224 protein-coding genes, 3 tRNA genes and 1 pseudogene (2 of these 228 only partly in view) are annotated in these 225,463 nt (G+C 69.4%); 120 read left to right on the plus strand and 108 right to left on the minus strand.

Annotated features, from left to right (window positions below):
- The 16 genes from IEY69_RS04735 to IEY69_RS04810 form a co-directional block, all read left to right on the plus strand.
- On the plus strand, positions 1–621 hold the end of the coding sequence (locus IEY69_RS04735; protein ID WP_189071947.1) for a phage tail tape measure protein. 4,383 nt of this gene lie to the left of the window's left edge; only the last 621 of its 5,004 coding nucleotides appear in the window; the start codon falls outside the window, past its left edge; its stop codon occupies positions 619–621.
- A gap of 10 nt (positions 622–631) precedes the next feature.
- On the plus strand, positions 632–994 hold the full coding sequence (locus IEY69_RS04740; RefSeq protein WP_189071948.1) for a hypothetical protein: 363 nt from the start codon (positions 632–634) through the stop codon (positions 992–994).
- Between the two features lie 10 nt (positions 995–1,004).
- A complete protein-coding gene (locus tag IEY69_RS04745; protein ID WP_189071949.1) occupies positions 1,005–1,340 on the plus strand; it encodes a hypothetical protein in 336 nt (111 codons plus the stop codon).
- A gap of 12 nt (positions 1,341–1,352) precedes the next feature.
- Positions 1,353–4,403, plus strand: coding sequence for a fibronectin type III domain-containing protein (locus IEY69_RS04750; RefSeq protein WP_189071950.1), 3,051 nt, complete (start codon positions 1,353–1,355; stop codon positions 4,401–4,403).
- A 254-nt stretch (positions 4,404–4,657) separates the two neighbouring features.
- Entirely contained in the window at positions 4,658–4,990 is a 333-nt protein-coding gene (locus IEY69_RS04755) for a hypothetical protein (RefSeq protein WP_189071951.1), read from the plus strand.
- Positions 4,987–5,439: a hypothetical protein gene (locus tag IEY69_RS04760; protein WP_189071952.1), complete on the plus strand. Its 453-nt coding sequence runs from the start codon at positions 4,987–4,989 to the stop codon at positions 5,437–5,439. Before IEY69_RS04755 ends, IEY69_RS04760 begins: the two co-directional genes overlap by 4 nt.
- Positions 5,440–5,544: 105 nt before the next feature.
- Positions 5,545–6,429, plus strand: a complete 885-nt coding sequence (locus tag IEY69_RS04765) for a hypothetical protein (protein WP_189071953.1) — start codon at positions 5,545–5,547, stop codon at positions 6,427–6,429.
- A 313-nt stretch (positions 6,430–6,742) separates the two neighbouring features.
- Positions 6,743–7,120 carry a hypothetical protein gene (locus IEY69_RS04770; protein WP_189071954.1) on the plus strand — a complete coding sequence of 126 codons (378 nt, stop codon included), beginning with the start codon at positions 6,743–6,745 and terminating at the stop codon, positions 7,118–7,120.
- A gap of 494 nt (positions 7,121–7,614) precedes the next feature.
- A complete protein-coding gene (locus IEY69_RS04775; RefSeq protein WP_189071955.1) occupies positions 7,615–7,764 on the plus strand; it encodes a hypothetical protein in 150 nt (49 codons plus the stop codon).
- Positions 7,765–8,078: 314 nt separating this feature from the next.
- On the plus strand, positions 8,079–9,695 hold the full coding sequence (locus IEY69_RS04780) for a hypothetical protein (RefSeq protein ID WP_189071956.1): 1,617 nt from the start codon (positions 8,079–8,081) through the stop codon (positions 9,693–9,695).
- Positions 9,696–9,697: 2 nt separating this feature from the next.
- Positions 9,698–11,263 carry a hypothetical protein gene (locus IEY69_RS04785; RefSeq protein ID WP_189071957.1) on the plus strand — a complete coding sequence of 522 codons (1,566 nt, stop codon included), beginning with the start codon at positions 9,698–9,700 and terminating at the stop codon, positions 11,261–11,263.
- Positions 11,264–11,290: 27 nt separating this feature from the next.
- On the plus strand, positions 11,291–11,671 hold the full coding sequence (locus IEY69_RS04790) for a hypothetical protein (RefSeq protein ID WP_189071958.1): 381 nt from the start codon (positions 11,291–11,293) through the stop codon (positions 11,669–11,671).
- Positions 11,668–12,009, plus strand: a complete 342-nt coding sequence (locus IEY69_RS04795; protein WP_189071959.1) for a hypothetical protein — start codon at positions 11,668–11,670, stop codon at positions 12,007–12,009. The genes IEY69_RS04790 and IEY69_RS04795 overlap by 4 nt, the downstream gene beginning before the upstream one ends.
- Positions 12,010–12,126: 117 nt before the next feature.
- Positions 12,127–12,690 carry an N-acetylmuramoyl-L-alanine amidase gene (locus tag IEY69_RS04800; protein WP_189071960.1) on the plus strand — a complete coding sequence of 188 codons (564 nt, stop codon included), beginning with the start codon at positions 12,127–12,129 and terminating at the stop codon, positions 12,688–12,690.
- Positions 12,687–13,157 (plus strand): hypothetical protein, encoded by a 471-nt coding sequence (locus tag IEY69_RS04805; protein WP_189071961.1) that lies wholly within the window; start codon positions 12,687–12,689, stop codon positions 13,155–13,157. Before IEY69_RS04800 ends, IEY69_RS04805 begins: the two co-directional genes overlap by 4 nt.
- Positions 13,157–13,327 carry a hypothetical protein gene (locus tag IEY69_RS04810; RefSeq protein WP_189071962.1) on the plus strand — a complete coding sequence of 57 codons (171 nt, stop codon included), beginning with the start codon at positions 13,157–13,159 and terminating at the stop codon, positions 13,325–13,327. The genes IEY69_RS04805 and IEY69_RS04810 overlap by 1 nt, the downstream gene beginning before the upstream one ends.
- Positions 13,328–13,390: 63 nt before the next feature.
- On the opposite strand, the gene IEY69_RS04815 is transcribed toward IEY69_RS04810, so the two are convergent.
- The 13 genes from IEY69_RS04815 to IEY69_RS04875 form a co-directional block, all read right to left on the minus strand.
- Positions 13,391–14,326, minus strand: coding sequence for a PulJ/GspJ family protein (locus IEY69_RS04815; RefSeq protein WP_189071963.1), 936 nt, complete (start codon positions 14,324–14,326; stop codon positions 13,391–13,393).
- 97 nt (positions 14,327–14,423) lie between these two features.
- Complete coding sequence (locus IEY69_RS04820) at positions 14,424–15,002, minus strand: hypothetical protein (protein ID WP_189071964.1); 579 nt, start codon at positions 15,000–15,002, stop codon at positions 14,424–14,426.
- Positions 14,999–15,469: a hypothetical protein gene (locus tag IEY69_RS04825; RefSeq protein WP_189071965.1), complete on the minus strand. Its 471-nt coding sequence runs from the start codon at positions 15,467–15,469 to the stop codon at positions 14,999–15,001. Before IEY69_RS04825 ends, IEY69_RS04820 begins: the two co-directional genes overlap by 4 nt.
- Before the next feature lie 93 nt (positions 15,470–15,562).
- Complete coding sequence (locus IEY69_RS04830; protein WP_189071966.1) at positions 15,563–15,784, minus strand: hypothetical protein; 222 nt, start codon at positions 15,782–15,784, stop codon at positions 15,563–15,565.
- Between the two features lie 66 nt (positions 15,785–15,850).
- Complete coding sequence (locus IEY69_RS04835; protein WP_189071967.1) at positions 15,851–16,174, minus strand: hypothetical protein; 324 nt, start codon at positions 16,172–16,174, stop codon at positions 15,851–15,853.
- Positions 16,171–16,476 carry a hypothetical protein gene (locus IEY69_RS04840; protein WP_189071968.1) on the minus strand — a complete coding sequence of 102 codons (306 nt, stop codon included), beginning with the start codon at positions 16,474–16,476 and terminating at the stop codon, positions 16,171–16,173. The genes IEY69_RS04835 and IEY69_RS04840 overlap by 4 nt, the downstream gene beginning before the upstream one ends.
- A complete protein-coding gene (locus tag IEY69_RS04845; RefSeq protein ID WP_189071969.1) occupies positions 16,473–17,378 on the minus strand; it encodes a tyrosine-type recombinase/integrase in 906 nt (301 codons plus the stop codon). The genes IEY69_RS04840 and IEY69_RS04845 overlap by 4 nt, the downstream gene beginning before the upstream one ends.
- Positions 17,379–17,506: 128 nt before the next feature.
- Positions 17,507–17,588 (minus strand) — tRNA-Leu (locus IEY69_RS04850).
- 38 nt (positions 17,589–17,626) lie between these two features.
- On the minus strand, positions 17,627–18,880 hold the full coding sequence (purD, locus tag IEY69_RS04855; RefSeq protein WP_189071970.1) for a phosphoribosylamine--glycine ligase: 1,254 nt from the start codon (positions 18,878–18,880) through the stop codon (positions 17,627–17,629).
- Positions 18,880–19,782: an MBL fold metallo-hydrolase gene (locus tag IEY69_RS04860; protein ID WP_189071971.1), complete on the minus strand. Its 903-nt coding sequence runs from the start codon at positions 19,780–19,782 to the stop codon at positions 18,880–18,882. The genes purD and IEY69_RS04860 overlap by 1 nt, the downstream gene beginning before the upstream one ends.
- A complete protein-coding gene (locus tag IEY69_RS04865; RefSeq protein WP_168927148.1) occupies positions 19,779–19,952 on the minus strand; it encodes a hypothetical protein in 174 nt (57 codons plus the stop codon). Before IEY69_RS04865 ends, IEY69_RS04860 begins: the two co-directional genes overlap by 4 nt.
- 31 nt (positions 19,953–19,983) lie before the next feature.
- A complete protein-coding gene (locus IEY69_RS04870) occupies positions 19,984–20,328 on the minus strand; it encodes an RNHCP domain-containing protein (RefSeq protein ID WP_189071972.1) in 345 nt (114 codons plus the stop codon).
- Complete coding sequence (locus tag IEY69_RS04875) at positions 20,325–20,762, minus strand: hypothetical protein (RefSeq protein WP_189071973.1); 438 nt, start codon at positions 20,760–20,762, stop codon at positions 20,325–20,327. The genes IEY69_RS04870 and IEY69_RS04875 overlap by 4 nt, the downstream gene beginning before the upstream one ends.
- 67 nt (positions 20,763–20,829) lie before the next feature.
- Between IEY69_RS04875 and IEY69_RS04880 the strand changes: the two genes are divergently transcribed.
- On the plus strand, positions 20,830–21,495 hold the full coding sequence (locus IEY69_RS04880) for an MOSC domain-containing protein (RefSeq protein ID WP_189071974.1): 666 nt from the start codon (positions 20,830–20,832) through the stop codon (positions 21,493–21,495).
- A 193-nt stretch (positions 21,496–21,688) separates the two neighbouring features.
- On the opposite strand, the gene nadA is transcribed toward IEY69_RS04880, so the two are convergent.
- The 3 genes from nadA to nadB are packed head-to-tail and all read right to left on the minus strand — an operon-like array spanning position 21,689 to position 25,123.
- Complete coding sequence (gene nadA, locus IEY69_RS04885; protein ID WP_189071975.1) at positions 21,689–22,699, minus strand: quinolinate synthase NadA; 1,011 nt, start codon at positions 22,697–22,699, stop codon at positions 21,689–21,691.
- Positions 22,696–23,544 carry a carboxylating nicotinate-nucleotide diphosphorylase gene (gene nadC / locus IEY69_RS04890; RefSeq protein ID WP_189071976.1) on the minus strand — a complete coding sequence of 283 codons (849 nt, stop codon included), beginning with the start codon at positions 23,542–23,544 and terminating at the stop codon, positions 22,696–22,698. Before nadC ends, nadA begins: the two co-directional genes overlap by 4 nt.
- Before the next feature lie 31 nt (positions 23,545–23,575).
- The gene (gene nadB / locus IEY69_RS04895) at positions 23,576–25,123 is read right to left on the minus strand and encodes an L-aspartate oxidase (protein WP_229783692.1); all 1,548 of its coding nucleotides are present in this window, start codon (positions 25,121–25,123) and stop codon (positions 23,576–23,578) included.
- Positions 25,124–25,207: 84 nt separating this feature from the next.
- On the opposite strand from nadB, the gene IEY69_RS21670 reads away from it, so the two are divergent.
- Together IEY69_RS21670 and IEY69_RS04905 are read left to right on the plus strand one after the other, a co-directional pair.
- Positions 25,208–25,615 (plus strand): hypothetical protein, encoded by a 408-nt coding sequence (locus tag IEY69_RS21670; protein ID WP_229783630.1) that lies wholly within the window; start codon positions 25,208–25,210, stop codon positions 25,613–25,615.
- 28 nt (positions 25,616–25,643) lie between these two features.
- On the plus strand, positions 25,644–26,411 hold the full coding sequence (locus tag IEY69_RS04905) for a class I SAM-dependent methyltransferase (RefSeq protein WP_189071978.1): 768 nt from the start codon (positions 25,644–25,646) through the stop codon (positions 26,409–26,411).
- Between the two features lie 85 nt (positions 26,412–26,496).
- Here IEY69_RS04905 and IEY69_RS04910 read toward each other — a convergent pair whose 3' ends face one another.
- The gene (locus IEY69_RS04910; protein ID WP_189071979.1) at positions 26,497–26,904 is read right to left on the minus strand and encodes a response regulator; all 408 of its coding nucleotides are present in this window, start codon (positions 26,902–26,904) and stop codon (positions 26,497–26,499) included.
- A 274-nt stretch (positions 26,905–27,178) separates the two neighbouring features.
- On the opposite strand from IEY69_RS04910, the gene IEY69_RS04915 reads away from it, so the two are divergent.
- On the plus strand, positions 27,179–27,733 hold the full coding sequence (locus IEY69_RS04915; protein WP_189071980.1) for a TetR/AcrR family transcriptional regulator: 555 nt from the start codon (positions 27,179–27,181) through the stop codon (positions 27,731–27,733).
- A 64-nt stretch (positions 27,734–27,797) separates the two neighbouring features.
- Positions 27,798–28,229 (plus strand): response regulator, encoded by a 432-nt coding sequence (locus tag IEY69_RS04920; protein ID WP_189071981.1) that lies wholly within the window; start codon positions 27,798–27,800, stop codon positions 28,227–28,229.
- A gap of 326 nt (positions 28,230–28,555) precedes the next feature.
- On the opposite strand, the gene IEY69_RS04925 is transcribed toward IEY69_RS04920, so the two are convergent.
- Both IEY69_RS04925 and IEY69_RS04930 read right to left on the minus strand, forming a co-directional pair.
- The gene (locus IEY69_RS04925; RefSeq protein WP_189071982.1) at positions 28,556–30,718 is read right to left on the minus strand and encodes a TRAP transporter permease; all 2,163 of its coding nucleotides are present in this window, start codon (positions 30,716–30,718) and stop codon (positions 28,556–28,558) included.
- A 73-nt stretch (positions 30,719–30,791) separates the two neighbouring features.
- Positions 30,792–31,760 (minus strand): TAXI family TRAP transporter solute-binding subunit, encoded by a 969-nt coding sequence (locus IEY69_RS04930; RefSeq protein ID WP_189071983.1) that lies wholly within the window; start codon positions 31,758–31,760, stop codon positions 30,792–30,794.
- A gap of 180 nt (positions 31,761–31,940) precedes the next feature.
- Here IEY69_RS04930 and IEY69_RS04935 point away from each other — a divergent pair, with 180 nt between their 5' ends.
- Positions 31,941–32,723: an amino acid ABC transporter ATP-binding protein gene (locus tag IEY69_RS04935; RefSeq protein ID WP_308425443.1), complete on the plus strand. Its 783-nt coding sequence runs from the start codon at positions 31,941–31,943 to the stop codon at positions 32,721–32,723.
- 190 nt (positions 32,724–32,913) lie between these two features.
- On the opposite strand, the gene IEY69_RS04940 is transcribed toward IEY69_RS04935, so the two are convergent.
- Together IEY69_RS04940 and IEY69_RS04945 are read right to left on the minus strand one after the other, a co-directional pair.
- Complete coding sequence (locus IEY69_RS04940) at positions 32,914–34,140, minus strand: MFS transporter (RefSeq protein WP_229783631.1); 1,227 nt, start codon at positions 34,138–34,140, stop codon at positions 32,914–32,916.
- Between the two features lie 70 nt (positions 34,141–34,210).
- Positions 34,211–35,122 (minus strand): histone deacetylase family protein, encoded by a 912-nt coding sequence (locus IEY69_RS04945; RefSeq protein ID WP_189071985.1) that lies wholly within the window; start codon positions 35,120–35,122, stop codon positions 34,211–34,213.
- 240 nt (positions 35,123–35,362) lie between these two features.
- Between IEY69_RS04945 and IEY69_RS04950 the strand changes: the two genes are divergently transcribed.
- The 3 genes from IEY69_RS04950 to IEY69_RS04960 all read left to right on the plus strand — a co-directional run bounded on the left by IEY69_RS04950 (position 35,363) and on the right by IEY69_RS04960 (position 38,941).
- Positions 35,363–35,989, plus strand: coding sequence for a Crp/Fnr family transcriptional regulator (locus IEY69_RS04950; RefSeq protein ID WP_174366301.1), 627 nt, complete (start codon positions 35,363–35,365; stop codon positions 35,987–35,989).
- A 94-nt stretch (positions 35,990–36,083) separates the two neighbouring features.
- Positions 36,084–37,124, plus strand: coding sequence for a DNA double-strand break repair nuclease NurA (locus IEY69_RS04955; RefSeq protein WP_189071986.1), 1,041 nt, complete (start codon positions 36,084–36,086; stop codon positions 37,122–37,124).
- Positions 37,121–38,941 carry an ATP-binding protein gene (locus IEY69_RS04960; RefSeq protein ID WP_229783632.1) on the plus strand — a complete coding sequence of 607 codons (1,821 nt, stop codon included), beginning with the start codon at positions 37,121–37,123 and terminating at the stop codon, positions 38,939–38,941. The genes IEY69_RS04955 and IEY69_RS04960 overlap by 4 nt, the downstream gene beginning before the upstream one ends.
- Positions 38,942–39,004: 63 nt before the next feature.
- Here the strand turns inward: IEY69_RS04960 and IEY69_RS04965 are convergent, their stop codons facing one another.
- The 3 genes from IEY69_RS04965 to tatA form a co-directional block, all read right to left on the minus strand.
- The gene (locus IEY69_RS04965; protein ID WP_229783633.1) at positions 39,005–39,715 is read right to left on the minus strand and encodes an anti-sigma factor; all 711 of its coding nucleotides are present in this window, start codon (positions 39,713–39,715) and stop codon (positions 39,005–39,007) included.
- A gap of 37 nt (positions 39,716–39,752) precedes the next feature.
- Positions 39,753–40,289 (minus strand): RNA polymerase sigma factor, encoded by a 537-nt coding sequence (locus IEY69_RS04970; RefSeq protein WP_229783634.1) that lies wholly within the window; start codon positions 40,287–40,289, stop codon positions 39,753–39,755.
- Positions 40,290–40,422: 133 nt separating this feature from the next.
- Positions 40,423–40,680 (minus strand): twin-arginine translocase TatA/TatE family subunit, encoded by a 258-nt coding sequence (gene tatA, locus IEY69_RS04975; protein WP_189071987.1) that lies wholly within the window; start codon positions 40,678–40,680, stop codon positions 40,423–40,425.
- 267 nt (positions 40,681–40,947) lie between these two features.
- On the opposite strand from tatA, the gene IEY69_RS04980 reads away from it, so the two are divergent.
- Positions 40,948–41,877 carry an RluA family pseudouridine synthase gene (locus IEY69_RS04980; RefSeq protein WP_189072374.1) on the plus strand — a complete coding sequence of 310 codons (930 nt, stop codon included), beginning with the start codon at positions 40,948–40,950 and terminating at the stop codon, positions 41,875–41,877.
- A 204-nt stretch (positions 41,878–42,081) separates the two neighbouring features.
- A complete protein-coding gene (locus IEY69_RS04985; RefSeq protein ID WP_189071988.1) occupies positions 42,082–43,899 on the plus strand; it encodes a DEAD/DEAH box RNA helicase in 1,818 nt (605 codons plus the stop codon).
- 56 nt (positions 43,900–43,955) lie between these two features.
- Here the strand turns inward: IEY69_RS04985 and IEY69_RS04990 are convergent, their stop codons facing one another.
- The 8 genes from IEY69_RS04990 to IEY69_RS05025 all read right to left on the minus strand — a co-directional run bounded on the left by IEY69_RS04990 (position 43,956) and on the right by IEY69_RS05025 (position 48,774).
- Positions 43,956–44,681: a metallophosphoesterase family protein gene (locus tag IEY69_RS04990; protein WP_189071989.1), complete on the minus strand. Its 726-nt coding sequence runs from the start codon at positions 44,679–44,681 to the stop codon at positions 43,956–43,958.
- Complete coding sequence (locus tag IEY69_RS04995) at positions 44,681–45,046, minus strand: hypothetical protein (RefSeq protein ID WP_189071990.1); 366 nt, start codon at positions 45,044–45,046, stop codon at positions 44,681–44,683. The genes IEY69_RS04990 and IEY69_RS04995 overlap by 1 nt, the downstream gene beginning before the upstream one ends.
- Before the next feature lie 83 nt (positions 45,047–45,129).
- Entirely contained in the window at positions 45,130–46,131 is a 1,002-nt protein-coding gene (locus tag IEY69_RS05000) for an aldo/keto reductase (RefSeq protein ID WP_189071991.1), read from the minus strand.
- Positions 46,128–46,586: a putative antibiotic biosynthesis monooxygenase gene (locus IEY69_RS05005; RefSeq protein ID WP_189071992.1), complete on the minus strand. Its 459-nt coding sequence runs from the start codon at positions 46,584–46,586 to the stop codon at positions 46,128–46,130. Before IEY69_RS05005 ends, IEY69_RS05000 begins: the two co-directional genes overlap by 4 nt.
- Positions 46,583–47,017: a MerR family transcriptional regulator gene (locus IEY69_RS05010; protein ID WP_189071993.1), complete on the minus strand. Its 435-nt coding sequence runs from the start codon at positions 47,015–47,017 to the stop codon at positions 46,583–46,585. Before IEY69_RS05010 ends, IEY69_RS05005 begins: the two co-directional genes overlap by 4 nt.
- Positions 47,018–47,101: 84 nt before the next feature.
- Positions 47,102–47,806, minus strand: a complete 705-nt coding sequence (locus IEY69_RS05015; RefSeq protein ID WP_189071994.1) for a metallophosphoesterase — start codon at positions 47,804–47,806, stop codon at positions 47,102–47,104.
- Positions 47,807–47,883: 77 nt separating this feature from the next.
- Positions 47,884–47,960: transfer RNA gene (locus IEY69_RS05020), tRNA-Pro, on the minus strand.
- A gap of 118 nt (positions 47,961–48,078) precedes the next feature.
- The gene (locus IEY69_RS05025; protein WP_189071995.1) at positions 48,079–48,774 is read right to left on the minus strand and encodes a tetratricopeptide repeat protein; all 696 of its coding nucleotides are present in this window, start codon (positions 48,772–48,774) and stop codon (positions 48,079–48,081) included.
- A 159-nt stretch (positions 48,775–48,933) separates the two neighbouring features.
- Between IEY69_RS05025 and IEY69_RS05030 the strand changes: the two genes are divergently transcribed.
- From IEY69_RS05030 to IEY69_RS05045, 4 genes are all read left to right on the plus strand, one after another.
- Positions 48,934–51,801, plus strand: coding sequence for a P-loop NTPase family protein (locus IEY69_RS05030; protein WP_189071996.1), 2,868 nt, complete (start codon positions 48,934–48,936; stop codon positions 51,799–51,801).
- A 149-nt stretch (positions 51,802–51,950) separates the two neighbouring features.
- Complete coding sequence (locus IEY69_RS05035) at positions 51,951–52,352, plus strand: DUF3208 domain-containing protein (protein WP_189071997.1); 402 nt, start codon at positions 51,951–51,953, stop codon at positions 52,350–52,352.
- On the plus strand, positions 52,342–52,551 hold the full coding sequence (locus IEY69_RS05040; RefSeq protein WP_308425444.1) for a hypothetical protein: 210 nt from the start codon (positions 52,342–52,344) through the stop codon (positions 52,549–52,551). The genes IEY69_RS05035 and IEY69_RS05040 overlap by 11 nt, the downstream gene beginning before the upstream one ends.
- Complete coding sequence (locus tag IEY69_RS05045; protein WP_189071998.1) at positions 52,548–53,150, plus strand: type 1 glutamine amidotransferase family protein; 603 nt, start codon at positions 52,548–52,550, stop codon at positions 53,148–53,150. The genes IEY69_RS05040 and IEY69_RS05045 overlap by 4 nt, the downstream gene beginning before the upstream one ends.
- On the opposite strand, the gene IEY69_RS05050 is transcribed toward IEY69_RS05045, so the two are convergent.
- From IEY69_RS05050 to IEY69_RS05070, 5 genes are all read right to left on the minus strand, one after another.
- A complete protein-coding gene (locus IEY69_RS05050; protein WP_189071999.1) occupies positions 53,147–54,520 on the minus strand; it encodes an FAD-dependent oxidoreductase in 1,374 nt (457 codons plus the stop codon). The genes IEY69_RS05045 and IEY69_RS05050 overlap by 4 nt on opposite strands.
- A complete protein-coding gene (locus IEY69_RS05055; RefSeq protein ID WP_189072000.1) occupies positions 54,517–55,020 on the minus strand; it encodes an NUDIX domain-containing protein in 504 nt (167 codons plus the stop codon). The genes IEY69_RS05050 and IEY69_RS05055 overlap by 4 nt, the downstream gene beginning before the upstream one ends.
- Positions 55,020–55,952: a carbohydrate ABC transporter permease gene (locus tag IEY69_RS05060; protein WP_189072001.1), complete on the minus strand. Its 933-nt coding sequence runs from the start codon at positions 55,950–55,952 to the stop codon at positions 55,020–55,022. Before IEY69_RS05060 ends, IEY69_RS05055 begins: the two co-directional genes overlap by 1 nt.
- Positions 55,945–56,886: a carbohydrate ABC transporter permease gene (locus IEY69_RS05065; RefSeq protein ID WP_189072002.1), complete on the minus strand. Its 942-nt coding sequence runs from the start codon at positions 56,884–56,886 to the stop codon at positions 55,945–55,947. The genes IEY69_RS05060 and IEY69_RS05065 overlap by 8 nt, the downstream gene beginning before the upstream one ends.
- 90 nt (positions 56,887–56,976) lie before the next feature.
- Positions 56,977–57,210 carry a hypothetical protein gene (locus IEY69_RS05070; RefSeq protein WP_189072003.1) on the minus strand — a complete coding sequence of 78 codons (234 nt, stop codon included), beginning with the start codon at positions 57,208–57,210 and terminating at the stop codon, positions 56,977–56,979.
- Between the two features lie 224 nt (positions 57,211–57,434).
- Between IEY69_RS05070 and icd the strand changes: the two genes are divergently transcribed.
- On the plus strand, positions 57,435–58,691 hold the full coding sequence (icd, locus tag IEY69_RS05075) for an NADP-dependent isocitrate dehydrogenase (RefSeq protein ID WP_189072004.1): 1,257 nt from the start codon (positions 57,435–57,437) through the stop codon (positions 58,689–58,691).
- A gap of 63 nt (positions 58,692–58,754) precedes the next feature.
- On the opposite strand, the gene msrA is transcribed toward icd, so the two are convergent.
- From msrA to IEY69_RS05090, 3 genes are all read right to left on the minus strand, one after another.
- Positions 58,755–59,306: a peptide-methionine (S)-S-oxide reductase MsrA gene (msrA, locus tag IEY69_RS05080; protein WP_189072005.1), complete on the minus strand. Its 552-nt coding sequence runs from the start codon at positions 59,304–59,306 to the stop codon at positions 58,755–58,757.
- A 109-nt stretch (positions 59,307–59,415) separates the two neighbouring features.
- The gene (locus IEY69_RS05085; RefSeq protein ID WP_189072006.1) at positions 59,416–60,594 is read right to left on the minus strand and encodes a BAR domain-containing protein; all 1,179 of its coding nucleotides are present in this window, start codon (positions 60,592–60,594) and stop codon (positions 59,416–59,418) included.
- The gene (locus IEY69_RS05090) at positions 60,591–61,394 is read right to left on the minus strand and encodes a TrmH family RNA methyltransferase (RefSeq protein WP_189072007.1); all 804 of its coding nucleotides are present in this window, start codon (positions 61,392–61,394) and stop codon (positions 60,591–60,593) included. Before IEY69_RS05090 ends, IEY69_RS05085 begins: the two co-directional genes overlap by 4 nt.
- Positions 61,395–61,472: 78 nt before the next feature.
- Here IEY69_RS05090 and IEY69_RS22065 point away from each other — a divergent pair.
- The 8 genes and pseudogenes from IEY69_RS22065 to IEY69_RS05125 all read left to right on the plus strand — a co-directional run.
- Positions 61,473–61,547 (plus strand): annotated as a pseudogene (locus IEY69_RS22065) (SEC-C metal-binding domain-containing protein); the annotation flags it as partial.
- Complete coding sequence (locus IEY69_RS05095) at positions 61,548–61,856, plus strand: YchJ family protein (RefSeq protein WP_308425447.1); 309 nt, start codon at positions 61,548–61,550, stop codon at positions 61,854–61,856.
- Between the two features lie 76 nt (positions 61,857–61,932).
- Positions 61,933–62,859: a prohibitin family protein gene (locus tag IEY69_RS05100; protein WP_189072009.1), complete on the plus strand. Its 927-nt coding sequence runs from the start codon at positions 61,933–61,935 to the stop codon at positions 62,857–62,859.
- A complete protein-coding gene (locus tag IEY69_RS05105; protein WP_229783635.1) occupies positions 62,856–63,335 on the plus strand; it encodes a hypothetical protein in 480 nt (159 codons plus the stop codon). Before IEY69_RS05100 ends, IEY69_RS05105 begins: the two co-directional genes overlap by 4 nt.
- A 240-nt stretch (positions 63,336–63,575) precedes the next feature.
- A complete protein-coding gene (locus tag IEY69_RS05110; protein ID WP_189072010.1) occupies positions 63,576–64,832 on the plus strand; it encodes a DUF4388 domain-containing protein in 1,257 nt (418 codons plus the stop codon).
- A gap of 169 nt (positions 64,833–65,001) precedes the next feature.
- On the plus strand, positions 65,002–66,120 hold the full coding sequence (bshA, locus tag IEY69_RS05115) for an N-acetyl-alpha-D-glucosaminyl L-malate synthase BshA (protein WP_189072011.1): 1,119 nt from the start codon (positions 65,002–65,004) through the stop codon (positions 66,118–66,120).
- Between the two features lie 169 nt (positions 66,121–66,289).
- Positions 66,290–68,113, plus strand: coding sequence for an alpha-amylase family glycosyl hydrolase (locus IEY69_RS05120; RefSeq protein WP_189072012.1), 1,824 nt, complete (start codon positions 66,290–66,292; stop codon positions 68,111–68,113).
- Positions 68,114–68,149: 36 nt separating this feature from the next.
- On the plus strand, positions 68,150–68,536 hold the full coding sequence (locus tag IEY69_RS05125) for an NADH-quinone oxidoreductase subunit 15 (RefSeq protein WP_189072013.1): 387 nt from the start codon (positions 68,150–68,152) through the stop codon (positions 68,534–68,536).
- A 132-nt stretch (positions 68,537–68,668) separates the two neighbouring features.
- On the opposite strand, the gene IEY69_RS05130 is transcribed toward IEY69_RS05125, so the two are convergent.
- Positions 68,669–69,508, minus strand: a complete 840-nt coding sequence (locus IEY69_RS05130; RefSeq protein WP_229783636.1) for a hypothetical protein — start codon at positions 69,506–69,508, stop codon at positions 68,669–68,671.
- 21 nt (positions 69,509–69,529) lie between these two features.
- Complete coding sequence (locus IEY69_RS05135; RefSeq protein ID WP_189072014.1) at positions 69,530–70,078, minus strand: gamma carbonic anhydrase family protein; 549 nt, start codon at positions 70,076–70,078, stop codon at positions 69,530–69,532.
- Positions 70,079–70,353: 275 nt separating this feature from the next.
- Here IEY69_RS05135 and IEY69_RS05140 point away from each other — a divergent pair, with 275 nt between their 5' ends.
- The 5 genes from IEY69_RS05140 to IEY69_RS05160 all read left to right on the plus strand — a co-directional run bounded on the left by IEY69_RS05140 (position 70,354) and on the right by IEY69_RS05160 (position 75,913).
- Positions 70,354–70,608, plus strand: a complete 255-nt coding sequence (locus IEY69_RS05140) for a cold-shock protein (RefSeq protein ID WP_189072015.1) — start codon at positions 70,354–70,356, stop codon at positions 70,606–70,608.
- Positions 70,609–70,733: 125 nt separating this feature from the next.
- On the plus strand, positions 70,734–71,933 hold the full coding sequence (locus IEY69_RS05145) for a YjgN family protein (protein WP_189072016.1): 1,200 nt from the start codon (positions 70,734–70,736) through the stop codon (positions 71,931–71,933).
- On the plus strand, positions 71,933–73,000 hold the full coding sequence (locus IEY69_RS05150; RefSeq protein ID WP_189072017.1) for a M48 family metallopeptidase: 1,068 nt from the start codon (positions 71,933–71,935) through the stop codon (positions 72,998–73,000). Before IEY69_RS05145 ends, IEY69_RS05150 begins: the two co-directional genes overlap by 1 nt.
- A gap of 33 nt (positions 73,001–73,033) precedes the next feature.
- A complete protein-coding gene (locus tag IEY69_RS05155; protein WP_268243846.1) occupies positions 73,034–73,954 on the plus strand; it encodes an ROK family protein in 921 nt (306 codons plus the stop codon).
- A 381-nt stretch (positions 73,955–74,335) separates the two neighbouring features.
- Complete coding sequence (locus IEY69_RS05160) at positions 74,336–75,913, plus strand: L-glutamate gamma-semialdehyde dehydrogenase (RefSeq protein ID WP_189072018.1); 1,578 nt, start codon at positions 74,336–74,338, stop codon at positions 75,911–75,913.
- A 17-nt stretch (positions 75,914–75,930) separates the two neighbouring features.
- Here IEY69_RS05160 and IEY69_RS05165 read toward each other — a convergent pair whose 3' ends face one another.
- Positions 75,931–76,278, minus strand: coding sequence for a DUF4180 domain-containing protein (locus IEY69_RS05165; protein ID WP_189072019.1), 348 nt, complete (start codon positions 76,276–76,278; stop codon positions 75,931–75,933).
- A gap of 43 nt (positions 76,279–76,321) precedes the next feature.
- Between IEY69_RS05165 and IEY69_RS05170 the strand changes: the two genes are divergently transcribed.
- From IEY69_RS05170 to IEY69_RS05180, 3 genes are read left to right on the plus strand one after another with little or no spacing between them, the layout of a single operon-like run.
- Positions 76,322–76,822, plus strand: coding sequence for a DinB family protein (locus tag IEY69_RS05170; RefSeq protein ID WP_189072020.1), 501 nt, complete (start codon positions 76,322–76,324; stop codon positions 76,820–76,822).
- Positions 76,816–77,274, plus strand: a complete 459-nt coding sequence (locus IEY69_RS05175) for a DinB family protein (protein ID WP_189072021.1) — start codon at positions 76,816–76,818, stop codon at positions 77,272–77,274. The genes IEY69_RS05170 and IEY69_RS05175 overlap by 7 nt, the downstream gene beginning before the upstream one ends.
- A gap of 18 nt (positions 77,275–77,292) precedes the next feature.
- A complete protein-coding gene (locus tag IEY69_RS05180; RefSeq protein ID WP_189072022.1) occupies positions 77,293–78,591 on the plus strand; it encodes an aminotransferase family protein in 1,299 nt (432 codons plus the stop codon).
- Between the two features lie 128 nt (positions 78,592–78,719).
- Here the strand turns inward: IEY69_RS05180 and IEY69_RS05185 are convergent, their stop codons facing one another.
- Genes IEY69_RS05185 through aroE form a run of 4 tightly spaced genes read right to left on the minus strand, consistent with a single transcriptional unit; the run spans position 78,720 to position 84,583 of the window.
- A complete protein-coding gene (locus tag IEY69_RS05185; protein WP_189072023.1) occupies positions 78,720–79,118 on the minus strand; it encodes an OsmC family protein in 399 nt (132 codons plus the stop codon).
- Between the two features lie 4 nt (positions 79,119–79,122).
- Positions 79,123–80,391 (minus strand): sensor histidine kinase, encoded by a 1,269-nt coding sequence (locus IEY69_RS05190; RefSeq protein WP_189072024.1) that lies wholly within the window; start codon positions 80,389–80,391, stop codon positions 79,123–79,125.
- Positions 80,388–83,705 carry a CHASE domain-containing protein gene (locus IEY69_RS05195; RefSeq protein WP_229783637.1) on the minus strand — a complete coding sequence of 1,106 codons (3,318 nt, stop codon included), beginning with the start codon at positions 83,703–83,705 and terminating at the stop codon, positions 80,388–80,390. The genes IEY69_RS05190 and IEY69_RS05195 overlap by 4 nt, the downstream gene beginning before the upstream one ends.
- Positions 83,702–84,583, minus strand: coding sequence for a shikimate dehydrogenase (aroE, locus tag IEY69_RS05200; RefSeq protein ID WP_268243847.1), 882 nt, complete (start codon positions 84,581–84,583; stop codon positions 83,702–83,704). The genes IEY69_RS05195 and aroE overlap by 4 nt, the downstream gene beginning before the upstream one ends.
- Before the next feature lie 230 nt (positions 84,584–84,813).
- Between aroE and IEY69_RS05205 the strand changes: the two genes are divergently transcribed.
- The 5 genes from IEY69_RS05205 (at position 84,814) to IEY69_RS05225 (ending at position 88,050) form a co-directional block, all read left to right on the plus strand.
- On the plus strand, positions 84,814–85,881 hold the full coding sequence (locus tag IEY69_RS05205) for a PhoH family protein (protein ID WP_229783638.1): 1,068 nt from the start codon (positions 84,814–84,816) through the stop codon (positions 85,879–85,881).
- 86 nt (positions 85,882–85,967) lie between these two features.
- Positions 85,968–86,435, plus strand: coding sequence for an rRNA maturation RNase YbeY (gene ybeY / locus IEY69_RS05210; RefSeq protein WP_189072027.1), 468 nt, complete (start codon positions 85,968–85,970; stop codon positions 86,433–86,435).
- A gap of 11 nt (positions 86,436–86,446) precedes the next feature.
- A complete protein-coding gene (locus IEY69_RS05215) occupies positions 86,447–86,830 on the plus strand; it encodes a diacylglycerol kinase (RefSeq protein WP_189072028.1) in 384 nt (127 codons plus the stop codon).
- A gap of 46 nt (positions 86,831–86,876) precedes the next feature.
- Entirely contained in the window at positions 86,877–87,443 is a 567-nt protein-coding gene (locus IEY69_RS05220) for a GNAT family N-acetyltransferase (RefSeq protein WP_229783640.1), read from the plus strand.
- A gap of 1 nt (position 87,444) precedes the next feature.
- The gene (locus IEY69_RS05225) at positions 87,445–88,050 is read left to right on the plus strand and encodes a hypothetical protein (protein ID WP_189072030.1); all 606 of its coding nucleotides are present in this window, start codon (positions 87,445–87,447) and stop codon (positions 88,048–88,050) included.
- 78 nt (positions 88,051–88,128) lie between these two features.
- On the opposite strand, the gene IEY69_RS05230 is transcribed toward IEY69_RS05225, so the two are convergent.
- On the minus strand, positions 88,129–89,193 hold the full coding sequence (locus tag IEY69_RS05230; protein WP_189072031.1) for a lipid II:glycine glycyltransferase FemX: 1,065 nt from the start codon (positions 89,191–89,193) through the stop codon (positions 88,129–88,131).
- An 80-nt stretch (positions 89,194–89,273) separates the two neighbouring features.
- Between IEY69_RS05230 and IEY69_RS05235 the strand changes: the two genes are divergently transcribed.
- On the plus strand, positions 89,274–90,272 hold the full coding sequence (locus IEY69_RS05235) for a peptidylprolyl isomerase (protein WP_189072032.1): 999 nt from the start codon (positions 89,274–89,276) through the stop codon (positions 90,270–90,272).
- 333 nt (positions 90,273–90,605) lie between these two features.
- Here IEY69_RS05235 and wecB read toward each other — a convergent pair whose 3' ends face one another.
- The 5 genes from wecB to miaA all read right to left on the minus strand — a co-directional run bounded on the left by wecB (position 90,606) and on the right by miaA (position 97,044).
- The gene (gene wecB / locus IEY69_RS05240; protein ID WP_189072033.1) at positions 90,606–91,736 is read right to left on the minus strand and encodes a non-hydrolyzing UDP-N-acetylglucosamine 2-epimerase; all 1,131 of its coding nucleotides are present in this window, start codon (positions 91,734–91,736) and stop codon (positions 90,606–90,608) included.
- Positions 91,733–92,875: an MraY family glycosyltransferase gene (locus IEY69_RS05245; RefSeq protein WP_189072034.1), complete on the minus strand. Its 1,143-nt coding sequence runs from the start codon at positions 92,873–92,875 to the stop codon at positions 91,733–91,735. The genes wecB and IEY69_RS05245 overlap by 4 nt, the downstream gene beginning before the upstream one ends.
- 73 nt (positions 92,876–92,948) lie before the next feature.
- Positions 92,949–94,685, minus strand: coding sequence for a WD40 repeat domain-containing protein (locus tag IEY69_RS05250; protein WP_189072035.1), 1,737 nt, complete (start codon positions 94,683–94,685; stop codon positions 92,949–92,951).
- 64 nt (positions 94,686–94,749) lie between these two features.
- Positions 94,750–95,991 (minus strand): glucose-1-phosphate adenylyltransferase, encoded by a 1,242-nt coding sequence (gene glgC / locus IEY69_RS05255; protein ID WP_189072036.1) that lies wholly within the window; start codon positions 95,989–95,991, stop codon positions 94,750–94,752.
- 135 nt (positions 95,992–96,126) lie between these two features.
- Positions 96,127–97,044: a tRNA (adenosine(37)-N6)-dimethylallyltransferase MiaA gene (gene miaA / locus IEY69_RS05260; protein WP_229783642.1), complete on the minus strand. Its 918-nt coding sequence runs from the start codon at positions 97,042–97,044 to the stop codon at positions 96,127–96,129.
- Positions 97,045–97,144: 100 nt separating this feature from the next.
- Here miaA and IEY69_RS05265 point away from each other — a divergent pair, with 100 nt between their 5' ends.
- From IEY69_RS05265 to IEY69_RS05295, 7 genes are all read left to right on the plus strand, one after another.
- Positions 97,145–97,534 carry an Hsp20/alpha crystallin family protein gene (locus tag IEY69_RS05265; RefSeq protein ID WP_189072038.1) on the plus strand — a complete coding sequence of 130 codons (390 nt, stop codon included), beginning with the start codon at positions 97,145–97,147 and terminating at the stop codon, positions 97,532–97,534.
- 78 nt (positions 97,535–97,612) lie between these two features.
- Entirely contained in the window at positions 97,613–97,978 is a 366-nt protein-coding gene (locus IEY69_RS05270; protein ID WP_189072039.1) for a phage holin family protein, read from the plus strand.
- Complete coding sequence (gene panC / locus IEY69_RS05275) at positions 97,975–98,841, plus strand: pantoate--beta-alanine ligase (RefSeq protein ID WP_373290987.1); 867 nt, start codon at positions 97,975–97,977, stop codon at positions 98,839–98,841. The genes IEY69_RS05270 and panC overlap by 4 nt, the downstream gene beginning before the upstream one ends.
- Positions 98,838–99,914 (plus strand): type IV pilus twitching motility protein PilT, encoded by a 1,077-nt coding sequence (locus tag IEY69_RS05280; protein WP_189072041.1) that lies wholly within the window; start codon positions 98,838–98,840, stop codon positions 99,912–99,914. Before panC ends, IEY69_RS05280 begins: the two co-directional genes overlap by 4 nt.
- 208 nt (positions 99,915–100,122) lie before the next feature.
- Positions 100,123–101,295 carry an ABC transporter ATP-binding protein gene (locus IEY69_RS05285; RefSeq protein ID WP_189072042.1) on the plus strand — a complete coding sequence of 391 codons (1,173 nt, stop codon included), beginning with the start codon at positions 100,123–100,125 and terminating at the stop codon, positions 101,293–101,295.
- 300 nt (positions 101,296–101,595) lie between these two features.
- Positions 101,596–102,348, plus strand: a complete 753-nt coding sequence (locus tag IEY69_RS05290; protein WP_189072043.1) for an ABC transporter substrate-binding protein — start codon at positions 101,596–101,598, stop codon at positions 102,346–102,348.
- Between the two features lie 170 nt (positions 102,349–102,518).
- Positions 102,519–103,316 (plus strand): amino acid ABC transporter permease, encoded by a 798-nt coding sequence (locus IEY69_RS05295; protein ID WP_189072044.1) that lies wholly within the window; start codon positions 102,519–102,521, stop codon positions 103,314–103,316.
- A 120-nt stretch (positions 103,317–103,436) separates the two neighbouring features.
- Here the strand turns inward: IEY69_RS05295 and ilvC are convergent, their stop codons facing one another.
- The 10 genes from ilvC to IEY69_RS05345 form a co-directional block, all read right to left on the minus strand.
- The gene (ilvC, locus tag IEY69_RS05300; protein WP_189072045.1) at positions 103,437–104,447 is read right to left on the minus strand and encodes a ketol-acid reductoisomerase; all 1,011 of its coding nucleotides are present in this window, start codon (positions 104,445–104,447) and stop codon (positions 103,437–103,439) included.
- 126 nt (positions 104,448–104,573) lie between these two features.
- A complete protein-coding gene (gene ilvN, locus IEY69_RS05305; protein WP_189072046.1) occupies positions 104,574–105,173 on the minus strand; it encodes an acetolactate synthase small subunit in 600 nt (199 codons plus the stop codon).
- Positions 105,170–106,918 carry a biosynthetic-type acetolactate synthase large subunit gene (ilvB, locus tag IEY69_RS05310; RefSeq protein WP_373290988.1) on the minus strand — a complete coding sequence of 583 codons (1,749 nt, stop codon included), beginning with the start codon at positions 106,916–106,918 and terminating at the stop codon, positions 105,170–105,172. Before ilvB ends, ilvN begins: the two co-directional genes overlap by 4 nt.
- Positions 106,919–107,209: 291 nt before the next feature.
- Positions 107,210–108,913: a VanW family protein gene (locus IEY69_RS05315; RefSeq protein ID WP_189072047.1), complete on the minus strand. Its 1,704-nt coding sequence runs from the start codon at positions 108,911–108,913 to the stop codon at positions 107,210–107,212.
- A 225-nt stretch (positions 108,914–109,138) separates the two neighbouring features.
- The gene (locus IEY69_RS05320) at positions 109,139–110,389 is read right to left on the minus strand and encodes an acetylornithine/succinylornithine family transaminase (protein ID WP_189072048.1); all 1,251 of its coding nucleotides are present in this window, start codon (positions 110,387–110,389) and stop codon (positions 109,139–109,141) included.
- A gap of 226 nt (positions 110,390–110,615) precedes the next feature.
- Entirely contained in the window at positions 110,616–111,506 is an 891-nt protein-coding gene (locus IEY69_RS05325) for a DMT family transporter (RefSeq protein WP_189072049.1), read from the minus strand.
- The gene (locus tag IEY69_RS05330; protein ID WP_189072050.1) at positions 111,503–111,970 is read right to left on the minus strand and encodes a hypothetical protein; all 468 of its coding nucleotides are present in this window, start codon (positions 111,968–111,970) and stop codon (positions 111,503–111,505) included. The genes IEY69_RS05325 and IEY69_RS05330 overlap by 4 nt, the downstream gene beginning before the upstream one ends.
- Positions 111,963–112,595, minus strand: a complete 633-nt coding sequence (locus tag IEY69_RS05335; protein ID WP_189072051.1) for a pyridoxamine 5'-phosphate oxidase family protein — start codon at positions 112,593–112,595, stop codon at positions 111,963–111,965. Before IEY69_RS05335 ends, IEY69_RS05330 begins: the two co-directional genes overlap by 8 nt.
- On the minus strand, positions 112,592–113,212 hold the full coding sequence (locus IEY69_RS05340) for a DJ-1/PfpI family protein (protein WP_189072052.1): 621 nt from the start codon (positions 113,210–113,212) through the stop codon (positions 112,592–112,594). Before IEY69_RS05340 ends, IEY69_RS05335 begins: the two co-directional genes overlap by 4 nt.
- On the minus strand, positions 113,209–113,676 hold the full coding sequence (locus IEY69_RS05345) for a GNAT family N-acetyltransferase (RefSeq protein WP_189072053.1): 468 nt from the start codon (positions 113,674–113,676) through the stop codon (positions 113,209–113,211). Before IEY69_RS05345 ends, IEY69_RS05340 begins: the two co-directional genes overlap by 4 nt.
- Positions 113,677–113,694: 18 nt before the next feature.
- Between IEY69_RS05345 and pdxR the strand changes: the two genes are divergently transcribed.
- From pdxR to IEY69_RS05370, 5 genes are read left to right on the plus strand one after another with little or no spacing between them, the layout of a single operon-like run.
- A complete protein-coding gene (gene pdxR / locus IEY69_RS05350) occupies positions 113,695–115,212 on the plus strand; it encodes a MocR-like pyridoxine biosynthesis transcription factor PdxR (protein ID WP_189072054.1) in 1,518 nt (505 codons plus the stop codon).
- An 8-nt stretch (positions 115,213–115,220) separates the two neighbouring features.
- Complete coding sequence (locus tag IEY69_RS05355; protein WP_189072055.1) at positions 115,221–115,589, plus strand: hypothetical protein; 369 nt, start codon at positions 115,221–115,223, stop codon at positions 115,587–115,589.
- Between the two features lie 59 nt (positions 115,590–115,648).
- On the plus strand, positions 115,649–116,086 hold the full coding sequence (locus IEY69_RS05360; protein ID WP_189072056.1) for a hypothetical protein: 438 nt from the start codon (positions 115,649–115,651) through the stop codon (positions 116,084–116,086).
- Positions 116,083–117,246 carry a glutathionylspermidine synthase family protein gene (locus tag IEY69_RS05365; protein ID WP_189072057.1) on the plus strand — a complete coding sequence of 388 codons (1,164 nt, stop codon included), beginning with the start codon at positions 116,083–116,085 and terminating at the stop codon, positions 117,244–117,246. The genes IEY69_RS05360 and IEY69_RS05365 overlap by 4 nt, the downstream gene beginning before the upstream one ends.
- On the plus strand, positions 117,243–118,052 hold the full coding sequence (locus tag IEY69_RS05370; RefSeq protein WP_189072058.1) for an ion transporter: 810 nt from the start codon (positions 117,243–117,245) through the stop codon (positions 118,050–118,052). Before IEY69_RS05365 ends, IEY69_RS05370 begins: the two co-directional genes overlap by 4 nt.
- A gap of 57 nt (positions 118,053–118,109) precedes the next feature.
- Here the strand turns inward: IEY69_RS05370 and IEY69_RS05375 are convergent, their stop codons facing one another.
- From IEY69_RS05375 to IEY69_RS05390, 4 genes are all read right to left on the minus strand, one after another.
- Complete coding sequence (locus IEY69_RS05375; protein WP_189072059.1) at positions 118,110–118,667, minus strand: cob(I)yrinic acid a,c-diamide adenosyltransferase; 558 nt, start codon at positions 118,665–118,667, stop codon at positions 118,110–118,112.
- Positions 118,668–118,759: 92 nt separating this feature from the next.
- Positions 118,760–120,262: a 4-alpha-glucanotransferase gene (gene malQ, locus IEY69_RS05380; RefSeq protein ID WP_189072060.1), complete on the minus strand. Its 1,503-nt coding sequence runs from the start codon at positions 120,260–120,262 to the stop codon at positions 118,760–118,762.
- Positions 120,263–120,498: 236 nt separating this feature from the next.
- On the minus strand, positions 120,499–121,803 hold the full coding sequence (locus tag IEY69_RS05385) for a S1C family serine protease (RefSeq protein WP_189072061.1): 1,305 nt from the start codon (positions 121,801–121,803) through the stop codon (positions 120,499–120,501).
- Positions 121,804–121,925: 122 nt separating this feature from the next.
- Complete coding sequence (locus tag IEY69_RS05390) at positions 121,926–123,245, minus strand: S41 family peptidase (protein WP_373290989.1); 1,320 nt, start codon at positions 123,243–123,245, stop codon at positions 121,926–121,928.
- Between the two features lie 170 nt (positions 123,246–123,415).
- On the opposite strand from IEY69_RS05390, the gene ftsE reads away from it, so the two are divergent.
- From ftsE to rpsP, 4 genes are all read left to right on the plus strand, one after another.
- The gene (ftsE, locus tag IEY69_RS05395) at positions 123,416–124,099 is read left to right on the plus strand and encodes a cell division ATP-binding protein FtsE (protein ID WP_058976591.1); all 684 of its coding nucleotides are present in this window, start codon (positions 123,416–123,418) and stop codon (positions 124,097–124,099) included.
- A gap of 133 nt (positions 124,100–124,232) precedes the next feature.
- On the plus strand, positions 124,233–125,096 hold the full coding sequence (locus IEY69_RS05400; RefSeq protein ID WP_189072062.1) for a cell division protein FtsX: 864 nt from the start codon (positions 124,233–124,235) through the stop codon (positions 125,094–125,096).
- Positions 125,093–126,526, plus strand: a complete 1,434-nt coding sequence (locus tag IEY69_RS21920; RefSeq protein ID WP_189072063.1) for a murein hydrolase activator EnvC family protein — start codon at positions 125,093–125,095, stop codon at positions 126,524–126,526. The genes IEY69_RS05400 and IEY69_RS21920 overlap by 4 nt, the downstream gene beginning before the upstream one ends.
- A gap of 218 nt (positions 126,527–126,744) precedes the next feature.
- Positions 126,745–126,993 carry a 30S ribosomal protein S16 gene (gene rpsP, locus IEY69_RS05410; protein WP_110830192.1) on the plus strand — a complete coding sequence of 83 codons (249 nt, stop codon included), beginning with the start codon at positions 126,745–126,747 and terminating at the stop codon, positions 126,991–126,993.
- Between the two features lie 106 nt (positions 126,994–127,099).
- Here the strand turns inward: rpsP and IEY69_RS05415 are convergent, their stop codons facing one another.
- From IEY69_RS05415 to ligA, 5 genes are all read right to left on the minus strand, one after another.
- Positions 127,100–127,555, minus strand: coding sequence for a divergent PAP2 family protein (locus tag IEY69_RS05415; protein ID WP_189072064.1), 456 nt, complete (start codon positions 127,553–127,555; stop codon positions 127,100–127,102).
- Positions 127,539–128,438 (minus strand): bifunctional methylenetetrahydrofolate dehydrogenase/methenyltetrahydrofolate cyclohydrolase FolD, encoded by a 900-nt coding sequence (gene folD, locus IEY69_RS05420; RefSeq protein ID WP_189072065.1) that lies wholly within the window; start codon positions 128,436–128,438, stop codon positions 127,539–127,541. Before folD ends, IEY69_RS05415 begins: the two co-directional genes overlap by 17 nt.
- Positions 128,435–128,935 (minus strand): transcription antitermination factor NusB, encoded by a 501-nt coding sequence (gene nusB, locus IEY69_RS05425; RefSeq protein ID WP_189072066.1) that lies wholly within the window; start codon positions 128,933–128,935, stop codon positions 128,435–128,437. The genes folD and nusB overlap by 4 nt, the downstream gene beginning before the upstream one ends.
- Positions 128,932–129,282, minus strand: coding sequence for an Asp23/Gls24 family envelope stress response protein (locus IEY69_RS05430; RefSeq protein ID WP_189072067.1), 351 nt, complete (start codon positions 129,280–129,282; stop codon positions 128,932–128,934). The genes nusB and IEY69_RS05430 overlap by 4 nt, the downstream gene beginning before the upstream one ends.
- A gap of 86 nt (positions 129,283–129,368) precedes the next feature.
- Positions 129,369–131,393 (minus strand): NAD-dependent DNA ligase LigA, encoded by a 2,025-nt coding sequence (gene ligA / locus IEY69_RS05435; RefSeq protein WP_189072068.1) that lies wholly within the window; start codon positions 131,391–131,393, stop codon positions 129,369–129,371.
- A gap of 236 nt (positions 131,394–131,629) precedes the next feature.
- Here ligA and IEY69_RS05440 point away from each other — a divergent pair, with 236 nt between their 5' ends.
- Positions 131,630–132,727 carry a BMP family lipoprotein gene (locus IEY69_RS05440; protein ID WP_189072069.1) on the plus strand — a complete coding sequence of 366 codons (1,098 nt, stop codon included), beginning with the start codon at positions 131,630–131,632 and terminating at the stop codon, positions 132,725–132,727.
- Between the two features lie 563 nt (positions 132,728–133,290).
- Here IEY69_RS05440 and IEY69_RS05445 read toward each other — a convergent pair.
- Together IEY69_RS05445 and IEY69_RS05450 are read right to left on the minus strand one after the other, a co-directional pair.
- A complete protein-coding gene (locus IEY69_RS05445; protein ID WP_189072070.1) occupies positions 133,291–134,367 on the minus strand; it encodes a protease complex subunit PrcB family protein in 1,077 nt (358 codons plus the stop codon).
- Between the two features lie 97 nt (positions 134,368–134,464).
- Positions 134,465–136,096 (minus strand): DNA repair protein RecN, encoded by a 1,632-nt coding sequence (locus IEY69_RS05450; protein WP_189072071.1) that lies wholly within the window; start codon positions 136,094–136,096, stop codon positions 134,465–134,467.
- A gap of 188 nt (positions 136,097–136,284) precedes the next feature.
- Here IEY69_RS05450 and IEY69_RS05455 point away from each other — a divergent pair, with 188 nt between their 5' ends.
- Positions 136,285–137,457 carry an alginate biosynthesis protein AlgP gene (locus tag IEY69_RS05455; protein WP_189072072.1) on the plus strand — a complete coding sequence of 391 codons (1,173 nt, stop codon included), beginning with the start codon at positions 136,285–136,287 and terminating at the stop codon, positions 137,455–137,457.
- A 362-nt stretch (positions 137,458–137,819) separates the two neighbouring features.
- Positions 137,820–139,409: a phosphoenolpyruvate carboxykinase (ATP) gene (gene pckA, locus IEY69_RS05460; RefSeq protein ID WP_189072073.1), complete on the plus strand. Its 1,590-nt coding sequence runs from the start codon at positions 137,820–137,822 to the stop codon at positions 139,407–139,409.
- A gap of 221 nt (positions 139,410–139,630) precedes the next feature.
- Here pckA and IEY69_RS05465 read toward each other — a convergent pair whose 3' ends face one another.
- Both IEY69_RS05465 and lepB read right to left on the minus strand, forming a co-directional pair.
- On the minus strand, positions 139,631–140,143 hold the full coding sequence (locus IEY69_RS05465; protein ID WP_189072074.1) for a hypothetical protein: 513 nt from the start codon (positions 140,141–140,143) through the stop codon (positions 139,631–139,633).
- A 67-nt stretch (positions 140,144–140,210) separates the two neighbouring features.
- Positions 140,211–140,783, minus strand: coding sequence for a signal peptidase I (gene lepB, locus IEY69_RS05470; RefSeq protein ID WP_189072075.1), 573 nt, complete (start codon positions 140,781–140,783; stop codon positions 140,211–140,213).
- A 227-nt stretch (positions 140,784–141,010) separates the two neighbouring features.
- Between lepB and IEY69_RS05475 the strand changes: the two genes are divergently transcribed.
- From IEY69_RS05475 to IEY69_RS05510, 8 genes are all read left to right on the plus strand, one after another.
- Positions 141,011–141,352: an FKBP-type peptidyl-prolyl cis-trans isomerase gene (locus IEY69_RS05475; protein ID WP_189072076.1), complete on the plus strand. Its 342-nt coding sequence runs from the start codon at positions 141,011–141,013 to the stop codon at positions 141,350–141,352.
- Between the two features lie 160 nt (positions 141,353–141,512).
- Complete coding sequence (locus IEY69_RS05480; RefSeq protein ID WP_229783644.1) at positions 141,513–142,271, plus strand: DeoR/GlpR family DNA-binding transcription regulator; 759 nt, start codon at positions 141,513–141,515, stop codon at positions 142,269–142,271.
- 64 nt (positions 142,272–142,335) lie between these two features.
- Positions 142,336–144,372 (plus strand): beta-galactosidase, encoded by a 2,037-nt coding sequence (locus tag IEY69_RS05485; RefSeq protein WP_189072077.1) that lies wholly within the window; start codon positions 142,336–142,338, stop codon positions 144,370–144,372.
- The gene (locus IEY69_RS05490) at positions 144,365–145,861 is read left to right on the plus strand and encodes a glycoside hydrolase family 36 protein (RefSeq protein ID WP_189072078.1); all 1,497 of its coding nucleotides are present in this window, start codon (positions 144,365–144,367) and stop codon (positions 145,859–145,861) included. Before IEY69_RS05485 ends, IEY69_RS05490 begins: the two co-directional genes overlap by 8 nt.
- Entirely contained in the window at positions 145,858–146,988 is a 1,131-nt protein-coding gene (gene galT / locus IEY69_RS05495; RefSeq protein ID WP_189072079.1) for a galactose-1-phosphate uridylyltransferase, read from the plus strand. Before IEY69_RS05490 ends, galT begins: the two co-directional genes overlap by 4 nt.
- On the plus strand, positions 146,985–148,028 hold the full coding sequence (galK, locus tag IEY69_RS05500; RefSeq protein ID WP_189072080.1) for a galactokinase: 1,044 nt from the start codon (positions 146,985–146,987) through the stop codon (positions 148,026–148,028). The genes galT and galK overlap by 4 nt, the downstream gene beginning before the upstream one ends.
- A 59-nt stretch (positions 148,029–148,087) precedes the next feature.
- A complete protein-coding gene (locus IEY69_RS05505) occupies positions 148,088–148,510 on the plus strand; it encodes a GNAT family N-acetyltransferase (protein ID WP_229783646.1) in 423 nt (140 codons plus the stop codon).
- Positions 148,511–148,543: 33 nt separating this feature from the next.
- On the plus strand, positions 148,544–149,047 hold the full coding sequence (locus tag IEY69_RS05510; protein WP_189072082.1) for a hypothetical protein: 504 nt from the start codon (positions 148,544–148,546) through the stop codon (positions 149,045–149,047).
- Between the two features lie 3 nt (positions 149,048–149,050).
- On the opposite strand, the gene IEY69_RS05515 is transcribed toward IEY69_RS05510, so the two are convergent.
- From IEY69_RS05515 to IEY69_RS05530, 4 genes are read right to left on the minus strand one after another with little or no spacing between them, the layout of a single operon-like run.
- Entirely contained in the window at positions 149,051–149,500 is a 450-nt protein-coding gene (locus IEY69_RS05515; protein ID WP_189072083.1) for a hypothetical protein, read from the minus strand.
- A 30-nt stretch (positions 149,501–149,530) separates the two neighbouring features.
- Positions 149,531–149,932: a DUF4259 domain-containing protein gene (locus tag IEY69_RS05520; protein WP_189072084.1), complete on the minus strand. Its 402-nt coding sequence runs from the start codon at positions 149,930–149,932 to the stop codon at positions 149,531–149,533.
- Positions 149,929–151,152: a flavodoxin-dependent (E)-4-hydroxy-3-methylbut-2-enyl-diphosphate synthase gene (ispG, locus tag IEY69_RS05525; RefSeq protein WP_189072085.1), complete on the minus strand. Its 1,224-nt coding sequence runs from the start codon at positions 151,150–151,152 to the stop codon at positions 149,929–149,931. Before ispG ends, IEY69_RS05520 begins: the two co-directional genes overlap by 4 nt.
- A 46-nt stretch (positions 151,153–151,198) precedes the next feature.
- Positions 151,199–151,768: a TetR/AcrR family transcriptional regulator gene (locus IEY69_RS05530; RefSeq protein WP_229783648.1), complete on the minus strand. Its 570-nt coding sequence runs from the start codon at positions 151,766–151,768 to the stop codon at positions 151,199–151,201.
- Between the two features lie 128 nt (positions 151,769–151,896).
- Between IEY69_RS05530 and IEY69_RS05535 the strand changes: the two genes are divergently transcribed.
- Positions 151,897–152,640 (plus strand): MBL fold metallo-hydrolase, encoded by a 744-nt coding sequence (locus IEY69_RS05535; RefSeq protein WP_229783651.1) that lies wholly within the window; start codon positions 151,897–151,899, stop codon positions 152,638–152,640.
- 56 nt (positions 152,641–152,696) lie between these two features.
- On the opposite strand, the gene IEY69_RS05540 is transcribed toward IEY69_RS05535, so the two are convergent.
- Positions 152,697–152,771, minus strand: a tRNA-Val gene (locus tag IEY69_RS05540).
- A 202-nt stretch (positions 152,772–152,973) separates the two neighbouring features.
- Between IEY69_RS05540 and rimP the strand changes: the two genes are divergently transcribed.
- Genes rimP through infB form a run of 4 tightly spaced genes read left to right on the plus strand, consistent with a single transcriptional unit; the run spans position 152,974 to position 156,781 of the window.
- Positions 152,974–153,432 carry a ribosome maturation factor RimP gene (gene rimP, locus IEY69_RS05545; protein WP_189072086.1) on the plus strand — a complete coding sequence of 153 codons (459 nt, stop codon included), beginning with the start codon at positions 152,974–152,976 and terminating at the stop codon, positions 153,430–153,432.
- 54 nt (positions 153,433–153,486) lie between these two features.
- Positions 153,487–154,671, plus strand: a complete 1,185-nt coding sequence (gene nusA, locus IEY69_RS05550) for a transcription termination factor NusA (protein WP_189072087.1) — start codon at positions 153,487–153,489, stop codon at positions 154,669–154,671.
- Between the two features lie 3 nt (positions 154,672–154,674).
- On the plus strand, positions 154,675–154,953 hold the full coding sequence (locus IEY69_RS05555; protein WP_189072088.1) for a YlxR family protein: 279 nt from the start codon (positions 154,675–154,677) through the stop codon (positions 154,951–154,953).
- A 25-nt stretch (positions 154,954–154,978) separates the two neighbouring features.
- Positions 154,979–156,781: a translation initiation factor IF-2 gene (gene infB, locus IEY69_RS05560; RefSeq protein ID WP_189072089.1), complete on the plus strand. Its 1,803-nt coding sequence runs from the start codon at positions 154,979–154,981 to the stop codon at positions 156,779–156,781.
- A gap of 112 nt (positions 156,782–156,893) precedes the next feature.
- On the opposite strand, the gene IEY69_RS05565 is transcribed toward infB, so the two are convergent.
- On the minus strand, positions 156,894–157,484 hold the full coding sequence (locus IEY69_RS05565; RefSeq protein ID WP_189072090.1) for a hypothetical protein: 591 nt from the start codon (positions 157,482–157,484) through the stop codon (positions 156,894–156,896).
- Positions 157,485–157,649: 165 nt separating this feature from the next.
- Between IEY69_RS05565 and IEY69_RS05570 the strand changes: the two genes are divergently transcribed.
- The 3 genes from IEY69_RS05570 (at position 157,650) to argC (ending at position 161,502) form a co-directional block, all read left to right on the plus strand.
- Positions 157,650–157,991 carry a hypothetical protein gene (locus IEY69_RS05570; protein WP_189072091.1) on the plus strand — a complete coding sequence of 114 codons (342 nt, stop codon included), beginning with the start codon at positions 157,650–157,652 and terminating at the stop codon, positions 157,989–157,991.
- Between the two features lie 52 nt (positions 157,992–158,043).
- Positions 158,044–160,332: a protein translocase subunit SecD gene (gene secD, locus IEY69_RS05575; protein WP_189072092.1), complete on the plus strand. Its 2,289-nt coding sequence runs from the start codon at positions 158,044–158,046 to the stop codon at positions 160,330–160,332.
- 126 nt (positions 160,333–160,458) lie between these two features.
- Positions 160,459–161,502, plus strand: a complete 1,044-nt coding sequence (argC, locus tag IEY69_RS05580; RefSeq protein WP_373291000.1) for an N-acetyl-gamma-glutamyl-phosphate reductase — start codon at positions 160,459–160,461, stop codon at positions 161,500–161,502.
- Positions 161,503–161,625: 123 nt separating this feature from the next.
- Here the strand turns inward: argC and IEY69_RS05585 are convergent, their stop codons facing one another.
- The 8 genes from IEY69_RS05585 to IEY69_RS05620 form a co-directional block, all read right to left on the minus strand.
- Positions 161,626–162,468 (minus strand): DegV family protein, encoded by an 843-nt coding sequence (locus IEY69_RS05585; protein ID WP_189072094.1) that lies wholly within the window; start codon positions 162,466–162,468, stop codon positions 161,626–161,628.
- Positions 162,469–162,549: 81 nt separating this feature from the next.
- Positions 162,550–164,775, minus strand: a complete 2,226-nt coding sequence (gene recQ, locus IEY69_RS05590; protein ID WP_189072095.1) for a DNA helicase RecQ — start codon at positions 164,773–164,775, stop codon at positions 162,550–162,552.
- A 64-nt stretch (positions 164,776–164,839) separates the two neighbouring features.
- Positions 164,840–165,733: a hypothetical protein gene (locus IEY69_RS05595; protein ID WP_189072096.1), complete on the minus strand. Its 894-nt coding sequence runs from the start codon at positions 165,731–165,733 to the stop codon at positions 164,840–164,842.
- A 73-nt stretch (positions 165,734–165,806) separates the two neighbouring features.
- Positions 165,807–166,316 carry a GNAT family N-acetyltransferase gene (locus tag IEY69_RS05600; RefSeq protein WP_189072097.1) on the minus strand — a complete coding sequence of 170 codons (510 nt, stop codon included), beginning with the start codon at positions 166,314–166,316 and terminating at the stop codon, positions 165,807–165,809.
- A gap of 83 nt (positions 166,317–166,399) precedes the next feature.
- Entirely contained in the window at positions 166,400–167,500 is a 1,101-nt protein-coding gene (locus IEY69_RS05605; protein ID WP_189072098.1) for a polyamine ABC transporter substrate-binding protein, read from the minus strand.
- Positions 167,497–168,306 (minus strand): ABC transporter permease, encoded by an 810-nt coding sequence (locus IEY69_RS05610; RefSeq protein ID WP_189072099.1) that lies wholly within the window; start codon positions 168,304–168,306, stop codon positions 167,497–167,499. Before IEY69_RS05610 ends, IEY69_RS05605 begins: the two co-directional genes overlap by 4 nt.
- Before the next feature lie 88 nt (positions 168,307–168,394).
- Positions 168,395–169,222 (minus strand): ABC transporter permease, encoded by an 828-nt coding sequence (locus IEY69_RS05615; RefSeq protein ID WP_160976480.1) that lies wholly within the window; start codon positions 169,220–169,222, stop codon positions 168,395–168,397.
- An 88-nt stretch (positions 169,223–169,310) separates the two neighbouring features.
- Entirely contained in the window at positions 169,311–170,468 is a 1,158-nt protein-coding gene (locus tag IEY69_RS05620; protein WP_229783653.1) for an ABC transporter ATP-binding protein, read from the minus strand.
- A gap of 123 nt (positions 170,469–170,591) precedes the next feature.
- On the opposite strand from IEY69_RS05620, the gene IEY69_RS05625 reads away from it, so the two are divergent.
- The 3 genes from IEY69_RS05625 to IEY69_RS05635 all read left to right on the plus strand — a co-directional run bounded on the left by IEY69_RS05625 (position 170,592) and on the right by IEY69_RS05635 (position 173,672).
- On the plus strand, positions 170,592–171,149 hold the full coding sequence (locus tag IEY69_RS05625; RefSeq protein WP_189072100.1) for a hypothetical protein: 558 nt from the start codon (positions 170,592–170,594) through the stop codon (positions 171,147–171,149).
- A gap of 203 nt (positions 171,150–171,352) precedes the next feature.
- A complete protein-coding gene (locus IEY69_RS05630) occupies positions 171,353–172,339 on the plus strand; it encodes a peptidoglycan-binding domain-containing protein (RefSeq protein ID WP_189072101.1) in 987 nt (328 codons plus the stop codon).
- 259 nt (positions 172,340–172,598) lie between these two features.
- On the plus strand, positions 172,599–173,672 hold the full coding sequence (locus tag IEY69_RS05635; RefSeq protein WP_189072102.1) for a peptidoglycan recognition protein family protein: 1,074 nt from the start codon (positions 172,599–172,601) through the stop codon (positions 173,670–173,672).
- A gap of 21 nt (positions 173,673–173,693) precedes the next feature.
- Here IEY69_RS05635 and IEY69_RS05640 read toward each other — a convergent pair whose 3' ends face one another.
- Together IEY69_RS05640 and map are read right to left on the minus strand one after the other, a co-directional pair.
- Positions 173,694–174,356 carry a pentapeptide repeat-containing protein gene (locus IEY69_RS05640; RefSeq protein WP_189072103.1) on the minus strand — a complete coding sequence of 221 codons (663 nt, stop codon included), beginning with the start codon at positions 174,354–174,356 and terminating at the stop codon, positions 173,694–173,696.
- Positions 174,353–175,114, minus strand: a complete 762-nt coding sequence (gene map / locus IEY69_RS05645; RefSeq protein WP_189072104.1) for a type I methionyl aminopeptidase — start codon at positions 175,112–175,114, stop codon at positions 174,353–174,355. The genes IEY69_RS05640 and map overlap by 4 nt, the downstream gene beginning before the upstream one ends.
- 91 nt (positions 175,115–175,205) lie before the next feature.
- Here map and IEY69_RS05650 point away from each other — a divergent pair, with 91 nt between their 5' ends.
- From IEY69_RS05650 to IEY69_RS05660, 3 genes are all read left to right on the plus strand, one after another.
- A complete protein-coding gene (locus tag IEY69_RS05650) occupies positions 175,206–176,066 on the plus strand; it encodes a M55 family metallopeptidase (RefSeq protein ID WP_189072105.1) in 861 nt (286 codons plus the stop codon).
- Positions 176,067–176,143: 77 nt separating this feature from the next.
- Positions 176,144–176,653, plus strand: coding sequence for a DUF3592 domain-containing protein (locus tag IEY69_RS05655; protein ID WP_189072106.1), 510 nt, complete (start codon positions 176,144–176,146; stop codon positions 176,651–176,653).
- A gap of 59 nt (positions 176,654–176,712) precedes the next feature.
- The gene (locus tag IEY69_RS05660) at positions 176,713–177,156 is read left to right on the plus strand and encodes a hypothetical protein (RefSeq protein ID WP_189072107.1); all 444 of its coding nucleotides are present in this window, start codon (positions 176,713–176,715) and stop codon (positions 177,154–177,156) included.
- Between the two features lie 58 nt (positions 177,157–177,214).
- Here the strand turns inward: IEY69_RS05660 and IEY69_RS05665 are convergent, their stop codons facing one another.
- Positions 177,215–177,421, minus strand: coding sequence for a hypothetical protein (locus tag IEY69_RS05665; protein ID WP_189072108.1), 207 nt, complete (start codon positions 177,419–177,421; stop codon positions 177,215–177,217).
- 218 nt (positions 177,422–177,639) lie between these two features.
- Here IEY69_RS05665 and pulA point away from each other — a divergent pair, with 218 nt between their 5' ends.
- From pulA to IEY69_RS05680, 3 genes are all read left to right on the plus strand, one after another.
- A complete protein-coding gene (gene pulA, locus IEY69_RS05670) occupies positions 177,640–181,335 on the plus strand; it encodes a pullulanase-type alpha-1,6-glucosidase (protein ID WP_189072109.1) in 3,696 nt (1,231 codons plus the stop codon).
- 217 nt (positions 181,336–181,552) lie between these two features.
- Positions 181,553–181,843 (plus strand): hypothetical protein, encoded by a 291-nt coding sequence (locus tag IEY69_RS05675; RefSeq protein WP_189072110.1) that lies wholly within the window; start codon positions 181,553–181,555, stop codon positions 181,841–181,843.
- A gap of 57 nt (positions 181,844–181,900) precedes the next feature.
- Positions 181,901–182,863: a nucleoside hydrolase gene (locus tag IEY69_RS05680; RefSeq protein ID WP_189072111.1), complete on the plus strand. Its 963-nt coding sequence runs from the start codon at positions 181,901–181,903 to the stop codon at positions 182,861–182,863.
- On the opposite strand, the gene IEY69_RS05685 is transcribed toward IEY69_RS05680, so the two are convergent.
- Together IEY69_RS05685 and IEY69_RS05690 are read right to left on the minus strand one after the other, a co-directional pair.
- On the minus strand, positions 182,864–183,337 hold the full coding sequence (locus IEY69_RS05685) for a P-loop nucleotide/nucleoside kinase family protein (protein ID WP_189072112.1): 474 nt from the start codon (positions 183,335–183,337) through the stop codon (positions 182,864–182,866).
- Positions 183,334–183,753, minus strand: coding sequence for a M67 family metallopeptidase (locus IEY69_RS05690; protein ID WP_189072113.1), 420 nt, complete (start codon positions 183,751–183,753; stop codon positions 183,334–183,336). Before IEY69_RS05690 ends, IEY69_RS05685 begins: the two co-directional genes overlap by 4 nt.
- Positions 183,754–183,839: 86 nt before the next feature.
- Here IEY69_RS05690 and IEY69_RS05695 point away from each other — a divergent pair, with 86 nt between their 5' ends.
- Both IEY69_RS05695 and IEY69_RS05700 read left to right on the plus strand, forming a co-directional pair.
- The gene (locus tag IEY69_RS05695; protein ID WP_189072114.1) at positions 183,840–187,232 is read left to right on the plus strand and encodes a DNA translocase FtsK; all 3,393 of its coding nucleotides are present in this window, start codon (positions 183,840–183,842) and stop codon (positions 187,230–187,232) included.
- Positions 187,233–187,413: 181 nt separating this feature from the next.
- Positions 187,414–189,042, plus strand: a complete 1,629-nt coding sequence (locus IEY69_RS05700; protein ID WP_189072115.1) for a fasciclin domain-containing protein — start codon at positions 187,414–187,416, stop codon at positions 189,040–189,042.
- 50 nt (positions 189,043–189,092) lie between these two features.
- On the opposite strand, the gene IEY69_RS05705 is transcribed toward IEY69_RS05700, so the two are convergent.
- The 3 genes from IEY69_RS05705 to IEY69_RS05715 all read right to left on the minus strand — a co-directional run bounded on the left by IEY69_RS05705 (position 189,093) and on the right by IEY69_RS05715 (position 192,347).
- The gene (locus IEY69_RS05705; RefSeq protein WP_189072116.1) at positions 189,093–189,941 is read right to left on the minus strand and encodes a metallophosphoesterase family protein; all 849 of its coding nucleotides are present in this window, start codon (positions 189,939–189,941) and stop codon (positions 189,093–189,095) included.
- A gap of 398 nt (positions 189,942–190,339) precedes the next feature.
- The gene (locus IEY69_RS05710; protein WP_229783654.1) at positions 190,340–191,623 is read right to left on the minus strand and encodes an ABC transporter permease subunit; all 1,284 of its coding nucleotides are present in this window, start codon (positions 191,621–191,623) and stop codon (positions 190,340–190,342) included.
- Positions 191,613–192,347 carry an ABC transporter ATP-binding protein gene (locus tag IEY69_RS05715; RefSeq protein WP_189072117.1) on the minus strand — a complete coding sequence of 245 codons (735 nt, stop codon included), beginning with the start codon at positions 192,345–192,347 and terminating at the stop codon, positions 191,613–191,615. The genes IEY69_RS05710 and IEY69_RS05715 overlap by 11 nt, the downstream gene beginning before the upstream one ends.
- 446 nt (positions 192,348–192,793) lie before the next feature.
- Here IEY69_RS05715 and IEY69_RS05720 point away from each other — a divergent pair, with 446 nt between their 5' ends.
- The 11 genes from IEY69_RS05720 to IEY69_RS05770 all read left to right on the plus strand — a co-directional run bounded on the left by IEY69_RS05720 (position 192,794) and on the right by IEY69_RS05770 (position 202,797).
- Positions 192,794–193,303, plus strand: coding sequence for a transcription initiation factor IIE subunit alpha family protein (locus tag IEY69_RS05720; protein ID WP_189072118.1), 510 nt, complete (start codon positions 192,794–192,796; stop codon positions 193,301–193,303).
- Positions 193,304–193,413: 110 nt separating this feature from the next.
- Entirely contained in the window at positions 193,414–193,743 is a 330-nt protein-coding gene (locus IEY69_RS05725) for a cyclic-di-AMP receptor (protein ID WP_189072119.1), read from the plus strand.
- A gap of 53 nt (positions 193,744–193,796) precedes the next feature.
- Positions 193,797–194,210, plus strand: a complete 414-nt coding sequence (locus tag IEY69_RS05730; protein ID WP_189072120.1) for a hypothetical protein — start codon at positions 193,797–193,799, stop codon at positions 194,208–194,210.
- A 239-nt stretch (positions 194,211–194,449) separates the two neighbouring features.
- Positions 194,450–195,526, plus strand: coding sequence for a uroporphyrinogen decarboxylase (gene hemE, locus IEY69_RS05735; RefSeq protein WP_229783656.1), 1,077 nt, complete (start codon positions 194,450–194,452; stop codon positions 195,524–195,526).
- A gap of 158 nt (positions 195,527–195,684) precedes the next feature.
- A complete protein-coding gene (gene hemH / locus IEY69_RS05740; RefSeq protein WP_058976806.1) occupies positions 195,685–196,641 on the plus strand; it encodes a ferrochelatase in 957 nt (318 codons plus the stop codon).
- A complete protein-coding gene (hemG, locus tag IEY69_RS05745; RefSeq protein ID WP_189072121.1) occupies positions 196,638–198,005 on the plus strand; it encodes a protoporphyrinogen oxidase in 1,368 nt (455 codons plus the stop codon). The genes hemH and hemG overlap by 4 nt, the downstream gene beginning before the upstream one ends.
- 457 nt (positions 198,006–198,462) lie before the next feature.
- Entirely contained in the window at positions 198,463–198,891 is a 429-nt protein-coding gene (locus IEY69_RS05750) for an acyl-CoA thioesterase (RefSeq protein ID WP_046844698.1), read from the plus strand.
- Positions 198,888–199,331 (plus strand): class Ib ribonucleoside-diphosphate reductase assembly flavoprotein NrdI, encoded by a 444-nt coding sequence (gene nrdI, locus IEY69_RS05755; protein WP_189072122.1) that lies wholly within the window; start codon positions 198,888–198,890, stop codon positions 199,329–199,331. Before IEY69_RS05750 ends, nrdI begins: the two co-directional genes overlap by 4 nt.
- Positions 199,310–201,397: a class 1b ribonucleoside-diphosphate reductase subunit alpha gene (gene nrdE / locus IEY69_RS05760; protein ID WP_189072123.1), complete on the plus strand. Its 2,088-nt coding sequence runs from the start codon at positions 199,310–199,312 to the stop codon at positions 201,395–201,397. Before nrdI ends, nrdE begins: the two co-directional genes overlap by 22 nt.
- A 145-nt stretch (positions 201,398–201,542) precedes the next feature.
- Positions 201,543–202,538, plus strand: coding sequence for a ribonucleotide-diphosphate reductase subunit beta (locus tag IEY69_RS05765; RefSeq protein ID WP_189072124.1), 996 nt, complete (start codon positions 201,543–201,545; stop codon positions 202,536–202,538).
- Entirely contained in the window at positions 202,531–202,797 is a 267-nt protein-coding gene (locus IEY69_RS05770; protein ID WP_189072125.1) for a thioredoxin, read from the plus strand. The genes IEY69_RS05765 and IEY69_RS05770 overlap by 8 nt, the downstream gene beginning before the upstream one ends.
- 18 nt (positions 202,798–202,815) lie before the next feature.
- Here the strand turns inward: IEY69_RS05770 and IEY69_RS05775 are convergent, their stop codons facing one another.
- The 4 genes from IEY69_RS05775 to IEY69_RS05790 form a co-directional block, all read right to left on the minus strand.
- The gene (locus IEY69_RS05775) at positions 202,816–203,415 is read right to left on the minus strand and encodes an HAD family hydrolase (protein ID WP_189072126.1); all 600 of its coding nucleotides are present in this window, start codon (positions 203,413–203,415) and stop codon (positions 202,816–202,818) included.
- A gap of 4 nt (positions 203,416–203,419) precedes the next feature.
- Complete coding sequence (locus tag IEY69_RS05780; RefSeq protein WP_189072127.1) at positions 203,420–203,824, minus strand: hypothetical protein; 405 nt, start codon at positions 203,822–203,824, stop codon at positions 203,420–203,422.
- 9 nt (positions 203,825–203,833) lie between these two features.
- On the minus strand, positions 203,834–206,614 hold the full coding sequence (polA, locus tag IEY69_RS05785; protein ID WP_189072128.1) for a DNA polymerase I: 2,781 nt from the start codon (positions 206,612–206,614) through the stop codon (positions 203,834–203,836).
- Between the two features lie 109 nt (positions 206,615–206,723).
- On the minus strand, positions 206,724–206,861 hold the full coding sequence (locus IEY69_RS05790) for a hypothetical protein (protein ID WP_189072129.1): 138 nt from the start codon (positions 206,859–206,861) through the stop codon (positions 206,724–206,726).
- 358 nt (positions 206,862–207,219) lie between these two features.
- Here IEY69_RS05790 and pyrF point away from each other — a divergent pair, with 358 nt between their 5' ends.
- Positions 207,220–208,020, plus strand: a complete 801-nt coding sequence (gene pyrF, locus IEY69_RS05795) for an orotidine-5'-phosphate decarboxylase (RefSeq protein ID WP_189072130.1) — start codon at positions 207,220–207,222, stop codon at positions 208,018–208,020.
- Positions 208,021–208,078: 58 nt separating this feature from the next.
- Here the strand turns inward: pyrF and IEY69_RS05800 are convergent, their stop codons facing one another.
- Positions 208,079–209,284, minus strand: a complete 1,206-nt coding sequence (locus IEY69_RS05800) for a cysteine desulfurase-like protein (RefSeq protein WP_189072131.1) — start codon at positions 209,282–209,284, stop codon at positions 208,079–208,081.
- A 279-nt stretch (positions 209,285–209,563) separates the two neighbouring features.
- Between IEY69_RS05800 and IEY69_RS05805 the strand changes: the two genes are divergently transcribed.
- The 5 genes from IEY69_RS05805 (at position 209,564) to IEY69_RS05825 (ending at position 216,021) form a co-directional block, all read left to right on the plus strand.
- Entirely contained in the window at positions 209,564–209,836 is a 273-nt protein-coding gene (locus tag IEY69_RS05805) for a hypothetical protein (protein WP_189072132.1), read from the plus strand.
- Positions 209,837–211,963 carry a transglycosylase domain-containing protein gene (locus tag IEY69_RS05810; RefSeq protein ID WP_229783658.1) on the plus strand — a complete coding sequence of 709 codons (2,127 nt, stop codon included), beginning with the start codon at positions 209,837–209,839 and terminating at the stop codon, positions 211,961–211,963.
- Positions 211,964–212,001: 38 nt separating this feature from the next.
- Complete coding sequence (locus tag IEY69_RS05815; protein WP_229783698.1) at positions 212,002–212,700, plus strand: VWA domain-containing protein; 699 nt, start codon at positions 212,002–212,004, stop codon at positions 212,698–212,700.
- The gene (locus IEY69_RS05820) at positions 212,697–214,247 is read left to right on the plus strand and encodes a hypothetical protein (protein ID WP_229783660.1); all 1,551 of its coding nucleotides are present in this window, start codon (positions 212,697–212,699) and stop codon (positions 214,245–214,247) included. The genes IEY69_RS05815 and IEY69_RS05820 overlap by 4 nt, the downstream gene beginning before the upstream one ends.
- Before the next feature lie 100 nt (positions 214,248–214,347).
- Positions 214,348–216,021: a VOC family protein gene (locus tag IEY69_RS05825; RefSeq protein WP_189072133.1), complete on the plus strand. Its 1,674-nt coding sequence runs from the start codon at positions 214,348–214,350 to the stop codon at positions 216,019–216,021.
- An 88-nt stretch (positions 216,022–216,109) separates the two neighbouring features.
- Here the strand turns inward: IEY69_RS05825 and IEY69_RS05830 are convergent, their stop codons facing one another.
- The 4 genes from IEY69_RS05830 to IEY69_RS05845 all read right to left on the minus strand — a co-directional run bounded on the left by IEY69_RS05830 (position 216,110) and on the right by IEY69_RS05845 (position 221,069).
- Positions 216,110–216,802 (minus strand): DUF2259 domain-containing protein, encoded by a 693-nt coding sequence (locus IEY69_RS05830; protein ID WP_189072134.1) that lies wholly within the window; start codon positions 216,800–216,802, stop codon positions 216,110–216,112.
- A gap of 41 nt (positions 216,803–216,843) precedes the next feature.
- Positions 216,844–218,214, minus strand: coding sequence for a sugar ABC transporter permease (locus tag IEY69_RS05835; RefSeq protein ID WP_189072135.1), 1,371 nt, complete (start codon positions 218,212–218,214; stop codon positions 216,844–216,846).
- Entirely contained in the window at positions 218,211–219,608 is a 1,398-nt protein-coding gene (locus tag IEY69_RS05840; RefSeq protein WP_189072136.1) for an ABC transporter permease subunit, read from the minus strand. Before IEY69_RS05840 ends, IEY69_RS05835 begins: the two co-directional genes overlap by 4 nt.
- 279 nt (positions 219,609–219,887) lie before the next feature.
- Positions 219,888–221,069, minus strand: coding sequence for a sugar ABC transporter substrate-binding protein (locus tag IEY69_RS05845; RefSeq protein WP_046842334.1), 1,182 nt, complete (start codon positions 221,067–221,069; stop codon positions 219,888–219,890).
- Between the two features lie 576 nt (positions 221,070–221,645).
- Here IEY69_RS05845 and IEY69_RS05850 point away from each other — a divergent pair.
- The 3 genes from IEY69_RS05850 to IEY69_RS05860 all read left to right on the plus strand — a co-directional run bounded on the left by IEY69_RS05850 (position 221,646) and on the right by IEY69_RS05860 (position 224,983).
- On the plus strand, positions 221,646–222,887 hold the full coding sequence (locus IEY69_RS05850) for an MFS transporter (RefSeq protein ID WP_189072137.1): 1,242 nt from the start codon (positions 221,646–221,648) through the stop codon (positions 222,885–222,887).
- An 87-nt stretch (positions 222,888–222,974) separates the two neighbouring features.
- Positions 222,975–224,270, plus strand: coding sequence for an RsmB/NOP family class I SAM-dependent RNA methyltransferase (locus IEY69_RS05855; protein ID WP_189072138.1), 1,296 nt, complete (start codon positions 222,975–222,977; stop codon positions 224,268–224,270).
- A gap of 41 nt (positions 224,271–224,311) precedes the next feature.
- A complete protein-coding gene (locus IEY69_RS05860; RefSeq protein ID WP_189072139.1) occupies positions 224,312–224,983 on the plus strand; it encodes a hypothetical protein in 672 nt (223 codons plus the stop codon).
- Between the two features lies 1 nt (position 224,984).
- On the opposite strand, the gene IEY69_RS05865 is transcribed toward IEY69_RS05860, so the two are convergent.
- Positions 224,985–225,463: the 3' portion of a hypothetical protein gene (locus tag IEY69_RS05865; RefSeq protein WP_189072140.1), read on the minus strand. 154 nt of this gene lie beyond the right edge of the window; 479 of the gene's 633 nt are visible here — the last part of the coding sequence; its start codon lies off the right edge, out of view — the gene reads right to left on this strand; its stop codon occupies positions 224,985–224,987.

Below are 225,463 nucleotides of genomic sequence, written 5' to 3' on the forward strand. Positions count from 1 at the left end.
CGAACCGCGTTCGCTGAGGCGCGTCAGGAATTCCAGGAGCTACTGGCTCAGGGCGCCAAGGCCGACCCGGCGAAGGTCCAGGCGGGCCTGGCGGAACTCCAGCGCCTGCAACAGGAAGCGGCCAGGCTCGATGGGGAGCGCCTGAAGCTGTTCCAGGTCTCGGGCGATGAACTCGACGCCCTGGTGCGGGCGGACACCTCGGACCTGACGGCCGGGCTGAACCAGGCCGCCCGCAGTGCACTGGAACTGGCGCCGGCCTTCGACGCGGGCACGGCGGCACTCAAGGCACAGAGCGAAGAAGCGAAGCGGGCCGCAGACACCCTCTCCGACACCGTGGGCAAGCAGCTACGGGCGAGCTTCAGCGAGCTCCCAGCGGTGGCCACAGATGCGATGGGCGCGGCGATCGACGCGATGCAGGCACGCCTGCTGCGGGCCGAGTTCAAGGTGGCCCCACAGATCGAACTGAAGAGGTCTGTGGAGTCGGCCGGGAACGTGACCAACAACATCAGCATCTCGATCAACGGCAACAAGGTGACCGGCGGTAACTCCGGCTTCACCGAGGCTGACGCCCGCGAACTGTGCCGGATCACCGAGAACATCCGGCGGCGCAACGGGAACTAAGGAGGATCACATGTACATGATCAACATCGGGGGGGTGCAGCTCAGCCTGCTGCCCCCAGAGGAGGCCGTGACCCTCTCCGGAGGTGAGCGGCCCATCACTGAACGCCGGACCCTGAGCGGCGCCGTGATCGCCACCCGACCCGCGCGCGCCGGGGCCCGGCGCCTCACCATCGAGGCGCCGGATACCTTCGTCATCTCCCAGGCCGACGCCGACGCCATTCAAGCCCTGCCGGATACCTGGACCCTGAGCATCACGGGGTTCAAGCTCAGCGGCACCTTCACCGGCTGCACCTTCGAAGTGCCCCCACAGTTCCCGTCCAGCGGCGACGGGCTGTGTGGGTACTCGCTCTCGATCTACATTCCACAGCAGTAAAGGAGCTCACATGACCTACCGCATTGAATGGCGCCTGACCGACGGCACGCCGGCACCGGCGCCCGAACTCGGCGTGATCCAGCCCGGCGAGACGAAATCCATCACGCGCGTGCTGGTGAACACCGGGGAAGAAAGCTTCAGGGGCGTGCAGTTCACGCTCATGGACGACCTGGACGGCACCCTCACCGTGACTGTGAACGGCGACCGCCTGACCCCGGAGCAGACCTACACCACCGGCAGCGTGGGACCGGGCGAGTCCGTGACCGTGGTCTACACCCGGTTCATGCCCACCACCTCGGCGGGCGGCGCGTTCCGCGCGTACATCGACATCTCGGCCCTGAAGTAAAGGAGGTGAGCTATGCCATTCATCCTGTCATCTGACCCCGCCACGACGCGGGAAATCGCGCTCCAGACCGGTGTGTTCGTCTCGGGTACCTGCGGCGACTTCATCGACGTATCCCAGATGGTCCTCGGGTACGCAGAGGACGGGCCCATGGTGCTCAGCCAGTGGATCACCGGCTCCGGCGCCGCGCCCGAGGTGGACGCCGGTGGGGTGATCTCGCTGGTGATGAACGCCGGTGGATTCCCGGTTGAATCCCTCAACTGGCGCCAGACCCGAGAGGAGGGCATCAGTTCGGACCTCACCCTCATCGGGGACGCCCGCGACGCCGCGCCCACCCAGGTGACCGTGACCGCTGAACAGTTCAGCGGCATCTACCCGATCGGGCGCCTGATGGACGAACACAGCTACTCGCGCACCGAGCAGGGCGTGACCACCGGCTTGCTGGGCTCAGACCGTGGACTCGCAGCCACCAGCCCGCTCCCGGAACTGATCGTCTGGGAACGCGAACGGCAGGAACTCACTCCGGCAAAGCAGACTGAGCTGGCCCGTCAGATTCAGACCCTGCCGCCTGCCCACCGTCCGCAGGCCCGCAGTCTCGGGCGCCGGATCCCGGTGGACAGCGTGGTGTACGCGGCCCTGGCGACGGTGCCGCACCGACTGTTGGCGCCGGCCCCATTCCACTCCTTCGATTTCATTGAGGGCGACGTGACGTACTCCACGCTGGGCAAGACCGCCCGCCAGATCGTCTCGGACATCTGGGGCCGCGTCGGCTACCAGACCGCGCTGGAAGGGGACGTGCTGGTGATCCGCCAGGGCGGGCCCAGTGGGGACCTGATCCTGGGTGACCCACTGAGCATGAGCTACGAGAAGATCTCGCTGGACGCCCCGGTGGTCAACGTCCAGGGCGGCACCCGTGACCCACAGGAACCCGACGAACCGCGCGAACTTCCCGTGAGCCCACAGCCGACGGTGACGCCATCCGCGACCGGCGCCGAGGTGCGCTGGGAAGCCGTCAAGGGCGCGAGCTCCTACCGGGTGGAGCGCAGCAAGGGCCGCGCGACGCCCTACGCGGGTGGTTGGGTGACCTTCGCGCAGACCCCGGCCACGCGTGCTGGGGACTCGGGCCTGACGCCGGACACCGACTACCAGTACCGGGTGACGGCGACCGTGAATGGCCGGGCGCTCGAACCCGGCGCGCCCACCGCGACCCGGACCACCGCGCAGCCGAGCCGGCGCCCGAACCCGATCCAGAACCTGCAAGCCAGTGACCGGCGCAGCAACTCGGTGACCCTGCGCTGGGATCCACCCGAGAATACTGACGGGAAGGCCAGTGCGACCAACTACCTGATCCGGGTGGACGGGATCGGCGTGGCACAGACTTCGCAGACCTGGGTTCACCTCGATGCCCTCACCACTGGCGCGCTGATCACCGTCGCCGTCCTGGCCGACAGCCCAGCCGGAACCTCGGACCCGGTGACGGCGACGATCCAGCTGGATAACCTGCCGCCCGCGATTCCATCGGTCTCCGCAGAACTGGCGGGCAGTCCATATAGCAACCGCATCAGCATCAGCGTGCCCAGACCGGACGGGGCCGACACCGTGCAGGTCCGGGTGCGGCTTCAGGTCAATGGTCTGCCCGGGCCAGCGCAGGGAGAGCAGACCTTCAGTGTGCCCACCGAACCCATCGAGGGCGCCGGCGGAGATGAACCCATCACCTGGGAGTTCATCGGCCAATTCTCCGCGACCTACAGCGTCGAGGCCAGGGCGGAGAACGGCAACGGTGTGAGTGACTGGAGCAGCGGCACCACCGTGACCACCGACGGCGAGAAGCCCAAAGCCACCACGGATCCGGTGCTGCTGGCGTTCGAACGGGAAGGCGGCGTGCTGGAACTCAGCAGCAGCTCCCTGGAGAGCTCCAGCCGCACCCGCATCTGGAAGTCCAAGGGCCGGGTCAAGAAGACCGAGGTCATGCGATGGCAGAACACCGTGATCAGCGGCAAGCTCCAGAACAGGAAGACCAGTGGCTTCCCGCTTCAACCCCCCCGTGAACAGCACCTGGTGAGCACCGAAGTGACCCAGTTCACCTACGGCCTGGGCGGGTACCCGGACGTGATCACCGCGCGCGAGAGCGAGACCACCCGCTACTCCACGCAGTTCAAGCGCGAGGGGAGCGCCGACCCACAGGTCCTGGGGCGAGACCGGACCCGCGAGGAGTTCACCTACTCGCCGCAGGGGCACCTGGAGCGCATCGTAACGGTCTACTCCATCGGGACCAGCGTGCTGGAGACCCGCAAGGCCGATGACCGTAAGGCCGTGGAAGGCGTCAAGATGATCATGGAAGAAGGGCGCCGTGAGGAGTCCTGGGTGCCGGCCGGACGCGGGCTCTGGCTGCACACCATCGACGACGTGAGCACCCGCCTGATCCCGCACTACGTCGTGAAATCCGGTTCGACCACCGGCGACTGGGACACCATGCGCACCGAGCCCTGGGTGAAAGAGCAGCTGCGCGAGGTGACCGAGACCGGCCCATCCACCGTGAGCGCACCGACCGCGGATGATCTCAATCCACCAGACCTGGAACGCACCTCCACTGAATCTGGCCGTGGCCTGGGCGACGCGGGGGCCTGGTTCAAGCTGTCCAGCAACCCGAGTTCCACGCCGGCGACTGGCGCTGATCCGAAGCTGCGGAACGACATCACCGACCCGGACGCGGCCGAGCAGGTGGACACCGGTGGCGCTGGGATGGACGGCAAGCCCGGCGAGGACCTGCCCACACCGGCGACGCGGGATGGCTACGTGGTGAGCCACCGCACGCCGGGGGTGAGGTACTCCGTCAACCCGGACGAAATCAGCGTCAAGCTGCCGTGGGTTCGCCAGCCGGAAGCACTCAGGCGCTACGCCCGGATGATCGGCGCCGGCGCCGGTCCGCGGTACCGGGTGACTCGGGTGTACGGCGTGCCGTACAACCCGCCGACCCTGGATCTCGCACTGGAGACCAGCATCCGCGCGACGTTCGATTCGTTCGAGATGACCGTGGTCACCGAGAGCCGCACGCGTCCTGACTAAGTGTCAGAAGCGCACTGGGCGTGGCTAAATCGCCAAAGTGTACGTGGCTTTGGCGCGGTGATGTCAAAGGCTCTCCCTGTACTCACAGTTACTCCTTCTCTCCCTTCTCTTTAACTTCTCCGACCCTACACCCAGCGCTGGAAAATCTCGAAAGTGTACGTGGGTTCTGCGCAGCGTGGCCGTCTCCTTCACCGGGGGCGGCCGCCTTTTTTTGTTCTCATCTACCGACTTGAGATATCAGCGACGATCGAAGCATGCAACTGAGAATCGAATTCGAGATGCTCCAGCGCCTCCAGCGCGCCGGCCGGATCTCCCCAACCCTCGACCGCGACGACCTGATGACCATCGCCAGACTGCGCCTGTGCATGCCCACCAACCGTGGCGACATCCGGCGCCTGGTGCAGCGCCACCTGAGGGGCTGCGTGTCGAAAGTCGCGCAGTACCGCCACCAGCCCGTCCTGCGCACCACCAGTGACATCACCGGCGCGAGTGTGACCCTCTACCGTGACCTGCTGCCGAACGGGACGTCCGCCTACTACCGCGCCTGCTGCGGCGGCGACTACTGGCAGAAGGAGCTGTGGGCATGAGTAGCGCGGAATTCCACCTGCTGTCCCTCGCGGGGGAAATGGACCCACGGATGACCGAAGAAGCGTACCTGACCCTGTGCGCCATCAAGAAGGGCGAGGCGAACATCCCAGTGGAACGCGCGGTTGACCTGCTGCGGATGGTCTGCCCAGTGGAGGACGACGGGCACTGTGAGACCGTCGGGGAGATCCCGTTCGGCGGGCACAACATCATCATTGGGTTGGAGTACACAGCCAAGAACGCGATCATCCGAGTGGTAGCGTGGCCCCCCTTTCCGGAGATGTTGGCCAATCCGCTGCCCACTGGATCCGCATACAGCGCCGAGGCCTACATGACCGCAGCCGAATACCGCTCCCTGGCACCCGACCTGCACGCAGGGCAGGCCTGGTACTGGAACCTACGTGAGCCGGGGGTCCGCCTCGACGATTCCCACCCAGAGGCCATCTGGTAACACCTACGAACGTTCTCATAATATAGATTGACAGATCATCATGGGACGGCTACCGTGAATCCAGAAGACGGGCGCGGCAGACAGTCGCGCCCCACAGGAGCCCCCATGCAGACGCAACCCACCCGCACGCCCACGATCGCCAGCGCCGCCGCTCAGTACCTCAGCAGCGCCGCCCTGTCGCGCATTCCCGACTGCGCCCACTACGCCGCAGGGATTGACCGGGCAGTCCTGCGCCCGGTCGAATCGGCGCGCACCCCGGCCGCGATGCTGGAACAGCTCGCCGGCGCCGAACTGACCAGCGAGGCGCTCTGGGCCCTGGCGCCCATCAACAGCGAGGAGGGACTGCGCGGCTGGTGTGAGCGTTACGCCCACCAACTGCGTGCGGGTATCCATCAGGGCGGCCTGTGCACCCATGACGCCGATCACGGCCGCGTGCTGCTGTCCTTCTGTCCTCGCGGACAGGGGGCCTCAATGGATGGTCCTCTCCCCACCGCCTATTGGGTTCTGATTGCCACGCCGGAGCAGACCGCCCGGGCCCGGGCGGAGATTGAGCAGCAGGCCGCGCTGAGCCCGGCCGAACGGTACGCCCAGGACCTCGCCACTGGGGGCATCCCGGCTGGACTGAGTCTGCGTGGCTACCTCGCCCTGGACCGTGAGGAGCGGACGTTCCGTTCCGGCGGTACGCCGGGTGGACTGAGCGCGGATGAGGCACTGGACCTCATCGCCTCCTACTGCACCGGCGAGGTGATGATGTGCGAGCCAATGGACGGGTGGACCATGACTGCCCTCCACGGCGAGGCGAGCTGGCGCGGGTGCCCACTGTCGCTCGGTGCCGTCCATTCGAGTGGCGACACAGCCGCCGCTATGGTCAACACCAACGAGATCGATCTCTCCGTGACCTGCATGTTCATCCACGCTCCCGTTCGCGTCCCCGTGACCCAGGCCGCCGTGCTGGCCCCTGAGCTCATGGCCCGACTGATGAGCGCCTGAGTCCGCAATCCATAGGCGGCCCCTGACCGGCCCACGTGCAGCCGCCCGCCTAACGGTTCGCACCTATCCGCCACCCACCCTCCAGCGCCCGCCGGTGAGCGGCGCGGGTCTTTCCCAGAGTGGCTGCCAGTCGGGCCAGATCGCCGGAGCAGGACCGACACCCTAAATATGCCCGGGTAAAATTCATATGATCGCCAGCGCAGGGGTATAAGCGTTCTCAGAATACTAATTGACATACCTGCAACGTGCAGCGAAGATCACGTCAAGAAGACGCGCCGGCAGACAGCCGACGCCAAGCAGCAAGAGGAGACACATGAAATACCAAATGATGGAACTCGCAGGACAGCTCACCCCGGGCCACACCGACGCGCTGTGGGCCGCAATCGACAACATCCTGACCAGCGGGAAGGCGAGTGGTGAGGATATCGTCATCATCGCCCGCGAGCACCCGCGCGCCTGGGTCCACAACCGAGGGAGCCACCCCGCCAAGCCCTTCGAGCTCCAGTTCGGCAACAAGACCGTGAGTGGCGTCCTGACCTCCGAGGGCACCAAGGTCACGCACATCTTCTTCGTCCAGCAAGACGGCCAGCGTTCGGCCGTGAGTGGCGAGCACTACTACGAGACCGCCCGCATCGTCGCGGAGATGGTCAAAGCCGGCCAGTTCGCGGCGATAGCCAAAGTCGGCCAGTAAGCCCAGTCCATCGAGCGCCCCCGCCAAGACCAGCGGGGGCTTCTTCATTCCATCAGCCGGCGCCGGTGCCATTCATAGACCCAGTGCGGCCTGAGCTCGAAAGTGTACGTGGGTTCTGCGCCCAGACCCGGGACAGACCCGGGGCCGGCGCCGGTGGGTGATACCAGCGCCCAGTGTGGGTAAAAGTCGAAAGTGTACGTGGGTTCTGCGTGCGAGATGTCAAAGGCTATCCCTGGATTCACAGTTAGTGTTGTTATCCCTGTCCCTTACCTTCTCCCGGCCCAGGACCCTATCTACACTAAGTCGCCTACCCGCTCAGCCTGGACCCACACCCACTGTGAGTCTTGATCGCCCTGGCCCGGGCTTGCGCGAACACTAAAGCCGCTGGTATATCAGCTGGGGTATCAGCCAGGCCAAGCGAGTGTGGTAAAATCATCTATAGATGGGCGCTCTCTGCCGCGAGGTGGAGGGCGCTTCTTCATTGGAGGTGAACAATGCGAAGAATGCTCGTGAAGCGCGTGCAGCCGGGCAGTCTAATCTGCGAGCTGGACGGGGCGGAGGTGGTGGTCATCGGTACTGGTCCACGGCCTGATCAGTACATCTATGCCTTCCAGCTGGACGGCGTCTGGCGGCTGGGATCGTGAGCTGCAAGTGTTGCGGCAAAGACAAAGCAGAGGCGCCGGCGCCGGCTGCTGGACGGGCACAGAGACCGCAGCAGACCCGGCGCCGGACGTCCACCGACCTGCCCAGTGGATTCGCACCTGCACCGCCAGAGCTCGACGCGTGGCAGAGACCGGTGGGGATCGGGTCACAGTGCCTGGGTGTGCCGACCGCGCAGGGTCCAGTCCTGCTAGGAGAGCGTGATCAGCCCCTGGACGCGGGGCCAGGCAGGGGAACACTGAGCTACGTCCGGCAGGCCTACGTCTACCCCCCAGAGTTCCTGGAGCCCAGTCTGACGGTGAGCCCCGGCGCCGGCGTCTGGCAGGTGACGCCTACCTCGCTGCTGCCGACGTCCAGCAACCCGGGGCTGGTGACGGAGAGCTTCAGCGACTTCCGCGCCGTGGCCGCGTTGAGCGAGCTGCCGGACCGGTATCAGGCCGACGCGACCCGCTTCAACGACAACGGCGCAGACTGGCGCCCGATCCGGTTCCGACTCACAGGCCAGGGCGTGACGGCCAGTGGGACGGCGAGCGCTGAATACTTTGAAGCGCCCCTCAGCAACCCCGGGCAGACTGCTGGGACGGGCCAGTTCTACACCCGCCCGCACAGCCAGAGCGTGCCGGGCGTCGAAGTGGAAAGCCCGGGCTACGGCATATCAGCCCTGTACATGGAATGGTACGTGCCGGAGCGGATCCCACAGGAGTGGATCAACCGAATGGCCCAGACCCCGCCTGACCCGCCTGGCCTACCTGTGCGGCTCGTGGCCGACCTGAGCAACGGTGATCAGGCGAGGTGGGAGCCACAGCGCCAATTCAGCAACCGCGGGGCCTGGACTGCCGAGTACGGCGGGGAGTCCTTCAGCGGCACGGGCGACTCCGGCGGTGAGGGCAGACCACGGATCACGTGGGAGGGCCACCTACCCCCGGGTGGGGCGCCCGTCTGGGATGGCATCACGCGCACCGGGGTGCGGGCCCGGGACCGCATGGTGACCCGGCTGCCGGTGACTCAGCTGTACACCGTCCTGTTGGGCGGCAACTACCAGTCCAGCGACCTGCTGGGTCCACCGCGCGAGACCTTGACCGTAGAAGCTGACCTGCCTGGGCTGGGGCGATTCGAAGTACACGCCCCCGACGACAGCGTGACCAGCGGGGGGCACAGGGATCTGCTGGTGGGCGGCGCGAGTATGACCCTGGCCGGCAACCCGCTGTCCGGCAACAGCTGGGCCATCCTGCGGCGCCGAGGTGGGGAGCTGAATCTACTGACCCTCGGCGCCGGCGCCTTGACCGTCCATCGTCCTACCGGGGCGTTCTCCCTGCCTGTGGGTGGGACGTGGCTGGAGTCTGACCTGACTCAGGGGCAACATCCGGACCACGTGCGACTGATCGGAGAGCGCGCCTTCATCCTCACGGGCTTCGACGCCTTCAGGGATCTGGAGCCCGGTGAGCGGCCCCGGCGCCTGGAGGGGCTGGAGGAGGCTGACCGACTCGAAGGCGCAGAGCCTGCTGGGATCAGCATCGTGGCTGAGGTGCCGCTACCCACACTGACCACCGCCGGGCTACCGCGCTACGGCCGTGAGCCGCGGGTGTTGTTCCATTCAGACCCTGAAGTGATCTGGCCCTGGTCCACGCCCAGACTTCAGGACGCAGAGGACGAACGCGGATTAGGGACTGAAGTGACTCAGCCGGCGCCGGTGCTGTTCCCAGGGGCTGGCCCGGTGGTGATTGTCGGGCGGGCGCGCGGTGGGGAGCCAGAGGACGGCGGCAACTGGACCTGGAGCAGCGAATACGACGGCTCGCACAGCTGGCGGCCGTTCACGCAACTGTGGCCGGACGGGGCGCCGGGCACATTCGAAATCGACGCCGAGGTTGAACATCTCGCGGCCTACGCGCCATTCAGGGAAATTATCGAGGGGTAAAAATGCATACAATCATCGAGACTGTCGGTGCAGCCGAGGTGCTGATCACCGAGAACAGCTATGCCGGCGCCGTCATTCACGGCGTCGAAGGCACACCGGCGGATGTCGAACTGCGCTACGCCGGACAGACGGGCTTCACCACGCCGACTTACCCGTATCAGCTGCAAGCGGGCGACCTGCTCAGGATCACGCCCACGCAGGCGGGTACGCAGACTGTGCGCCTGTACGGTCTTCTGGGCGCGAACGCGAGCGTGGCGCCGGTCATCGCAGACGAACCGCAGACGCTCCAGCCGGGGCAATTCCAACTGGTGACGCCTGACGGACAGGCCGCCTACCTGCGCTTCCAGACTGTGGGCGGACCAATCGACCTGACCGCCGGCGCCGGCGCCGCTGGACCGGCTGGGCGTGGCGTGCAGTCTGTGACCCAGAGCGGCAACCAGTTGACCTTCACGCTGACCGACGGGACCACCCAGGGGCCGTTCATCCTTCCGGCCGGACCTGCCGGCGTCGACGGCAGAGACGGCATCGACGGCGCACCGGGCGCAGCTGGGCGCGGCATTCAGTCTGTGAGTCAGTCTGGCAGTGAGTTGACCTTCACGCTGACGGATGGAACGACCGCCGGGCCGTTCACCCTCGGCGCCGGCGGTGGCGGCGGGGGCGGTGGAGTGAGCGCGGTCTACCTCAGCACACCCGACCAGACCCGCAGCGAGCTGGTCCCGGCCACCACCCAGGACATCGGCGGGTCAGAGAACTTCTACGGCGAGCAGCTGCTGATCACCACCACCTTCACCGCGAACCGCCTGACCCTGCGCCAGTTCATCCCCGGCGGCGCGGGCCTGCGCGGGGTGATCGCGGACGTGACGGGCGGGACGGTGCAGTCCTTCAGTCTCAGCACGAACACGCACCCTGGGACGGCCGGAGACGTGGCGCTGGACTTTGGCAACTTCACCTTCACCTCGGGCCGGAACTACCTGATTGGGCTGGAGGGGGATGGGACGAACGCGGGGCCCAACCTGCTCGGAACCACAGGGGGCTTCACTGCGCCCGCGAACGTGACCCCCGCCGGCTGGACGCGCAGCTCAGGGCGCGCGGTGGGCGCCGGCGTCTCGGTCATCCTGGGCGTGGCGCACTTCGCGTACAAGCTCGAACTGGTGGACCCGACCGCACAGAAAAATGTTCAGGGCCCACTGGACGTCATCGACCTGCCGGGCTACACCGGCGCCGGCACCGGGACCGCCCTTCACCGCACGGTCGGTGGTGTGGTCTGGCGCCTGACCGACGCGGCGCCCGGAACGCCCGTGAATATCAGCGCCAGCGCGGGCCTGAGCGTTCCATATACCCGTGCGGACGCCAGTGGTGGATCCCTGACGCTGACCCTGCCGACTGCTGCAACGGCGATCTTCCCGGTCTACTGGATCAAGCGCGTGGACGCGGTGGGGGCCAACTCGGTGACGCTCCAGGCTTCCGGCTCGGACACCATCGACGGTGACGCCACCTACGTGCTGGGCGGCGCGGGCCGTCCAGGGGTGATCCTGCTGGCCCGACCCGGCGGCTGGGACGTGATGTGAGATGACGCAAGGAAAAGGACATATGACATGAGACCTGAAGAACTCGACGCCTGGCTCCGGCTGGGCTTCATCGCACTGACCGCGGCGCTCGCACACATCCTGTTGATCGTGAGTCGCGGAACGAAGATCACGAAATCGACCCTCGCCCGGCACCTCAGCCGGGCGCTGCTCACGGGCTTTCTCGCTGCGGGCATGCACAGCCTGATCACCCAGTTCTGGCACGTGAGCCCCACGTTCGGCGTATTCATCGCGTCTGCAACGGCGATGGTTGGGGTGGACGCGCTCCAGGGGCTGATCAGCGACATTCTCCCGAAGATCATCGAGAAGTGGTTGAACGTGAAGCTCCCCGAGAAGGAAGAGAAGGATAAGGACAAGGAAGACAAGGAAGAAGGAGGTGATGAAGCGTGAACCTCGATCAACTCGCCGCCTTCGTCGGCATCCAACTGCCCTCGGAGCTGATGATCCCCTTGCGCGTCCTGATCGTCCTGGGCTGCGTAATCGTCATCCACGCCCAGCTGCGCGGCTGGAGACAGCTCAACTTCTGCCGGCGCCTGACGGTGGCCAGCTACATCGTCATGGCGCTCGGCTTCCTGCTGAGCGCGGTCCTCACGGGCCGCACCGGCACCAACACCCCCGCGTATCAGCTGCTGATTCAACTCGGCGTGCTGATGCGCCTGACCGCAGACGCTGTGAACGCTGGGCACCGTCGACATATCAGGCGAATCCGGGAAGGCCGGACCCGCTGAGCCCAACAAGGGCGTCTGGGAGTGGTACAATGGAGACAGCCGCACCGCCACCCGCACAATCCGCGTTCTCATAACCCCTGCTGAGTTATCAGCGGGGGTTCTTCTTTGGAGGTCTGTATGATCATCGTCCTCGACCCCGGCCATGGGGATACCCCCGGCGCACCGGGCTACGACTCAGGCGCCTGTGACGGCAACCGGCATGAAGCCGTCGCTGCCCTCGAAGCCGCCCTCACCCTCAAGCACATCCTCACGGGCATGGGCTTCACCGTGCACCTCACGCGCGACGGGACCGCTGGAGGCAAGCCAGACCTGAACCAGCGCCTGACCCGGGCCCGCCAACTCGGCGCCCGCGCCTTCATCTCTGTGCACTACGACAGCAAGTTCGAGAAGCCGCGCCATCGCAGAGGCTGCTACTACGCCCCCGGGACCGCCAGTCGACTGATGGCCGATGCACTGCGACGGCGCATGGGACGGGACTTCTGGATTGCCCCGAGTAGCTCTTCGCGATTCAACGGCTTGTATATCGATGCGTTCCCCGACGCACTCCCGTCCGTGATGCTCGAACTCGACTCGATCCAGTACGCGCCCGCCACCCGTGACCGCAGCGGGCGCCTGGCCCTGCTCACCCCCTACGCCAAGACCATCGCCGCGTTCCTGAACGCGAAAGGAAGTGTCAAATGATCGACCCACGTATCCAAGCCGCCCTGAACGAAGCCCGCGAGCGCGCCACCCGCGTCGTGACCGCCAATGGGGGCATCAGCGTTCAGATCCCGACCAGCACCCAGACCATCGCGAAGCCCATCACCGAAGCTGAAGTCTTCGCCCTGATCACCAGCCTGCTCCCCCGCGTGCTGGACGGCATCGCGCAGGCCCGCGCGGCCCTGGGTGACCGGAAGCTGTCGCTGGCCGAGGCCCTGCAACTCGGTACGACCATCGCCACCCTGGTGAGCGCGGCCGTCAAGGACGGCGCCCCGCTCGTGAAGGGCGCCGACGCCCGCTTGCTCGCCAGCGCCCTGCTTGGCGCCTTGTACGACGTCTTCATCCCCGAGCGCCTCCCGACCTGGGCGCGCCCCTTCAACGGCGCCATCAAGTCGGCCGTGCTCGGCGGCCTGGAGCTGGTCTATCAGGCCCTGGTGAAGAAGAAGTAATGACACAGGAAGCGTGGCAGGAAGCGGCAGGGTGCGTCAGGAGACTGCACGGCGCGCTGATGTCCCTGGAGCCCGAGTTCGAACGGCTGCGCACGCTGGATACACCCGATGCGACCTGGGAGCAGGTAGAGCAAGAACTACTCGACCTGCTGGATCGGATCAACGCCTGACCTGAAGCTCCATAAGAAGCTGCCCCCTGCCATTCGTGGACAGGGGGCGCCTTTTTCGTTGTATCAGCACATCTTCTGCTCTGGGCTGATGGTGACCGTGGTCTTCACCCCGTTGCTGTAGCTGCTGCTGGTCCGCGAGCCCTTGTAGTCCTGAACGCACACCGGTTCCAAGCTGTCCGCCCGCGACTGTGCGCGCTCGTTCAGATCGCCCTCGCCGCCAGGGCACTGCTTGATGCTGACCCGCCCACCGGAGCTCGATCCCCAGCCCGAGGAGCACTTCCCGCCGCCGGGGGTGGGCTCGCCGCTCGGGGGCGTGGGCGGCACGGGCGCGACGGGCGGCACCAGGGACGGGGGGCGGACGGTGGACATCACGCTGCCTCCGGGAACCGGGACCACCGGCTCGCCCGGAGCGCCCGCTTCGCTGGGCTGGTAGGTCTGAACCACTGGGCACGCGGCCTGACCGATCGGCTTGATGTGCAGCACGCCCGACATGGTCTCGCCCGACCGGGCGCCTTTCAGGGCCACGCGGATGCGGCTCTGGTCCGGTTCGGGGATCACGCGGAGGGCGGCGATGTCGTAGTTCGACGGGCGCCCGCTGATGCTGATGGTTCCGCCTTCAAAGCCGAGTCGCAGCGCCTTCCCATCGAACTGCGCTTTGGTGCAGGCCTGCTGTGGGACGCTGATCCGGGCGCCGTCGACCGTGGCCCACCCGTTCTCTATGGTGAAGGGGCCGCCGTCCACCGCCACGGTGGTGTCCGCGTACAGCAGGGCCATGCTGGTGGCGCCGCTGTCGTCATACCCAACCAGCGGCAGGGTCTGATGCTGGAGCGTCTCCAGTAGGCGGGACATCGAGGCGCGCTCGGACAGGGCAATGTTCTGCTGAATCTGCCCCTGGACCGCGGTGTTCAGCGCCAGGCCGACGCCGCCGATGACCACGCTGGCGATGGAGAGGGCGATGATGCTTTCAACGAGGGTAAAGCCGTGGGTGAGGTTCTTCATGCCCTGGTTGTCGCTCAGCCCAGGCCCGCGCGCAACTGCAATTCTCATAGAAGAACGCCCGGTAAAACCGGGCGTTGGATGGGGTTGGGACAGGGGGTCAGGCCCTGGCCAGCTCCAAAAGGGCGAACGCGTGTGGCGCCACATCCAGGGCGCGGCGGATCAGTGGCGCCGTCAGGTGCGCGAGCTCCTCGAATGCCGGCTCGCCGGCTTCGACGTCCAGGTGGTATTCGTCAGCAACGAACACCAGACCGCGCGTCTCCGGACGCGCGACCGTGCCGCACGGTCCGACCCTGACTAGCAGGCGCCGGCAGTCACCCACGGTCGGGATGCTGAGCTCGAAGTGGAATTCGTCGCGACCGTCGTACTCGAAGACCGTGGTGCTCACGCGCGTTCGCTCGCTGGTGAATCGCTGAACATCACCCTGGCTGTACACGATGTCACACAGGTGGCCCAGCTGGTTGGGCATCGTCCAGTACGGACAATCACGGGATTCGGAGGCCTCATCCTCGGGGTGCAGCCGGTCCACCGCGTCCTGAATCTGACGGCCAGTCATTCCAACGCTCATCCCGTACCGCACCCAGAGCTCGCGGGCTCCAGGGCTCAGCGGCACCGGCTCACCCGCGAGTTCCCGCAGCACCAAGGCCACGTCCACCTGCTCAGTGGTCAGGGCGCTCACTGTGCCAGCTCCAGCAGCGCCCGGGCCTCGGCGCGCGAGATCAGGTGGGAGTCGGTGAACACGAACACGGCGGTGCGGCTGGCGTTATCGAAGCACAGGATGCGAATGGCGCCCATGCCCAGGACGTCCGACAGCAGGCGGTCATCCTCGCGGCTAGACTCGTAGGTGGTGACGGACCGGTCGACAATCACCAGGAGGGCGCGTGTCATGAATCTGACCTGGCGGGCGCAGGTGGTCGCTCCGGCGGTCCCCTCGGTGGTAGCCAGGGTCATCAGCTCGCGGGCCAGACTCAGGGCCTCGCTGGTGGTGCTGCGCGGGCGCTTCAGGTTCTGGTGGGAGACAGAGCCGGTGTGGGTCCGGGTAGGCTCGCTCGCCGGGATGGAGAGCCAGCGGTCAATCATGCGGCAGGATTCCTCGGACAGGCCGGCGGTGATGTCCCCGGCGAGTTGATGTAGTTGATACGTCATGTGATACGTTGTCGCACGCCTGGTGGGTGGAATGGTGAGCCCAATGAGAGGCGCCGGCCCCGGGAGCGGGAACCGGCGCCGGCCAGCGGGTCTTCAGTAACCGCGTGCGGCCAGGAACGCGTCCAGGCGCCGGCGAACCCAGCCGAACACCCAGACGCAGGCGTCCTGGAGCGCGATGAAGGCCCAGTAGCCCAGGATCGCCGTTGGAACCAGCAGCAGCAGGGCGAACGCGAACAGCTCGGGGCTCATGGGAGTGCCGGTCAGCAGGCTGTGGATGATCAGACGGACGATGTCGAAGAAGAGGTCGAAGTTCATACCCAAAGGCTCGCTCATCTCTGGCGTGCACATGTGTTACTCCCGACGCTCAGACTCTCATGCAACTCAGATCAGGAGCAAGATGTCGACGAACCAGCCCGGTAGCGGCTCCATCCGCCGGTAGATGCGGACATAGTGGACCGCCCAATCCGCCCACTCGACGCCGGCGCCGGCCTGCCACAGCACGTCCCCGGCGCCGCACCCGCAGATCGCCCCAGCGCCGCAGACGCTGCGCCAACGCTGTGGGCCCTCGGTCTGGATGACCTCCAACACCCGCGCGGCCGCCTCCGGGTCATCACGCCACAGGTCGGTGAGAAGCCGCGCGCAGCCGTCGCAGCAGTCGACAGCGCCCGCGAGGACCATCAGGCCCAGCTGCGGCCACTCGTTCACCGGTCCCCCAGGCGACAGGCGCGCCGGACCCAGCCCACGGTGAGTCGGTCGATCTCCGGCTGAATGGGGCTGTACAGGTACGCATCCGGGTCACGGATGCCGACACCCACGGCGAACTCACCCAGCATGGTGACCCAGTTGTTCGGGTCCACGGAGTTGCGGATCAGCGGCTCGAACGCGTCCAGCACGTCATCCGGCAGCTCGCTCAGCAGGTCGTAGCGCTCCTCGGACAGACTGCCGCCGATGAAGAGCATCGCCAGCAGGAGCCGTGATCCGCTCATCTCGGGGTGATTGCCGCTCACAGCCGGTCTACCGGGGACGCGCGCATGTGCTCGCGCTGGAGGTCGTCGGGGAGGTAGCGGACGTAGCGCCGGGTCATCTCCAGGGTGGTGTGCCCGAGGATCTGCTGGAGCGAGAACAGATCGCCCCCCTGTCTCAGGTACTGCACCGCCATCCCGCGGCGCCACGCATGTGGGGCCGTATGGTCGCGGGGGAGACCGGCCTGAGCGCCGATCGTCAGCAGCAGGTGCGCCAGGCCGCCGGGGGTCATGGGCTCCCCGGAGCGGTTGAGGAACAGGCGGTCAATCACCGGGAGGGAAGGGTGGCGCTCCACGCGCAGGTACCGGGACAGCGCCTTCCCAGTCCGGATCCCGAACGGCACCACCCTGCGCTTCCGGCTCTTGGACGTTGCCGCGTTCACCGTGATCATGCCGGTGTTGAAATCCACGCTGTCCACTGTCAGGGCCAGCAGCTCCCCCTGTCGGATGCCCGTGTCGTACAGCGTGAGCATCAGGGCCCGGCTGCGAGCCGGGCGCGCGAGGGTGGCGGCGACTTTCAGGCAGGCATTCACCTCCTCCGGCTGAACGGCGGGAGGCGGCTCGTGCCGAATGTTCGGCATGGACAGACGTAGGGTGGGGTTACGGTCAAGCAGCTCCTCCGCCACTGCCCACCGGAACACCGCGCGAACACCCCTCAGGACCGCGTGTTCACCGCCAGGCCCCATGCCCCGCGAGTCCCGCAGCCACAGCTGGAACTCGGCCAGCAGGTGCCGGTCAATCTCACTGATCTCCCCAGTGTGGCCCCGCTCCAGCAGGAACTTGTGGAGTGGTTCGAGGGCGTACCCGTAGTAGGTCACCGTGGAAGGCGAGCGCCTGGCCGCCTGGAGCGACCGCGTATGCATCAGGCACAGCTGTGTCAACAACATAGAAATCCTCCTGTGTTGACGCATCTGCCGCCCCCTGAGCAGCACTAGATTCGATCTCTCATTCGCCCAGGCAGCGGCGAACTGCAAAAGCAAAATACCCCCGCTGGGAGCGAGGGCATCTGCCTTACTGGTGCCGGTGAGGGGACTCGAACCCCTACGGTTTCCCGCTCGATTTTGAGTCGAGTGCGTCTACCATTCCGCCACACCGGCCGGTGCGTGGGGAATGGTAGCGCCTGCGCGCGGGCTGGTCAAACGGGCGTGGGGTCAGGGGCCGCGCCGATGCGGGCGCCGATGTCGCGCCGCAGCTGCGCGCCGGGAAAGTCCACGCGATCCGCAAGGGCGTACGCGCGGCCCAGCGCGCCGTTCAGGGTGTCCGCGACGGCGGTGACGGCCAGCACGCGGCCGCCGCTGCTGATCAGCCCGGCGGCGCTGGCAGCGGTGCCCGCGTGGTAGATGACCTCGTCCTGGCCGGGTTCGGGGAGGGTCAGGGGAATCCCTTTCTGCGGTTCGCCGGGGTAGCCGGGCGCGGCGAGGATGATGGTGGCGCTCGCGGCGTCGCCGAAGCGCACGTCCTCGGGTCGGAGCTGACTGCGGGCGGCGTCCAGGGCATGCTGCGCGAGGTCGCTCTGTAGCAGGGGCAACACGGCCTCCGCTTCGGGGTCGCCGAAGCGGGCGTTGAATTCCACGACTTTCGGGCCGTTCGGGGTGAGCATCAGTCCGGCGTACAGCACGCCCCGGAACGGGTGCCCGCCTTCGCGCATGCCCGCCAGGGTGGGTTCGATGATGTCGCGCCGTACGACTTCCAGCACCTCCGGGCTGATGGGGAAGGGACAGATGACGCCCATCCCGCCGGTCATGGGGCCGGTGTCGCCCTCGTGGATGGTCTTGTGGTCCTGGCTGGGGGGCGTCAGGGCGTACGCGCTGCCGTCGGTCAGGGCGAGCACCGTGACCTCCTGCCCGGTCATGAAGTCCTCGATGACCGCCTGCGCGCCGGGCTGCGTGAAGATGTCCCGCAGCGCCGCCCGCGCCTCGTCGGTGCTGTGGGCGATGGTGACGCCCTTCCCGGCCTTCAGGCCCGCGTCCTTCACCACGATGGGCGGCGTCAGGGTCCCCACGTGCGCCGCGGCCGCGCCCAGGTCGCTGAAGGTGTGGTGCGCGGCGGTCGGGATGCCGTGGCGGTGCATGAACGCCTTGCTCCAGGCCTTGTCGCCCTCCAGTCGGCTCGCGGCGCGCGACGGGCCGAACGCCGGGATGCCCAGCGCCTCGCACTCGTCCACGACGCCCGCCGCGAGGTACGCTTCGGGCCCCACGATCACCACGTCGGTCGCCTCCGCGCGGGCCAGCTGCGCGAGGCTCGCGGCGTCCTGCGCGCTGCCGATCACGCGGGCCATGTGCGCGATGCCAGGGTTGCCGGGCGTGCACAGCACCTCGTGCCCCGCGCGGACGCAGGCGTGCACGATCGCGTGCTCGCGTCCGCCGCCGCCGATCACCAGGACGCGCATCAGCCCTGCCCCCGCGCGGCCTGCCGCGCCCAGTAGCGCAGCAGCCCCTGCACGCTCATCCACGGCGGGCACGCGAAGTCGTATCGGGCGGGCAGGGTCGGGTCTTCCATCTTGAGTTCGTGCATCAGGTCCTCGGTGAAGGCGGTCGTGATGGCCTGCGGGTCCAGTCCGGCCGTCAGGCCCGCGCGGACGCGCTCGGCGTCGGCGGTCATGGTGGCGCGCAGTCCGGCCCAGTGGTCGGGCGTGTTCGGGTACGCCCCGAAGTGCGCGAGGTGCAGCGTCCGGGCGTCCAGCGTCTCCAGTACGGAGAGGCTGCCTTGCCACGCCTCCAGATTGATGTCCGGCGGCGGGGTGGGCGCGCGGGGTGTCTGGGCAACGTCCAGCCGGATGCCCCCCACGTCCCCCAGGAACAGGTCGTCCCCGGCGTGGTACGACACGTGATGCACGGCGTGCCCCGGCGTGTAGTGCACCTGCACCGGGTGGTCGCCCAGCGTCAGCGTCTCGCCGCCCTTCAGGACGGTCAGGCGTTCGGGATCGATGGGCCGCATGGTGCCCCACAGCGCGTCCATGTGCTCGCCGTAGATCTGCGTGGCGCTCGCCAGCAGCCGCTCCGGGCGCGACAGGTGCGCCGCGCCCCGCTCGTGCACGTACGCGCGGGCCTGCGGCACCCGGTCCAGCACGGTGCCTGCCGCGCCCGCGTGATCGAAGTGAATGTGCGTCAGCAGCACGTGCCGAACGTCCGCCAGCGACGCGCCCACCCCGGCCAGTCCGGCCTCCAGCGCGCCCAGGGTGCTGCCCGGCCCGGTATCCACGACCGCCAGCCCGTCCCCGGTGTCGAACACGCTGGAGGCGATCACGCCCGGCGTGTTCTGGAAGTTCAGGTCAAGCGTGTGGACCGTCATGCCTTCCCGGTCAGGCGCGCGCCCAGCAGCAGCAGCGCCGCCGCGTACTGCACGTACGCGATCATCCGGATGACCCGCACGTTCGCCGCCGCGCGCAGCGGGCCGAACGTCATCGCCAGGATCAGGGTCGCGCTGAGGAGGATGAAACCGAACACAAGCCAGAGTGCCATGACGCGCAGGATACCCCGCCCCCCAGCCTGATCAGTCGCGCCTGCGGCTGCTGACGGCGATCAGGGCGTCCCAGCTGTCCGGCTGGTCCGGGTCGTCCAGCGCCGTGCGGTTGCGCCCCGTGAACCCGCATTTGCGGCAGCGGTGCACGATCACCCAGCCTTTCTTCCCGCTCTGGTCCACGTCCACCGGTTCCATGACGCCGTGACAGTCGCAGGCGCGGTCGCCGGGCAGGACGTCCACGTGCAGGCTGTGCAGGCACGCGGGGCAGTGGTTGCGCACCGACCCGTTCCGCAGCGGCTGCACCAGCGCGCCGCAGTTCGCGCAGGTGAACGCATTGTTCGTGCCCTGCACCGTGAAGCGCCGCTCGCCGCTCACGCCCGCCGCCCGGACCGCTGCGCCCAGCGGGAATCGAGGAACGCACGGATGCTGGGCGTGCCCACCAGCGCCGTGCACAGCAGCAGGTACCCCAGACCCGCCAGGCTGACGATCCAGCCGCGCCAGGACGCGCTGCCCGCCAGCATGCCCACGATGAACACCAGGAAACCCGCCAGCATCCCGAAGCTGATCGTCAGGCGCCACGCCCACACGCTGCCACGCCAGACCATGTGCAGCAGGAACGCGGTGGCGGCGGCATAGAGCACCTCGCGGAGCACGCCGGCCGTCTGCCCCTGCAACAGGCCTGCCAGGAACGGCAGGACCGTCAGGCCGAACAGGGTCACGAGCACGGCCAGGGTCGGGACGCGCCCCGCCTCGGCCAGGGCGGGATCATGCGGGGAGGGGGTGGGGGCGGCGGAACTCACGCCCCGCATTCCAGCACACGCCCGCCCGCCTGACGAGGACAGCGGTCACGGGCGCGGCCCTGCTACGCTGGCGGGCATGACCCCCACCCTCAAGCTGGACGCCGTGTGCGTCGGGCAGCCGACCGCCCTGCGCGTCGGGAAACGCGACGACATCAGCGGCATCGACAAGCACCCGGTGCCGGGCCGCGTGGCGGTCGGCACGGAACGCTTGGACGGCGACCACATCGACAGCAAGAAACACCACGGCGGCCCGGATCAGGCGGCGTACCTGTACACCGCGCCGGACTACGACCACTGGACCGGGGTGCTGGGCGAGGCGTTGCGGCCCGGCACGCTGGGCGAGAACCTCGTCCTGAGCGGGCTGGAATCCGCCGCGCTGCGGGTCGGGGACCGCCTGACCGTCCACGCCCCCGAGGGGGACGTGGTGTTCGAGGTCACCGCGCCCCGCATTCCCTGCGCGACCCTCTCGGCGCACATGGGCGACGGCACCTTCGCGAAGAAGTTCGCCAGGGCGCGGCGGCCCGGCGCGTACCTGCGCGTCCTGCAGCCCGGCACGGTCGGCGCGGGCGACCCGGTGACCTTCACGCCCGCCGCCGAGGGTGCCCCGACCATCGGTGAACTGTTCGACCTGTGGTTCGGCGCCAAGCCGGGCCCCGCCACGCTGGAAGGGTACCTGCGCTGGCCGCTGGCCGTCCGTCTGCGAAAGGACGTTCAGAAGTACCTGGGTGCCGCGCAGGGCTGAACGGAAGGGGGAGGGGGCGCGGACGTTCGATCAGTCCGCGCCCCCTCTGCCCCGTCCTTCTACGGATTCCGTCTGTTTCGTTTACAACCCGGAACATCACCGGGTTGTCAACTCCACGCCCGGAACCCGTTTTGCTCCCACTCGCATCCGCTCGGGTTGAAAGGTTTTGCAGACCTTTCAACCGGAGTCCTTATTACCCGATGGCGAGCATCCGCTCGATGGGTTTCAGGGCCAGCGCGCGGATGTCCGCCGGGACGGTCACGCGCGGTTCCAGGTTCACCAGGGCATCGCGGATGTTCTCCAGGGTGATCATCTTCATGTACTCGCAGCAAGCGGTGCGGCTGACGGGAATGAAGGTCTTGTCGGGCACGTCGTGTTCCAGGCGGGTGACCATGCCGGTCTCGGTGACGACGATGAATTCCTGCGCGGGGCTGGCCTTGGCGCGGTGGATCATGCCCTCGGTGGAGTACAGCTGCAAGTCGGGGATCTCGCCGAGGATCCTAGTGGAGCAGCCGCACTCGGGGTGGATGAGGAGTTCCGCGTCCGGGTACGCCGCCTGCTGGCCCTGCACGTCCTCGGGGCGGATCGCCTCGTGCACGTGGCACGCGCCGTCCCAGACGTCCATGGCGCGGCCCGTCTCGCGGATCACGTGCGCCGCCAGGAAGCGGTCCGGCGCGAACAGGACCGGCACGCCTTCGGGGAGGCTCTGGACGACCTGCACGGCGTTGCCGCTGGTGACGCAGTAGTCGCTCTCGGCCTTCACGTCGGCGGTGGTGTTCACGTAGGTCACGACCAGCCCGCCGGGGTTCTGCGCCTTCCAGTCGCGGATGCCCTGCGCGGTCACGGTGTCCGCCAGGGAGCACCCGGCGCGCAGGTCGGGCAGCAGCACGGTCTTTTCCGGGTTGAGGATCGCGGCGGTTTCCGCCATGAAGTGCACCCCGGCGAACACGATGACGTCCGCGTCGGTCTTCGCCGCCTGCCGGGAGAGGCCCAGCGAGTCCCCGACGAAGTCTGCGATCCCCTGCACCTCGGGACGCTGGTAGTTGTGCGCGATGATCACCGCGTTGCGCTCCTTGCGCAGGCGCTCGATGTCCGCGCGGATCTGTGCCTCGTCGGGCAGGACTTCCAGTTGCAGCAGGTCGCGGTGCGGGGTCTGGGGGCGGGGAACGACGGGATTCACGGCTTCAGGGGCAGAGTCGGTCATTTGGAGTCCTCGGGCAGGGGAATGAAGTTCAGGCTGATGTCCAGCGCGGGCGCGGAGTGGGTCAGGCCCCCGGCGCTCACGAAATCCACGCCGCTGACCGCCACGGCCGGGAGGCGCGCGGGCGTCATGTTCCCGCTGGCCTCCAGCGTGACGTGCGGCGCGAGGCGGTCCCGCACGGCGACCGCCTGCACGAGCAGGTCGTCACTCATGTTGTCCAGCAGCACGCGGTCCGCCCCGGCGTGCAGGGCTTCCTCCAGCCCGGCGAGGTTCGGCACTTCGCACTCGACTTTCAGCAGGTACGCGTGGTCCCGCGCGCGGCGGATCGCCTCGGTGATGCTCCCGGCGGCCGCGACGTGGTTGTCCTTGATCAGGATGCCGTCGTCCAGGCCCGCGCGGTGGTTGAAGCCACCCCCGTGCCGCACCGCCTGTTTTTCCAGGTCGCGCCACAGCGGCGTGGTCTTGCGCGTGTCGAGCAGCCGCGTGCGCGACTCGCCCAGGGCGTCCACGTGACGGCGCGTCTGGGTCGCCACGCCCGACAGGCGCTGCATCAGGTTCAGCGCCAGCCGCTCGCCGGTCAGGAGGCTGCGGGCCGCGCCCTGCACCGTCCCGACCGGGCCGCGGGTGCGGGCCTCGCCGTCCTGTGCGGTCCAGGTGACGGTCACGGTCGGGTCCACCAGCGCGAACACGCGCGTGGCGACCTCCAGGCCACTCAGGACCCCGGCCTCCTTCAGGAGGAACTCCGCGCGGGCCTGCTGCGCGGCGGGAATGGTGGCGAGGGTCGTGGCGTCACCGCGGCCGATGTCCTCGGCCAGGGCGGCGCGCAGGCGCTCATCCAGACTCAGCACGGGGCGGCCCCCACAGGTGTTGTGCGGATTTTCACGCGGATGACCCTAGCACAGCCGCGCGCGCCTCGGGCACGCCTACCGGCACGCGGGCCACCGCGTCCCCCAGCGCCCGCGACTGCACCGAGTGCACGGCCGACGCCGCCTCGCGCGGGAAGTCCGTGCGGTGATGCCCGCCGCGCGACTCCTCGCGGGCCAGGGCTGCGCGCAGCAGCCGCTCGCCGATCAGGGCGAGGTGACCCGCCTCCAGACTCTCGCGGGACTCGGCGGTCGTGCCCGGCCACTGCCAGCCGTCCAGCGCCACGCGCAGGCCCTCGGCATTCCGGCGCAGGCCCGCCGCGCCCGCCACCACCGCGCGCAGGTCGGGCAGGCAGGCTGGATCCACCAGCGGCGCGTGCAGGCCCTCCGAGCGGGCGGGCACGGCCTTCAGGGCGGCCAGGGCCGCGCGGGCCGCCCGCGCGCCGAACACCAGCCCCTCCGACAGGCTGTTGCTCGCCAGCCGGTTCGCGCCGTGCAGGCCACTAGACGCGACCTCGCCCGCCGCGTACAGGCCGGGCACGGTCAAGCGGCCCTGCACGTCCGTCTGCACGCCGCCCATCGTGTAGTGCACGGCGGGCTGCACCGGGATCAGGTCCGCGCCCAGGTCCAGGCCCAGCGGGGCCAGGGATGCCGTCACGGTCGGGAAGCGTGAGCGCACGAACGCCGCGCCCAGGTGCCGCAGGTCCAGAGCCACGCGGCCCGTCGCGGCGATCTCCGCAGCGATCGCGCGGGCCACCACGTCCCGCGGCGCGAGTTCCAGCGCCGGGTCGTACCGCTCCATGAAACGCTCGCCGCGCGCGTTCAGCAGGCGACCGCCCTCGCCGCGCGCGGCCTCGGTGACCAGATGCGCCGCGCCGCTGCGAACCACGGCGGTCGGGTGGAACTGCACGAACTCCAGGTCGCGCAGCGCCGCGCCCGCCTGCCACGCCAGCCCCAGCCCGTCCCCGGTGCCCTCCGGCGGCGCGGTCGTCACCGGGTACAGCCGCCCGAAGCCCCCGGTGGCGAGCAGCACCGCCCCCGCCCGCACCCGCACCGGGCCGTCCGGCGTGAGCAGGTCCGCGCCCACCACCGCGCCGCCCGACACGCGCAGGTTCCGCACGAACGCGTGCTCCAGCACCCGCAGCGCCGGACTGCGGCCCGCCTGCAGCGCCTCGGCCAGGGCCACGCTGATCGCGTGCCCGGTCGCGTCCCCCTGATGCCGGATGCGCGCCCGGCTGTGCCCGCCCTCCAGCGTCGCGTGCGGACTGAACGTCACGCCCAGGTCCCGCAGCGTCTCCACGTGCGAGCGGGCGTCGCGGACGAACGCCTGCACCGCCTCCGGTTCACACAGACCCCGCCCGGCCTTCACGGTGTCCTGCGCGTGCGCGTCCTCGTCGCCCTCCGCCAGGGGCGCGGCGATGCCGCCCTGCGCCCAGCGGGTCGAACCGCCCACCAGCGGCGTCTTGCAGGCCAGGATGACGTCCGCGCCGTAACTGCGCGCCGTGAGGGTCGCGTACGCCCCGGCCACCCCGCCGCCCACCACGAGCAGCTCCGTTTCCAGCATCTTCACGCCGGACAGGGTACGTCAGGTCGCAGGGGGGACGCGGTGCCCATCTGGGGGACACGCCCCTTGCTACACTGCGCCCTGATGACACGTCTTTTGCTGGCCCTGGCGGGCGTGGTGCTCCTGGCGGTCACAGCCCTGGCCGCCGTGTGGCTGCTCGGGCAGCTCCTGACCGGCCTGGGCCTGTTCATCGTCGGCGCGGCCGGGGTGCTGGGCCGCCTGATGTGGTTCCTGCTGATCACCGGCATCCTGGCGGGCGTGGTGTACTTCGTGTCCAGCGCGTGGCGACCCAGCGTCCGCACCCCGCTGCGGCCCGTGACCCCGCCCCGCCCGGCCGCCCGCCGCGCCGCCCGTGGCCGGGCCGGGAAGCAGGCGACACCCACACCGGTCCCCCCGGCGCCCGCCCGCGCAACGCCCATCGACGCCGAGCCCGTTCAGGCGCCAGCGGCGACTGAGCCGGACACCACCGGGCCGGTCAGGTCTGGCGGCTGACCTTGACCCCAGCCCGTATCCTGCGGGCATGACCGACACGCAAGTGGTAAATCCCGCGCGGTTCCTGGGCCGCGCCGACGCGTACGCCGCGGCCCGCCCCGGCTACCCCCCCGCGCTGGGCGCATGGCTTCAGGAGGCCGGGCTGCTGTCGGGCGGCGTGGCGGACATCGGGGCGGGCACCGGACGCTTCACGGCGCTGCTGCTGCGGGCCGGGGCGCGCGTGGCGGCGGTGGAACCCAACCCGGAGATGCGCGGTCACCTTGAAGCCGACCTGGACGGGGCAGTGCGGGCCGGGCAGCTGAGCGTCCACGCGGGAACGTCCGAGGCGACCGGGCTGCCGGGCGCCAGCGTGGACCTGATCACGGCGGCGCAGGCCGCTCACTGGTTCGACCCGGCCCGCACCGTGCCGGAGTTCCGGCGGGTGCTGCGTCCGGGCGGGCAGGTGCTGCTGGTGTGGAACGACTGGCGCGCCGAGGATGCACCATTCAACCGCGCGTACGGCGAGGTCGTCCGGGCGTTCACCGGGGACAACCCACTGCGCACGCGGGTGCTGGAGGACGAGCTGCCGGATCACCTGCCCGGCGGATTCGAGCGGCACACCTTCAGGCACGAGCACCCCCTGACGCGGGACGGCCTGCGCGCACTGGCGACCAGCGTCAGCTACCTGCCGAACCAGGGCGACGAAGCCTACCCGGCGCTGGAGCGCGCGCTGGACGCCGCCTTCGACCGGCACGCGCAGGAGGACCGGGTCACCCTGGCGTACCAGACGCAGGCGTTCCTGGGTCGCCTGGACTGACGCAGGTCACTGAGGGGAGACATCGGGACGAGGTCTTCGTGACGCTTGCAGTCTCCGGGGGATCCGGCAGGACGCCCCCGCTCCGCTAGGACGTCGCGGAATCGAGCCGGGAGGAGGTCCCGTTCGGGTCGGTGACCTGCCGGATCAGGGTGTACAGCAGGTGCCGGTACGCCCCGGGATCAACGGGTTTGAGGTGGAAGCCGTCCGCGCCGGCCTGCCGGGCCGCCCGGCGGTCGCGGGCATCGTCGTGCGAGGCGAGCATCACGACGTGCAGCGAGGTGGGGGCGCAGGCGCGCAGCTGCCGCAGGACGTCCACTCCCATTTGGCCCGGCATGTGGACATCGAGCAGCAGCAGGCGCGGATGGGATGCGGGAGCGCGCAGGAGCGGCAGGAGGGGTGCGAGGTGCGGGCTGCCCCGGAAGGACCAGTCCGGGTGCTCGTCCAGCAGAAGGGCGTGAGCCAGTGCGAGTTCTGTCAGATCGTCGTCGATCATGTACAGGACACCCGCCGGAAGGGGCGAATGATCGGTAGGGTGAGGGTCCATCAAGTGCATGTGAAAGCCATGAGTTGAATGTGTATTTGCCCAGGGTCTGTCTGGACAGTCCGGGTGCCCGACAACGTCTGCCGCCAGTGTAGGTTTCATGCTCTACGGAGGCCAGATCAGGTCGGCGTGAAAGTTCAGGAATGGACAGCTGAAAACGCATTGTCCAGCAGACGGTCATTTCAGTCAGGCCGCAGAGATGAATCAAACTTAAAATTGGGGGGTAATGGTGCCCCGTAACCGCAGCGTCAGGCGAACCAAGGCGGCGCTTCAGTCCGCACTGGTCGACCTGTTGCTCGAACAGAAGAACATCCAGGCGGTGACGGTCCAGGCCATCTGCGACCGCGCCGACATCAGCCGCTCGACTTTCTACCTGCACTTCGAGAACAAGGACGAAGTACTCAGCAGCTACCTCCTTCAGATGATCGGCCGCGTTCACGACGCCCTGCGCGCCTGGACCGGCTCGGACGACTCCCGCTGGACCGTGTACTTCGCGCACATCGCGCACATCGCCCCCATTCTCAGTTCACTCACGTCCGACGGCGGCCCACACGCCATCCTCTCCCGCTACGAACGCCAGTTCGCGGTCGTGATGCAGGACCTCGTCCTGCCCGGCCGCATCTCGAATCTGGATCACACCGTCTCCTATCAGGCGCATTACTTCAGTGGCGGCCTGCTGTCCCTCACCTGGTGGTGGGTGGAACAGGACCAGTGCGCCACGCCCGCGCAGGAGATGTCACGCCGATACCACGCGCTATGCAGTGGGCACCTGTGCCCCTGACGTGCGGGGTCGGCGGCCCGTCCAGCCGCCCGACTATGACCAGCGCGTATGAGATAATGCCCCTATGAACGCCCCGCTCCGGGTCCTGCTGGCCGACGACAACCTCGGGGACCGGCTGCTGGCCGAGGAAGCCTTCTCGGCTCTCGATGCAGACGTGGACCTGCACTTCTGCGAGAACGGCCGTCAGGCTCTGGACCGCCTGCGCGGCCCGGATCAGTGGCAACCGGACGTCGTGGTGCTGGACATCAACATGCCGGTCATGGACGGCTTCGAGGCCCTGCGCCAGATCCGTACGGACCCGGACCTGCGGCAGTACCCGGTCGTCATGCTGTCATCGTCCCGCAACCCGGACGACATCACGACCGCGTACGACCTGCTGGCCGCGTCGTACCTGGTGAAGGAGCAGGACTTCCTGACCTTCGTGACCCAGATGGAGTCGTTCGTGGCGTACTGGTCCCACTGCACGTTCTGCACGACCCACCCGCCAGCCGTCTGACGGCAGATTTCACAGTGGAGTTCAGGTCCGGAGAGGAGCGAAGAACACGCCCTCAACTTGACCTCCCATCCCTGTTCGTCGCCGCGCAGCTCTGAGAGTCCGCTCGATTCAGCAGGGTGAGGAACAGACTCGAGACCTCTGATTTCTGATGACCGCGGTACCAAGAATTTTTTTCGGCACCGCTGAAACGAGTCAGGTCGCTGCGCGGCACGCCCAGTTGCTGGAACAGCGGAGCGCCGGAAATGCAGGAGACACCGCTGATGCAGAACGCGGTACGTGAAGAACGGGAGCGTGGTGCCCTGGCCCACGCTCCCGTCTTCTGGCGGTCAGGCCAGTGCAGCGGGCGGCTCTGCGGGCGGTGAGGCGCGGCCGCCGGCCTTCTGCCAGAAGTACACCAAGGCAATCAGCCCGAGGGCCCCGAGGTTCCAGAGGATGTGGGTGGGGATGATCAGGATCAGGGAGGCGACGAGCAGCAGGATGGCCTGCACGGGGTTGGTGCGGCGGTGCAGGAAGCGCAGCGTGGCGGCGCTGAACGCGACGAGGCCGATGAAGGCAAAGAGGATCATGGGAATCGCCTCGGCCCAGGTGACGCCGCCCAGGCGGCCGTTGGCGATGAGCAGCAGCTGCGGGTTGAAGAACATCATGTACGCCAGCAGAGCGGTGCGCAGCTCGTATTGGAAAGCCTGCACGCCGGTCGCGACGGGGTTCCCGCCACTGATGGCGGCGGCGGCGAACGCGGCGAGGGCGACGGGCGGGGTGCTGTCGGCCATGATGCCGAAGTAGAAGACGAACATGTGCACGGGGAGCATCTGCGCGGGGTTGGTGGGGTCCAGGCCCGCGATCTTGGCGATGATGGGGACGATCAGGGCGCTCATCAGGATGTAGTTGGCGGTGGTGGGGAGGCCCATGCCGAGGATCAGTGCGATGAGCTGCGCCATGAGCAGGACCACCACGATGGACGCGAAGGTGGCGACCTGCGGGCCGGCGAACGCGAAGGCGTTCCGGATGCCGTCGCTGGCGAGCTGCACGATGTCCGCCAGGCCGAAGCCTAGGCCGGTGATGGTCACGATGCCGACGATGATCCCGGCGGCGGCGGTGGCGATGGCGATGCCGATCATGGAGCGGGCGCCGCCCTCGAACGCCTCGATGATCTTCTTCCCGCCGTCAAGGAGGCCGCGGCCGACGCCGCGTCCGTCGCGGTTGGCCAGGAAGGCCTCCTGCACGAACATCATGATCAGCATGACGAAGATGGTGTTCAGCGCGACCCGTTCGGGGTTCGCCTCGGGGTTGATGCTCAGGGTGCCGATCAGGTAGCCCAGCGGCAGCATGTAGTACCAGCCGCTCAGCAGCGTGCGGCGCACCGGGGGCAGCTCGTTCTTCGGCAGGCCTTTCAGGCCCAGTTTGAGGGCCTCGATGTGCGCCACGACGAGCAGCGCGCCGTAGCAGAGGAACGCGGGGATGGCGGCGGCGAGGATCAGGCTGCGGTACTCGATGTTCAGGTTCTGCGCCATGATGAACGCGGCGGCACCCATGACGGGCGGCATGAGCTGGCCGTTGCTGGAACTGGCGACCTCGATGGCGCCAGCCTTCTCGCGGCTGTACCCGGTGCGGATCATGGTCCCGATGGTGATGTTCCCGCCGGTCACGACGTTGCTGACCGCTGAGCCGGAGATCACGCCGTTCAGGGCGCTGGACAGGATGCTGGCCTTGGCCGCCCCGCCCCGGAAGCCGCCCAGGATGCCCTGCGCGACGCGCATGAACCATTCGCCCGCGCCGAGCTTGTCGAAGATCGCGCCGAACAGCACGAACAGGAACACGATCTGCGCCGAGACGCCGATAGCGGTCCCGAAGATGCCTTCCGTATTGGCGAACAGCTGGCCCACGACCTGCGGCCAAGTCTGACCGGCGTGCAGCTGAAGTTGGGGGCCCAGGTCGCCGCGGATCAGGCCCTTGGGGCCGGTCAGGGCGTACAGCATGAACACGCCGGCCACGATGGGCATCGCGATGCCGATGGTGCGCCACGCGGCGAGCAGCAGCAGGATGACCATGGCGCTGCCCACCCACACGTCGGTGCTGGTCAGTAGCCCACCCTGCTGATTGGCGATGCTGGGGTACTGCGCGATCAGGTACGCGGCGGTGCCGGTCGCGCCGATGCCCAGGATCCAGTCGTACCAAGGCACGCGGGTCTGCGGCTGCCCCGGCGTCTTGCGGTGCGGGAACACGAGGTACGCCAGGAAGAACGCGAAGCCCAGGTGCGTGGCGCGCAGGGTGAGGGTGTCGATGTTGCCGACCTGCGCGGCGTACATCTGGTACAGGCACCACGCGACGGCGACCAGGGTGACGAGGCCGCGCTGCCAGCCGAAGAGTTTGCGTCCGCCGGTCTCGGCGGCCTCGACCATCTCGATGGCGCGGCGTTCGCCCTCGGTCATCTCCTGGCCGGGCGGGGTGAGTGTCGGGTCGCTGCTGATGGGGCGGGTGGGGTCGCTCATGGGTTCCTCATGGGGTGAATGGACGTGGGGGCCAGCCCGAGAGTGTCCCCGGCTGGCCCCCAGGTGCGGGCCGTTACTTGACGTTCAGGCCTTTTTCCTTGAAGAACTTGACCGCCCCGGCGTGCAGCGGCGCGGGAATGCCCTTGACGGCCTTGGCGTAGCTGAAGTTAGTCGCGAGGCTGGGGTGGATGGCCTTCAGCGCGGCCTCGTCGTCGAACATGGCTTTCATGGCCTTGTACACGGCGTCGTCGCTGACGGCGGTGCTGGTGACCAGGGTGGCCTGCACGGCCACGCTGGGGACGGTGGCGCCCACGCCCTTGTAGCTCTTGGCGGGGATGTTGTAGCGGACGTAGAAGGGGTACTTCTTGATCAGGCTGCTGGCCTGGTTGCCGCCCACGGGGACCATGGCGACGTCCACGGTCTGCGCGATCTGGCTGATGGCGCTGGCGCCCACGCCGACGGTGTAGAACAGCGCGTCGGCGCGTTTGTCCTGCATCAGGGTGATGCCCTGCGCGGGGGACACACGCAGCGCCTGACCTAGGTCGTCGAAGCCCAGCCCGTACGATTCGAGGACCTGCTTGGCGGTGAGTTCCGTGCCGGAGCCCAGGTCGCCGATCACGACGCGTTTGCCCTTCAGGTCGGCAATCGAGCGGATGCCGCTGTCCTTGCGCGCCACGACGTGCAGCACTTCGGGGTACAGGACGGCCATGGTGCGCAGCTTGGCGTTCGCCTTGCCCTGGAAGGCCTGCAGGCCGGTGCCCTTGTACGCGTAGTACACGACGTCGTTCTGCGCGATGGCGGCGTCGAGTTCGCCGGTGGCGATGGCGTTGACGTTGAAGACGCTGCCGCCGGTGGAGCGGGCGTTGGCGCGCACGCCGGCCCCGGCGTCGTTGACCATCTTGGCCATGCCGGTCGCGACGGGGAAGTACACGCCGGTGGTGCTGCCCGAACCGATGGTCAGGAAGGTGGTGCCCTGCGCGAGGGCGATGGCGGCGGTGCCGAGAATGAGCAGGGCACCGAGTTGTTTCGTGGTCTTCTTCATGAGGCCTCCTTGGGATGGGCGGGCAGATGGAAAGTGTCGGCCCGGGGTGTGAAGAGTAGGCGGATGGTACCACAGGGGGGTTTGCAACCGAATGACAGATGGTCACGAGTCCATGGGCGTGCAGGGCCTCATACCCAGCAGGTCGGCGCGGCGGGAGCACGCGGCGGTACCATACAGGGCATGACGCAGTCCTCCCCCACCGCCATGGGCCGCCAGATCCGCCGGGACGTCCCCCCGATCATCGACGTGCGCGACATTCACAAACACTTCGGTACGTTCCACGCGCTGCGCGGCGTGAACCTGACCGTGCAGCCCGGCGAGGTCGTCGTCGTGATCGGCCCGTCCGGCAGCGGCAAGAGCACCTTCATCCGCACCATCAACGCCCTGGACCCGCACGACGGGGGGAAGATCACCGTGGACGGCATTCCGCTGGACGGCAAGGGCAACCTGGACGCCATCCGCCGCGAGGTCGGCATGGTGTTCCAGTCGTTCAACCTCTTCCCGCACCTGACCGTACTGGAGAACATCACGCTGGCCCCCACCCGCGTGCGCCGCCTCAGCAAGGCCGACGCGGACAAACGCGGCCTGGACCTGCTGCGCCGCGTGGGCATCGAGGAGCAGGCGCACAAGTACCCCGCGCAGCTGAGCGGCGGGCAGCAGCAGCGCGTGGCGATCGCGCGCGCCCTGGCGATGGAACCGAAGGTGATGCTGTTCGACGAACCCACCAGCGCCCTGGACCCCGAGATGATCAAGGAGGTGCTGGACGTCATGAAGGAACTGGCCCGCACCGGCATGACCATGCTGGTCGTCACGCACGAGATGGGCTTCGCGCGTGAGGTCGCCGACCGCATCCTGTTCTTCGATCAGGGCAACATCGTCGAGGACACCACCCCCGAAGCCTTCTACCAGAACCCGCAACACGAGCGCGCCAGGGCGTTCCTCAGCAAGATCCTGGGCCACTGAGCGGCAGGACGTGGAGGGCGCCCCCGGCGGACGCTGGTGGACACCCCTCTGCTGTTCATACGGATTCCGTTTGTTGCGTTGACAGATCGGAACACCTCCGATCTGTCAACTCCACGTCCGGAACCCGCTTCTCTCCTTCTCGCTCTGCTCGGATTGAACGGCTTTTTAAGCCATTCAATCGGAGTCCGTATCAGGCGTCGCGGCGGAGTTGCCCGCACCAGACCCAGGCGACGGCGCACAGCACGCCGCTGAGGACGAACACCGGGCCGTATCCGGCGCGGTCGGCGAGCAGACCGCCGAGGACGGGGGTGAACAGGGCCGCGCCGACCAGGGTATTCAGCGTGCCGATGTAGCGGCTGCGGGCGTGTTCCGGGGCGATGTTCAGCAGGTGGTTGGTGTGGCCCAGGTTGAAGCCCTGCGCGGCGGTACTCGTCAGGATGAACGCGATCAGGTACGTCCAGGCGGGCAGGTGCAGCAGCCCGACGGTCAGGGCCCACAGGGGCGCGAGGCCGTAGAACACGGTAGCGTAGCGGATGATGCGCCGCGAGCCTTTGCGTTCAGCAACGCGCTGCCACACGATGTTGCTCAGGGGCGCGGCGCCAGTCAGGGCCATGACGAAGGTGCCCAGGGTGGCGACCGGATAGTTCAGTTCTCGCAGGGCGTACACGGCCAGGAAGGGGTCGCTCATGCTGGCGGCGGCCAGCAGCAGGCGGACGGTCAGGAACGCCCGGAAGTGCGGGTCGCGCAGCGTCTCGGGAATCGCGCGGATCTCAGCGCGGGTGCCCTGGGCGTCCTGGGGCGTGTCGGCGGGTTCCTGCACCAGGCCGAACACCCAGTACCCGAACGTGAACGCGACGGTGCCCAGCGCGAGAATCAGGGCGTAGTTCAGCGGGAAGGGCAGGTCGCTGCCCAGGATGGCCCGCACCAGCAGCCCCGCGCCGAAGGCGAGCAGGCCGCCGTACAGGTTGCGGGTGCCGAAGAAGCGGGCGCGTCGTTCGCTGGGGACCGTCTTGCTGACGACCTCCAGGAAGGGCAGGCCGCTCACGCCGGACGCCAGGGCGTTGACGGTCATGGCGAGGATGAACAGCGTGAGGCACAGCGCGGGCCGGTCGGCGAGGAGCGCGGCGGCCAGCACCATCAGGATGTACGCGCCGGTCCGGACAACGGCGGCGGAGCGGTACACCGGGAGTTTGTGGGTCAGGGGCCGGACGCGCGCCGCGACGAGCAGTTGCGGGAGCATCCAGCCGCCCCCGGCGATGGCGGGCAGCAGGCCGATCACCCAGTTGGGCGCGCCGAGGCGGGCGGCGAAGCCGGTCAGGACGACGGCGACGCTCATGAAGCCGTCGCCGAGGAAGATGGCCCAGCCGTTGAGGATGCCCAGGCGTTCGTTGCGGTTCCACGGCGCGCGGGTCGTCATGGGGGGCATTATTCACCTTGAACGTTTCAGTCGATCGGCAAGACGGGACGCGCCGGGGGGCGGGAAGCGTTCAGGGCAGCACGTCTAGGCCGTCGAGGACCACGCTGGCGTGCGCCTCGACCGTCAGGGCGTGGTCTCGGTTGTACCCGCCGGCCATCATCGTCACGACGGGAATGCCCGCGCTGCGCGCCCAGGTCAGCACGGCGCGGTTGCGTTCGCGCACGCCGTCCAGGGTCAGGGCGAATCGCCCGAAGCGGTCCCCGGCCAGGACGTCCACCCCGGCGAGGTACAGCAGAAGGTCGGGCCGGAAGGCGTCCAGCGCCGGGAGCGCCTGCTCGCGCAGCACCCGCAGGTAGTCCTGATCGGTCACGCCGTCCCCCAGGCCGAGGTCGAGGCTGCTGCGTTCCTTGCGGAAGGGGTAGTTCCGCTCGCCGTGAACGCTGAGGGTAAACGCCCGGTCCTCGCCTTCCAGCAGCGCGGCGGTACCGTTACCCTGATGGACGTCCAGGTCAAGGATCGCCACGCGGCGCGCCAGTCCGTCACCCAGGGCCACGCGGGTGAGGATCGCGGCGTCGTTCACGAGGCAGAATCCCTCGGCACGGTCGCGGAAGGCGTGGTGCGTGCCGCCCGCCAGGTTGATGCCCCACCCGACCCGCAGCGCGTCGTGCAGGGCGGCCAGGGACCCCCCGGCGGCGCGGCGGGCGCGTTCCACCACCTCCGCGCTCCAGGGCAGGCCGAAGGCGCGTTCCTCGTGCCGATCGATCTCGCCCCTGCGCCAGCGCCGCAGCCACAGCGGGTCGTGGGCGCGGGCGGCGTCCGCCCAGCTGAGGTTCGGGGTGTCCAGCACGGGCAGCAGCCCGCTCAGGCGGTCGCGGACGCCCGCGTACTTGTACGCCGGGAAGCGGTGCCCGTCCGGGAGGGGGAACGTGTAGGCGGCGGGCGTCCAGGCACGGTACGGCCCGGTGTGGTCGGGGTCGGTCACGCCCGGCAGTCTGGCGTGTCCGGCGGGTCTGCTGCGCGTGCGAGGTCACGAACGCCTCCGGCCGCATGAGTGAGGTCTTCTGCACGTGCCGTGGCCCTGTTTGACGGAGTGTTCACACTGTGGGCCGCACACGATTCAGGGTTGTACAAGGTTTGTACACTCTTGATCAATCGAAGCACAGGCGGCCCCCGAAGCCCGCCCCCAGACCGCCACGGGCGGACGCACACCGGAGGACCGTCCATGACCTACATCTCCCCCACCACCACCCACCCCTACACCGACCCCAACCGCACCGTCCGCCGCGGCCAGACCCTCTACTACGCCGGGGACGCCGCCCCCAGCCTCTACCGCCTGGAAAGCGGCCTGATGCGCGCCGTGCGCCTCACCCCGCAGGGCCGCAACCTGACCGTGCGCCACATCCGCCCCGGCGACATCTTCGGCGAGGAATGCCTGCACGGCACCACCCGCGGCCACCAGGTCGTCGCGCTGACCGACGCGGTCCTGACCCCCATCCACCCGCAGCACCTGTCGCAGGGCGAACTGTGGGACCTGACCCGCAGCCTCAGCCAGCAGCTGCAGCGCATGATGACCGACGGCGTGCACATCCAGGACGGCGACCTGCGCGAACGCATCGCCCGGTACCTGCTGAATCTCGCGGACAGCAGCCTGGGCGGCCAGCACCCGGACGGCACGCGCTTCGTGCGCGCCACGCACGAACTGATCGCCGAGGGCACCGGCGCCACCCGCGAGAGCGTCAGCAAACTCATCGGCGAGATGCGCGACGACGGCCTGCTGAACCCCGCGTACCGCTGCCTGACCCTGACCGACGAGGCGGGCCTGCGCCTGCTCAGCGGCTACCACGGCTGAATCAGACCTGCCCTCACCGCGCCGCTCCGTCACCGGGGCGGCGTTTTCGTGCGCCGCGCACCTCACTGCACACTTTTTCTGTCCGGCACGTAGAATGGCCCGCATGCGTATCCGCCTCGACCCCTGGCCCGTGGACATCCAGGGAGGACAGCTCACCCTGAAAGCCTTCGGCGGCACCCTCGACGACGTGGAAACGCCCCGCTGGGCCGCCATCTCCGCCCGGCCCATCCCCGAACGACTGAAGCAGGTGTTCGTCGTGGACGGCAAACGCCGCATGGAATCCCGCATCTTCATCGAGGACCCCCACGGTCAGAGCGGCCTGGGCGGCTTCGGTGCCTACGTGGTCGGCGCGGTCGAACTGTGCCCGCACGGCACCCGGCAGGCGGAACTGCTGGCCGTGAAGGCCCAGCGGCTGCTGGCCCACGCCCCGAACCTGCTCGTGGAACCCGCGCAGCTCACGCCCCGCAACCCGCACACCGGGCAGCTGGAATACGCCCCGGCCCCCATGGAGGGGCACGATCCGCTGGCGGCCCTGAACACCCTGCAACAGCACATGCTGAGTGCCGAGCAGCGCCTCTCGCACGAACTTGCGTCCCGCGTGCCGCTCGACGAGACCGACGACCGAGAGTGGCTGACCGCCCTGACCATCCAGGACGGCACCCTGCGCGGCCAGAACCTGAACGGGGCGGTGGTGGGCTGCGTGAAGACCATGGAAACCATGTACCTGCCCGCCGACCGCGCCGGACTGCTGAGCGACCTCAAGCCCGGCGAACGCACGCCCATCCTGCGCATGACGTACGAGGGTGGGCAGTTCACGCGTCTGATCTGGTATGTGCGGCTGTCCGAGGCGGCGTTCTACCAGCACCCGATGAGCGGCGTGATGCGCCTGGAGATGTTCGCGCCCGACGACACGGACTTCCTGCCGCCCATCGTGCGTCAGGTGGCGAACCTGTCGGGCATGCTGCTGACGCGGATGGGGAGCCGGGCGCACAAGGACCCGCGCGCGCCACAGAACCTGATTCCGACGGCGGCGCTGGAGCAGGCGATGAACCGCTCGATGGGCAGCGCGGATCTGGTCACGCGGCGCATCCGGGCGCACATCGCGGCGACGTTCGGGCAGGGGGCGGTCGCATGACGGGCGTGCAGGGACCGTCGGCCGCGACGGGCGCGGTGGTGGGCATGGTGCTGGGCACGCAGGACGTGACCCCGGTGAGTTTCTGGTTCGCGGTGCAGCCCGGCGCGAGCATCCAGCTGGACGACCTGGTCGTGGTGGGCACCCGCAAGCCCGACGGGGCCGAGGTGCGCTTCTACGGGATCGTGGATCACGTCCGCACCCGGCACGAGGGGGTGACGTTCGACAGTGACGTGCAGGACGTCGTGGCGGGCCTGCTGCCCGCGAGTGTCAGTTACGCGGCGCGGGTGCTGGTCACACGGGTGCACCCGGAGAATTTCATTCCGCCGCAGCCGGGGGACGCGGTGCGGCACGCGCGGGATGCGGACCTGCGCATGGCGCTCAGCGCGGACAAGATGGGCGACCGCGCCTTCCCCGGCGGGCTGCTGGCGGACGGGCAGGTGCTGCCGCTGAACTACCGGTTCGTGAACGGTGAGAACGGCGGGCACATCAACATCAGCGGGATCTCGGGCGTGGCGACGAAGACCAGTTACGCGCTGTTCCTGCTGCATTCGATCTTCCGAAGTGGCGTGATGGGCGCCTCCGCCTCGGCGGGGCGAGCGCTGATCTTCAACGTGAAGGGCGAGGACCTCCTGTTTCTCGATCAGGCGAACAGGGACGTGGCGGCGCGCGAGGCGGACGCGCAGGCGCAGAAGGGCCTGCCGCGCACCCGCTACGAGCTGATGAACCTCCCGGCGGAAGCGTTCCGGGACGTGCAGTTCCTCGCGCCGCCCCGGCCCGGCAGCGCGGCGGGCGCGATCGTCCCGCACGTCGAGCAGCGCGCCAGTGGCGTGACGCCGTTCCTGTACTCGCTGCGGGAGTTCTGCCTGCGGCGCATGCTGCCGTACGTGTTCGTGGACCGGGACGCCAGCGTGAACCTGGGCTTCGTGATCGGCAGTATCGAGGACCGCCTGTACCGCCTCGCGCAGGGGGCGGACACGCCGTACCTGACCGTGGAGGACTGGCAGCCGGACACCGAGCAGCTGATTGACGAGGACGTGCGCTTCGACGAGCTGGGCGGCGTGCGGATCAGCACCTTCCCGCAACTGGTCGCGTACCTGGAGTACAAGCTGCTGGACGCGAACGACGGCGAGGGCGACCGCAAGTGGGTGGGCAAGCAGTCCCCGGCCACGCTGCAGGCGTTCATCCGGCGGCTGCGGGGCGTGCAGAAGCACCTCACGCCGCTGGTGCGCGGAGACCTGAGCGCCGCTCAGGCCGCGCAGTACCGCCCGGACCCGCTGAAGCCCGGTGTGCAGACGACCGTGGTGGACATCCACACGCTGTCCGCGACCGCGCAGATGTTCGTGGTGGGCGTCCTCCTGCGCGACCTGTTCGAACACAAGGAACGCGTGGGGCGGCAGGACACGGTGTTCGTCGTGCTGGACGAGCTGAACAAGTACGCGCCGCGCGACGGCGACAGCCCCATCAAGGACGTGCTGCTGGACATCGCCGAACGTGGCCGCAGCCTGGGGATCATCCTGATCGGCGCGCAGCAGACCGCCAGCGAGGTCGAGCGGCGCATCGTGTCCAACGCCGCGATCCGCGTGGTGGGCCGCCTGGACCTCGCGGAGGCCGAGCGGCCCGAGTACCGCTTCCTTCCGCAGAGTTTCCGCGCGCGGGCGGGCATCCTCCAGCCGGGCACCATGCTGGTCAGCCAGCCGGACGTGCCCAATCCGGTGCTGGTGAACTACCCGTTCCCAGCCTGGGCGACCCGCAAGGACGAGGTGGACGACCTGCGCGGCCAGAAGGTGGAGGACGTCGGGGACGACTGGCTGCGCTGAAGCGGCCATGAGTTGGTGGGACAGGCCTCGCGCGGGCCTGTCCCCCTTGCACTCTGTCACTGGTTACAGCTGCTGGATCAGGATGGGTTCCGTGGTGGGCTGCTCGCTGCCTCCCTCGGGTTCGACACTCACGGCGACCGTCTGCCCGGACTGCACCCTGGGAATCACGATGCCCTGCCCGTCGAACACGCCGGCGCTGACCGGCTGGCCGTCCTCAATGCGCCACAGCTGGTACACGCGTTCCTGCGGAGCCAGGGCGTTCAGGTGCACGAACGCGCGTCCGTCGGGCAGCCGGATCAGTTCGCCGATGGCCTGCCCGCCCTGCGTGAGCGGCTGCGTCTGCGCGCCCGGCGTGTTCTGGTACTGGCTGAGCAGGTCCTGCGGGGTGGGCGGACGCAGAAAGATCACGCCCAGCGTCAGGGCCGCCACGACGCTCAGCAGCATCAGGCGCCAGTTCATTCGGCCGGTGCGGGCACGGGCGGGGGCAGGCTCGGCGGACGGATCGGGTGCGCCCTGGGGGTACAGGGGCAGGTTGACGGGCGCTGGAGGCGCGGCGACTTCCCGGTGCAGCCGGGCCATCAGGCGGTCCTCGGCACCTTCAGGCACCTCGGCGGGTGCCAGGGTGTCGGGCAGGCCGTGCAGGAGTTCCAGATCGGCGCGGTACTCGCGTTGCAGGTCGGGGTCGGCGTCGAGGGCGGCCCGAACGCGCTGCTCGTCAGCCTGGTCCAGCTGCCCGAGGGCGAGGGCCAGCAGGTCGTCTCGGGTGATGTTCACAGGTCACCTCCTTGGTGAAGCGAGCGGAGCGGGGGGTTCACGGACGGCTGCCCAGGTGGGTGCGCATGCGGTCGATCGCGGCGCGCAAGCGGGATTTTACGGTACCGACCGGCAACCCGGTGAGAATGGCGAGTTCGCTGTGCGAGTACCCGCGGTAGTACGCGAGTTCCACGAGGTGCCGCTGGGTGTCGTCCAGCGTCTGCACGGCGGCCTGGGCCATGATCTGGGCGTCGCTGTCGGCCGAGCGGGTGGGCGAGTCCCAGTCCTCGATTTCCAGTGGGGTGTCGGGCCGGTCGCGCAGCTCCTGCAGGAACCGGTGGTGGGCGATGCTGACCAGCCAGGTCTTGGCGCTGGCGCGGGCCGGGTCGAAGCGGGCGGCGTGCCGCCAGGCGTTCATGAAGGCGTCCTGGACGCAGGTTTCCACGTCTTCGGTCTGCCGGAGCATGCGGTGGCCGAGGGAGTACAGCAGTCGCGAGTACCGGCGGTGCAGTTCACGCAGCGCGTCCTCGGTGCCGTCGGCCATGGCGCGGATCAGCGCCTCGTCCGGCAGGTCGGGATGCAGGAGTGGGGTCATAGAGTGAGGTAAGCCTACCAGGGTCGTTCCGCTCCCGGCGCGGCGCATCCTGAGCTGCCGTTCATGCAGGCGGGCGCCGCGGACTGGGTCTGCGGGGGGTGCTGAGCTGGAGGTCCTCACGGCGGGGCCGGGGTCAGCTGCGCGGGGCCGTCACGTCGGCCGGATTCACGGGCGCGACGGAAGCGGCCACGCTCTGCGCGGCGGGCGCAGGAACGGGAGCGTGGGCGGGTGGGGTCAGGGTCAGGTCATCGCGGAAGCTCTGGGTGCTCTTGCGGAATTCACGCAGGCCGTTGCCGAGGCTCTTACCGAGCTCCGGGAGCTTGCGGGGGCCGAAGACGACCAGGGCGACGAGCAGCACGACGAGCAGTTCAGCGGGTCCGATGTTGGGCATGGTGGGGTCTCCTGTACGGTCTGGGAAGGCGGCCAGACAGGCGCGGGGCCGGTGCTGGGGCGGAGGGTGGAACGGAGGCCCGGGTCGGGTCCCTCGCTTCACCCAGTCATATGCGGACCGTGCGTGGTCGGATCAACCCCAGGCGTGGGGATGAAGCCCAGGTGAACGTCGCCACATCACGCGGCGGTCCCCCGGGGCGTCCGCCCGCGGTCTACACTCGGGCGCGTGAAGGACGCTGCCGCCCCTACCCCCCTGTCATTCATCGCCATGCCCGGACGGCTGGACGCGGTTGTGTCCGCCCTGAGCGGAGCGAGCCGCTCGCAGGTGGCCGGCTGGATCGAGGGTGGGTTCGTGCAGGTCGGCGGCGTGCCGGCCGTGAAGGCCAGCCTGAAGCTGCGGGGCGGTGAGCCCCTGCAGGTGCAGGTCCCGCCCGTTCCGGACGCGACGGTCGAGCCGGAGGGCGTCCTGCTCGACGTGATCTTCGAGGACGAGCACCTGATCGCGGTGAACAAACCGGCGGGCATGATCACGCACCCGGCGCCAGGCGTGACGACCGGCACGCTGGTCAACGCCCTGCTGGGCCGCATGGCCCTGCCGGAACAGTCCGGCTTCGACGGTCCGGACGGATTCCGACCGGGTATCGTGCACCGGCTGGACAAGGACACCAGCGGCGTGATCGTCGTGGCGAAGACGGTCGCGGCGCACGCCCGACTGGCGGCGGCGTTCAAGGACCGCGAGACCCGCAAGACGTACCTGGCGATCGCAGCGGGGGCGTGGCGGGCGCAGGACCCGGTGACCGTGGACGCCCCGATCGGACGGCACCCGGTGCAGCGGCAACGGATGACGGTGGGCGGAGCGCAGCCGCGCGAGGCACAGACGCTCTTCACCCCGCTGGATACCCGACCTGACGGTCACGGCCGCACCCTGGCGCTGGTGCGGGCGCAGCCGCGCACGGGCCGCACCCACCAGATCCGCGTGCACCTGGCGCACCTGGGCAGCCCGATCGTGGGGGACGGCGTGTACGGCCGCCCGTCCGAACTGATCGCCCGGCACGCGCTGCACGCGCAGTTTCTGGTCCTCCCCCACCCGGTGAGTGGTGAGGCGCTGCATCTGCACGCCGCCGCGCCCGACGACATGTTGAACGCCTGGATGGGCCTGGGCGGCGCCCTGCCGGGAGACCTGGACCGCGAGCCTTGAAGCGACCGCACGGAGGCCGGAGGCGCGCCCGGACATGGGCACCACTTGCAATCAGTTCAGGAATCGGGTAGCATTTCAATTCGTGCGCCGCGACGGGAGGTTCCCGTGCGGCTGGAAGGTGCCCCCACTTTCAGGACATGCTGGATGCCGTTTCAAAGGGCGTTTGCTGGTCACTGGGGCTGTGCTTTCCCGAAAGGACCACAAATGAACTTTGATCAACTGATTGCGCCCGAACTCGCGGCGCGTCTCGCCGAGCGCGGTATCACGGAAGCCAGCCCCATCCAGGCCGAGAGCCTGCCCCTCACCCTGGCCGGGAAGGACATGATCGGCCGCGCCCGCACCGGGACCGGTAAGACCCTCGCCTTCGCGCTGCCCATCCTGAGCAAGCTGGAAACCAGCCGCGAGCGCGCCCGTCTGCCCCGCGCCATCGTCGTGGCCCCCACCCGCGAACTCGCCAAGCAAGTCGCGGACGAGTTCAGCAAGAGCGGCGCCCACCTGACCACCGTCACCGTGTACGGCGGCGCCAGCTACGGCCCGCAGGAGAACTCCCTGCGCCGCGGCGTGGACGTCGTGGTCGGCACACCCGGCCGCCTGATCGACCACCTCGAGCGCGGCAACCTCGACCTGAGCGCCGTGGAATTCGCCGTGCTGGACGAGGCCGACGAGATGCTCAGCGTGGGCTTCGCCGACGCCATCGAAACCATCCTCAAGAGCACTCCCGAGACCCGTCAGACGCTGCTGTTCAGCGCCACGCTGACGAACGACATCAACCGCCTGTCCCGCAAGTACCTGAACGACCCCGTCATCGTGGACATGGTCGGCGAGGGCAAGAGCCAGGCCGCGCAGACCGTCGAGCACCTGAAGGTCAAGGTGGGCCGCACCCGCACCCGCGTGCTGGCCGACCTGCTGACCATCTACAACCCGGAAAAGGCCATCGTGTTCACCCGCACCAAGCGTGAAGCGGACGAACTGGCGAACGAACTGATCCACCGCGGCATCGAGAGCGAGGCGCTGCACGGCGACCTGGCGCAGAGCCAGCGTGAACGCGCCCTGGGTGCCTTCCGCGGCGGCCGCGCCAATGTGCTCGTCGCGACCGACGTCGCCGCGCGCGGCCTGGACATCCCCGAGGTCGACCTGGTCGTGCAGTACCACCTGCCGCAGGACCCCGAGAGCTACGTGCACCGTTCCGGCCGCACGGGCCGCGCGGGCCGCACCGGCACCGCAATCATCATGTACGGCGACCGTGACGGCCGCGAGGTGGCGGGCCTGGAACGCGTGACCGGCGTGCGCTTCATCGAGCGTCCCCTGCCCACGCCCAAGGAAGTCGCCCAGGCCAGCGCCCGCGCCAGCGCCGACATGGTCCGCAAGGTGGACGCCAGCGCCGCCGCGAACTTCCAGTCCGAAGCGGAGCGTCTGTTCAGCGAGCTGGGACTCGAGGCCCTGAGCCGCGCCCTGGCGAAGATCAGCGGCGTGACCGAGCCCGTGAAGGCCGCCAGCCTCCTGAGCGGCGAGGAAGGCCTGACGACCATCATCCTGCACGCCGAGCGCATGAGCGTGGCCCGCGCCGTGGCCGTCCTGGCCCGCAACGGCGATCTGGACACCCGCCGTCTCGGCAAGGTGCGCCAGTGGCGCGGCGGCGCCGTGGCCGACGTGCCCAGCGAGTTCGTTGAGAAGCTGATGGCCGCCAGCCCGCTGGAAGGCGAGGTGCAGGTGGAAATCGCGCAGGAACTGCCCGAACTGTTCGAGCAGCCCACCCGCGAGCGCCGCGAGGGCGGGTACCAGGGTGGCCGCGGCTACCGTGGCGACCGTGACGAGGGGGGCTACCGTGGCCGCAGCAACAGCGGTGGCGGCGGGTACGGCAACCGTGGCGGCAGCTTCCAGGGCCAGGGCGGCGGCGACCGCGGCGGGTTCCAGGGCGGCAACCGTGGCGGCGGTCAGGGTCGCTGGAGCCGGGACCGTGACGACCGCGCCCCGCGCCGCGAGGACTTCGCCGACCGCGAGTTCGTTCCCGCTGGCCGCTGAGCCCACCAGTTAAGAAGCGCCTCCCTATGACAGGGAGGCGCTTTTCTTGTCGTGTGTCACGGTTCGCGTCCGGCGCTCAGCCAGTGGGCCTCGTGGTCGCCTGCTCCTGCCGGCCCATGCGCGCGGGCCCACGCGGCGGCGGCCTGCGTGTCGTAGGGCACGCGGCGGAATTGCACGTCCCAGTGCCCGGCGCGGCGGGTGAGCTGCACCCAGCGGGCCAGCGGCAGCCCGTCCTTCTGCCGGGAGACGGGTCCGGCGTTCACGATGGTCAGGCCGTCCACGACGGTCAGCATCTCGCGGTGGGTGTGTCCGACGACGCACACGCGGCCCCCCATGTCGAAGCTGAGGCCGCCGAGTCGCTCGCGCAGTTCCCGGAAGTGGGCGGGGCGAGTGTGCCCGTCCGGGGATTCCGTGAGCATTAGGTCCTCCCAGGGATTGCGGGGGCTGCCGTGCGCGACGCGGACCTCACCGCCCGCCGTGTCAAGGTGGGTGGGCAGGGCCGCGAGGGTCGCGGGGACGTCCGTCGGGAGCTGGGCGCGCACCCAGGCACGCATCGTTTCCTTACCGTCGCGCAGGGCCGCGACGCGTTCGTCGGTGTTGCCGCGCACGCTGGGCGGGGCGTGCTCCTGTTGCAGTGCCCAGGCGCCAGCGGGGTCCGAGCAGCCCCAGACGGTGTCCCCCAGGTTCAGCACCTGATCTGGGCTCGCCGCTCGGATGTCGTCCAGCACGGCGCGCAGCGCGAAGGCGTTGCCGTGCACGTCGCCCAGGATCGCGAGGCGCATCAACGGGTGGGCTTGCGGATCGCGGCGAACAGCAGTGAGAACAGGGCCACTGTGATCAGGTATGAAGCGAGCGACGCGGCGGGCGTGAAGGCGGGGCTCAGGGCGTCGTGCGCGAACTTGTAGATTGCGTACGGCACCGCCCAGCCCATCGCGTACAGCGCGGCGCGCGGCAGGAACTCCCGCGTGGTGGCCGCCTGCGGGAAGTAGCGGATGGGCAGCAGCATGGCGGGCAGCAGCAGCAGCTGCGCGAGGAAAAACCAGGGCGGCAGGGTGTCCAGGCCGTAGTCGAGCGCGGCGAACAGGATGTTCACGGCAGCGATGACCACGCCGGTGATCAGGGCCGTGCGGAGGATGGGGGCATTCACCCGCCCATGCTGCCACGATCGGAGCAGGGGAACGCGCCGGGCCGCTTCATGGGCCCTGCACATTCCCCCCCTCGCTGTCTGGTTCAGCGGTTGACGCTGTTCATGGAGGCTTCGGGGTAGCGGGTGCCCTGCGCCGCGCCGGGCGGGAACGCCGCGTCGATGCGGGCCAGATCATCTGTGGACAGCTGCACGGTCAGCGCGCCGAGGTTTTCCTCGAGGTACTTCACGCGCCGCGTGCCGGGAATCGGCACCAGGTCGTCCCCCTGCGCGAGCACCCAGGCGAGGGCCAGCTGCGACGGCGTGCAGCCCTTCTGCGCGGCCATGGCCTGCACCTCGCGGACAAGGTCGAGGTTCCGCTGGAAGTTCTCGCCCTGGAAGCGGGGGTTGTGTTTGCGGAAGTCGTCGTCGGCCAGATCGTCGGGGCTGCGGATCTCGCCGGTTAGGAAGCCGCGCCCCAGGGGGCTGTACGGCACGAAGCCCACGCCCAGTTCGCGGCAGGCGGCCAGCACGCCCTGCTCGGGGTCGCGGGTCCACAGGGAGTACTCGCTCTGCACGGCGCTGATGGGGTGCGTGGCGTTCGCGCGGCGCAGGGTGTCCGGGCTGACCTCGCTCAGGCCGATGGCGCGCACCAGCCCCTCCTGCACGAGCTGACCCATCGCGCCGACGGTGTCCTCGATGGGCGTGTCGGGGTCCACGCGGTGCAGGTAGTACAGGTCCACGTGATCGGTCCGCAGGCGTCTGAGGCTTCCCTCGATGGCCTGCCGGACGTATTCGGGCCGCCCGTTGATGCGCCGCCCGCCGGGCGCGTCCGGGGCGATCTGGATGCCGAACTTCGTGGCGAGGACCACGCGGTCGCGTCTGCCCTGCAGCCACTCGCCGAGGAGTTCCTCGTTGGTGTGCGGGCCGTACATGTCGGCGGTGTCGTAGAACGTGACGCCCAGCTCCAGCGCGCGGTTCAGGGTGTCTAGGTTCTGCACGCGGTCGGTGGGGCCGTAGAAGGCGCTCATGCCCATGCAGCCCAGGCCGAGGGCCGAAACGGTCAGGTCGCGCAGGTGTCGGGTGGGCAGCGGGGTGGTGGGGGTCATGCGGGTCTCCTCTGCGCGAGAATCCAGGGCATCGCGCGCGGCATCAGACGGGGCAGGATCAGCAAGGACTGGATCGGCACGGCGATCAGCGTGACGACCAGGGTCAGGACGGGAATGGGGACCCTCCCCGCCAGGATCGGCAGAACCAGCAGCAGGACGGCCGTGATCAGAGGGTAGGTGACGGCCCACACGAGCAGCGCCACGCGGTGGTGCGCCGCGCCGTGCAGCGACGGGAACCGCACCCAGCCGCCACTGAGCCGCTCGATCAGGGGGAACACGACGTAGTGGGTTAGGGGGACGAGCAGCGCGGTCAGCAGCAGCGCGATCAGGGGGGTGGGGTAGTGGCCCAGCAATGAGGGACCGAGGATCAGCAGCAGCGTGGTGATGGTCGGGTAGATGCCCAGCCAGCGGGCCACGGCCAGTCGCCAGGGTGTGGAGGCTGGAGGACGGGTCAAGCGTAGTCCTTGCGCGCGGTGGTGGTCAGCGGCGGGAGCGGCAGCGCGGTCGTGCCGTCGCAGGCGAGGTGGGTGTCGTAGCGGGCGATCTTGGCGCGGATGGCGGTGAGGTCCGCCTGCAGGTCCCGGAGGCGAGTTTCGACTTCGTGCTGATGGGCGACGAGCAGGGCGCGGCGTGCGGGGGCGGTGTGCTCGCCCTCGCGCACCAGGGCCATGTAGGCGCGCAGGCCCGCCATGCCCATACCGGTGCCGCGCAGGTGCAGCAGGAAGCGCAGCAGGCTCAGTTCACGTTCGCTGTAGCGGCGGTCTCCTCCGCTGGCGCGGGGCACGTCCAGCAGGCCCTCGCGGTCGTAGTAGCGCAGGGTGTGCGGGCTGACACCCAGCTGCGCGGCGGCGTCCTGAATGCTCAGGTGGGGGGTGGGCTCGGTCATGCCTGCACCGTACGCCTTCGAGTGCGCTCGAAGTCAAGACCACGCCCAGCGGGAGCGTTGCCTGTGCAACGGGTGCGCCGCCGGTCAGGTGGCGGTGTCGAGCAGCAGCCGCGGTCGGAACTTCAGGCCGTCCGCCGCGACCAGGTGCGCCGGGACGCCGTTCACGTGCCGCATGGCCCGCTCGGGCGGCACGCCGTGCAGGTGACCGTACACGATCAGGTCAGGCCGTGCGTCGTCGATCACGCGCGTGATGGGGTTGGCGGGGTACGGCGGGGTGCCCGGGGGATAGTGCAGCATCAGGATGAGGTGGTCGCCGGGCTGCCGGAGTCTGCGCGCAGCCTGCACGCTGAGGCTCAGGCGTTCCGCCTCGCGTTCCAGCAGGCGCTGGTCGTCCGTGCCGAGGGGCTCGAAGCCGGGTGTGGTCCAGCCGCGCGAACCGCACACCACGACGTTCCCCACCCGCACGGCGTCGTTCACGACCGCCAGCATGCCCTCGGGGAGGGCCGCGCGGAGTTTCGACGCGGTGGGCCACCAGTAGTCGTGGTTGCCGCGCAGCAGGACCTTCGTGCCCGGCAGCGCCGCGACGGGTGCGAGGTCCTGCATCGCGTCGGGCAGCCGCATCGCCCAGGACAGGTCGCCGGGCAGCAGGACCAGATCCCCGCCTGTGACGGTGGCGCGCCACTCGTCGAAGATCGCCTGGGGGTGCCCGGCCCACTGCGGCCCGAACACCGTCATGGGTTTCGGGGTGCAGAAGGCGAGGTGCAGGTCAGCGATCGCGTACACGCGCATGGGCAGTCTCCGGGGGTGGGGTGGGCGGGTGGGCGTGGCGAAAGGGCCCTCCCGGGTGGGGAGGGCCCTGTCATGGATGGTCGGGGCGAGAGGATTCGAACCTCCGACCCCGTCGTCCCGAACGACGTGCGCTACCAGGCTGCGCTACGCCCCGAACCCGACCATCACCCGCCGCCGGGCGGCTGGGCAGGGAGAAGTCTACGCGGCCCCCCCCGGGGTGTCAAGCGAACGCGCCGCTCCGGTCAGGCCTCCGGAGCGGCGCGCGGCGCAGGTTACTTCAGTTTGGCGAGGGTCGCTTTGGCGGTTTCCTCGTCACGTTTTTCCCAGAAGGTGTTCGCGCTGAAGCCAATCGCCTTCTCAAGCTGCGCGGCCGCGTCGGCCTTGCGGCCCTGGAGGATCAGGGCGTTGGCATATTCGATGCGGTGCACGGCGGTGGTGGGTTCCAGCGCGATGGCCTTCTCGAAGTTGGGGATGATCTGGTTCTTGTCCGCGCCGGTCGCGCGGGTGGCGATGAAGCCCTTGGAGATCAGGTTGGCGTGCCACAGACCCAGGGCCACGTACGCGCCGGCCATCTTGGGATCGAGCTTGACGGCCATGTCGAGGTTCTTCTTCATCTCGCCCGCCAAGCCGAGGCTCTGGAGGATGCCGCTGAACTGCGCGAGGCGGCCCTGCGCGCGGGCCAGTTCGAAGTACGCGTCGGCGTTGTTCTTGTCCTTGGCGATGGCCTGCTTGGCGTAGCCCTGGGCCTTCTCGAACAGGGCCTTCTTCTGGCTGTCGGCCACGAGGCCCGCGCCGGCGGTGGTGGCCTCGGCGGCCAGGGCGAGGCTGTCACTGGTGTTCAGGTCGGCGGCGGCGGCGGCGGCGTCCTGCCACTTGCCCGCGTCGAGCATGTTCTGGGCGGCCTGGATGGACTGGGCGGACGCGGTGGCGATCAGGGCAAGGGACAGGGTCAGGGCGATCTTACGCATGTGGGGTTCCTCCGGTGAAGGGCAGTTGGGTTGGGTGCTGCGTGAAACTATACACGCCCGTGGGCAGGTGAAGCTGACGGGGTCGTCAGGAACGGCACGCACGGGTTGTTCTGCACCGGGTTCAGCGGCTGGCGGCGGGGTGCTACGCTCGGTGCAGCCGTGGACTGGAAAGCGATCCTCAAGGACCTGCGCGGGCGGGTGCCCCCCACCGGGGGGGGCGTCGTGCCGGGCAGTCTGCGCTGGCTGGAGCGCCGCATGCAGGAGGTCGGGGCCAGTCCCAGCAGCGTGCGCAACATCGTGTACCGGGACGTGGGCACCACCCGGGACAAGGCGGCGCTGCGGGCCGTTCTGGAGGACCTGGCCCGTGATCTCGGCACGCCCCTGAGTGCGCCCCCGGCCCAGGCGACCCTGGAGGTGGACGACCTGGAACTCCTGGGCCGCAGTAAGAAGAGGGCGTTCCGGCAGTTCACAGCGGGCGTCCGCGCGGGCCGAGCGCCGCGCCTGATCGTGAGCGGCCCACCGGGTGCCGGGAAGACCGTGCTGCTCTCACGGGTGGCGGCGGCGCTGGAGGCGCAGGGCATGCCGGTCGTCACGTTGCGCCTCGGTGGAGCAGGGTCAGGGCTTCCGGCCCCGGCGGGCCCGGTGGGGTCATCCTTCGCGGCGCAGGCGCAGGCGCAGCTGGACGCGGCGCGGGCGGTCCTCCCGACCGGGGGGGCGCTGCTGGTGCGGGTATCGTCGGACCTGCGCCCACTGGGGGCCGCCCCGCGCCTGCCGGGCGGGGCCGCGGCCACACCAGCAGTGTGGGCCCTCGAGTCACTGCTGCGCCGCGCGCCGAGGGAGGTGGCCGTCCTGCTGGCCGTCGAGGGAGACGCGCCGCCCGATCCGGGCGTGGACGTCATCGAGTTGCGGCCGCCCACGCCGACCGAGGCGCGCACGTACCTGATGACGCGCCTGGGCGTGACCCGCGCCGAGGCCGACCGGCTGGTCCGGGAGACCGGGCGGCACCTGGACCGACTGACCCTGCTGGCGAACGTGGCAGGTGAGGGCGGGGCGTCGCCCGCGGACCTGCTGAACGACCCGGAATCCTGGCGACTGGTGACCGCCACGGCCGCACTGCACGCCGCGCAGCCTGAGGGGCGGGACTGGTCGGAGGCGCTGCTGGCGAACCTGCTGGGCGCGTCGCCGCTGACGGTGCCCCCCCACGCGCGGGCCCTGCTGCTGGGCGGCGCTGGAGGCTGGCGCGCCACGCCGGCGCTGGAACGGGCCTGGCCCGCCGTTCCTGCCGAGGACCGGCGCGTGGCCCTGCGGACCCTGGCCGCGCTGGACGCCGGGCAGGGCTTCGGGCCGCACCGCCTGGGTGCGCTCGCGGCACTGGGCGACTGGGCCGCGCTGGCGGGCCAGGTGACGCAGCGACCCGACGACGCGCGCCACCTGCCTGCGTTGTGGCCACGGGTGCGCGGCGCGACGGGACCGGCGCGCGAGGCGCTGGCGCGTGCGGTGGTCGTGCATCACGCTGGGCGGGGCGAGTACAACGACCCGCGCGCCCGCGACGCGCTGTTCACCCTCTTGGAATCCGGTTCGGACGCGGTGCGTGGCTGGGCCCGAGTGAAACTGGCCGAGAGCAGCCTGGAGGCGGGGCGGATGGACGCGGCCCGCGCGCAGCTGGACCACCCGGACGTGACCGGCATGGACGCCCGTGACCCGTGGGCGGCCGCGGCCGAGATGGACGCTCTGCTCGTCCGCGCGGCCCTGGCCCGCTGGCGCGGGGACCTGGCGGGCGCGACCGAGGCGGCGCAGGACCCGCGTCTGGCGCGGGGGGGCCCGCGCGCGCTGCTGTGGCGGGGCCTGATCGCGAAGGACGCGGGGCGCTGGCCCGAGGCGCTCGCGGCGCTGCGGGACGTTCCGGCGTCCAGTCCGCTGCTGTCGGCCCGCGCGCGGTACCAGGAGGGGGACCTGCTGCTGCGCCTGGGTCAACCCCAGGGGGCGCTGGCGGCGCTGCTGGACGCGCACGCGCGGCTGGCGGCGGCGGGCGGTTCTCCGGAGGAGCAGGCGCGGGTGCTGGCCCGGGCGGGCACGGCCCTGCGCCGACTGGGCCGCGCGGAGGAGGGACTGGAACGGCTGACCGCGGCGCTGGCGCTGGTCCCGGCCGAGGAGCGCCGACACGTGGACGGGGTGCCCCGCGCCCGGCTCCTGTCGGAGGGGGTGCCGCTGCTGCTGGCGCTGGGCCGAGTGGAGGACGCTCAGCGGCAGGTCGCGCAGGCGCTGACGCTGCTGTCACGCAGTGGCTCGCGACCCGCGGAGACCGGGTACCGCGAGCGCCGCACCCGGTACCGCGCGGCCCTGACGTACCTGACTCGGGGTCTGGGCGTGCCGTACCTGCCGCCGCTGAGTGGCGCGCTGGACGACAACGCCGACCTCCGGCAGGCGCGGGCGCTGCTGAGAGCGTTGCTGGCCGCGCCTCTGGGGAGCGCCGACCGCGAGGTGACGCTCCGGTTCGACATGCTGCTCAGCCTGTCGCTCGCCACGCCGGACGCAGAGGCGGCAGCCGCGCACATGCGGGAGGCGCTGACCCTGGCGTCCCACCCGTACGAGGAGGCCCAGGCGCGGGCGATGCTGGGTGACGCGCAGCTGCGGGCCGGTCGGGCGGATGCGGCGCTGGCCAGCGTGAACCGCGCGCACGCGCTGCTGCGGCGACCGGCGCCGGGTGGCCTGCCGCAGGACCCCGGCCTCGACGCGCAGCTGCTGGCCGTCGAGGCCCGTGCGGCCATTCGGGACGGGCACGTCCCACCACTCGACACGCTGGCTCACCTGCGCGCGGCGCTGGCCCAGCCGGATCTGCGGCCCTTCAGGGCGGGCGTGTGGCGCGAGGCGGGCCGTGCTCTGGAGGGCACCGGCGGGGGCGCACAGCTGCTGCAGGCGTGGGGCGTGCCGGACGCCCTGCTCGACTGGCGGGTCCCGGACGCGTTGGTGGCGGCCGAACTGTCCGGCGACCTCACGGGACCCGCTGGGCACACGGAATCGTCCTGACTGCGGTTTCCAGTTCCGTTGAGGGGCCAACACCACGCCCCAGGGCTCCACCTCCAACCGCTGTTCTTCTCAGGGGCTCACCGCCCTCAAGACGTCCGAATTCTGCTGTGAGTGGCCGGTCCGGGCTGGAGAGCGGGTGGGAAGCGGGTATGCTGTGGCGCGTGAGCATCAGTGAATCGCGCCCCGGTGGTCGAGCCGCCGTTCGACTGCTTCAGGGGTACGTGTGGCACCCGCAGGAGGCGGACATCGATCTGGAGACGTTCCTGCCCCACGAACTCGACCTTCCCGCGCCGGAGGAGCAGGGGGAGCAGGAAGGCGCGCACGTCCTGTGGGACACCGTGAACGCGCCGTTCGCGTTCTTCGAGAATGGCGAGCCGACCGCGTCGCAGGCGTTCTATCAGTTCACAGTGCTGCGCGTGTACGAGCCCCGGCCGGACAACGACGCGCTGCACGCGGACGCCGAGGCGGCCAGTCAGCTGCTGGGACCGCTGCTGGAGGGCACGCCGGACGGCGTGGGCTGGCAGTTGTGGGAGGATTTGCGTGATCTCTGAACTGGGGCTGCCGTGGCTGGACCTGCGGGTCGAGGGGGACCCGCACCCGCGCCGCTTCGACGGTCAGGCCACTGCATTGCAGTACCTGCTGCGGGTGGAACGCCTGTCGGCAGACGCCGCGCACGAACTGCTGGAGAAGGGCGAGGTGGGTCCGCCCGTCGCGAGGCGCGTATACACGCTGCGCCCGCTGGGGCAGTGAGCGCCGAATCCTCCCCGCCGGAGGCGGCCGCGGAGTATACCGGGCCGGTCGTGGCGATTCCCGTGTACGCGGGGGTCAGTGAGCTGGAACTGGGCGTGATGGTGTCGGTGCTGCGCCTGTGTGGCGGTGAGGGCTGCGTGCGGACCGTGAACCGCTCGCGGGCCAGCATCGTCACGGCGGGTGGACTGGTCAGCACCCCGCACGTGCTGTTCGCGGCGCTGCCGGAACCGGCCGCCCTGCTGATTCCCGGCGGGCCGGGTGCGGCGAAGGCGGCGCGCGATCCTCTGCTCCAGGGGTTCCTGAAGGCGCACGCGGGCCTGACCACGGGCACCAGCGGCAGCGGCCTGCTCCTAGCGGGCGAGGCAGGCACCCTCGACGGGCGCGTGGTGGGCGGCCCGGCGGAACTGGCTGACACGCTGTGGGGCTTCACCCCGGCGGACGTGCGCCCCGGCGAGGCGGTCACCGACGGCGCGCTGTGTTCCGCCCCGGCGGGGTTCGCGGCGCTGCACCCGGCGCTGCACGTCGCCTCCGCCCTGTGGGGCGAGGAGGCCGCCCGGGACGCGGCCCGGCGGCTGGGCGGCTCTCCCCTGCTGGGTTAGACCAGCGCGCCGCGCGCCGTCAGTTCAGCGCGGAGGTCGCCGGGGTTCACGGCTCGGACCTCGCCCGCGTGATCCCGCGCGGCCCAGGCGGCGGCGATTCCGGCGGCCTCGCCCATGGAGTGACAGTTTTGCTGCACGCGGATGCTGGACTGCGCCTCGAAGGTGCTGCTCGCCGCGCGGCCCGGCACGAGCAGATTCGTGACGTTCAGCGGGATGATGGCGCGCAGCGGGATGTCGTGGAACGCGCCGGGCGCGAAGTACGGCGCGGTGCCCTCGCGTTCATGCAGCAGTTTCGCGCCGCCCCTGACGGTGTGGATGTCCACCGGGTAGTGGTTGCGGCAGATGCCGTCCGGGAAGCGGGCGCAGTCGAGGATGTCCGTGACGGTCAGTGTGTACTCCCCGTGGATGCGCCGGGTTTCGCGCACGCCGACCATCGGGGCGACCACGCCGATGAACGCGTGCTTGCAGCCGGGCAGGAACGCGCGGCAGAACGCCGTGAGGCGCGTGATGGCCTGCCGTCCGTCCAGCTGCGCCTCGCTGAGCTGCCAGGGGTCGGTGCCGTCGTGCAGGTCGGCGCGGATGCGTGGGCAGTTGAAGCTGAGTTCGCCGGGGCGACCGGGGACGCTGAATGCCTGGAAGTAATCCCCGTCGCGTTCCAGCAGCACGCCATCCTCGACCGCCTGCCGGAAGAGGGGTTCCAGGCTGCTGCGGCGGCCCCAGACCATCCAGAAGTGCAGGAAGTCCGCGTGCTCCTGCCCCTGCCCGTTGGCGGTCAGGAAGGCGCGCAGGCGGGTGACGTCCACCCCGGCCAGCGTGAAGCGCAGGCTCATGGCCTGATGCACGCCATCCTCATCCCCGCCGCTCATGGGCACACCCGCCAGCGCGGCCACGTCCGCGTCGCCGGTCGCGTCGATGAACGTCCGGGCCCGCAGGGCCTGAAGGCCGCCCTTGTTGTGCACGACCAGCGCCTCAATCCTTCCGGCGGCCATGACGGGCTGCACGACCTGGGTGTGGAAGATCACCTCCGCCCCGGATTCCCGCAGCAGGTCGTCCAGCACGAATTTCAGGCCCTCCGGGTTGAACCAGTTGTCGTTCCCGGACGGATCGGTCGCGCCGTCGCCGCGCGCCCGCAGGCGGGCCTTGAGTTCCTCGGTCAGGCCCCGATTGAGGTTCTGCCCGTCCGCGACGTTGCGCATCAGCGGCGTCACCCATGCGTTCGTACCGGTGCCGCCCAGGCTGCCCTGCGCCTCCACGACGAGCGTCCGTGCCCCACTGCGGGCGGCGGCGACGCCCGCGATGGCCCCGGCGGTGCCGCCCCCGGCGACGATCACGTCCCAGTCGCGGTCCAGCGTGCGGTAGGTCAGGGTCATGCGTCCGCCCAGGCGTGCGCGTTCAGGTGGCGCAGAGCGGCGAGGGTCAGCCAGTTGAAGTCCTCGGGGCGGGTGTGAATCTGGGTGCGGAGGTCGCGCACCGGGACCCAGCGGGGCGCCTCGGCATGGTCGCCGCGCGCCAGGGGTTCGCCGCTGACCTGCACGCGGAAGAAGAAGCCGACGCTGTCCACCGGGCCGCGGGTCGTCTGGTACACGAAGGCGGGCGTCAGGCACTCCACGTCCCCGCCGGGCGCGCTGGACGTGGTGGCGCGCGGGTCGTCCAGGAAGGTGGTGACGGTCAGGCCGGTCTCCTCCTTGACCTCGCGGCGCAGGGCGGCCGGGATGGACTCGAAGGGGTCGAGCTGCCCGCCGGGGAGTTCCAGCGTGCGCGGCTGGCCGGGTTTGGCGCGCACCTGCAGGAGCACCTCGCGTCCATGTTCGCCGCTGCGTTCGATGACCGCGCGGGCGTTCACGTAGAAGTCCTTCTTCCGGCGGAACATCAGCCTTTGACCGCGCCTTCCAGACCCTTCATGAAGTACTTCTGGCCCATCAGGAACACGATCAGGATCGGGATGATCGTGATGACGGCGCCCGCCATAACGGCGCGGGAGTTCGTGCTGAACGTGCCGGACAGTTCCAGCAGACCCGCCGAGAGCGGCAGCATGTTCTTGTCGGGCAGCATGACGCGCGCCCACAGGAACGAGTTCCAGTACGCCACGAATTCCAGGATGGCGAACGCCGCGATGGTCGGGGTGGCCAGCGGGAGCATGATGCGGCGCCAGATGGTCAGTTCGCGCGCGCCGTCGATACGGGCCGCCTCGATGAGTTCCTGCGGGATGCCCAGGTACGCCTGACGCAGCAGGAACAGGCCCACGATGCTGGCCGCGCCGGGCAGCACCACCGCGAGGTACTGTCGCGCGGCGTCCGCGAGCGGGCTGGTCTGCGCCAGCAGGCCCAGTTTGATGGTGGTGATGTAGTTGACGATCAGTCCGGCCTCGTTGGGCAGGACCATCAGGATCAGGATGGAGTAGAAGACGAGGTCCCGTCCGGGGAAACGCATGCGGGCGAGCGGGTACGCGGCGAGCGTGGCGAGGGTCGTGGTGAACGTCACGCCCAGGATGCAGATGATCACGGAGTTCAGGAACAGTCGCCAGAAGGGGACGGTGGTGCCACTGAAGACTTCTGCGTAGTTGCGCAGGCTCAGTGCTTTCGGGAGGATCTTGGCTTCATAGATGTTCCCGGTGGGTTCCAGGGACGTGACGAGCGTCCAGTAGAACGGGTAGAGCATGATCAGCGCGATGAGGATCAGCACGGCGTACGCGGCGGCGTTGCGCAGGCGTTCGCGGCGCTGACGCTGAACCTTGAGTTGCGCGGCCAGTTGCGCGTGCGGGTCACTGACCAGGGCGGTCTGGGGCAGGGTGGTGTCAGGCATCGCTGCGGCCTCCTTTCGTCAGGCGGAAGTTGATCAGGCCGAACAGGATGCTGACCACCGCGACGACCATGCTGGCGGCGGCGGCCAGCCCGAAGTTAAAATCCCCACCGAACGCCTTGGAGAACGAGTACATCAGCGCGGAGTACGTGCTGCCCGCCGGGTAGCCGTTGGGCGTCATGACGTACAGTTCCTCGAATACCTTGATGGCGCTGATGGTGGACAGCAGGCTGCACACCAGGATGGTGGGGCGCAGGCCCGGCAGGGTGATGTTCCAGAACACCTGCGAGCGGGTCGCGCCGTCGATGGTGGCCGCTTCTTCCAGTTCGCGGCTGATGCCCTGCAGGCCCGCGAGGTACAGCACCATGTAGTACCCGATGCCCTTCCAGAGGGTCACGAACATCACCGCGAACAGCGCCGTGGCGGGGTTATCGAGCAGGCTGTGGTCGCCGCGCATCAGGCCCAGGCCCATGAGGATGCTGTTCACGGCGCCGCCCTGCTTGTACAGCCACGACCAGATCAGGCCGACCACCGCGAAGCTCGTCACGACCGGCACGTAGTACGCGGTGCGGAAGAAGCCGATGCCGCGCAGCGGACGGTTCACGAGGAGCGCCACCAGGATCGAGATGACCTGAATGACCGGCACGACCAGCACGTACTTCAGGCTGTTGCGCAGGCCGGACCAGAACTGCTCGTCGGCGAACAGTTCGCGGAAGTTGTCAAGCCCCACCCACTGCGGCGGGCTGATGATGTTGTACTTCGTGAACGCCAGGTACGATCCGAAGATCACGGGCCAGGTGTGGTACACGACGAGCAGGATCAGGAACGGCAGCATGAACGCGTAGGCGATCAGGGTGTTGCGCACCGTGACTGACGCGCCGGTGCCGCCGATGCGGTGTTGTTCGCGGCGAGACACGCGCCGCCCCTTTGTGGTCATGGGGCGCAGTGTAGCGGGCCGTGCGGGGAAGGGCATGTAAAAACCAGCCACTCTGGTGGGAGTGACTGGTCAGGGCAGTTCGAGCGGACGTTAGTGTCCGTCGCCGTCCTTGGCTTCGCGTTTGCCTTCGCTGTACTCGGCGTTGGCCTGCGCGTTGTGGACTTCGGCCTTGGCGCGGTCCTCGACGGCTTCAGCCTTATGCTTGGGATCGCCGGTCACGGCGTGGGCGGCGTTGTGCCCGGCCTCGCGCAGGCGGTCGGCCCCTTCGTTCACTTTGGCCTTGGCGGCGTCCAGCATGTTTTCAGCGGTGCTCTTGTCACTCATCGGTTGAGTCCTCCTGCGAAGTGGATTCCCTTGTGGGTGCCCACAGCTTGCCGCGCCCGGCTGGGTCCGGGGTGAGCCCCGGCTTCAGGGTCACTGCACGCACACTTCAGGAATCTTCATCGTTCGATCTCCGCCTGCCCAACTGGACTGAACCGGGTATAAACCCTTGGGGTGACAGGTACACCAACTCCGGTTCATGTCGGGTGGAGTACAGTGTCCGGGTCATGGATAAGCACATCAAGGTGCCCGCGCAGGGCGAGAAGATCACGATGAAAGACGGCAAGCTGAACGTGCCGAACCACCCCATCATTCCCTTCGTGGAAGGCGACGGCACCGGCCCCGACATCTGGCGCGCCAGCGTCCGCGTGCTCGACGCTGCCGTCGAGATCGCGTACGGCAGCGAGCGCAAGGTCGAGTGGATGGAGGTCTACGCCGGTGAGAAGAGCCTCGAGGTGTACGGCGAGAACGAGTGGCTGCCCCAGAGCACCGTGAACGCCTTCAACGAGTACCTGTTCGGCATCAAGGGCCCGCTGACCACCCCGGTCGGTACCGGCATCCGCAGCATCAACGTGGCGCTGCGTCAGGAACTCGACCTGTACGCCTGCGTGCGCCCCGTGCAGTACTTCGACGGCGTGCCCAGCCCCGTCAAGCGCCCCCAGGACGTGGACATGGTGATCTTCCGCGAGAACACGGAAGACATCTACGCCGGGATCGAGTACAAGGCCGGGACCGACGAGGCCGACAAGGTGCGCGGCTTCCTGATGCGCGAGATGGGCGTCAAGAAGATCCGTTTCCCCGACACCTCCTCGTTCGGGATCAAGCCCGTGTCGAAGGAAGGCACCGAGCGTCTGGTGCGCGCCGCGATCCAGTACGCGATCGACAACGGCCGCAAGAGCGTCGCCATCGTCCACAAGGGCAACATCATGAAGTTCACGGAAGGCGGCTTCCGCGACTGGGGCTACGAGCTCGCCAAGCGTGAATTCGGCGCCGTGGAGATCGACGGCGGCCCCTGGTGCCAGCTGCCGAACGGCATCGTCATCAAGGACGTCATCGCCGACAACTTCCTGCAGCAGATCCTGCTGCGCCCCACCGATTACGACGTGATCGCCACGCTGAACCTGAACGGTGACTACGTCAGCGACGCGCTGGCCGCGCAGGTGGGCGGGATCGGCATCGCGCCCGGCGCGAACATCAACTACGTGACCGGCCACGCCATCTTCGAGGCGACGCACGGTACCGCGCCCAAGTACGCCGGGAAGGACGTCATCAACCCCAGCTCCGTGATCCTCAGCGGCGAGATGATGCTGCGCTACATGGGCTGGACCGAGGCCGCCGACCTGATCCTGAAGGGTCTGGACGACACCATCCAGCAGAAGGTCGTGACGTACGACTTCGCCCGCAACATGGACGGCGCGACCGAAGTGAAGACCAGCGCCTTCGGTGACAAGATCATCGAGAACATGAAGGCCCGCAAAGCCTGAGCCTATAAACGGACTGAGGCGGCGAGGGAATCACCCCTCGCCGCCTCTCGTTTCCGTGCTGCTTTACGCGCGCAGGCGGTCGCTGTAGGACTGGCGCATCTTCGACACCTTGGGCGCGATGACGGCCATGCAGTAGGGCTGGCGCGGATTGTTCTCGTAGTAGTTCTGGTGGTAGTCCTCCGCGACGAAGAACTCGGTGGCGGGTTCGATGGTCGTCACGATGGGCTTGCCGAACACGTCCTGCGCGGTCAGGTCGGCGATGACCTCGCGCGTCTCAGCGTCCTGCTCGGGGGTCAGGGGGAACACGGCGCTGCGGTACTGCGTGCCGGTGTCCGCGCCCTGCCGGTTGAGGCTGGTGGGATCATGAGTGGCGAAGAACAGGCCCAGCAGGTCCTTGTACGACACCTGCGCCGGGTCGAAGGTCACGCGGACGGCCTCGGCGTGCCCGGTGGTGCCGCTGCACACGCTGCGGTAATCGGGGCTGGGCGTGTGCCCGCCGATGTACCCGCTCTCGATCTTCTGCACGCCGCGTACGTCCTTCAGGACGGCCTCCGTACACCAGAAGCATCCTCCGGCCAGGATGGCCTGCTGCGTCCCTGCACTGTGGGTGGTCATGGCCCGCATTCTTCCCGATTCCTCCGGTGCAGACCGGGGCGACCGGCACGATCCGGCCAGGATTCACGGTGCGTGAAGATCCACTCTCCGAGCACCGTGGCGGCGCGCCTCAGGATGCGGGGGAACTGACCGTCTCTCCTTCACTGACCAGAGCGTCCAGCAGTTTCAGGGCCTCCTCCAGCCGGTGGGCCTGCACGCGGGCGGCGGTCCGCGCCTGCCGCCATTCGAGTCGCACGCGAGCCAGACTCAGGGGGTCGCCGCCCAGCTGCTGCAATTGCGCGGCGCGGCGTTCCAGGTTCTCCACCTGCATCTTCAGGTCCCGCAGGGCCGACTGGTGGGAGCGTGCCGCCTGCAGCGTGGTTTCCAGTTGCGCCCGCGCGTCCTGCTCAGCCACGTGCAGGGCGTGGTGCGCCTGCATGACCGCCTGGGACTGCCCGGCCGGATCGGCGGCCTGCCACTGGGCGTAGTTCAGGGCCTGCCGGGCGCGCAGCACGTTCGGGTGCAGCGGCACACCCAGCGTGAATCGCGCGTGTGCAAGGTCCACGTCCAGCATGGTCAGGGGCGTGTCCGCGTCCGTCAGGTCGATCAGAGGGGTGAAGGCGTCCAGGAACGCGTGGGTCTGCGAGGCCATCAGGCTCGTGTGCGCCAGGCGCGGCCCGACCGACTGTCCGGCGCGCAGGCTGTCTTCCAGCTCGCGGACGTTCAGGTCCAGCAGTTCGGCCTGCGCGGCTGCGGCGGCCACCTGATCCGCCACCTCGATGCGGGCGTGGTCGGCGCGCAGGCGGCTGAGCATCTCCTCGGTCTCCCAGCGGCGCACCTCGGCCTGGGTGGCCTGCACGTCCCACTCGGCGGCGCGTTCCAGCGCGCGCAGGTCCGGGTTGCTGCGAATGGCGCCCAGGCTGCGGCCGGCGATCTCCGCGTGCGACCGGGCCAGCAGCAGCGGCAGGTCGTGGGCCCGGCGGCCCCAGCGGACCGGGCTGGGGGCCGGCGCGATCGGCCCCTCGGTGGGTTGCGCGGGCACTGGCACGGTCTCCGCGAAGCGGGCGAGGTCGAGCGTGGTCGCTTCGAGCCAGCGGTCGGCGCGGGCGTCCCCGTACTGCAGGCGCAGCCGGGCGTAGACGTCCTGCAGGACGGCCACCACGTCCCGCGGCCCGAGGGCGCGCAGCGAGGTCCAGCCGCGGCGTTGGACGGCGCCCTGGATGGTCTGGTCGGCCTCGCTGACGCCCAGTTCGGCGCTGAGTCGGGCGCGCAACCAGTCGCGGTACGGGTCGTTGGATGCGCGGATCATGCGGCGCCTCCGGCGCGGCGCTGCCGGGCGCATTCGAACAGCATCAGGGCGGCCGCGGTGGCCACGTTCAGCGAGTCCGCTCCGCGACTGGCGTTCATGGGAATGCTGACGCTGTGATCGGTGCGGCGCCAGTGTTCCGGCAGGCCCTCGTGCTCGGTGCCGAGCAGCAGGGCCACGCGGCCGGTCAGCGGGGCGTCCCAGTAGGCGCGCGGGGCGTCCGGGGTGCAGGCGAAGGTCGTGAAGTGCCGCTGCTCCAGCCACGCCTGCGCCTGCTCCTCGGTCATGACGGCGACGGGCAGTGTGAACACGCTGCCCTGCGAGGAACGGATCACATTCGGGCCGTAGGGGTCGGCGCCGCGGCCGAGAACGATGACGCTGTCGGCGCCCGCCGCGTCGGCGCTGCGCAGGATCGCCCCGACGTTGCCGGGCTTCTCCAGGCCGTGCAGGACGACCGTGACCGCGTCCGCACCGGGTTCGGGCAGGGTCGGGGCGGGCGTGGGGGCCAGGGCCAGCAGACCGTCGGGGTTCTCGCGGCCACTGACCTTCTCAAAGGCCGCGCGAGACAGCAGGTGCGTGGCGGCACCCAGGGTCGGCGCCAGCGTCTCCCCCTCGGGGCTGTGCAGTTCAGGGGTGCTGTACACGGCGCTCAGCACGGTGCCGCTGGCGACGGCCCGGGCGATCTCGCGGGCGCCTTCGATCAGGATGACGCCGTCCTGCTCGCGCTCGCGGCGGCTCCGCAGGCGCACGAGGCGTTTCACGTGTGCGTTCTGCAGGGAGGTGATGACTTCGGTGACACTCATTGCGTTCATTATGTCCTGTTCGGCTTGCGGCTGACGGCGCCGCGTGCGGACGGAGGGGAAATGCTCTAGCCTGCGCGCATGGCGCTTGCGTACCCTCCGTTCAAGTCCTGCCCGTGTGGGTCGGGCCGAAGTTACGGTCACTGCTGCGGTCCGCTGCATGCGGGCGCCGGGGCGGCCACTCCGGAGGCGCTGATGCGTTCACGCTACACGGCGTACGCACTGGGGGACAGTGGGTACGTGCAGCGCACGTGGCATCCGCTGACGCGTCCGCGGAGCCTGGATCTGCGGGACGGCACACGGTACCTGGGGCTGCGGGTACATGAGGCACAGGAAGAGTTCGTGACCTTCACGGCGCAGTTGCGCCTGCCGGATGGGGAACGGTACGCGCTGAGGGAACGCAGCCGGTTCGAGCAGGTGGGCGGCGCGTGGCTGTACGTGGACGGCGAGACGCCCGAAGCCTGACCGGCCGGGGGCCGCCGATCAGCCGTCCGGCATGGGCGGATGGGAACGCGGTGAGAGCCGGGCGCGTACCGGTGGCATGACCGAACCGAAAACGCGCGCCGTGCCCAAATTGACTGTCCGTCCCAACCGCCGGGCCGGGTTGCTGATCGGCGGCCTGCTGATCGCGGGTGTGCTGGTCGCCCAGAGCGTGAAGGTCGTGCCCGCCGGGTACGTGGGCGTGGCGTTCAGCGCGCTGAGCGGCGTGAAGGGCCAGCCGCTGCAGGAGGGCGTGCATTTCCTGGTGCCGTTCGTGGATCACGTGACGCTGTACGACGCGAAGCTGCAGGAGGTCACGCTGGCCCACAACGTCAACGACGGGGACGAGGGGGCCATCCGCGCGCGCAGCAAGGAGGGGCTGGAGATCACGGCGGACGTGACCGTGCAGTTCCGCGTGGACCGGACGAAAGCAGCGGCGCTTCACAAGGAACTGGGGCGGGACTACGTGAGGACCGTCATCCGCCCGCAGGTGCGCAGCAAGGTCCGAGACGCGATCGGGCAGTTCAGCGCGGCGGACATCATCAGCACGAAGCGGCAGGAGGTGGAGGCCAGCATCACGAACGCGCTGCGGCAGGTGTTCGAGCAGAACAACCTCACACTGGACGGCGTGCTGCTGCGCGAGCTGCGCATCCCGGACAGCGTCGCCAAGGCCATTGAGCAGAAGCAGACGGCCGAGCAGCAGGTCGCGGTGGAACGCAACAAGCTCCAGCAGGCGAACATCTCCGCGCAGCGGGCCGTGGTGGAGGCCGAGGGCGCGGCGAAGGCGTCGATCGCCAAGGCCAGGGGTGAGGCCGAGGCGCTGTCTCTGCGTGGCCGGGCGCTGCGGGAGAATCCGCAGCTGATCCAGCTGACCGTGGCGGAGAAGCTGTCGCCCGGCATTCAGACGGTCATGCTACCCAGTGACGGGAACTTCCTGCTGGATGTGGGTTCGCTCACCGGTCGTGGCGGCGCGACCCCGAAACCGTGATCACGGTCGTGGTGCTGGTGCTGGCGGTCATCCTGGTCGGGCTGGCCCTGCGCCGCCCAGCCCCTGGGGTGGCCGAGGCGGCCCCGGTGGCCGTTCAGCCGCGCGGGGCGGACGCCGTGCTGCGCCTGCCGGAACCGGCGCGGGCGCGGGCGTGGGCGCTGCAGTGCGCCGTGCACGACGGCCTGACTGCGGCCGGGGACACCCGGACGGCCTTTCTGCTGCGTGAGGTGCAGGACCGGTACCTGCCGGATACGGTGGACGCCTATCTGCGCCTGACGCCCGCGGCCCGCGCGCAGCTGGAACGGCAGGGGCAGCCGGCCGAGGCGCTGCTGCTGGACCAGCTGACCCTGCTGGAGGGCGGGGTTCTGGAAACGCAGCGGCGGGACCACGCGGCGGCGGACCGGCTGCTCACGCAGGGGCGGTTCCTGCGGGAACGGTTCGGTCCGTCTGCGGATCTGCGGGTGCCTGAGCGGTGACCACGGCGGTCGGCTTGCGGGTCAGAAGAGTGTCAGACGAGCGCAGAATCGGGTGACAGTTCTGTCAGAACTTGACATGAAAGTTCGTTCGGATTCCTCAATCATACACCTGACCCGGACTGCATTACAACAGATTTTTGCCGTCTGCAACCGGATTTATCCGTTTTTGACGTTCCTAAATTTTCTCTCAATTTCTCATCATGTAAGGGTTCAGCCAGTCATGTCACCGTAAGGTCACTTATGGCAGAGCGGCTGCAACAACTCATGGAGGATGCGGACGCCCGACCGACTGGAACACCTCGGGAGCCCGCTCGCATCCTGTTCCTGTCCGACACGCTGCCGCCCCTGGGGCAATACCTCCGGGAACGCAGCACCTTCCTCGCCACCTGCGAAGTCATCGACGTGAGCACGCAGGCCGACGCGCTGCGCGAACAGACGCCCCCGGATCTGGTCGTGCTGCAGGTCGCTCCGGGCCGCACCCCCAGCGACCAGCTGATCACGCACGCCCAGCACCACTGGCCCTTCACGGCCTTCAGCGTCGACGCGGATCACGACCTGTCCAGCCTGACCGAGCAGCACGGCGTCATGACCACCCTGGCCGCCCCGAACCTGAACGAACTGCACGCCGCCATCGAACACGAGGTTACCGAGCTGAGTTTCGGCGCCATCCGCGGCGTGACCCTGCCCAGCCTCCTGCAGATCCTGCACTGGGAGCAGCGCACGCTGGCCGTCAAGGTGCAGGAGGGCGAGCACCGGGGCTACCTGCACCTGTGCCGCGGCGAACTGGTGGACGCCACCGAGCACCCCGGCGGGCTGACTGGAGAGGACGCCGCGTTCGCGCTGCTGTCGTTCCAGCATCCTCACATGCAGTTGGAACGGTCGTACCTCAACCAGCGGCGGAACATCACCACGCCCCTGACCAACCTGCTGATGGAGGCGATGAAACGCCTAGACGAGCACCCCGCCCCGCCCCCCACGGACAACCCGGCCCTGCTGGAGGACAGCATGTTCTTCAAACGCTGGCTCAAGTCGTACGGCGAACCGACCCCACAGGACCCCACGGGTTCACCCGACCCGCCTGACCAGCCAGCGGCCGCGCCCAGCCCCGACTCCATTCCTTCCATCCCGGAGGTCACCGACATGAGCAACGTCAAAGAAATTCTGGACTCGGCCATGGGCATTGACGGCGCGCTTGCTGCGGCGCTCGTGGATTACAGCAGCGGCATGGCCCTGGGCACCGCGGGGGGCGGCATGAACCTCGAACTGGCCGCCGCCGGCAACACGGAAGTCGTCCGCGCCAAGCTGCGCACCATGGACAGCCTGGGCATCAAGGGCCCCATCGAGGACATCCTGATCACGCTGGACAACCAGTACCACATCATCTACGTGATTCCGCAGCTGTCGATGTTCCTGTATCTGGTGCTGTCGAAGGAACGGGCGAACCTGGCCATGGCCCGGTTCAAGCTCAAGGGGCTGGCCGGCACCATGGCCGTGTAGTTCAGTCGGTGGTCCGGGCGGCGCCTCACACGGGCGCCGCTGTTTGCTGGTCCGCGGCCGGGCCGGTGGATCGAGAGCGGAGCGACCATTGCGCTGACGCTTCGCCCGTATAGTTGGCACTCATGAATTCGTCAGCTGTTGCGGTGCAGGGCCTCCCGGGGGGGCTGTCATGAAGGTCGCGGTGCTGTGCCATGCCAGCGCCGGCGGGTCCGGGGTGGTGGCCACCGAACTGGGCCTGCAGGTCGCCCGGGCCGGTCACGAGGTGCATTTCGTGGGAGCGGCGCAGCCGTTCCGCCTGACCGGGCAGCGCTGCATGACCGGCCCGTACTTTCATCAGGTGGGCGGATACGCCTACGCCCTGTTCGACCAGCCGTACCCGGAGCTGGCCGCGGCGAACACCCTGACGGAAGTCATTCAGGAATACGGCGTGGAACTGTCCCACGCTCACTACGCCATCCCACATGCGACGGCCGCCATTCACGCGCGGGCGATCACGGGCCGGTCCCGCGTGATCACGACCCTGCACGGCACGGACGTGACCCTGGTCGGCCTGGAACCCGCCTTCCGGTCCACGACCCGGCACGCCATCGAGCAGAGTGACCGCGTGACGGCCGTCTCGCATTACCTCGCGGCGCACACGCGTGAGGTGTTCGGCGTCGAGCGGGAGATCGACGTGATTCACAATTTCGTGGACAGCGACCGGTTCGTGCGGGTGACCGACCCGGCCGTCCGCGCCCGTTTCGCGCATCCGGACGAGGCGCTGCTGGTGCACGTCAGCAACTTCCGGCCCGTGAAACGCGCCTGTGACGTGGTCGAGGTGTTCGCCCGGGTCGCCAGTGAGATCCCGGCGCGTCTCCTGATGATCGGGGACGGCCCGGAACGGCCCAAGGCCATGGAACTGGCGCAGGCGCGCGGCGTGATCGGCCGCACGCACTTCCTGGGGTCGTTCCCGGACGTGGAGACCGTGCTGGGCATCAGCGACCTGTTCGTGCTGCCCAGTCAGCAGGAGAGTTTCGGGCTGGCCGCGCTGGAAGCCATGAGCTGCGAGGTTCCGGTCGTCGCGTCGCGGGCCGGCGGAATTCCCGAGGTGGTTCAGGACGGCGTGAACGGCTTCCTGGCCGACGTGGGCGACGTGGACCACATGGCCGACCGCGCGCTTCAGGTCCTGCGCAACCGTGACCTGTACACCAGTCTGGGTCAGGCGGGGCGCCGCGCGGCCGTCGATCAGTTCCACCCGTCGGTGATCGTGCCGCAGTACCTCGCCGCGTACGAGCGGACACTCGCCTGAGCCGCGAGCGGCCCTCTTGACCGGCGCCGGTCGCGTGGCCCAGACTGTGGTCTAAAGTTCACAGGCAACGCTTGCCCGGACGGGCACGACCTCTCACCGCAGATGCTGCGGGCAGAGGTCGTGCCCGTCTGTTCTGCTGCCCTTTTTCCTCGCTGGAGGGTTTCTGACCATGAGTATCTTTCCGCTGCTGTCCACCCAACATGACCACACGCCCGCCTACACCGAGCGCCTCGGCGCGCCCCTCGGAACGACCGTGCGGGTCCGCGTGCGCACCACCCTGTCCGTCACGGGCGTGAGCCTGAAGTTCGTCCGGGTGGGCGAGATCGAAACGGTTCCCGCATGTGAGATCGCTCCGGTCGGCGATGAACCGGGCCGCTGGTTCGAGGCCGACCTGCCCGTGCACGAGGGACGGGTCCGGTACTCGTGGCAGCTGAACTTCACGAACGATCACCTGAACCTCACTGGCCTGGGCCTGCACCGCACCCGGCGCGGGTTCCGGTCCTGGTTCACGTACCTGACCGGACACGTCGCGCCCGAGTGGGCGTGGGAAAGCGTGTTCTACCAGATCTTCCCCGACCGGTTCCGGAACGGGGATCCCACGAACGACGTGCAGACCGGCGAGTACGTGTACGGCGACCGGGTCGTGGAACACGTCGAGTGGAGCACGCCCATCGACGCGTGGGGCGACATTCACGGCCATTACGGCGGGGACCTGAACGGCATCACGCAGGCGCTCCCGTACCTGCAGGACCTGGGGGTGACGGGGCTGTGGCTCACGCCGATCTTCGTGTCGCCCAGCAACCACCGCTACGACATCACCGACTACCGCCACGTGGACCCGCACCTGGGTGGGGACGCGGCCTGGGACGAACTGGTCCGCGAATCCGCGAGGGCCGGTATCCGCATCGTGCTGGACGGGGTGTTCAATCACGTCGGGAACGAGAACGCCCTGTTCCGGGCGGCCGTGGAGGACGAACTGTCTCCGGAGCGCGCCATGTTCACGTGGCGGGACGAACCCGGGAAACTGCCCTACCATGCGTTCTTCGACGTGCCGACCCTCCCGAAGATCGACTACCGCAACGAGTCCGCCGTGAAGGAATTCTTCAGCGGCGAGGAGAGCGTGGTGAGGCACTGGCTGCGCCGGGGGGCGGCCGGCTGGCGTCTGGACGTGGCGCACATGATCGGCACGGGCGGCACCGACGAGGACAACCTGCCGCTGCACCGCACCCTGAAAAGCGCCGCGCGCGAGGAGACCGGCGACGCGTACGTGTTCGGCGAGCGCTTCTACGACCCGGAACACGCGCTCGACGGCCAGGGTGAGGACGGCAGCATGAACTACCACGGGTTCGGCCTTCCGGTCATGCAGTGGCTGGCGCGCGCGAACATGATGTTCGAGCCCAGCGCCGTGTGCGGCGAGGAACTCGTGGAGATCCTGTGGGACGCCTACCACGCCCTGCCGCCTCAGGTGGCCCTGAGCATGTTCAACGTGCTCGAATCTCACGACATCGCCCGGGCGTTGTACCGGGTGAGCAACGACCGCACCCGCTTCCTGGCCGGTGTCACGCTGCTGATGGGCTACGCGGGGGTGCCCTGCACGTACTACGGCAGCGAGGTCGGGGTCACGCAGTCACGGGACGGGTCGATGCCGTGGTGCCGCGAGGCGATGCCCTGGACCGAATCGGAGTGGGACGTGACCCTGCGTGAGCGGATGAAGGCCCTGATCGCGGTGCGCCGCTCCACGCGCGCCCTGCAGCGCGGCAGCCTGCGCTTCGTACATGCCGAGGAGGACGCCGTGGCGTTCCTGCGAGAGTACGCGCAGGAGGGCGGGCTGGTGGAGCGGGCCGCCGTGATCGCCAGCCGCCGCACGGACGCCCATGACGTGCACCTCTCACTCCCGGACGGCGAGTGGCGCGACGCGGTGACCGGCGAGGTGTTCCGGGGTGGGCGCGTGACGCTGGACGCGGCCGGCGGGCGCATCCTGCTGCTGAACTGACGCGGTCTGCGGCGCCGTGGAGTATGCTCGTGTCACATGTCACATGCACACGACTCGGCGTTGTACGCGCAGTGGGTGACCCTTCTCGGCTGGCTGGAAGCCGAGGCGGCCACCCGTGGTCTGGGGTTCGAGAAGGTCGCGGACTTCCCGGACTACATCTACCGCATGGAGCGGCCCTACGACCTGCCGACCACCGTCATGAGCGTCAGCCTGAGCGATCAGGGGCAGCCGATGCTCGTCGCCGGGGTCAGCCCCCGGCACGTGGACCTCAAGGGCGTGTCGCTGCGCCTGATGGGCGGCAGCAAGCACTGGCACCTGCACGCCGGGGATCACACGCTGCTGGAGGGCAAGCGGCCGTTCACTCGGGAACGACTGGCGCTGCTGCTGGACGGCGCGCTGCGCGGCGTGCGCCAGAGCGCCTGACCTGACTCCCGCGGCCCCCTCCACCCACATCAGGGGGTCGGGGTCGCGGTCTGTTTCACGCCACGTTGCGCCGTCTGCCTGCATGATGCGATCCCGACGCGGCCACCGCTGTCCGCCGTGTGGGCGGGGCGGTCAGTGTTCGCGCACGAATCCGCTCTGCAGGAAATCCTGAACGAGTGGTTCCAGATCATGCAGGGCCACGTCGGTCCGCATGGCGTATTCCGCCGGGGAAAGGTCCTCGCTCAGCGCCCGCATGAAGGTCAGGCCCGGCTGGCCGTGCTTGGCGCGGAACGCCTGATGCACGCTGGTGATGGCGTTCATGGCGTCCTTGCCCCGCAGGGTGAGGGTGTAATGGTGATGCGCCCACCCGGCCAGGCTGCGCGGCAGGATCAGCGTCTGGGGCCGCAGCGGCGCCGGGAACGCGCCCTCGTAGGGTAGGGTGGCCGGCATGGTGGCCATGATCTCTCCCCGCGCGTAGAAGATGGCGCCTCCCGGCCGGGCGTGCAGGCCAGTAAAATCCTCGGTCAGGTTGAATTTCCAGGCGCGTGAGCCGATGCCGCTCAACACGTGCGCCAACTCCGCCGACAGCGGATGAGCGCTGAGCTGCGCACCCTGCTCGTACAGGCTGAGCAGCTCGCCCAGCGCCTGCTCACCCGTGACGCTGCCGGACGCGGCGGTGACCGTGCGGCCCTCGAACAGCAGCACGAACGCCTGCTGTTCACCCAGCACCGCGTGCAGGTACCCGTACCACGCCTGTTCATGCAGGAATTTCAGGAAACCGTGCAGGTCACAGAACTGCTGGCTCAACCCGGCATGGCTGGGAGCGGATTCCGGCAGGAAACGGGCCAGGAACGGCGACGCGCCGGGAAACATCGGCAGCAGGTCCGGGACCATGTCGGGCAGGTCCGGCACGTCACCGGCCACAGTTGAGCGGAGTGGATCGAGGGGAGGAATTCCACTGGGTTCAGGCATGCTGCACTCCGCGCCGGGTCATCAGATCGCCCGTTCCCGGGCCGACGGGTCATCCTTGCCCGCCTCGCCAAGCGGTTGCAGTCCCGCCCGGTACCGCTGGGCGTTCAGGACGTACCGCTGCGCGTTGCCGCCGCTGGGGGCGTGGCGGACCACCCGGGCGGGCACCCCGACGGCCAGCATGCCGTCCGGCACGTGGGTGCCTTCGGGGAGGACCGCACCGGCGCCCAGCATCGCGCCAGCCCCGAGGCTGCTGCCGCTGAGCATCACGGCGCCCATCCCGACCAGACTGCCGGGGCCGCAGGTGGCACCGTGGACGATGGCGCGGTGGCCGACCGTGACGTGATCGTCCAGCACGCAGGGCCAGCCGGCGTCGGTGTGCAGCACGGCGCCGTCCTGCACGTTGCAGCCGGGTCCGATCCGGATGGGCTCCAGGTCGCCGCGCAGGACCGCTCCGAACCACACGCTGGCTTGAGCGCTGACGGTGACCTGCCCGATCAGGTCGGCGCTCGGGGCGATGAAGGCCGTGGGATGGATGTCGGGGCGGTGCCCGTCCAGGGCGTAGAGCGGCATGGATCCTCCAGAGTCGGTCACGGTGGGCGGCCTCCCGCCGGGCGGGCCGTTGGAGGACAGATCTCCGTGATCAGGTGAATTGCCGTCAGGGTAGCACGCGCTTCCACGCCCGGTCAGCCCGGAATGAAGGGGGCCGCCCGGCACGCTCATGTTCGCCACATGACGCGGGTGGGCCGTGCGATACTCCGGGGGTCTCAACGTGATTCCACCGTCCACAAGGTTCAGCCTTAGAGGGCTGCGTCTGGCTGGAGTTCGCCTGGGATGCAAGGAGAGTTATGGCTCAAGGTCGTGTGAAGTGGTTCAACGTGGAGAAGGGCTACGGCTTCATCGAGCACCCCGGCAACCCGGACGTGTTCGTGCATTACAGCGCCATCCAGAGCGGCGGCTTCCGCAAGCTCAACGAGGGTGACGAGGTCGACTTCGAAGTGGAGGCCGGGCAGGGCAGCAAGGGCCCGCAGGCCAAGAACGTGCAGGTCACCAACGCCGCGCCCGCCCCCATGGCGGCCCGTGGTGGCGGCAGCCGCTGGTAAGCCACTCCGTTTCGCAGTGCCGGAGGCCCTCTCGGGGCCTCTTCTTCATGACGCACGCCACGTGAGCAGGCGGCCCAACAGCATCTGCCGCACCGGACCCCCTGGTGGCCGCCTACGATGGACGGGTGAGCGAACCCACCACCCCAGAGTCCCGCCCCCTGGGGCGCCATGATCCCACCGGGACCCGTCCCACGTCGGCTGCACTGGCCGACGGGCCGCCCGCGCCGATGGGTGGCCCCGCCGACCCGCCGGACGTGATGCGCCACGACCTCTCCTTCACCGGGTCCGCCGGGGAGTACTTCCGGCTGTGGATCGTGAATGTCGCCCTGACGCTGGTCACGCTGGGTATCTACCTGCCGTGGGCGCGCGTGCGGACCCGGCAGTACTTCTACGGGCACACCTGGCTGGACGGTCAGAACTTCGAGTACCGCGCCAACCCGGCGGCACTGCTGCGCGGGTACCTGCTGGTGGGCGCGCTGTTCCTGCTGTACGGGTATTCACTGGACCGTGAACTGTACTGGCTGATGATCCCGATTCTGCTGCTGTACGCCGGGGCGTACCCCTGGCTGGTGTGGCGGTCACTGCGCTTCCAGGCGGCCAACACGTTCCACCGGGGCCTGAACTTCTCCTTTCACGGCACGGCCGGTGAGTCGTACGTGGCGTACGGCGCGGCGAACCTCGCGGCGTCGGTGGCGGGCATCTTCGCGTTGCCGTGGGCGTGGTTCATGCAGCGGCAGTATCAGGTCAGGGGGCTGGGCTACGGGCAGGCGCGCGGGCATTTCCGGGGGGACGTCGCGCCGTTCTACCTGATTGGCCTGACGTCGCTGGGTCTGAGCGTGGGGGGCGTGATCGTGGCGCTGCTGCTGGGCGGCATGGTGGCGGGCGCGTGGTCGGCCCTCAGTGGCGAACTGACGTCCGGGAGGGGTGAGATCTGGGACCGGGTCTCCCCCACCACGCTCTGGATCTTCGCGGGCGTGGCGTACGTGTCGTTCCTGCTGCTGTACGTGGTGGGCTGGCAGTACGTGCGCGGCGCCACCATGAAGTACGTACTGAACAACGCCGAGCTGGGCGGCGTGGTCCGCTCGGGCGCCACCTTCAACCCGTGGGGCCTGGTGTGGATCAGCGTCACGAACAGCCTCGCGCAGGTCCTCACGCTGGGCCTGGCGACCCCGTGGGCCGCCATCCGCCGCGCGCGCTTCGTGCTGCTGGGCACGCACATCCGGGCGATCACGGACCTCGACCACTTCCGCGGGCAGGCGCAACTGCCCGGCACGGCGCTGGGCGAGGCGGCGTCGGAACTGCTGGACATCCAGGTGGGCTTCTGATGCCCGCACTGGCGCCCGGGTCCGAGACGCTGCGGGGCGTCTATTTCGACGGGCACAGCAGCCGAGATCGCGCCGCGACCCTCACACTCAGCGATCCGGTCCGACTGGACCTAGAGGGCGAGTCGCAGGTGTTTCCGGCCTCGGCGGTCGTCACGGACCCTCCCGTGCCGGGCGTGCGGCGCGTGGTGCGCCTGCCGGGAGGCGCGCGCTTCGAGACGACCGAGTTCGCGGCGCTTCTCGCCTGGGAACGGGCCAGGGGCCAGCACCGGGCGCTGCGGGGCGTGGCGTGGCTGGAGGCCCGCTGGGGGAGCGCCCTGGCCGCCGTCGTGGTGGCTTTCGCGCTGACCGGCGCATTTCTGGTGTGGGGCATTCCGGCGCTGGCCACCCAGGCAGCCCACGTCACGCCCCGCGGGGTCCTGGCATCGTTCGACGAGCAGACGCTGCAGGTGCTGGAGGATCAGGATCTGGTCGGGCCGAGCGGGCTGCCCACCGAACGACAGGCGGCGCTGCAACGGCAGTTCCGGGCGGTTCAGGCGTGGGCGGGCGGCGGGTACCCGTACCGCCTGCTGATCCGCGACGGGGAGCCCAGCGGGTTCGGCGGGGTGGGCGCCAACGCGTTCGCGCTGCCGAACGGAACGATCGTGATGACCGATCAGCTGGTGGCCCTGGCCCGCAGTGATCGGGAACTTCTGGGCGTGCTGGCGCACGAGACCGGGCACGTCACGCGGCGGCATGGCCTGGCGGCGGTGTATCAGGGGCTGGGGCTGGGACTGGTGACGACCCTCATCACGGGGGACCTGGTCAGCGCCAGCACCTTCGCGGCGGCGGTTCCGGCCGCGATCCTGCGCGGCGGGTACTCGCGCGACGCGGAGACCGAGGCGGACCGCGTGTCGGCGGACTTCATGCTCTCGCAGTACGGCACGACGAAGCCGCTTCAGGACATCCTCGCCCGCCTCGACAGGGAGGAGGAGGACGACCCGGCGGACCCGTCGTGGCTGGACATCTTCCGGTCGCATCCGGTCACCAGTGAGCGGGTGGCGGCCCTGAAAGCGCTGGACCGTCCCTGATGACGGGGCGCGGGCGGGTGGCAGAATGCGCGGGTGACCGCTGACCTGCCCCGCTCGAGTGCCCTGACCTCTCCCCTGCTGGCCCTGGATATCGGGGGGACGAGCATGCGCGCGGCGCTGGTGCAGGGCGGGCAGGTGCTGGAGCGCGTGGAGGCCCGCACGCCCCGCCCGGCCACACCCGACGCGGTGATAGAGGCAGCAATTGCGCTGGCCCGGCCCCTCGCCGCACGCGCAGCGGCGGTGGGCGTGGCGTGCGCGGGCGCCGTGGCGCGGGGTCGCGTGACGGCCACCGCCACCCACACCTTCCCCGGCTGGGTGGACATTCCCCTCGCGGAGCGGCTGGGCGCGGGGCTGGGCCTGCCGTGCGCGGCGCTGAACGACGCGCGGGCCGCCGCGTGGGGCGAGTACGCCGCCGGGTCGGGCGGAGGCACGACCGAGTTCATGTTCGTGACGATCAGCACCGGGGTCGGGGCCGGGCTGGTGCTGGGTGGGAAGCTGCATCTGGCCGCCAACGGCCTGGACGCCGAACTGGGCTTCGTGACCGTCCCGGCGCACTGGAACGCGGGTGCGCCCACCCCGGCGGGGCGCCTGGCGCCGCTGGAGTTCGAGTCGAGTGGCACGGCCCTGAACGCCCGCGCCGTGACGCTGGGGTTCGCGGACGCCCGCTCCCTGTGCGACGCGGCCGAGGCAGGGGACGCGACAGCGGACGCGGAGTACCGGCACTCGGCGGCAGGGCTAGCGTGGAAAATCGCGGACATCGCCGCGCTGATCGGCGTGACGCGCGTGGCGCTGGGCGGCAGCGTCGGCCTGCGTCCCGGCTACCGGACCCGCGTGCAGGAGGCGCTGGCGGCGTTCCCGGAACGCTACCGGCCCGAGGTGGTGCACGCGGCCCTGGGTGCGGACGCCGGCCTGATCGGCGCGGCGCTGTGGGCGGCCCGCTCGGCCAACGGGTGAACAAGCGGGGGTGATTCAGTCGACCTGTACGGCGCAGCTGGGACTTGGCAGTCACATGAGCAGGCTGCGGGCGTCCTCCCAGTGTGCCTGGCGGCGGGGTGCCACGGTTTGGCGCAGTGCACCCACAACGGTCACCCCGGTGGCGGGCGGGGAATCCCCGCGGTGACGCTGCGCCGACTGGGGACCTGTCTGGTCGATCCGTCATGGACGTGACTGGAGCGTGACCAACATGCGACCGACGACGCCTTTGCATTTGACAGGTGCGGGGTCCGTTTCGACCTCCTCCCCACAACTCGGAAATGGTCATTTTGAGCGTCTGACAGCGTGTTTACGCACCTGCGGGCCGGTGTGTTAGCCTCGCGGCAACCACAAGGAGGCCGTATGAGCAGCACCCTGATGGAAGGATTCCTTCCCTTCGAGCACGAACCGTACTTCAACTTCAAGGACACCCAGGTGGCCGAGCGGCAGCGCGCCGCGTTCGCCTTGGTGCGCGAGCGGTACCTGGGCAAGGCCTTCCCGCTGATCGTGAACGGGCGGGAGGTGCAGGGCGAGGGCACCTTCGACGTCCGCAACCCCGCCGACACGCGCGAGGTCGTCTGGTCCTTCCAGATGGCCACCCCCGCCCAGCTGGACGAGGCCGTGAAGGCGGCGCAGGCGGCGTTCGAGGAGTGGCGGTTCACCGAGCCGTTCCAGCGCGCCACGATCTTCAAGCGGGCCGCCGAGCTGCTGCGCGCGCGCCGCATGGAATTCAACGCCGTCATGACCCTGGAGAACGGCAAGAACTGGTTCGAGGCGGACGGCGAGGTCGCGGAGTCCGTGGATCACTTCGAGGTCTTCGCGCGGGAAACGATGCGCTGGGCGAGCGGCAAGCCCGTGTACCCCATGCCGGACGAGCACGTCACAACCGTGTACGAGCCGCTGGGCGTCGTGGCCTGCATCAGCCCCTGGAACTTCCCCAGCGCGATCCCGCTGGGCATGGCGCTGGGCGCGCTGGCCGCCGGGAACACCGTCCTCTGGAAGCCCGCGTCCGAGACGCCGCTGTCGTCGTACCTGATGATCGAGCTGCTGTTCGAGGCCGGGCTGCCGCGTGGGACCGTGCAGTTCCTGACCGGCACGGACGACGTGCTGGGCGATCCGCTGGTGGATCACCCCGGCGTGCGGATGATCGCGTTCACGGGCAGCAAGGAGATCGGCTGCCGCATCTACGAGCGGGCCGCGCGGGTGCAGCCGGGCCAGAAGTGGCTCAAGCGCGTCATCGCCGAGATGGGCGGCAAGGACCCGACGGTCGTGTGCGCCGACGGTGACCTGGAAGCCGCCGCGACCGGCATCGTGCAGGCGGCGTTCGGGTACAGCGGGCAGAAGTGCAGCGCCTGCTCCCGCGTGATCGTCGAGGAGAGCGTGTACGACGACCTGCTGGCCCGCGTGGTCGAGAAGGCGCGCGGCCTGAAGGTGGGCCTCCCCGAGGAGAACGCGGACCTGGGTCCCGTGATCACGCAGGGCAGCGCCGAGCGCATCACGAAGTACGTGCAGGAGGGGCAGGGCCGCGTGCGCCTGCTGCTGGGCGGCGATGCGCCCGACGTGGGCGAGCGCGTGGGCGGCTACGTGGCCCCCACGATCCTCGCGGACGTGCCCGCCGACGACGCGCTGTTCCAGGAGGAGATCTTCGGCCCGGTCCTGGCCTTCACGAAGGCCCGCGACTGGCAGCATGCCATCGAACTGGCGAACGACAGCGAGTACGGCCTGACCGCCGCGTTCTACTCCCGCGACCCCCGCAAGATCGACGAGGCCCGCAAAAAGATTCACGTGGGCAACCTGTACGTGAACCGCAAGTGCACGGGCGCGCTGAGCGGCACGCACGCCTTCGGCGGGTACGGCATGAGCGGCACGAACGCCAAGGTGGGCGGCCCGGACTACCTGTTCTGGTTCCTGCAGACGAAAACCATCGCGCAGCGCTACTGAGGGCGCGCGGGGTCGGGTCAGGGTTGCCCGCGCAGCCACGCCCGCCCCGCCGCCTCGTCCGGCACGAAGCGGATCGCCGGGTGGCGGGCGTGTTCGCGGGCCAGTTCCGCGAAACGCTCGCCGTACCGGGCCGGGTCGGGCACGACCACCGCGACGGGCAGGCAGTAGTTCACGAACTTCTGGAACAGTTCGCCCAGCAGCCCCGTGCGCAGGTTCAGGAAGTCGGCGCCGAGGTCCGTGTCGTGCAGGAGGAGGCCCGCGTGCCCGAAGGTCGCGCCCACCACCTGCGGAATGTCGGTGGCGGACTGAAGCGTCAGGCCCAGCTCGGGCAGGGTCGTGACCTTGTCGGACTGTTGGGGTTCCATCCTCCCATTCTCGTTTCTCGCCGCAATCTGGGACACTGGCCACATGACGGATGACTCACGCAATCAACGCTCGCAGCTCGCGTTCGCCCGGCTCCTGCCGAAACTGTTCCGGGGGGGGCAGGCGTTCGTGGGCGTCGAGGCGTCCATCAGCGGCCTGACCGACGAGCAGGCCACCACCCGCCCGGCGGGCCTGCCGCACAGCGTCGCGGAACTCGTGGCGCACGTGAACTGGTGGAACCGCTGGATGCTGGACATCATCGAGATGGGTCAGGCCCAGCCATACCCGAAGCACGCCTCGGACACCTGGCCCGAGGTGCAGGCGAGTGACTGGCCGCGCGTGAAGAACGAGTTCTACGAGCTGCTGGCCCGCATCGACCCGCACGCGGCGCGCCCGGACCTGTCCAACCCCGTGAACCACGAGGAGACCATCGGGGAGCTGCTGGCGGACATGGCGCTGCATACGGCACATCACTTCGGGCAGGTGGTCACGGTGCGGCAGGCGCTGAACCTGTGGCCTCCTCCCGGCGGCGGGGACACGTGGTGACCCTGGACGGCGTGGCGGGACTGTTCGCGGGCGGACCGGCGAACGTTCCCTGGACGCGGGCACTGGATGGTCTGGGCGAGGTCGAGGCGGCGCGCGTGCCGGTCGGTCTGCCCCATTCGGTCGCGCAGGTCGCCGCGCACGTGCGGTTCTGGCAGGACTGGCTGCTGGAGCTGTCAGGTGGGGGCACGCCGGTCTGGCCGGACCACGCGGCGGACGGCTGGCCCGAACCCGGCGACTGGACTGACCTGCGTGCGGCGCTGCTGGACGGTCAGGACCGCCTGCAGGTCCTGACGCGCGACGCGGCGTTCACGGCGGGACACACTCCCGGCGGCCAGTCCTGGGCGACCCTGCTGTCGAATTTTGCCGGGCATGGCGTGTACCACCTGGGGCAGGTCGTGCTGATCCGGCAGGCGCTGGGCCTGTGGCCGCCACCCGGCGGCGGGGACACCTAGTAGGGAAAGAGGATTTCTATGTCGAACGTGTTTTACCGCAGCAGCAAGTCGTACCCGGTCGCCGTGCGCGCCGGGGGCGTGTTCATCGAGACGCAGGACGGTCGGTCGTTCCTGGACGGGTCGTCCGGGGCGCTGGTGGCGAACATCGGGCATGGGCGCGTGTCCGTGGCGCAGGCGATGGCAGAGCAGGCGTCCCGGCTGGCGTTCGTGCACGGTTCGCAGTTCACCAGTGACGTGCTGGAGGAGTATGCGTCACGCCTCGCCACCTTCCTGGATCTGCCGGGGTACCGCTTCTGGGCGGTGTCGGGCGGGTCCGAGGCGAACGAGAGTGCCATCAAGCTCGCGCGCCAGTACCACGTGGAGCGTGGTGAGCCGGGGCGCTTCAAGGTGATCACGCGGGTGCCCAGCTATCACGGCGCGTCGCTGGGCGCGCTGGCCGCGTCGGGGATGGGCGCGCGGCGCGAGGTGTACGCGCCCCTGATCCGCGAGGACGCCTGGCCGAAGATGCCGAAACCCGACCCGACCCTGAGCGGCGAGGAGGATGCCGAGCGGCTGCGCGCGGTGCTGGAGGCGGCCGGGCCGGAGTCCGTCGCGGCGTTCATCTGCGAGCCGGTGGTGGGTGCGTCGGACGCGGCGCTCGCCCCGAACACCGGGTACCACGCGCGGGTAGCGGCGATCTGCCGGGAGTACGGCGTGCTGTTCGTCGCGGACGAGGTCATGAGCGGCATGGGCCGCTGCGGCGCGCCGCTGGCGGTGCGACTGGGCGGGGAGGTCACGCCGGACATCGTCGTGCTGGGCAAGGGCCTCGCGGCGGGCTACGCGCCCCTGGCGGGCCTGATGGCCAGCCCCGAGGTGTACGGCACGGTCATGGACGGCAGCGGGGCCTTCAAGCACGGGTTCACGTACGCGGGGCATCCGGTCAGCGTGGCGGCGGGCCTGAGCGTCCTGGACATCGTCGAGCAGGAGGGGCTGGTGCAGGCGGCCCGAGAGCGCGGCGCGCAGCTCCTCGCGGGCCTGGAAGTCCTGAAAGCTCGCCACCCGCATATCCTCGCGGTGCGTGGGCAGGGTCTGCTGCTGGGCGTGGTGCTGGGCGACCCGGCCACCGGGCAGGCGTTCGAGCGGCCCGGACTGGCCGACCGGGTCGCCGCCGCCGCGCGCGAGGAGGGCCTGCTGACCTACCCCGGCTCCGGCGCGGTGGACGGCGTGCGCGGCGATCACCTGCTGCTGGGGCCACCCCTGAGCATCACGCCCGCCGAGGTCGATGTGCTCCTTGAACGCCTGGACCGCGCCCTAGCGTCGCTGGGCGTCCCATCCTGAAACCTCTGTCCGATGCGGTCGGGGACAGCGGGTGTGTGCTGGGCTGAACCTCTACACCGCGGTCACTCGATCATGCTTGGGGGGCCGCAGCCGGACGTCCGGTGCGGCCCCCTCCCCCTTGCGTGGCCTTATTCGACGCGGGTCTCGACGCTGATCTCGCTGTTCAGGCTGGCTGCCACCGAGCAGTACTTCTCGTGGCTGAGGTGCGCGGCCTTGCTCAGGGTCTCCTCGGTGATGCCGTCCCCGCTGGCGATGTGCCGCACGGTGATGTGCGTGTAGCGTTTGGGGTCGGTGTCGGCCCGCTCGCCCTCGACCTCGATGCGGTAACTGCTCAGGGGCGTGCGGCGCTTTTTCATGATTTCCACGACATCGTACGCGGTGCAGGTGGCCAGGGCGCCCAGCAGGGCCTCCATGGGGGACACGCCGACCTTGGTGGGGCTGTTGTCGATCAGGAGCTGGTGGCCGCTCTCACTGACGCCCAGGTAGCGCTGCTCGCCGAGCCAGGTGACGTTCAGGGTCTTCTTCATGCCCTCACGCTAGCGCGTCCCGGGCCGGGCCACTGTCCTCCTGTCCGGGCAGGTCGTCCTCGAACAGGTCGTCGGCCGTCAGGTCGAGGTCCTCGCCCTGGTCCTCCTCCAGTTCGGGCAGGCGCACGCGGAAGGTGGCTCCGCCGCCGGGCGTGTCGATCACGTCGATGGTGCCGCCGTGCGCGGTGACGACCTGCTGCGCGATGGTCAGGCCCAGCCCGGCCGATCCGGCTTCCTTACCGCGGTAGAACTTGTCGAAGATGCGGGGCTTGACGCTATCCGGCACGCCTGGCCCGTGGTCGACGACGCGCACCTCGATCTCACCGGCGCGGGGTTCCATTTCCAGGTGCACCAGATGGGCGCCGCCGGTGACGCGGATGGCGTTCGTCACGAGGTTCACGAACACCTGCGTGAGTCGTCCGGGGTCGCCCACGATCTCGTAGTTGCCTTCCGGGGCGTTGACGCCGTAGTCGCGGCCCACCTGCCGCAGCAGGTTCCCGAGGTTCGTGAAGTGCATCTCGATGCTCTGCACGAGTTCCCCGCGTGACAGTTGCAGCAGGTCGTTCACGAGGCGGGTCATGTTTTCCGCGACGCGCTGCGCGTCCTGCAGGGTCTGGCTGCCCCCCGCTTCCCGTTCGGCGCGCCGCAGGTAGCCGTGCAGCGCGGTCAGGGGCGTGCGCAGTTCGTGGCTGGTTTCGGCCAGGAACGTCTTCTGAAGGTTCAGGGCCTCTTCCAGCTGCTTGGCCTGGATTTCCAGCCGCTGGCTCTGACGTTCGGCGGTGTTGCGCAGACGCTCGACTTCCTCCAGGCGGGCCTTGAGGCGGTCGTTCAGCGCGCGGATCTCCCGTTCGGCCCGTTCGCGCTGAATGCGGGACTCGACCTCGTTCATGGCGCGGCGGATGCTGGACGGCAGCCTCTCCAGGCGCTGCTTGAGGATGTAGTCTGTGACGCCCTCACGCAGGGTGTCCACGGCCGTCTCCTCGCCCATGGCGCCGGTCACGATGATAAACGGCACGCTGGGGAGGTGCTGGTGCGCGGCGCGGTAGGCGCTGAGGCCGTCGTAACTGGGCAGCGCGAAGTCACTCAGGATCAGGTGCGGCCGAACGCTGTCCAGCGCAGCCAGGAACCCGGGTTCGTCCTCGACGCGGGTAATCTCGACCGGCCAGGGGAGTTCCTCCTCGACGTGCATGGTGACCAGTTCGTGGTCCAGTTCGCTGTCCTCGAGGTGCAGGAGGCGCAGCGGCTCGCCGGGGGCGGGAAGGGCGTCGGTCATGAGGGGCCCTGGAGGGGCAGCGTGACGCTGAAGGTGGCGCCCTCGCCGGGTCGTCCCTCGGCCTGGACGTGGCCGCCATGACGGGTGACGATTCGCCGGACGTTGGCGAGGCCGATGCCGATCCCTTCGAACTCCTCGGCGCGGTGCAGTCGTTGGAACACGCCGAACAGTTTATCTGTGTAGCGGGGGTCGAATCCCAGGCCGTTGTCGGTGACGTTTAACGTCACTTCATGATCCTGCTCGGTAGCGGTGATCTGCACGAGCGCCTCCTCCCGTCCGCGGGAGTACTTGATGGCGTTGCTCAGCAGGTTCGTGAACACGAGGGTCAGCAGCGCGTCGTCGCCCTGCACGGTGGGCAGCTGATCCGGCAGGTCCAGGGTGATCCGCCGGCCCGTGCGGTCATGCTCCAGGCTGCGCCAGCTGGCCTCGATGACGCGGCGCAGGTCCACCGGGGTGTGCCGGAGTTCCTGGCGGCCCATGCGGGAGAAGGCCAGCAGGTCGTCGATCAGCTGACTCATGCGGCTGGCCGAGTCCTTGATCACCGTCAGGTACCGCTGGCCCTTGGGGGTCAGGCTGGCGCCGGTCTCCTTGGCAAGCAGGTCCCCGAAGCCCACGATGTGCCGCAGCGGCGTGCGCAGGTCGTGACTGACCGAGTAGCTGAACGCCTCGAGTTCGCGGTTCGCGGCCTCCAGTTCGCGGGTGCGCTGCTGCACGCGTTCCTCCAGCGACAGGTTCAGCGTCTGCAGGTCCGCCTGCGCGGCCTGGACGCGTTCCTGCAGGCGATCATTCGTGAGGGCTGACGCGAACCGCTGAGCGAGTTCCTGCGCCAGATCCTGATCCCGGGCCGTCAGGGACTGCCGGTACAGCAGGCCCAGCACGCCGATCATGGTGCCGTCCCGGCTGATCAGCGGGTAGAACAGCGCGCCCGTGGCGTTCACTTGGTACAGGGCCGGATCCGCGTCGATGAACACCGGGTCCTCGCTGGCCAGCACCTGTTCGATGGCCCCGCCTGCGACCACCTGGAAGGCCGCGGCGTGCCACGTGGCCGACGGGGACGACACCGCTACCAGCTGCGTGGGGTGCACGGTCCACAGGGCGCCGCTGTCCACGAAGCGGCCGTCCAGGCGGGCCAGCGCGGCGCGGTAGCGGTCGTGACGCAGGTGGCTGGGGTCGTCGCTGCGCCCGGAGAGCTGTTCGGACACGTCGGCCAGCAGGCGGGCGGTCTGCTCGGCGTACACCTGATCGTCCACGTCGGTGCTGGTGCCCACCCACTCGATGACCTGCCCCTCACCGTCCAGCACGGGTAGCCCCCGGGTCACGAAGGCGCGGAACTGCCCGTCGGCACGCAGCAGGCGGTGCTCGGCCTCGAAGGCGCGGCCGGAGCCCAGGGCAGCCTGCCAGCGGCGCTGATAGTCCGCGCGGTCGTCCGGATGGATCAGGCTGCTCAGCGGCTGCGCGGCGCGGGGTTCACCGACGAACTCGGTCCAGCGGCGGTTGAAGTAGGCGGCGGTGCCGCGCGGGTCGGTCAGCCACACGATCTGCGGCATGCCCTCCAGCACGGCCCGGTAGCGCTCCTCGTTGCGCTGGGCGCGCCGCTCGGCAAGCAGCCGGTCGTGAATGTCGGTGGCGGTCGTGACCCAGGCGCGGACCTGCGGGCCGGGGTCGGCCGGGTCGCGGACCGGGTTGATCCGCACCTGGAACCAGCGCTCGCCGTGCGTGGTCTGCAGTTGCCACTCGCTGCTGGCGTCGCGGGCACTGACGGCCACCTGATCGCGCCACTGCTGGTAGGCGCCCCGCTCTTCCGGGTTCAGGTGTCCGCTCAGGTCACCGCCGCCGAGCAGCTGCTGGTGCGCGAGGTTGCGGTACCGGATTCCGCCGGACGCGCCGGACAGCTGCACGATCATCGGCAGGGTGTCGAGCACCGCCCGCGAGCGGCGCTCCTCGGCCTGCAGGGCCTGTTCGGCCGCGACGCGCTCCCGGATGTCCCGCACGACCTCCAGCAGGCCCAGCAGGCTGCCGTCCGGGGCGTGTACCTCGCTGCGCTGCGCCTCGCCGGAGAACACGCTGCCGTCCGCCCGCAGGTAGTTCGTCGAGAGCGGCGCGAAGCGGCTGCGGCCGTCCAGGCGCCGGTCGGCGTGAATGACCCCCAGCGGCCGGCCTTCCAGGTCACGGTGGCCCAGCCACTCGCCCAGGGCGTGGTTCACCAGTCGGATGCGGCCCTCCGCGTCGGTGAACACCGCGCCGTCCTGCATGGACTGGAAGATCGCCTCGAACTCGGCTCGGGAGGCGTCCTGCAGCGCCCGTGCCTGCAACAGCGACACGTTGGTCAGTTCCGCGCGGCCCCGGGCGTCCACCTGCGCCTTCACGATCCGGAACGCAAACCCGGCGATGAGCAGGCCCAGCAGGGCAATCAGGTACGGCACGACGGCCGCCAGGTCCCGCCCGAAAGTGGAGTCGGCCTGAAAGGACAGCGTCCAGGGTTGCCCCATCAGCGTGAAGCTGGTGCGGGTCGTGAACCCCCGGTCGAAGGTGGGGCGCGGCACCACGCCGCTGCTGCCGATCACCTGCCCGGCCAGGCTGACCTGGGCGCGCAGGTTACCGGACAGCCGGCCGGTGCCCTCCAGACCGCGCAGCAGGTCGGCGGCGCTGACCGCCAGGTAGATGAAGCCTCGGCGCGTGGTGTCCTCCTGCACCGGCAGGGCCACGATGAATCCCGGGATGGGTTGCCGCGCCGGGTCGCGCTGCACCAGCATCAGCAGCGTGGAGGCCTGCGTGCGGTTGCTCTCCTGGGCGCGCGACAGGGCGCTGCGGCGGAGGGGCTCGGCGTTCATGTCAAACCCGAGCGCCACGAGGTTCTCGGGGGTGGCGGGTGCGACGCGGGTGATGATGACCCGCTCGGCCTGGATCTCACCAGTGGCCCGGACGGTGATGTCCGGGGAGACCGTCCGCCGCAGTTCCGTTTCCAGCTGCCGCGCCTGGGCGGCGGGGACGGCACGCGCGTACCCGACGGCCTTCACGCCGGGGTAGCGGCGGGCGAGGTCCAGTCCGGTCACGTAGCGGTCGAAGTCGGCCTCGTTGGCCCGCTCGGCCAGGGACTCCCAGCTGGACCGGGTGGCTTCCAGCAGGCGTTCGTACACCAGCACGCGGTCGCGCAGCAGTTGCGTGTACGCGCCGGCCTCGCGTTCGAAGCGGCTGCGCTGCTGGTCCCGCGCGAACGAGTGCACCACGAACGCCACGACCAGGGACAGGATGACGACCAGCAGCAGCACCAGCGCGGGGACCTGCCGGCCGCGGGCAGGAGGCAGGCGGATCACCCGGTCGACCCGGCCGCCGCGCGTCCGGACGCGGCGAGTGCACCCAGAAAGACTTCGACCGGTACGTCCGCGCCGGTCCATGCCTGGAAGGCCAGTCTGGCCTGGTGGGCCAGCATGCCCAGCCCGTTCTCCGCGGCGAGCCCGTGGGCGCGGGCGTCGCGCATCAGGCGGGTTTCCTCGGGCTTGTACACCATGTCGTACACGAGCGCCCCGGCAGGGAGCCGCGCCAGGAACGTGGCGTCCAGCGGGGTCTGGTCGGGGTCGTTCAGTCCGGCGCTGCTGGCGTTGATGACCAGGGCGGCGCGGGTCCAGGGAGCGGACCCGGCGGGTACAGCGGCCACCTGGAAGTCCGCGTCCGGCGCGGACCAGTGGTGGGCGATGGCCTGCGCGCGGCTCAGGGTGCGGTTCACGATCCAGACGTTCTGCTCACCCATGATCAGCGCCGTGTACACGGCGGCCCGCGCTGCGCCCCCGGCGCCGAGCACGATCACGTCCGCACCCTGCTCAAAGGTGTACCCGGCGTCGGCCAGCGCCTGCCTCAGGCCGGGCGCGTCGGTATTGTCACCGTGCAGCCGACCGTTCCGGTGCACGATGGTGTTCACGGCCCCGATGGACCGCGCCGCCTTACTCAGGGAGTCCAGCAGCGGCAGCGCAGTCTCCTTGTGCGGCAGGCTGAGGTTCGCACCCAGCACGCCGGTCTCCCTCAGGCTAGAGACGGCCGCGGGGAGGTCCGGAGCGGGCACCTGCCGCGCCTCGTAATTCCCGTTCAGGCCGGCGTGGGCGAAAGCGGCGCGGTGCATTCGGGGAGACAGCGAGTGGGCCGCCGGGTCCGCGAACAGGTAGGCACGCAGCGGTTGGGCAGGGTCCGGCACGGTCACCCCATCAGTCTATGTCAGTCCGCGCCGCCGACTGGCCGGGTGTGCGGCGGGAAACTAAGGGAAATGGGGGATGCGGCTGCGCGTGGCGTGGGCGCACAATGTGCCGGGGGGCACGGCCCCCGCGCGCGGCCATGCGCGAGAATGCGGGCCTCCGACCTCACCCTTCGTTTCTTTCCCTGAGCCCCACGTGGTGGGGTGGGACCTGCGCTTCACGCGCGACTGGAGATGATTTGACACAGCCTCAACAGGACAGCGGCCTCCCCGTTCCCGGCGCGTTCAGCGCGACCGTCACCCTGGAGAACCAGCGCGAGGCGTATGCGCTGCTCGGGGCTGGAGACGCGAACCTGCGCCGCATGCGTGAACTCACGAAGGCGAAACTCGTGGCGCGCGGCGAGACCATCACGATCACCGGCGACGAGGAGCAGGTCCGCAGCGCCGAACGCATGGTGCGCGACGCCCTGGACGTCGTGCGCGGCGGCGGTGAACTGACCCCGGACAGCCTGCTGCGCTCCGCGCGCCTGAGCGGCGAGGGCCGCAGCCTCGCGGCAGAGACGCAGGTGACCGGCCTGAGCCTCCCGCGCGGCCTGAAACCCAAGACGCCCGGCCAGAAACAGTACCTGGACAGCATCGATAAAAGTGACATCACGTTCGGGATCGGCCCGGCCGGGACCGGCAAGACGTACATGGCGGTCGCCATGGCCGTGCAGGCCCTGAAGGCGAAGAAGGTCAAGCGCATCATCCTGACCCGCCCTGCCGTGGAGGCCGGGGAGCGCCTTGGCTTCCTGCCGGGCGACCTGCAGGCAAAGATTGACCCGTACCTGCGCCCGCTGTACGACGCGCTGCAGGACATGCTCGATCAGGAGAAGTTCGAGTCGTACCTGACGAGCGGCGTGATCGAGATCGCCCCGCTGGCCTTCATGCGCGGCCGCACGCTGAACGACGCGTTCATCATCCTGGACGAGGCGCAGAACACCACGGGCGAGCAGATGAAGATGTTCCTGACCCGCATGGGCTTTTCATCCAAGGTCGTCGTGACCGGCGACGTCACGCAGATCGACCTGCCCCGCCACGTCACGAGCGGACTGGCGGTCGCCAAGCGCGTGCTGGGCAGCATCGACGGCATCGCGTGGCACGAGTTCACGGACGCCGACGTGGTCCGCCACCCCCTGGTGGGCCGCATCATCAAGGCGTACGAGACCGCCGAGAACGCCGAGCAGGACAAGCGCGCCGCGCGCCGCGGCGAATTCGCCAGCATCCCCGAAGGCGAAGGGGACGCAGCGGCAGCAAGTGAACGGTAGCTAGCAGATCGTTGAAGGAGGAGCCCGGCGCGCAGGTTCGCCGGGCTTTTTCCATCCACCATCACCCATCCTCTATCCTCTACGGAGTGATTGATCTGATTGTCCGCAAGACGCCCCCTGCCGGTCTGCGCCCCGCGCTGCGCGGCAGCCTGGAGGCCGTTATGGCGCACTTCGGCGTGCAGGAGCGCGAGGTGACGGTCGTACTCGTCGGAGACCGCACCATCCGTGCCCTGAAGCGCGAGCACTGGGGCGAGGACGCCGTCACGGACGTCCTGAGTTTCCCCACCTGGGAACCCGGCGATCCGTTCATCCCGCCGCACCTGGGGGACATCGTGATCAGTCTGGACACGGCCGCGCGGCAGGCCGAGGCGCGCGGGCACAGCCTGACGCGGGAGGTGGCGCTGCTCGCCAGTCACGGGGTGACGCACCTGGTCGGGCATGACCACCCGCACGCCGAGGGCCTGGGCTTCGAGGAGGGCGCGACCGGACCGGAATGGGCCGTGTTCCACGGCGCCTGGGACGCGGCCCGCGCGGCCCTGCCCGACGGGGCCTGAGCGGACGCCCGGTGCGCAGTGACGGGTCGGCCTGGAACGCGCGCCGCTGGTGGCGCTCGGCGGGCTACGCGTGGGCGGGTATCCGGCACGCCTACCGCACGCAGGCGAACTTCCGCATCGAGTGCTGGGCGGCCCTGCTGGCCCTGGGAGCGGCTGGCATCCTGCGCGCCCCGCTGGCGCCCGTCGCGCTGGCGTGCGCGCTGGTGCTGAGCCTGGAACTCGTGAACACCGCGCTGGAAGCCGCCGTGGACCTCGTCAGCCCCGAACGGCACCCGCTTGCGAAGGTCGCCAAGGACGCCGCGGCCGCCGCCGTGCTGATCGCGTCCGCCGGGGCGCTGCTCGTCGCGGCAGGCACGCTGCTGCCCGCGCTGCTGGAGTTCCTGAGCGGCACTTGAGGGGTTCCGTGCAGTCGGCGCCGGAGTGATGTGCCAGCATGCGCGCGTGCCTTCGCCTGCCGACCTCTCCCCCGCTGCCGTGACCCTGCGGGGCCGACGCCCGCGCGACCTGCCGGTCCTGACCCGCTGGCTGACCGACCCAGACGCCGAGTGGCGGCAGTGGGACGCGCCGTACCTGCCCACCTGGGATACGACAGTGAACCTGCAGCGGTACGCGCAGTCGCTGTCCACGCGGCCGCCCAGCCCGAACGAGCGGGTGGTGGTGGCCGGCGGCGTGGTGGTGGGCATGGTGAACCGCGCCGAGGAGGACCCGGCGGGAAGCGGCTGGTGGGATCTGGGCATCCTGATCTACGACCCGGCGCTCTGGGGGCGGGGGCTGGGGTCGCGGGCACTGGGCCTGTGGGTGCAGGCGACCCTGGACGAGACGGACGCGCACGTCCTGACGTTCAGCACCTGGGGCGGAAACGAGCGGATGATCCGGGCGGCAGTGCGGCTGGGCTTCCGGGAGGCAGGCCGGGTGCGGGAGGCGCGGGAAGTGAACGGTCAGCGGTTCGATGCGGTGCGGCTGGACCTCCTGCGCCGCGAGTGGCCGGGTCTGGACGGGGGGGCGTGACGTGCCGCGCGAGCGAGAGACGCCGGTCAATCCGCCAGGGTTCCTGGCGACGCAGGACCTGAAGGACCGCGGCTGGACGCCAGCCCTGATCCGCCGCTTTCTGGGTGAGCATGACCGCACCCGCCCGAATGGCCTGCGGATGGGTCGCCGCCGCCTGCCCCCAGTGAAGCTGTACGAAGAGGCGCGCGTACTGGACGTGGAGCGGGAGGATTCGTTCCTGGCGGCGCAGGCGCGGGCGGCCGACGCGCGTGAGCGGGCCGAGCGGACCCGCGCGCTACGACAGGCTGCCCGGCTGGAGGCGCTGGAGCGCGCCGCGGCGGAGTACGTGCCGGTGATTCACCCGGAACCGCTGCGGAAGGGCGCGGTACGCAAGGCCCGCGAACCCTACCAGGGCGCGCTGGACGCGCGACTGGACGCCCTGCGCCGCGAGATTCCGAAGCTCACGGCACGCGAGGAGGAGGTCCTGAGCGGGCTCCTGCGGACGCAGCTGGACCGCGCCCTGCACGCCGCCTACCCCTGGTACCCGTCCCCGGATGCCACGCCGGGCCCGGTCCGCACCGGCGGGAACGCGCAGGCGAGCGACTGGCGTGCCTGGGACTGGGACTGAGACCCGCCAGCCGGGTCAGGCCGGGCGAACCCGCTCCCTCCCGGCCAACAGGGGCCGAACACCGCTTCACGTGGACGGTTACAGGACGTCGTCGGCGCTGCCGCGTTTGCGGAGGTTGTTCTGCGTCTTGCGCCAGCGCAGCGCCTTGACGATGGCGGGCGCGGCCGGGTTCAGGTTCAGGTCGTAGGCGGGGTACCAGACGCGCTGCTCACTGAATTTCAGTTTCATCTTGAACACGCCGTAGGAGTGTTTGCTCTCGTCGAGCACGCGGGGAATGCCCCAGAAGTCGAACAGTTCGTACCCGCGCTGTTTCGCGTCCAGCATGGCGTTCCAGTAGAACGCGTCGGGCGCCTTGGCGTCTTTCAGGGGGCTGCCGTCCTCGTTCGTGCGGTCGTCTCGGACGCTGCCGCCGAACAGGTAGTACGTGCCCTTGCCCATGGCCAGGAAGAACCCTCCGGCCAGCGCGCGGCCCTGGTAGCGCGACAGGACGATGTACGCCTCCCCGCCGTGGGCGTTCCCCTCGCGGAGCATGGTCTCGTAGTAGGCGCGGGGGAACGCGCCGAGCTGGGCGCGTTCGTTGGTGGCGGTGAAGATCTCCCAGAACGCGTCGAAGTCGTCGTCCCGTCCGGCGGTCACGCCGAGTTTCTGCGCGGTGCGGACGTTGCGGCGGGCCATGGAGTGCAGCCCGGCGAACAGCTCGTCCTCGCTGCGGGTCAGGTCCGCGACGATGGTGTGCTCGGGCTGCTCGGGGTCCGCGCGGCGGAACGGCCCGTACCCGTCGGGCAACGTGACGTTGTCCGCCGCCAGGAACGGCACCGGAGGCTCGATCTTCAGCAGGGCGTCGGTGGGCCGCGCGATGCGTTTCACAGCGTCCGCCACGTCCGGCAGCAGGTCCAGGCTCTCCAGGGCGGGGCCGCGCGGCGCGTACAGGGTACTGAAGCCCGGCACGAGCCGCTTGCGGATCAGTTGCAGCGCGCCGACCGTACGGCCGTCCTGTTGGATCAGATAGCGGGCGGGCGTCTGTCCGAGCTGCCGTCTGGCCTCGCCGTACCCCCAGCCCTGCAGGGCACTGGTGATGGGCAGGTTCCGCACGGCGTCGTCGTAGACGCGCGGGTCGGTGGTTTCCACGAGGTTCAGGCGCACGCGGGGGATTGTAGCAGCCTGCCTGCACGCCTCATCGCCGTATCACGGTGCGGGGAGGGGCAGAACGCTAGAGTAGCGGGGTGAAACAATTCCTGTTGACCGCCCTGCTGCTGTCGGGGGTCGCCCTGGCACAGACCGACACGACGGCCCCCGCGGCCCCTGCACCGGCCCCCATCGCTGCACCTGCGCAGGACCCCACGGTCGTCGTGGCCCGCGTGGGCACCATGACCTACACCCTCGCCGACTACGAGAAGGCGTTCCGCTTCGCGATCGCGCGAGTCCTGAACGGTCAGGGCATCGGGTACGGCGAGGAGTACCTGACGGAGTTCGCCAGCGCCCGCCCGGACTTCCTCAAGCAGTTCGTGCGGGACCGCGCCCTGGATCAGCTGGCCCGCGCCAGCGGTCAGGTGGACGCCGCCCTGATCGACACGCAGATGCAGGAGGCCCGCGCGGACTTCGAGACGGACGCCGAATTCCTTGACGCGCTGAGGGCCACCGGGTACACCAGCGCGGATGAACTCCGGGCGGAACTGGAGCGCCGCGCGCTGGTCAGCGCGTACCTGGAGAAGGTGCAGGGCCGCTTCACGTTCGGGGACGCGCTGGTTGCCGGGTTCTACAACCTGCACAGGGCCGAATTCCAGCGTGATCCGGAGGCGTGCGTGAAGCACATCCTGGTGCCCACGCAGGCCGAGGCGCAGGCCATCGCCCGGGACCTGGCGGGCGGCGCGGACTTTGCAGCGGTCGCGAAGGCCAAGAGTCAGGACCCGGGCAGCGCCGCGCAGGGCGGTGACCTGGGCTGCTTCGGCCCGGGCGAGATGGTGGCCGCGTTCGACACGGCCAGCTTCAAGGGCCCGGTCAACCAGGTGCAGACCGTGCAGTCGCAGTTCGGCTGGCACCTCGTGCTGGTCACCAAGCGCACCGAAGGCGGCGTGATGCCGCTGACCGAGGCGGCCCCACTGATCCGCCAGAAACTGTCGCAGGACGCCGCGCAGAAGTACCTGGACGCGCAGATCGCCAAGCTGACCACCGAGAGCTTCCCGGAAAAGGTCGCCGTGGTGGCCGCGCCCGCCACGAAGTAACCGCGGTTCTCACAGCAGAATTTATTGAAGGTGCCCTTCACTAGTCCTGAACGAGCGGAGCGAGCACCCGACAACACCAGCGGTTGGAAGTGGAATTGAAGGGCGTGGTGGTGGCCCTTCAATGGAACTGGACACCGCCGTCAGAGGGGCGGAGTGATCGTCTCCGCCCCTCTGAACCGAGCCAAGTGGGTCGCCGTAGAAACCAGCGGCTGGGAGGGGAATGGAGGGGCGTGCCGGTGGCCTCTCCACCCAACTGAACGCCGGTGTGAGACCGGCAGGTCATACAGGAAGGGCCGACCGCAGGACTACAGCGGTCGGCCCTTCGGGGTGGCGTCAGCTCCAGTCGGCGGGGCGGTCGGTCAGACCGAAGTGCCAGGCGATGGCCTGCGCGATCCGCTGCGAGGCCTGCCCGTCGCCGTACGGGTTGCGCGCGGCGCGCATGGTGGCCAGGGTAGCCTCGCGGCCCAGCAGGTCCAGCAGGGTGGCTTCCAGCTGCGCGGGATCGTTCCCGGCGAGCCGAAGCACCCCGGCCTCGACGCCCTCGGGCCGCTCGGTGACGTTGCGCAGCACCGCGACGGGCACGCCGAGCGCCGCGCCCTCCTCCTGCAGGCCGCCGCTGTCCGTGGCGAGCAGGCGCGAGGCGGCCATCAGGGGGGCCATGTCGCTGTAGTCGAGCGGATCGGTCAGTTCGAAGTTCGCCACGCTCTCCAATGCTGGACGCACGGCCTCCTGCACGGCGGGTGAGAGGTGAACCGGGTAGATGAAGTGGTGCTCCGGGTGCGCCTGCGCCACGCGCGCGAGGGCCTGGGCCATCTCGCGCATCATGGGCTGGTTCTCGCGGCGGTGCATGGTGACGGTCACGAGGGGTTGCCCGGCGTCCACGCGGGCCTGCCACGCGGCGCGCAGCGGGACGCGCCCGGCCACCTCGCGCACGGCGTCCACGGCGGTCTGACCGGTCACGACGATGCCGTCCGGGGCCTTGCCCTCGCGCAGCAGGTTCGCCTTGCTGCCTGCCGTGGGCGCGAAATCCAGGGTGCTCAGGACGCCGGTCAGGCGGCGGTTGGCTTCCTCCGGGAAGGGTTCACTCAGGCTGCCGCTGCGCAGGCCCGCCTCGACGTGCCCGACCGGAATGCCCTCGTAGAAGGCGCTGAGGGCCACGCAGAAGCTGGTGCTGGTGTCCCCGTGCACGAGGACCATGTCGGCGCCCATCTCGCGCAGCGTCCGCCCGGCCTGCGGGACGATCCGCGCAGTCAGGTCCGCGAGGGTCTGCCGGTCGGTCATGACGTTCAGATCGCGGTCCGGGGTCAGGCCGAACACGTTCAGCGCGCCGTCCAGCATCTGCCGCTGCTGCCCGGTGGACAGGATCTGGGCGCTCAGGCCGGTCTGGGCCTGCACGGCGCGGTACACGGGGGCCATCTTGGTGGCTTCGGGGCGGGTGCCGAAGGCCAGGACAATGTTCTTCATTCGTCTCCCTGCCCGGTCTGGGCCATTTCGAGGTTGCGGGCGCGCACGCGGCGGTACGCGACGAAGATCAGGCACAGCATGGCGGTCACGATCGTCCCCAGGATCGCCTGGAAGCGCAGGCCCTGGAGGCTCATGCCGACCGCGCCGCAGGCCAGCGCGACCAGCCACAGGATCACGGCGGTGCGGCGGGCGCTGCTGGTGCGCGCCAGGACGCGGTGGTGGATGTGGGTCTTGTCCGGGTGGCGCAGCGGGTTGCGGATACCGCGCGCCAGCCGCCCGATGACGACCTGGGTCGTGTCGAGCAGCGGGAGGGCCAGCACGATCAGCGGCACGATCAGGCTGGCCCCGGCACTGAACTTCAGGGTACCGAGCAGGCTGACGGCCGCCAGGGTGTAGCCGAACAGGGTGCTGCCGGCGTCGCCCATGATGATGCGGCTGGGGTTGAAGTTGTGCCGCAGGTAGCCCAGGGCCGCGCCGGACAGTCCGGCGAGTAGGACGACGGCAGCGGCGCGGTCCGGGAACTGCGCGGCGGTCGCGAGCAGCACGAAACTGGCCACGAAGGCTACGCCCCCCACGACGCCGTCGACACCGTCGAGCAGGTTCACGGCGTTCGTGAGGGCCACGACCCACAGGATGGTGACGACGGTGCTCAGCGGCTGGTTGATCGCGTCGGGCAGCACCGGGATGAAGGGGATGGCGTTCAGATCGATGCGCAGGTCGTTGACGAGGAGCAGGATGGCCGCGAACGTCTGGACGAGCAGGCGCGTGACGGGCGAGAGGCCGTACTGGTCGTCGATGAACCCGACGAGGACCAGCATGGACGCGCCCAGCAGGATGGCCAGCACCTGAATGTTCACGATATCCACCGCGATGGGACGCAGCGCCCACGCGAGGATGATGCTGACGATGAATCCGCCGTAGATGGCCAGCCCCCCGGCGTTCGGGAGGGGTTCCTTGTTCAGGCGGCGTTCGTTGGGCTGATCGGCCCAGCCGACCTGGATGGCGAAGTCACGCAGGCGCGGAATGAAGAACCAGGTGAACACCCCGGCGCTGACGAAGGTGATCAGGACGCTGAGGAAGCCGCTTCCGGTCAGGTCGGCGATGCCCAGCTGGGCGGCAAGTGTGCGGAGTGACTCCATAAACGGCCCAAGTGTACCGGCTGCCACCGCGAGAAGGTTCAGGTGCGCTGAATGCGGTCTCATCCACTGCGGTTCAGGGGCTGACGGCGAGGGTCGTGACGCTCGCCAGGCCGTCCAGCGGTCCGGCGCCCACGTGCAGGGTGCGGCTGTCGGCACTCCACGCCAGGAAGGTCGGGGCGCGGTCCAGCGGGCCACTGCGGGTGCGTTCCTCACCGGTGGCCGCGTCCACCAGGGCCACGACCCAGCCGCCGGGAGACGGCGTGACGACGGCCAGGAGCAGACTGTCGGGACTGAACCGGCTCAGGGGTCCGCCCGGCAGGCTGGCGTACGGCTGCCGCTGGCCGGTGCGGTACAGATCCGTTCGTCCGTCGGGGCGGGCGTAGGCGTGCACGCCCTTTCCGCTGATCTGCACGTCGCGGTAGCGCACGCCCGGCTGGACTGGAAGTGGGAAGGTCTTGCGGTTGGCCAGCAGCTGCACGCGGGGCTCGCCCTGCCGGGGGAACAGGTACGCGCGGGTGGCGTCGGGGGACAGGGTCACGTGGGCGAGGCCGGGGGCCGGGGCTGAGAAGATGACCGTGCCGGATTTCGGCGCGGTGACACTCAGCCCCGACCCGGACCAGGTGACCACGTGGTTGCCCCAGTGGTTCACGCTGAGCTGGGTGGCGCCTGCCTGCGCCGGGAGCGGGCGGCCCGTGCTGCCCCGCAGTTCGGTCAGGCCGCTGGGTGTCAGGCCGTACGCGGACCGCTGCGCGCCGCCCACAGCCAGCCAGCGGCGGGGGTCGGGGGCGTGGGCAGGGTCTGCGGCGGGCACGGTGATCAGGGTGCCGGTGCTGTCCACCGCGCCGCCCTCGACGGCGCCGGGCAGACGCCACAGGGGGCGCGTGGACGTCAGGTCCGCCGGGCGAACGGTCAGGGTGGTCCCGATCAGGGTCAGGACGTCCTCCTGCGGGGAGAGCCGGGCGGGCTGGGCCGACTGCTGGGCGACCGGCCAGCGGCGTTCGCGGTGTCCGGTCTGGATGTCCCGCACCTGGGTCTCGCCAGGGCGCAGCAGCAGGACCGTGTTGTTGCGCAGCGGCAGGGCCGTGTACTGTCCACCCGCTTCCGGGTCTGACGGTCTCAGCACCGTGGTGGACGGGAAGCCGTCGCGCAGGGCCACGAGGGTCGGGCCGAGCTGCGCCGTGGCCGAGCGGCCATCGGCACTGAACGCCACGACTGCCGGTGGGCAGGTGGCGTCGCAGGTGAGGCCGCTGAGCGTGCGGATGGCGGCGGTGACCAGGGTGGCGGTGTCGATCAGCTGCACCCGCGCCCCCCGCACGAGGACAGCCCGGGTGCCCTCCAGGTTCAGGTCCAGGCTGGTCACGGGGGTCGGGTCCAGCGTCACTCGCTCCCCACCGGGCCAAGTGAGGCGCTCGAGGCCGCGGGCAGACGCGAGGAGCAGCGTGCCGTCCGGCAGGAAGCCAAAGCCACTCAGCGTCCCGGCGTCCACCTTGGCCAGCGTGGCGCCGTTCAGATTCACGACCTGAAGGGACTGGCCGGTCTGGACCGCCACCTGGGTCGCGTCGGGACTGACCCGCACCGCCTCGCAGGGGCGGCCCAGCCAGACCGCGCGCCGCTGGCCGCCGCTGATCTGGCTGAGCAGACGTTCGCCCACGCAGGCGTGCACGCCTCCCTGCCGGTCCCAGGTGGCGTCTGACAGACGCGGGTCGCCGGGGAGGACCGGCGTGTCGCGGACCGTGAGGGTCACGGCGCCAGCGCTGCTCAGCAGGCCGGTCAGGAGGGTGGCGGCGAGACGGGCGGAGCGGCTGGGCACGCGCCGGAGTGTAGCGCGGGTGGGCCGGGCGCATCTGGCCCGGCCCACCGCACCTGCCGTCAGGTCAGAACGAGTAGCTCTTGGGCACCACGACCACGCCGTTGTCCGTGACGGTGAAGCCGCGCGCGCGGTCCTCCTCGACGTCCACACCGATCTTCGTGCCGGGCGGAATGATCACGTTCTTGTCGACGATGCAGTTGCGGATGTGGGCGTGGCGGCCGACCTCGACGTCGTCGAACAGCACGCAGCTTTCCACCAGGGAGTACGAGTGGGTGCGGACGCCGCGGCCCAGCAGGCTGTCGCGGACGGTGCCGCCGCTGATGATGGCGCCCCCGGCCATGATGGAGTTGAACGCCTGCCCCTTGCGGCCGTCGCTCTCGTGGACGAACTTGGCGGGCGGGGAGAACTCGCTGCTGGTGCGCAGCGGCCACAACTCGTTGTAGATGTCGAACTCGGGGTTGACGCTCACGAGGTCCATGCTGGCCTCGAAGTAGGCGTCGAGCGTCCCGACGTCGCGCCAGTAGGTGTTCGGGGCGGTCTGGCCGGGGATGGGGTTCCGGTGGAAGTCGTACGCCATGACGTTGTACCCGTCGCTCAGGGCGCGGGGGATGACGTCCCCGCCGAAGTCGAAGCCGATCTCGCCGCCGCCCATGTTCGTCTCGAGCAGTTCCTCCAGCGCGCGGCGGGAGAAGATGTAGTTCCCCATGCTGGTCAGGCTCACGCCCTCCTGGCCGGGGATGCTGGGTGGGTTCTTGGGTTTTTCCAGGAAGTCCGTGACGCGCCAGTTGTGGTCGACGTGCATCACGCCGAACTGGTGCGCCTGCGCCTGCGGCATCGGGTACGCGGCGATGGTCACGTCCGCGCGGGTCTCGATGTGCTTCTGCAGCATGTGCTCGACGTTCATCTTGTAGATGTGGTCGCCGCTGAAGATCGCGACGTAGTCCGCCTCGTAGTTGTCGATGAGGTGCATGTTCTGGTACACGGCGTCGGCGGTGCCGCGGTACCAGACGGGTCCGAGTTCCTCGATGCGGTACATCTGCGCGGGCACCAGCGTGATGAAGTAGTCGCTGAGGAACGTCCCGAAGCGCCAGCCGCGCTGAATGTGCTCGGTGAGGCTCTGCGCCTTGTACTGCGTGAGGACGTAGATGGAGAACACGCCGCTGTTGATGAAGTTGTTGATGGCGAAGTCGATGATGCGGTACTTGCTGCCGAACGGCACGGCCGGTTTGCTGCGCTTCTGCGTCAGCGGGGCCAGGCGACTGCCCTGCCCGCCCGCGAGGATCATTCCCAGAACGCGTGGTTTCATGTGTGCTCCCTCCAGTGAACCGGTGGACGTGGGCCGAGGCTTCGTGTGCTGACATTCACAATACCGTTCCCGCCGGGCGGGGTTCGCCGGGGCGGACTGCACAGCCGGGCGCCCAGATGCCGGGGCGGCGTCACCCTAGCGGGCCAGTGCAGCGCCGAGGTGCCGACGGGCTTCATCTGAACTTAAGAGGGGAGCGCCCAGTTGCGTGCGGGTGAAGGTCAGCTGCCTCCTGGCATACTGCCGGGTGGCGAGCGTGATCTGCGCGGCGGCCTGCGGGACGCTCAGGGTGCCCCGGGCCACGGCCAGCGCCTCCCGGTAGCCGAGGGCCTGCCACACGGTGGGGCGCGGCGGGCCTTCCGGGTCGACCTGCCCGGCCAGCCACGCGGCCTCGTCGGCCCAGCCGGCCTGGAACATGGCCAGCACGCGGCCGTGCATGCGGGCTTCCAGGTCGTCGGGTGGGCGGGTGAAGGCGATGGGCTGGTACCGGAAGGCCGGTTCGCTGCGGCCGAACGCGCCGGGGTACCGGCCGGTGCGGCGGTGGACCTCCACAGCGCGGACCACGCGGCGCGGGTTGCGCTCCATGCGGGCCGCCTCGGCGGGATCGGCCGCAGCGATGTCGGCCAGCAGGGCGTCCAGGCCGCGCGCCGCCAAGTCGTGCTCGACCTGCGCGCGCACCTGGGGGTCGCTGGGCGGGGTCAGGGGCAGGCCGCGCATGAGGCCCTGCAGGTAGAAGCCGGTGCCGCCCACGACGACCGGCACCCGGCCCCGCGCCAGCACGTCCCGGATGGCAGTCTCGGCCAGTGAGACGAAGCGCGCCACGTCGAACGACTCGTGCACGTCCGCCACGTCGATCAGGTGGTGCGGCACGCTGGCCCGGTCGGCGGGGCCGGGCTTGGCCGTGCCGATGTCCAGTCCGCGGTACACGGTGAAGGCGTCCGCGCTGACGATCTCCGCCCCGACTTCCTGGGCGGCGGCCAGCACCAGGGCGGATTTCCCGGCAGCGGTCGGCGCGGTCAGGATCGGGATAACGGGAGGGAGCGGGTCGGACGGCACGGGGCCGATCATAGCGGGATGGCTATCCGGGGCCGGTGTGTCTCCGGGGGTAGAGTTGACGCACAGTGTCGCGCGGGCCCTGGGTGTTAGCCTGAGCCGCATGAATGAGCCGGTGCTGGCCCGACTGCAACACCTCATGACGCTGCGCGAGGAGGTCGAGACCCTCGCGGGCCTGGGCCCCTGGACGCCCGCCGCGGACTGGTGCGACGGGGACACCCATCTGGAACTGCACCTCGACGTGCCCGGCGTGCAGCCGGACACGCTGGAACTGCTCGAGGACGGCGACCTCGTGACGGTCGCGGGCCAGCGGGCGGAAACGGCGCGGCTGCTGCGGCACGAGCGGCCCAGCGGGACGTTCCGCCGCACGTTCACGTTTCCCGAGCCGGTCCTGCCGAACACCGGGCAGGCCAGCCTGAACGGCGGGGTGCTGACCGTGAAGTTCGAGAAGCGTCACCCGACCATCAACGTGCAGGTGAACGGGCCGGAATGACGCCCGGCGCGCCGTGACCCGCGGCGCTTGGTGCCCCCGGCGGGAATGCGCGGCGGGGGCATCGCTTATCCTGCGGGTATGGGTTTCGTTCTTCGGCTGCTGGTCAGTGCTCTGGCCCTGTACCTCCTGACCCGCGTGTACGGCGGGGTGAGTTTCGCGCCGGGCGCGGACGTGCTGAGCGTCGTCATCGCGGCCCTGGTGATGGGGATCGTGAACGCACTGGTCCGGCCGGTGCTGCTGCTGCTGTCCCTGCCGGTGAACGTGCTGACGCTGGGGCTGTTCACACTGGTCGTGAACGGCGTGGTGCTGTGGCTGGTGGCGGCCGTGACCGCACTGGACGTGTCGGGGTTCGGGGCGGCGATCATCGGCGCGGTGGTCCTGGCCGTGATCTCATGGGTGCTGGACGCCGTGGTGGGCGCGCTGGGTCTGGAGGACCGCAAGTGACGGTGGTGCTGCCGCAGGTGCTGTCGTCGCCCGAGACGCTGCGGGCGCGTCTGGCGGGGCGGCGGGTGACGTTCGTGCCCACCATGGGGTACCTGCATGAGGGTCACGCGACCCTGATCCGCGCGGCGCGCGAGGCGGCCGGGGACGGCCTGGTGGTGGTCAGCGTGTTCGTGAATCCCCTGCAGTTCGGTCCGAACGAGGACCTGAGCCGCTATCCGCGTGACCTGGACCGGGATCTGCGCGTGGCGGGCGAGGCGGGCGCGGACGTGGTCTTTCACCCTGACGTGGACACGATGTACCCGGCCGGGTTCAGTACCCGCGTTACGGTGGATGGCGTCAGCGAGGGCCTGGACGGCGCGGCCCGTCCCGGGCATTTCACGGGTGTGGCGACGGTCGTGCTGAAACTGTTGAACCTCGTGCGGCCCGACGCAGCGCTGTTCGGGGAGAAGGACTGGCAGCAGCTGGCCGTGATCCGCCGCATGGTCCGCGACCTGAACGTGGGCGTCGAGATCCGCGGGGTGCCCACGGTCCGCGCGGCGTCCGGTCTGGCCCTGAGCAGCCGCAACAGTTACCTGACGGGCGGGCAGCTGGAGCGCGCGGCGGTGCTGTCCCGCGCGCTGCGGGCCGTGCAGGCAGCGTTCGCGGTGGGCGAGCGGTCCACGGGTGCCCTGGAGGCAGCCGGGCGGGAGGTGCTGGCGCAGGAGCCGGACCTGAGCCTGGACTACCTGACGGTCGTGGATGGTGACATGCGGGCGCGGGAAATGGTGGACAATGACCCCATGAACCGCGTCTTGGTGGCGGCCCGGCTGTTCGGGGTGCGTCTGATCGACAACATGGCCCTCATCCATCCGGAGGCCCGATGACCCTTGACGAACTGCTGCGCGAGATGGTGGGCCGCCGCGCCAGCGACGTTCACCTGCAGGCTGGCAGCCCCCCGATGGGCCGCATCGACGGGCATCTCGTGCCGTTCGGGACGCAGCCGCTGATGCCGCCCGACACGATGCTGCTGGCGCAGTCGCTGATGAACGCCGACCAGTGGGACGACTTCACGTACCGCAACGAACTGGACCTCGCGTACAGCGTGTCCGGCCTGGGCCGGTTCCGCTGCAACGTGTTCCGGCAGCGCGGCGCAGTCGGGATGGTCATGCGCATCGTGTCCGACACGATTCCTGGCTTCGAGGCGCTGGGCCTGCCTGCCGACGTCATGCGGGGGCTGGCGGACCATCCGCGCGGCCTGATTCTGGTGACGGGTCCCACGGGCTCCGGGAAGAGCACCACGCTCGCCAGCCTGATCGACCACATCAACCGCGCGTACGCGTACAACATCATCACCATCGAGGACCCGATCGAGATCCTGCACAAGAACAAGAAGAGCATCGTCGTGCAGCGCGAGGTCGGATCGGACACGCGGGACTTCCGGATCGCCCTGAAGTACGCCATGCGCCAGGATCCGGACGTGATCATGATTGGCGAGATGCGCGACAAGGAGACCGTCGAGGCCGCCCTGAGCGCCGCGCAGACCGGTCACCTGGTGGTCAGTACGTTGCACACGCAGGACGCGGTGCGCAGCGTGAACCGCATCATCGACTTTTTCCCGCCCTTCGAGCGCGAGCAGGTGCGCCTGCAACTGGCCGAATCCCTCGTCGGGATCGTCAGCCAGCGCCTGCTGCGCCGCGCCGACGGCGTGGGGCGCGTCCTGGCGCTGGAGGTGCTGCAGAACACGCCGCTGATCCAGGAGTACATCAAGGACGAGGACAAGACCCCGCTGATCAAGGACGCGCTGATCGAGGACAACATCCGCGGGATGCACACCTTCGATCAGCACCTGGTGCAGCTGTACCGCAACACGCTGATCACCATGGAGGAGGCGCTGAGTGCGGCGACCAGTCCACACGAACTGAAACTGATGGTGACCCGGAGCGGCATCAGCTTCTGACCACCCGCAGGCCCCCTCCGTGAGGGGGTCTTTCGTTGTCTGGGTGGGCGTGCGTGGAGGTTCGGGAGCGTGGTATGCTGCGCGGGTCAGCGCGGCATCAACGGACACCTGGGCTTCATTCACGTACCCCGGTTACCCGACCCGCCCACACCGTCCGGTGAGGGGCCCATTCGCGGGTAAGAGCAGGGGCGATAAAGGTAGGCACGTCATGGCAGAAGTGATTCTGGAGCACATCAACAAGCGGTACGGCACGAAGCACCACGCGGTGAAGGACTTCAACCTGCACATCCAGGACCGCGAATTCATGGTGTTCGTCGGGCCGTCCGGCTGCGGGAAGTCCACGACGCTGCGTATGATCGCGGGTCTGGAGGACATCAGCGACGGCATCCTGAAGATCGGGGACCGCGTCGTGAACGACGTGCCGCCCAAGGACCGCGACATCGCGATGGTCTTCCAGAACTACGCGCTGTACCCGCACATGAACGTGTACGAGAACATGGCCTTCGGCCTGAAGCTCCGCAAGACCCCCAAGGAGGAGATCGACAAGCGCGTGCGTGACGCCGCGAAGATCCTCCAGATCGAGCACCTGCTGGGCCGCAAGCCCAAGGAACTGTCCGGCGGTCAGCGTCAGCGCGTCGCGATGGGCCGCGCGATCGTCCGCGAGCCGAAGGTGTTCCTCATGGACGAGCCGCTCTCGAACCTGGACGCCAAGCTGCGCGTCGAGATGCGCTCGCAGATCAGCCAGCTGCACCGCCGCCTGGGCGCGACCATCGTGTACGTGACCCACGACCAGGTGGAGGCCATGACGCTGGGCAACCGGATCGTCGTCATGCGCGACGGCGTGATCATGCAGGTGGACACCCCCATGAACCTGTACGACTTCCCGCAGAACAAGTTCGTGGCGGGCTTCATCGGCAGCCCCAGCATGAACTTCCTGACGGGCCGCGTGCAGAACGGCGAATTCATGGTCGGTGAGAACCGCGTGTCCCCCATGGGCCGCCTCGCGCAGAGCCTCAAGGCCTACGAGGGCAAGGACGTCCTGATGGGCATCCGTCCCGAGCACCTGGGTATGGTCGGCATGACCGATATTCCCCGTGGTTCGAACGTCCTGCGCGGACAGGTCGTCGTGGTGGAACCCCTGGGTGCCCAGACGGACCTGATCATCGACGTGGCCGGGCAGCACATCACCGCGAAGGTCGAGGGTCAGGCGAATGTCCTGCCGGGCGACAGCGTGGACCTGCTGGTCGATCAGACCCGCCTGCACGCCTTCGATCCCAGCAGCGAGGCCGCCGTGGACCGCGGCACGCCCTCCGGTACGCGCGGTCAGGCCGATACCCCCGGCCTGGGCTACGAGTACGCTGCGGCCGCCACGACCTACTGACGGCAGAATTCAGCGGTCGTGAGGGGTTCCCTCACGACCGCTGAATCGGGTGGAGCGAGTCTCTGAAAAAGGCGCGGCTGGAAGTGAAGTTGAGGGTCATGTTGTCGGCCACTCAACGGAACTGGATACCGCTGTGAATCCAGGTGTCCCTCGGGGCCAGCTCTCCCGTCACCGGGGGCTGGCCCTTTTGCGTGTAGGGCGCGTCACGGCTGACTTGCGGTAGAATCGCCGCACCCCACACAGGTCCGGTGCGCTGCCTTCCGCGCGGCGCCGCCGGTACCGTCTCCCCAAGGAGCATTCATGAAGAAAGTTGTCCTGACCCTCGCGGCCCTGACCCTGCTCACCACCGCTCACGCCCGCACCTGGGCGGAGATCAAGCAGTCCGGGACCATCAAGATCGCCACCGAGGGCGCGTTCCCTCCGTTCAACGTGATGAAGGGCAAGGTCCTGACGGGCTTCGAGGTGGACCTCGCCAACGCCCTGGCCAAGCAGCTGGGCCTGAAGGTCCAGTGGGTCACGCAGCCTTTCGACAACCTGCTGATCGGCCTGGGGCAGGACCGCTACGACTTCGTGATCGCCAGCCACGGCATCACGCCCGAGCGCCAGAAGGCCGTGGACTTCACGAACCCCCACTACTGCACGGGGGGCGCGATCGTCACCAAACCCGGTGGCCCCATGACCGCCGCCGCGCTGAAGGGCAAGACGGTGGCCGTGCAGGTCGGCACCACGTACCTGGAGAACGCCCGCAAGGTGCCCGGCATCAAGGACGTCAAGACGTTCCCCAAGGACACCGACGCGCAGGCCGCCCTCATGGCGGGCCGCGTGGACGCCTGGGTGGGCGACAAGTTCACCGGCCTGGACCTCGTGAAGGCGCAGAAGGGCAAGGTCATGCAGGGTGATCTCCTGTTCAAGGAGCAGATCGCCATGGCCGTGAAGAAGGGCAACTCCAGCCTGCTGAAGGAACTGAACTCCGCTCTGGCCAAGGCACTGAACAGCGGCACCTACGCGAAGCTGAGCAGCCAGTACTTCGGTACGGACGTCCGCTGCAAGTAAGGGACCCGTGAACGCGCCCCGACCGGATTCTGGTCGGGGCGTTCTGCTGCGGCCGTTCTGCTGCGGCGCGGGTCAGGCAGCCTTCCCAGACGGCGGGCGAAGTGTGGCATTATCCATCAAATGCAACCCGGTTCCCCTTCCGTGCCTGCTCCTCTCTGCCGGAGGAGCCCATGACCGCCAAGTCTGTTCCTCCGCGCGCCTCGCAGCCCCTCGGGTTGGGTGCACTGCTGCTGTGGCTGGGTGGCGCAGCGGCCGCGTTCCTGGCGCTGTTCTGGCTGATCACCGTGATCCTGCGCCAGATGCCCGAACCGATCGGCCCCCGCGCCGACCTGTTCGTAGACGGAGCGCGGATGACCCTGCAACTGACCCTGGTGGCGGGCGTGATCGGCCTGATCGTGGGGACCGTGGCGGGCATCCAGAAGACCAGTGCGCTGTGGTGGGTGCGCGCCCCGGCCAGCGTGTTCATCTGGCTGGTGCGCGGCACGCCGCTGCTGGTGCAGATCCTGTTCGTGTACAACGCCCTGCCGCCCATCCTGAAGAGCATCGGCATTGACGTGCAGCTGAACGAGTTCTGGTCGGCCGTGATCGCGCTGGCCCTGAACGTCGGCGCGTACAACGCGGAGGTGATCCGCGCGGGCATCCTGGCGGTGCCGCGTGGGCAGACCGAGGCGGCGCGCAGTCTGGGCCTCAGCGGGCCGAAGACGATGACGACCGTGGTCCTGCCGCAGGCGCTGCGGATCGTGGTGCCGCCGCTGGTGAACAACCTCGTGGCGCTGCTGAAGGACTCCTCGCTGGCCAGCACCATCGCGCTGCTGGAACTGTCCCTGGCGGGCTCGCGCGTCAGCAGTGAGACGTTCATGCCCATCCCGGTGCTGACGACCATCGCGGCCGTTTACCTGGCGCTGACGACCGTGATGACGTTCTTCACGGATCAGCTGGAACGCCGCCTGAAGATCGCCTCGCGCTGAGTGGGGAATACAGGGAGGCGCCCCCGGTGATCGGGTGGCGCCTCTCCCCTGCCTGGGGCCGTCCGGGCATGAGAAGAGGCCGGTGGGCGCGCTGCCCCCGGCCTCCCCTGCTGGCAGTTTTTAAACTTCCAGCGCCTTCTTGTTGATGAAGGGCATCTTGTCGCGCAGTTCCTTCCCAACGACTTCCAGGGTGTGGTCGCGCATCTTGCCGCGCTGCTCCTCCATGAAGGGGAAGCCGGCCTCGGCGTCGGCGATGAAACGCTCGGCGAACTTGCCGGTCTGGATGTCACTCAGGACGCGGCCCATCTCGGCTTTCGTCTCGGCGGTCACGACGCGGGGGCCGGTGACGTAGTCGCCGAACTCGGCGGTGTTGCTGATGCTGTGGCGCATGCCTTCGAAGCCCTTCTCGTAGATCAGGTCGACGATCAGCTTGACCTCGTGCAGGGTCTCGAAGTACGCGATCTCGGGCTGGTACCCGGCTTCCACGAGGGTCTCGAAGCCCGCCTGGATCAAGTGGGTGACGCCGCCGCACAGGACGCTCTGCTCGCCGAACAGGTCGGTCTCGGTCTCTTCCTTGAAGGTGGTTTCGAGCACGCCGGCGCGGGTGCAGCCGATGCCGTTCGCGTACGCCAGGGCGATGTCGCGGGCGTGGCCGGTGGCGTCCTGCTGCACGGCGAAGATGCCGGGCATGCCTGCACCGTCGGCGTAGACGCGGCGCAGCATGTGGCCGGGGCCTTTGGGCGCCACGAGGAACACGTCCACGTCGGTGGGGGGCGTGATGCGGCCGAAGTGCACGTTGAAGCCGTGCCCGAACGCCAGGGCCTTCCCGGCGCTGAGGTGCGGGGCGATGCTCTGCTCGTACGTTTTGGGCTGCTGCTCGTCGGGGATCAGGAGCATGATCACGTCGGCTTCTTTGGTGGCGTCCTCGATGCTGGCGACGCGCAGGCCGGCCTGTTCGGCCTTGGCGCGGCTGGCGCTGCCGTCACGCAGGCCGACGACGACGTTGAAGCCGCTGTCCCGCAGGTTCTGCGCGTGGGCGTGCGCCTGGCTGCCGTAGCCGATGATGGCGATCAGCTTGTTCTCGATGGGGGCGGTGCTCACGTCGCGGTCGTAGTACATTTTTGCAGCCATGTTCGGGATTCTCCTACAGAAAGTGAGTGGGGGCAGGGTGTGGACTAGGCGGGTTCAGGGGGCGTTGATAGTGGATAGTTGATGGTTGATCGGTTTCCTTTCAACTGTCAACTTTCAACCATCGACCTAGAACAGGTTGGGGACGTGGCGGGCGCGTTCCTCGCGCGGCTGGACTTCCAGGGTGGGTTGCAGGGCCTGCGTTTCGCCCTCGTGGTAGACGTGGGCGGGGATGTCGGCGTTGCTGCCTCGGGTCAGGGCGATGCGGCCGGTGCGCATGGTTTCCAGGATGCCGAAGGGGCGCATCTGTTCGATGAACGCGGTGATCTTGCCCTCGTCGCCGGTGACTTCGAAGGTGAGGGCGTGGCGGCCGACGTCCACGATGCGGCTGCGGAAGTCCTCGGCGATCTGGCGGACCTCGACGCGGCTCTCGGGGGTGATGGCGACCTTCACGAGGACCAGTTCGCGGTCCACGTACTTCTCGAGGCTGTGGTCGATGATCTTGATGACGTCGTGGAGTTTCTCCAGCTGGCGGATGGCCTGTTCGACGACGCCGCGGTCGCCGCTGACGACGATGGTCATGCGGGACACGCCGGGGTGTTCGGTGCTGCCCACGCTGAGGCTCTTGATGTTGTAGCCGCGGCGGCCGAACAGGGCGGTGATGCGGGTCAGGACGCGAGGTTCGTCGCGCACCAGGATGGACAGCAGGTGGTCTCGGACTTCGGTCATGCTTCGCTGGCCTCCTCGGCGGCATCCTGCATCTGCGCGGACAGGTCGGGGCTCTTGGCGGGTTCGGTCTCGATCATCTCGAACAGCGCGGCACCGGCGGGGACCATGGGGAACACGCCGTGTTCGTGCGGCACGACGACTTCCAGCAGGGCGCTCTTGGGGTCGCTCAGCCACGCGTCGATTGCGGCGGGGAGTTCCTCGGCGGTGGTGGCGCGGTAGCCGGGCACGTCGTACGCGTCGGCGAGTTTGATGAAGTCGGGGTTGCTGTCGCCCAGCCAGACCTCCGAGTAGCGTTTCTCGTGGAAGAGTTCCTGCCACTGGCGGACCATGCCCAGGAACGAGTTGTTGATGATGCAGATCTTGACGTTGCGGACGTCGTACATCTTCAGCGTGGCGAGTTCCTGCGCGGTCATCTGGAAGCCGCCGTCCCCAGCGATCACGACCGAGCGCACGCCGGGTTCCGCCATGCCCGCACCGATCGCGGCGGGCAGGCCGAAGCCCATGGTGCCCAGCCCGCCGGAGTTGATCCAGCGGCGGGGTTTCTCGAAGCGGGCGAGCTGCGCGGCGAGCATCTGGTGCTGCCCCACGTCGCTGGACAGGATGTCGTCGGGCCGCAGGCGGTCCACGACGGCCTTCACGGCGTACCCGGCGCCGTACGTTTCGGGCGTGACGGTGCGGCCCTTCCATTCCTCGATCTGCGCCTGCCATTCGGGGCGGGCGGTGGGCTCGGCCCCCTGGGTCAGGAGGAGGGCGGCCTGTTTCGCGTCGCCGCGCACGGGCACGTGGGTGCGGATGATCTTGCCGATCTCGGCCGCGTCGAGTTCCACGTGGATGATCGCGGCGTTCGGCGCGAAACCGTTCACGCGGCCCGTGACGCGGTCGTCGAAGCGCAGGCCGATGCCCAGCAGGACGTCCGCCTCGCTGATCGCGCGGTTCGCGGCGACGCTGCCGTGCATGCCGGGCATGCCCAGCCACAGCGGGTCACTGCTGGGAAACGCGCCCAGGCCCATCAGGGTCGTGATGACCGGGATGTCCCAGGCGCGGGCCAGGGCGGTGATCTCGGCGCTGGCGTCCAGGCTGCCGCCGCCCGCCATGATCACGGGCTTCCTCGCGCCGCGCAGCAGCTCCAGGGCACGCTCGATGCTCTCGGGGCTAGGGGCCGGCGCCTCGGGGCGGGCATGCGGGGCGGGAATCTCGCTGTGGAAGGCGGCCAGCTGGATGTCCTTGGGGATATCCACGAGCACGGGGCCGGGGCGGCCCGACCGGGCGATGCGGATCGCTTCGGCCACGATGCGGGGCAGTTCCTCCACGTCCCGCACCACGTAGTTGTGTTTCGTGATGGGCAGCGTGATGCCGGTGATGTCAGCCTCCTGGAAGGCGTCGGTGCCCATCAGGTGCGACGCGACGTTCCCGGTGATCGCCAGCAGCGGCACGCTGTCGAGCATCGCGTCGGCCAGGCCGGTCACGAGGTTCGTGGCGCCGGGGCCACTGGTGGCCATGCACACGCCGATCTCGCCGGTCGCCTTGGCCCATCCTTCGGCGGCGTGCGCGGCGCCCTGCTCGTGGCGGGTCAGGACGTGCCGGACCTCGGGGTAGAAGGTCAGGGCGTCGTACACGGGCATGATCGCCCCGCCGGGGTACCCGAACACGGTGCTGATTCCGTGGTTCGCGAGGGTCGCCCACAGGGCCTTCGCGCCGGTCATGTCGCCCCGATGCGGGGCGTGCTGTTTGCCGTTGTCTGCCATGGTCTCCTCCGTGCCTGCGCTGGTATGAAAAACCCCCACCCGGGTGTGGGTGGGGGTGTGCGGGTAGGTCGTACGCCTAGCCTCGGACTCCCCCGATGCCAAGAAGTACCACCACAATCGCCGCGCTCATGGACCCACCATAGGCCCCGGTCTGAACCGGGTGCAAGGCGCGTCTAGACCGCCGGGCGTTCCGGCGCCGGGAACAAACGGACGTTCGTACGTGCGGAAAGTTGAAAGTCAAAAGTTGATGGTTGATGGAGTTCGATTCCATCAACCATCAACCGTTCAGCATCAACTCCTGGGGCCGGTTTCGTACACCGCCTGCCAGGCCTTGTACACGGTGCTGACCTTGTCAGTACGCACACCCTTGGCGTCCTTGATGGTGCGGGTGATGTAGAGGCTGAACCCGTCGGCAGCCCAGTCGACCTGCCGGACCACGCCGGGACGCAGGGCGGTATTCACCACGTATCTGGGGGCGGGGTGCGGCACGCGCGCCGTGATCACGGCGGGGCTGACGGTCACGGTCCGCTGCGGCTTGACGCCCCAGACCTCGACGGTCAGGGTGCTCTTGGCGTTGTCGTTGTTCGCCTTGATCAGGATGGGGGCGGTCGTGTCGTTCTTCAGTTTCAGGTCCAGGCCCGGGTCGTACACGGCGGCCTCGAACCCCACCTGCGGTTCGTAGTACCCGACGCGGTACGAGTGCTGGTTGCGTTCCACGACCGGCAGTCCCGCCTGGTACAGCGCGCGGAACACGGTCGTGCTGACCTGGCACACGCCGCCGCCCAGGCCGTCCACAGTGCGGCCCCCGCTGATGATCAGGCCGCCCACGAAGCCGTTCGAAGCGTCGATGCCGCCCAGGCTGTTCAGGAAGCTGAAGACCTCGCCGGACGGGACGACCGCGCCGTTGATCTTGGAGGCGGCGTTCGCGACGTTCGTGCGGCGCGCGGCGCTGCTGCCGTAGTACGTGCTCTTCCCGACGGCGATCAGCTGCAACTTGTCAGCGGCCGGGAGTCTGTCGATGGTCAGGGTGGGCTGGTCGGCCTTGCTGGGGAACACGACGGTCTTCACGGCGGGGTCCAGGACCGCCTTGCGGAACTGGGCGTACGCGGCCGCACGGTCCGTGACCAGTCCGGCCTTCTCCTTCGCCTTGACCAGCTTGCCGCCCTGCAGGACGTAGCGGGCGTTCAGCGCCGGCTGGTCGATGGCGTCGGTCAGCCGGCCGAACGCGGCCTTGAGGGTCTTCTCGTCGGGTTCGATGCCGCTGTCACGAACCCAGTACAGGTCCGCGACCTGCAACGCGGTCAGGCCGCCCTTGCGGGTGGTGCCACCGAGCGTGACCGTGAAGGGCCGGGCGATGGCGTTGCCCTGCTCCACGTAAGTTTTGAGGGTCGCGGCCGTGAGTTTCGCTGCCGTGGACTTCACCGTCACGGTCAGCGCGGTGAGGTCCGGGTTGGCGACGTAGGTGTTCACGGCGCCCGTCACGTCGGCGCTCAGGCCGGGAGTGTCGGCCTTCACGGCGTAGCGTTTGCTGACCTTGTCGAAGTACACGCTGGCGTTCTTCGGGGCGGTGTTCAGCCCGGCGGTCAGGCTGGTCAGCGTGGCGCGGGCCTTCGCGCCGTCCACGGCGGCAGTCAGGGGAAGGTCCTGGGTGGGCGCCTGGCCGATCATGCCCTGAAGTTTTTCCAGTACGCCGCGGTCCTGAGTGATCTTCATGGCGGCGTCCACGCTGGTCTGCGCGTCGGCGTGCCAGCCGAGTTTCTCGGCGCTGAGGGTCCAGGTGTTCTTCCCGGCGGTGACAGTGACCTGCGGGGGCGTGGCGGCGCGGCTGCCCACGGCGGCCAGGGCCTGCTCGCGGGTCATGCCGCCCACGTCCGTTCCGGCGATGCGCAGGCCGGGAGCGAGGGTGGTGGTGTTCTGCGTGGCGGCAACCGCCAGCGCTCCCCCCACGAGGAGCGCGACGGTTCCGGCGGTGATTCCTGCGGCCCAGACCTTCATCGGTTGGCAGTGTAAGGAAGTTCACGCGTCCAGGACAGGGGATTGTGCACGTTCGCCAGACAGGTAAGGCTTCATGAAGGGCTGCATTCGGCGGTTGAGGCACTGCGTCCACCCCGACCGGACAGCGGCCGGTCCTGCCGCACCCCGCAGAGCTGGACTCCACTGATCGGGACCGGAAAACCGCCCCCAGCCCGGTGGCAAGAGGCGGCCCTGATGTGCAGACTCCTATTCGGTCTGCTTCTCTTCCTTCTGCGCGGCGGCGAGTTCCGCCTGCCGTTCGGCGCGGGGATTCACGCTGTTCAGCACGCGTTCGAACGCGGCGACCACCGTGTCGATCTGCTCGCGGCTGATCGTGACGGGCGGCAGGAAACGCACGACCAGCGGGGTCGCCTGGAGGGTCAGCACGCCTTCCTCGTGTTCCAGCGCGTGGATGTACGGGGCGCTCTTCTCCTTGAGTTCCACGCCGATCATCAGGCCCATGCCGCGCACCTCGCGGATCTTCGGGCTCTGGATGGCGCGCAGTCGCTCCATGAAGTACGCGCCCTTCTCGCGGGCCTGCTCGGCCATGCCCTCGCGTTTCATGGCGCGGATCGCGGCGACCCCGGCGGCCATCGCCAGGGGGTTCCCGCCGAACGTGCCGCCGTGCCCCCCGGCGGGCATGCGGTCGGCGACGTCGGCGGTCATGACGAACGCGCCGATGGGCACGCCGCCCGCCATGGCCTTCGCGAGGGTCATGCCGTCAGGGATCACGCCGTAATGCTCGGCGGCGAACATCTTCCCGGTGCGGCAGAAGCCGGTCTGGATCTCGTCGAGGATCAGCAGCGCGCCCTTCTCCTGCGTCAGGCGGCGGGCTTCCTGGATGAATTCGGGGCTGGCGGGGCGCACGCCACCCTCGCCCTGCACGGGTTCGAGGATCACGGCGGCCGTCTCGTCGGTGATCGCGGCGCGCAGTTCCTCGATGTTCCCGTACGTCACGAAATCCACGTTGCGGTTGTCCACGGCCTCACCGAAGGGTTCGCGGTACTTGGGTTCCCACGTGAACGCCAGCGCGCCCAGGCTGCGGCCCGAGAAGCCACGCTTCATGCTCACGAAGCGCTTGCGCCCCGTGGCGGTGATCGCGAACTTCTTCGCGGCCTCCATGGCTTCGGTGCCGCTGTTGCACAGGAACACGCGGTCCAGCCCGGCGGGCGTCACGCCGACCAGTTCGGTCAGGAACTCGGCGCGTTTGTCGTTCGGGAGGCTCTGGGGCATGACGAGCAGCCGCTCGGCCTGATCGCGGATGGCCTTCACGACGTCCGGGTGGCAGTGGCCGATGTTCGCCACGCCGTACCCGGCGACGCAGTCGATGTACGAGCGGCCGGTTTCGTCCCAGACGACGCTGCCCTGCCCGCGGGTCATGACGACCTCGTGCTTGCCGACGACGCGGCTGTCGTACTTCAGTTCGGCTTCGAGCCACTTGCTCTGGGTTGAGGTCATGCGGGGGTCCTCCGTGCGGGGTGGGGAATGAACGGGGTGGGTTGAATTCGCCGTGCCGGTGCGCAGGCGGAATGCGACAGTGTAGGCCCTGCGGACAGGGCAGGTGCGCGGGTGTCCAGGGGACACGATCATGGCACACGGCAGGCAAGATGGCGGATTCTCCTGGCAATCGGCAGGAAAACGGGTGCGGAGCTGCGAACCATGGGACACGTTGACGCTGCGACCCTCACATGTCAGAGCTCACCGCCACCGGAACGCGTTTCGCGCGCGGCGGCAGGTTGATCAACCCCAGCCCCGCGAGCACCACGAGCACGCCCAGCACGGACAGCGCCCCGACAGGCTCTCCGGCCAGGGCGGCCCAGCCCAGGCCCCAGACGGGCAGCGCGTACGTGACGGCGGTGACCTGGGTGGGGCTGACGCGGGCCAGCAGGCCGTAGTACAGCAGGTACGCCAGTCCACTGCCGACGATACCCAGGAACGCCACCGCGCCCACGGCGGTCAGGGTGAGCGGCGCGGGCGCCGGGCCGATCAACGCGACGGGCAGCAGCATGACGCTGCTCAGACCCAGTTGCGTGGTGGCCAGACCCACGGGGTTCAGGCCGCCCAGGGTGCGTTTGGCGATGGTGGTGGCGACCGCGTACCCCAGGCTGGCGATCAGCAGGATGATCACGCCGTGCAGTGTGGCGTGCCCGCCGCCCAGGCCTCCGGACACCGTGAGGGCGACGCCGCCCAGGCCCAACAGCACGCCCGCCAGCGTCACGCCGCGCAGGCGGGTGTCGCGCAGGGTCAGGCCGATCAGCAGCGCGAACAGCGGCGTGGTGGCGTTGATGATCGCCGCGATGTTTGAACTGACGGTCTGCTCGCCCCACGCGAAGAACGACCACGGGATCACGTTGTTGAACAGCGCGACCAGCAGCAGCGGTTTCCACAGCCGCGCGGGCGGCAGGCTGTGGCGTCCCAGCCGCAGCGCCCCGATCAGGACCAGCGCGCCGAACACGGACCGGAGCAGCGCCACCCACACGGGCGGGAACACCTCGCCACTCAGGCGGATCAGCAGGAACGACACGCCCCAGAACGCCGAGAGCAGGAACATGTCCAGCGCGTCGCGGCGCGTCACGCGCGGCTCCCGGAGCGGCGGAAGTCCATCGTCCAGTTCGTTTCCCAGCTGACCCCGCCGTCATTGGAGAGGGCCTGTTCCCAGCGGGCCTCGCTGGGGCTCAGCACCTGCCAGGTGAATCGGCAGCGGCAGGGCTGTCCCTTCCACTCGTCCTCGCCGTAGAAGGTGCCCACGCCCGCCGTGAAGGTCCCGGTCATGGGGGGCTGGAACGCTCCGTCGGACGCGCCGATCCACTGGATGGTCCAGCGCTGCGCGGTCCGCTCGAAGGCGCGGACGGTCAGGCCCAGCGGGGTGCCGTCCGGACGGTTGATGTCCTCCACGTTCCCCAGGCCACCCAGTGCGGGGCGGACTCGGGCGACGGTCTGGAATTCCTCCCAGTCCTGCAAACCGACCAGACGGTCGCGCAGGCGACGGTTATGGATGACCCAGTCACCGTGCAGGAAGTCGAAATCGTGTTCACTCATGGGTGGCCTCCGGGTGACTGGGGCGCAGCTGAGCAAGGTGCGCGGGCAGGGCGGGCCAGCCGTCCTCCTGCGCGGCGCATTCCGCCCAGTTCTCCTTGCCGCTCCAGCGTTCGATGCTCAGGGAATAGACGCCGGTGCGGGCCAGATCGGCGTCGGTGATGGGCCGGGTGTGCGCGCCCACGCGCAGCCCAGGAAAGACCCGTTCGCTGAGGGTGGTCAGGGCCGCGCGGGCGTCCTCGCCGTGCAGGACGCGGGCCGTGCCGAACACCATGGCGCTGCGGTACTGCACGCTCAGTTCCAGCGGGGAGTTGCTGGGCAGCAGCGCGCCGGTCTCGGTCACCTCGAAGGTCGCGGGGTGGCCCTGCGCCTCGCCCTGCTCGGTGTTCGCGCGCAGGCGGCCCACGACGTTCGTGTGGTACACGAGGTCGTGCGTTTCGGGCCGGTACGCGAAGGCCAGGGGCGTCACGAACGGCCACACGCGGCCGTCCTCGGACCGGTAGACGGTCGCCACGCGGCCCAGCGGCACGCGCAGCAGCAGCGCCTGGATCCAGGCGTCGTCCCGACGGTTCTGCGGGCGGCGGCTGACGCTCGGGTCGCGCTGCGCGGGGTCGTAGAAGCCGCTCACGGGTTCGCCCGGTCTCGCAGCCCCTGGCCTGTCGGGCGGAATTCCATCTGGCGGGCGGTGCGTTCGGCCAGCGCGCGCGAGTGGAGCCGCTCGACGAGGTGCAGGGTCATGTCGATGCCCGCGCTGATGCCGCCCGACGTGACCACCGCGCCCGAGTCCACCCAGGCGACGTCCGGCACGACCGTCAGCGCCGGGAACTGCGCCTGGAGGTCCGCCTGATCCTCCCAGTGGGTGGTGACGCGCCGCCCGTCCAGCAGTCCCTCAGAGGCGAGCAGGAACGCGCCGGTGCAGATCGAGGCCAGCACCTCCACCCGCGCCGCCTGCGCCTGGACCCACTCACGCACGCGCGGGTCAGCCAGGGGCGCGTCCATCACGCCGCCGGGCACGATCAGCACGTCCAGCGGCGGGTGATCGTCCAGCGTGGCGTGCGGCAGCACCCGGAAGCCCCCGCGCCCGCCCGCCGGGGCACCCGACGCGCCGATCAGGACCGGCTGGAAGGGCGCCGCCTCGCCGTCCCGCCCGGCCAGTCGCGTGGCGACACTCAGGACCTCGAAGGGACCGCCCAGGTCGAGGACCTCGATGCCGTCGAAGATCAGGATGCCGACGGTAAAGGTCATGCCGTCCCCCGGCTCAGCGGCAGGCTGAAGTGGTGCGCGGTGACGTTCATTCCGGCGCGGTGGTACAGGCGGTGGGCCGTAAAGCGCGTCTCCCCCACTCCGGAGTCGAGGTGGAGTTCCGAGCAGCCCAGTTCGTGGGCGCGGCCCTCCAGCCAGTGCAGCAGCGCGCGGGCGTGGCCGCGTCCACGGGCGCCTTGGAGGGTGCTCAGGTCGTCCACGTACAGGGTGCGCCCGGCCCAGAGCAGGTGCATGACGCGGTACCCGGCAACGGCGGCGGCCTCCTCGTGGCCCGGTTCGAAGGCGCCGACCAGCGCGTAACCCTCGGCCTGGGTGGTGCTCAGGAACGCGCGCAGGGCGTCCGGTGTGGCGGTATGTGGTGAGTCGGGCCGCAGGGCGCGCAGGGCCGGGAGGGCCAGATGCGCCTCCGTAGGCGGGATGGGGCGGAGGTCGCGGGGTTCGGTCATGGGCGTAGAGTAGGAGGCATGGTGGCCCCCACGAAAGCTCCACTTCCCGTTCAGACCAGGGGGCCACTGCCCGCCCGTGCGGATGAGCTACCCTTCCCGCTGGACCTGCGCCGCGACCAGACGGAGGCGCTGCACGCGCAGCTGGCCCGGCAGATTCGAGAGGCGGTCCTGTCGGGGCTGCTGCCGGGCGGCACGCCACTGCCCGGATCGCGGACGCTGGCGCGGACGCTGGGGGTCACGCGGGGCGTCGTGGAGACGGCGTACGCAGAACTCCTCGCGGACGGCACGGCGCAATCCCTGGTAGGGCGCGGCACCCGCGTGCGCGACGAGACGCCCGCACCCGCCCAAGACGTTCCGACTGGTGTGGCGGGTGTGCCGGCGTGGCTGCCGGTCACGCCACCACTGCCGGTGGATGGTCCGGGTACGCGGCCGGGGCTGGACTTCCGGGTGGGCGTGACCGGGACGGCCACCCTGGACCTGCGGGCGTGGCGGCAGGCCTGGGCGGACGCCGCCCGCGAGGACGTGCGCGGAGACTACGCCGACCCGGCGGGCGAGCACCGTCTGCGGGCGGCCCTGGCGGCGTTCGTGGGGCGGCAGCGCGGGCTGGGCGCGCAGGCGGAGGACCTTCTGGTGACGGGCGGGACGCTGCACGCCCTGAACCTGATCGTGCGCTCGGTGCTGCCGCCGGGGTCGCGGGTCCTGATGGAGAATCCGGGGTACCGCGCGGCGCGGCAGGTCCTGCTGGACGCCGGGCACGAGGTCGTTCCCGTCCCGGTGGACGCCGACGGCCTGATCGTGAACGCGGACACGCCCGCCGCGCGGCTGGTGTACGTGACGCCCAGCCACCAGTTCCCGCTGGGGGGCCGCATGTGCCTGCCCCGGCGGCTGGCGCTGCTGGAGTGGGCGGCGCGGCACGACGCACTGATCGTCGAGGACGACTACGACGGCGAGTTCCGCTACGGTGCGCCCGCGCTGCCTCCTCTGGCCGCGCTGGCGGCGCAGACGGGCGCGGGGGGGCGGGTGCTGTACCTGGGCACGCTGAGCAAGGTCCTGACGCCCTCGGTGCGGACGGGGTTCGTGGTGGCCGCACCGTCACTGCTCTCGCGGCTGGTGCGGGCGCGGACGCTGCTGGACTTCGGGCCCCCCGTAGCCGTGCAGGCGGCGCTGACACACCTGCTGGGCGGCGGGCACGTGGACCGGCACATCCGCCGCTCGCGCCGCTGGCACGCGCAGGTCCGCGCGGCCCTGACGGAGGCGCTGGACGGGCTGGAGGATGTCGCGCACCTGGGCGGCATCGAGGCGGGACTGCACGTCTGCCTGCACCTCCACCCGGCGATCCCGGCGCGGGACGTGGCCGCCGAACTGGCCGCGCAGGGCGTGCACGTGACCACCCTGGACACGTACACGCAGGGCGAGCCGCCGAACGCGCTGCTGCTGGGGCACGGGGGCCTCAGCGCGGCGCAGGCGGGGGCGGGTGGGCGGGTGATCGCGGGCACCCTGCGAAGGTGTGCAACCCGCGCGGGCCTCGCACCGTAATGTGAAGCATGAGCAAGTCCTTCACCTTCCCGCTGATGGCGGCCCTGCCCGTCCTGCTGGCCTCCTGCGGGAACGACCTCGACCGGTACTCCCGCACCAGCTACAGCAGCTACGAGCAGTGCCTGATCGCCAACCGCGTCCTGATCGACCGGGGCCTGAGCAACCCCTGCGTGTACCGCTCGGGCGGCGGGTACTACGGCCCGTACACGCGGGTCGTGAGCGGCACCACCCGCTACGTCGGGTACGACCGGCTGGGCAAGGTGTCCAGCGCGGGCCTCACCTACGACAGCAAACGCGGCTCGTACGGCAACTTCAAGGCGCCCGTCAGCCGGGGCGGCTTCATGTCCGGCGCCCGCTCGGGCAGCTTCGGCGGCTGACCTCCACTTCACCCACTCGTTCTTTGCGCTCACCTCCCCTGGCGCGCGCCGGAGCCCCCATGCCCAGAGAATTCAGTCTGCCCCTGATGACCGCCGTCCTCCCCGCCCTGATCGCGTCGTGCGCGAACCAGCCCGCGCAGCAGGTGAACCAACCGTACGCGCAGTACGGCGCACTCGGCTCGGCCAGTGCCCCCGCACCGTCCGTTCAGGCTCAGACCGTGCCGGACGGGTGTGAACTCGAACTCGACGGCGAGATCGACTGCGACGACAGCGTCAAGCTGAAGACCGGCAAGAAGAGCACGACCAGCAAGGTGGCCCGGGCGGTTGCGGCGGGCGTCGCGGCCCGCGCGGTCAGCCGCACGACCTCGACCTCGTCCAGCCGTCCGGTCGCGAGCAGCACCTCCACGTCAAGTGTGAACGCCGCATCGAGCGTGTCGCGGGGCGGGTTCACCACCTCGGCCCGCGCGAGCAGCTCGGGCAGCGGGTACGTCGGATGATCCGGCGGACCGTCACCCCCCGCCCGGACTGGGAGGCGCGGCTGCGCGAGGTGGGCTTCACGTGGTTCGCGCCCACGCCCGAACATCCGGTGCCGTACTGGAGCGAGGACGGCTACTACGCCTTCACTCCCGCGCAGATCGAGCACCTGCGCGCGGCCAGTCAGGACCTCACGACTCTGGTGCTGGAGGCCACCGGGCACGCCATCGAGCGTGGGCGGATGGCGGAACTCGGCATCCCTGAGTTCCTGCACAGTTCGGTGCGGGACTCCTGGGAGCAGGACGACCCGACGGTGTACATGCGCCTGGACCTCGCGTATGACGGGCAGGGGGGCGTGAAGCTGCTGGAGGTGAACGCGCAGACGCCCACCAGTCTGCTGGAGGCGGCGGTCAGTCAGTGGCAGTGGCTCGAGGATCAGCGCTCACGGGGTGAACTGCCCGCCGGGGCGACGCAGTGGAACACCATCCACGAGGGTCTGACCGAGCAGTGGGCGCACCTGAAGGCCGCGCAGGGCCTGACCGAGGTGGCGTTCAGCAGCGCCCGCGTCGAGGAGGACGCCGCGACCGTCACGTACCTGCGGGAACTGGCCGAGGCGGCGGGGCTGCGCACGTCGTTCATCTTCACCGAGGACCTGGGCACCAGTCCCACGGAGGCGTACCTGCTGGACACCTGGAGTCTGCCGATCCGGCAGCTGATGTGGCTGTGGCCGTTCGAGTTCGCGTGGGAATCCCGGGATTCAGCGTTCCTGGCGAGCACCGGCACGCGCTTCATCGAGCCGCTGTGGAAGACCGTCACCGGCAGCAAGGGGCTGCTGGCCCTGCTGCACGAACTGAACCCCGGCCACCCGAACCTGCTGCCTGCGACGCTGACGCCCGGCGCGCTGGGGGCGGACGTGGTGCGCAAACCGCTGTTCTCCCGCGAGGGCCAGAACGTGCAGTTGCCCGGTCAGGCCAGCACGCCCGGCGCGTACGCGGACCTGCCCGTGGTGGAACAGGCGTACACGGAACTGCCCACCGCGCAGGCCGCAGACGGCCCGAGGTACCCGGTGCTGGGCGTGTGGATCGCCGGGGACGAGGTGTGCGGCCTGGGCATCCGCGAGGGCCGCTCGCGCGTCACGGATAACCGCGCCACCTTCGCGCCGCACGTGGTGCTGCCCGGATGAGTGTACCCTCGACCTTCCGGGAGAAACTGCACTCGTTCCTCGACCCGAGCGACGGGGCGGGTCCCGCCGAGCGGCTGTTCAACGCGCTGCTCGTCACGCTGATCCTGCTGACCATCGCGGTGACGATCCTGGGCACCGTCCCGGACATCGCGCGGGAGTACGGCCCGGCCATCCGCGCGTTCGATTACGTGTGCGCGGTCGTGTTCGGCCTGGAGTACCTGGGGCGACTGTACGTCACGCCGCTGCGGCCCGGCTTCGACGGCACCCCCCGGTCGTACCTGCGCTACGCGACGTCGCCGCTGCCGCTCATCGACCTGCTGGTCCTGATCTCGCTCATGGTGCCCGCCACGACCGCCCTGGCCAGCCTGCGCGGCCTGCGCCTGTTGAAACTGCTGAGCCTGCTGAAACTGGGCCGCTACTCGGACTCGCTGCAGCTGATCGGGCGGGTCATCCGGCAGAGGACAGGGGAGCTGCTGTCCACGGTGCTGATCGTGCTGGTCCTGGTGTTCATCGCCGCCAGCCTGCTGTATCAGGTGGAGTCCAGCGCGGGCACCAAGGGCTTCGAGAGCATCCCGCAGGCGCTGTGGTGGGCGGTCGTCACCCTGACCACCACCGGGTACGGGGACGTGTACCCCGCCACGCCGCTGGGCAAGGCGGCGGCCGGGCTGATCATGCTGTTCGGGGTGGGCATGGTGGCCCTCCCGGCGGGCATGATCGCCAGCGGGTTCGCCGAGGAACTCTCGCGCCTGCGCCAGCAGGAGACCGCAGTGGCGTGCTGCCCGCACTGCGGCAAGGCACTGGAGTAACCGCGTGACGAAGGGGGGCGACGGCACTCGCACGTCGCCCCCCTTCCGTACCGTGTTTCAGCGGCGGCCCTTGACCAGCCACGCGTGTTCCCCCACCCCGGCGGCCTGGTTCGCGGCGCGGGCCATGACGAACAGCAGGTCCGACAGGCGGTTCAGGTACACCTGCACATGCGCGTTGGCGTCCTCCTCGTGCAGCAGGCGGATCACCTCGCGTTCGGCGCGGCGGGCGACAGTACGGGCGACGTGCAGGCTCGCGGCGACCGGGGTGCCGCCGGGGTGCACGAAGCCCGTGAAGGGCGGCGCGCCTTCCTGGTAGCGGTCGATCATCGCCTCGATGAACGCGGTGTCCTGTTCGTCCATGCGGCTGATCTTCTTCTCGTACGTGGTGCCGCTGCGGGTGGCGAGGTCCGCGCCGACGTCGAACAGGGCGTTCTGGAGGTACTCCAGGTCGGCGTCCATCTCCTGGCTGGGGCCGTGCGCGCGGGTCACGCCGATGGCGCTGTTCAGTTCATCCACGGTGCCGTATGCTTCCACGCGGATGTTCGCCTTGCTGACGCGGTCCGCGCCGTACAGGCCGGTCGTGCCGCCGTCCCCGGTCTTGGTGTAGAGCTTCATGCCCCACAGGGTAGTGGATGGGGAAAGGTTGATGGTCGATGGAAGGAGCGTGCCCCCTCTATCAACCATCAACCTTCACCTCTCGACGGTGTTTACCGTCCGGTGGCTTCGGTCAGTGCCCGCAGGGTGTGGGCGAGGTCGGGGCGGAGGTCGGCGGCGGCGTAACGCCACGTCCAGTTGTGCGGGCCGGTGGTGCCGGGGAGGTTCATGCGGGCCTCGGTGCCGAGGTTCATGAGGTCCTGCAGGGGCACGACGGCCAGTTTGGCGCGGCTCTCGAAGGCCAGTCGGGTCAGCTGCGCCGCGAAGGTCTCCTCGGTGGGGTCGCTGCTGGTGTACACGCGGAAGTTGTGCCGTTCGAGTTCTTCGGCCGCCTTCCACCAGCCGCGGGTGGTGTCGTTGTCGTGCGTGCCGGTGTACACGACCTGATTCTCCCGCAGGTTGTGCGGCAGGAAGTCGTTCACGCTGAAGTCCCCGCCGCCGAACGCGAACTGCAGGACAGCCATGCCGGGGAAGTCGAAGTCGTCGCGGAGTTTCTCCACGTCGGGCGTGATGACGCCCAGGTCCTCCGCGATGATCGGCAGGGTGCCCAGCGCGTCACGGACGGCCTCGAACATCTCGTGTCCCCTGGCGGGCACCCACTGGCCGTGGATGGCGGTCTCGGCGGGGAACGGGATCTCCCAGGAGGCCGCGAAGCCGCGGAAGTGGTCGATGCGGATCACGTCGAACAGTTTCAGGCTGCCCTGGAAGCGTTTGATCCACCACTGGTAGCCGTCCCGGTGCATGACGTCCCAGTTGTACAGGGGGTTGCCCCACAGCTGTCCGGTCTCGCTGAAGTAGTCCGGCGGCACGCCCGCGACGACGGTGGGCTGGCCCTGGTCGTCGAAGTAGAACTGGTCGCGGTTCGCCCAGGCGTCACTGCTGTCCATCGCGACGAAGATCGGGATGTCCCCGATGATCTCGATGCCCTTCTCGGCGGCGTAGCGGCGCAGGACCGTCCACTGGCGGAAGAACAGGAACTGGATGAATTTGACCCGTTCGATCTCTTCCTTCAGGCGGGTGCGGGCGCTGTCGATCACCTGGGGGTGGCGGTCGCGGGTACCGGACTCCCAGGCGTTCCAGGGCAGGCCGCCGTGGGCGTTCTTCAGCGCCATGAACAGCGCGTAGTCGTCCAGCCAGTCGGCTTCCTCGGCTTTGAAGGCGTCGAAGTCGGGTTTGAGGTGCTGGGCGTCCCCGAAGGCGTAGCGGGCGTAGGCGCGTTCGAGCATCTGGTTGCGCCACACGTACTGCTGGCCGAAGTCGACCTTGCCGGGGTTGAATTCGGGCAGGACGTTGAAGTCCTTGTCCTCGAGCAGGCCGTGTTCACGCAGGGCGTTCAGGTCGATCAGGTAGGGGTTCCCGGCGAAGGCGCTGAACGCCTGGTAGGGGCTGTCGCCGTAGCCGGTGGGGCCCAGCGGCATGACCTGCCAGTACTTCTGTCCGGCCAGGGCGAGCCAGTCGACGAACGCGCGGGCGTACTGGCCGAGTTCGCCGATGCCGAACGGGCCGGGGAGGCTGGTGGGGTGCAGCAGGACGCCGCTGGATCGTGGGATGGTCATGGAAGGGAGCCTCCGGTGGAACGGTCGTGGAACGGGTGTGGAAGTGATTCCAGTTAACGCCTCAGATACTACCGCGCCTTCCGCCGGGGGCAAAGTTGCACTCACTTCACGCCGCCAGTCCGGCGGTCTACGCTCCCAACATCGCTGTCTGGGCCGATTCAATCCACCCCGGCGGGCTCCGACAAGAGGCGGGGAGGCCCAGGCGGACATACCCGGGCCTCCCCCCCCAGCGGCGCTTACTGTTCCTGCGCATCCTCACGCTGCGCGGCGGCGGCCAGATCGAAGGCTTTCAGGGTGACCTTCACGTCGCGCTTCTGCCCGTCACGGATGACGGTCAGGGTAACGGTCTCGCCGATCCTGCGGCTGATGATCTGCTGCGGCAGCTGCTCCACGCCCGTGAGGGGCTGGCCGTCCACGGCGGTGATCACGTCGCCGGGCAGGGTGGTGCGCTGACCGGTGGACTCGTCGGTGATGGTCCGGCTGCCTTTCAGGCCGGCGGCGGCGGCCGGGCTGCCCTGGTACACGCGGCCGATCAGGACGCCCTGCTCGGGCAGGTTCGCCTGCTTGCGCTCGGCGGCGCTCAGGCTGGCGACGTCGCTGATCCCCACGCCCAGGCTGGGCGTCTGGATGACGGTGCCCTTCCCGGCCTGCAGTTCCGGCAGGAGTTTCTTGACGGTGTTCACGGGAATCGCGAAGCCCACCCCGGCGCTCTGGCCGATGCCACCGGTGAGGATCTGGGTGTTCACGCCGATGACCTGACCGGCGCTGTTCAGCAGCGGGCCGCCGCTGTTGCCGGGGTTGATGGCGGCGTCGGTCTGGATGACGTTCTGGTTCACGCCCTTCGTGCCGACCGGCACCTGCCGTTCCAGGCTGCTGATGATGCCCTCGGAGACGCTGAAGTCCAGCCCGAACGGGGCGCCCATGGCGATGGCCTTCAGGCCCACGTCCAGCTGGTCGCTGTTGCCGAGCGGCAGCGCCTTGATCTCGCTGCTGGGGACGCCCTCGGCGCGGATCAGGGCGAGGTCGAAGTCAGGGGCGCGGGCGACGACCTTCGCCTTGTAGGTCTTCTTGCTGCCGTGCAGGCGGACCGTGATCTCGCTGGCCCCCTCGACCACGTGATTGTTCGTGATGATGTCTCCCCCACTGGTCACGAAGAAGCCGCTGCCGGTCCCGGTCCGCGCCTGACCCTGACGGTCGTCCGGCAGGCCGAAGTCGAAGGGCAGCTGCTGTTGCAGGCGCTGGCGCAGCTGGGCCTGGGCGCTGCTGGAGTCCTGTTCCGTGACGCTGATGAACACGAGGCCGTCCCGTCGCTCCTTGACGATCTGCACGGTGTTCGCCTCGGATTCCGTGCGGGCCCTGGCGTTGTCGTAGGGCTGCGCGAGGGTCTGCACCATCTGACCGGACGTCGCATCGGCGGTCTGTTCCTGTGCGGCAGTTGCCGTGGCCTGCGGGGCGGCGTTCCGCTCGCGGATGTCGTAGCCGACCAGTCCGCCGAGGACCAGGGAGCCGGTGAGTGCCAGGATGGACAGGGTCTTGTTCATGCGCGCAGTCTGCCCAGGCGGGGTTACACGTCGGTTAAAACGCGGGTGGGGCCGTCTTCAGGAACGGCAGGAGGCGGCCCCCCATCTGGAGAACCGCCCCCTTCTGTACCGTGCCGCGCGGGTTACTGACCCAGCACCTCGATGGCCTTCTTCAGGATGGCGTCGTTCACGACGTCCACGACCGCCTCGCCCTGCTGGGCGCTGCGGGTGGGGCGCTTGACCTCGCCGGTGTAGCTGAACTTGCCGTCCTTGTCGGCGGTGACGGTCACGGGTTTGCCCTCGACGGTCAGCGTGAGTTTCTCGCCGGGTTTCACGCCGCTGCCGCTGAAGTTCACGGGCGTGGTGAAGCGGGTGTCCTTGACTTCCACGTCGGGCGTGACGCCCTTCTTGTGAATCTGGCGGCCCTTGGGGGTCAGCCACTCGTTGCTGACGATGGCGGCCTTCCCGCCGTCGGGCAGGGTGATGGGGGTCTGCGCGACGCCCTTGCCGAAGGTCTGCTCGCCGATGATCTTCGCGCGGCCCGTGTCCTGTAGCGCGCCGGACACGACCTCGCTGGCGCTGGCGCTGTTCTTGTTGACCAGCACGACCAGCTTCCCGGTGTAGTCGGTGGGGCTGTTGGTGGCGCTGCCGAACACCTGCGTGTTCTTCGCGCGGTCGCGCAGGCTGACGATCGGGCCGCTCTGCAGGAACTGGTCGGCGACGTCCACCCCGGCGTTCAGGAGGCCGCCGCCGTTGTCGCGCAGGTCGAGAATCAGTTTCTGCACGTTCTTCTTCTTCATGTCGGCCACAGCGGCGCGGAACTGCTCGCTGGCCTTCTCGTTGTAGAAGGTGTTCAGCGCGATGTACCCCACGTTGCCGGGCAGGACGGTCTGTTCCACGCTGACGATCTGCACGGGCTGGCGTTCCATCTTCACGGTGTACGGTTTGCCGTCACGGGCGAAGGTCACGGTCACCGGGGTGCCCTTCTCGCCGCGCACGAGGCGCACGATCTCGTTCAGTTTGACGCTGCTGACGTCCTTGTCGCCGATCTTCAGGAACACGTCCCCGATCTGCACGCCGGCGGTGGAGGCCGCGCCGGTCTTGAAGACGTTGTCGATCTTGCCGCCCGTGCCGTCGGCGTTCGCCGCGACCAGCGTCACCCCGATCCCGAAGAATTCGCCCTGGAGGTTCGCGGCGTCGATCGCGTTGTCCTCGGGTTCGCTGTAGTAGGTGAATTCGTCCCCCAGGCTGCCCAGCGCGCCGGTGATGGCGCCGCGCAGGACCTTGTCCTGGTCCACCTGGTACAGGTAATAGCGGTTCAGGTCGTTCAGCACCTGGATGAGGCTCCTGCCCTCCTTGCTGCTGCTCAGGTTGACGGGCGTGTAGCCGCCCATCTGGGCGTAGGCGACGGCGGCGGTTGCGGCCAGCGCGGCGCCCACGGCGGTCATGCGTTTCGCGTTCACGCGCTCAGAATAGAGCGGCTCGGTGAAACGAACGTAAGTGCACGTCACGGTCCCGGCGGGGCATCAATGGGCACTCTTTCACGGCAGGGACGCAGGCGTGGGCTATCCTGGGCCGCAAGCATGACCAAGCGCACCCACTTACCGCCTGTTCACCCTGCGGGGGGAGCGGCGTGATCGATTTCAAGCACGTGACCCTGGAGTACCCCGTGACCCGCACCCTCGCCCTGGATGACGTGTCGCTGAACATCGGCAAGGGCGAATTCGTGTACCTCGTCGGGCATTCCGGCGCCGGCAAGAGCAGCTTCATGAATCTGGTGCTGAAGCGGGCGCTGCCCAGCCGCGGCGAGGTCCGCGTGGCGGGCGAGCCGCTCTCCGCGTACCGGGGTAGGCGCACGTCACTGCTGCGCCGCCGCATGGGCACAGTGTTTCAGGACAACCTGCTGCTGCCGCACCTGAACGCCTTCGACAACGTCGCGTTCGCGCTGCGCGTGACGGGCGTGCCGCAGCGCGAGTGGCCGCAGCGGGTCACGGCGGCCCTGCGCACCGTGGGTCTGGAGCACAAGAAATACGCGCTGCCGCTGCAGCTGTCGCTGGGCGAGCAGCAGCGCGTGGCGATCGCGCGGGCCATCGTCGGGAACCCGCCCCTGCTGCTGGCGGACGAACCGACCGGCAACCTCGACCCGGACAACAGCCGCGAGGTGCTGAAGGTCCTGCAGAACGTGAACCTGCGCGGCACGACCGTGATCGTCGCCACGCACGCCAAAGACCTCGTGGAGACGTTCCGGCACCGCACGCTGACGCTCCGGAAGGGCAAACTGGTCCGCGACGACCCGTACGGCGGGTACGCGCTGTGACGCGGCTTCCGTCTGTCTCATCGACAGCCCGAAAAGGTACCGCGCTGCCGCATCCACGCCCGGAATCGGCCCTGCTTCCACTCGCCTCCGCTCGGGTCGAACGGTCTGAAGCGCCCGTTCAACCGGGGGTCGTATGAAGTACCACCTGAGGCAGGCGCTGCTGGCCATGCGCGGCAACGTCACCGCGACCCTGGCCACCCTGATGACCATGACGCTGACCCTGCTGATGCTGGGCTTCGTGCTGCTGCTCACGCTGAACGTGAACCGCACCATTGAGCAGCTCGAATCCCAGGTTGAGGTCGCAGCCTTCCTGCGCCCGGACGCGCAGGACGAGGCGCTGCTCGCGCAGGCGCGTGCCATTCCGCAGGTGCGGGAGGCCCGGCTGGTGACGAGCGAGGAGGTCCTGACCGAGATGACCCAGGACTCCCCGTTCGCGCGGGACGCGGCTGAACTGGTCGGGAATCCCTACCCGGACACGCTGCGCCTGCGGGTCGCGCGGGTCGGTGACACCCGAACGGTCGCCACGCAGATCGGTGCGCTGCCCGGCGTGGAGGACGTCGAGTACGGCGCCGGGTACGTGGACTCCACGGTCCGCACCCTCAGCGCCGTGCGGCTGGCCGGTTACCTGCTGGTAGGCCTGCTGCTGCTGGGAACCCTGTTCAACATTCTGAACGCAGTGCGGGTGGCCATGTACGCCCGCCGGGACGAGATCAGCGTGATGCGCCTGCTGGGCGCCACGCGCGGGTTCATCCGCATGCCGCACGTGCTGGAGGGCCTGATCGTGGGATCCCTGGCGGCCGCCCTGGCGCTGGCGATCCTGACCCCGGCGTACCTGAGCCTCACGCAGCGTGTGCAGCAGCTCGCGCCGGTCTTCCCCGTCGTGCGCGATCCGGGTACGCTGGCCCCGCTGCTGGGCGGCGTGGCGTGCCTGGGCATCCTGATCGGTCTGCTGGGCAGCATCTTCGCCACGCGCCGCTACCTGCAGGAGCTGGAGTGACCGCACGCCCGGCACGCGCGGCGGCCCTGATCCTGCTGCTGGGCGTGGCGGCCGCGCAGGACACCAGCGCCCGCCTGGACCAGTTGCAGCAGCAGTTGCAGCAGCAGCGGCAGCTCAGCGTACAGAAGGCGCAGGAACTGGCAGCGGCCCGCGCCCGCATCGAGAACCTCACGGCGCAGCAGCGGCAGACCCTGACACAACTCGACGATCTGGCCCGGCAGACCGCCCAGCTGGAGAACGAACTCGCGACCGTTACGGCCCGGGTGGCGCTGGCGGAACGGCAGCTGGCCGACACCACCCAGCAGCTGACCGTCACGCGCGCGCAGGTCGAGCGGCTACAGGGCGATGTGCGCGAGGTCATGGCCCTGATCTACCGCCAGCGCAGCGGGCAGTACCTGCAGCTGCTCTCGCAGTCGCGCAGCCTGTCGGACCTCCTGATCCGCCTGCGGTACACCAACATGGCCGGCGCGTTCCAGACCCAGGTGCTGGCCGGCCTGAAGGGCCAGATCACGGCCCTGCGCGATCAGGAACGCGTTCAGAAACAGCAGGCCGCCAGTCTCAGGACCCTGCAGACGCAGCGGGCGGGCAAACTGACGGCGCTGCAGGCGCAGCGCGCCCGGCAGAACGCCCTGCTGGCCCAGCTGCGGGCCAGTGAGCAGGGCCAGCGGACCCTGGCGGCCCAGCGGTCCGCGGAGCAGGCGCTGGCCGCGCAGCAGGTCGATCAACTGGTCGGTCAGGTCGTTGCGGAGCGCGAACGGCTGGAGGCCGAGCGGCAGCGCCGCCTGGAAGAGGAACGTCGCCGCCGCGAGGCCGAGGCGCGGCGCATCCGCGAGGCGCAGGAACGCGCCCGGCAGGAGGCGGCCCGTCTGGCTCAGCTGCGGGCCGCTCAGCTGCGGCAGGCGCAGGTGGCTGCGGCCCGGCAGGCGCAACAGGCTCAGCAGGCCAGGACCGCGCAGCTTCAGCGGGAGCAGGCGGACCGGGCAGCACGCCTGCAGCGTGAACAGCAGGCGCTGGCGCAGCGTCAGGTGCAGGTGCAGGAGGCGCAGCAGCAGGTCGAGCAGCAGCTGGCGCCGCTGCCGCCGGTCAGCAGTCCTGCCGGGTTCCCGCTGCCGGGCGGGCGGGTCCTGGCACCCTTCGGAGCGAACGGCGCCCCCTGGACGGTCCTGACCGGCGCGCAGCAGGTGGTGGCGGCCGACGGGGGCAACGTCCTGGCCGTCACGTCGTACGCGTCACTGGGATGGGTCGTTCTGATCGATCACGGCGGCAGTGTCAGCGCCTACCTGGGCCTGCGTGACCCGCTGATCAGCGTGGGGAACCGCGTGGCACGCGGCACGCCCCTGGGGGCGGTGGGGGGCAGCTCGATCATCGGACCGGGCAACATGGCCTTCCAGCTGCGGCAGGGTGGGCAGCCCGTCGCGCCAGGTTTCTGACCGGCGCTCTGCCGCGCCGCCCCGAGGTGGCGCTCTGTTCAGGAGCGTGGAGTGGCGTCCTCTCGCCCTGTTGAGGTCGTGGCGAGGTCCCCTTGCCGGTTGCCCCGGCGGTCTGATACTCTTCTTCGGTGCGCTTACCGGTTGGCTGCTGACGGGCGCATTTCCCCGTGATCCTAGCGGGAGCTTTACCCTCAAATACCTCAGTTGGAGAGATTCCCATGGTCAAGATTCGCCTGTCCCGTTTCGGTTCCACCCACAACCCCCACTACCGCATCGTCGTCACCGACGCGCGCCGTCCCCGTGACGGTGGGTACATCGAGAACCTGGGTCACTACGACCCCCGCAAGACCACCGAGAACTACCTGAAGGTGAACGTCGAGCGCGCCCAGTACTGGCTCGCCAACGGCGCCCAGCCCACCCAGACCGCCCGCCGCCTGCTCAAGAGCCAGGGCGTCAAGGTTTCCTGAGGTCCGGACCGGAACGTGAAGCCCCCCTCGCGGGGGCTTTTTCGTTGCGCTGCGGGTAAAAGGTCGCCGCCCGCAATGACTCGCGGGCGGCAGTGGAGCTGGCGGTTCAGCGGCTGAAGGCGATGAACCCGGCGGCGATGCCCAGCAGCGTACCCACCAGGACCTCCAGGTAGGTGTGCCCCATCAGGACCCGCAGGGGCAGGGGCGCGAAGCCCTCGCGGACCACGGCGCGCAGCTCCTCGACGAGGTCGTTCAGCAGTCGGGCCTGCTGGCCGCTGCTGTGGCGCACGCCGGTCGCGTCGTACATGACGATCAGGGCGAACACGGCGCACGCAGCGAACAGGGGGTGCCCGACGCCCTCGGTGATGCCCACGCCGGTCGTCAGGGCGGCCACCATCGCGGAGTGGCTGCTGGGCATGCCGCCGGTCTCCATGAACGCCCCGGGCCGCCAGCGCCGTTCGATCAGCAGGATCAGCAGGACCTTGGCGACCTGCGCGAACGTGCTGCTCAGCACGGCCACCCACAGCCAGCGGTTGCTCAGCAGGTCAGCGAACGTGTTCACCGGACACCTCGGGGTGGGGGGCGCGGGCGTGCTGCCGTTCGGCGGCGATCACGGTGTTCATCAGGAGCTGCGCCACGGTCATGGGGCCCACGCCGCCGGGTACGGGCGTCAGTGCCGCGGCCACCTGCGCCACGTCTGGGTGCACGTCCCCGGTCAGCCGACCCTTTCCGCTCTCGGTGGGAACGCGGTGGATGCCGACGTCCACGACGACTGCGCCGGGCCGCACCATGTCTGGGGTGATCAGGTGGACCTGCCCGGCCGCGACGATCAGCAGGTCTGCCTCGCGCGTGACGGCCCCCAGGTCGGGGGTGGCGCGGTGCGCGACAGTCACGGTGGCGTCCGCGTTCAGCAGCAGGCCCGCAACGGGGCGGCCCACCAGGGCGCTGCGGCCCACCACGACGGTCCGCTGCCCGGCCACGGTCACGCCGTGGTGGGCCAGCAGGGCCATGATGCCTGCCGGGGTGCAGGGGCGCAGCCCGGCGTGGTTGTTCCACAGCGCGCCGGTGTTCGCGGGGTGCAGGCCGTCCACGTCCTTGGCGGGGTCCAGGGCCAGCAGCACGGGCTCCGGGTTCAGGTGCGCGGGCAGGGGCAGCTGCACCAGAATGCCATTCACGGCCGGGTCGGCATTCAGCGTCTCCACCAGGGCCAGCAGTTCGGCCTGGGTGGTCGCCTCGGGCAGGGCGTGCACGTGGCTGCTCAGCCCGACCTCGGCGGCCTTCTGCGCCTTGCCGCGCACGTAGGACACGCTGGCGGGGTCCTCCCCCACCCGCACCAGGGCGAGGTGAGGGGGGCGGGGCAGCCGCCCGGCGCGGCGTCCGGCCTCGGTCAGCAGCGCGGCGGCGGCGGGCGGTCCGCCGAGGACCCGGGCGGTCCCCGGGGTCACTCCTGCGGCTCCTCGCGGGTGGGCGCGGACGCGGCCTTCTCGTTCAGGCTGCGGCTCAGGCCCGCCAGGACGCCGTTCACGAAGCGGCCGGAGTCGTCGCCACCGAACTTGCGGGCGATGCGTACGGCGCTCTCGATGACCGGGGGGTGCGGTTCGGGCGTGTACATCATCTCGAAGGTGGCCAGTCGCAGGACGTTCAGGTCCGTCTGGGCCATCTGGTCGAAGCTCCAGCCGCGGATGGTGCGGCGCAGCGTGGCGTCCACGTCGGGGCGGGCGGCCGAGATGCCCTGCACGAGCTGCTGCGCGAAGGTCAGGGCCTCCTCGCTGAGGGTGGGGTAGGTGTCGTCCCCGCCGCGCATGCTGCCCTCGGCGCGGGTGAACACGCTCTGCATGGGCAGGTTGCCCCGGTCGGCCTCGAACAGCACGCGGAACGCGAATTCGCGGGCGGCGCGGCGCGTGCCGACGGGCGCGGCGGCCTTCTCGCGGCGGCGGGTCACGCCTGACCGCCCTTGGGCACGCAGACGCCCTGGACGGTGACGTTCACGGCGCGCACGCGCAGGCCGGTCATGAGTTCGATGTTCTCGCACACGGCCTGCTGGACCTTCTCGGCGGTGGCGGTCAGGCTGCGGCCGTACTCGATGTTCAGGCCGACGTCGATGGTGACGTCCTGGCCCTCGCGGGTAACTTTCAGCGCGCGGGGTTTGCGGCCCGCGCTCTGGTTGCGCAGCACCTCGCCGACCTTCATGGAGGTGGTGGCGATCTCGGTGCCCTCGATGCCGTCCAGGGTGGTGGCGGCGATGTCCATCAGGACGTTCTTGCTGATTTCGACTTCGGGTGTTGCCATGTTGGTCTTGCCTCCACTTCGTGTGCCCGGCGCTCGGGGCACGCGACAATACCGTCAGTGTACCCGCTGGGCGTCCAGCTGAGCCTTCAGGCGGTCACGCCGCGTTCGCGCAGCAGGTCGTTCAGGGCCGCCTCGTCCAGCACGGTTACGCCGAGTTCCTGCGCGCGGGTGAGTTTGCTGCCGGCCTCCTCACCGGCGATCAGGTAGCTGGTCTTGCCGGTGACGCTGCCGGTCACGCGCCCCCCGGCCTGTTCCAGCTGCGCCTTGATAGCGTCCCTGGGTCGGCCCAGCGTGCCGGTGATGACGAAGTTCAGGCCCTGCAGCTGATCGCCGCGCGTGACCTGCTCCTCCTGCGGGTTCACGCCGTGGGCGCGCAGGCGGGCGATGAGTCCCCGCATGCTGGGGTCGGCCAGGGACGCGGTGACGCTCTGAGCGATCACGCCGCCCAGTCCGGGGACGTTCTCGATCTGTTCGGGCGTGGCGGTCAGAAGCGCGTCGAGAGTGCCGAAGGCGCGGCTGAGCGCCTGGGCGTTGCGTTCGCCGACGTGGTTCATGCCCAGCGCGTTCACGAGGCGCCACAGGGGCTTGCCGCGGCTGGCGTCCAGCTGCGCGAGGATGTTCTGCGCCTTCTTGTCCCCGCCGCGGTCCAGCGCGGCCAGCTGCCCGGCGCTCAGGGCGTACAGGTCGGCGGCGTCGCGCACGAGGCCGGTCTCGATCAGCTGCGCCACGAGTTTCTCGCCGATGCCGCGCACGTCCATCGCGCCGCGCGACACGAAGTACCGGATGCGCTCGAAGGCCTGCGAGGGGCAGGCGGGGTTCGGGCAGTAGGTGTTCGCATCACCCTCGGCGCGCGTCACCTCGTGGCTGCATTCGGGGCAGCGGGTGGGGAACTCGAAGGGTTGGGCGCCGTCCGGGCGTTTCTCGGTCAGGACGCGCATGATCTGCGGGATCACGCCCCCGGACTTACGCACGACGACCGTGTCCCCGATCCGCAGGTCCAGGTCGCGAATGAAGTCCTCGTTGTGCAGCGTGGCGCGGCTGACGGTGCTGCCCTCGATCAGGCGCGGCGCGAGGTGCGCGAGCGGCGCGAGCTTCCCGGTGCGGCCCACGTTGACCGTGATGGCCTCCAGGGTCGTCTCGACCTCCTCGACCGGGAACTTGTATGCGATCGCCCATCTGGGCGCGCGGCTGGTGAAGCCCGCCTCCTCCTGCGCGCGCAGGTCGTTCAGTTTCAGGACGGTACCGTCCGCGTCGAACTCGAAGGTGCTGCGCGCGGCGGTCATGCGGGCGTGGTAGTCGGCGGCGGCGTCCAGCCCGTGCAGCGTCTCACTGTGACCACTGGTGGGGAAACCCTGCGCGGCCAGCCAGGCCAGCACCTCCGCCTGGGTGCGGGCAGGCACGCCGTCCCGCCTGCCCATCGCATAGAAGATCGCCCTGAGGTTACGGCTGCGGGTCACCTCCGGGTCCTTCTGCCGCAGCGCGCCCGCCGCGCCGTTGCGGGGATTCTTCAGCAGCGGCGTGCCGAGCTCCTCAGCCTGCGCGTTGAACGCCGCGAAGTCCACGCGGCTCATGTACACCTCGCCGCGCACCTCCAGTTCACCCGTCAGGCCGGGCAGGTGGGTGGGCAGGCCCGGCACGGTCAGCACCTGCGCGGTGACGATCTCGCCGGTCACGCCGTTGCCTCGCGTCGCCGCCCACTGGAGTTCACCGTTCAGGTAGTACAGGTTCACGCTCAGCCCGTCGATCTTCAGTTCGCCCGTGAACATGAAGTCGTCGCTCTCGGCAGGGAGGCCCAGCGCGCGGGACAGTTTCTCCTGCCATTCACGCAGTTCCGCGTCGTCGAAGGCGTTGTCCAGGCTGGTCATGGGCGTGGGGTGGTCGACCGGCTGGAAGGCCGCGCCGGGCGTCCCACCGACGGTCTGCGCGGGACTGTCCGCTCCGGCCTGCGCGGCCCAGTCGGGGTGCGCGGCTTCCAGGTCCCGCAGGTCCCGCGCCAACTGGTCGTATTCGTCGTCGGGGATGGTCGGGGCGTCCTGCTCGTAGTAGGCGCGGTTGTGGGCGGCCACCTCGGCCCGCAGGGCCAGATAGCGGTCGAAGTCAAGCGGCGTCATGACCCAGAGGGTATCCCACTTCAGCTTCAGTTCAGGCCATCCCGGTACCCTGGGGGCTGGTCTGTGTGGCACCCCCGATGGGGTACGACAAGGCTTAAGAATCGAGTAACAGCGCACTCATCCGCTACAGAGCAACTGACCAATCGGTCAACGTGATTCGGGGGTCTAGACACCCACCAAAATCCGTATACTCTATTCAAGCAATCCGCTCACCATATTCCCTGGAGGAACATCACATGAAAAAGATCCTGACCCTGGCCCTCGCCATGACCGCCACCGCCGCCTCCGCTCAGGCCCTGCGCGTCGGCCTCGCCTACGACGCCGGCGGCAAGTTCGACAAGAGCTTCAACCAGAGCGCCTACGAAGGCAGCCAGCGCGCCAAGAAGAACCTCGGCATCGAGACCAAGGACTTCGAACCCAGCGACCCCAGCCAGACCGTGCAGGGCATCCGCCAGTTCGCCCAGGACGGCTTCGACCTGACCGTCGGCGTCGGCTTCGCCAACAACGCCAGCATCAGCCAGGTCGCCAAGGAAAACCCCGACCTGTACTTCGGCCTCGTTGACGACGTCTCCGCCGAGAAGAACGTCGCCAGCCTCGTCTTCCAGGAAGAGCAGGGCAGCTACCTCGTCGGCTACCTCGCCGGCATGAACAGCTCCACCGGCGTCGTAGGCTTCGTCGGCGGCATGGACATCCCCCTGATCCACAAGTTCGAAGCGGGCTTCGCCGCCGGCGCCAAGGCCGCCAACGCCAAGATCAAGGTCATCGCCCAGTACGTCGGCACCACCCCTGACGCCTGGAACAACCCCAGCAAGGCCAAGGAAATCGCCGGTAGCATGCGCGCCAAGGGTGCGGACATCATCTTCGCCGCGGCCGGCGCCTCCGGCAACGGCGTGATCGACTACGTCAAGCAGACCCAGTGCCTCAAGGCCAGCGGCCTGCCCAGCGGCGTGAAGTTCAACACCAACAACTTCAACAAGGTCGCCAAGAGCGCCGCGTACCAGAAGGCCTGCGCCGGCAACACCCGCCCCATGTTCTTCATCGGCGTGGACAGCAACCAGAACTACCTCGGCGACTTCGACAAGAACCCCGCCACCATGAACCACGGCCTGACCAGCATGCTCAAGCGCGTGGACAACGCCGTGTACGCCCTGATCCAGGACGTCAAGAGCAACAAGTTCAAGGGCGGCGAGCGTCGCTTCGGCCTGAAGGACGCGGGCGTCGGCTACGCCGTCGACCAGTACAACAAGGCCCTGATCAGCAGCGCCCAGGTCGCGAAGGTCGAAGCCGTCAAGGCCAAGATCATCAGCGGCACCATCAAGGTCCCCACCAAGTAATCCAGCACAGCACTGAAGGCGGCCCCCTCCCGGGGCCGCCTTCTTGACATCCAGGTCAGCCCCCGATTGACCATCAGGCGTTGATGCCTCCGGTCCAGGCAGACTGCGCGCCCTGACCCGCGAAAACCTGGCTGGGGATTCTCACAGCAGCATTCGGGAGTAGCGAAGGTGCCCTTCAATACTCCTGAACGAGCGGAGCGAGCTCCTGACAACACCAGCGGTTGGAAGTGGAATTGAAGGGCGTGGTGTTGGCCCTTCAATGGAACTGGAGCCCCATGTCAGCACCGTCATGTGACAGTGCACGGTGGTTCGGCATGGATGGCGTCAGGATCAGACCAGACGGTGTCCACCAGCTGGTCCACGGAGCATAGCTACCCTACACCCAGATACGAGCGACTCCGCATTCGCCCTTGTCCTGCTGCGTCCTGATCCACCGACGCACTCCTGATCGGCCCCGGGGATCCCTGATCCGCCGCCCCCTACGCGTTTGTCTGCTGCAGTCCATGCAGCGCAGCGGCACCGAGGGAGCCCCCGGTGCCGCTGCCTTCCGCTGTGGGTGTGGATCAGCGCGTCTGTCCGCCGCCCATGCCGCCCGGCAGGGGCTGACCGTTCTCGTCCAGCACCGTGACTGAGGTGTAGGTGCCGGGCACACTGACGATGGCCCAGGGGCTGGTGATGACCTGCGCGAGGATGGCGCCGGGCGCCGGGGCGGTCAGGCGGACGCGGAGGGTCAGGCTTCCGGTGCTGCCGCTGGCACTGAGCACCTGCACGCCGTACCCGCCGGTGGGTCGCTGGCCGAGGAACACGCCGATCAGGGTGCGTCCGGTCACGCTGGGCGGGGTGGGGACGCTGCTCTGCCGTCCGTAGGCGCGGGTGTAGAGGCTGCTGGCGGCGCTGGCGGTCGTGGCGACCTGCACGGCAGCTTCGCTGATATTGGCGTTGGTGCCGGTCGCGATCTGGGTGACGGTCACGGTGCCTCCAGGGGTGGTGGGAACAGGAGTGGGTCGGGGCGGCTGAATCTGCGCGCTGGGGACGCTGCCCAGCACGTACAGGTCGGTGCGCAGGTGCTCGGTCGGGGTGGGTTCCACGCTCAGGGTTGGGGCGGGCCGGTTGGCCAGGACGGCGACGGCCAGGGGCCCTTGTGGGCGCAGGGTCTCGCCGAGGACGCGGGCCTCGTCGGAGGTGAGCTGTCCGGCGCCCTGAAGACCGTCCACGCGGGTCCCGCTGACCTGCCCGCTGGTGCCGTTCAGTCGGGTCCAGCTCTGCCCGTCGGTGTAATACACCGTGCTGATCTGCGCGCCGCTGCCGGGCGTGACGACAAAGGTGGTGCCCTGGCGGGTCACGGTGACCTGTGGGGAGAGCGCGGCCGTGGCTTCACGGTACGTGGCCTTGCCGTTCACGCTGAGGCTGCCGGGCGTGGCGATGGGGTCCTGCACCTGGGCGCGCAGGTCGACCGCCTGACTGCCGAGTTTCACGCTGCTCTGGCCACCCTGGGTGGTGCCGTACACCCACACCACGCGTTCCTGCGCGCCGCCGTACAGGACGGCCTCGTGGACTTTCAGGTTGCCGGGGCCGGTCATGGAGCAGGCGCTGAGGAGGCCCGCACCGAGCAGTGCGGCGGCCAGAAGGGTTCTGTTCATGAGGCTCAGCTTATGAGGGCAGGCTGACGGTGGACTGAAACCCGCCTTTCCGAAACCCTGAGGCTCGGCCCTGACCGGTGCGTGTGGGGGACAGGGCTCAGGCGCCGGCAGCCAGGAGTTCGCGGGCGTGTTCCAGGGCGGCGCCGCTGGCGTGCCCGCTGAGCATCCGCGCGATCTCCTCCAGCCGCTCGTCGCCGGTCAGGAGGCGGACGCGGCTGACGGTTCTGCCGTCCTCAACGCTCTTCTCGACCTTGAAGTGGTGGTCGGCGCGCGCGGCGATCTGCGCGAGGTGCGTGACGACCAGCACCTGACGCGTCGCGGCCAGGGCGCGCAGCTGTTCGGCCACCGCGTGCGCGGCGCTCCCGCCGATCCCGGCGTCCACCTCGTCGAAGACCACGGCGGGCGTGTCGGCGCCCAGGACCGTGCTGATGGCGAGCATCACGCGGCTCAGTTCCCCGCCGGACGCCACGTCCGCCAGTGGGGCGAGGTCCTCGCCGGGGTTCGCGTTGAAGAACAGGGTCACGTCACTGAGGCCGTGCGGGCCGGGTTCACTCAGGGCGCCCAGGTGGAATTCCAGGCGGGCGTGGGGCATGCCCAGCTGCCGGATCACGCCCAGCAGGTCGGCGGCCAGCGGAGCGACCCGCTTGCGGCGGGCGGCGTCCAGCTTCTCCCCGGCGGCCTGCACGCGGGTTCGCAGGGCGTCCACCTCGGCGTCCAGGGTGCCGGCGTCCTGCTCGTCGCGGGTAAGCCCCGCCAGTTCGGTCTCGACCTGCGCGTGGAAGTTCAGGACGTCCTCCAGGCCCGGGCCGTACTTGGCGCGCAGTTTCCCCAGGGCGCCCAGGCGGGCCTCGACCCGCGCGAGTTCCTCGGGGTCGGGGGCCTGGTCCTCGGCGACGCCGCGCAGTTCTCCGACGACGGCCTGGATGCTGGCCACTGCCTCGCGCAGCTCGCTCTGCAGCTGGGCGGTGGTCTCGTCGAACCGCGCTCCGGCGTTCAGGGCGCGGGCGGCCTCGTTCAGGAAGCCCAGGGCGTTCTCGTCCCCGTCGCTCAGGAGGTGCAGCGCTCCGGCGGCACTCTGCGCGATGGTGTCGAGGTTCGCCAGCCGCGTCAGGTCCGCCTGGAGGGGGTCCTCCTCGCCCAGTTGTGGGCTCACGTCGGATATTTCCCGCGCCTGGAACTGCAGGAGGTCCAGCTGCCGGGCGCGTTCCCGTTCGGTGGCGCGCAGGCGGTCGAGGCGGGTGCGCGCGTCCTGCCAGTCGCGGTACGCCGCCGCGTACGCGGTGTGTTCGGCTTCCACCTGCCGGTCCAGCAGGGCGCGCTGGTTGGCGGGGGTCAGCAGACTGACCGCCGAGTGCTGCCAGTGGATGGTCAGACGGTGCTGCGCCCAGTCCTGCAACTCGCGCAGGCTCACGACCTCGCCGTCCAGTCGGGCGGTGCTGCGGCCGTGTGCGGTCACGCGGCGACTGGCGATCTCGTCACCCCAGTGGCCGGTGACGAGCAGGTCGTCCTCGCCGCTGCGGATCAGGTCGGTGTTGGCGCGGCTGCCCAGCAGCAGACCCAGGGCGTCCACGATGATGCTCTTGCCCGCGCCGGTCTCGCCGGTGAACACGCTCAGCCCGGCCTCGAAGTCCAGCGTGAGGGTGCGGATGGTCGCCAGATTCCGGACTTCCAGGGCGCGCAGGGGCGGCAGGACGGGTGGGGCGTCGGAACGCAGGGCCTTGCGGGTCACGCCCCCGAGTGTAGCGCGCGTCCCCCCGACCGGAACGGTCAGCACGTGACGATCCGGACGGGCTGAACATGAATGCAGCGTTACGTTCTGCCCACACTGGGCTCGGGGCAGGGTCAGAGAATGGGCCGCATGACCTGTCCGCGCAGCCCTGCACGCTGCACGGGCGCGGCGGGCGAAAAGGAGTCACCATGAACACGAATACGGATCCGACGGGCGGCGTGAGCAAGCGCAGCCTCGTCCTGCTGGGGGCCCTGGCGGGCCTGATGACGAGCCGCGACACGCGCCGGGCCCTGGTGGACGGCAGCCGCACGGCCTGGAGCGGCACCACCCACACCCTGAGTGACAGCGTGAAACCTGCCCTGCTGTCAGCGGCGAGTCAGGCGGCGCTGCTGGCGCAGGAAACGGCCCGCAGTGGCGCCCACACGGTCGTCAGCACAGCGTCCACCCTGAAGGACGAGGCGGCGCCGCGGGCGAGTGCTCTGCTGGAAGGCGTGCTGCACGCGGCGAGTGGACTGGCCGGTCAGGCGCAGGAAGCGGCGGCGCGCGCGGCCGTGGTCGGTGGCGAGCAGGCGCGGACGCTGGGTCACGGCGCCGGTCACCTGGCGTCCACGGCGGGCCACACGGTTCAGGAGCAGGCGAACCGCGGGCTGAAACGGGCGGAGAAAGCCACCCGCCCGGCCCGCCGCGCGGCTGTGCTGACGCTGTCGGACGCACAGGGCGCCGCGACGGAACTGCTGGCGAACGTGCAGGACACGGTCAGCTCCTCGCTGCACGAGGCGGTCGACGGGGCCGAGGCGCGTCGCCGGCGCGTGGAACGCACCCTGCGGCAGGCACGCCGTAACGCGGAGCGGGACCTGCGCAGCGGGAAACGCAGGCTCAGCAGTGGTCAGCTGGAACGCGCCGTGACCCGCAAGCTGGCGCCGCTGGAAAAGCAGCTGGGCCGCGAACTGAAACTGATTGAGAAACAGGTGCGTCGTGCCCGCCGGGATGACCGCAGCAGCGGGGGCGGCAGCGCGGTCGCCACGCTGGTGCTGCTGGGAACCGGGGCGGTCGTGCTGGCCCGCGTGCCCGCTGCGCGTCAGGCGATCCTGAGCGCCGTCGAGAAGGTCAGCCCCGAAGCGGCCCAGGGTCTGCACGACGCGGGCCGGAATGCCCGCAACCTGATCGGTTCGATGTGGCTGGACCGTATCGAGGAGCCGCAGGCGACCCCCGCGCCCGGCGCAGCGAAGGCCACGCAGGCGGCCACGACCGGCGCGTCAGCCGCCGGTGCGGTGGCTCCGGACGCGCCTGCAGCGGCGAAGACCGCGGCCCAGGATGCAGATGCCGCCAAACCGGCGGGTGAGGCGAAGAAGCCCAACTGAGTTCGAGGCCGCATGCCTGTGCTCCTCCCTGACGGGGAGGGGCACTTTTCTGTCGTGGGAAAGCGGTGGTGGATGGGTGTCCAGCCATTCTGTTCACGTTCCGAACAAAAGAGCGTGCGGCCGACCTGGCAACTGGAAGTGGCGATGCGGGCTGGTGCAGGGACCTGAGATGTGCGCGCGTGGTGCGGGTCGACACGTGTAAGGTCGTCCCTTCCCAGTGGACGTCCGCGGCTGTTGTCTCCCGGAGTGTGACACCACTAAGGTTGGACTGGAACCGCTTCACAGGCGACAATTTCTCCGTAACATCGAACACCAATTCACCCCGGCACGCTCCCTGTGCCGCCCCTGCACCCGGAGGACCCATGAGCCTGACCGCGACCAACCCCCTGGCCGACCTCGGCATCAAGACCGCCACCATCCACCTCAACCCCGGCGTGACCGAACTGTACGCCGACGCCATCCGCCTCGGCGAGGGCGTGCAGGCCGCCAGCGGCCCCCTCACGGTCCGCACCAACAAGACCGGCCGCAGCCCCAAGGACCGCTTCATCGTGGAAGACGACCAGACCCGCGACCGCGTGTGGTGGGGCGGCTTCAACACCCCGATCAGCCCGGTCGTGTTCGACCGCCTGCTCGACAAGATGACCCGCTACGCCGAAGGCAAGGAACTCTTCGTGCAGCAGGTGTACGCCGGAACCGACCCCCGCTACCGCATCGGCTGCCGCATGGTCACCGAGATGGCGTACCACTCGCTGTTCATCCGCAACATGTTCGTGCGCCCCACCCCCGACGAACTGGAGTCGTTCCACACGGACTGGACCGTGCTGAACATCCCCTCGTTCAAGGCGGACCCCGCTGTGGACGGCGTGCGCAGCGACACGTTCATCATCGTGAACTTCACGAAGAAGATGATCATCGCGGGCGGCACCCAGTACGCCGGTGAGAACAAGAAGGGCATCTTCGGCGTCCTGAACTACCTGCTGCCCGAAGCGGGCGTCATGCCCATGCACTGCTCCGCGAACGTCGGCGAGGGCGGCGACGTGGCGCTGTTCTTCGGCCTGAGCGGCACCGGCAAGACCACCCTGAGCGCCGACCCCAGCCGCAAACTGATCGGCGACGACGAGCACGGCTGGACCGACACCGGCGTGTTCAACTTCGAGGGCGGCTGCTACGCCAAGGTCATCAACCTGAACGCCGAAGCCGAGCCCGCCATCTACCGCACCACCCGCACGTACGGCACTGTGCTGGAGAACGTCGTGCTGGACGATCAGGGCCAGCCCGACCTGAACGACGGTTCGCTGACCGAGAACACCCGCAGCGCCTACCCGATCGACCAGATCGGCAACGTGCAGCCCGGCTCCATCGCGGGCCACCCGAAGAACGTGGTGTTCCTAACCGCCGACGCGTACGGCGTGCTGCCCCCCATCAGCCGCCTGAGCGCCGAGCAGACCATGTACCAATTCATCAGCGGCTTCACCGCGAAGATCCCCGGCACGGAGGACGGCGTGACCGAACCCAGCCCCACCTTCAGCACCTGCTTCGGCGCGCCGTTCATGCCCCGCCACCCCGGCGAGTACGCCCGCCTGCTGGCGCAGAAGGTGCAGGAGAGCGGCGCCCGCGTGTGGCTGGTGAACACCGGCTGGAGCGGCGGCATGTACGGCCAGGGCAAACGCATGAGCATCGCCCACACCCGCGCCATGATCAATGCGGCGCTGTCCGGCGCGCTGGACGACGTGCCCTTCGAGAAGGAAGGTTTCTTCGACCTGGAGATCCCCACCAGCGTGCCCGGCGTGCCCGAGGGAGTGCTGAACCCCCGCGACGCCTGGGCGGACAAAGGCGCCTACGACCAGACGGCCCGCAAACTGGCCCGCATGTTCCGCGAAAACTTCAAACGCTTCGAGGCGGGCGTGGACGCCGCCGTCACCAACAGCATGCCCAACCCCGACGCGAACTGACCCGACAACGAGAGGCGGCCCCCCAGATTGGCAGGGCCGCCTCCTTCCGTGCGCCAACAGGCCGCTCCTCTGTTGCGCTCCCCACCGCTGCTTCCTCCGGTACTCGTACCACTCGATTCAGAAAGATTGACGACACCCGGCAATTCCTCTGAATCCTGGCGTGACAGCAGTCTAGAAGGCGGCCCCTCCACTCACTGGAGGGGCCGCCTTCTGGCGTACGTCTATTTGAACTTGACGCTGGCGAGCACCTTGTCGAAGGTTGAACTGGCGGCAGCAAAGCGGGCGGGCGTGTCGGTCAGCTGGAACGAGTAGAGGTTCTTCGCGCCGACGCCGTACCACACCCGCATCTTCAGCTGGCCCTTGGGGTGGGTGAGGGTGTAGCTGCGCTCCAGGCCGCTCAGGGCTCCGACCTTCAGCGTGCGGCTGGCCGTCTGCTTGACGGCGGCGCCCGTTCCCTTGATCCCCGCCTCGAACTTCTTGAATTCGCCGTCCGGCGTAGGCTTGCCCCCTGCCTTGTCGACAAACAGCATGCGCAGCAGGGTGGCGGGGGGGGCCTTGGCCGAGACGATGGAGACGCCACTGGTCCCGTCCTGGAAGTCCACGCCCAGCCACCCTTTGGGCAGGTTGGCGCTGAACGGCAGTTTGGGATCACTGAACGGCACGAGAGTCTGGGCCTGAGTGACACCAAGGAGGCTCAGGGCGGTTAACGGCAGGAGGAATCGGGCGAACTTCATGAGAGGCACCGTAGCGCTCGATTGTGAGGACCCACCCCGCCGGGCGTGAACGGACACTGGCCGACCATCAGCGGCGGATCAGGCCCGGCTGGGGCCACAGGCGCAGATCGGCCGGACCGGCGGCGTCACGCAGGTCGACTGGACCGTACGTGCGGCTGTCCAGGCTCTCACCGATCCGGCGGTTGTCTCCCATCACCCACACCTTGCCGGGCGGAACCCGCAGTGGCGGCTGGTCCTCCACGAACCCCTCGCTGGCGTAACTCTCGGCGACACGCTGGCCGTTCACGATCACGCGGCCGTCGCGGATGGTGACGGTATCGCCCGGCAGACCCAGCACGCGTTTCACGTTGTACTGCCGGTGCTGCACACCCAGCACGGTCTCGTAGGCGTAGGGGCTGTCGGCCGGCGCCTTGAAGATCAGCAGGTCGCCCCGACGGGGGTACGGTCCCCCCAGGCCCCAGGCGCGCAGCCAGCGGGGGTATTTCAGGAGAACCAGCACGTCGCCACTGTTCAGGGTGGGGTTCATGGAGTCCCCGTCCACGCGGGCCAGGGTGAAGCCGAAGGTGGTCAGCAGGTAGACGCCCAGCGCGCTGCTCAGCCAGGCGCGCCAGCTGTCGCGGGAGGAGTCGGCAGAGGTCACAGCTGTTCAGGGTAGCGTACCCCCGGCAGAGGCTCCCCTCACCCGCCTCATGGCGCGCGACCCGCACGAGCTGCGGAAGTGGCGGCCCAGGCAGCGGCGACAGGAGTTTCTGGCCACCTCCGGCGCCTTGAGCGGGCGCCCATCCTGCTCCGGCTGCACACAATTGCCTTCACGGTCACTTCAGATTGGGTAGCGGACCGGTGTCGGGACCCGTTACCCTGACGCGCATGACCGCTGAAGGGAAGACGGAACTGAAGATCGACAAGTACCACGAGGGGACCGGCGTGCAGGCGCAGGCCGGGAAGATGGTCCGCGTGCACTACACCGGAACGCTGGAAAACGGGCAGAAGTTCGACAGCAGCCGTGACCGTGGTGAACCCATCGAGTTCCCGCTGGGCGTCGGGTACGTGATCCAGGGTTGGGATCAGGGCATTGCGCAGCTGCGCGTGGGCGACAAGGCCAAGCTCACCATTCCGGCCCACCTCGGCTACGGCGCGGCGGGCGTTCCCGGCGTGATCCCCGGCGGCGCGACGCTGGTGTTCGACGTGGAACTGATGGACGTCCGCTGAGGGGAGTCGTTCACGACCAGCCCCGACCTGCGCGGTCGGGGTTTTTTCTTGCCCCGCACGCGGGTGATACAGATGACCGGCCCAGCCTGACAGCCGGTCCTCTTGCCTGTCGTTCATAACTTCCGTAAACTCCGAAAGACATGAAAGCCACAGGACAACCGTGATCGAAGGTCGGCGCAGCGAGATCGTCGCGCTGGTCCGCCAGCACGGCGAACTGGGCGTCACGGAACTCTCCGGGCTGCTGGGCGTCTCGGAGGTCACGGTCCGCAGCGACCTGAGTGCCCTGGCCGCCGCCGGGCACGTCCGCCGAACGCGCGGGCGGGTCAGCCTGCCGCTGGACCTGCGCCGCGAGGCCCCGCTGGAAACCAGCATGCGCGAGTTCGCGGCCGCCAAGCGCCGCATCGGGCAGGCGGCGGCGGCCCTGGTGCAGAGCGGCGACACGGTGTTCCTGGACGTGGGCAGCACCACCTCCGAGGTCGCGCGGGCGCTGTCCCCCGCTCTGCAGGACGTGACGGTCGTGACGAACGGCCTGAACATCGCCCTGCTGCTCGAGCGCCTTCCCGGCGTGCGGGTCATCGTGACCGGCGGGACGCTCCGGCCCCTACAGCACTCGCTGGTCAGTCCGTACGCGCTGGACGTGCTGCGCCACATTCACGCCGACCGGCTGTTCCTGGGCTGCAACGGCGTGCACGCCGCGTCGGGCGTGACGAACGCGAACCACGAGGAGGCCGAGGTCAAGCGCCTGATGGCCGAACAGGCACGCGAGGTGGTGGTCGTCGCCGATCACCGCAAGCTGGGCGTGGTCAGCCGCGCGTTCATCACGCCGCTGGACCGGGTGTCGACGCTGATCACGGACCGCGCCGCAACCTCTCCCCCGCCGGACGTGCTGGACGCCGTGAAGGACGTGCGCGTGGTGTAATCCGATGCTTCGCCTATCCGCACAGAAACCGGTTACCGATCCTCTCCCCCACCCGAGGCCACCCATGACGAACCCTGATCCCACCGCCGAATTCCTGATGCTGGGCACCTGCGATTACCCCGAGCATGTCCCCTCTGACCGCTGGGCGCCGTACGCGCGGATGCAGGCGGAGCTGGGCCTGCGCTTCGTGCGGGTGGCGGAGTTCGCCTGGAGTCGCCTGGAACCCCGCCCGGGCGAGTTCGACTGGGCGTGGCTGGACGACGCGATCGCCGCGTACGCCGCCGAGGGCCTGCGCGTGGTGATGTGCACGCCGACGCCCACACCGCCCGCGTGGCTGATCCGCGCGCACCCGGAGATCCTGGCGTTCGACGAGCAGGGCCGCGTGCGGGAGTTCGGGTCGCGCCGCCACTACGATTTCGCCTCCCCCGTGTTCCGGGAGCATTCGCGCCTCGTCACGCGCGCGGTTGCCGAGCGGTACGGGCAGCATCCGGCGGTGGTGGGCTGGCAGACCGACAACGAGTTCGGGTGTCATAACACCAGCCGCAGTTACGGCGGCGCGAGCGAGGCGGCGTTCCCCGCGTGGCTGCAGGCGCGCTACGGCACGCTGGACGCGCTGAACGAGGCGTGGGGGAACGTGTTCTGGAGCATGGAGTACACCGACTGGGCGCAGGTGAAGTCCCCGGCGCTGACCGTGACGGAACCGAACCCGTCGCACGTGCTGGATTACCACCGTTTCGCGTCGGACCTGATCGCGTCGTTCCAGGCCGAGCAGGTGGAGATCCTGCGTGAACTCGCGCCGGGGCGGTTCGTGACGCACAACTTCATGATCTTTGAGTCGGGCTTCGATCATTACGACGTGGCGCGCGGCCTGGACTTCGCGACGTGGGACAACTACCCGACCGGGATGCTGGAATTCTTCGCGCCGCCCGGCGTGGGCGAGGACCTGAAGACCCATTACGCCCGCACCGGGCACCCGGATCTGGTGGCGTTCAACCATGACGTGTACCGCAGCCTGATGCTCGGGAAGGACGGGCTGGGCCGGGACGGGGCGGGCACGCCGAACGGGTTCTGGGTCATGGAGCAGCAGTGCGGTCAGGTGAACTGGGCGCCGTACAACCCGCTGCCCGCCGAAGGCGCGGTGGCGCTGTGGACGGCGCAGGCGTGGGCGCACGGGGCGGACGTCGTGAGTTACTTCCGCTGGCGGGCCGCGACGATGGCGCAGGAGGTCATGCACTCCGGACTGCTGCGCCACGACGAGACGCCCGACCGGGGCTTCGCGGAGGTCGCGGGCCTGGACCTCACGCAGTTCCCGGTGGGGCCGGTCCCGGCGCGCGTGGCGCTGCTGCACGACTACGAGAGCCTGTGGATCTATGACCAGCAGCGGCACGCGGCGGGCCTGAGCTACTGGGCGCAGACGGTCACGTACTACATGGCGCTGCGCTCGCTGGGCGTGGACGTGCAGATCACCCACCCGGACGCGGACCTGAGCGGTTTCGCGGCGGTGGTCGCCCCGGCGATCACGCTGGTCCCCGCGGACCGGGCGGCGCGCTGGGAGGCGGCGGCGCAGGGTGGCGTGCCGTTCGTGTTCGGGCCGCGCACGGCGTTCCGCACGCCGGGCGGCGCGACGTGGTCGGACGGGCAGTTCGGCCCGCTGTCGGAGATGACTGGGGCGCGCCTCTTGCAGTACGACAGCCTGCGTCCCGGCGTGACGCAGGGCGTGACCGGCGCGTTCGGGAGCGTGGACGCGAGCCTCTGGGCCGAGAGTTACCGCGTGACCGGCGCGCAGACGCTCGCCACGTACGCCGGTGGGCCGCTGGACGGGCAGAGCGCCGTGATCCGCCACGGGAACGCGACCGTGATCGGCGCGCACAGCCTCGACCTGATCCGTGCGGTGCTGCGCGAGGTGCTGGGCGGCGCGGGCGTGCCGCTGCTGGACCTGCCGGAGGGGGTGCGCGTGTCGCGCCGCGCGGACCGGACGCTGGTGCAGAACTGGCATCCGCACGCGGTGACGTGGGGCGGCCTGGAGCTGGATCCGGTGAGTTCGGTGGTGCTGGGCGGCGACTGGTCGCCCACGCAAGGGAAAGGAGTGCAGGGTGAATAAGTGGACAGTCAATGAGGCCCCGCAGGACCTGCGGGTGTTGATCAGTGGATTCCAGTCGTGGAGCGAGGCGGAACTGCGCCCGCTGACGGACGTTCAGGCCGTGCCGGGGCAGCACTGGCGGGTGGAGCAGGGGCACGATCCGGGCTTCCCGCCCAGCGGCGAGGCCGGGGTGTGGCGCAGCCATACCGTGCTGGCACTGGTGCGCGCGGACGGGAGCGGCTGGGTCGGCAGCGTGGGGGACGCCACGCGTACCTTCGCGCAGTGGGAGGCCCGCGCCGGAACCGAGGCCGTGACCGTGACCTGCACCCTGGAAGGCCCCGACGTTCCCGTCACCTGGGAGGAGACCGGGGACGTGATCGCCACCCTGGAGGCCCGCGCGGCCGACCTGGGCGTGGCGATGGGCGCGCGGACGCCGGCGCCGCTGCGGGTGTGGTGCTCGTGGTACTCGTACTACCGTGACGTGACGCTGGACGCCATGCTGGACAACGCCCGACTGGCCAGCGAGCACGGGCTGGACTTCGACGTGTTCCAGCTCGACGACGGCTTCCAGACGTTCCTGGGTGACTGGGAGGACCCCAGCGCCCACTTCGGCGGGCACGCCCGCGAACTGCCCGCGCGCCTCGCGGAACTGGGTTTCACGGCCGGGCTGTGGCTGGCGCCGTTCCTGGTGCAGCCGCAGAGCCGACTGTTCCGCGACCACCCCGAGTGGCTGCTGCGCGGCGAGGACGGTCAGCCGCTGGCGTTCGGGAACAACTGGGGAGGCCCGTACCACGCGCTGGACACCACGCACCCCGGCGCGCTGGACTGGATCCGCGAGCTGGGCCGCACGGTGCGCGGCTGGGGGTACACGTACCTGAAGATCGACTTCCTGTACGGCGCGACCCAGCCCGGCGTGCGTCACGACCCGACGGTCGGGCGGGCCGAGGCGTACCGGATGGGCCTGCAGGCGTTCCGGGACGGCGTGGGCGACGACGCCTTCATCCTGGCGTGCGGGGCGCCGCTGGCGCAGAGCATCGGGCTGGTGGACGCCATGCGCACCGGTCCCGACGTGGCCCCGCTGTGGGACGAGGACTCCCGCCGCGTGTGGCTGGGCGACGCGACCGGCCCCAGCGCCCGCAACGCGCTGCACACCGCGCTGAGCCGCTGGTATCAGCACGCGTGGTACCAGCCGGACCCGGACGTGGCGATCTGCCGCCGTGAACTGAGCCTCCTGAACGCCACCGAGCGGGACGCCATCGCGGGGATGCTGGACGTCATCGGGGGCCTGCGGGCCAGCAGCGACCCGATCAGCCTGCTGGACGAGGAGGGCCGCGCGCTGCTGCGGCAGTGCCTGACGGTCAGCACCCCGGACCGCCCGGTGACGCTCGCGGCGTCGCACGGGGACGCGGTGACGCACTTCACGCGCGGCACGTTCAACCTCACGGACCGCGCTGAAGGCGGCATTCCCGCGCACGGGTACCGGTCCGCGCAGGGCAAGGAGCAGGCATGACCACCGAATCCACCACCGCAGCCCTGCCCGGCGGGTACCACGCCGCCGACTTCACGAAACCCGACGGGCGCGCCATGACGCTGTACGGCCTGAACCCCATCCGCGTGGACAGCGAGATTCCCAGCCCCAGCCCGGACCCCGTGGACGCCCGGCCCCTCATGCGCTGGCATCCGGTGCGGGGCGAGTGGGTCATGTACGCCGCGCACCGCATGGGCCGCACGTTCCTCCCGCCGCCCGAGTACAACCCGCTGGCGCCCACCCGCGACCCCGAGCACCCCACCGAACTGCCGCGCGGCGAGTACGACATCGCCGTGTTCGACAACCGCTTCCCCAGCCTGACCCTGACGGCCCCCGACCCGGAACCCGGCCCCGCCGGGACGCGCGCGGGCGTCGGCAAGTGCGAGGTCGTGGTGTTCAGCCAGAGCGCTCAGGGCCGCCTGTGCGACCTGACCGACGAGCAGATCAGCCTGCTGCTGGCCGTGTGGGCCGACCGCACCACCCGCCTCGCGGAGACCGGGCAGATCAACGCGGTGCTGCCCTTCGAGAACCGTGGGGTGGAGGTCGGCGTGACCCTGCACCACCCGCACGGGCAGATCTACGCGTACGATCACGTGCCGCCGGTCGCCGCGCGGGCCGCCGCGCAGATGGACGCGTACGTCGCCGAGCACGGCCGCCCCTGGCTGGAGGACTTCATTCAGGAGGAACGCGCCGCCGAGGACCGCATCATCCGCGACGACGGCGCGGCCCTGAGCGTCGTGCCGCCCTTTGCGCGCTACACCTTCGAGACGTGGGTGCTGCCCACCCGGCCCGTCAGCCTCCTGAGTGACCTGAGTGACGCCGAGCGGCTCAGCATGGCGCGGGTCCTGCGCGATGCGCTGCGCCGCCTGGACGGCCTGTTCGGCGTGCGCATGCCGTACCTGATGACCGTGCATCAGGCGCCGCTGGACACGCCCCGCCCGGCGTTCCCGCTGCACATCGAGATCTACCCGTACCTGCGCGCCCCGGGCCGCCTGAAGTTCCTGGCGGGCACCGAGCAGGGCGCGGGCGAGTTCGCGAACGACAAGTTCCCGGAGGTCGCCGCCGCCGAGCTGCGCGCCGTACCGGACACCGCAGGAGACGGACTGTGACCCACACCAGTTACGAAGAGGCGTTCGGGCGTGCGCCGCAGGCCACCGCGCAGGCCCCGGGCCGCGTGAACCTGCTGGGCGAACATACCGACTACCAGGGGGGCTTCGTGCTGCCCACCGCCATCCCGCAGCAGGCGACGGTCGCGCTGGGCCACAACGGCACGGGCGAGCACGTCCTGTATTCCGCGAACCTTGACCAGACCATCCGCGTGCCGGTTGGCGAGGTCGGCAGCGGCTTCGCGCCGTACCTGACCGGCTGCTTCGCCCTGAGCGGCGTGCAGGAGGGCCTGAACGCCTTCATCACCAGCGACGTACCCAGCGGCGGCCTGAGCAGCAGCGCCGCGCTGGAGGTCGCCACGCTCCGCGCCCTGCGGGACCTCGCGGACCTCGACCTCGACGACGTGTCCCTCGCCCTGCGCGGCGTGCAGGTCGAACACGAGTTCGTGGGGGTCAAGTGCGGCGTCATGGACCAGATGGCCAGTTCCCTGGCCGACACGCGCACCATGCTCCTGATCGACACCCGCAGCCTCGACCGCCGCGCCGTGCCGTTCCCCGCCGGGGCGGAGGTGCTCGTCATCGACTCCGGCGTGCCGCGCCGCCTCGCCGAGAGCGGATACAACGAACGCCGCGCTCAGGTCGAGGAAGCCGCCCGCCTGCTCGGCGTCCCGCAACTGCGAGACGTGACCGATCCTTTGATCGTCGAGACGCTGCCGCCCGTCCTGCGCGAGCGTGCCCGGCACGTCGTCACCGAGAACAACCGCGTACTGGCCGCACTGGAACCCGGTGTGGACGCCATCCGCTTCGGGCAGCTCATGAACGTCAGCCACGCCAGCCTCCGGGACGACTATGCTGTCAGTCACGAACGCGTGGACGAACTCGTCGCGCTGCTCCAGGCGCACCCGGACGTGTACGGCGCCCGCATGACCGGCGCGGGCTTCGGCGGCGCGGTCGTCGCCCTCGTCCGCCAGGGACAGGCCACCGCCGCCGCGCAGGTGGTCCTCGCCCAGTACAGCGAGCAGGGCTCCCAGGTCGTTCCGTAACACACCCGTACGCCAGTGTGCCGATGCCCCACGCGCGGGCGGACGGCACACTGGCGTTCGTGACTCAACCCAGCTATTCCCTCACGACGTCCCTGGACGGCATGACGCCTGAACAGCTCCACGGATTCTTCGTGGACTGGCCCAACCCGCCCACGCCCGACACGTTCCTGCGCCTGCTGCGCGGGTCGTACCGGGTCGTGCTCGCCGTGCAGGACGGTCAGGTCATCGGCTTCGTGCAGGCGGTCAGCGACGGCGTCCTGACCGCGTACATTCCACTGCTGGAGGTTCTGCCCGAGTGGCAGGGGCGGGGCGTGGGCCGCGCCCTGATGACCCGCATGCAGGAAGAACTGCGACACCTGTACGCCGTGGACCTCGGCTGCGACGACCACCTGGTCCCGTACTACGAAGGTCTGGGCATGCGGCGGGGCACCCTGATGTTCACCCGAAAGTACGCGCGGCAGGACGGGGCGCCCACCGGGTGAAACGACCGGGGGCCGCGCCGCGTACTGCCCACCGTGGCGACCTTCGATCCGACGCTCCTCCTGATGTATCCGCTGGCCGGACTGCTGGCCGTCACGGCGCACGAGTTCGCGCATGTGCTGCTGCCGCTGCGGGCCGGGGCGTCCGGGGTGCGCGTGCAGCTCGGCGTGGACGGGGGCCGGTCTGTTGCGCGGTTCCGGGTGGGGAGGGTCGCGGTGGACGTGCGCCCGTACCCGTTCTGGACAGGCCGCGCCCACTGGGATCACGCGACCGTGACCCCGGCCACCTGGGCGTGGGCCATCGCCCTCGGGCCGCTCAGCTCAGCCGCGCTGTGCGCCCTGGGCGCGCTGCTGTGGCACGGCGGAGGCGAACTGGCCGATCCGTTCGGGCAGGCGCTGGCCGTGTTCGCCGGACTTCAGGCCCTCGTGACCGCTATGCCCGTGCGCTACCCCGCCTGGACGGGCCTGGGCGCAGGCATGCCCAGCGACGGGCGGCAACTCCTCGACCACTGGCAGGGACGGCAGCGGGCACACACCTGAGCGTCACCAGTACCGGAACAGCAGGTCGCCGCGCGTCCAGCCCAGGTGCCGCGCGCCCTTCGCCGTGCCGGGTGGCAGGCGGTCGAGGTCGGCGCGGTCGGGAGTCCCGTTCAGCCACGCGGCGTCCGGCACGAGCCAGCCGCGCGCCTGCCACCACGCCGTCAGGCCGGGCGGGTTCAGATAGGGCGCGAAGGTGGCCGCCGGATGCGTGGCGTCCGTGAACGCCAGCAATGGCCAGTCGGTGTGCGCGATTAGCCTCACCGCTGCCCTACCAGCCGCAGGTCGGAGGATCTGCCCCCGCACGCCCATCAGGGGGTCGAAGTGGAGCCCACCGACGAGCGTCCACCCGAGTTCGCGGGCGCCGAGGTGCAGGTCGGCGGTCAGGCGCGCCGGGGCATGCGCGTCCGCGCGGGTCAGGTCCTCCCGCAGCCACGGCAGCACGCCCGGTTCCACGTTCAGCCCTCCATCGTCAGTCCTGCGTCCTCAGCTCAGCGCCGCGCGGAGGCGTTGGATGTCCTCGCGCCACGCGTCGGCGTCCTCGCTGTCCTCCCAGAGGTCCGGGAGTTCGCTGCCGGGGCCGAGGACGCGTTCCAGCGCTTCCATGGCGTGGGGGCGCAGGTGGGTCAGTTCGGCGGCGTCGGCGTTCTGCACCCAGGCGCGCAGGGCGGCGTCGGTCAGGGCGCTGGTGTCGCCCGTGAGGACGGCGGCGAGGGTCTCGGCGGCGGCGACGGCGCGGTGGCCTTCCTCGGCTTCCAGGTAGTCGTTGTCTGGGTCCAGCGCGACGTCGAAGGCTTCCGCAAGGGCGTACGCGCCGTCCTGCGCGATCTCGGCGGCGTACTCGGCGGCCGCCTCGTTCTGGAAGGGCCCGACGCCCCAGGCGGTCATTCGGGGGCCTCGCTGCGGCCGTAGCGCTGCTCGACGTATTTTTCCATGAGGTCCTGGAAGTCCTCGGCGATGCGGGGGCCACGCAGGGTGGTCAGGAGTTTGCCGTCCTGGTAGACGGGCGCGCGGGGGTCCTCGCCGGTGCCGGGCAGGGAGATGCCGATGTTGGCGTGTTTGCTCTCGCCGGGGCCGTTGACGATGCAGCCCATGACGGCGACCTGCATGTCCTCCACGCCGGGGTACTTGGCTTTCCAGTCGGGCATGGTGTCGCGGATGTAGTCCTGGATCTTCTGGGCGAGTTCCTGGAAGAAGGTGCTGGTGGTGCGGCCGCAGCCGGGGCAGGAGGTGACCTGTGGGAGGAACTGGCGGATGCCGAGGCTCTGGAGGATCTGCTGGGCGACCTCGACTTCCAGTTTGCGGCTCGCGCCGGGTTCCGGGGTGAGGCTGACGCGGATGGTGTCCCCGATGCCGTCGATCAGCAGGGGCGCGAGGGCGGCGCTGCTGGCGACGATGCCTTTCATGCCCATGCCGGCCTCGGTCAGGCCGAGGTGCAGGGGGTAGTCGCACAGCGGGGCGAGCTGGCGGTACACCTGCCAGAGTTCCGGGGCGCTGCTGACCTTCACGCTGATCAGGATCCTGTCGTGCGCGAGGCCGAGTTCTTCGGCGTACGCGGCGCTCTCCAGCGCGGAGACGACCATCGCGTCGATCATGACGTCCGTGCCGGTCTTGGGGGACCCGTTGGCGGTGTTCTCGTCCATCAGGCGGGCGAGGACCTGCTGGTCGAGGCTGCCCCAGTTCACGCCGATGCGGACGGGTTTGTCGAACTCTTTGGCGACCTCGATCATGGTGGCGAAGTTCGCGTCGTGGTGCTGTCCGGCGCCGACGTTGCCGGGGTTGATGCGGTACTTGGCGAGAAGGCGGGCGGTTTCGGGGAATTCGCGCAGGAGGATGTGGCCGTTGTAGTGGAAGTCCCCGACGATGGGGACCTCGATCCCGACCTCTTTGAGGCGGGCGATGATGTCGGGGATGGCGGCGGCGGCCTCGCGGGTGTTGACGGTGACGCGCACGATCTCGCTGCCCGCCCGGACGAGCTGCGCGATCTGGATGGCGGTGGCTTCGGCGTTGGCGGTGTCGGTGTTCGTCATGGACTGCACGACGACCGGGTGGGCGCTGCCCACCATGACCCCCCCGACGTTGACGCTGACGGTCTGGCGACGCTTCATGCCGCCCAGTGTACGCGGCGGGCCGGGTGGGCGGCTGGAAGCGGGGTTACGCCTTCGCGGCGTGTTCCATGCGGTCCAGAATGGCGCTGAGGCCGAGGTCCAGGCCGCCTTGCGGGCCGCTGGCGCCGTAGAGGCCGCTGCGCTGGAGGCTGGCCGCGCCGTGCAGGAACGTCCAGTAGGCGACGGCGTGCCCGGTGTCGTCGGGGTTGCCGCTCAGCGCGCCGACGTGGGTCAGGAGGGCGTTCCAGAGGTGCTTTCCGGCAGTGGTCTTGATGCCTGGGGGTTGGTCGGGCCGGGGGGTCATCAGGAGGTCGTAGGTGTGGGGGCGGGTGCGGGCGAAGTCCAGGTACGCCTGCGCGATGGCGTCCAGTGCGGCGCGGGGGGCCTGGGTGTGGGCGGCGGCGGTGACGCCATCGCGCAGGTCGTCGGCGGCGTGTTCGGCCAGCTGGTTCAGCAGGGCGTCGCGGCTGGCGAAGTGGCGGTACAGGCTGCCGGGGCGTACGCCCAGTGCGTCGGCGAGGGGCCGCATGGCGAGGGCGTCGGGTCCCCCCTGGTCGAGGAGGGTCTGCGCTTCCCGGAGGATGGTGTCCGGGGTGAGTTTCGCGGGGTACGGCATGGTGAACAGTGTACGTCTTGACGCCCAATGGCCGAAGATGTACGGTGTTCACCATCAAGGCGAACGGTGTTCACTTACTGCTCTGCCGCCACCCACACGTCACCTCTCCCCCACCCCGGAGGTCCCTTATGCCCCGCCCACCCATCCGCCTCGCGCAGTTCGGCCTGATCAACGCGTACCTCGTCCCGGAAACCGACGGACTGACCCTGATCGACGCGGGCATCAGCGGCATGGACCGCCGCGTGAACCGCGCCGCCCGGCAGCTGGGCCTGCCGCTGCGCCGCGTCGCCCTGACCCACACCCACAGCGACCACGTCGGCGCGATCGACACCCTGACGACCCAGTGGCCCGAACTGGAACTCCTCGTCGGGGCGGACGACACCACCAACCTCGCCGAACTGGGCGTGAAGACCACCCCCACCCGGCTGCTGCGCGGCGGGGACCGCGTGGGCTCCCTGACCGTCATCGACACGCCCGGCCACTCGCCCGGCCACGTCGCGTACCTCGACGAACGCGACGGCACGCTGTACAGCGGCGACACCTTCGTGAACGTCCCCAGCCTGCGGGTCGCCAGCGTCCTGAACACCATCTTCCCCCTGCCCACCTTCGGCACGCACGACCCCGCGCAGACCACCCGCACCGCCCGCGCCCTGCTGGACGTGCCCCTGCGGACCCTCGCCACCGGACACGGCCCGGCGATCCCGGACCCGCTGCCCGCCATGCGCCGCGCCGTGCAGGACGCCGAATCCGGCCGCCAGCCGAGGGGAGTCACCATCACCGTCGCTGGCCTGGTCGGCCAACTGACCCGCCTGAGCACCGACGGCGCCGTCGCCGGAAAGGACCTCGCGTACCGTGACCGCCGGACCGGCTGATGCACCGGCCACAGCAAACGACGGGACCGGCGCCATCTGGCATCCGGTCCCGTTCGTGGTGGGCGGTGAGGGATTTGAACCCCCGACCTATCGCTTGTAAGGCGAGAGCTCTACCGCTGAGCTAACCGCCCACGCGGCCTGACACTGTAGGGGATCGGGCGGGTCGGGCGCAAGGGGGGGCGGGCGCCCTGGGCGGCGTTTGTGACGCCTGGCGTGCGATTTGCCGCGTGTGGGGTATACTGGGGGGGTAATTCCTCGAATGGGGGGTGGGCGGTTCGCTCACCTTTTTTTCGTGGAGGGGGTGGTTTCAGGCTGCTGGTCAGCCGACACAATATGAATAACAACGACAACAACAACTTGATGCAACTGGCAGGTACCGCCCTTGAACCCCTGGGATTCGAGGTGCTGGAAGTGCAGGTGCAGAACATGGGCGGGCAGCCGATCGTGCTGGTCCGCATCGACCGTCTCGACGAGCAGCCGGTCACGGTGGACGATCTGGCGCGCGCCAGCCGCGCGGCGGAAGCCGAATTCGACCGGGTGGACCCGATTGCCGGGGAGTACCGCCTGGAGTTCGAGTCGCCCGGCGCGAAGCGGCCTCTGCTGCGCGCCCGTCATTTCGAGCGGATGCTGGGCCTGAAAGCCCGCGTGCGCGGCGACGGTCAGGCGTTCACGGCCCCCATTGCGGGTGTGGACGGCGACCGCATCACGTTCACGGTGGGGGGCGAACCCGTCACCCTGACGGCCGGGACGTTCCAGGCGAACCTCGCTGAGTTCCCGGACCGTCACCGGTGATCCATTCAACTGTCATTCAAGGGTGCGACGAGCGCACCTCAAAGGAAGCGTGAGATGAGCCAGCCGGAATTCAACTTTGCCGACGCGCTGCGTGAAGTGGCGCAGGCCCGCAACATCAACGAGATGCAGCTGATCGAGGCGTTCGAGCAGTCCCTCGCACAGGCATACACCCGGAACGTCGAGCCCGAGAAGCGCATCGAGGTGCACCTCGACCCGCAGAGCGGCGAGCTGGAAGTGCTCGTCGTGCGTGAAGTCGTCGAGAAGGTCGAGGACGAGCACCTGCAGATCTCTCTGGCCGACGCGCTGGAACTCGACCCCGGCGTGGAAGTCGGCATGGAGATGGAGTTCCCCGTCGACCGCGAGAAGTTCAGCCGCATCGCCCTGCAGGCCGCGAAGCAGACCCTGACGCAGAAGATGCGTGAGACCGAGCGCAACGTGGTCTTCAACGAGTACAAGGACCGCGAGGGCCAGGTACTCACCGCGCAGGTCGTCCGCAGCGACAACAAGGGCAACTGGTTCGTGGAACTCGGTGCGGGCGAGGCGATCCTGCCGCCCCGCGAGCAGATCCCCGGCGAGAAGCTCACGCCGGGCAACCGCGTGAAGATCTACCTGAAGGAAGTCCGCAAGACGCCCAAGGGCCCCACGATCCTCGCCAGTCGCGCCGACGAGAGGTTGCTTGACTACCTGCTCAAGCAGGAAATTCCCGAGGTCGCCAACGGCATCGTGGAAGTCAAGGCCATCGCCCGTGAAGCCGGGCAGCGCAGCAAGGTCGCGGTGTTCTCCCACAACAGCAACGTCGACCCGATCGGCGCGTGCATCGGGCACCGCGGCAACCGCATCCAGGCCGTGACCGGCGAACTGGGTCGCGAGCGCGTGGACGTCATCCTGTGGGACGGCAACACCCGTGACTTCATCCGCAACGCCCTGAGCCCCGCCAAGGTCGGCCTGATCGAGGCGCACCCCGACCGCCGCGAGGCGACCGTGACCGTCACGCCCGACCAGCTGTCCCTGGCGATCGGCAAGGGCGGGCAGAACGTCCGCCTGGCCGCGAAACTCACCGGATTCAAGATCGACCTGCGGGAAACGGCCGCGATCAGCGACCTGGACGCCGCGATGCAGCAGGCCATGCAGGACGAGCAGGACGGCCGCGACGCGGGCAGCGCCCAGTCGGCGTTCGACGCGCTGTTCAAGGACAGCAAGTCGGTCGCGACCGCCAGCCCGGACGACGAGCAGGAGTAACCCTTGACCGCCCCCTCCCCCACCAGCCCCACGACCAGGCACGTGCCCGAGCGGACGTGCGTGGCCTGCCGCCGCCGCCGGGCGCAGGGCGAGTTCCTTCGCCTGAGCCGGAATGCGGACGGGCAGTGGCAGGTGCAGGCGGGGCCACGTCAGGGGCGCGGTGCGTACGTGTGCGCCGACACCCCGGCGTGCTGGGCGGAGAAGCGGCTGCGCCGCGCGTTCGGAGCGCAGGCTCCAGCGGTCGCGCAGCGGCTGAGTTCCACTGATTTACCCCGCGCGTGACGCGCGGGTCTCACCGGAGGTGAGCATGTCGAAAGTTCGTATTTACACCCTCGCCAAGGACCTTGGCGTCGAAAACGCGAAGATGCTGGACATCCTCGACGGTCTGGGCGTGTCCTACAAGAGCGTCAGCAGCACCATCGAGGAAGACACGGTCGAACTGATCAAGGAGATCCTGGCCGCAGAAGCCGATGGCAGCAGCGCCCCCGCCCAGGCGGACGCTGAACCCACCGGGGCCGCTCCTCAGGTCACCGAGGCTCCCGACACCGCTCCGGCGCCGGTGGCTGAGCAGACCGCCGCTGCGGCGGGCACCGAGCAGGACATCCCGCACCGCGCGCCGGTCGTGACCATCATGGGTCACGTCGACCACGGTAAGACCAGCCTGCTGGACTACATCCGCAAAACGAAGGTCGCCGCGAAGGAAGCCGGGGGCATCACCCAGCACGTTGGCGCGTTCGAGGCGAAGACCAGCAAGGGCAAGATCGTGTTCATCGACACGCCCGGCCACGAGGCCTTCACCACCATCCGCGCGCGCGGCGCGAACGTCGCCGACATCGCGATCATCGTGATCGCCGCGGACGATAGCCTGATGCCGCAGACCCGCGAGGCCATCGCGCACGCGCAGGCCGCAAAGGTCCCCATGATCGTCGCGATCAACAAGGTCGACCTGCCCCAGGCCGACCCTGAACGCGTCAAGACAGACCTGACGCAGCTGAACCTCGTGCCCGAGGAGTACGGCGGCGACCTGGTCGTCGTGCCCGTGTCCGCCAAGACCGGCGAGGGCGTCGAGGACCTGCTGGAATACATCAGCCTGACCGCCGAGATCGAGGACCTGCGCGCCGACCCGAAGGGCACCTTCAGCGGCGTGGTCATCGAGGGCAAGGTGGACAAGCAGGCAGGCGTCCTGGCGACCATCATGGTCCAGGAAGGCACCCTGCACGTCAGCGACTTCCTGGTCGTGGGCGAGAACTACGGCAAGATCAAGGCCATGACCGACAGTGCCGGCGCGCGCATCAAGGAAGCGGGCCCCAGCACCCCCGTGCAGATCCTCGGCTTCAGCGAGGTCCCCAGCAGCGGCGAGAAGGTCATCAGCGCCAAGAACGAGCACGCCGCCCGTGAAGTCGTCGCCGGTCGCGCCGACGTCCGCCGCGACGAGGAGGACGCCCGCGACCGCCGCAAGGGCCAGCGCAGCCTCGAGGACCTCCTCGGGCCGCTGGGCACGATCCGCACCGTGAACCTGATCCTGCGCGCCGACACGCAGGGCAGCGTGGAAGCCATCCAGGGCATCCTGGCCCGCAAGGAAAAGGACGACGTCAAGATCAACGTGATGCTCGCCGGGATCGGCGCGCCCACCGAAGGTGACGTGCTGCTGGCCTCCACCGCCGAGGCGACCATCCTGTGCTTCAGCGTCACCGCGTCCGGCGGCGTGAAGAAGGTCGCGGACACCAAGGGCGTGGACATCAAGTCCTACCGGATCATCTACGAACTCATCGACGAGGTCGACCGCCTGATCAAGGGCAACCTCGAACCGGTGTTCGAGGAGAAGTACCTGGGCCGCGCCGAGGTCCGCATGGTCATCCGTCACCCCAAGAGCGGCAACATCGCCGGGTCGTACGTCACGGACGGCAGCCTCAAGCGCAACGCGAAGGCGAAAGTCACGCGCGGCAAGCAGGTCGTGTACGAGGGCACCATCGTGGGCCTCAAGCGCTTCAAGGACGACGTCCGCGAAGTGCAGACCGGGTACGAGTGCGGGATCAACGTGGACTGGAACGACGTGATGGAAGGCGACATCATCGAAGCCAGCGAGATGGTCGAAGTCGAGCAGGCCTAAGCTTCACCTTGACAGCCGGAACCTCCGCGTGGGGTTCCGGCTTTTTCATGCAGCGGATGCAACGACCAACCCCCCGCCACTGGGACGGGGAGCCTAGGGGGTCGGGGATGGATCAGGTGCCGCTGGTGGTGCCGGCGGCGCTGCCCTGGTCGGTGCTGTCGCCCTGCGGTCCCTGGTTGTCCTGGCCGCGCGGGCCGCCGGGTCCCATGGGGCCGTCGTGGTGGCCGCCGCGTCCGGGGCCGCCGAGGCCGCGACTGCCGAACGCGAAGGGATGCTCCGCAAGGTGCTGCTTCATGTCGGCGGCGCGGTCGGCGGGGATGTCCCCGGCCTTCACGGCGGCGTCGATGGTGGCGTTTCCGGCCTTGACGGCGGCGGCCCTGAGTTTCTCGGGCGTGGTGTTCAGCTGCTTGGCGAGGTTGGTGATGAACGTGTCAGCGTAGTTGGTGCCGCTGCGCTGGGGGCGCTCGCCGGGCTGACGCTGCCCGTTCTGACCCTGCTGCGGCTTACCCTGTTGCGTCTGGCCCTGCTGAGTCTGATTCTGCCCGGTGCGCTGGCCGGGCTGGGCGGGCTGCACGCGCTGCGGGGCCTGAGCGGTGGTCGCGGCGCCGGTGCTGGCGGTGCCCGTGCCGCTCTGCTGGGCGAGCACGGCGCCGACGGTCAGGGGCAGCGCGGCGAAGGCGATCAGGGGAAGACGGTTTTTCATGGGGGGCACACTCCTGTTGACTGGGGGCCTTGAACTGAGGGCCTGGGAATGGGGGGCGTCGGGTTCGGGTGGCGACGTCCGGACATCGGCCACGCAGGCAGTGTGCCGAACAGGTGTTAAGGGGCGGCTAATTGGCGTGGGGGCCTTCTGCTATGCTGGGTCGCCTTGAGATTCCCGCGTTCCTTCCGTGTGGCGTGGCAGCGTGCGCTGCTGAGCCTGCCGGGCCTGTTCCCCCTGCTGCCGCTGCTGGCGGTGGCGCTGGGTCAGCCCTGGAACGTGCCGGAACCGGGCCGCTGGGCGGCGGGGAATGTCGCCCCGGCGCTGCCGGAGCTGCGGCCCGCGCCGCCGCCCGGCTCGCCCGTACCGCTGCTGGCCGGGGACGCGCCCCGACCGGTGGCCCTGCCGCCCGCGCAGGCCCGGTTCACGCTGGCGCTGCCGGTGTGGGCCGAGCCGCGTGTCAGACCGGCGCTGAGCGTGCTGGGACGGCGGCAGTCCGACGGTGGCTGAGCGTCGCCGCGGTCCGCCCACCCTGATTCTCTGCAATGCACTGGAGTTGTGAATGACGTACGGAAACAAAGGCAAGAAATCCGGCCGCCCTGCCCCGCGCAGCGCGCCGACCGCGAGTAAACCGAACCTCTGGACGGGGCTGATCCTGCTGCTGACGCTGCTGGCGTCCGTGGCGTACATCTGGCGGCCCTGGGAGCACAAGGACAACGTCTGGAGCCTGTGGAACGACAAGTTCCAGTTCATGACGCTGGGACTGGACCTTAAGGGTGGCCTGCGGGTTGAACTGGCGCCAGAGACGGGCACCGCGACGAAGGATGAACTGGAGCGGGTCAAGACGGTCATCGAGAACCGCATCAATGCGCTGGGCGTGGCCGAGCCGACGGTGACGGTCGCCGGTGGCAAGCGTGTGGTCGTGGAGATCCCGGGGGCGACGCCCGCCGTGCAGGACCGGGCGCTCTCAATCATCAAGCAGACGGCGCGGCTGGAATTCCGGATCGTGCAGGCGAACGCGCAGCCGGATCAGGCGCTGGCACAGTCGAATCCCCGCAGTGGGGGGTACACGCTGGCGCAGCTGGGGCCGGTCGAGGCAACGGGTGAGGTCATCCAGAACGCGCAGGCGGCGACGGATCAGCAGTCGGGCCGCTGGATCGTGACGTTCCAGAACACCGACGCGGGCTCCGCGAAGTTCGGGGAGTTCACGGGCAAGAACGTCGGGAAGCTGATGGCCGTGGTGCTGGACGACCAGATTCAGAGCGTGGCGACCATCCAGAGCCGCCTGAACCGGGACGTGCAGATCACCGGGAACTTCGACGCGCAGGAAGCGAACCAGCTGGCGCTGGTGCTCAAGTCGGGCGCGCTGCCCATCAAGATCAGAACCGAGGCTCAGCAGTCCATCGGGCCGAGCCTGGGGGCGGACGCGATCCGCAGCGGCGCCATTGCCTCGCTGGTCGGCATCGGGCTGGTGTTCGTGATGCTGTTCAGCTACTACGGCTTCTGGTTCGGTCTGGTGGGCGCGCTGGGCCTGCTGTTCTCCAGCGTCGTGATCCTGGGCATGCTCTCGGGCTTCGGCGCGACGCTGACGCTGCCGGGCATCGCGGGTCTGGTCCTGACGATCGGCGCGGCCGTGGACGGGAACGTGATCTCCTTCGAGCGCATCAAGGAGGAGCTGTTCAAGGGCAAGGGCATCAAGAACTCCATCCGCGCCGGGTATGACCACTCGACGGCGGCCATTCTGGACGTGAACGCCTCGCACCTGCTGTCCGCGCTGGCGCTCTACAACTACTCGACCGGGGCCGTGAAGGGCTTCGCGGTGACGCTGATCATCGGCGTGATCGCCTCGACCTTCTCGAACCTGGTGTTCGCGAAGTGGTTCATTCAGTGGCTCGCGCAGCGCCGGCCGAACATGAGTGCGCCGCAGTGGATCAAGGAGACGCACATCGACTTCATCCGCCCGGCACGGATCATCACGACCCTCAGCGTGCTGCTGGCCCTGGCGGGCGGCGCGACGCTGCTCACGAAGGGTCTGAACTACGGCGTGGACTTCTCGTCCGGCACGACCATCACCGCGAAGACCAGTGCCGACACGACCACCGAGCAGGTCCGCACGGCCGTGACGGGTGCGGGCGTGGAGAAGGCGAACGGCCAGAGCACCGTGATTCAGCGGAACGTGGTGACCGGGCAGGAGGGCGCGTCGTACACCATCAAGGTGCCTGAGCTGAGCACCGAGGAGGTCCGCACCATTCAGGCGGCCGTGCAGAAGCTGCCGCAGGGGACCGTGCAGGCCACCGAGACGGTCGGCCCGGCCGTCGGGAAGGAACTGACGCAGAAGACCATCTACGCCGTGCTGCTGGGCCTGGGCCTGATCCTGGTGTACGTGGGCTTCCGCTTTGACTTCATCATGGGCGTCGGCTCGATTCTGGCGGCCGTGCATGACGTGATGATCGCCATGGGCCTGTTCGCGCTGCTGAACCTGGAGTTCACGGTGGCGACCGTGGCGGCGCTGCTGACCTTGATCGGGTACTCGCTGAACGACTCGATCATCGTGTCCGACCGCATCCGCGAGAACATCAAGGAGATGCGCGGGAAGTCGTACCGCGAGATCGTGAACCTGGCGATCAACCAGACGCTGTCGCGCACGATCATGACCTCGATCAGCACGATGCTGCCGCTGCTGAGCCTGCTGATCTTCGGCGGGCCGGTGCTGCGGGACTTCAGCCTGGTGCTGCTGGTGGGCATCCTGATCGGCACGTACTCCAGCATCTACATTGTGGCGCCGCTGGTGGTGTACTTCGAGGAGTGGCGGGACCGCCGCAAGGCCGGGGGGCAGGCCGCCAAGGCGTAACCCGGTTCTGCACAGGTGGTGGTGTGGAGCGATCCCGCCACCACCTTTCATTTGCCAGATTCAAACCATGTAGACGTATCACTCGACAGGCGAAGGCGGGGCGGGGTATGCTGCCCGGTGATGAGCATGCACGACCAGAAGACCGTCGCCATCGTCGGCGGCAGCGGCTACGCGGGCGGGGAATTCCTGCGCCTCGCCCTGAACCACCCCCACCTGAACGTCACGCAGGTCACCAGCGAACGCAACGCAGGCACGCCCGTCAGCATGGTCCACCCCAACCTGCGCGGCCGCACCAACCTGAAGTTCCGCAGGGCCGCCGACCTCGACGAGGCCGACATCATCGTGCTGGCCCTCCCCCACGGCAGCGCCGCGAAGAAGATCACCGAGTACGAGGCCAAGGGGAAGATCATCGTGGACCTGTCCGCCGACTTCCGACTGAAGGACCCCGAAGTCTACCGTGCCACCTACGGCGAGGACCACCCCACCCCCGACAAGCTGGGCGAGTGGGTGTACGGCAACCCGGAACTGCACCGCGAGGACCTGCGCGGCGCGACCCGCATCGCGTGCGCCGGATGCTTCGCCACCAGCGTCATCCTGGCCCTGTACCCCCTGCTGAAACTGGGCGTGCTGCTCCCCAAGGACATCATCGCCACCGGACTGGTCGGCAGCAGCGCCGCCGGGGCCAGCGCCAGCGACTCCTCCCACCACCCGGAAAGGGCCGGGAGCCTGCGGGTGTACAAACCCGTCGGGCACCGCCACACCGCCGAGGCGCAACAGGAGCTGCCGGGGCACTTCCCGCTGCACCTGACCGCCATCAGCACCCCGCGCGTGCGCGGCATCCTGACCACCGCGCACGCCTGGATTCCCGACGGGTACAGCGACCGCGACGTCTGGAGCGCCTACCGCGAGGTGTATGGCGCTGAGCCCTTCATCCGCATCGTGAAGGTCGCCAAGGGCATCCACCGCTACCCGGACCCCATGCTGCTCGACGGGACGAACTACTGCGACATCGGCTTCGAGATGGACCAGGACACCGGACGCGTGGTGCTCATGTCCGCCATCGACAACCTGGTTAAGGGCACCGCCGGGCACGCCATCCAGAGCCTGAACATTGCCCTGGACTGGCCCGAGACGACCGGTCTGGAATTCGCCGGACTGCACCCCGCCTGACAGCAGAATTCAGGAGTATTGAAGGGCGGGGTGTTGGCCCTTCAATGGAACTGGAAACCGCTGTGATAACGGAGCGAGGCGGCCACCCCAGACCAGGGTGGCCGCCTCGCCATGGCTGTCCGGTCAGACGAGCGGCAGGGCGTTGAACCCGAACGTGCCGGGGCCGACGTGGGCGCCGATGACGGGTCCCATGAGCTGCACGCGGCCGCGCTGCACGTTCAGGCCGCTGGCGACCATCGCGCTGCGCAGCGCGTTGATGCGTTCCACGTCGCGCCCGGCGTGCATGATCGCCACGCTCAGCGGCGTGTTCCCGAAGCGCTGCTTGAGGCTGTCGAGCATGTCGCCCGCCGCCTGATCCACCTTCACGCGGCGGGCGGCCTTCAGTTCGCCCCGGTCGAACGACAACACGGGCCGGACGCCCAGCAGGCCCCCCACGAACGCCTGCGCCCGCCCGATGCGGCCGCTGCGGCGCAGGTAGTCGAGCGTGGCGACCGAGAATTCGCCGTACATGCTGTTGCGGGCGTCAAGGACGGCGCGGGTCACCTGATGCGCCTCGTCACCGGCGGCGGCGCGCGCCGCGGCGATCATGGCGAGTTCCGCCAGGGGCGCGCAGGCGTACTCGGTGTCGATCACGTGGACGCGCGCGCCCTGCCCGAGCTGCCGCACGGCTTCCTGCGCGTGGCTGACCGTGTCGGACAGCTTCCCGGAGATGTGCAGGCTGATCACCGCGTCGTAGCGGGTGAGCAGGTCGAGGTAGATGTCCATGAAGGCCTTGACGGTCACCGGGGACGTGCTGGCGCTACCCCCGGCGCGCATGTGGTCGTATACGGCGTCCGGGTCGATCTCCTGCCAGTCGAGCAGGGTGCGCTGCTGCATGCTGACGTGCAGGGGAATGATGTGGATGCCCAGTTGCTTTGCACTCTCAGGGTGCAGGTCACAGGTGGAGTCGGCAAGAACCGCGATCATTCTCTTTATGTATCCTTTAACGTATGACAGTTCTGTGACGGTTTTCAGCGTCCCGTGACAAACTTCCCTTTTCTGTCTTCATCATTCGCCGGGTGAATCTGCCAGGGCAGCCTGGACGGCGGCCAGCACCCGCGGCCCGTAGGTCTCGATGCGCTTGGGACCGAAACCCGGAATGCCCTGCAACTCCGCTTCGGTGCGCGGCTGGCGCTGCGCCAGGGCGTCCAGCGCGACGTTCGGGAAGATCAGGAAGGCACTCAGGCCGGTCTCCTGCGTGATGGCCCGCCGGGTCTCGCGCAGCGCCGCCGCCACCCGCTCGGTCATGGCCGGATCTGCGGCCGGTTCGCCCAGCAGCGCGGGCAGGGGGGCGGTCACCGCTGCGGGTCGGCCCCGCAGCGCTCCCAGCACCGCGGAGTTCTCGCGCGCGCCGCGTTCCTGCGGCGTGGCCACCCGCGCAGGCGCCGCGGGACGCCCGTCCAGGCCGTCGCGGACGATCTGGATCACCTCATCCCCGAAGTCCGCGAGTTTGCGCTGCCCCACGCCGCTGACGGTGCCCAGGCTGGCGTGACTGGTGGGTTTGAGGTCCGTGATGCCTTTCAGGGTCGCGTCCGTGAAGATCACGTACGGGGGGACGCCCAGGCTGCGGGCGCGGTCCAGTCGCCACGCGCGCAGCGCCTCGAACAGCGGCTGGTCCTCGGCGGCGACCGGAGCGCGGCCCGCGCGGGGCAGTTTGTCCGCCTTGCGGCCCGTCGGGCGCGGCATCAGGGTGTCGGCGCGCAGGGTCAGGGTGGTCTCGCCCTTCAGGAGGCTGCGGGCCTTCCCGGTGGCGCTCAGGCCGTGGTGTTCCCCGGCGGCCAGGTAGCCCAGGCTGACCAGCTGGCGCAGCACGCCCCGCCACGTCTTCTCGTCGTGCGTGGTGCCCACCCCGAAGGTGGGGAGGGTGTGGTGGTTCATGCTGACGACCTTCTCGGTCGCGCGGCCCAGCAGCACGTCGGTCAGGTGCGCCGCGCCGAAGCGGTTCCCGGTGCGGATCACGGCCGACAGCGCCATCTGCGCCTCGCGGGTCATGTCGCGCACCTGTGGGGGGTTCAGGCAGGTGTCGCAGTTCCCGCACGGCCCCTGGTACGCTTCGCCGAAGTACGCCAAGAGCACCTCGCGGCGGCAGGCGGCCGTCTCGCAGAAGGTCAGCAGCGCGTCGAGCTTCCCGGCCTCCACGCGCTTGACCTCCTCGGGCGCGTCGCTGGAGGCGAGCATGCGGCGCACGTTCACCACGTCACTGAGGCCGTACACCATCCAGGCGGTGCTGGGCAGCCCGTCGCGTCCGGCGCGGCCGGTCTCCTGGTAGTAGCCCTCCATGCTCTTGGGGAGGTCCAGGTGCGCCACGAATCGCACGTTCGGTTTGTCGATGCCCATGCCGAACGCGACGGTGGCGACCACGACCAGTCCCTCCTCGTTCAGGAAGCGGTCCTGCGCATGGGTGCGTTCACGCGGCGGGAGGCCTGCGTGGTATGCGACGGCGTCCACGCCCTGCGCCTGCAGCCACCGCGCCGTCTCCTCGACGGACTTGCGGGACAGGCAGTACACGATCCCGGCGTCCCCGGCGTGCTCGGCGCGGATGAAGTCCAGCAGCTGCGTCTTGGGGCTGTCCTTCTGCCCCACCCGGTACTGGATGTTCGGCCGGTCGAAGGACGACACGAACTGCGGCGCGCCGCCCAGGTCCAGCACGCGCAGGATGTCGGCGCGGGTGCGGTCGTCGGCGGTGGCGGTCAGCGCCATGCGCGGCACGTTCGGGAAGCGCTCGGGCAGGATGCCCAGGCCCTGGTACTCGGGGCGGAAGTCGTGCCCCCACTGGGACACGCAGTGCGCCTCGTCCACCGCGAACAGCGCCACCGGGGCGCGGTCGAGCAGGTCCAGGGTGCGGGGCAGCAGCAGGCGTTCCGGCGCGGCGTACAGCAAGTCGAGTTCCCCGGCCAGCAGGGCCCCCTCGACCTCGCGCACGCCGTCCAGCGACAGGGTGGAGTTCAGGTAAGCGGCGCGCACGCCCAGCCCACGCAGGGTGTCCACCTGGTCCTTCATCAGCGCGATCAGGGGGGACACGATGATGCCCACGCCGGGGCGCAGCAGGCTGGGCACCTGGTAGCACAGGCTCTTGCCGCCGCCGGTGGGCATCAGGACCATCGCGTTGCCGCCGGCGACCATGGTCTGCACGATCTGCGCCTGCACGCCCCGGAAGGCGTCGTACCCCCAGACTCGCTTGAGGAGGTCGAGGGCGGGGGTCAGGGCGTCAGGGAATGGGGCGGGCGCAGACATCGCCGCCCAGCATACCGCGTTACGCCCAGCACGTAACACCGTCTGTGGTCAGGCAGAGGCCCGCTCACTTCACCTTGTCCGCCACCGGGACCATCACCGGCACCCGCAGGTCCTGCTCCACCTTCGCGAAACGCTCCCGCAAGAAGCGCCCGTGCGTCAGCAGCGCCTGCCCGCCCGACTGCAACGAACCCGCGATGATCTCCTGCACGCCGTCCAGCAGCAGCTCCAGCTGCTCGGTCAGCAGCGCCGCGCCCGTCTTGCCGTCCTGAATGACACCCGTATCCGCCAGCGAGCGCGGCAGCTTCAGGTACGCCTGCACGGCCTCCGGCGCGTACTCCTCGCGGATCGCGCGGGCCACGAAGAACCCCTCGGTGCCCTCCAGCCCCTGATCCTTCAGCAGCGCCAGCGCCTCCTGCGTGCGCAGGTTCAGCGCGACCAGCTGCGCACGCGCCTGCGCCGGAACGCGCCCATCCGCCAGATACGGCGCCAGGGGACCCTCCCCCACCGCAGGCGCCGCCACCTGCACCGGCGTGCCGCCCGCCTGCGCGGGTAGTTCGGCCGGCTTGTCCTCGACCTTCGGGGCGCGGACGCGGCGCCGACCCCGCGAAGGGCCGCCCGACGCGAGCCAGCCCAGCGCCATGAAGAACAGCGGGAACATCAACCACGACGCCCCCAGCGCCATCAGCGCCGCGGCCGACAGCGCAGCCGCCAGCAGACCGGACCGCGCCTCGCCCCAGTGCCCGAACGCCCGCGACCCGAAATACCCGATCAGAATGCCCGCAATCGGATGCGGCAGCCAGGCGGCCCCCAGCAGGGTCAGGACCACGACCGGGATCATCGCGCGGATCACGGTGCGGCCGTGCCGACCCCGCGAGGAGAACACCGACTGCGCGAAGAACGCGATCGCGAACGCCGCGCCCACCTGCACCATCCATGACAGCGGCCCCAGGTCAATCATGGCCCCACCTCACCCACAACGGTCATGCGTCCAGCGTACACCCAAGGCCCATGGGGCGCGCCCGCCAGAACACCTACCCGCCCAGGATCAGCTGCACGAACACGAGGTCCAGCCAGCGCCCGAACTTGTGACCCACCTGCCGGAAGTGCGCGACCGGCGTGAAGCCCAGCCGCTCGTGGAACGCGAGACTCCCGGCATTCTCGGCGTCCACCCCGCCGATCAGCGAGTGCAGCTCACGCGCGCGGGCCTCCGCGATCAGCGGGAGCATCAGCGCGCGGCCCACGCCCCGCCCACGCAGACCGTCCCGGACGTACACGCTGTGCTCGGCGGTGAAGCGGTAGCCGGGCTTGGCGCGGAACGGCCCGAAGGTCGCCCAGCCCACCACCTCTTCCCCACTGACGGCAACCCAGACGGGCCAGCCGTGCGCGGCCTTCTCGTCGAACCAGTCCAGGCGGGATTCCAGCGTGACCGGTTCAAGGTCGTACGAGGCGGTCGTGTGCTCCACCGCGTGGTTGTAGATGTCCGTGATGGTGGGCACGTCCGCGCGGGTCGCGGCGCGCACGGTGACGGGTGGCGTGGTCATGCGCGCACGCTAGGTCAGTGACTAGCGGCATGCAAGGCCAACGCGCCGCCCCGGTCAGAGGCGACGCGCCATTTCACGCAGGGTCAGCGGCTCTTGAGTTCCGTCCAGATGCGGTCGTACAGCCGCTGCGGGCGCCCCCCTGGCAGCTCGCCGATGAAGTCCAGTCGGCTGTCGGTGAGCCAGGCGGCGGGCGGGTTCAGCGCGGGAATGTCCTTCAGGAAGTCGTCCAGGTACGGGCGGGCGGCGGCGTTCGGGGTGGCGTAGTAGGTGTAGTTGCTCAGCTGGGCGCCGTTCTCCGCGTCCAGGATGAAGTCGATGAAGCGGTGGGCCAGCGCGGGGTTGGGACTGCGTTTCAGGACGACCAGGGTGTCCATGCTGATGGTCGTGCCCTGGCGGGGCAGCAACACCTGCACGTTCTCGTCCTCCTCGGTGGCGATCAGCAGGTCACCCACGTAGATCTGACCCAGATCCACGGTCCTCGCCAGCAGCTTGTTGCGGGTGCCGGGGCCACCGTCGAAGCCCTGGAAGCCCTTCTTCGCGACCACGCGGCGCAGCAGGTCCCGCGCGGCGCGCAGCTCCTCGACTCGGGTGGTGTTCGCGCTGAAGCCCAGGTACTTCAGGGCCGCGCCGATCACCTCGCGCGGGTCGTCGAGCAGCACGAACGAGCGCCGATCATCCGGGCCGAAGATCTCCGCCCAGGTGTCCCGCGGCACGTACCTTGCTCTGTTGTACGCCAGTCCGGTCGCGGCGTACTGGTACGGCACGGAATACACGTTGCCCGGGTCGTAGTCGGCGTTCAGGAAGCCGGGCGCGATGTTCTTCAGGTTGGGAATCTGGGATTTATCCAGAGGCTGGAGCAGTCCGGCGCGCACCATGGTCTGCACGACGTAATTGCTGGGCACCGCGAGGTCGTACTGCGCGCCGCCCCCCTGGAGCTTGGCGAGCATCGCCTCGTTGCTCTCGAAGGTGTCCAGCACGACCCGCACACCGTATTCCTTCTCGAAGGCCTTCACCAGATCGGGGTCGATGTACTCCGACCAGATGAACACCCGCAGCGTCTTCCCGTCTCCCCGAGCGACAGCCTGACCCGCCGCGCCCGGCTGGGCCTGCGCGGGTTTCTGCACGCGGTAACAGCCGGTCAGGAGAAGCAGCCCCGCACCGGCCAGCAGCGCGGCCCGCCTCACGCGTCCCTCCGGGGGCGCAGCAGCGCATTCGCCGCGACGATCGCCACGACCGTCACGAGCACCAGCAGCGCACTCAGCGCGTTGATGTCCGGCGTCACGCCGCGCTTCACGTTCGTGTAGATCAGCACGGGCAGCGTGCTGAAGCCCGAACCGCTCGTGAAGTACGTCACCACGAAATCATCCAGGGACAGCGTGAAGGCCAGCAGCGCCCCCGCCAGCACGCCCGGCATCGCCAGCGGCAGGATCACGCGCCGGAACGACTCCCACCCACTCGCGCCCAGGTCGCGCGCGGCCTCCTCCAGTTCCGGGCCGTACCCGGCGAGGCGCGAGCGTACCGTCAGGGCCACGTAACTGATCTGGAAGGTGACGTGCGCCAGCAGCACCGTCCAGAAGCCGTTGTCGAACGTCCACCCGGCCCGTTCCAGGCCCTGCCGGACGAACGAGTAGAACATCAGCAGACTGACGCCCATCACCACGTCCGGCACCACGATCGGCAGGACCAGCAGCCCCGTCAGTGCCGTGCGGAACCGCAGCGTGTACCGCCACAGGCCCAGGCCCACCAGCGTCCCCAGCACCGTGCTGACCAGCGTGCTCAGCAGGGCGATCTCCAGCGTGTGCGCCAGCGCCTCGCGCACGTCCGCGCGGGCGAACAGCACCCCGTACCACTTCGTCGTGAAGCCCGCCCACGTCGCCCCGAAGCGCGAATCGTTGAACGAGAACACCACCAGCACGACAATCGGCAGGTAAAGGAACGCGTACACCAGCCACGCCCACGCACTCAGCGCCGGATGGGTCCGCCGGATCATGGGGCCCTCCGGGCCGTCGATGGTCGAAGGTTGATGGTTGATGGAACCTCTTTCACCCATCGACCTGCAACTTTCAACTGGCGCAGCCTCATACGAGTTCCTCCAGGCCCTTCTGCCCGGCCACGCGGGCGTACGCCCACAGGCCCAGCAGGACGGCGCCCATCAGGAGGAAGCTCAGGGCGCTGCCGTACGGCCAGTCGCCCGCCTGCCCGAACTGGTTCTGGATGAGATTCCCGACCAGGGCCGTCTTCGCGCCGCCGAGGATGTCACTGACGACGAAGGTGCCCAGCGCGGGAATGAACGTCAGGAGGATGCCCGCCACCAGACCGGGCAGGGTCTGCGGGAACACGGCGCTCAGGAACGCGCGCACGGGGGGCGCGCCGAGGTCCTCGGCAGCTTCCAGCAGGCGCCAGTCGATCTTCTCGACGCTGGAGTACACGGGCAGCACGAAGAACGGCACGAACGCGTACACCATGCCCAGCAGCGTGGCGGTCAGGCTGGGCACCAGATCGAACGGCCGCAGGATCAGGATCCAGGCGTACACGCGGATCAGGAAGTTCGTCCAGAACGGGATGATCAGCAGCAGCAACAGCAGGTTCTTACGCCGCGCGTCCTGCCGGGCGATGTAGAACGCCAGCGGGTACCCCATCAGCACGCACAGCGCCGTACTCAGCGTCGCGACCCACACGCTGCGCCACAGCACCCGCACGTTGTCCCCCGTCCACTCCTGGAACAGCGCGTCGTACCCGAACACCCGCTGCCAGGACTCCAGCGTCCACGGGCCGCCCACCTGCGCCAGATCCGTGCGCGTCAGGAACGAGTACCCCAGCATCACCAGCGCGGGCACGATCAGGAACACCGCCAGCCACAGCACGCCCGGCCCCAGCGTGGCGAAGAACCGCCGGACCGTCAGCACGGGGCACCTGCGGTGCGGTGATGGTTGAAGGTTGATGGTTGATAGAGGTCCGATCCATTAACCATCAACTTTTGACTGTCAACCCCCCTCACGCTTCTTCCAGCACGACGAGGTTGTCGGGCGGTAGGTACAGGGCGACCTGTTCGTCGTAGTCGAAGTCCTCGTCGGCGCCGATGTCGGCGTTCAGCTGGAACGCGACGAGTTGCTGCCCGCCGGCCTGGAGGAGGTACTGGTTCTCGGCGCCGGTGTACACGATGTCGTCCACGCGGGCGCGGATCTCGTTGCCTTCGGTCTCGTCGTCGCGTTCCATGCGCAGCTTCTCGGGGCGGACGGACAGCGTGACGTTCTGACCGGGGCGCAGGCCCTCACCGTGCGTGGTGCGCAGCGGGCCGTGCACGGTCTGCACGGTGGCGTCTTTGCCGTCCACGCTCAGGACGGTGCCCTCGATCAGGTTGCTGCTGCCCAGGAAGTTCGCCACGAACGCCGTCCTCGGACGCTCGTACAGGTCCTCGGCGCGGCCCAGCTGCTCCACGCGGCCCCGGTTCATCACGGCGATGCGGTCACTCATGACCAGCGCCTCCTCCTGATCGTGCGTGACGAACACGAACGTCATGCCCAGCGTCTCCTGGAGGTTCGCGAGCTCCACCTGCAACTCCTTGCGGAGCTTCAGGTCCAGCGCCGACAGCGGCTCGTCGAGCAGTAGCACCTGCGGTTCGTTCACGATGGCGCGGGCCAGCGCCACCCGCTGCCGCTGCCCGCCGGACAGCTGATCCGGACGGCGCGCGGCGAAATCCGCGATGCGGACCCGCTCCAGCGCCTGCATGACCCGCCCCCGGATCTGCGCGGCAGGTACGCCCTTCATCCGCAGCCCGAACGCCACGTTGTCCTGCACGGTCATGTGCGGGAACAGCGCGTAACTCTGGAACACCGTGTTCACATCCCGCTTGTGGGGCGGCACGCCGGTCATGTCCTGCCCGCCGATCAGCACCGCGCCCGCGTCGGGCTGCTCGAAGCCCGCCAGGATGCGCAGCAGCGTCGTCTTCCCGCAGCCGGACGGCCCCAGCAGGCTGAAGAACTCGCCGCGGCGAATATCGAGGTCGATATCGTCGAGCACGCGCGTCTCGGCGCCGCCCGGCGAGCGGAAGCTCTTGCGCACGCCGCGCACGCTGACGGCCGCGTCGTCCGCGAGGTCACGCGGCCGCTTCCCCTTGAAGGTCACGCCGCTGATGGCGTCACCCCGGTCCACTTCTCAGTCATCCGTCGATTGTACGGGCCGTGCGGGCCAGCCGCGTTCCGTCCGCCTTTCGGGGGACGAGCCCCTCATGCGCGCCGGGTACAGTCGGTCGCATCAACCCCTGGAGGTGATCCCGTGGACCTTGAAGCGATCGTCGTCCCCGCCCTGTTCTTCGGCAGCGTGTTCGGTTTCCCGCTGCTGCGCCGCCAGATGATTCACCGTCACGAACTGGAACGCGAGGCCCTGCGCCGCGGGTTCCTGCCCGCCCGCGTGACGCAGGAGCACCCGTCCCTGCCCGCACCGTCGCCATACGCCGGGGACGATGCGCCCACCCTCGCCCTGCGCCTGCCGGAACCGCACCGCCTGTTCGCGCTGGCCCTGCTGTGCCGCCTGGAGGACACGCCCCCACCCGCCGAGGAACGCTCGCGGACCATGTTGTCGCAGATCCGCCTGGAGTACCTGCCGGAAACCCTGCGCGCCTACCTGCACCTGACGCCCGCCGGGCGCGAGCAGTTGCGCGCCCAGGGCCGCGACCCCGAGGGGCTGCTGCGCGAGCAGCTGGAACGCCTGAACGAGGGCCTGGACGACCTGCTACGCCACGACCACGCCGCCGCCGACCGGCTCCTGACACAGGGGCACTTCCTGCGTGACCGCTTCGGCGCGGCGCATGGCGAGATCCTGAAAGCCCGCTGAAGTCGCCGGTCGGCCCGGTCCCCCCGGAGCGTTCGGCCGGGGGGGGACGCCGTTGGCTGCCGGTACCGTGAACTGGTGCGCACCACCGGCCGCGCGGCCACCGTGGTGGAAGCGCTACATTCGAGGTCACGCGTCAATTCACTGGTTCCCGGCCGTTCATCCGGACGGTCCCCCATTCCCCACGCGCGTGCCCGGAGGTCCCCATGAGCGTCCGTCTTCCCCTGCTTCTCACCGTGCTCCTGGCCGGCTGCGCCGCGCCCAGCGCCCCCGCCTCGCTGTCCCCCACGCCCACGCTGGGCGCGCAGTCCGTGCTGACGTGGCAGGCGCTGCGTCAGGGCGACAGCGGCCGCGACGTGGTCACGTTGCAGTACCTGCTGCGCCACCGCGGGTACACCCTGAGCGTGGACGGCGCGTTCGGGTCCGGCACGGACAGCGCCGTGCGGTCCTTCCAGAGCGCGAACGGCCTGACGGTGGACGGCATCGTGGGCGGCAACACCTGGGAGAAGCTGATCGTCACCGTGCGCCAGGGCGACAGCAGCAACGCCGTGCGGGCCGTGCAGGACCAGCTGCGCAGCGGGTACGGGTACACGGCCGTGACCGTGGACGGCGTGTTCGGGTCCGGCACGAACACGGCCGTGCGGGACTTCCAGACCAAACGCGGCCTGAGCGCCGACGGCGTGGTGGGCCTGAACACCTGGCACGCCCTGGTGACCGGCGCCAGCACCGGCGGGACGGGCACGACGGCCAGCCTCGCGCAGAGCATCCTGAACACCAGCCGCGTGACGCTGGGCACGAGCAGCAGCACCACGAACGGCAACCCCCGGCAGAACATGCTGGACACCGCCGCCGGGCGGGCCGTCACGCGCGGCTGCGCCAGCAACGCCAACTGCGGCCTGACCGTGTACCTGAAGAAAAGCATGTTGCAGGGCATGTATGACATGTCCCGCAGCAACAGCTTCTATGTCACCTCTATTGCGGGTGGCGTGCATTCCACGTACTCGGACCACTACGCGGGGCTGGCGTTCGACATCGGTATCTGGAACGGCGTGAGTCTCAGCAGCCCGAACAGCGCCCACACGGCGGCGCGCAACGCGTGCCTCGCGGCGGGCAGCGATCCGGGGCAGACGTTCAACGCGTACTACGACCCGCCCGGCGGGCACAGCAACCACGTGCACTGCGCCTGGAACTGACCGTGACGAACTTACGAGCATCGGCGCGAGCGGGTGCAGCCGGACCGGGACACACCGAAGGGGCAGATCCCGCCCAGGTGCATTCGGTGGGTCTGGCGTCGCCCACCCGCCCGCCCCGCACTCGCGCGGCGAAAGGTCCGGCGCACTCAGGCACGGGGAGGGTTCCGGCATGGCCCCGGACCGCCCGTCAGGTCAGGTCGTCCCCTTCCGGCCGCTGGTCGCGGTCCCCATTCCCCACCGCTCCCCCCAGGAGAAGACGATGAACAACCTCCACCGACGCGACGTGCTGCGCCTGGGTCTCCTGGCGAGCGCCAGTGCCGCCCTGGCCAGCTGCGGCGTTCCCCTGACCCGCGTGCCCGAGCGGCTGAACTCCCTGGCGGTGGCCGCGCCGGGCGTCTCGACCTGCGCGGCGTGGCTGGCGCAGCCCGCGACCGCTCCCATCGTGATGCTCGCGGCGCGGCCCACGCGCATCCTGGTGCACCACACGGCCAGCGCGAACACCACGGACCTGTCGCAGGCACAGGCGTTCAGTCTGGCCCGGACCATCCAGCAGAGTCACTTCTCGCGCGGGTGGATCGATTCCGGGCAGCAGTTCACGATCAGTCGCGGCGGGTACGTCCTGGAGGGCCGCCACCGCAGCCTGGAGGCCGCGCAGGGCGGCGCGCAGCACGTGCAGGGCGCGCACTGCGACGGGCAGAACGACGTGGCGGTCGGCATCGAGAACGAGGGCACGTACATGACCGTCTCGCCGCCGGGCGGGCAGTACAGCGCGCTGGTGGGCCTGTGCGCGTGGCTGTGCCAGCAGTACGGCATTCCCGCCACGGAACTGTACGGGCACCGGGACTTCAACAACACGAACTGCCCCGGCGACGTGCTGTACGCGAAACTCCCGCAACTGCGCGCGGACGTCGCGGCGCGGCTGGGCGTGCAGGTCCGCATCTGGCCCACCACGAAGACCGGCATGACCGGTGAGCGGGTCCGCAGCGCGCAGCGCCTGCTGATCGCCGCCGGGCAGACCCTGACGGCGGACGGCAGTTACGGCAGCGGCACCGCCAGAGCCGTCAGTGCGTTCCAGGCGGGGGTGGCCCTCACGGCGGACGGCCTGATCGGGTCAGCCACCTGGGAACGCCTGATCCGCACGGTCCGCCGGGGGGACAGCGGCCCGGCGGTGCAGGCGGCGCAGGGGCAGCTCGCGGCGCGCGGGTACGCGGTCACGGTGGACGGCGCGTTCGGTCCCGCCACCGAGACTGCCGTGAAGTCGTTCCAGACGAGCAGAGGGCTCTCGGCGGACGGCGTGGTCGGCCCGAACACCTGGCTGGCGCTGGAAAGCTGAGCGGGACGGAGGCCCGGCGGCCTACGCGTCGCCGGGCAGGTCCTCGACGGTCACGCCCAGCAGGTGCGCGAGGTCGAGCACCTGCGCGGCCTCCACCATGACGCCCTGCAGGTCAGCGGCCCCGGCGCGCAGTCCACCCAGGGCGCTACCGCGCAGGTCCGCGCCGTCCAGCTGCGCGCCCCGCAGGTCGGTGCGGTGCAGGCGGCAGTCGCGCACCACGGCTCCGGGCAGTTTCGCCTCCATGAAGCTGGCCTCGCTGAGGTCGCAGCCGCTCAGGTGGAGGTGCAGGGCGTCGGCGCGCTGCCAGAAGCTCAGGGGCGCGTGCACGCGGGTCAGGCGGATGTGCCGCAGGCGCACCCCGGCAGCCTGAAGGCCCAGCAGGCGCGAGCCCGTGACCTCGGCCCGTTCCAGACTGACGTCCGTCCAGCGCGCGCCGCTGAGGTCGCAGTCCTCGAAGCGGACGTCCAGCAGCCGCACGCGCTCCCAGGTGCTGCCGGTGAGGTTCACGCGGCGGAACACGCACCCGGCGAAGGTGACACTGTGCAGCGCGGCCAGGGCGGGCCAGTCGCCCCCCTCGAACAGCGCGCCGCGCAGGGTCGCCTCGTCCTCAAGTTGGTCGGGGCTGGGCGCGCGGACGCCACCACGTGGGAATTTCGGGGGGGTCGGCGCGGCTGCCCTGGTCACACCGTCAGGATCTCGTGGCCCTTCGCGGTGACGACCACGGTGTGCTCGAACTGCGCGCTGGGGCTGCCGTCGGCCGTGACGACCGTCCAGCCGTCCGCGAGGAGGCGCGTCTCGGGGCGGCGCAGGTTGATCATGGGTTCGATGGTGAACACCATGCCCGGCTGGAGTTTCAGGCCGGTATAGCGCGCGCCGTAGTGGAGGACGGTGGGTTCCTCGTGCAGTCGTTTGCCGATGCCGTGCCCGGTGTACTCGCGCACCACGCCGTACCCGCGCGCCTCCGCGAGGCTCTGGATGGCGTGGCCGATGTCCCCCAGGCGCGCGCCGGGTTTGACCAGTTCCAGTGCGCTGTGCAGGGACTCGCGGGTGGTGTCCACGAGGCCCTGCACCTCCGCGCTGACCTGCCCGACCGTGTAGGTCGTGCAGGCGTCCCCGTAATACCCGTCGAGCAGCACGCCGATGTCCACGCCGATGATGTCGCCGTCCTTCAGTTCGCGGGCATCGGGGATGCCGTGGCAGATGACCTCGTTCACGCTGGCGCAGATCGTGCCGGGGAAGGGGTTGTTCTTCGGGCCGTACCCGACGTACGCGGGAATCGCGCCAGCCTTGCGGATGTGTTCCTCGGCCAGGCGGTCAAGTTCCTTGAGGGTCACGCCGGGTTTCACGAACGGCGCGAGGATGCGGAAGGTGTCGGCGACGAGCGCGCCCGCGCGGCGCATGATGTCGATTTCACGGGCGGATTTCAGGGGCACGCGGCTCATAACGCATGAGGCTAACACGCCCGCGCCGCGCCGGGACCGCCGCAGGTCACGCTGCGCGCCCCCTCCCCTGCCCGCTGGTACGCTGCCGGGCATGACCGAACGGCGAGTGGTGATCAGCGTGGACATGGAGGGCGTGACCGGGGTCTCGAGCTGGGTGCAGGTCAGCCCCCCGGAATTTGGCGGGCTGGTCAGCGGCGCGGAGTACGAACGCGCCCGTGAACGCATGACGCTGGAGGCGGCCGCCGCCGCGCAGGGCGCACTGGACGCCGGGGCGACGGACGTGCTCGTGAACGACAGTCACGACACCATGCGCAACCTCATCCCGGAACTGCTGCCGGACGGGGTGCGCTTCACGAGCGGGAACGACAAGCCGCTGAGCATGGTGCAGGGCGTGCAGGAGCCCGGTGTGGTGGGCCTGCTGTTCGTGGGCTACCACGCGCGCGCCGGGAGTGTGCGCGGGCCGCTGGCGCACACCTGGAACGGCTTCATCCGGGACGTGGTCGTGAACGGGGTCAGCACCGGCGAGTACGGCCTGAACGCCCTGCTGGCCGGACATTACGGCGTACCGGTCCTGTTCGCGTCCGGGGACGACGTGGCCATGGGTGAGATCACGGCGGAACTGGGGTCCGGGGTGGTCACGGTGACCGTGAAGGAGGGCCTGAGCGCCTTCGCGGCGGCGCACCTGCACCCGCGCGAGGCGCAGCGCCGCATCCGCGACGGGGCGCGCCGGGCGGTGGAAGCGGCGGGAGAGGCGACACCCTACGTGACCCGCTGGCCCGCGCACGCGCAGGTCAGTTTCAACCACCAGGCCCGCGCGGACGCCTGCGAGCGCGTTCCCGGCGTGACCCGAGTGGACGCCGTCACGGTCGGGTGGCACAGCCCGGACGCATACCACCTGTTCCAGACGTTCCGCATGCTCGCCAAGGTGGCCGAGGTCCGGCTGGACGGCTGACGCCCGCGGCGCGTTCATGAAGGCGTCCCGACCCAACCCGGACCGGGCCCGCAGGAGCGGCAGTGACACTGCGGGACATGTCCCGTTCCCCGCGCCGTCCCCGCCCCGGCTATCCGGCCCTGCCGCTGCTCCTGCTGTTCGTCGGGGCGGTCCTGCTGGGCTTCGGCGTGTGGCAGTCCGGGCAGTCGCTGCGGGCGGCGGGCTGGCCGGTAGCGACCGGCACGGTCACGCGGTCGCAGGCGGTCCCGGCTGGCCGCCTGGCCGAGCGGCGCGGCTGGCGTCCAGAGGTGCAGTACACCTACCGTGCCGACGGGCTGACGTACCGCGGCGAGCGCCTGAACTTCTTCCGATTGAACACCACCTCGCTCCGGGGCGCGCGTCGGATCCTGGAGCGCTACCCGGTCGGTCAGCCGGTGGCGGTGCACTACGACCCCCGGCGGCCGTCCCGCAGCGTCTTGCAGGTGGGGCTGGGCCTGTCCTGGCCGCTGTGGCTGCTGGGCGCGGCGTCACTGACGCTGGGCGGCGCGGTCTGGTGGGCCGGGCGCGGCGGCGAACGCTGGGGCGGACAGGGGTGGCTGCCGAGGTGAAGGGCGGAACATCAGAGGAACGGACATCAGCTCACCGGCCTGACTGGTACCCTGCACGCATGAAGCGGTTTCTTCTCCTGCTGGCCGCCCTGACCCTGTCCGCGCCTGCCTCCGCCGCTGTGGCGTGGGCCGGAGCCGACGCCGCCACCACGGGCTTCGGCGTGCACGCGGGCGCGGCCCTGCTGCCCATTCCGTTCGTCGGGACCCTGGGTGTGGAGGGCAGCGCCGAGCGGCCCTGGCGCGTCACGGACACATCAGTGAGCCGCGTGGCGCTGGGTCTGACGCTACGTGACCTGAACATTCCCCTGTCGAAGGTCGACGCGTTCGCCACGCTGGGCGGTCAGGCGCTGCTGCCCTCGCTCGGTGGGGACAACGTGTACGCGCTGTACGGCGAGGCGGGTCTGCGCGGACCGGTGTTCGGCCCGGCGGGCTGGCGGGTGTTCGTGCGCGGGACGAGCGCCGGGCAGTTAGGAGCTGGAGTGGGTCTGGAACTGCGGTTCTGACCTACTGAACGGGGAGGCGGCGCGCCTAATCAAAGGGCGCGCCGCCTCCCGGGCACTGTTACTGGCCGTTGGTGTTGTCGTTGTCGGGGTCCATCTGGCGGTTGGGTTCATCGTGCTCGACGCCGATGTCGGGGTTGCCGGGGCTGTCCTGCACCACGCCACGGTCGTCGTAGTCGGCCGGGATGTGGCGCAGGCTTTCGGCGTCGCTGTGGTTCTCCTGGGGCTGGTCGAGGGTTTCGTCGCTGGTGTGTCCGGTTCCGGTCATGCGGCTCAGCGTAGGGGCCACCGGGGCGGGGCGCGTGTGGGGTGGGTCAAGGGGGCTTGAGGCGCCGTGGAACGCTTCCATGTATGCGGCGCAGGGTCGAGGTGGGCGGAAGGGGCGGAAAGGCCGCCCTGATCGACGTTTTCAGGATGGAATGACCAGGGATCCGGACCGCTCCCCCTCCCCTTTCCCGTTTTGGAAGCGCTACAATTTCCATACCAATGAAACGACTGGCGACCCTTCTGACGGTCGCGCTGTCTGCTTCGGCAGCAGCGCAAACATCCCTGCCTGCCGACACCGCGCGGGTCCACTACCAGCGCGCCGACGGCGCGTACGCAGGCTGGGGCCTGCACCTCTGGGAGGACACCATCGCCCAGGTCACCTGGGACAAACCGCTGACCCAGAGCGGCAGGGACGACTTCGGCGCGTACTACGACATTCCCCTGAAACCCGGCGCGCAGAAGGTGGGCTTCATCATGCACAAGGGGGACGACAAGGACCCGGGGGCGGACCTGTGGTTCGACCTGAGCCGGGGCCGCGAACTGTTCCTGAAGTCCGGCAGCGCGAACGTCGCCTACGCGAAGGCCGGGCCGTTCACGGTGGACGCCAGCAAGGCGCCGGTGGCACAGGCGGCCCCCGCCGCTCCGGCAGCAGCCCCGGCGGCCACGTCGGCCGCGCAGCCCATCCCGAAGAACGTCCTGCGCGTGCGCTACGTCCGCCCGGACGGCAAGTACGACGGGTGGGGTCTGCACGCCTGGGAGGACACCACCGCCCAGGTCGAGTGGAGCAAACCCCTCCCTCCCACCGGCGTAGACGCGGGCGGCGCGTACTGGGACCTGCCCCTCAAGGACGGCGCGGCGAAGGTCGGGTTCATCGTGCACAAGGGTGACGAGAAGGACCCGGGCGCCGACATGTTCGCCGACCTGACCAAGGGGAACGAGGTGACCGTCACGAGCGGCAAGGCCGAGTTCGCGTACGGCGCGCCCGCCGTGCTCAGCGACCCGCCCGTCCCGGCCGGCGTGGCCCGCATCAACTACTACCGCCCGGACGGGAAGTACGACGGGTGGGGCCTGCACGCCTGGGAAGACACCACCGCGCAGGTCGAGTGGAGCAAACCCCTGACACCCACGGGCACGAATTCGTTCGGCGTGTACTGGGACGTGCCCATGAAGACCGACTGGAAGAAGCTGGGGTTCATCATCCACAGCGGCGACAACAAGGACCCCGGCCCGGACCAGATGCTCACGAGTGACATGGGCAACCAGGCGTGGATCGTCAGTGGCAACGCGACCGTGAACACCACCCGCCCGGACACCAGCGTCCGCACGGTGGGCGACCTGACGCGCGCGCAGGCGGTGATGCTGTCGCGTGACCTGATCGCGGTGAAGCCGGAGTTCGTGCAGCCCGGCGCGTTCCTGACGCTGCACGCTGCGCGCGGCGGCGGCCTGAAACTGTCGGCGGTCGGGGTGGACGGCGGCGACAGCCTGACCCTGGAGGAAGTCGAGGGGGGCCTGAGCGCCGCACTGAAGGCGAAAGCGCCGTACTTGAGCGGGTACGCGCTGCTGCGGGTGCGGCCCGAGGACGCCGCGCGCATCGGGACAGTGTTGCAGGGTCAGGTGGCGGTGAGCAGCGTCATGCCGGACGGCACGGTCCTCGACGCGACCGGCGTGCAGACCGCCTGGGCGCTGGATGACCTGTTCGCGTACGACGGCGCGCTGGGCGCGCAGTGGCAGGGCAACACCCCGACGCTGCGGCTGTGGGCGCCGACCGCGCAGGACGTCAAATTACGCCTGACCGTCCCTGGTGGTCAGGAGACGGTCGTGCCGATGACCCGCGACGCGAAGGGCGTCTGGACCGTCAGGGGCGCGCAGAACTGGCGCGGCGCCGCCTACCGCTACGAGGTGAAGGTGTACGCCCCCTCGACCGGGAAGGTCGAGACGAACCTCGTGACCGACCCGTATTCGGTGGCGCTGACGCGGAACAGCACCCGCTCGGTGCTCGTGGACCTGAACGATCCGGCCACCAAGCCCCAGGCGTGGGACGCGCTGAAGAAACCCGCGCTGCGCTCCGCGAGTGACCTGAGCTTCTACGAACTGCACCTGCGGGACTTCAGCGCGGCGGACAGCACCGTTCCGGCGGCGCAGCGCGGCACTTACCTCGCGTTCACGCAGGCGGCCAGCGACGGCGTGAAGCACCTGAAGGCCCTGGCGAACGCCGGGCTGAAGGCGGTGCACCTGCTGCCCACCTTCGACATCGCCACCATCGAGGAGGACAAGGCGGCGTGGAAGTCCACGGGAGACCTGTCCAAGTTCGCGCCGAACAGCGACGAGCAGCAGAAGGCCGTGACCGCCGTGAAGGACCAGGACGCGTACAACTGGGGCTACGACCCGTACCACTACATGGTGCCGGAAGGCAGTTACGCCGTGAACCCCGATCAGCGGACCCTGGAGTACCGCCGGATGGTCGCCGCTCTGAACGGCATGGGGCTGCGCGTCGTGCAGGACGTGGTGTTCAACCACACGGCCGCCAGTGGACAGGCGGACCGCAGCGTACTGGACCGGATCGTGCCCGGTTACTACCACCGCCTGAACGCGAACGGCGTGGTGGAGAACAGCACCTGCTGCTCGAACACCGCCACAGAGCACGTCATGATGCGCAAACTCATGGTGGACACGCTGGTCCTGATGGCGAAGGCGTACAAGGTGGACGGTTTCCGCTTCGACCTGATGGGCCACCACATGGTCGCCGACATGCAGGCCGCCCGCCGCGCCCTGGACGCCCTGACCGTGCAGAAGGACGGCGTCGACGGCAAGAGCATCTACCTCTACGGCGAGGGCTGGGACTTCGGCGAGGTGCAGGGCAACAGGCGAGGCACGAATGCCACGCAGCTGAACCTGTTCGGGCAGGGCATCGGGACCTTCAACGACCGCCTGCGCGACGCGGTGCGCGGCGGGAACCCCTTCGGCGGCCTGCAGGAGCAGGGCTTCGCCACCGGGCTGTTCGTGCTGCCCAACGGCCAGCCCGTGAACGCGGACAGGGCCAAGGCGCTGCGTCTGGCGGATCAGGTGCGGATCGGACTGACCGGCAACCTGCGCGACTACCGCTTCACGGACGCGACCGGTAAGACCGTGAAGGGCTCCGAGATCGGCTACAACGGCGCGCCCGCCGGGTACGCCGCCAGCCCCCGCGAGGCGATCACGTACGTCAGCGCGCACGACAACCAGACGCTGTTCGACGCGATCCTCCTGAAAGCCCCCGCCAGCGCCACCCCCGCCCAGCGGACCCGCATGCAGAACGTCGCGAACAGCGTCGTGCTGCTCGGGCAGGGTCTGCCGTTCAGTTACGCCGGTGACGAGATGCTGCGCTCCAAGAGCTTCGACACCGACAGCTACAACAGCGGCGACTGGTTCAACACGCTGGACTACACCGGCAAGAGCAACGGCTTCGGGAAGGGCCTGCCGCCTGCCGAGAAGAACGCCGCGAACTGGGACCTGTACCGCGGCCTGCTGGGGAACGCCGCCCTGAAGGTCAGCTCGACCGACGTGAAGCGCGCCTTCGACCACTACCAGGAGATGCTGCGCGTCCGGTACTCCAGCACGCTGTTCCGCATGGAGACGGGGGCGCAGGTGCAGCAGGGCCTGACGTTCCTGAACGTGGGACCGCAGCAGCAGCCGGGCGTGATCGCCATGAAGCTCAGCGGCGCCGTGAGCCCCACCAATCCCTACCGCAACGTGGTCGTCGTGTTCAACGCGACCGGCCAGAACGTCACCCTCAGCGACGCGGCCCTGACCGGCCTGAACCTCAGCCTGCATCCCGCGCTGGCCGCCAGCACGGACGCGACCGTCAAGACCAGCCGCGCCAGCGGGAACAGCGTGACGGTGCCCGCACTGACGACCGCCGTGTTCGTCGGGAAGTAACAGCAGAATTCCGAGGTCTTGAGGGGATTCCTCAAGGCCTCGGAATCGAGCAGAGCGAGCACCTGAGAGAGACAGCGGTTGGAGGTGGAGCCCTGGGCGTGCCGTCGGCCCCAGGGTGGAACTGGAAAACGCTGGCAACCCGCATGGGACAGGGGGCTGCCGGGCGACCGGGCGGCCCCCTCCCTTTCATCCCCTCGCGTACACTGGACGTCCACTCATGCAGACCATCGAGAACCAGACCTTCACCAAACAGCGCATCGAACTGGACGGCACCCAGTTCCAGAACTGCACGTTCGTCGAGTGCCTCCTCGTGTACAAGGGCACGGACGGCACGGCCATGAACGGCTGCCAGCTGGACAACACCGGCTTCGCGTTCGAGGGGAACGCCGCGAAGACCATCGAGCTGCTCGCCGCGATGCACAAGGGCGGCTTCGCGGAGCTCGTGGAGGCGACCATCGCCACCATCCGCGGTGAGGAAGTGCAGCAGCCCGGCACCGCCCAGGCTTAAGAACCACGTTCAGGCGGGCGGCTTCCCAGGTGGGGGCCGCCCCTTTCTGTTGGCGGTATGCTGCCGCGCGTGACCAAGCACCCGCTGCCCGTGATTCTCGATGGTGACCCTGGCCTGGACGACGCGGTGGCGTGGCTGCTCGCGCTGGGCAGCCCGGAGGACCTGCGGGTGCTGGGCGTGACGACCGTGCACGGCAACGTGTCCCTGGACCGCACGACCCGCAACGCCGGGGTGACGCTGGCCCTGGCGGGCGCGGCGGCGGACGGGGTGGGCGTGTACGTGGGCGCGGACCGCCCGCTGGTGCGCCCGGCACTGACGGCGGCGGCCGTGCACGGGGATTCGGGCCTGCCCGCCGAGGGGCTGCCCGACCCGGCCCGCGAGCCGGAGGCCGAGCACGCCGTGGATTTCATCATCCGCACCGTGCGCGCCCTGCCGGGCGAGGTGACCATGATCCCCACCGGCCCGCTGACGAACGTGGCGCTGGCGCTGCGGCTGGCGCCGGACCTCGCGCCCATGATCCGGGAGGTCGTGTGGATGGGTGGTAGCACCGCGCAGGGCAACCGCACGCCGGCCGCGGAGTTCAACGCGCTGGCCGACCCGCACGCCGCGCACGTGGTGTTCACCAGCGGGGTGCCGCTGCGGATGGTGGGCCTGAACGTGACCATGCAGGCCGTCGCGGGTCCCGGGCGGATCGCGGCGCTGCGCGCCCTGGGCACCCGCGCGGGGGCCGCGTGCGCCGAGCTGCTGACGTTCTACGCGGACGTGTACCGCCGCCGCTACGGCCTGGACGGCGGGGCGCTGCACGACCCGCTGGCGGTGGCTGCCGCGATCCGCCCGGACCTGCTGGACTGGCAGGCGATGCCCGTCAGCGTGGAGACCACCGAGGGGCTTAACGTGGGCCGGACCGTCTGCGACCTTTTCGGGGTGACCGGTCAGCCTGCCAACGCGCGGGTGGCGGTGGGCGTGCGCGACGCCGAATTCTTCGACCTGCTGCTCGAACGCGTGGGCCGCCTGCCCTGATCAGGACCGGACGACGCGCTGGAGGGGTTCCTCGTCGGGCGTCAGCGGTTCGAAGCGTGGCAGGAACAGCTCGAAGGTGGCTGGGGCGACGTAGTGCGCGCCGGGCTGGTCGTTCCGCGCGGCGACCCGCTCCCACGCGCTGGCCGGGTCGAAGGGCAGGACATGCAGGGTCAGCGGCACGCCCAGGGCGACGGCCTGCGAGCGGAGTTCGTCGCGGCTGGCGCGGGTCCACAGGCCCTCGTCGAGGATGACCGGGGCGCCCAGCGTGACCGCCCGCGTCCACTGCGCGTGCATCAGGGACCGCACGCGGGCCAGCATGGCCGGGTACTCGGCGGCGGGCGGGTCGGCGCCGTGCAGGGCGGTAATCCACTCGTCGGGCGTGAAGCGCAGCGCGCCCAGCTGCATTTCCAGCGTGCGGGCCAGCGTGGTCTTGCCCGAGCCGATGAAGCCGTGCAGGGCGTGAATCTCGCTCATTCCGGTCCTTCCGTGACGTGCAGCGGCACCTCGTGCGCTTCGGGCAGCAGGTAGGCGCGCAGCGTGCCGCCGCTCAGGTCGGCGATCAGGTACGGCACGTCGTAGGCAGCCAGTCGGGTGTCGGTGCGGCTGGGGTGGTCCGGGCCGCGCGGGTGGCTGTGGTACAGGCCCACGAGGTCGAGGTTCTCCGCGCGCATGGCTTTCAGGGCGCGCAGCAGGAAGGTGGGATCGGCAAGGTACTCGCGGGCCGGGTCCGGCGCGATGTTCGGCAGGGGGTACAGGGTGCGCACGCACCAGGTTTCGCCGTGCAGAACGCCGCCCAGCGCGCCCACGACCTCCTGGTCCGGGTGGGTGCGGGCGTGCTGCCAGAGGGCCGCGTGCAGCGCGGCGGGAAGGTGCAGGGGCACGACGGGCATTCTGGCACGGCACCCCGCCGGGTGGCGAGGGGTGAAATGCCGTGCTGGTCGGGAATTGCACCTGCTTTTGGAGTACACTGCCCGGCATGGCGAAGGTGCGTTCGAGGGGTGCAGCTCCGGTCAGCCGGTTCGACGGAGAGGCCCTGGGCCTGGTGCTGTTCGCGCTCGGGATCTTCCTGGGCGTCACGGTGTTCATGGAGTCGGCGCAGCCGGGATCGGAATCGTTCATGGGGCAGTCGCGGGCGCTGCTGGTGGGCTGGCTGGGCTGGGCGGCGACGCTGCTGCCGGTCATTCCGGTGGCGTACGGCACGCTGGTCTTCCTGAATCGGGACGTGGGCAACCTGACCAGGCGCGTGCTGGGGGGCGTGCTGGTGGTGCTGTCGCTGCTGTCGCTGCACGAGGTGGCGCAGCCGGGTCAGGCGGGGCAGCTGGCGGGTCTGGCCATGACGCCGCTGGTGGGCGCCCTGAGTTACGCCGCGGCGCTGCTGCCGCTGCTGACCCTGACACTGGGTGTCGAGGTGATGCTGCGCCTGGCGCCCGTATCGCTGCTCAAGGGGTTCTTCCGCGGTCTGAGCGTCCTGCTGGGTCGCGGGGCGGCGCAGGTGCAGGGGGTGATCGAATCCCGCCAGGAGGGCCGGGACGCGGCGCGGGCGCGGGTGGGTGCCCGGCAGGGGCTGGCGAACCTGCTGCGCGAGGTCGAGGGCCTGCGGCGCCTCTATCCGCAGGCGCCGGAACTCGCGGGCCTTCACGATGAGCTGCGGGGCGCGAGCCGTGAGGTCCGCGGGCTTGACGAGGCGGGCCTGAAGAATCTCGACAGGGAGCTGGTCGCGTGGCGTGACGTGGCGCGGATGTTCGTCGGGAACGCCGCGCGGGACCTGAGGGCGGACGTGGAGGCCGAAGCGCCGGAAGCGGGAGCGCAGGTGGAGGCCGTGGCGAACGAGGTCCGTGCCGGTCGGCATGACCTGAGTGCCGAGCTGCCCAGCACCATGGCGAGCGCGGCGCTGGAGCGTCTGCGGCGGACGCTGGTGCTGGAGGTGCAGCGGCTCGCGCAGCGGGCGGGCCGGCTCGAACGGGACCGGAAGGCGGCCGAGAAGTGCCTGGGCAAGCCGGACGCGGCGCTGCTGGCGCGCGAGCTGCCCGCACACGCTGCGCGTGAGCGGGACTGGGCGGAACTGGCCGAGGCGTTCACCGCGTGGCGGGCCCGAGCGTCCGCCTACGTGGGCTGGCCGGAGCTGACGGCAGCGTTCGACCGTGCGCCCACCGAGCTGGCCGAGGCGCTGGCGGAGGCGCTGGGCTCGGATCCGGACTCGGTGATGGCGGATCCGTCGGGGTGGCGGGCGCAGCTGGCCCGCGCGCAGGAGGACGCGCGCCGCCGTGCCGAGGCGCTGGCCGCGCAGCCCGTCCCGGAAATGGCGCCGACGCTCCCCACCCTGGACTTCGATTTCGGGACGCCCTCGGTCCAGCCCTCACGTGAGTCGGCCTCTGCGGAACCGGTCTCGGCCGCTCCGCTGTGGACACCGCCGGTCCGCGCCGGGGCCGGGATGGCGGTCGCCGCTGCCGGTACAGCCGTCCGTGCGGAGGGCTTCCCCTCCCCTGCCCCGGTCCCTGCGCCGTTGAATCCGGCCGGGTTGGACTGGGACGCGGTCGATCCGGCGCCCCCAGCAGCCCTGAGGACTCCGGGGCCGGGGCTGGCGCCCGTGCGGTCAGGCGCGGCACCACAGCCGCCCGCCGCGCAGCGCGCCGCGCCCACCTACGTGCCGGAGGTGCGGGCCGATCCGGTTGTTCCCGGTCTGGAGGACGTGACGGGCGGCATGGACCCCTTTACCGGCTGGGACGATGATGACCTGCCGTTCGGCCCGGCGGCCACTCCTGCCGTCCCGGTGCAGGAGCCGGCGGGATCCGCTGCGGCGCAACCGGCGCCCTGGGAGAGCCCTCAGCCCGAGCGGCGGGTTCCCACTCCACCGCCCTCGACCCCGCTGCCCCTGTTCACGGGCGAGGCGAATGCCCGCCCGGTGCAGGGGGCGCTCCCGCTGGCTCGGCCGGACGAGACGCTGCTCGATCCGATTCCGGGCGCGGCGCTGAACACCGAGGCGCTGGACATCTCGGCGCGGCAGCGGGCGGGCCTGATCGACGAGACGTTGCGGCACTTCAACCTGCAGGCGCGCGTGGTGGATTACGCGCGCGGCCCGACCGTCACGCGCTATGAGATCGAGCCCGCGCCGGGTGAGAAGATCAGCCGCATCGCGGGCCTCGCGAACGATCTGGCCCGGGCGCTGGCGGTGGGCGGGGTGCGTATCGAGGCGCCGGTCCCGGGCAAGAGCGTGATCGGCCTGGAGGTCCCCAACGCGGAGCGTGAACCGATCACGTTCCATCAGGCGGCGGCCGCGCCGAGCTTCAAGGGCTCGCGGGCGAAACTGCCGATCATTCTCGGCAAGAGCATTGACGGCGAGATGATGGTGGGCGACCTGGCGAAAATGCCGCACCTGCTTGTGGCGGGCAGTACGGGCAGCGGGAAGTCGGTGTGCGTGAACACGCTGATCACCAGCCTGCTGTTCAAGTACCTGCCGACCGAGCTGCGGTTTTTGATGATCGACCCGAAGATGGTGGAACTGACGCCGTACGACGGGATTCCGCATCTGGTGCGGGCGGTCGTGACGAACCCGGTGGACGCGGCGGGGGTGCTGCTGGGCGCGGTGGCGCACATGGAGCGGCGCTACAAGATGATGTCGCAGGTGGGCGCGAAGAACCTCGAGCAGTACAACGCGAAGATGCGTCAGGTCGGTGAGACGGAACTACCGCACCTGGTGATCATCATCGACGAGCTGGCGGACCTGATGATCACCAGTCCGAAGGAGGTCGAGTCGGCGATCATGCGCCTGGCGCAGATGGCCCGCGCGACCGGGATGCATCTGGTGCTGGCGACGCAGCGGCCCAGCGTGGACATCCTGACCAGTCTGATCAAGGTGAACGTGCCCGCGCGAATTGCGTTCGCGGTGAGCAGCAGTCACGACAGCCGCACGATCCTGGACGCGCTGGGCGCCGAGCGCCTGACCGGGATGGGCGACATGCTGTTCTACCAGCCAGGCCTCGTGAAACCGATCCGCCTGCAGGGGCCGTACATCAGCGAGGTGGAGTCCGCACGGATCGCGGATGAGCTGCGCCGTCAGGTGTTCGAGGACGCCTTCGTGGAGGCGTACGGTTCGGACTTCGAGGGTGGCGTGGAGGCCAGTGGGCCCAGTGGTGACAAGTCGAACATGGACTTCAGTGATCCGCTGCTGCGGCAGGCGGCTCAGATCGCCATCGAGGAGGGGCAGGGCAGCGTGTCGCGCCTGCAGCGGCGGCTGTCGGTGGGGCACGCCCGGGCCGGGAAGCTGATGGACATGCTGGAGGCGATGGGCATCGTGAGCAAGCATCAGGGCAGCAAGCCTCGCGAGGTTCTGGTGACCGAGGCGGACCTGTCGGAATACTTCGGCCGGTGACCCCCGGTGGATCAGGGAATCCTCAAGCTTCTGAATATAGAATGAGAATGGTCCAAATTTTTGGGCCTTTTTTATTTACTTGACCTGCAAGATTACTTCCGAAAGTTGCTTTTCCTGGGCGCGTGGTGAAGATTGTTTGACGGAAACCCGCAGTTCAATATCCACTTTCCGAGGTGATCTCATGAAGAAGCACACTGGTCTGCTCACCCTGAGCCTGATGCTCGCCACCCCCGCTCTCGCTGGTGGGGCCGGCGCTCCCGCCGCCCCCATGCCCATGGGCGCCTGCAAGTCGATCGCGCAGATCGTCTCGACTGACCCCAACTTCAGCACGCTGGCCACCGCCGTCGAGGCCGCCGGCCTGACCCAGACCCTCATGAGCGGGCAGTACACCGTGTTCGCCCCCACGAACGCGGCCTTCGCCAAGCTGCCCAGCGACGCGCTGGCCGCCGCCCTGAACGACCCGGCGCTGCTGCGCTCGATCCTGCTATACCACGTGGTGCCCGGCAAGGTCACGGCCAAGCAGGTCATGAACATGTCCTCCGCGAAGACCGCGCAGGGCGGCAGCGTCCTGATCGGCACCATGAACGGCCGCGTCATGGTGGACAACGCCATGGTCACCAAGGCTGACGTGATGGCCTGTAACGGGATCGTGCACGTGGTCGACACCGTCCTGATGCCCGCGATGGCCGCCGCTCCGGCCGCCGACACGGTCACGGTCACGACCCCCGCCCCCGTGGCCACCCCCGCCCCGGCCCCGATGAGCACTGCGCCCGCCGCGACGGACATCATGTCCATCCCGGTGATGCCGGTCGGGATGTCTAGCACGACCACCACCACGACGACCACGACCACCACCACGACCGACACGGCCGCCACCACGGCCACGACCGATATGGCCAGCACGACCACCGTATACGACATGCTGGTCAGTGACGAGCGCTTCAGCACGCTGCGCGACCTGCTCAGCGACGCCGGGCTGACCGACATGCTCATCAACAACGAGTTCACGATCTTCGCGCCCACCAACGACGCCTTCGCCGCCGTGGACGCCGACACCCTGGCCCTGATCGCCAGCGACCCCGATACCCTCAAAGCTGTCCTGGCGTATCACGTCGTGCAGGGCCGCGTCACGGCCGATCAGGTGGCCGCCGCCACGCAGATGCGCAGCGAGCAGGGCGCCAGCCTGAACTTCAAGCTCGACGGCACCACCCAGATGGTGAACGAGGCGATGGTCGACGGCGCGCCCATCATGGCGAGCAACGGGTACATCTACGCCATCAACCAGGTGCTGCTGCCCGCCGATCTGGTCCTGCCCACCGCGCCCGCCGACATGACCACCACGACCACCACCGTCACGGTCGTCACGCTCGCCAGCGCGCAGTCCGGCGCGAACATCACGGAAGTGCTGTCGCAGCCGCAGTTCAGCACGCTGCTGAGCCTGGTGCAGAAGGCCGGTCTGGTCGACGCCCTGATGGCCGGCGACGTGACGATCTTCGCCCCCACCAATGACGCCTTTGCCAAGGTGCCCCAGGCGACCCTGGACATGCTGATGGCCGACAACGACAAGCTCAAGCAGGTGCTGCTGTACCACGTGGTCACCGGCCGCGTGATCGACGACGCCCTGAACGTCGCGCAGCTCCGCTCCATGGAAGGCAGCAGCATCGACCTGATGGTCGACGGCACCGCCTACAAGGTCGGCGTCCGGAACGGCGACATGATCACCGGCGGCATGGTCAGCACCCGCGCCGACGCTGGTAACAGCGTCATCTACCCGCTGGACATGGTTCTGATTCCCCCCACCCTGAAGTAATTCACGACCAGCCGGAGGCCCCCTCGTACTCGCAGGGGGCCTCCGGCCGTTCAGGTGGGTTGCAGGTGCTGGTTCAGAAAGGCCGTCCAGGTCGCCTCGGTCCTTGGCCGCCCGTCCTGTTCGGTCCAGGTCCAGTACGGGGTGTAGAGACTGCGCGCGGTGATGATCTCGTCCCGGAAGATGCGGGCGCTCAGCCCGGTGTTCAGCAGGCCGCTGGTCTGGAAGCGGCGCAGCACTTCGCTGCGGTCGTACGGCACAGCGCGCAGGGTGGCCTGCCAGCCTCCGGAATGGGCGTCCAGCAGGAGATACTGGGCTCGTGGATCGCCGGTGGCGGGAGACCCCACCGCGCCGGTATTCAGAATCAGGGTCCCCATGTGCTCGTGCTGTACGGGCCGGTGAATGTGCGAGCCGATCAGCACCCCGTAGGTTGTGCCGTCCGGCCCGGTGCGCAGCTGGTCCAGTCGGTCGGGGTCGCTGCGCTCACTGAGACTCTCGCGGTAGTGGTCGCGGGTGCCGTGGGCGATCTGCACGGATGGTAGCCCCGGCTCGCGCAGATCAAACGTCATGGGCCACGCGGCGGGGACGTCCAGCAGCCCTGCGCGGTCCAGCTGCGTGGCGCTCCAGTCGGTCGCACCCCAGAACGGGTCGGTATACCAGGCGGTGGGCAGCGCGTCGCTGCGGGTGTGCCACAGCCGCAGCAGGTCGTCGTGATTGCCCAACGTGAAGGTCACGTCCTGCCGGTCCAGCAGCGTCTGGAGCACCTGCACGGAGTCGGGCCCGCGGTTGACGACATCGCCGTTCACGATCAGCCGTTCGGCGCCCTGATCGTGGGCGTCGCGCAGCACGGCGGTCAGGGCGTCGGCGTTCCCGTGAATGTCGGCCAGGACGGCGATCCTCATCGGGCGGCATTCTAGTACAGGGGGGTGCGTACCACTGGAAGCCGCGGCCCACTGTCGCGGGCACGCACGTCCTCTATCTTCCCGAACACAGCGGAGGGCCAGTTCATCACCCTGATCAAAGCATGGCTCCAGCGACGATGGCCCGGAGCGTCCCGCAACGGACTCCTCCAGGCCAATGCACACCACTGCCTATCTCAGGTGCTTGCTCCGCTCGATTCGGAGGTCTTGAGTGTGCCCTTCGATACCTCCGGCACCTGTGTTCACATCGGTGTCCAGTTCCATTGAAGGGCCAAAGCCACGCCCTTCAATGTCACCTCCAACCACTGATGGCGGCGAATCCTCGCGCTCCTCGTTTCAGAGAGCCTGAGAAAACCTCTCAGTCTCCCTGAACGCCGCTGTCAGTTGCGGAAGATGACTTCCTCACGGCCGAAGGACCGCAGGGCCAGCAGGCTGAAGAGCAGGGTGCCGCCCAGATTCCCGGCGACCGCCAGTGCCGCGTGTGCGGCGTCGGGGCTGCCCTTCACGGTGTCCAGGATGGTCAGCATCCCGCCGATCAGCGGCGTGGCGTACAGGGCGGCGCTGGCATTCAGGAAGTCCGCGAACTGCAGCATCACGGCGGGCAGGACGACGAGCAGGTTGATAGGTGCGACGTACGTCTGCGCCTCCTTGAAGGTGCGGGCGTAGATGCCGATCAGGATGATCAGGCTGCTGATCAGCAGGGCCGTCGTCAGGGCGATACCCAGCACGGTCAGCAGCGCGGTGGGGTTCAGGCTGAGCTGACCGCCCATCGCCTGCACGATCTGTGAGGACTGGCCGGGGTTGTTCTCCTGGTAGAGGCGCATGGCGACGCCGCTCAGGAGGAACCCGGCGACGCTGAATGCGGCGCTGGTGAGGGCAGTGGTGGCCGTGGCCAGCAGTTTTCCGGCGACGACCTCGGCGCGGCGGACGGGCGCCACGAGCAGGCTTTCCAGCGTGCCGCGTTCCTTTTCTCCGGCAGTGGCGTCGAGCGCGGTGGCCAGGGCGCCCGCGAGGATGAACTGCATCATCAGCATGGGGATCAGGAAGGCCAGCTGACCGCTGCGTCGCTCCTGGGCGCTGCTGGCGTCCACGGGCTGGATGCGGACGGGTTCGAGGGTGTCGGCGCCGAGGCCGAGTGTACTCAGCCGCTGCACGGTCAGCTGACGGTTGTACCCCTGGATGACGTCCTGCACCTTGCTGTAGGCGCCCGTCTGCGCGCGCAGGTTGCTCAGCTTGGCGTACAGCTTCAGCGTTCCGGTGGCGTCTCCGGCGCGGGTGGGGAGTGGGCCGGCAGCTTGAACGGCGGCGTCCACGGTGCCGTCCTGCACGGCAGTCAGGGGGTCGGTGACGGGCACGAGGTCCACGCCAGCGCGGGTGACGGTGCCGTCCGGCAGTCTCTCGTCGCTGCTCAGGGCGGCGCGCAGACTCTCAGGCAGGGTGCCGACCACGCCCAGCTGCTGGCGCGACTGCTGCTGTCCGCCGATCAGGTTGCCCATGAGGAGGGGCAGGCCCAGCGTGAGCAGCGGAATCAGGATCAGTGGCATTAGGATCGTGGCGTTCAGGGTGCGGCGATCACGCAGGGTGGTGATCAGGTCGCGCAGGGCGATCTGCCAGACCATGCCGGGGCGCAGACCGGCGCGCGGCGGGGTCCGGTCAGCGCGCATGGGGGGCCTCCGGACGGACCAGTGCGAAGAAGGCTCGTTCCAGGCTGGCGGCGCCGGTGCGGTCCAGCACCTCGGGGATGGAGCTGACGTTCAGCAGTTTCCCCTCGTGCATGATGGCCACCCGGTCGCAGACTTCCTCGACCTCGCTCATGACGTGCGTGGAGTACACGGTCAGGCGGCCCGGCGCGCGCGTGGCGTGCACGAAGTCCAGCAGCGTGCGGCGCGCGAAGATGTCCAGTCCGCTGGCTGCCTCGTCGAGAATCAGCACGGGAGGATCGTGGATGACGGCGCGGGCGATCACGACCTTCTGTTTCATGCCGGTGGAGTACTCCCCGGCCCGGACGTCCAGGGTGCGGCCCAGTTCGAGCCGGTTGTCGAGTTCCGCGATGCGGGCGTCGGCCTGCGCGCGGGTCATGCCGTACAGCGTGGCGAAGGAGCGCAGCACCTCGCGTCCGGTCAGGCGGGCGGGGAGGCCCATGCCACCGTTCACGACGCCCACCGACCGGCGCACCGCTTCCGGATCACGGGTGATGTCGTGACCGTCGAGACTGGCGCTGCCGCTGCTGGGGCGCAGCAGGGTGGCGAGAATGCGCAGCAGGGTGGTCTTGCCCGCGCCGTTCGGGCCGAGCAGACCGAAGACCTCTCCTCCGTTGGCCTGCAACGTGATGCCGGACAGCGCCCGGTAACTGCCGTAGGTCTTGGTGATGTTCTGAATGTCGAGCATGCGTCTCCTGGTGCCCCCATCTGGGGGAACGCAGCCCCATACGCCGAAGGTGACCGTTCCGTTCCGCGCCGACCGGCCAGAGCGGCGCTGAATCGTTCTAGGTCCTCGCATGAGACGGATGTGAACTGCCCGAGAACTCCCCGCTATCACGCACTTTCGCGTTCAGGGACACAGGACGTCCATAAAAAACAAGCCCCCGTCAGCTCATGCAAGATGAGAGAAAATCTGTAACAATAGGAAAGTTGCGCTAGAGGCCAGTTCAGGCCGTAAGGTTGCACTGCGTTCAAGAATCGCGCCTGTCGAGCCCGCCGTTCACTCGCCCGGAATCACTCCACCCAAGTTCACCGGACCTGCTCCCACCGAGGTGGGATGCGGGACCGCTCCTGACCCGCCACAGTTCCGCGCCGCGTCCGCCACCCCATGGCCCGCAGCGCCCGGAGGACCGAATGTTCAATCCCCCTACCCTCGAAGACCTGCAGGAAACCCGCCGCGCCAACGAGAAGCTGGTGCTCAAAGCCCTGGAAAGCAAACCAGAATGGGTCGAAACCGAACTGGCCAAGACGACCAGCCTCGCCCTGAGCCACCTGCGCGCCGCGCTCGCCAGCCTGCTCGACCAGGGCCGCGTGCGCCGCCTGCCCGGCACCGGCACACGCGCCGTGTACGGCCTGGCCGACCCCGGCCTCGCCGACGTGCCCGCCACCCCCCTGACCAGCGACGCCAAGAAGGTCCGCGACTACCTCGAGGGCCGCGCCGACAGCGCCCTGTACATGAGCGACCAGCTGCGCATGACCCGCGAGGACGTCATGTCCGCCCTGAGCCTCCTGAACGCCCACGGCATGATCACCTGCACCTTCGTGGGCAGCCTCGTGATCTTCCGCCTGAAGGAAACCCAGGCGCTCGGGCAGGACACCGCCGCACCCGAGAAGGCCACGGGCCGCAAGAAAGCCGTCGCCTGAACCTCAGCGCACGCACGCCCCCGCTCCGGCGGGGGTTTTTCATGCCCACCCGCGACGCTGCCTGACCTGCCTGACGGAACCTTCACGGACGGTCTGGTATCCTGCCGGGCATGAAACTCGTGCTGGCTGTGATTCAGGACGCGGACGCGACCGCCCTGGTCCGCGTGCTGTCCCAGAACGCCTTCGAGGTCACGAAACTCGCCAGCACCGGCGGCTTCCTGCGCGAGGGCAACACCACTCTGATGATCGGCGTGTCCGACGACCGCCTCGACGAACTCAAACGGCACGTGCAGCGTACCTGCCGCACCCGCACCCGCCTCGTCGCCCCCAGCGTCCCCATGGGCGAACAGAACGAAGGCCTCGTGAACGACCCGGTCGAGGTGCCCGTCGGCGGCGCCGTGATGTTCGTCATGGGCGTGCAGGAATTCGTGAAGGTCTGAACGGCTCAGGTCACGCGGGCCGGAGGCTGGGCGAGGTCGTCCCCTCCGGCCCCTTGCCATTCCTGCTGGGTGGGATCTGGCGGGCGCTCCTGTACACGACGGGCAGCGTGCTCGTCTTCCTGGCGACCCTGCTGGTCCTGCGTGCCGGGGAAGGGTTCCGGCTGAGCGAGGCATGGTTCAGCCCGCAGGCTCTGTGGCGGAATCTGGAGGCCACCGGGCCTGACTTCGTCCGCCTGGGCCTGCTGACCCTGCTGCCCGCCGCGCTGCTCGGTGGGCTGGGGCGCAGGGGGGCCGCCCGGCACGGCGTCGCGGCGCTGGTCACAGTGGTGCTGCTGCCAGTCTGGTCTTCAGTGGCGGTGGGGACTCTGACGCTGCTGCCCCTGGCGCTGGCTGGGATAGCGCTGACCGCCCTGATCGGCAGTGTTCGGCGTGCGGTGCGACGACGCAGGGCAGGGGTGCGGGCCTGACTGGCACAGCGGGTACGGTCTGCCGGACGTGCGCCGCCCAGAATGTGAGCGCTGACCTGCTCTGGACTGCCCTGCACTGGGCTGCGCTGACCGACCGGTTGGTCCGGGATGATTGACTGGAAGGCTCTCCGCTAGAGTACCGGGCGCTGCCCCACCCGACGCCGTTCCGGTGCGGCTTTCTCGCCCACTCGACCTGTGCCCACGCGGCGCACCCCCACCCCTGCAAGGAGCCCTTCACTGTGACCCGACCCAGCACCCCCGTCCTGACCCCAGATGCCACCAACCGCGACTCCGCGTTCCTGAAGACCATGCGCGGCGAGGCCGCTCCGCACACCCCGGTGTGGTTCATGCGGCAGGCCGGGCGGTACATGCCCGAGTACCGCGCGCTGCGCGCCGGGCGCAGCATGCTGGAGTGCATCCGCACGCCGGAACTGGCCGCCGAGATCACCCTGCAGCCCATTAAGGCCATGGCGATGGACGCCGCGATCCTCTTCAACGACATCCTGACGCCGCTGCCCGTCATGGGCCTGGACCTGGACTTCGTGGGTGGCGTCGGACCGCAGATCAGCAACCGCATCGAGACGCCCTTCGACGTGGACCGCCTGGGCGTGCCCGCCGCTGCGGAAGTCATGCCGTACACCGCCGAGTCCATCAATCTGGTGCGGCAGGAACTCGACCCGCGCGGCGTGCCGCTGATCGGCTTCGTGGGCGCGCCGTTCACGCTCGCCAGCTACGCCATTGAAGGCAAGGGCAGCCGCAACTACGAGCGCACCAAGCGCTTCATGTACGGCGAGCCCGCCGCGTGGCACCGCCTGATGGACAAGTTCGAGACGATCCTCGCGGACTACCTGGCCGAGCAGGTCAAGGCGGGCGCGCAGGCCGTGCAGATCTTCGACTCGTGGGTGGGCGCGCTGAGCATCTACGACTACGTGACGTACGTGAAACCCGCCACAGGCCGCCTGATCGAACGCACCAAGAAGCTGGGCGTGCCCGTCATCTACTTCGGCACGAGCACCCACCACCTCCTTCCCGAGATGTCCTCGCTGGGCAGCGACGTCATGGGCATCGACTGGCGCACGCCCCTGAACGACGCCTGGAAACTCATCCAGCCCGGTCAGGGCGTGCAGGGGAACCTCGACCCGCTGCTGCTGCAGGGCCCCTGGCGTGAACTGAAGCACCAGACCGACCGCATCCTGGCCGAGGTGGACGGCCGCCCCGGACACATCTTCAACGTGGGACACGGCCTGCTGCCCGAGACGCCCGTGGACATGGTCCGCCGCCTCGTGGACTACGTGCACGAACAGACCGCCAAGTAATCGCGGCCCACCCAAGTCAACCCGAGCGGAGCGAGCAACGATCAACCGGGGAGGCTGGAACCGAAGGGGCAGTGTGGCGCTGTTTCCGCACTGCACCGGAGGTGGAAGCCTTCCCGCCCCAAACGAACCATTCCCCCCTGTGACCTGAGAGGAGCGACATGACCGATTCCACCCACACCGAAGCGCCGCTGGGCGTGCTGTTCATGGCCTACGGCGGCCCCGAGAGCCTGGAAGACATGCCCGGGTACCTCGCGGACATCCGCGCCGGGCGCGTGACAACGCAGGCCGTGCTGGACGAGATCACGAACAACTACCGTCAGATCGGCGGGAAGAGCCCCCTGCCGGAATTCACCCGCGCGCAGGTCGAGGCGACCATGCAGGAACTCCAGGCGCGCGTGCAGCGGCCCCTGAAGGCGTACATCGGCATGCGCCACTGGAACCCGTGGATCGAGGACGCCGTGCGCGAGATGCTCGACGACGGCATCACGCAGGCGGTAGCGATCGTGCTGGCCCCGCACTACTCGAGCATGAGCGTCGCGAAGTACCAGAAGAAGATCAAGGCGGGCCTGAGCATGAACCACGGCCACATCGACTTCGAGTTCGTGAACGAGTACCACACCGAAAGCGGGTACGTGACGGCCCTCGCCAACCGCGTCCGCGAGGGCATCGCGGCGTTCCCGGAGGGCGAGCGGGACGACGTGCACGTGATCCTCAGCGCGCACAGCCTCCCGGTCCGCATTCTGCGCGAGGGTGACCCGTACGCCGATCAGCTGCACGAGTCCGCGCGCCTGATCGCCGCCGCCGCCGGACTGCGCGACGACCAGTGGTCGTGGAGCTACCAGTCGGCCGGGCGCAGCCCCGAGCCGTGGCTGGGGCCGCAACTCGACGAGCACCTGCACGACCTGTCCGGCAAGGGCATCCGGAAGGTCGTCAGCGTGCCGGTGGGCTTCGTGTCCGACCACGTGGAGATCCTGTTCGACATCGACATCGCCGCGCAGGAAACCGCCGCCGAGCTGGGCATGACGCTGGTGCGCCCCCCCGCCCTGAACACGGACCCGCTGTTCATCGGGACGCTCGCCAGCGTGCTGGAACGCAAGGTGGCCGCGCTGTCATGACCGACGCCGCAGTGAAGGACGGTACAGCCCTGGGCGGTGACCTGCCCGTGATCATCGTGGGGGGCGGCATCACCGGCCTGAGCGCCGCCTGGGAACTCCAGACGCGCGGCGTGCCGTTCGTGCTGCTCGAAGCCGGGGACTACCTGGGCGGGAAACTGCACTCCGAACGCACCGAGGACGGCTTCCTCGTCGAGCGGGCCGCGGACGCGTTCATCCTCGGCAAGCCGTACGCGGCGCAGCTGGCGCGCGAGGTGGGCCTGGAAGCACAGGTCATCCACCCGCGCGAGGACACGAAGAAGATCTACTTCCTGCGCGGCGGCCAGCTCCTGCCGTTCCCACCGAACATGAAGATGTTCGTGCCACTGGACGACGACTCGTTCCTGCAGAGCGGCGTGCTGTCCCCAGAGGGCCTACGCCGCTACCTGGACGAGCAGCACGTGCCGCCCAAGCCCCCCACCGACGAGGACGAATCCCTGGCGTCGTTCCTCACGCGGCGGTTCGGGCCGGAAAGCCTGAACTTCATCGTGCCGCTCGCCGCCGGGATCTACGTGGCGAACCCGCTGGAACTCAGCATGAAAGCGGCGTTCCCGCAGTTCCTGAAGATGGAACAGGAGTACGGCAGCGTCATCCGCGGCAGCCGCGCCACGCCCCGCGCTGCCGGACCCGTCTTCATGTCCTTCCAGGAAGGCACCAGCACCCTGATCCGCGCGCTACAGGAACGCCTCACCGGCGGCGAGATCCGCCTGAACACCCCCGTCCTGCGCGTGCACGAGCACGGCGTGACCCTCGCGGGCGGCGAGGAACTCCGCGGCCGGGCCGTCATCAACACCACCCCCGCCTGGTACGCGAGCGCCATGTACCAGCGGGACTACCCGGAGGCCGCCAGCCTGATCGGGCAGCTCAAGGCGAACAGCAGCGTCGCCGTGGTCCTCGCGTACCGCGCCGAGCAGTTCCCCGGCGACATGCTCCTGCACGGCCTGCAGGTGGACGCCAGCGAGGACACCCTCCTGAAGGCCATCACGGTGCACTCCGCGAAGATGCACGGCCGCGCCCCCGACGGGCACGTCCTGATGCGCGTGTTCTTCAAGGACATCGAACCCGCCACGGCCCGCGTCCTGGCGCAGGAAACCGCCGAGCGGCTGTTCGGCGCGCAGGGCGACCCGCTGTGGCACGCGTTCGGCGACTGGCGCGGCAAGAACCCCGCGTACGTCGTCGGGCACCTCGACCACATCGCCCGCATCCGCGCCTCGCTGCCCGCGCACCAGCAGATCGCCGGAGCCAGCTACACCGGCGTGGGCGTCCCCGACTGCGTGAACGCCGGACGCACCGCCGCCCGCGCCGTCCTGACCTCCGTCACCGCGTAGACTGAACCCCACCGCGCACCGCTTCCATCCCGGAGGCGGTGCGTTCCCATGTCATACCAGATGATGTATACCGCACCTGCATTTGACCCACCCGGGTACCGCATGTAGACTCCGGCAGTCGCTGCACACGCAGCACTTTGCGGGAACAGAGGGAAGTCCGGTCACGCCCCACCAGGGGTTTCAGTCCGGCACGGTCGCGCCACGGTCCTCAGTCCGAACGCTCGCCCAGCAAAGAGACGCCCACTTCACGGCCCCCGCGCAAGGGGCACAAGGCGGTTTTCCCTTGATCACCTGACAACCTCTGCCCCGCTGCCCCTGTCCCGGCCCCGCTCTGACTGCGGCGCACGTTCGGAACACCGCCGAACCCGCACCTCCGTCGCCGCCGGGCCTCCCCGTCTTCCTCTCGCTCCGCTCGGGTTCGTCTGACGACTCACCGGAAGCCCCTCAGAGGTGTTCCATGACCCTGCCCCTGTCCCGTCCCCCGCTGGGCGGCCTTCCGCCCGTGCCGCCGCGTGAGACGCGCGTGACGCACGTCGTCTTTCCCGGCCTGACGAACCATCACGGCACGCTGTTCGGCGGTGAGGCGCTGTCGTTGATGGATTCGGCGGCGTTCATCGCGGCGACCCGGCACTGCCGGAAGAAGGTGGTGACGCGGCACCTGGACGCCATGGAGTTCCGGCATCCGATTCCGCAGGGGTCGCTGGTGGAACTCGTGGCGCGTGTGGTGCGGACCGGGCGGACGAGCATGACGGTGCAGGTGGACGTGTTCCGTGAGGACATGTACAGCGAGACGCGGGAACTGGCGTGCGCGGGGACGTTCGCGCTCGTGGCGCTGGGTGAGGACGGGCAACCGGCACCCGTGCCTCCACTGGCGGCAGAGGCGTGAGGCTGGTCTTCGATTCCCTGACGGGGAACGTGCGGCGGTTCGCGACGGCCCTGGCGCGCGAGGCGGGGGGCCTGCCGGTCGGGTCGGTGCGGGATGAGCCGCCCGCGCCGGGTGAGGGGTTCCTGCTGCTGACGTACACGTTCGGGTCGGGGCAGGTGCCGGACAGCACCGCCGCGTTCCTGCGCGAGCACGGGGCGGGCCTGCGGGGCGTGGTGGCGAGCGGCAGTTACCACTGGGGCGAGAACTTCGGGCGGGCGGGCGACCGGATCGCCGCGCAGTTCGGGGTGCCGCTGGTGGCGCGGCTGAACAAGGGTGGGACGGTAGCGGACCGCGCGGCGGTGCTGGCGTGGCTGGCGGAGCAGGGCAAGGAATCGAGTGCAGCGTGGGTGTCGCCCCTGGTGGCGGAAAGGACGAACGAATGGATCCCTGGATTGAACTGAACAACAAGGTGCTCGCGGGCGGCGTGGTGGACACGTCGCATGATCAGAAGGCGCTGCGGGTGTACTTCCGCGAGAAGGTCAACCCGAACACCGTGACCTTTCCCAGCCTGGAGGAGAAGATCGCCACGCTGACCGAGCGGGGCGTGTGGGACACGGCCGTGTTCGTGCGCTTTACGCCGCAGGAGGTCCGCGCGGTGTTCGAGCGGGCGTACAGCCTGAACTTCCGCTTCCGGTCGTTCATGGGAGCGTTCAAGTTCTACAGCGAGTACGCGACCATGACGCCCGACCGCAAGCAGTGGCTGGAGCGCTACGAGGACCGCCTGAGTGTCACGGCGCTGGCCCGCAGCGAGTCCCTGCCGGAAGCGCTGGAACTCGTGGAGCATCTGGTGAACCAGACGTTCACGCCCGCCACGCCCACCCTGATGAACTCCGGGAAGGCGAACACGGGGCGGCTGGTGAGCTGCTTCCTGCTCCAGGACTGCACGGACAACCTGGATTCGATCACAAAGACGCTGTCATTCGTGGCGGAACTCAGCAAGGGCGGCGGCGGGATCGGCGTGGAGGTCAGCAACCTGCGTGCGCGGGGCGAGAGTCTGCGCGGCATTCAGAACGTCACGAAGGGCGTCATGGGCGTGGCGAAGATGCTGGACAACATGCTGCGCTACGCGGATCAGGCGGGGCAGCGGCCCGGCGCGGGCGCAATCTACATGAGCGTCATGCACCCGGACTTCCTGGATACCCTGAGCGCGAAGAAGATCGCCTCAGACGAGGACGCCCGCCTGAAGACCCTCTCGATGGGCGCGACCATCCCGGACATCTTCCTGGAGAAGGCGCGCGCCGGGCAGGACATCTACCAGTTCTACCCGCACTCGCTGTTCCAGGAGACCGGGCGGGAGTTCACCAGCATCGACTGGACGCGCGAGTACGACACGCTGGCCGCCAACCCGCGCCTGCGCAAGAAACTCGTGTCACCGCGCCGCATCCTAGAGGACATCGCCGTCACGCAGGGCGAGAGCGGCTACCCGTACCTGCTGTTCGAGGGCAACGCGAACCGCGCGAACCCTATCCCGAACGTCGGGACGATCAAGATGAGCAACCTGTGCAGCGAGATCCTGCAACCCACCCTCCCCAGCACCTTCCACGCGTACGGGCAGGAGGACAAGGATCAGGTGGGCCTGGACGTCAGCTGCAACCTCGCGTCGCTGGTCATCGAGCAGAGCCTCGCCAGCGGCGACCTGGGGCGCGTGGTGCGCTCGGCGGTGAAACTGCTGGACAACGTGGCCCGCTCGACCAGCATCCACGAGGTGCCCGCCGTGAAGCGCGCCAACGAGGAGATGCGCAGCGTCGGCCTGGGCGCCATGGGCCTGCACTCATTCCTAGCGAAGAACGAACTTGTGTACGGCAGCCCCGAGGCGCTGGAGTTCGTGAACGTGTACTTCGCCGCCGTGCACTACCACGCCCGCCGCACCAGCATGCAGATCGCGCGGGACACCGGCTTCGTGTTCCAGGGCTTCCAGGGCAGCCGCTACCAGACCGGCGAGCACTTCGCGCAGTACCTGCGAGAGGACTTCCTGCCGACCACGCCCGAGGTCGCCGCGCTGTTCGAGGGTCACGACCTCCCCACCCGCGCCGACTGGCAGGCGCTCGTGCAGGACATCCAGACGCACGGACTGGCGCACTCCTTCGTCATGGCCATCGCGCCCACGGGCAGCATCAGCTACGTCAGCAACGCCTCGGCCAGCATCATGCCCATCACCGAACGCGTCGAGACCCGCACGAGCAACAAGGCCCGCACCATCTACCCCATGCCGCACTTAAGCGAGATGACCGAATGGTTCTACGAGGAAGCGTACGACATGGACCAGCAGCGCGTGATCGACACCGTCGCCGCCGCGCAGCGCCACGTGGACCAGGGCATCTCCTGCACGCTGTTCGTGCCCAGCAACGCCAGCACCCGCACCCTGCAACGCTACTACCTGTACGCCTACGCCAAGGGCCTGAAAACGCTGTACTACACGCGCCTGCGCAAGGTCAGCATCGACGAGTGCCTGAACTGCGCGATCTGACGGGGGTCCGCAGACCCCGAGCGGAGCGAGAGACCGACCCGGCAGCGGCGTGAAGTGGAATGGACGGAAGTGCCGTCCTCCCGTCCGTGGAACTGAACGCCGCGCCCCCACACCCAATCACCCCCCATCCCTTGTGAGACCTGATATGATCCGAGCCCCCTTTACCGCCACGAACTGGAGCGACCCCGAGGACAGCTTCTCGGTGACGTTCTACGAGAAGTACACGTCCCAGCTGTGGTTCCCGGATGAGATTCCGCTGACGAACGACGCGATTCACTGGAAGAGCCTGACCGAGCAGGAACGCTGGACGTACATGCACGCCTCGGCGGGCCTGAACGCGCTGGACACGCTGCAGGGCGAGGTGGGCATGCCCGCCCTGCGCGGCCTGGTGGACGGCCACATCCGCAAGGCGACCCTGCAGTTCCAGGGGATGATGGAGGACATTCACGCGCGCAGCTACAGCCTGATGAACAAGACGTTCCTGACGACCACCGAGGAACGCGCCGTGTTCGCGTGGGTGGAGGCGCAGCCGCAGCTGCAGTTCAAGATTCAGTTCATCGAGGACGTGTTCCGCGACCCGGACGTCAGCGATTTCGGCCTGTGGCGGAAGATGGTCGTGTCGTGCATGCTGGAAACGGCGCTGTTCTACAGCGGCTTCTACTACCCGCTGCTGATGGCCGGGCAGGGCCGCATGGTATCGGCCGGGGAGATCTTCAACCTGATCATCCTCGACGAGGCGGTGCACGGCGTGTACGTGGCGCTGCTGGCGCAGGAGAAGTTCGCCGCGCTGACCGATGACGAGCAGGCGCAGGCCCTCGCGTGGTACGAGACGAGTCTGGACACGCTGTACCAAAACGAACTGGCGTACACCGAGGTGCTGTACGGCGGCGTGAACCTCGTGGAGGACGTCGCCACGTTCATCCGTTTCAACTTCAACGTGCTGGCCGACAACCTCGGCCTGGAACGCCGCTTCCCGGACGAGGACGTGAATCCTGTCGTGCTGAACGGCATCCGCTCACGCGGCACCACACACGACTTCTTCAGTGCGAAGGGCAGCAGCTACGCCAAACTCCGCGTCGAGGCGCTGACGGATGAGGACTTCAGCGAACTCTGGCCCGAACAGGAACTGGCCCATGACTGACCCGAGACCCTTCGTGCTGTTCACACAGGATCAGTGCCCGCAGTGCGAGACCCTCAAGCGGATGCTGACCCTCCCCCTGCGCGGCGCGTTCGACGACCAGATCGAAATCCTGCACCGCCAGCAGAACCCCGACGCGTTCACCGCACTGGCCGACGCGCACGCCCTGGCCCGCACGCCCGCCCTGCTACACCGTCCCAGCGGGAAGCTGCTGCTCGACACCGGCAGCCTCGGCGCGGTCAAGGCGTTCCTGACGCAGTAGGGACGCCATTCCCTGTCCCTACCTCACGCCCAGCGCCGCCAGTTCCTCCCGGAGCTGCGCGGCGTTCTTGTATTGGATGGCGTGCATACCGACGCGGCGGGCGGCTTCGGTGTTCTGGGCGCGGTCGTCGATCATGACGGCCTCGTGCGGGGCGACGGCGGCCAGCGTCAGGGCGGCGCGGTAGATGGCGGGGTTGGGTTTCATGAGTTCCAGCGTGGAGGACGTGAAGAACGCCAGCAGGAAGTCGCTGAGGCCGTAGGTGCGGATGCGGTGGTCGTTCAGGTCGCGGCCCTCGTTGTTCAGGGCGTACAGGCGGTGGCGCGTGGCAAGGTCGCGGGCGAGGGCTAGGGCATCCGCATGCGGGGTGCTCTGCGCTTCCATCGCGGCGCGGAACTCTTCCCGCGTGAAGGTCTGCGGGTGGCAGAACACGGTCTGCTCCAGGTACTCGTCCAGGGTCATGCGGCCCAGTTCCAGCTCCGGCACGGCCAGCTTGTGCCGCTCGTTGAAGTCCGTGGCGTCCAGACCGAACTGCGCGGCAACGACGGCGCGCTGCTCGCGATCCCAGCCGTTGCTGAGCAGCACCCCGCCGATGTCGAAGAAGAGGGCGCGGATGGTCATGATCCTATTTGAGCAGGTTCACTCCTGGTGTGACCTCATACCAGACTTCATGGGCGTCGATGAGGAACGTTGAGAGAATGCCTTCGGGCTGAACAGGGCTGAAATCTGCTGTCCACCCACGTTCCGTCATTGTCCAGTCAATGCTGTCCAGCACAACGTTTGTCGTGAGATCTTCCAGGAGATGGAGGCGGTGGACGCCTCGAAATTCGAAGTGCGCTGTACCCCAGCCGTCCGCTGAATGACTGTCCTTCGCTTCAATCTCCACATTGACCTGTCTCCCCTGTGGGGTTGCATTGAATGTCAACGTGACTCGTCTGATGAGGGCATCCCCGAACTGAGCGTGGCGGACGTTCAGTGCCTCCAAGGCAGCTTCCGTGACCTCCCTCAACTCATCTCCCTGAACGGTCATCTGTCCGGATTATTTCGTGTCGTACCAGTTCGGTCCGACGCCGACTTCGACGGCGAGGGGCACGGTGAGGCTGGCGGCGCCTTCCATGATGCGGCGCACGGTGTCGCTGATCTCCTCGGCCTTGTCTTCGGGGGCTTCGAGGAGCAGTTCGTCGTGGACCTGGAGCAGAAGGCGGGCGCCGGTGCCCTGGAGTTCGCGTTCCAGGGTGATCATGGCGAGTTTGATGATGTCGGCGGCGGTGCCCTGGATGGGCATGTTGTACGCGAGGCGTTCCCCGGCTTCGCGTAGGGTGCGGTTGGTGGCGACGAGTTCGGGGACGTAGCGGCGGCGGCCGTAGAGGGTTTCGACGTAGCCGTGCTGGCGGCCGAATTCGAGGGTGCGGTCGATGTACGCGCGGATGCCGGGGTACGTGGCGAAGTACGTTTCGATGAATCCGGCGGCGTCGGCGTAGGGAATGCCGAGGTCGCCCGAGAGACGGTGGGCGCTCATGCCGTACAGCACGCCGAAGTTCACGGTCTTGGCGGCGCGGCGCTGATCGGGGGTGATGGTGCCCTCGTTCAGGCCGAGGACCTGCGCGGCGGTGCGGCGGTGGATGTCCGCGCCGTCCTGGAAGGCCTGCTGCATGAGGGGATCGTCGGCGATGTGCGCCAGGAGGCGCAGTTCGATCTGTGAGTAGTCGGCGCTGATCAGGCAGTGGCCGGGGTCGGCGATGAAGCCCTTGCGGATTTCGCGGCCGGTCTCGCTGCGGATGGGGATGTTCTGCAGGTTGGGGTTGAGGCTGCTGAGGCGGCCGGTGGCGACGGCGGCCTGTGCGAAGGTGGTGTGCAGGCGGCCGGTGCGGGGGTTGACGAGGTTCGGGAGGGGGTCGAGGTACGTGCCGCGTAACTTTTCCAGTTCGCGGTATTCGAGCAGGGCGGGGACGATGGGGTGCTCATCCCGGAGGGGTTCGAGGGCGGCGACGGCGGTGCTGCGTTTGCCGGTGAGTTTGGTCTTCTTGCCGCTGGCGAGGCCGAGTTCGTCGTACAGGACGGCTTCGAGCTGGTCGCGGCTGCGGATCTGGAATTCGCGTCCGGCCAGCGAGTGGATCTGGGTTTCCAGGGTGCTCAGGCGGGCGCCGGTGGCGGCGGACAGGCCGCGCAGGTACTCGCTGTCCAGGCGGACGCCGCGCACTTCCATGCGGGCCAGGACGGCGGACAGGGGTTTCTCCATGTCGTCGTACAGGGTGCGGCGGGTGTCGTCCAGCAGGGGCGGCAGCAGGTCGAGGAGTTGCGCGGTGATCGCGGCGCGTCCGGCGGCGTCGTCGGGCCAGGGGACGTTCAGGTACCGCTGGGCCACGGCGCTCATGGTGGTGTTGGCGGGGTCGAGCAGGTACGCCATCAGGAGGGGGTCGTCGCCGGGTTCGACGCTGGTGCCGCGCACGCTGAGGTGCGTGGCGAGGGCCTTGGCGGCGGCGGCGGTGACGGTGCGCTGCGCGACGAACTGCGCGTCGTCCACCGTGGCGGGGAACTGCTCGCGGAGTTTCGCGGCGGCCTTCTCCTGTTCCTTTCGGGCCTTCTCGGCGGCCTTCTGCTGGGTTTTGGTGAGGGGCGCGGCGGGTTCGTCGGGGTTGTCGAACAGGCCGCCGGGCTGGGCGTACACCTCGGCTTTGCGCCACTCGGCGGGTTCGGTGGTGGGCGCGGTGCGGACAGTGCCGGTCGTGCCGTCGAGTTCGAGGGTGGCGGCGTCGACGAGGGCGGCGGTCAGGTCGTCCTCGCGGGACAGGCGGTAGCCCCAGATGACGCCCTGCGCGGGGGTGCGCCACTCGGCGGTCTGGATGGTCAGGGCCGGAACGGCAGGTACGGCGGCGACTTCAGGGCTGTCGTGCGGCGCGTCGCGGTGGGTGCTGTCGTTCACCGCGTCGGGGACGCTCAGGACGCTCTCGATGCCGTCCAGGGCCGCCACGTCCCGCTTGATCGAGTGCAGGTCCAGCTCGGTCAGCAGTTCGTGCAGCCTCTCCGGGTTGCCCGGCAGGCGGCCTGCGCCGAGCTGCACGTCCAGCGGGAGGTCCGTGACCATGCAGGACAGCCGGTGGCTGAACTCCACGGCTTCCTCGGAATCGAGGAGTTTCTGGCGGGTCCCGTCGGGTTTCAGCGTGCCGGCCTTCGCGGCGGCGTAGATGCCTTCTAGCGTGCCGTACTCCTGCAGCAGTTTCGCGGCGGTTTTCGGGCCGATGCCTTTCGCGCCGGGAATGTTGTCGCTGGCGTCGCCGGTCAGCGCGCGGTAGTCCACCCACTGCCCCACGGTCACGCCGTACTTTTCCAGCACCTCGGCGGGGCCGATCAGGCGGAAGTCGTTCGTGATGACGCGCACGTGGTCGTCGAGCAGCTGATACGCGTCGCGGTCGCTGGTCACGATCCGGACCTGCATGCCGGTGCCCTCGGCCTTGCGGGTCAGGCTGGCGATCACGTCGTCCGCTTCGTAGCCGGGTTCTTCGAGGCGGGGGAAACCGATGGCGTCCACGATCTCGCGGATGCGGTTGATCTGGCCGGGCAGGTCGGCGGGCGTCTCGGCGCGGCCGGACTTGTACCCGTCGAACTGCTCGTGCCGGAATGTCTTCACGGGCGGGTCGAACACCACGATGACCTGGTTGCTGCGCTGCCGGGCGAGGCGCAGCGTGAGGCGCAGGAAGCCCAGGATGGCGTTGGTGGTTTCGCCCTGCCGGTTCGTGAGGGGCGGCAGGGCAAAGTACGAGCGGAACGCCAGGGCGTGGCCGTCGATCAGCACCAGAGTGTCGGGGGCGGCGGAGGTCATACCCGCCATTCTACTGGGGACGTAATGACGTCAGGCCGGGCGACCAGAAGAACGCCGCTGCGGGCGTGAGGGCACCGGCAGCGGCTCGTGAATAGGTCTGGGAGGGAGGTCAGTCTCCGGCCTGGAGGCCGCGGAAGGGGTGGTCCTCCTGCTCGCGCAGGATCGCGCGGTCCTCATGCGTCATGGCCACGAAGGACACGAGCATGACCAGAAGGGTCAGGGCAGCCATGATCAGGAGGACGCTCATGGGATCAGTGTGCGGCGTGCACCTGCGTGGGCCATGACGGGTGCCTGAAGGGCCCTGAAGTTGCCGTTGAGCGGACGTGGAGGCAGCCTTGAGCGGACGTCCATCTGTGAATTTCGCCTTTACCGTCAGCGCGCGGGCCGCATGCGCACCATGAAAAAGCCCCGCGTCTGGCGGGGCGTCCCGTCCCGACTTCACCCGGCCGGGAATTGAATTGTGGGTAATTCGAGCGTAGAAGGCGTCGGTGAGGAACACATGCGCGGCACGTGGGCTCACGTTGATCTCTGAAGAGTCGGTAGGGGCGCCGTCCACCGGACAGGTGCGGGGCACCTGCGGGGGTCGCGTGTTACCCTCGGGCGCGATGACCTTCGCGCAGGCCGTGACCGACCGCACCCGAGCCCTCCAGACCCGACTGTGCGTGGGCCTGGACCCCCGCCTGGACGCCTACCGGGACGCCGCGCACCTGCGCGAACACACCCTGGACGTGCTGGAGGCGACCGCGCCGTACGCGGCGTGCGTGAAACCGCAGCTGGCGTTCTACGAGGCGCTGGGCCTGGACGGCCTGCGCATCCTGGCGGAGGTGTGCGCGGCGGCCCGCACGCTGGGCCTCCCAGTGCTGCTGGACGCCAAACGCGGCGATATCGGCAGCACGGCTCAGGCATACGCGCAGGGCTGGCTGACCGGACGGCACGCGGGCGCGGCGCTGACCGTGAACCCCTTCCTGGGCTTCGAGACCCTCACGCCGTTCGTGGATACGGCCCGCGCGAACGGCGGGGCGGTGTTCGTCCTCGTGAAGACCAGCAACCCCGGTCAGGCGGACCTGCAGGGCGGCGGCATCAGCGAACGCGTCGCGGACGAGATCACCCGCCTGAACGCCCAGGAAGAGGCCGAGTATGCCAGTGTCGGTGCGGTCGTGGGGGCCACCCACCCCGGCGATCTGGCCGCGTTCCGCGCCCGCATGCCCCGCGCACTGCTGCTCCTGCCCGGTCTGGGCGCGCAGGGCGCGACCGCCGCGCAGCTCGCCCCGGCCTTCGATCCCGGCGGGACCGGCGCGCTCGCCAGCGCCAGCCGGGGCGTGCAGTACGCCAGCGGCCTGGACGTCCGCGCCAGCGTGGACGCCGCGCGGGACTTCCGGAACGCACTGAACAGCGTGCTGAGTTGAAAGCCGAAGGTTGATGGTTGATAGAGGGAAATCTCCATCAACCATCAACTTTCAACCATCAACCGAGCGCAGCGAGCATCCGTTCGATGTCGTCCAGCGTCGTGTAGTGCGCGATGCTGGCCCGCACGACCCCCTGCGGGTAGAGGCCCAGGTCCTTCAGGGGCTGCGCGGCGTAGAAGTGCCCGGCGGCCACGTCCACCCCGGCGGCAGTCAGGCGCAGCGTGGTCTGCTCGGGGGTCTCTCCCGCCACGCGGAACGCGACGGTGCCCACGCGGCCCCGCGTGCCCTGGGGGCCGTACACGGTCACGAGGTCATGCGCTAGCAGGCCCTCGACCAGCCGGGTCATGACCGGCGCCTCCAGCTCGTGAATGCGCCGCGAGGCGGCCTCCAGCGCCGCGCGGGTCAGCTCGGGGTGCCCGCCCAGTTCCCGCAGGTAGTCCAGGGTGCCCAGCCAGCCAGCCAGCAGCTCGAATTGCGGGGTGCCGTGCTCGATCCCCGTGATGTCGCCCTGCGGGATGAACTCCAGTTTCGGCCAGGGCAGCGTGGCGCGCAGCTCGGGTCGCAACCACATGGCACCCAGGTGCGGTGCCCAGACCTTGTAGGGGCTGAACGTAACGAAGTCCGCACCCCACGCCTGCACGTCCGGGAACGCGTGCGGGGCGGCGTGCACGGCGTCCACGATGCTCCACGCGCCCGCCGCGCGCACCTGCGCCGTGATCGCCGGGATGTCCGGCGTGACGCCCAGCGCGTTGCTGGCCGCCGTGACCGCCACCAGCCGCGTGCGGGGTGACAGCAGCGCCGCCAGATCGTCCGGGTGCAGCGTCATGTCCGGCTGCCGCGCGTGCCACACCCGCACGGTCACGCCCTGCCGCTCCAGTTCCCGCCAGGGGCTGGCGTTGCTCTCGTGCTCCAGCCCGCTCAGGATCACCTCGTCCCCCTCACCCCACAGCCGCGTGAACGCCGCCGCGAGCCGGAAGGTCAACGCCGTGGCACTCTGCGCCAGCGCCACATCCTCCGGCCGCGCGTTCATGAACAGCGCCGTCGCCTCCCGCGCCCGGTGCTTCAGGGCCAGGATCTCCGCGCCCGGACGGTGCCCCGGCATGGCATTCGTCGCCCCGTACCGCGTCAGGTGCTCCGTGACCGCCTGAATCGCGCGGAGCGGAATCAGGCCCCCGGCGGCGTTGTCGAGGTACGCGCGACCCGACTGGAGTTGCGGAAACTGGGCACGCAGGTCAGCCTGCGTCAGAGCGGCAGCAGTGGTCATGCGCCGAGTGTAGGCCCGAACGGGACGCGGGGCACGGGAAGCGGGACGCGGTTCGCTGGGGGGAGTAGGAAGTGGGCTGTGGGGAGTGGGGGCAGGTCGCCGTCTCGTCCTGCGCTGCGGGGCCGAAGTGGGCGGAGCCGGTCCACCCAACCTCTATCGACCACCACCCGTCTTCCCTTTTCACGTTCGTTTGATCGTCCTTTGGTGTGATGCGGACCTCATGGGTGTCGCCTATCCTGCTGTCATGTTGCGGTTTCCGTCTGTTCCGCCGGAGGGCGCATGAGTTTCGTGCGGAAGCCCCGGCCGTACTCGTCGGGTCTGCCGTCCGCGCCGGTGTCCGCTCCGCGTGCGCCGCGCGTGCCGAAAGAGAAGGCAAGTCGTCCACAGCGTCCGCGTGGACCGCGTTCGTCATGGGCGGGCGCGGTGACGGCCCTGGCGGGCCTGGGGGCGCTGCTGGTGCTGGTCGTGGGCCTGTCGGGTCTGTGGAACGCCGTGGCGCGGGACTGGCAGTTCCGGTCGGCCGCGGCGGGCGTGCTGGACGTGGTGCGCTGAGTGACACGGCAGTTTACAAAGTCGGTGCTGGGCTGGTGGAACCGCTGGCCGCGTTCGCCGTTCGTGCGGCGGCCTGAGCCGTGGACGTTGCGGCGGGCGCTGCGGGCGGCGGCGGCGGGCGTGGGTCTGCTGACGCTGGGCCTGCTGGGGCTGGGCGTGGCGGGCGCGCTGAGTACCGGGGCGCTGGGGCGGGTGTGGAACCTGCGCTCGGAACTGCTGCCTATCGAGGTGCAGGACCGGCGGGGTGCGCCGCTGGGCGTGATCGATCACTGCCGCGAGGGGAACGCGGTGAACGCCGTGCCGTGCCGGGAGTCGCTGAGCGTGCCACTGACGGGTGTCAGTGAGGCGTTCCTGCTGGCGTACGTGGCGAAGGAGGACGTGCGCTTCTTCTCGCATTCGGGCGTGGATCTGGGGCGGCTGCCGCGCGCGGTGCTGAGTGGCGCGGGCGGCAGCACGATCACCATGCAGCTGTTGAAGAACAGCGTCCTGGCGGGGCATTTCGATTACGACACGGATCGGCGCGGGCCGCTGCTGACGGTGGCGCGCAAGGCGACGGAGTTCGTGCTGGCGCCGCTGGTGACGTGGCGGTACGGTCGGCGCGAGGTGCTGGCGATGAGCGTGAACAGCCTCCCGTGGATCGGGATCGGGCAGCGGAAGGGCGTGTACGACGCGTCCCGGGCGGTGTTCGGGGTGGAACCGGCGGACCTGTCGCTGGCGCAGAGTGCGTTCCTGGTGGGGCTGCTGCCCGCGCCGGGGCGGTATCTGGTGCAGGAGGACACGCCGCCGGAGACGGCCACGGCGCGCTTCCGCTGGATGCGCGCGCAGCAGCTGGTGACGCTGAACATCCTGCGGTCGCACGGGCTGGTGTCGGACGGGGCGTACGCGCAGGCGGTCGCCACACCCGTGCAGCCGAGGTTGTGGCGGGTGGAGTACGCGGGGTCGGGCGCGGACCTGCGGGTGGTGTCGGCGGCCCGCAACCCGGATTACGCGAACGAACCGGAGCCGGTGTGGGCCATGCAGGAACTCGTGCGGCGCGAGCTGCGGCGGGCGGGCGTGGACCCGAAGCGGGTGGGGCGCGTGGTGCTGACCATCGACGCGCAGGCGCAGGCCGCGCTCACGCAGCGGGTGCAGGGTGAGGGCGCGACCGGCCCCCGCGCGGCGGGCGTCGCCGAGGGCGCGGCGGTCGTGGATGTGCGTGGCGGGGGGATCGTGGCGCTGGCGAGCAGCACGGGCGGCAGCCTGAGCAGTGATCCGGGGCGGCAGTGGGCTGCGTCGGCGCTGCGGCCGGTGGCGAGTACGGTCAAACCTCTGCTGTACGCGCTGGCGTTCGGGGACGGCGTGACGCAGCTGAGTGCCTTCCGGGACGAGGCGACGGGGTACGCGGGTCAGGCGATCCGGAACAACTCGGGCGGGTTCCTGAACCGCGCGGTGACGGTGCGCGAGGCGAACGCCCGCAGCCTGAACACCGTGGCGGTGCAGGTCGGCACGCCCCGCGAGAAGGCGCTGCGGCGCACGCTGGAGGCGCTGGGGTACCGCGCGGACGCGGGGAACACGTCGAGCGTGTCGCTGGGCACGTACCGCGCCGCGCCATTGGACGTGGCGGCCGCCTACGCGTCGTTCGCGAATGGTGGGACGCGCTGCGAGCCGCACCTGCTGGCCGAGGTGTACGACCGCGCCGGGCGGCCCCTGTCCCTGCCTCGCCCGGACTGCGCGCCGCTGTGGGACGAGGTGGTCGCCTACGAGACGTTCGACCTGCTGACCGGCGCGGTGTCGTCGAACGCGGGGCACGTGAAGTTCCTGCGGCCCACCGCGTGGCAGCGCCTGTCTGGCAGGGCCATGCCGCTGGGCGCGAAGTCCGGCACGACCGACGACGTGAACGACACGTGGTGCGCCGCCGTGACGCCGCAGTACGCGATGGCCGTCTGGATCGGCGACCCGGACGGGCGGCAGAGTGTGCCCGTGAATCTCTACCGCGATCAGGCGGCCTGCCGTGAGGTCGGGCTGCTGCGCGACCTAGCGCACGAACGAACAAGCGTCCCGGTGCCGCCGGGCATCACGACCGTGGGTGGGGTGGCGGTGCCGCTGCCGGGCCTGAATCCCCGCAACCCCGCGCCGCCCGCCCCCTGAGCCCCCCTCTTTCCTCCTTCCAGACTTCCGAGGTGACCATGCCCTTCCCAATGATCGTTCCCGCACTCCTGTCCACGCTGCTGCCCGCGCCGATGAGCGCCTCGACCCTGCTGGGCCTGTCCACGCCGCCGCTGCACCTGACGGTCGCAGTGGACATGACCGGCAGCAGCAAGAACCCGGCGTTCAAGTACGCGGATCAGGCGCGACTGCTCTCGCAGAGCGTCCTGCTGAACCAGTTGCGGTCTGGTGACACCTTGACGCTGCTGCGCATCTGCGACGGCGTGCAGACCGTCGCGGACTTCAAGTTCCAGTCGAAGAACGGCGCGCGCCTCCCGAAGGCGGACATCCTGCGGTACACGGCGGCCCTCACGAAGCCCTGCACCGGGCGGGGCAGCGCGATCACGGCGGGCGTGCAGCTGGCCGTGAAACGGGCCGCGCAGACGAAGAGCGTGGGGGACGTGACCGTGCTGTTCACCGACGGCGCTCTACTGGACGACCCGAAGCGCGCGTCGCTGGGCTCGGCGGTGAAGGGCTTCCTGGGCGCGAAGGACACCCGGCTGCTGTTCGTTGCGGGCCTGAGTCCCGAGGCAGGCGCGGGGGGCGTGTCCGTCCGGGATTCGTTCGTGAAGGCGCTGGGCGGCAGTTCCGCCGACAAGCGGGTGCTGCTGGCGGGTGCGTATGACCTGTCGAACGTGTACCCGACGTTCGCGGCGCAGGTGAAGGCGGCTCGCCGATGAGCGACCGCACGCCGGACCATGCTGGGGACGGAGAGGTGCGCCCGCTGTCGCGCGTGACGCTCAGCGGGCCGGACCTGAGCACCGTGAACCTCGAATTCGAGGATGGTGCACGCGAGCGGCGCGGGGACACGCAGCAGGTGATCGTGCCGCCCTTCCCCGAGGAGCTGCCCGTCGAGGCGGAGGTCGTCCCCGTCATCCCACCCGCAGACGAACCGTTCGACCCGGCGCGCTACGAGGCGGCGCTGCCCGTCCCTGATCCGCTGGCCGCCGAGGCGTTCATGCCGGTGCTGACGCCCGCGCACTTCGGCGAGCTGCTGGGCGACCTGAGCGGTGAACTGCAGCTCGTGCGGGACGAGGCGGCCCGGGCGGCGCTGACGTCGCGCTCGCGGCTGCTGCGGCTGAACGTGGAGCAGTACCGCGTGAACTTCGAACTGGCCCGCACGACCCTGAACCGCGTGCTGGCCGAGACGGGCGTGGGCGTGCGGACGTCCTGGGCGCGGCAGCAGGAGCACCTGAACTTCATGAACGCGGCGAGCAGCGGTGTGGAACGCGCGTACGAGCAGGCGACCGAGGCGATCGAGCAGGCCCGCGCGGCGCGCTTCGAGGCGCTGGCGCAGGCGGGCGTGCGGCCCGACACGGTCACGGCCGAGGATTTCTACACGCAGCAGGCGCTCTCTCAGCTGGCGGCCGAGGGGCACGCGGTGCGCCCCCCCGAGCAGAAGAGCGGCAGCAAACGGGTGTTCAACGCGTTCGCGGTGTTCAGCAAGTTCTTCGTGGGCCTGATCAGCGGCGTGAGCATCAATCTGCTGTTCAACCCGGAGTCGCGGCTGTACCTGACGCTGATCGCGCTGACGGCGGGCGTGATGTTCAGCGTGCTGCTGCTGTGGCTGGTGGACGAACTGTCGTACCGCGCGAAACTGGCGGCCAGCACGCCCGGCATGAGCCGCCCCGCGAATTACGTGTGGGGCATCGTGGCGGTGACGCTGCTGTACCTGGGGGTGGAGGGGTTCCTGAACTGGGACGGCATCCTGCGGACCACGCAGGAGATCGCCGCGAACGCCGCGCAGCAGGGCCAGCTGACGGACCTGAGCGCCGCGCCGGACGGGCCGACCACGCCGGAGCACTGGTCGCTGCTGGTGTTCACGCTGGCGCTGGTGGGCATGGCGGCGGGCGCCGCACTCATCCAGGGCCGCGAGCGGGCGCGTGGGGTGCTGGAACGCGAGCGGCTCACGGCGCGCGTCTCGGCGTTGAAGGCGGGCGGGACGTGGCACGAGGTGGCCCGCGCGACCGATCTGGTCACGTACCTGGAGGCGGCGCGGGATCGGCTGGCCCCGCCGCGTGACGTGACGAGTCCGGATCACGCCCGGTTGAACGAGCGGGTGCTGAGTCACTGGGAGTCCGAGCGGGACGGTCAGGTGCAGGCGGTGACGGGGGCGCTGGCGCGCGAGGCGCGGGCGCTGCACGAGACGCTGGAGGAGTTCGCGGCGCAGGTTCAGGCGGCACGCTTCCCGCAGCGCCGGGCCGGGTGGCGCGGTCTGCTGGGCTGAACGGCAGCGGCAGCAGGGAGAGGTTGGGGGCGACTCCCACCTCTCCTCTTTTCGTGATCAGGGTATCAATTGATAGTTCAATGTTAAGTAATATGGAGGCATGACGACCTTCACTCCCGCTCCCGGCACCAGCCCCGTCCAGGGTCTGCACCACGTCACCGTCATGGCCAGCGACCCGCAGCGCAACCTCGACTTCTATGCGCTGGTGCTGGGGCAGCGGCTGGTGAAGGTCACCGTGAACTTCGACGATCCCGGCACGTACCACTTCTACTACGGCGACCAGACCGGGCAGCCCGGCACGATCATGACCCACTTCCCCTGGCCCGGCGCGGGGCGCGGCGAGCGTGGCAACGGCGAGGTCGTCGCCACTGCGTACAGCGCCCCCGCCGACTCGCTGGACTACTGGCAGGAGCGGCTGGCCGCGCACGCCCTGACCGTCACCGGGGGCACCCGCTTCGGGCAGCCGGTCCTGACCTTCGAGGACCCGGACGGTACCTGGGTGGAACTGGTGTTCGAGGACGGACAGACCGTGCAGCCCTGGCCCGCCTCCCCGGTGGACGCCGCGCATGAACTGCGAGGGTTCCACTCGGTGACCGCCTGGGTGCGCGACACGGACGCCGTGCGGCAGCTGCTGGTGGGCCAGCTGGGCTTCACGGAGGTCGGCAGCGAACCGGACGCCGAAGGCGTGCGCACCCGCTTCCGGGGCAGTGGGGACGGCGTGGGGCTGTTCGTGGACGCCGTGGAACGCCCCGGGCAGCCGCGCGGGCACTTCGGGGCGGGCAGCATCCACCACGTGGCGCTGCGTACCCGCGACGACGCCGAGCAGGAGGCGTACATGACCAGCCTGACCGGCGCCGGGTACCGCCCCACTCCCGTGCAGGACCGGCAGTACTTCCACTCGATCTACTTCCGTGAACCGAACGGCGTGCTGTTCGAGATCGCCACCGACGCCCCCGGCTTCCCCGACGACGAACCTGTGGCGGAACTCGGGAAGCATCTGAAACTCCCCGCGTGGTTCGAACCGCAGCGCGCACAGATCGAGGCGCACGTGCCGCGCATCGTCAGCCGCGAGTACGGCGTGACCATCGGCCAGCGCGACCTCGGCACCGCACCCGACGCTACCGCCGAACCCGAGGTGACCCCCGACGACGAGGGGACGGGCGTGCAGGTCTTCACGGCGGGCCGCCCCCTGGACGACGCGCGCGTGGCGATGGTCCTGCTGCACGGACGGGGCGGCACGGCGCGCGACATCCTCTCACTGGAACAGCAGTTCAACCTGAGTGCGTTCACGTACCTCGCCCCGCAGGCCGAGGGGAACACCTGGTACCCCCTGTCGTTCCTGGCGCCGGTCGAGCAGAACCAGCCGCACCTGGACCGCGCGCTGGGCACCGTGGACGCCGTGATGGGCGAACTGGCCGCGCGCGGCATCCCCGTCGAGCGGGTCGTGCTGGGCGGCTTCAGCCAGGGCGCGTGTCTCGCGCTGGAGTACGCCAGCCGCGCGCAGCACAAGCCCGGCGCGGTGGTGGCTTTCAGCGGCGGCCTGATCACCCTGGATCAGGACAGCGCCTTCCCCGGCACGCCTGTGTTCATGGGCGTCGATCCGCGCGACGGGCACATCCCCCTGACCCGTTTCGAGGAGACGGCCGCGCAACTCCGCGCCCGGGGGGCCAGCGTGGACGCCCGCGTTATCCCCAACCTGGGCCACACCATCAACGCGGACGAACTGAACGCCGCCCGCGCCGTCATGCAGGAGATCGCTGGCGCGATGGGTTGATGGTTCAAAGGTGATAGTTGAAGATTGATGGTTGATGGAGTGGCCGTGTCCTCCATCAACCATCACCTTTCGACCTTCTCCCCGAGAACTACCTGAGGAGCGTAGCGACGAACACCGGCACGGCGTCCGGGCCCTCGAAGCCGGGGGTGAGGGCGCGCAGGGTGAGCAGGGCTCTGTTGCCCTGGATGTCCACGCGGTCGAGGCGGTAGCGGGTCGCGCAGGCGCGCTCGGCGGGGAGAGTGCGGTCACGCCAGACCTCCTGACCGTTCACGAGGAGGCGGAACCCGGCGGGGCGTTCGTCGGGCGGGAGCATCTCCGGGTATGGGCACTGGGCGGGGAGGCGCAGCACCTCCAGCCGGACGGGCACGGGGCGCGTCCAGAGCCGCACCGGGGTCACCTCGGCCTGCCCGGCGCGGATGCCGTCCGCCCAGCGGGGGTACGGCACCGGGTACGCCCGCTGGTAGCGCGGCGTCGAGAGGGGTCGGGCGGTGAACGGGGCGACGGCGGCGCGCGTGGCAGGCGTGGTCAGCAGGGCGTTCAGGACGCTGGCCGGTCCGGCGTCGGCGGTGCGGGTCGCCTGATGGACGGTGCGGCCGCTCTGGGTGTCCAGCACCGTGACCTGCGCGCTGCCGAAGCCGCTGCCGTCCCGCACCCCGTTCACGACAGCCATGGCCTGCGTACCGTCGGCGCTGAAGCGCACCTGCGTGACGGGCAGGCGTTCGTTCGCGCCCGCCAGACTGGTCAGGCCGAAGGCCACGAGAAGCGGGAGGAGTCGGCGCATACCTGCACCGTACTCCTCCCGCCTGTGGGATGTGAAGCGCGTTACTCCTTGACACCCCCGGCGACCGCGCCGCCGACGAAGAAGTTCTGGAAGCCGTAGAACAGCCCCACGATCGGCAGGGCGCCCAGCGTGGCGGCGGCGGCGAACACGCCCCACTTTGTGCTGAACTGGCCGCTGGTGAACGAGCGGAGCATCACGCCGACCGTCCAGTGCTCCACGCCGGTCATCAGGATGCTGGCCAGGATGAACTCGGCGTACGTGCCGATGAACTGGTTCAGGAAGATGAACACCAGCATCCCGCGCGACAGGGGCAGCACGACGCGCGTGAAGGTCTGCCAGCGGGTCGCGCCGTCCACCATTGCCGCTTCCTCCAGCGACTCGGGGAGGCTTTCCACGTAGCCCTTGAAGATCCAGGTGTTGAAGGCGATCGCGCCGCCGGAGTACGCCAGGATCAGCCCGGCGAAGGTGTTGCCCAGGCCCAGGTCGGTCAGGAGTTTGAACACCGCGACGAGCGCCAGAAACACCGGGAACATCTGGATGAAGATGAAGAACAGCAGCATCTGGAAGCGGCCCGGGAAGCGCAGGCGGGCCATGGCGTATCCGGCCGTCGTGGACAGCAGGATGGCCAGCACGCCGGTCAGGCCGGACACCAGCAGGGTGTTGCGCACGGAGAGCAGGAACTTGCTCTCGTTGCTGCCGCCCGTGAACTGCGCTGGGCCCATGAAGATCACGAGTACGGCCAGCGCGGCGACCAGCACGCGCAGGCCCCAGGCGCGCACATTCGCCAGGGCGTCGGTGTCGCGCCCGACCTTGCTGACGATCAGGGAGATCAGCGTGGCGGCCAGCGCGGCCCCGCCGATCACGGCGAGCAGAAGCTGCCACGCGGGGATGGTGACGCCCTCGAACAGCTTGGCGAAGTTCTCCAGGTTCAGCTGCTTCAGGTCGGGCAGCAGGCCGGTCTTGTAGAAGATGTTCGGGTTCCCGAAGTCCGGGAAGGCGAACAGGCTGTTGCGCGGGTCGAACGCGGCGATCAGCACGTAGAACAGCGGGTAGATGGCGATCAGGACGACCAGGATCAGGAACAGGTGGGTCAGCTGGTCACCCAGCACCGCCGCGTAGCTGATGCGGCGGCCCGTGCGGGCCATGCCGATCCGCTGCCCCAGCAGGCTGGTCAGGGCCAGCACGCCGCTGGCGGCCAGCAGGAACAGCAGGAAGCGCACCCAGCCGCGTTCCACGAAGAAAATCGAGAAGCTCTTCTGGTTGTCTTTCAGGTTGTCGACCAGCGCGTACCCGAGCCAGCCGAGCAGGGCCAGGATGACCACCCCGATGATCCAGGGCAGCGCCTGACGTAGGGCAGAGGGCTCGCGGTGGACGTAGCCGCCGGGTGGGAGGTTGTTGGGTGCGGTGGTCATTTGCGGGCCTCCTCGAACACGCCGGCGGCCTTGAAGTTCACGATGCTGATCGCCAGGGTCAGGAAGAAGATGATCAGCGCGATGGCGCTGGCCAGCGCGAAGTTCTGTCCGCCAGCCGACACGAACGCGGTGTTGTATCCCCACGAGAGCAGGATGTCGGTGCTCTGCGCGGTGCTCTCGCGGCCTTCCTGGGCGGGGCCGCCGGCCGTGAGCAGGTAGATGATCCCGAAGTTGTTGAAGTTGAACGCGAAGCCCGACAGCAGGATCGGCGTGAACGAGTTGCGCAGCAGCGGCAGGGTGATGCCGGTGATCTGCTGCCAGCGGCTGGCGCCGTCGATCTCGGCGGCCTCATAGAGGTCGTCGTTGATGGTGCTCAGGGCGCTGATGGTGGCGGTCATCATGTACGGGAAGCCCAGCCACAGGTTCACCACCAGGATGCTGATCTTGGCCCACAGCGGGTCGTTCAGCCAGGGAATCGCGACGATGCCCAGCAGACCCAGGCTCTTGTTCACGATGCCGAACTGCTGGTCAAACAGCGCGACCCACATCTGCACGCTGATCACGGTGGGGATCGCCCAGGGCAGGAACAGCAGCGTGCGGTACACGTTGCGGCCCTTGAGGCGCTTGTTGTACAGCAGGATGCCCAGGATCAGGCCCGCGACCGAATTCAGGATGATGGTGCTGAACGCGAAGATGACCGTCCAGAGGAACACCGGCCACAGGGCGCGGCTGGCCTTCCCGAAGATCTCCTGGAAATTGGCGAGGCCCACATAACTGATCCGGTTCACGCGGGTGACCTGCGCGACCTGTAGAGCCTCGGGAGCGGGGACGGCCAGCGTGAAGGTCTTGTCCTGCGCGGAGGTGACCTTCACGCGGTACGGGACGCTGGCGTCCTCGTCGTACAGCACCAGGGTTGCCCCGGCGCAGCTGGGGGCGGCGCAGTTCAGGTATGCCTGCGCGCTGCCCTTGAGGCCAGGCACCGTAACTGAGCGGCGGTCAGCGCTCAGGGTGGCGGCCTGACGGGCGGCGCTGTCGGGATTGCCGCTGTTCTGCCCGCTGTAGTTCGTGAAGGCGTAGTTCACGGTCAGCACGACCGGCAGTACCGTGAATGCCAGGATGAACACCAGCGCGGGCAGCAGGTAGAACCAGTTCGTGATCCACGGGAACGCGCGGTGGGTCAATGGTGCGAGCACCAGCAGCGACACCACCGTGAAGACCAGCAGCAGGTAGGCGGGGGCACCGGGCACGACCTGAGCAGCCAGGGTGGACAGCAGCCACCCGATGAGCACGGACGCGCCCATCAGGGCGGCCAGGATCAGCAGGGCCAGCAGGATGCCGCGTGAGCCCTGGGGGGGCACGGCGGTGCGGGAGCGGGGTGGGGACAGGGTGGTCATCTCGTGGGGGCCTCCAGGCGGACGTGGGGGCAGGCGCGCCGGGCACGTCCGGATTGAAATCAGATTGCAGTAAGGTAACGCCGCTGCCTCGGGGGCAGCGAGGGTGCTCATCAAGACATCTGGCGGGGCGCGGTTCCAGCGGCGGCCCGGCGGCTGGGAACGCCATGACAGTCAGAACGCGGGGGGACGATACGCCTTGTCCGGCGCACCGTCCCTCCGCGTCCTGAGTGGCCCGGGTGGAGCGAGGTTGTGGTCATGCTCGCCCCACCTCCAGGCGGGTTACTTGATGTTGCTGTTGATTTCCTGGACGGCCTTGTCGAGGATCTGGCCGTAGTTCTGGCCGGACTTCTGGACGCTCTGCGCGATGGCGTTGCTCCAGGGGCCCCACACGGCGCCCATCTGGGGCACGTTGGGCATGGGGGTGCCCATGCTGATGGTCTTGCCGAAGCCCTGCACGACCGGGTCGGCCTTGAGCTTGGTGCGGGCGCTGAGGCTGGCGGGGATGCGGCCGCCGGCCTTGTTGAACGCGACCTGGGCGTCGGAGGAGCTGATCTGCTTGGCGAACTGCGCGGCGGCCACCTTGTTCTTGCTGTAGGAGTTCAGCATGGTGCCCTGCACGCCCACGAAGGGGCTCCACTTGCCGGTGGCGCCGGGAGGGGTCGGGAAGGGGATGATGCCGTAGTTGATGTTGGCCTTCTTGATGTCGCCCATGTCCCAGGGACCGGTGAGGAACATCCCGAGGCGGCCCTGCACGAAAGCACTCTTGGCGGCGTCGCCGTTGACGCCTTCGGGCACGAGGTTGTACTTGTAGCGTAGATCGTTCAGGAACGCGCTGGCCTTGTCGGCGCCGGCGTTGGCGAGACCCACGTCCTTGACGTTCAGGGTGCCGCCGTTGTTCTTGAAGACGTAGCCGCCGTAGGCGCTGATGATGCCGTACTGCATGTAGGCGTTGCTCAGGTCAGCGAGGTAGCCAAACTTGCCGCTGCCGGTGTTCTTCTGGGCGGCGGCAAGGAAGGCGCTCCAGGTGGTGGGGGCAGTGGGCACCAGGGCCTTGTTGTACACGACGGCGACCGCTTCGGCGAACATAGGGACGCCGAAGAGCTTGCCCTGGTAGGTCATGGCGTTCAGGGCGGTCTTGTCCAGGTCGGTGCGGCTGGTGACGTACTTGTCCATGGGCTCGATCACGCCGGCGGCGGCCAGCTGACCGAGGCGGTCGTGGGGCTGCGTGGTCAGCAGGTCGGGGCCCTGGCCCTTGGGGGCGCTCTGGATGAACTTGTCGGTCATCTCGCCGAAGGGCACGCTGACGATGTTGACCGTGTTGCCGGTCTTGGCCTTGAAGTCGGCGGCCTGTGCGCGCAGCCACGCCAGTTCACTGTCACCGAAGTGAGTCCAGACGGTGATGGTGGCGGCGCTGGCCTGGCCGAGCAGCGCGAGAGACAGGATGGTCAGAGCTTTCTTCATAGGTCTCCTTACATGGCGCGACTGTGAATCGCTTCCATTTCGAGGGATCAACTTTGATTCCATCGGCCTTCCACGGCAGGGAGGCGCCCGGAGTCGACACGGCTGAGCGTCCGCGACGGGTGATTCTTCTGGTTGCTCGAACGACAGTATAAGCCTCAACCGGTGTCCTGACAATGGGGTGACACCGACAATTTCACCGTCCCAGTCAGGAAGAAATCAGTTGGCGCCCGGGGCGGATGACCCGGGCCGGCATTCTGGTACCAGTGCGAACAAAAGTGAAACTGGAAGCGGTTCACAGAATCCTAACGGTCTCATCCGCGCTTTGGGTATCCCCCAGGTGCGTGGAACCCGTGGAAGCCGGTTAGACAGCCGCACGTTCCACGACAGCACCTGAGAGCCAGCAGCCCCATGTGCCGCGCTCCACGCATTCGTGCAGGGCCTGATCCCAATTCACAGCGCGACGGAACCGGCATCCCCGGGAGACAGCCGGTAGGGCCGCACCGTCTGGGCGCCGACGGACCGGATTGCCGTTCTGTCCTGACCGGTCGGTCAGGGTGCGGGCGTATACTTCGCCCCATGTCGTCCGCCGCCCCCTCCCCCGCCCGGGTCAACACCGGGCGAACAAAACTGATCCTGTTTCTGACCATCTTCATCGCCATGCTGGGCCTGAGCGTCCTGTTCCCGATCATCGCCCCACTGGGCCGCCAGCTCGGCCTGACCGAGACACAGACCGGCTGGTTCTCCACTGCCTACTCCCTGATGCAGTTCGTCTTCTCGCCCATCTGGGGGAACCGCAGCGAACGCGTGGGCCGCAAACCCATCCTCCTGATGGGCCTCGTGGGCTTCTCGATCAGCTTCGGGCTCTTCGGCGTGCTGGCCCAGGCAGGCCTGAATGGCGCGCTGAGCGGCACCCTGCTGTTCGTCCTGCTCGTCGCCTCGCGCGTGATCGGTGGGGTGCTCTCCAGCGCCACGCTGCCCACCGCGCAGGCCATGATGGCCGACCTGAGCAGCGCCAAGGACCGCGCCGCCAGCCTGGGCCTGATCGGCGCGGCGTTCGGCCTGGGCGTCGTGTTCGGCCCGGCCATCGGCGCGGCCCTGAGCGGCCTCAGCCTGACCGCGCCGGTCTTCTTCAGCGCCGCGCTGGGCCTGGTCACCGCGCTCGTCGCGTGGCGCACCCTGCCCGAAACCCGCGTGAGCGGCGCCAAGGTGGCCGCGAAGGGCAGCCGCCGCGCGCTGCTCTCGCAGCCCACCGTGCTGCTGCTGCTGGCCGTCAGCGCCCTGTCCACTCTGGCGAGCGTCGGCATGGAGCAGACCATCGGGTTCTACGTGCAGGACACCCTGCGCCTGACCCCGGAGGGCGCGGCGCGCGCGGTGGGCATCATGCTGACCGTGTTCGGGCTGGTCGCGGCGCTCGTGCAGGGCGGCGCGATCCGCCCCCTGGCGAAGAAACTGCCCACCACGCCCCTGGTGGCCGCCGGGCTGCTGATCATGGGCGCCGGGATGCTGCTGGTTCCCGCCGCGCAGACGTTCTGGCCGATCACGCTGGCCCTGGCGGTCGTGGGCGTCGGCAGCGCCATCCTGAGCCCCAGCCTCAGCGCGGGCCTGAGCCTCTCTGCGGGCGAGAACCAGCAGGGCACCGTCGCGGGCCTGAACAGCAGCGCGCTGGCCCTGGGCCGCATGACCGGCCCGCTGATCAGCACCGGGCTGTACCAGACGGTCAGTCACGCCGCGCCGTACGTCCTGAGCGGCAGCATCCTGCTGGCCCTGCTGGCCGTCATGCTGCTGATCCGGCCGAAGGTGCAGCCTGCCGCCACCTGAATGCACCCACCTGCGGCCTCCCCCCGGACGCCGGGGTGGGGGCCGCCTGACTTGGACGTCCTGCCGGGCCGCGCGTACACTGCCCGGATGACCGACGCACGCCGCCCCCGTCCCGCCCGCGACCACCCTGACCGTGACCGGCCCGCGCCGTTCAACCCGGCCCGCGAGGTCGCCGTGCGCGTGCTGCTGCGCGTCATGGACGCCGGGGCGTTCGCCGCGCCCGCGCTGGACGCCGCGCTGCAGGAAGCCCGCCTGCCCGCCCGGGACGCGGGGCTCGCCACGCACGTCGTGTACGGCGCGCTGCGCCACGCACCCAGCCTCACCCGCGCGCTCGACGCGCGCCTGTCCGGCGACACGCACCCGAAAACCCGCGCCGTGCTGCTGGCCGGGGCGTTCGAGCGGCTGTTCCTGGGCACCCCGCCGCACGCGGTCGTCAGCGAGTACGTGAACCTCGCGCGCGGCGCGCGGCTGGCGCCCCCCGGACTGGTGAACGCCGTGCTGCGCCGCCTGGAAACCCTGAGCCCCGACGAGGTCGTCCCCGACGAGATGCCCAGGTGGCTGGCGGACGTGTACCGCCGCGCGTACGGAGCGCAGGCGGACGCGGTGCTCGCGGACCTGCTGGAACCGCAGCCGCTGTGGCTGAGCCTCAGCGACGCGGGCGTCCGCGCGCTGGAGGACGAGGGCAGCGTCCTGGAGGGCACCGTGCAGGGCGTGGACCGCGTCGCGCTCGACCGCCCGCTGCGGCAGACCACCGCGTTCCAGCGGGGACAGGCGCAGCCGATCAACCCGGCCAGCCTCGCCTGCGTGGACGCGCTGGGTGACGTGCAGGGCGCGCGGGTGCTGGACCTGGCGGGCGGGGCGGGCGTGAAGGCCGCGATGCTCGCCACGCGCGGCGCGCAGGTGACCAGCGTGGACGTCATCGAACGCAAGCACGCCCAGGCCCGCACGAACCTGAAGCGGCTGGGCCTGACCGCGCAGTTCATCACGCACGACCTGACCCAGCCGCTGCCCGCCGAAGCCGCGCCTGCCGTGCTGCTCGACGCGCCGTGCACCGGCAGCGGCACGCTGCGCAGCCACCCGGAGATCAAGCTGCGCCTCACGCCGGACGCCGTGCAGGAGATGGCGCAGCTTCAGGCGCGGATGCTGCCGAACGCCGCCGCGCTCGTGCAGCCCGGCGGGACGCTGGTGTACTCGGTGTGCTCGGTCACGCCGCAGGAAGGACCGGAGGTCGTGCAGGCGTTCCTGGACAGCCACCCGGAGTTCACGGCGCAGCCCGTGCCGGACCTGGAGGTCCCCACCGTGCCCGCCGGGCCGGGCGTGCTGACCGTCCCGGTCGGCGGCGTGGACGGCTTCTTCATCGCGCGGATGCAGCGACAGGCCTGAGGCCAGCGGGACTGACCCGAGGGTCAGGGTAGGCTGGGGCCATGCGCCTCCTGCCTGCCCTGACCGTCACCGCGCTGCTGTCCGTGGTCGCACCCGCCTCGGCGCAGACTCCCGCCAATTGCGCCCTGGCGAATGCTGTGGACAGCAGCAGTTACGCCACACTGGCCATGGACGGCTGGTCCGAGGCGGCCGAGGACAACGCCGCGTTCGACTGGTCCGAGTGCCGCGCCGCCGCGCTCAGACGCAGCCTGAGCGGAAACCCGAAACTCAGCGCCCGCATCGACGGACTGCGGAGGCAGGCGCGGCAGCTGCGGGCACTGGAGGGTCAGTTCGCGGGCATCCGCGCGGGCGGCGGCACCCTGTACGGGCACGCGGTGCCCCGCTCGTTCCCCATGATCGAGGAGCAGCTCGCGGGCCTCGCCGCGCTGGCCCGCACCACCCTGGGCGCACAGACCGGCCAGCGCTACGCCACCGTGATCGCGCAGGCCCGCCGCGACCATGCCGCGTACGTGGCCACCCTGCGCGCCTACAAGCCCGGACCGGACGAGACCTACTCCACGTACAACGCCGCCGAGTGGAAGGCCCTGGTCAGCCAGTACGAGGCACTGGGACGCGCCGTCATGACCACCCTCGGCACCCGCACCGACGCCGCCACAGCTCTGGGGTACTCCATGCTGACCAGCACCCTGTTCCCCGCCGACGGGGACTTCTGATTCACAGCGACTGGATATTGGACATCAGGTGCAGGTACTCCCAGGTGTCGCGCTCCAGCGTGAAGCCCCACGCGCCGCTATCCAGCCGCACCCCGGTCAGGGTCACGGTGGACGGCGCCCGCGTGAAGGTCAACAGCACCTGATTGTCCCCGCTCAGTGGAAGGCGGGTAGCCCAGCCCTGCGCGGCCGCTTCCGCCTGCCAGCGGGTCAGGTGGCCGTGCAGGTCATGGTCTGCCGGGAGCAGCAGCAGAGGTGCGCCACCGGAGGGCCGACCCGGCACGCCACCCAGAGAGAGGCCCGGCCTGGGCAGCGGGGCGTCCACCGGGTCGAGCAGCGGGAGGTCCAGCACGCCCCGATGGGGTGAGCCGATCCCCAGCAGGGAACCGCCCAGGTCGAAGAGGTCGGCCTGCACGTCGAAACCCACGGCCCCGCTGGACCGGACCGGCAGCCCCGAGCCGAGGAGCGCGTCACGGACCGCCT

This window comes from Deinococcus sedimenti, assembly GCF_014648135.1.
In the GTDB taxonomy this organism is placed as follows: Bacteria; Deinococcota; Deinococci; order Deinococcales; family Deinococcaceae; genus Deinococcus; species Deinococcus sedimenti.

Coding starts and splice junctions, on each gene's coding strand:
- IEY69_RS05370 (WP_189072058.1), top strand. CDS start 117,243: ATGAGTGTACCCTCGACCTTCCGGGAGAAACTGCACTCGTTCCTCGAC.
- IEY69_RS04950 (WP_174366301.1), top strand. CDS start 35,363: ATGACCTACATCTCCCCCACCACCACCCACCCCTACACCGACCCCAAC.
- IEY69_RS05725 (WP_189072119.1), top strand. CDS start 193,414: ATGAAACTCGTGCTGGCTGTGATTCAGGACGCGGACGCGACCGCCCTG.
- IEY69_RS05135 (WP_189072014.1), bottom strand. CDS start 70,078: ATGCCGCTCTACGCCCTGGACGGGCACCGCCCCGACATCCATCCCACG.
- IEY69_RS05600 (WP_189072097.1), bottom strand. CDS start 166,316: ATGACCACGCCACCCGTCACCGTGCGCGCCGCGACCCGCGCGGACGTG.
- nadB (WP_229783692.1), bottom strand. CDS start 25,123: ATGCTGGAAACGGAGCTGCTCGTGGTGGGCGGCGGGGTGGCCGGGGCG.
- IEY69_RS05180 (WP_189072022.1), top strand. CDS start 77,293: ATGTCGAACGTGTTTTACCGCAGCAGCAAGTCGTACCCGGTCGCCGTG.
- wecB (WP_189072033.1), bottom strand. CDS start 91,736: ATGAAGAACATTGTCCTGGCCTTCGGCACCCGCCCCGAAGCCACCAAG.
- IEY69_RS21670 (WP_229783630.1), top strand. CDS start 25,208: ATGACACGTCTTTTGCTGGCCCTGGCGGGCGTGGTGCTCCTGGCGGTC.
- IEY69_RS05130 (WP_229783636.1), bottom strand. CDS start 69,508: ATGCCTGAACCCAGTGGAATTCCTCCCCTCGATCCACTCCGCTCAACT.
- IEY69_RS05535 (WP_229783651.1), top strand. CDS start 151,897: ATGCCCCGCCCACCCATCCGCCTCGCGCAGTTCGGCCTGATCAACGCG.
- IEY69_RS05295 (WP_189072044.1), top strand. CDS start 102,519: ATGACCGCCAAGTCTGTTCCTCCGCGCGCCTCGCAGCCCCTCGGGTTG.
- IEY69_RS05165 (WP_189072019.1), bottom strand. CDS start 76,278: ATGGAACCCCAACAGTCCGACAAGGTCACGACCCTGCCCGAGCTGGGC.
- ispG (WP_189072085.1), bottom strand. CDS start 151,152: ATGAAGCGTCGCCAGACCGTCAGCGTCAACGTCGGGGGGGTCATGGTG.
- IEY69_RS05650 (WP_189072105.1), top strand. CDS start 175,206: ATGACCGAACGGCGAGTGGTGATCAGCGTGGACATGGAGGGCGTGACC.
- IEY69_RS04985 (WP_189071988.1), top strand. CDS start 42,082: ATGAACTTTGATCAACTGATTGCGCCCGAACTCGCGGCGCGTCTCGCC.
- IEY69_RS05635 (WP_189072102.1), top strand. CDS start 172,599: ATGAACAACCTCCACCGACGCGACGTGCTGCGCCTGGGTCTCCTGGCG.
- IEY69_RS05660 (WP_189072107.1), top strand. CDS start 176,713: ATGAAGCGGTTTCTTCTCCTGCTGGCCGCCCTGACCCTGTCCGCGCCT.
- hemH (WP_058976806.1), top strand. CDS start 195,685: ATGACCGATTCCACCCACACCGAAGCGCCGCTGGGCGTGCTGTTCATG.
- IEY69_RS04925 (WP_189071982.1), bottom strand. CDS start 30,718: ATGAGCGACCCCACCCGCCCCATCAGCAGCGACCCGACACTCACCCCG.
- IEY69_RS05830 (WP_189072134.1), bottom strand. CDS start 216,802: ATGCGCCGACTCCTCCCGCTTCTCGTGGCCTTCGGCCTGACCAGTCTG.
- IEY69_RS04750 (WP_189071950.1), top strand. CDS start 1,353: ATGCCATTCATCCTGTCATCTGACCCCGCCACGACGCGGGAAATCGCG.
- ilvC (WP_189072045.1), bottom strand. CDS start 104,447: ATGGCTGCAAAAATGTACTACGACCGCGACGTGAGCACCGCCCCCATC.
- IEY69_RS05765 (WP_189072124.1), top strand. CDS start 201,543: ATGATCCGAGCCCCCTTTACCGCCACGAACTGGAGCGACCCCGAGGAC.
- IEY69_RS05455 (WP_189072072.1), top strand. CDS start 136,285: ATGAACACGAATACGGATCCGACGGGCGGCGTGAGCAAGCGCAGCCTC.
- IEY69_RS05280 (WP_189072041.1), top strand. CDS start 98,838: ATGACCCTTGACGAACTGCTGCGCGAGATGGTGGGCCGCCGCGCCAGC.
- IEY69_RS05055 (WP_189072000.1), bottom strand. CDS start 55,020: ATGTTCCGCCGGAAGAAGGACTTCTACGTGAACGCCCGCGCGGTCATC.
- msrA (WP_189072005.1), bottom strand. CDS start 59,306: ATGACCACCCACAGTGCAGGGACGCAGCAGGCCATCCTGGCCGGAGGA.
- IEY69_RS05070 (WP_189072003.1), bottom strand. CDS start 57,210: ATGAGTGACAAGAGCACCGCTGAAAACATGCTGGACGCCGCCAAGGCC.
- bshA (WP_189072011.1), top strand. CDS start 65,002: ATGAAGGTCGCGGTGCTGTGCCATGCCAGCGCCGGCGGGTCCGGGGTG.
- IEY69_RS05585 (WP_189072094.1), bottom strand. CDS start 162,468: ATGATCGCGGTTCTTGCCGACTCCACCTGTGACCTGCACCCTGAGAGT.
- infB (WP_189072089.1), top strand. CDS start 154,979: ATGTCGAAAGTTCGTATTTACACCCTCGCCAAGGACCTTGGCGTCGAA.
- IEY69_RS05330 (WP_189072050.1), bottom strand. CDS start 111,970: ATGAGTGAACACGATTTCGACTTCCTGCACGGTGACTGGGTCATCCAT.
- IEY69_RS05595 (WP_189072096.1), bottom strand. CDS start 165,733: ATGATTGACCTGGGGCCGCTGTCATGGATGGTGCAGGTGGGCGCGGCG.
- IEY69_RS05805 (WP_189072132.1), top strand. CDS start 209,564: ATGAGTTTCGTGCGGAAGCCCCGGCCGTACTCGTCGGGTCTGCCGTCC.
- IEY69_RS04980 (WP_189072374.1), top strand. CDS start 40,948: ATGCCCGGACGGCTGGACGCGGTTGTGTCCGCCCTGAGCGGAGCGAGC.
- pckA (WP_189072073.1), top strand. CDS start 137,820: ATGAGCCTGACCGCGACCAACCCCCTGGCCGACCTCGGCATCAAGACC.
- nusA (WP_189072087.1), top strand. CDS start 153,487: ATGAGCCAGCCGGAATTCAACTTTGCCGACGCGCTGCGTGAAGTGGCG.
- IEY69_RS05290 (WP_189072043.1), top strand. CDS start 101,596: ATGAAGAAAGTTGTCCTGACCCTCGCGGCCCTGACCCTGCTCACCACC.
- IEY69_RS05010 (WP_189071993.1), bottom strand. CDS start 47,017: ATGACCGAGCCCACCCCCCACCTGAGCATTCAGGACGCCGCCGCGCAG.
- pdxR (WP_189072054.1), top strand. CDS start 113,695: ATGGTGGCCCCCACGAAAGCTCCACTTCCCGTTCAGACCAGGGGGCCA.
- IEY69_RS05385 (WP_189072061.1), bottom strand. CDS start 121,803: ATGAACAAGACCCTGTCCATCCTGGCACTCACCGGCTCCCTGGTCCTC.
- galT (WP_189072079.1), top strand. CDS start 145,858: ATGACCACCGAATCCACCACCGCAGCCCTGCCCGGCGGGTACCACGCC.
- IEY69_RS04960 (WP_229783632.1), top strand. CDS start 37,121: ATGACGGGCGTGCAGGGACCGTCGGCCGCGACGGGCGCGGTGGTGGGC.
- IEY69_RS05780 (WP_189072127.1), bottom strand. CDS start 203,824: ATGACCGTTCAGGGAGATGAGTTGAGGGAGGTCACGGAAGCTGCCTTG.
- IEY69_RS05855 (WP_189072138.1), top strand. CDS start 222,975: ATGACCGACGCACGCCGCCCCCGTCCCGCCCGCGACCACCCTGACCGT.
- IEY69_RS05655 (WP_189072106.1), top strand. CDS start 176,144: ATGTCCCGTTCCCCGCGCCGTCCCCGCCCCGGCTATCCGGCCCTGCCG.
- IEY69_RS05140 (WP_189072015.1), top strand. CDS start 70,354: ATGGCTCAAGGTCGTGTGAAGTGGTTCAACGTGGAGAAGGGCTACGGC.
- recQ (WP_189072095.1), bottom strand. CDS start 164,775: ATGTCTGCGCCCGCCCCATTCCCTGACGCCCTGACCCCCGCCCTCGAC.
- IEY69_RS05610 (WP_189072099.1), bottom strand. CDS start 168,306: ATGATCCGGCGGACCCATCCGGCGCTGAGTGCGTGGGCGTGGCTGGTG.
- glgC (WP_189072036.1), bottom strand. CDS start 95,991: ATGAAACCACGCGTTCTGGGAATGATCCTCGCGGGCGGGCAGGGCAGT.
- IEY69_RS05695 (WP_189072114.1), top strand. CDS start 183,840: ATGGCGAAGGTGCGTTCGAGGGGTGCAGCTCCGGTCAGCCGGTTCGAC.
- IEY69_RS05465 (WP_189072074.1), bottom strand. CDS start 140,143: ATGAAGTTCGCCCGATTCCTCCTGCCGTTAACCGCCCTGAGCCTCCTT.
- IEY69_RS04740 (WP_189071948.1), top strand. CDS start 632: ATGTACATGATCAACATCGGGGGGGTGCAGCTCAGCCTGCTGCCCCCA.
- IEY69_RS04940 (WP_229783631.1), bottom strand. CDS start 34,140: ATGACGACCCGCGCGCCGTGGAACCGCAACGAACGCCTGGGCATCCTC.
- ligA (WP_189072068.1), bottom strand. CDS start 131,393: ATGACGCCGCTTGACTTCGACCGCTATCTGGCCCTGCGGGCCGAGGTG.
- IEY69_RS05800 (WP_189072131.1), bottom strand. CDS start 209,284: ATGACCACTGCTGCCGCTCTGACGCAGGCTGACCTGCGTGCCCAGTTT.
- IEY69_RS05345 (WP_189072053.1), bottom strand. CDS start 113,676: ATGACCGAACCCCGCGACCTCCGCCCCATCCCGCCTACGGAGGCGCAT.
- IEY69_RS05355 (WP_189072055.1), top strand. CDS start 115,221: ATGAGCAAGTCCTTCACCTTCCCGCTGATGGCGGCCCTGCCCGTCCTG.
- IEY69_RS05340 (WP_189072052.1), bottom strand. CDS start 113,212: ATGACCTTTACCGTCGGCATCCTGATCTTCGACGGCATCGAGGTCCTC.
- IEY69_RS05285 (WP_189072042.1), top strand. CDS start 100,123: ATGGCAGAAGTGATTCTGGAGCACATCAACAAGCGGTACGGCACGAAG.
- IEY69_RS04865 (WP_168927148.1), bottom strand. CDS start 19,952: ATGGCACTCTGGCTTGTGTTCGGTTTCATCCTCCTCAGCGCGACCCTG.
- IEY69_RS05090 (WP_189072007.1), bottom strand. CDS start 61,394: ATGAGTGTCACCGAAGTCATCACCTCCCTGCAGAACGCACACGTGAAA.
- IEY69_RS05630 (WP_189072101.1), top strand. CDS start 171,353: ATGAGCGTCCGTCTTCCCCTGCTTCTCACCGTGCTCCTGGCCGGCTGC.
- IEY69_RS04920 (WP_189071981.1), top strand. CDS start 27,798: ATGAACGCCCCGCTCCGGGTCCTGCTGGCCGACGACAACCTCGGGGAC.
- polA (WP_189072128.1), bottom strand. CDS start 206,614: ATGACCTCCGCCGCCCCCGACACTCTGGTGCTGATCGACGGCCACGCC.
- ilvB (WP_373290988.1), bottom strand. CDS start 106,918: ATGGCAGACAACGGCAAACAGCACGCCCCGCATCGGGGCGACATGACC.
- IEY69_RS05565 (WP_189072090.1), bottom strand. CDS start 157,484: ATGAAAAACCGTCTTCCCCTGATCGCCTTCGCCGCGCTGCCCCTGACC.
- IEY69_RS04785 (WP_189071957.1), top strand. CDS start 9,698: ATGCATACAATCATCGAGACTGTCGGTGCAGCCGAGGTGCTGATCACC.
- IEY69_RS05530 (WP_229783648.1), bottom strand. CDS start 151,768: ATGCCGTACCCCGCGAAACTCACCCCGGACACCATCCTCCGGGAAGCG.
- hemG (WP_189072121.1), top strand. CDS start 196,638: ATGACCGACGCCGCAGTGAAGGACGGTACAGCCCTGGGCGGTGACCTG.
- map (WP_189072104.1), bottom strand. CDS start 175,114: ATGAGCCGCGTGCCCCTGAAATCCGCCCGTGAAATCGACATCATGCGC.
- pyrF (WP_189072130.1), top strand. CDS start 207,220: ATGACCTTCGCGCAGGCCGTGACCGACCGCACCCGAGCCCTCCAGACC.
- IEY69_RS05685 (WP_189072112.1), bottom strand. CDS start 183,337: ATGAGCGAGATTCACGCCCTGCACGGCTTCATCGGCTCGGGCAAGACC.
- IEY69_RS04830 (WP_189071966.1), bottom strand. CDS start 15,784: ATGAACTTCGACCTCTTCTTCGACATCGTCCGTCTGATCATCCACAGC.
- IEY69_RS04880 (WP_189071974.1), top strand. CDS start 20,830: ATGACCCCCACCCTCAAGCTGGACGCCGTGTGCGTCGGGCAGCCGACC.
- IEY69_RS04775 (WP_189071955.1), top strand. CDS start 7,615: ATGCGAAGAATGCTCGTGAAGCGCGTGCAGCCGGGCAGTCTAATCTGC.
- IEY69_RS04810 (WP_189071962.1), top strand. CDS start 13,157: ATGACACAGGAAGCGTGGCAGGAAGCGGCAGGGTGCGTCAGGAGACTG.
- IEY69_RS05700 (WP_189072115.1), top strand. CDS start 187,414: ATGAAGAAGCACACTGGTCTGCTCACCCTGAGCCTGATGCTCGCCACC.
- IEY69_RS05835 (WP_189072135.1), bottom strand. CDS start 218,214: ATGACCACCGCACCCAACAACCTCCCACCCGGCGGCTACGTCCACCGC.
- IEY69_RS05820 (WP_229783660.1), top strand. CDS start 212,697: ATGAGCGACCGCACGCCGGACCATGCTGGGGACGGAGAGGTGCGCCCG.
- IEY69_RS05475 (WP_189072076.1), top strand. CDS start 141,011: ATGACCGCTGAAGGGAAGACGGAACTGAAGATCGACAAGTACCACGAG.
- IEY69_RS05675 (WP_189072110.1), top strand. CDS start 181,553: ATGCAGACCATCGAGAACCAGACCTTCACCAAACAGCGCATCGAACTG.
- rimP (WP_189072086.1), top strand. CDS start 152,974: ATGAATAACAACGACAACAACAACTTGATGCAACTGGCAGGTACCGCC.
- IEY69_RS05190 (WP_189072024.1), bottom strand. CDS start 80,391: ATGACCGACGCCCTTCCCGCCCCCGGCGAGCCGCTGCGCCTCCTGCAC.
- IEY69_RS04990 (WP_189071989.1), bottom strand. CDS start 44,681: ATGCGCCTCGCGATCCTGGGCGACGTGCACGGCAACGCCTTCGCGCTG.
- IEY69_RS05770 (WP_189072125.1), top strand. CDS start 202,531: ATGACTGACCCGAGACCCTTCGTGCTGTTCACACAGGATCAGTGCCCG.
- IEY69_RS04825 (WP_189071965.1), bottom strand. CDS start 15,469: ATGACGTATCAACTACATCAACTCGCCGGGGACATCACCGCCGGCCTG.
- IEY69_RS04915 (WP_189071980.1), top strand. CDS start 27,179: ATGGTGCCCCGTAACCGCAGCGTCAGGCGAACCAAGGCGGCGCTTCAG.
- pulA (WP_189072109.1), top strand. CDS start 177,640: ATGAAACGACTGGCGACCCTTCTGACGGTCGCGCTGTCTGCTTCGGCA.
- IEY69_RS05065 (WP_189072002.1), bottom strand. CDS start 56,886: ATGACCACAAAGGGGCGGCGCGTGTCTCGCCGCGAACAACACCGCATC.
- IEY69_RS05360 (WP_189072056.1), top strand. CDS start 115,649: ATGCCCAGAGAATTCAGTCTGCCCCTGATGACCGCCGTCCTCCCCGCC.
- IEY69_RS05170 (WP_189072020.1), top strand. CDS start 76,322: ATGACGGATGACTCACGCAATCAACGCTCGCAGCTCGCGTTCGCCCGG.
- IEY69_RS04790 (WP_189071958.1), top strand. CDS start 11,291: ATGAGACCTGAAGAACTCGACGCCTGGCTCCGGCTGGGCTTCATCGCA.
- IEY69_RS04970 (WP_229783634.1), bottom strand. CDS start 40,289: ATGACCCCACTCCTGCATCCCGACCTGCCGGACGAGGCGCTGATCCGC.
- IEY69_RS05665 (WP_189072108.1), bottom strand. CDS start 177,421: ATGACCGGAACCGGACACACCAGCGACGAAACCCTCGACCAGCCCCAG.
- tatA (WP_189071987.1), bottom strand. CDS start 40,680: ATGCCCAACATCGGACCCGCTGAACTGCTCGTCGTGCTGCTCGTCGCC.
- IEY69_RS05375 (WP_189072059.1), bottom strand. CDS start 118,667: ATGAAGCTCTACACCAAGACCGGGGACGGCGGCACGACCGGCCTGTAC.
- IEY69_RS05750 (WP_046844698.1), top strand. CDS start 198,463: ATGACCCTGCCCCTGTCCCGTCCCCCGCTGGGCGGCCTTCCGCCCGTG.
- IEY69_RS05705 (WP_189072116.1), bottom strand. CDS start 189,941: ATGAGGATCGCCGTCCTGGCCGACATTCACGGGAACGCCGACGCCCTG.
- IEY69_RS05445 (WP_189072070.1), bottom strand. CDS start 134,367: ATGAACAGAACCCTTCTGGCCGCCGCACTGCTCGGTGCGGGCCTCCTC.
- IEY69_RS05100 (WP_189072009.1), top strand. CDS start 61,933: ATGACCGAACCGAAAACGCGCGCCGTGCCCAAATTGACTGTCCGTCCC.
- IEY69_RS05270 (WP_189072039.1), top strand. CDS start 97,613: ATGGGTTTCGTTCTTCGGCTGCTGGTCAGTGCTCTGGCCCTGTACCTC.
- rpsP (WP_110830192.1), top strand. CDS start 126,745: ATGGTCAAGATTCGCCTGTCCCGTTTCGGTTCCACCCACAACCCCCAC.
- ilvN (WP_189072046.1), bottom strand. CDS start 105,173: ATGACCGAAGTCCGAGACCACCTGCTGTCCATCCTGGTGCGCGACGAA.
- IEY69_RS05430 (WP_189072067.1), bottom strand. CDS start 129,282: ATGGCAACACCCGAAGTCGAAATCAGCAAGAACGTCCTGATGGACATC.
- IEY69_RS05015 (WP_189071994.1), bottom strand. CDS start 47,806: ATGCGCGTGTACGCGATCGCTGACCTGCACCTCGCCTTCTGCACCCCG.
- IEY69_RS04860 (WP_189071971.1), bottom strand. CDS start 19,782: ATGACGGTCCACACGCTTGACCTGAACTTCCAGAACACGCCGGGCGTG.
- nrdE (WP_189072123.1), top strand. CDS start 199,310: ATGGATCCCTGGATTGAACTGAACAACAAGGTGCTCGCGGGCGGCGTG.
- IEY69_RS05790 (WP_189072129.1), bottom strand. CDS start 206,861: ATGAGCGTCCTCCTGATCATGGCTGCCCTGACCCTTCTGGTCATGCTC.
- IEY69_RS05840 (WP_189072136.1), bottom strand. CDS start 219,608: ATGACCACCCTGTCCCCACCCCGCTCCCGCACCGCCGTGCCCCCCCAG.
- IEY69_RS04815 (WP_189071963.1), bottom strand. CDS start 14,326: ATGAAGAACCTCACCCACGGCTTTACCCTCGTTGAAAGCATCATCGCC.
- IEY69_RS05160 (WP_189072018.1), top strand. CDS start 74,336: ATGAGCAGCACCCTGATGGAAGGATTCCTTCCCTTCGAGCACGAACCG.
- IEY69_RS04745 (WP_189071949.1), top strand. CDS start 1,005: ATGACCTACCGCATTGAATGGCGCCTGACCGACGGCACGCCGGCACCG.
- nadA (WP_189071975.1), bottom strand. CDS start 22,699: ATGACCGACTCTGCCCCTGAAGCCGTGAATCCCGTCGTTCCCCGCCCC.
- IEY69_RS05520 (WP_189072084.1), bottom strand. CDS start 149,932: ATGACCGCCTGGGGCGTCGGGCCCTTCCAGAACGAGGCGGCCGCCGAG.
- IEY69_RS05060 (WP_189072001.1), bottom strand. CDS start 55,952: ATGCCTGACACCACCCTGCCCCAGACCGCCCTGGTCAGTGACCCGCAC.
- IEY69_RS05850 (WP_189072137.1), top strand. CDS start 221,646: ATGTCGTCCGCCGCCCCCTCCCCCGCCCGGGTCAACACCGGGCGAACA.
- IEY69_RS05035 (WP_189071997.1), top strand. CDS start 51,951: ATGCTGTGGCGCGTGAGCATCAGTGAATCGCGCCCCGGTGGTCGAGCC.
- IEY69_RS05710 (WP_229783654.1), bottom strand. CDS start 191,623: ATGCGCGCTGACCGGACCCCGCCGCGCGCCGGTCTGCGCCCCGGCATG.
- IEY69_RS05775 (WP_189072126.1), bottom strand. CDS start 203,415: ATGACCATCCGCGCCCTCTTCTTCGACATCGGCGGGGTGCTGCTCAGC.
- IEY69_RS05265 (WP_189072038.1), top strand. CDS start 97,145: ATGAATGAGCCGGTGCTGGCCCGACTGCAACACCTCATGACGCTGCGC.
- IEY69_RS04930 (WP_189071983.1), bottom strand. CDS start 31,760: ATGAAGAAGACCACGAAACAACTCGGTGCCCTGCTCATTCTCGGCACC.
- IEY69_RS05715 (WP_189072117.1), bottom strand. CDS start 192,347: ATGCTCGACATTCAGAACATCACCAAGACCTACGGCAGTTACCGGGCG.
- IEY69_RS04955 (WP_189071986.1), top strand. CDS start 36,084: ATGGCCCGCATGCGTATCCGCCTCGACCCCTGGCCCGTGGACATCCAG.
- IEY69_RS05050 (WP_189071999.1), bottom strand. CDS start 54,520: ATGACCCTGACCTACCGCACGCTGGACCGCGACTGGGACGTGATCGTC.
- IEY69_RS05440 (WP_189072069.1), top strand. CDS start 131,630: ATGAAAAAGATCCTGACCCTGGCCCTCGCCATGACCGCCACCGCCGCC.
- IEY69_RS04935 (WP_308425443.1), top strand. CDS start 31,941: ATGACGCAGTCCTCCCCCACCGCCATGGGCCGCCAGATCCGCCGGGAC.
- IEY69_RS05000 (WP_189071991.1), bottom strand. CDS start 46,131: ATGACCCCCACCACCCCGCTGCCCACCCGACACCTGCGCGACCTGACC.
- IEY69_RS04805 (WP_189071961.1), top strand. CDS start 12,687: ATGATCGACCCACGTATCCAAGCCGCCCTGAACGAAGCCCGCGAGCGC.
- IEY69_RS05315 (WP_189072047.1), bottom strand. CDS start 108,913: ATGAAGGTCTGGGCCGCAGGAATCACCGCCGGAACCGTCGCGCTCCTC.
- IEY69_RS04905 (WP_189071978.1), top strand. CDS start 25,644: ATGACCGACACGCAAGTGGTAAATCCCGCGCGGTTCCTGGGCCGCGCC.
- IEY69_RS04875 (WP_189071973.1), bottom strand. CDS start 20,762: ATGCGGGGCGTGAGTTCCGCCGCCCCCACCCCCTCCCCGCATGATCCC.
- IEY69_RS05120 (WP_189072012.1), top strand. CDS start 66,290: ATGAGTATCTTTCCGCTGCTGTCCACCCAACATGACCACACGCCCGCC.
- malQ (WP_189072060.1), bottom strand. CDS start 120,262: ATGACCATCCCACGATCCAGCGGCGTCCTGCTGCACCCCACCAGCCTC.
- IEY69_RS05110 (WP_189072010.1), top strand. CDS start 63,576: ATGGCAGAGCGGCTGCAACAACTCATGGAGGATGCGGACGCCCGACCG.
- IEY69_RS04800 (WP_189071960.1), top strand. CDS start 12,127: ATGATCATCGTCCTCGACCCCGGCCATGGGGATACCCCCGGCGCACCG.
- IEY69_RS04845 (WP_189071969.1), bottom strand. CDS start 17,378: ATGTTGTTGACACAGCTGTGCCTGATGCATACGCGGTCGCTCCAGGCG.
- icd (WP_189072004.1), top strand. CDS start 57,435: ATGGATAAGCACATCAAGGTGCCCGCGCAGGGCGAGAAGATCACGATG.
- IEY69_RS05365 (WP_189072057.1), top strand. CDS start 116,083: ATGATCCGGCGGACCGTCACCCCCCGCCCGGACTGGGAGGCGCGGCTG.
- IEY69_RS04770 (WP_189071954.1), top strand. CDS start 6,743: ATGAAATACCAAATGATGGAACTCGCAGGACAGCTCACCCCGGGCCAC.
- IEY69_RS05025 (WP_189071995.1), bottom strand. CDS start 48,774: ATGCGTAAGATCGCCCTGACCCTGTCCCTTGCCCTGATCGCCACCGCG.
- IEY69_RS05825 (WP_189072133.1), top strand. CDS start 214,348: ATGACGACCTTCACTCCCGCTCCCGGCACCAGCCCCGTCCAGGGTCTG.
- IEY69_RS05320 (WP_189072048.1), bottom strand. CDS start 110,389: ATGACCTCAACCCAGAGCAAGTGGCTCGAAGCCGAACTGAAGTACGAC.
- IEY69_RS05125 (WP_189072013.1), top strand. CDS start 68,150: ATGTCACATGCACACGACTCGGCGTTGTACGCGCAGTGGGTGACCCTT.
- IEY69_RS05720 (WP_189072118.1), top strand. CDS start 192,794: ATGTTCAATCCCCCTACCCTCGAAGACCTGCAGGAAACCCGCCGCGCC.
- IEY69_RS05245 (WP_189072034.1), bottom strand. CDS start 92,875: ATGGAGTCACTCCGCACACTTGCCGCCCAGCTGGGCATCGCCGACCTG.
- IEY69_RS05690 (WP_189072113.1), bottom strand. CDS start 183,753: ATGCCCGTCGTGCCCCTGCACCTTCCCGCCGCGCTGCACGCGGCCCTC.
- IEY69_RS05085 (WP_189072006.1), bottom strand. CDS start 60,594: ATGATCCGCGCATCCAACGACCCGTACCGCGACTGGTTGCGCGCCCGA.
- IEY69_RS05485 (WP_189072077.1), top strand. CDS start 142,336: ATGACGAACCCTGATCCCACCGCCGAATTCCTGATGCTGGGCACCTGC.
- IEY69_RS05680 (WP_189072111.1), top strand. CDS start 181,901: ATGCTGCCGCGCGTGACCAAGCACCCGCTGCCCGTGATTCTCGATGGT.
- purD (WP_189071970.1), bottom strand. CDS start 18,880: ATGCGCGTCCTGGTGATCGGCGGCGGCGGACGCGAGCACGCGATCGTG.
- argC (WP_373291000.1), top strand. CDS start 160,459: ATGCACGACCAGAAGACCGTCGCCATCGTCGGCGGCAGCGGCTACGCG.
- IEY69_RS05860 (WP_189072139.1), top strand. CDS start 224,312: ATGCGCCTCCTGCCTGCCCTGACCGTCACCGCGCTGCTGTCCGTGGTC.
- secD (WP_189072092.1), top strand. CDS start 158,044: ATGACGTACGGAAACAAAGGCAAGAAATCCGGCCGCCCTGCCCCGCGC.
- IEY69_RS04760 (WP_189071952.1), top strand. CDS start 4,987: ATGAGTAGCGCGGAATTCCACCTGCTGTCCCTCGCGGGGGAAATGGAC.
- IEY69_RS05400 (WP_189072062.1), top strand. CDS start 124,233: ATGAAGTACCACCTGAGGCAGGCGCTGCTGGCCATGCGCGGCAACGTC.
- IEY69_RS04910 (WP_189071979.1), bottom strand. CDS start 26,904: ATGATCGACGACGATCTGACAGAACTCGCACTGGCTCACGCCCTTCTG.
- IEY69_RS04765 (WP_189071953.1), top strand. CDS start 5,545: ATGCAGACGCAACCCACCCGCACGCCCACGATCGCCAGCGCCGCCGCT.
- IEY69_RS05150 (WP_189072017.1), top strand. CDS start 71,933: ATGCCCGCACTGGCGCCCGGGTCCGAGACGCTGCGGGGCGTCTATTTC.
- IEY69_RS04755 (WP_189071951.1), top strand. CDS start 4,658: ATGCAACTGAGAATCGAATTCGAGATGCTCCAGCGCCTCCAGCGCGCC.
- IEY69_RS05845 (WP_046842334.1), bottom strand. CDS start 221,069: ATGAAGAAAGCTCTGACCATCCTGTCTCTCGCGCTGCTCGGCCAGGCC.
- IEY69_RS05185 (WP_189072023.1), bottom strand. CDS start 79,118: ATGAAGAAGACCCTGAACGTCACCTGGCTCGGCGAGCAGCGCTACCTG.
- IEY69_RS05815 (WP_229783698.1), top strand. CDS start 212,002: ATGCCCTTCCCAATGATCGTTCCCGCACTCCTGTCCACGCTGCTGCCC.